Here is a 171183-nt window from a genome sequence, read left to right as displayed (position 1 = left end):
GTGGATATCTACAACGTGGAGCGGCCGCATCATGCGTTGAAATACAGAACCCCCGATGCAGTGCATCGGGGGTTCTGAGTGGAGAAATGCTAGCCGAAAATGTGTAAACCTATTTCAGGACTAGACAAGTCTTAGTCCAGAACTCAGCCCCGGCAATGTCGGGGCTTTTTAGTTTCTCAATGTGGTCATTTGCGTGAAAACTGTTTAAACAAGGACAGAATGTGGACAATACAAATTTTAAATCCATTAAATACAGTGAGTTATGAATACAAAAAAAGGAGGCCTAGCCTCCCTTTCTTGTCCTATTACTGCTTGTTCAAGCGGGTGTCATTCAGTTGATCTTGCCCATCTCGATGGCGAAGCTGGTGGCCAGCTGGGCAAACTTGAGGGCATGGCCGGCCGAGGCATCGGAGTTTTGCAGGGTATCCTGCGCCGTGTGGATCTTGGGGTTGTAGTCGTTGAAGCGTGACTCGAACGGCATGGCGGCGGGATAGCCCTGATTGTGCCAGGAGGCGTGATCCGAGCAACCATAGCCGCAACTGTCATAGCCATAGCTTATTTGCGGCAGGTAGGCGTCAAGCAACTGGGCGAGATAGCCGGTCAGTCCCTGGTCCGTGTAGTCGGTCATGAAGACGATATCCTCAACCGAGCCCTGATAGTTGGTCATGTCCAGCTGCAGCGCGGCCAGTACCCTGGTGTTGGCCGCCTTGTAGCGGGTCGCTATGTCCTTGGAGCCGCGCAAGCCCACCTCTTCTGCCGCATAACCTATAAATTGCAGGGTGCGCTCCGGTTGGCGGCCCTGCTCGGCGATGACCCTCAGTACTTCGGTCAGGGTGGCGATGCCGGAGGCATCATCGTCGGCGCCCGGGGCCAGGGTGCGGCTGTTGGGAGCCGAGCCTGCGGTGGAGTCGAGGTGGCCGCCGAGCACCACGACTTCGTCAGGATAGCGGCTGCCCTTGAGGGTCAGCACCACGGATTGCTGCGGATAGCCGCTGTGTTTGACCCGGCTGACGCTGGCCCAGGGCAGGGCACTACCGAGGCTCTGCCACTGGCTGGCGATCCAGTCGGCGGATTGCACCCCGGTTGTGGTGGTGTAGTAGCGGTTGCGCCAGCTGGAGAGCTTGCTGATGGTGCCCACTATGTTGCCCTGATCCAGATAGGGCAGCAGCCGGTTGACATTGGCACCCTGAGTCAGCGGCGGCGGGCTGAACAGGTTCTGGCTGAGGGGTTGGGCCATGCTCTGCAGCGCATCTGCCAGCGTGCTGTGAACCACATAGCCGCCACAGCGTTGGTGGCCTTCATGCATCAGGTGGGAGAGGGTACCCAGCTCGCTCGCCTCTATCTGGGCCAGCTGTATGGGGGCGCCGCTGGCGCTGAACAGGGGGGCCAGCTTGGCCTTGACCTGCCTGAGTTCGACGCCGCTATCGGCACCGACCGTGATCCAGACGGGTTCAGCGGCCTGCACGGCGAGGGGCAAGAGGGGAAGCAAGAGGGCGGTCATAAAGGGTTTCATGTCGGATCCTTCCGGGTATTGTCACAGGTGACTAGCATGGGTGGGTGTCATAAGACGACCACCCCAGTCTAGCCAAGGGGGCGTTCACCGGATCTGCCCATCTGGTATGTGGGCTCCCCCGTCCGGTGGGGGCCGCTGTACAATCTGCTGTTTACCACCGGGCTTGTCCCGAGCTGGCCGGAGCTTTGTGCTGACAAGGAGGCGGGTGGCAGTGTGGTTGCAAGGTGGTACCCAATGTGCCCCGGCTGGGGGGCTGACGAAGGGAGCCAAACTGTGCCATGGCGCTGAGGTGCGTTCGGGATTGTCGATATGACTCATCAACCATCGTCAGCACGATTCAGTCACGGGTGAATTAGGGGATAAACGAAAGGGGCCATGGGCCCCTCTCTTGTCTGGTGGTGACGAGCTTATGCAGGGGCGCCAGTGGTTTCCGCCAGCATGCCGAGCGCTATCTCCCGTTCCCCCATGATCACCTTGTCTGCCCCCTGCCGGGTGAGGAAGTGAACCTCGTCATCGCTGTGGGCACGGGCTATGACCCGGATGGCCGGATTGATCAGTCTGGCCTGGGCGATGGCTTCGCCGGCCTCGAAGCTGTTGGGGATGGCCACCAGCAGCCAGCTGGCGTCGGCGATGGCGGCGCGACACAGCACCTCATCGTTCGCCACGTTGCCATTGATATGAGGGATCCCGGCCTGGTGCAGGCTCTCCAGCCGGTGCGGATCCTGCTCTATCACCACCAGCGGCCGCCCGGCGGCTTGCAGCCCTTCCACCAGCAGGCGGCCGACCCGGCCAAAGCCCACCAGCACAGTGTGCTCCTTCATCTCGACGGCCGGACACTTGCACTCGGCCAGTGCCTGGGTGTTGTCGGCATCCGGGTGCTTCTCCAGGTAGCGCTCGACGGCGTTGAATACCAGCGGATTGAGCATGATGGAGAGGCTGGCGCCCACCAGGATCAGATCCCGGGCCGCTTCCGGCACCAGCTTGAGCACGATGGCGAGCCCAATCAGGATGAAGGAGAACTCGCCGATCTGGGCCAGGCTGGCGGAGATGGTGAGCGCTGTGCGCTGGCTGTAGCGAAACAGCCGCACTATGGCGTAGGCCGCCACCGACTTGCCGAACATGATGATGAACAGGGTGGCCAGCACCGCCAGCGGATCCGTCAGCAGCACAGCGGGATTGAACAGCATGCCCACAGAGACGAAGAAGAGCACGGCAAAGGCATCCTGTAGCGGCAAGGTGTTGTTGGCGGCGCGATGGCTCAGCTCGGAGCTGTTCATGACGATGCCTGCGAAGAAGGCACCGAGGGCGAAGGAGACGCCGAACAGCTTGACCGCCCCAAAGGCGATGCCAAGGGAGCCGGTCAGTACCGCCAGCGTGAATAGCTCGCGGGAGCCAGTGCTGGCGGTGTGAGCCAGCAACCAGGGAATGAAGCGGCTACCCACCACCATCATCAGCGCCACGAACAGAGCGACCTTGCCGAGGGTCCAGCCCAGATCCAGCGCTATGCTCTGCCAGCTCATGCTCTGATCGCCGTGCTGGATATTGGCGAGTATGGGCAGCATCACCAGCGCCAGCACCATCACCAGATCCTCGACGATGAGCCAGCCGATGGCGATGCGCCCCTGCAGGGTCTCCAGGTTCTGGCGGCTCTCCAGCGCCCGCAGCAGTACCACTGTACTGGCGGTGGAGAGGGCGAGGCCGAACATCAGGCCGGCGGTGAGATCCCACCCCATCAGGGAGGAGAGCCCCATGCCGAGCAAGGTGGCGACCGCTATCTGGGCGATGGCGCCCGGGATGGCAATCTTCTTCACCGACATCAGATCGCTGAAGGAGAAGTGCAGGCCCACCCCGAACATCAACAGGATAACGCCCAGCTCTGCCAGCTCGGGCACCAGCGCCATGTCGGCCACATAGCCAGGCGTGAAGGGGCCCGAAATCACCCCGGCTGCCAGATAGCCCACCATGGGCGAGATCTTGAGGCGATGGGCAAGCATGCCGAGTACGTAGGCGAGCACGAAGCCGCCAACCAGGGTGGTAATCAGGGGAAGGGAGTGGTCCATGTCGTCACCTCGCTAATGGCAGTCAGGGGGCTACCAGATCACCGCAGGGGATGAAGAGGGCAGCTGTCAATGAGCAGGGGGCGAAAGAGACAGATGTTGGCCGCAGCGAACACTGGATATTGGGGACAACAGTTGTCGTTTCTGTTGAAAAATAATACAAATATTGCTTGAAAGCAATATTTATCCACATTTTGACGCTTGTTTGCGATTAAAGTTGCATAAGTGTCGAAATTAAGGGGGGGGAAGAGACAGCTTTATCCATTTCGTTGGCAGGAATAATTCATCGTTGATGATTTTTCCTGTATGAGTGGGTGCCAGGATGCAACAAGCATCAAGGCGACCCTGAGGTCGCCTTGATGAAGATACGCTGGCACTCATTCGCCCTTGGCAATGCCTTCTCGCCTCGGATCGGCGGCGCCGAACCAGCCGCCGGCATTGCGCTCGACCCCTTGCAGACCCGATGTCTGCTCGCTCAGTACCACTTCGTGGCCTCTCGCTTTCAATCCCTCGACCACGCTCTGCGGTGTGCGCCCAAGCTCCAGCTCGGTGGGGCCGTTGCGGCTGCCGAAGTTGGGCAGGTTGATGGCCTGCTGCAAGTTCAGCCCCCAATCCTGGGTGCCGAGCAGCGTCTTGCCCACGTAGTTGATGATGGCGGAGCCCCCCGGCGAGCCCAGCGTCATGGTCAGCTTGCCGCTTGGCTTGTCAAACACCAGCAGGGGGGACATGGAGGAGCGTGGCCGTTTGCCAGGCTCGACCCGGTTCGCCACCGGCAGACCGGCGGCATCCACCGAGGTGAAGGAAAAATCGGTGAGCTGGTTGTTGAGCAGGTAGCCGTTGACCATCAGCCGCGAACCGAAGCCATCCTCGATGGAACTGGTCATGGAGACCGCCATGCCCGCCTTGTCGACGATGGAGACATGGCTGGTGGAGGGGAGCTCGGGGGTCGCATCCTTGCCGCGAGCCAGTGCCAGCGGCGGCGTACCGGGCTGGGCGATCCCCATGGAGCGTTCGCCGACAAGCTTGCTCCGCTCGGCCAGATAGCCCTTGTCCAGCAGCCCCTTCACCGGCACGCTGACAAAATCGCTGTCTGCCACATACTGGTTGCGATCGGCGAAGGCGAGCCGCGCCGCCTCGCTGTAGAGGTGGACGGCATCGCTTGACGCGGCAAGCTGACCTTCTGGCGTCGTCACAGGTTTGAGGGCCGCCATGTCGCGGCTCTCCAGCATGCCGAAGATCTGTCCCAGGGCTATGGTGCCGGAGGAGGGGGTCGGGAAGCCGCAGAGCCGGCTCTGACGGTAGTCAAAGCAGAGACCGTCGCGCAGTTTGGCGCGATAGCTGGCCAGATCGGCCGCCGCCAGCACACCGGGATTGGTGGGGTGCTGACGCACCTTGGCCACCATGGCCTCGGCCAGCGGCCCCTGATAGAAGGCATCCGCCCCCTGTGTGGCCAGGGTCTTCAGCACTCGGGCCAGTGCCGGGTTGGTGAGCGTGCTGCCGGCAGGCCTTGGCGTGCCATCCGGCAGATAGAAGTAGGCGCGGGCATCCGGGTCTTTGGCGAGATAGGGGTCTTTTGCCAGCAGGGTGGCGAGGCGCGGGCTGATGACAAACCCCTGTTCCGCGAGGGTGATGGCTGGCTCGAACAGCGCAGCCCAGGGCAGCTTGCCGTAGCGCTGATGGGCCAGCGCCAGCGCCCGCACTGTGCCAGGCGCACCCACAGAGCGACCACCCACCACGCCGTCATAGAAGGCCATGGGCTTGCCATCCTTCATGAACAGCTGATCCGTGGCGGCGGCAGGGGCCGTCTCGCGACCATCCACAGCCGCAACCTTGCTGCCATCCCATACCAGCAGCAGGGAGCCACCACCGATGCCGGAGGATTGCGGCTCCACCAGAGTCAGTACCAGTTGTACGGCGATGGCGGCATCGACGGCGCTGCCGCCCGCCCGGATGATCTGGTAGCCCGCATCCACGGCCAGCGGGTTGGCCGCCGCCACCATGAAGTCATGGCCCTGCCAGCCCTGTTTGTCTGTCCAGCCGCTGGCGGCTTCCGGGGCGATCAGGGTCTGGGGGGGCGGGGCATAGTGAAAGCCCTTGTCACTGGCGCAACCGGCCAGGAGGGCGAAGGCAACGGCCAGCCCTGTGGGTTTGAGCAACATGACACTCTCCTTGTCTGTTTTATGAGCGCGAAGGACGACTATGTCACGATTGGCACTGGTTGCTCAAGTTGTTGAACCAGATCAATACCTTACTCATTTATCAATAAAGGTCATGCGCCGCAGACACAAAAAAACCGCCACTCGGGCGGTTTGTGCAATGCAAGCAGGCGTTGATCAGATGGACTGCTCTTCGCCACCCAGGGCGGCAAACAGTGCCGGGATGAACTGGGCCAGCTCGGCGGTCACCAGGGCGAAGTCCGCATCCAGACGGGCGGCGGGATCTTCGCTGGTCACGTCGTCGTTCTGCTCGCGCAGCTCTTCGCTGAACTTGAGACGCTTGATGGAGAGGTCGTCACCCAGCACGAAGCTCAGGGTCTCGCCCCAGTTCAGAGCCAGCTTGGTCACCAGCTTGTCGTTGGCCAGGTGGTTCTTTATCTCGTCGGTCATCAGATCCTGCTGCTTGCAGCGGATGATGCCGCCGTGCTCCATGGCACTGCGCAGCTCGGCTTCGTCTTCCAGTGCGAAGGTGGCGGGCAGGTTACCCTCGCTCAGCCACTCAGTCATGGTGATCTCGGGCGGATTCTTGAGCGCCACCGGCACCACCGGCAGAGTGCCTATGCTTTTGCGCAGCAGGGCCAGCAGATCGTCCGCCTTTTTGGCGGAGCCTGCATCCACCACCATCAGATTGTCGGCCGGGTTGATCCAGGCGAAGGTCTGGCTGGTGCGGCTGAAGGCGCGGGGCAGCAGGGTGTGGAGTATCTCCTCCTTCAGCGCTTCCTTCTCTTTCTTCTTGAGGGCACGACCCTGCTCGAATTCGATCGCTTCTACCTTCTCCGCCAGCATCTCCTTGATGACGGTACCCGGCAGCATCTTCTCTTCCTTGCGGGCACAGATGAGGATGTGGCCTGAAGCGGAGTGGGTCAGGGTCGAACCGAATTTGCCAAGGGGCTTGACCCAACCGAACCGGGACATGTCCTGACTGCCGCAAGGGGTGAAGGCACAGGCCTCGAGCTGGGTTTCCAGCTGATCCACTGTCAGGTCAAAGGGGCGGGTAAAGCGATAAATCTGCAGGTTTTTAAACCACATGGCGTCCTCGGTCTCATAGATTGTCCGGCGGGCATTGTACTAGAGAGGCGCTTTGTGATCAGCCAATCATTCTCGTAAAAAAAGGACGATCGAGTTCACAGGGAGTCATGTTCGTCCCCAACCCTGTCATCAAAGTCCCCTAGACTGCGGGTGTTCAGATTGTTAACAAGGATGCAAATATGTTGAGGCCGAGTCGGTCCGAGGACATGGAAGAGATCGTCGAAATCTGGTTGCTGGCCTCCCTGCAGGCCCACGATTTCGTCGATGCCTCCTGCTGGTGGCAGGCCCAGGAGGATCTGCGCACCCGCTATCTCGACCACGCCCGCATCTGGGTGTTCGAGGAGCGCGGCGAGCTGCTCGGCTTCATGGCGCTGGTGGAGGATTACCTGGCTGCCCTGTTCGTGCGACCCGACCGGCAGGGACGCGGCGTGGGCCATGTCCTGCTGCAGGAGGCCAAGTCGCAGGGGACCAGATTGCATGCGCGGGTGTTCGTGGAAAATGCGCAGGCGGTGCGCTTCTACCGCCGTCACGGTTTCGTGATCCAGGGGGAGGAGTCGGATCCCCTCACCGGTCATCCCCAGTACAAGATGTGTTGCGAGCCCGCCTGAATCTGACGTCACCTGCCTGTTTTGCTTGAAAAGAGAGGCTGGCATCCTCATCTTGTCTCCATCGGGTGCCGCTGGCACCTCTCCTGGATCCGAGTCGATTTCTCATGAAAATCTTGCATACCGCCGACTGGCACCTTGGTCATCAACTCCATGGCCATGAACGCCGCTTCGAACACGACAGCTTCCTCGACTGGTTGACCGATACCATCAAGCAGCGGCAGATCGATGCTCTGCTGGTGGCGGGCGATCTGTTTGATACCGCCAATCCCCCCGCCAGCGCCTGGCAGCAGCTCTACCGTTTTCTGGCCAGGCTGCGGGCCGAGATGCCCCACCTCAACATGGTGCTGATCGGCGGCAACCACGACTCCCCCTCCAAGCTGGATGCCCCTCACGAACTGCTGCGGGCCTTTGATCTGCATCTGGTGGGCAGCATCAGCCGTGACAGTGAGGGCAAGCTTGAGACCGACCGCCTGCTGGTGCCGCTGCAAGACAGGGAAGGCAAGGTGGCCGCCTGGTGCGCCGCCGTCCCTTTCCTGCGCAGCAGCGACCTGAGGGTTGAACAGCTTGAAGAGGGCCAGGATCGGCTGATTGAAGGGGTACGGCGGGTCTATGAAGAGGTATTGACGCAAGGTCGCGCACGCTGCGAACCCGATCAGGCACTGATCGCCATGGGCCACGCCTATCTGGCGGCAGGCCAGCTCTCCGAGCTCTCAGAGCGGCGGGTACTCGGCGGCAACCAGCATGCCCTGCCTGCCAATATTTTTGCCAGCGCCGACTACACGGCGCTCGGTCACCTCCATCTGGCCCAGAGCCCGGCCGAGGGTGTTCACTACAGCGGCTCGCCACTGCCGCTCTCGCTGGCCGAGGCCAACTACAACCATCAGGTGCTGGAAGTGACGTTTGAGGGGGGCAAATTGGTGGGCATGGAGCGGATCCCTGTGCCCCGCGCGGTAGAGATGATCCGCCTGCCCGAGAGCGAACTGGAAGGGGCGATCAAGGCCATAGAGGCCTTGTCCCTGCCAACGCTGCCCAGCGAGGCACAACCCTTCCTCGATGTACGACTGCTGCTGCCCAGACCCGAGGCCCGCATCCGCGAACGCATCTTGGCGGCGCTAGCGGGCAAGCCGGTACGCCTGGCCCGTATCAGTACCCGCTATCTGGGCTCTGGCCAGGGGCTGGCCGATGGCCAGAACCAGCGCAGGCTGGATGAGCTTTCCCCCACTGAGGTGTTCAGGCTCTGCTATCAGCGCCAGTTTGACGGTGAACCCGAGGCCGAACTGGTCGCCTCGTTTGAAGAGATATTGCAACAGGTGAAGGAGTCCGGCGCATGAAGATCCTGTCCCTCAGCGGTGAGAACCTGGCCAGCCTGACCGGCTCTTTCACCATTGGCTTTACCAAGGGGGCGCTCGGCGCCGCAGGGCTGTTTGCCATCACGGGCAATACGGGCGCCGGCAAGAGCACCTTGCTCGATGCCATCAGTCTGGCGCTGTACGACGAGATGCCGCGCTTCATCGCCAATCGCAAGCACGTGGCCGAAGTGGGCCGAGCGGATGACGAGGAGAAGCTCAAAGCCAACGACGTGCGGGGCATCCTCAGTCGCGGCCACGCCAGCGGCTGTGCCGAGGTACGGTTTCGCGGCTGTGATGGCCGCATTTGGCTGGCCCGCTGGGCGGTGCGCCGGGCGCGCAACCGCTCCGAGGGGCGCTTTCAGGCCCAGGAGCGCAGCCTGACCGACGTGGCGTCGGGTCAGGTCTTCTCCGGCAGCAAGCGGGAGCTGCAGGATCGCATCGATGAACTGGTGGGGCTCTCCTGGGAGCAGTTCCGCCGCGCCGTGATCCTGCCCCAGGGGGAGTTCGCCGCGTTTCTCAAATCGAGCGCCGACGAGCGCTCCGCCCTGCTCGAACGGATGACGGGCACCGAGCTCTATTCCGCCATCTCCATCCAGACCCATGAACGGGCGCGGGAGGAGCAGCACAAATTGGCCGCCATCGGGCAACGGCTCGGCGACGTGGCGCTGATGGACGAGGCGACCCGCGAGCAGTGGGTCGCCCAGCAGTTGGCGCTCTCCACCAGCCTCAAGCACGAGCAGCAGCAGCGCCAGCTGTTGCAGGACTTGCGGGACCTCAACGATCGCATCGCCGCCCAGTTGCTGGCATGCGAGGAAGGACAGACGGCACTGGCCGCCGCAGAAGCGGCTCACGCCCAGGCGGCTCCCGAGCGGGAGGAGTTTGGCCGCGCCGAGCAGGCCCAGGTGGCCCGCGCCGATCACGATGAACTTGCTCGCCTCACCCTGGAAGTGCAGCAGCAGGAGCAGCTCATTGGCCAGCTGGGCCCCGATCTCGAACAGGTCGAGCAGACCCAGCAGCAGGCCGCGCTGCGCGAGCAGCAACTGCTGGCCGACAAGATAGCCGCCGAGCGCGAATGGGGGGCGCTGCAACCCGAACTCAAGCGGGCGCAGGAGCTCGATACCCGCATCAGGGAGAAGAGCAGCCAGTTGCAGGAAGTTCAGCAGCAGGGGGCGCAGGCCCGCGCGCTGCAAGTCGCCCTGCAACAGGAGTGGCAACAGCAGGCGAGCCGGGTGCAGGCGCTCGAGGTGCGGCGTCAGCAATGGGCGCTCTGGCTCGAGGAGCGCAAGGCGCTGGCCCCCCTGGCACGCCAGTGGCAACCCCTGCTGGCAGCCATGCAGGATTGGGCCGAGGGGCGGGATCAGCTGCAACATCTGCTGCAAAGCCGTGAGCACAAGAGCCATGCCCTGCGGGATCTCAACAGCCGGCTGGAGCAGGGACAGCAGGAGCGGGACTACTGGCAGCAGGAGCGCGCCCGGCTGCAACAGCAGCACGACCAGTTGCAGGCGCAGGAGTGGGAAGGTCAGGTCGCCAAGGCGCAGGAACAGCGTCAGACCCAGACCGAGCAGCTGGCCCGGGTGCGCCAATTGCTGGAGCTGGCGGAGGCAGGCCGTAATCACAGTGAGCAACAGGAGCGCTTGTTGCAAGAGATGGCGCTGCTTGAGCAGCACCTCACCCGACTGGCCACCCAGCACGAGGAGCTGGTGCCTGCGCTGGAGCGACTCGGGCTTCAGCGTGACGAGGCGCGTCATGCGCTGGATCAGGCCCGTGCCGTCGCCAGCTTCGAGCAGTATCGTCACGTGCTCAGCGATGGTACGCCTTGCCCGCTGTGTGGCTCAGAGGAGCATCCCTATCGCCAGAGTCAGCCGCAGGTGGCCGGTATCCTGGCCCAGCTGGCCGAGCGTGCCCGCCAGCTGGAGCTGGAATGGGATCGACTCAATCATCAACATATTCAGGGAGAGAGCGAGCGCGTCGAGCTGACTCGTCAGCTGGTTGCCCGCCAGCAGCACCAACCCGAGCTGGAGGCGAGAGCCGAACAGCTGACCCAGCGCTGGTTGCAGTGGGGTGGTGAGACCTTGTTGGGCCACGGTCTGCCCTTGCGGCAAAGCCCCGCCGAGTGGGCGGATCTTCTGGCGCATCTCTTGGCACAGGGGGAGGCGCTGGAGCTGGGTCTGGTGGCCGGACAGCGACAGCTGCAACAGGCCCAGCAAGGCCAGCAGATGCTGATGGGACTGCGCAATCAGCTGACTCAGCTCACAACCCGTCATCAGCAGTTTGAGCAGCAGTGGCAGGAGGCCGAGCGGCAGAAGATAGAGTGGGAGGCCGAGCTCAAAGCGCTGGTCGAGCAGGAAGTCACACTGCGCCAGCGCCTGGTTCAGGGTGAAACCCGGCTCGATGAACAGATGGGGGCCGAACCCTGGCGTCAATGGCTCGGCAGCCGGCAGTGGCTCGAATGGCAGCAGACCTGCGAGGCCTATTTGCAGGGACAGCGCGAGTGGGAGCAGCTGGGCAGCGAACTTGCCAGCCTGACCCCGGCGCTCAGTGCGCAGGAGGCAAGGGTACAGAGCCAGAATGAACAGCTGCACAAGTTGGAGCGCGACTACAAGGAGGCCGAGCAACAGCGCCAGGGACTGCTGGCCAGCCGCGAGGCGTGTCTTGGGGGGCGTGCCATCGCCGAGGTCGAGGGCGAGTGGCAGCAGCGACTTTCACGGGGAGCCAATCAACTCGAAGAGGCGGTGGGCGCACTGCGGGCCGCAAGGGAGCGACAGACAGAGCTCAAGACACGGTTGACCCATCTTGAGCAGGACAAACAGGTGAGCAGTCGCCGCCGCCGCGAGGTACTGGGGCGCTGGGCTGCCCATGCCACCAGGCTCGGGATTGCCGAATATGATCTGCGCCGATTGCTGGCCATCCATCCGGAGGAGCTCAAGGCCCGCCGCACAGCCCTGCAGGGGCTGGATGATGCCCTGGCCGAGGCGCGTACCCGGCTGGCCGAACGCCAACGGGCGCTGGCGCTGGAGGAGGTGAAACGGGAGCGTTATCGCGAGCATCACGGCGAACTGACGGCACTCTCCACCGAGGCCCTTGCCGAGCGCCTTGGCGCTTGCGAGGCCCATTGCCGCGAACTGGAGGAGCAGCTGTTCCAGTGCAAGAGTACGCTGGCCCAGGCCGAGGCGGCTGCCCTCAAGGCAGGCTCCTTGCAAGAGGCGCTGAGTCGCCAGCAGGCAGTGACGGATCACTGGCAGCAGCTGTCCGAGCTTATCGGCTCTGCCAGCGGCGCCAAGCTGCGCACCTTCGCCCAGAGCCTCACCCTGGAGCGTCTGCTGCTGGAGGCCAATGCCCAGCTCGGCGAGTTGTCGCCGCGCTACCGGTTGGAGCGGGTACCCGGCACGGATCTGGCGCTGCAGGTGGTGGATCTGGACATGGGGGACGAGGTGCGCTCTGTGGACTCCCTCTCCGGCGGCGAGAGCTTCCTGGTATCGCTTGCGCTGGCACTGGCCCTCTCCAGTCTCTCGTCGCGCCAGACACAGGTCGAATCGCTGTTTATCGACGAGGGCTTCGGCACCCTGGATCCAGACAGCCTGGATCTGGCGCTATCCAGCCTTGACTCCCTGCAGGCAGCCGGTCGCCAGATAGGCGTCATCTCCCATGTGCAGACCCTTGTGGAGCGGATCGGTGTGCAAATTCGGGTCGAGGCCCTCGGCGGTGGTGAGAGTCGGGTGGTGTTGCCCTGAATCCTGATTTACTTCATTGAGGGTCGGCAGCCCCGCCAGATGGCGGGGCTTTTTTGTTTCAGAGTTTTCGCAATATGGTCGCTTGAGCTAGGTCTATACCCGCATATTGCGGGAAAGACATAACCAGGGGTCGTGACCCCGGTCTTGAATCCATGCACCCGCAAGAGGGAATGGTCAATGACGGTTGTACCTGAAAGGATCCTGCGTCGCATCGCGATGCGAAAACGAAGTGACGTACTTTATTTCATCTGGTTCTGCTGGGGCCTGGCGTTGCTGCTCTATGTGCTGGGATCTGCATATTACAAGTTACCCATAGTGCCGCTGTTAGTGATGGCGCTGATGTTGATGGTGGAGAAAGTCAGAATGTTTGGACGAAAGCGCAATGAGTCGGTGTCTGTGGTATCCGATGTGGCAATGACAGTGATTGCACAGGGAGCCAGATTCGCAGGTGAGCTGCAGGTAGAAGGTAATCTGGACGTACACGGACAATTCATAGGGACGCTGCTGGTTAGCGGGGGGACTGTTCGCGTCATGGAGGGTGGCAAGGTTGAGGGAGAGGTGACCGCTGCCCATGTCACCATCAATGGCACTTTGGAGGGCACCTGCACATCGACAGAGGTCGAGATCCTCGAAAATGGAAAGATGAAGGGAATTTTCAAAGGTGGCAGCCTCTCCATTCGAAAGGGAGGCCAGTTCATTGGGCAATCCCAATCTCAGGAAGAGAGCAAAGCTATCTCTGGTGAGAACAAGGGGAACGTGAAAAAGTTGCAACCTGAAAGCAAATCCAAGGCCATAAACGTACCAGAGGTGGTGGCAAAAGAGGTGTGAACAAAGGGGGCCAGCGTGCCCCCATTGTTTAGCTGCGGCGCTCGGGCAATATATTGGTCAAGGTGTTGTCCTTGAGCACATGATGGTGATAGATGGCTGCCGCCGTATGCAGGGCGATCAGGGCATAGCCTATGTTGGCCAGCGTTTCGTGCAGATCCTTGATCGTCCCCTTCAGGCTATCATCCGGTGCAAGCAGGGCAGGCAGCTCACATCCGAAGAAGGGGATGGGCTTGCCGCCTGCGCTGAGGAGCAACCAACCCAGCAGCGGAGCAAGGATGAGAAAGCCGTACAGTGCCAGATGGGCGAGGTGACCCAGTGTTCGCATCAGGGGTGACAGTGTGGGCACTATGCGGGGTGACGGGCAGCTAAAGCGCACCAGCAGCCGTACGACGACCAGTGCCAGGATCAGCAAGCCCACCATGAAGTGCCACTCCTTCATCAGGTCACGACCGGCCGAGCCCTTGGGAAAAATATCCCTGAACTCCATCAATGCGTAGACGGCCATCATCAATAGCAGGGTTAACCAGTGCAGCCCGATACTCAGGCTGCCATAACGCTGTTCGGTATTTTTCAACATGCTCGTGTCCTTCTCGGGGCGCTCATTGCATCACGTTTATCTCGTTGGGCGGGCTTGGGATGGCCGGACCTTGGTGTATCCCTTTCCATGTTACTAGGCTTGTCCGGGTAAATATTGATCCAAATAACCTTTTAACAATGAATGCTCATTTCTCTAGCTATCGTCTCACCTTTCATCACGGGGCTATGCTTTTTTGTAACGCAGCCATTGTGGTGGTGTCGAGAAGGGTGAACTCATGAAAAATCTTGGTTTTGGGGCTGTACTCCTGTTCATGCTGGGGACCACGCTGTTGGGTATGACAGGGGGCGGCAATACGCGTCTTGCTGCGGCAGAGCCTGAGCACACTGCCCGCTTCTCGGCATATCTTGGCCTGTTGCCGGGTCTTATTGATTCCAATGGGACCGGTCCTTTCGTCGATCTGGTCAAGGCTATCGCCGATCTGGATGACGGGGTCGAGGTGAGTGTGGAGGTATATCCCATGCCCCGGGCGACCCGCAGCGTGGTGGTGGGGGAAGCGGACTTCAATCTGCCTGCACTGCGTAACCCCTATATTGATGAATCCATGCTCCCCTATCGCTTCAGTTCTGTGACTTTTGGCAAGGTAACTCATGTGCTCTACAGCAGCAGTGCTACGCCCGTTACACCCGCTATGGTGCTCGGTTATGAGTACACCAAGCGCGATCTGCTCATCGAGGGGGTGAGCGACTTCTGGCCCTTCTCGGTCAAGCGTTCCCTCTCAATCGAGCAGTCCCTTGGCAAACTGAGCAGGGGCCGTATCGACGCCTTTCTCTGGGCGCAGGAGGAGGCCGATTTTGCATTGAGGAAGATGGGGCTGACCAATATCCACCGCGTCTATTTCGGCGAGTTCGACGATGTGTTTATTATCCCGAAAGGAGAGAAGGGGGATGCGGTGGACCGTTTCCTGACACAGTCCATCGGCAAGCTCAAGACCTCCGGTCAGCTGGACAAGATCTACTCTGCCATCCACGGCCCCTATCAGGAGTGGCAACCGGGAGAGAACACTGCGACTAAGGTGGTCCGAGAGGCTCAATAAGCCGATTTACCCAGCCTGCGGACTCACTTACTGTTGAGCGAAATATTGGTAAGGGAAATACCTTGAACATATCCGAGTCAGCGATATTGAGCGAACTGCAGCAGATCCTGTTTCGATCCTTTGATGTGATCCCGATACCGATCCTCATTTCAGAGGCGGTCTGTGGTGATACTCTTGGCACAATACCAACAACCCTGTCGAACATTCCCATCAGGCACCATAGATTCGTGAATCAGGCCTTCTCGGCGCAGCTGGGTTACACCCTGGCCGATTTGCCGGATATGACAGCCTGGTTCGCGACTGTCTATCACGATGAGCAGACCAGAACTCAAGCCATCCAGGACTGGAATCAGGTTGTCATGACCAGTCTGGCCAACGGCTCTGCCGTGGCGGAGATGTCTACCCGGATCTACTGCAAGAATGGCCAGCGCCGCTGGTTTACCATCACAGCCCAATTGACGGCCGATGCCATGCCAGGCTGGCACATAGTGACGTTTCGCGACATTCACGATCTGCACTGCATGATAGAGGAGGTCAGTCGCCTCTCCTGTACCGACCCACTGACAGAACTCAGCAACCGGCGTGGAGCCGAGCAGCAGCTGCAGGCGCACTGGCTGCAGGGGCGACCTTTGTCAGTGGTTCTGTGCGATGTTGATCACTTCAAGCAGGTCAACGATCGATATGGTCATCCCGCCGGGGACGCGGCCTTGTGTGGGGTTGCCCGCATCATGGAGGAGCAGTTGCAGGGAAAGGAGTGTCTGGCGCGCTGGGGAGGGGAGGAGTTCCTGCTGATCCTGCCGGGAGCGGATGCCTCCCGGGCGGTCTCCCTGGCCGAGCAACTGCGACAGCTGTTGTCTGCCAGTCAGATAAATTGGCACCATCACCATTTTTCACTGACGATGAGTTTTGGCTGTGCCACGCTGACGACGGGACAAAGCCTCGACAACCTGTTGCTGGTGGCGGATAGGGCGCTGTATCAGGCGAAGGCGCAGGGGCGAAACCGGGTGTTGTTTGGTAAGGAGTAATCGGTATTCACTGCCATTTTTTCATAAAAAAACCGAAGCACATGGCTTCGGTTTTTCGTTGCAGCGACTGGCTTGAGCCAGCCGTGCATTATTTTTTGATGCGGATCACCGGGGTCTCGCCCACAGTCACGGCACCTGTCATCTTGATCAGTTCTTTGATCTCATCCATGTTGGAGATGACAACCGGCGTCAGGGTAGACTTGGCTTTCGCTTCCAGAATGGCCAGATCGAACTCGATGATGGTGTCGCCGCGCTTGACCTTTTGACCTTCCTGAGCGATGCGGGTGAAGCCTTCGCCTTTCAGTTCAACGGTATCGATACCGAAGTGAACGAACAGCTCGATACCAGAGTCGGATTCCAGCGAGAACGCGTGGTTGGTCTCGAAGATCTTGCCGATGGTACCATCGCACGGTGCAACCATCTTGTTGCCAGCCGGCTTGATGGCGATACCGTCGCCGACGATCTTCTCGGCGAAGACAACGTCAGGCACATCTTCGATCGGTACGATTTCACCTGACAGCGGGGCAAAAATTTCGATGCCACCTGTATCAGAGCTATCGTCGGAAACCAGTTTCTTCAGTTTATCAAACAGACCCATAGTAAAAGCTCCTAGAGATGATTGTCGCTGTTTGCAGCCGATCTTAGCAGACTGCCTTCTGCTTAATAAAGTTATCTACACAGGCTTCGATTTCGGCGGCGGTTGCATAGCTCAGAGCCTGGTCAGCCATTGCCTTCACATCTTCGAAGTTGGTGTTGCGGATAAGCTTCTTGATACGCGGTACAGAGATGGAGCTCATGGAGAACTCATCCAGACCCATACCCAGCAGCAGCAGTGTGGCGCGTTCGTCACCAGCCAGCTCACCACACATACCGGTCCACTTGCCATTGTCATGGGAAGCGTCGATAACCATCTTGATCAGCGTCAGGACGGAGGGTGACAGCGGGTTGTACATGGCGGAGATCATCTCGTTACCACGGTCGACTGCCAGGGTGTACTGGGTCAGGTCGTTGGTACCGATACTGAAGAAATCCACTTCTTTAGCCAGATGATGAGCCATCACGGCCGCAGCCGGAGTCTCGATCATGATACCCACTTCGATGGATTCATCAAAGGCTTTGCCTTCGGTGCGTAGTTCGGCTTTCAGCTTCTCTACGGTGGCCTTGAGGCTGCGGAACTCTTCGACGGAGATGATCATCGGGAACATGATGCGCAGTTTGCCGAAGGCAGACGCACGCAGTATTGCCCGCAGCTGGGCGTGCATGATGTCTTCGCGATCGAAGAAAATACGCACGGCACGCCAGCCCAAGAAGGGGTTCATCTCTTTCGGGAAATTCATGTACGGCAGTTCTTTGTCGCCGCCGATGTCCATGGTACGGACAATGATCGGCTGATCCGGCATGGCCTCTGCCACTTCTTTGTAGGCCTTGAACTGCTCGTCTTCGGTCGGCAGCGCATCGCGATCCATGAACAGGAACTCGGTACGGTACAGACCCACGCCTTCGGCGCCATTGCGGATGGCACCTTCGGTATCCTTGACGGTACCTATGTTGGCGCAGACTTCGACCTGGTGACCATCCAGGGTGATGGCAGGCAGGTCTTTCAGCTTGGCCAGCTCATCTTTTTCAGCCTGGAACTGGGCCTGGAATTGCTTGGCTTCGTTCAGCTGCTCAGCGGTCGGGTTGATGATGATCTGGTTGTTGATCGCATCCAGTATCAGCATCTCGCCATTGTTGACGCGCTCTGTGATGTCGTTGGTGCCCACTATGGCCGGCAGCTCAAGGGAGCGCGCCATGATGGAGGTGTGAGAGGTACGGCCACCGATATCGGTAACGAAACCCAACACATATTTCAGGTTGATCTGGGCAGTTTCGGACGGAGTCAGGTCTTTGGCGACCAGGATGACCTCTTCGTCTATGGTGCTCAGATTGACAACGGCGATGCCCAGCACGTTCTTCACCAGACGGGTTCCGATGTCACGGAAGTCGGTGGCGCGCTCGCGCAGGTAGGGATCGTCCAGATCGGCCATCATCTTGGCGTATTGCTCGATGACCTCGTAGACGGCCTTATCAGCGGTGGCCTTGTTGTCTTTGATGAAGGATCTGATATCCCCTTCCAGCTCCTCATCTTCGAGCAGCATGATGTGGCCTTCGAAGATGGCCTCTTTTTCCTCACCGAAGGTGCGACCAGCCATGGCTTTGATGGCTTCCAGCTGTGCAGCTGACTTGGTGCGGGCTTCGAGGAAGCGGTTGATCTCGGCGTCAATCTGGTCAGCAGAAATCTTGCCCTGATTGATAACGATTTCATCTTCTTTAAGAAGAAGCGCCTTACCGAATGCGATACCGGGGGACGCAAGAATGCCAGATATCATAATCCTTCCTATTAAAACGACTGTGGGGGAGGAATAAAGCTGGATTACTCCAGCTCGTCCATCAGGGCAACCAGCTTCTCAACGGCTTTCTGAGCGTCCGGGCCGTCGGCCTGGATGGTCACGTTGGTGCCTTTGGTCAGGCCCAGGGTCTGTAGCTTGAACAGGCTCTTGGCGCTGGCGGATTTGCCACCGGAGACCACAGTGATCTCGCTTTGGAATTCTTTGGCTTCTTTCACGAACTGAGCTGCCGGACGGGTGTGCAGGCCGTTTTCAGCAGTGATAACAACAGACTTCTCGTACATGGTTTCACCCCATATTATTGATATTTTTTGGAGAGATGGATGCTTTTGACGCTTCCTTGTCTCACCGTGTCAGTATGGATATGTTGTAAAGTAACGAAATCAGACCTGCAATGGTTTAATCCAGGTCAATTTTCTGTGCAGTATTCGGTGTTTGCCGCTACTCTTTTCCGTTATCGCGCTACAAGCCGCAGAAATACTGGCTTGAAATTATTTTATAACGAAAAATAACACTTTGTTACTTTGTGATACCTAGTCGGCAAACACCTCGTGACGCCGCACAGGATATGAAATTTATCACAGGATGTCTGCTTTTTTTGTCACTCGTTTGTTTGTTATTTTACCCCAAAAAATAAGGGGCCGAGTGGCGCTGCCAAGTGCTCAGTCTAGCTCATAAAGAAACGGCGCTCCTGGGAGCGCCGTTGTTTTGAAATTATCCGATCACTTACTGTTGCAACTCCTGCTCGCTAAACACGCCGGCAAACAGCGCGCTGGAGAGATAACGCTCGGCGGCGCTCGGCAGTATGACGACGATTGTCTTGTCGGCAAATTCCGGCAGCTCTGCCAGACGTGCGGCGGCCACGACGGCGGCCCCGGAGCTGATACCGGCCAGAATGCCTTCCTCTTCCATCAGACGGCGCGCCATCTCGATGGCATCATCGCTGCTCACCTGTTCGACGCGGTCCAGCAGGGTCAGGTCCAGGTTACCCGGGATGAAGCCGGCACCAATGCCCTGGATCTTGTGGGGACCCGGTTTGATTTCGAGACCGGCCAGACGCTGGCTGATCACCGGTGATTCGCTTGGCTCGACGGCCACCGATATCACGGCCTTGCCTTTGGTCTGCTTCAGGTAGCGGGAGACGCCGGTAATGGTGCCGCCTGTACCTACACCTGCCACGAATACATCCACCTGACCGTCGGTGGCATCCCAGATCTCGGGGCCAGTGGTCTTCTCGTGAATTTCCGGGTTGGCCGGGTTTTCAAACTGTTGCAGCAAAACGTATCTGCCCGGCTCGGATTCGAGGATCTCGTTGGCCTTGGCGATAGCGCCTTTCATGCCAAGAGGGCCTTCGGTCAGCACCAGATTGGCACCGAGCGCCTTGAGCAGCTTGCGGCGCTCCAGGCTCATGGTGGCTGGCATGGTCAGGGTGATGGGATAGCCACGGGCGGCGGCCACAAATGCCAGAGCAATACCTGTGTTACCACTGGTGGGCTCGATGATCTCCTTGCCCTGGGTCAGTACGCCGCGCTTCTCGGCATCCCAGATCAGGTTGGCACCGATGCGGCACTTGACGCTGAAGCTCGGGTTGCGGCTTTCAATCTTGGCCAGTACGCGGCCCTTGGTAACACGGTTGAGTCGAACCAGCGGGGTGTGACCTATGGTCTGGCTGTTGTCCTCAAAAATTTTGCTCATGGTGCTATCCCTGTTTGTTACGGCGATGAAACAAGATTACCCTGTGGTTTCTGAATGAGAAGTGACGATTTGTTATAACAATATGTTATTACAAGATATAGAGCTTATTCTTTCTTACTGAGGCCTCGATCTCAAAAAGGTCTCTTATCGTCAAAGGAATGGACGTTATGGGATTTGCAGGAAGCGATCGCTATCTCGCCTCAGAGGCGCTGAAGATGGCGGTCAATGCGGCTATAGTGCTGGAAAAACCTTTACTTATCAAAGGTGAACCTGGCACTGGCAAGACGGAGCTGGCCGAGGCCGTGGCCAGTTCGCTCGGCACTCACCTCATTGCCTGGCACATTAAATCCACCACCAAAGCCCAGCAGGGGCTCTACGAATATGATGCAGTGGCCCGGCTGCGGGATTCCCAGCTAGGGGATCCGCGAGTGGGGGATATCAGTCATTACATTCGCCAGGGCAAGCTGTGGCAGGCGTTTACCGCTGATGAGCGGCCCGTGCTGCTTATCGACGAGATAGACAAGGCGGACATCGAATTCCCCAACGACCTGTTGCTGGAGCTGGATCGGATGGAGTTTGACGTCTACGAGACCGGCGAGCGAGTCAAGGCCCGCCGGCGCCCCGTTGTCATCATCACCTCCAACAACGAGAAAGAGCTGCCGGATGCCTTCTTGCGTCGCTGCTTTTTTCACTACATTCGCTTTCCCGACAAGGCCGAGATGCAGGCCATCGTCAACCTGCACTATCCGAACCTGAAAGCGGCGTTGCTGGATGAGGCCATGACGCTTTTCTTCGAACTGCGGGAAGTGGAAGGGCTGCGCAAGAAACCCTCTACCTCCGAGCTGCTGGACTGGATCCGGCTGCTGCTGGCCGATGATATCTCTCCCGAGGCGATGCGCACCCGCGAACCGGGCAAGCTGGTCCCGGCGCTATATGGCGCCCTGCTGAAGACGGAACAGGACTTGCACCTGTTCGAGAAGCTGGCCTTCCTGGCCCGTCGCGGCAACTGACACCATGCTGATCGACTTTTTCAGCCAGCTGCGTCGCCACAAGATCCCCTGCAGTTTGCGCGAATTGCTGGACTTGCACGCCGCGCTGGCAGCCCGGCTGGTCAGTGTCGACATGGACGACTTCTATCAGCTCTCCCGCTGCCTGCTGGTCAAGGACGAGGCTCATTTTGATCGCTTCGATCGCGCCTTTGCCGAGTATTACGACGGTCTGCAGGCCAGCCACTTGCTGCCCGACGCCTTACCTGATGAGTGGCTACGCAAGGAGTTCGAACGCTTGTTAAGTGCCGAAGAAAAAGCGCTGCTGCACTCTCTGGGTGGGCTCGACAAGCTGCTTGAAACCCTCAACCAGCGATTGGCGGAACAAAAAGAACGCCATGCCGGCGGCAACAAGTGGGTGGGGACCGGCGGCAGCAGTCCGTTCGGTCACGGCGGATTTCATCCGGAAGGGATCCGCATGGGGGGAGAGGGCCAGCATGGCAAGGCGGTCAAGGTGTGGGAAGCCCGCCACTATCGCAACTTCAGCGACGACTCACCCCTGGGCCAGCGTGCCATCCAGCTGGCCTTGCGCAAGCTCAGACGCTGGGTGCGCAAGGGTAATCCTGACGAGCTGGATCTCGACGACACCATCAAGAGCACAGCTCGTCAGGGCTGGCTGGATGTGAAGCTGAGGCCCGAGCGCCACAACGGTGTCAAACTGCTGGTCTTCTTCGATGTGGGTGGCTCCATGGATGCCCACGTGGCCGAGGTGCAGCGGCTCTTCTCGGCGTTACGCCACGAGTTCAAGCATCTGGAGTATTTCTACTTTCACAACTGTCTCTACGACTTCGTCTGGCAAGACAACGCCCGTCGCTTCGAGGAGCGGTTCGACACCCTGAGATTGTTGCGCACCTACGGCAGCGACTACAGGGTGATTTTTGTGGGGGACGCCAAGATGGGCCCCTACGAGATCAGCTGGCCCGGCGGTGCCGTTGAGTACTGGAACGAGGAGGCGGGTCAGGTATGGCTCGCTCGCCTGCAGCAACACTTTCCCTGGCTGGTGTGGATCAATCCCATCCCCAGGCGCGAGTGGCTCTGGCATCCCTCCATCAAGTTGATGAATGACGTGGTTGGCGGGCGTATGCATCCGCTGACGCTGGCTGGTCTCGCCGCGGCGATCGATCAGTTGTAATGACCTCTCTACCCAAATAAACCAACAAGCCGGGATTGCACCCGGCCAGGAGCAAAGATGACTTCTATCGTGATCAGTGGATCAGGCCTCTATACCCCGCCTTTTGCCGTCAGCAATGAAGCGTTGGTGACCGCCTTCAACCAGTATGTGGACCTCTACAACGAGGAAAATGCCTCCGCCATCGATGCGGGTCAGCTGTCCGCCAAGCAGCACTCGAGCTGCGAATTCATCGAGAAGGCGTCCGGCATCAAGAGTCGCTATCTGGTGAGCAAGGAGGGGGTGCTGGACCCTGACATCATGCAGCCCTTGCTTCCCGAGCGGGCCGACGATCAGCCCTCCATCATGGTGGAGATGGCGGTCGCTGCCGCCGAGCAGGCGCTGATCGCCGCCGGCCGGGAGCCGGGGGAGATTGATCTGGTGATAGTGGCGGCTTCCAACATGCCAAGGCCCTATCCGGCGCTCTCCATCGAGTTGCAACACTATCTGGGGGCGAGCGGCATGGCCTTTGACATGAACGTGGCCTGCTCATCCGCTACCTTTGGCATCAAGACGGCGGCGGACATGCTGGCGGCAGGCACCGCCAAACTGGCACTGGTAGTGAACCCGGAGATCTGCTCCGGGCACCTCAACTTTCGTGACAGGGACAGCCACTTCATCTTCGGCGATGCCTGTACCGCCGTGCTGCTGGAGCGGGAGGCCGATTGCAAGGTGGCCAACCCCTGGCAACTGTTGGCCAGCAAGCTGGTGACCCAGTACTCCAACAATATCCGCAACAACTTCGGCTTTTTGAACCGGCTCAGTCCGCGTACCCGTCATGGGGATGACAAACTGTTTCGCCAGCAGGGGCGCAAGGTGTTCAAGGAGGTGCTGCCGCTGGTGTGCGATCAGATTGCCAGCCAGTTGGATGAGCAGGGCTGGACGGCGGACTCCTTGAGCCGACTCTGGCTGCATCAGGCCAACCTCACCATGAACCAGTTTATCGGCCGCAAGCTGTTGGGCCACGATGCCAGCCAGCAGGAGGCGCCGGTCATTCTTGATAGCTATGGTAATACCAGCTCGGCGGGTTCCATCATCGCGTTTCATCTGTACAATCGCGACCTTCCTGCGGGGGCCCGTGGTGTACTCTGCTCGTTTGGCGCTGGCTATTCGATAGGGAGTCTGCTGCTGCGGCGCCGGTGAGGGGCGGGGGCATATCCCCTCCGTCATAACAATAAACAGCGGTCAGGGTGAAATCATGCAGAAAATCACGGGGCGCTGCGCCCTGCATTACGGGGTGACACTGTCACTCTTTTGCCTCTATGGGTGGCAGGTCTGTCCGTTTCTGGAAAGCCTGACCCTGCCTCAGCTGCTGGGGCCTGCCTTGCTGGTCTTCGCCATCATGTTCGCCGTGCGCGATCGGGTGTTGCACCGGCTGGCCCTGCCTGGCAGCGGGCTTGGCAGCTTCGGGCTGGAAGTGGGCTTCTACCTGCTTGGGGCGTTGCTGCTCTCGGGCTACAACGGCTTCATGCATGACTTCCCGCTGGAGAGTCACCTCAAGATCCTGTTGGGGATGGCCACCCTGGGCTTTCTGGTGGCGGCGGACTTGTCGCTGGTGCGGGACTGGAACCTGGCCAAACTGCGGGAGTATCAGGGCTCGCTGGTGCTGACCCGGCCGCTGGCCATGCCGGTTTCCCGCAAGTTCACTCTGTTTACTTTCACCACGCTCGCACTGTTGGGGGGTGTCTTTTTCCTACTGTTCAACAAGGACCTGGAGTGGTTGGCGACGGTGGACAGAGGCATGTCGCGGCTCGATGCCCAACACTACATATTGCTGGAAATCGCCTTCGTGATGGCGGTGACCTTCGGTTACCTCTGGCTGATTATTCGTGGCTATGGCCGTAATCTGACCCTCTCCCTGATGCACCAGACGCGCGCCATGGCGCAGGTGCAGTGCGGCGATCTGGATGCGCGGGTGCCGGTGACCCGGGATGATGAATTCGGCCTGATTGCCGCCAGCACCAACCAGATGATCGGCGAGCTGAAAGCACGTAGCGATGAGCTCAACCTGACCCGGGACGTGGCTATCCTCGGCCTTGCCTCGCTGGCAGAGACCCGTGACAACGAGACGGGTGCCCACATCATCCGTACCCAGCACTACGTCAAGGTGCTGGCCGAGTACCTGAGTCGCCACGACGGAGAGCGTTATCCACTGGATGACACCACCATAGACCTGCTATTCAAGTCGGCGCCGTTGCACGATGTGGGCAAGGTGGGCATTCCAGATGCCATCCTGCTCAAGCCGGGCAAGCTGACCGATGAAGAGTTTGCCATCATGAAGCGCCATCCCCAGATAGGGGCGGATGCGCTGGCCAGCGCCGAGGCTCAGCTCGGTTCTAACTCCTTTCTGCGGCTGGCGCGCGAAATTTCCCTCACCCACCACGAGAAGTGGGATGGCAGCGGTTACCCGGCCGGCCTGGCCGGAGAGCTTATCCCGCTATCTGGCCGCTTGATGGCGGTGGCGGATGTCTACGATGCCCTCATCTCGAAACGGGTCTACAAGCCCGCCTTCACCCATGAAGAGGCGAAATCCATCATAGTGCAAGGGCGCGACAGCCATTTTGATCCTGGTATGGTCGATGCCTTCCTTGCCTGCGAGGGAGCCTTCAGGCAGATCGCCGCCGAACACAGGGATCAAGAGTGACAAAAAACACATCAGGGTGTTTTTTACTCAAATAGCGCCGAGATCAAGCAAATTCTATGGCGAGCACCTGGCAGCCGGGCTCTGTGATGCGAAAGCGTACGTTGAGATCAAACAGCCTGACGCCGTACTCCTTTTCGTCCGGCTTGCCTTTCTTGTAGGCGGGGCGAGGGTCCTGGGCCAGCACTTCGCTCACCAGCAGACGAAGCTCGGGGTGAGCCTTGAGCCAGGGCAGCAGCTGCAGCTCCGCTTCGGGGGTGAAGTTGACCACGAGAGGCGGGGTGGGGGCCTCGGGGGCAAAGCCGCCACGGGCGTCCGGCAGACTGTCGGCATAGGGAATATAGGGCTTGATATCGACGACAGGAGTGCCATCCAGCAGATCCACGGCGCCGAGTTCCAGCCACAGTTTGCCACGCTCGCGACCAACGCCGTGCAGCTCGACTACTGAGAGACCCAGCGGGTTGGGGCGGAAGGTGGAGCGGGTGGCAAAGACTCCGACCCGTTCGTTGCCGCCCAGGCGCGGCGGACGTACCGTCGGGTGCCAGCCCTGATCCATGGTCTGGTGAAACACAAAGCTGAGCCACAGATGGGAGAACTGCTCTATGCCGCGCAGTACGTCCGGCTGATCGTAAGGGGGCAGCAGCTCGAGGCGAGCACGGGCCGATTTGACCAGACCGGGCTGGCGGGGGATGGCGAACTTCTCCTTGTAGGGAGAGCGGATGATCCCGAGGGTGTCGATTTCGAACTTCATGGCGGATCCTGACTGAAAACCCCGGCAATTTAGCACAGGCAGCCTCAAAACGCAGGCTCTGCCTCGCTACGCTCATTTCCCGCGTCCTGTCGTGATCCCCGTCCCATACCGGCACTCGGGGAGCTGTACCCCGGCACCAACTTGCGTAGGGTGAGGGCAGATGGAGCAGGGGATGGCATTCGCGCTCTGCTCTGTGGCGAAGGCGTTCAGATGGCGCCGGATTGGAGATACATGGATGAAATTGCTGATTATCGGTGGCACCGGCTTTCTGGGCCGCCACCTCACCACGCTGGCGTTGGACTGGGGGCACGAGGTGACGCTATTCAACCGGGGCCGGCATCAGCACCCGGACTGGCGTGACCTGATTCAGCTCAACGGTGACAGGGACAAAGATCTGAGTCCCCTGCAAAGCCAAGGGTTGCGCTGGGATCTGGTCATAGACACCTGCTGCTACCGTCCCGAGCAGGCGGTGAGCCTCTCGGCAGCCCTGCTCGGGCGCTGCGAGCGGCTGATCTTTATCTCCACCATCAGCGTCTATCGCGACTTCGCACAGCGGGGCATGGATGAATCGGCGCCGTTGCACGAGATTGCCGAGGGGGAATTGCCCACCGATTACGGTCCGTTGAAGGTGTTGTGCGAAGCTGCGTATCGGGATCATTGGGGCGAGCGGCTCTGCATCCTGCGTCCCGGAGTCCTGTGCGGTCCCCATGATCACACGGGTCGTTTGGCCTGGTGGGTGAAACGGGTGCAGCAAGGGGGGCCCTGGTTGCTGCCGGGGGACGGGCAGGATCGACTGCAATACCTGGATGTGCGCGACTGCGCCGAATTTGTGCTGCGCGCTGCCGAGCAGCAGCTGGGTGGCTGTTTCAATCTGCTCAAACCAGGTATTGCGCTGGTGGACTGGCTGGATCGCATCACCGCCAGGCTGGCTCCCGCCACACAATGGCAAGCACAGTGGCGCCCCTGGCCCGAGTTGCTGGCAGCCGGCGTCGAGCCCTGGCAGAGCTATCCCACGCTATTGCCAAACGAGCTGGCTGAGTATGCCGGCTATGGCCGCATCAGTGCCGAGGCAGCCATAGTGCAGGGGCTCAACTTTCGACCGCTGGAGGAGACGGTCGCCGATCTGATGCAATGGTTGATGGACAACGAGGGAGCCGTGGTGGCTGGTATGACTGCGGAGCAGGAGGCTGCGCTGCGTCGGCGCCTGCTGGTTGGCAGCCTGCAGTAGGGCTTATCCTGTCTGAATGGTGATTGAAGTGAAAGAGGGCGTCCGTCGGGACGCCCTCTTTCACTATCCAGCGGTGCCCTCTAGCGTAACTTGGCGCCGCAATTGACCAGCAGCTCTTGCAATATGCTGCGATGACAGCGAGACGCCTGCTCGCAGTAACAGCCCACCGACAGATTGGTGGTATGGGAGAGGGCAGCCAGCAGCGCCAGATCGTGGCGGGCACAGGGGGTGGCCATCTCGGCCTTGTACTGCTTGCAGAAAACGGCCCAGAGGGCAGGCGTATCGGCGGCCTGGCCCAGCTTCATGGTGTCGCTGCTGGGCGCCAGATTGGGAAACCAGACGTCATACCAATCCTGACTGGCAAATGCGTGCTTGGGCACACCACGGGGCGGGCGCCGCACTGTGCCGATGCGCAACCCTTCACCTTCAAGACGAGGACTGCCGAGCCGGACTATGGCCAGGGCCATGGGGTGTCCTTACTTCTCTTGCGCCACTTTGAGCGCCTGCCCGTAGCAGATCACCTGTTTCAGGCAGCCCGGGGTGTCACTGAACTCGGCGCATTTGTCGAAGGTGACGCCATTGCCACCCATGTCGGCCACGCGGCGACGCGCCAGGGTACGAGCCTCACCTGCGTTGGGTACCGGCTGCTTGGCATCGCTCTGGCAAGATTCCCCCTCGACGGTGCCGAGGTAGAGGTAGTTGAGGTCAGCCAGCTGGTTCTGTTCATAGATCTGAACGCCGCCCGGCTTGAAGTACTCGTCGAAGTTTTCCTTGTCCAGATTGCTGTTGAAGGAGAAGTCGGCGCAACCGGAGGCAATCAGGGGCATCATCAGGATCAGGCGTTTCATATCAGCATCTTTTTGAACTGTGAGGGCGGACATTATAGGGGCCAGTCGCTGCCTGCGACCAGCCCCAATTTTAGCTGTGAAGACGAGGTGTGACGGGGAGCAGACAGGCTTCGCCGGCCTGTCTTAAAGGAGGGAGGTGTCCGCAGGCGTATCCTCCCTCTTTCATTCTCAAGCCGGTGTCAGCCGCTCATAGAGGCTGCGATAGTAGTCGTCAGCCAGCAGATCATGATGAGGCGCACACAGCCGGATCTGCCCCTCTTCCATCAGGGCAATACGGTCCATCTGCTCCAGCCCCAGCAAGCGGTGGGAGATGAGCAGCAGGGTGCGATCCGCCCCCAGCTTGAACAGCAGATCCATGATCTCCCGCTCGGTCTGGCTGTCGAGGCCCTCGGTCGGTTCATCCAGCAGCCAGAGCGGTGCATCGTGCAACAGGGCGCGGGCGATACCGATACGGCGTCGTTCGCCACCCGAGAGGGGGCGACCGCCATCTCCGAGCCAGGCATTCAACCCGGTATCACTGTGGCCCGCCTCATCCTCCAGCAGATGTGCCAGACCGACCTGACTCAGCACCTCGGTCAGCTGCTCATCGCCGGCCCCGGGGGCGGCCAGTTTCAGGTTGTCGCGCAAGGTGGCGGCAAACAGATGAACCCGCTGGCTCACCACAGAGAGAGACGCGCGCAGCGCCCCTTCGCTGTAGTCCGTCCACGGCTTGCCATCGAGCAGTATCTTGCCCGCCTGCGGGCTCCATTCACGGGTCAGCAATCCCATCAGGGTGGACTTGCCGCAGCCGGTCTGGCCCAGCAGAGTCAGTTTTTCACCCGCCTGCAGTTGCAGGGTACAGCCACGCAGCACGGGATGCGGGTTGCCGGGATAGCCGAAATAGAGATCGCTTATCTGCAAGACGCCCTCTTTGGCATGCTGCTGTTCGTTCCCCCACTCGGGGGCCTTGGCCTCCTGCAGGATCTCGTTGAGGCGGCGAGCCGAAGTGAGGCTGGTGGAGAGGTGCTGGAAAGCCCCCGCCAGCGGCAGCAGGGCCTCGAAACTCGCCAGGGTGGCGAACACCATCAGCGCGGTAATGGGGTCAGGCGCCGCACCCGCCACGCCGTGACCGGCCAGCCAGAGCATCAGGGTGAGTGTCCAGCCGCTCAAGAGCTGCACGCTGGCATTGGCCAGTCCGCTCACCCTGGCCATACGGGCCTGGGCCGTCAGCAGGGCCTGTTCCGCCTGTTGCAGCTCGCTGAGCGCCTTGGGGGCTGCGGCAAACATCTGCAGTTCGGCCTGACCGTCCAGATAGTCCACCATGCGGGTGCGCATGGACGATTTCTCGGCGATAAGCCGATGACCGGGCTGGCGACCGAGGTAGTAGAAGACCAGCGGCAGGGCAATCATGCCAAACAGCAGTATGGCGCCCAGCGTCAGGGCGAGGCCGCCATCGAAGAAGGAGAGGAATATGACCAGTCCGGTGCAGCTGAGCAGGGCTGCGCCTATGGGAGTGACCAGCCGCAGATAGACGTGATCCATCGCATCGATGTCGGCCACCAGCCGGTTGAGCAGATCCGCCTGACGAAAACCGGCCAGGGTGCCGGTGGAGAGTGGCGAGAGCTTTTGCCAGAACCAGACTCGCAGCCGGGTCAGTACCCGGAAGGTAGCGTCATGGCTCACCACCCGCTCACCCCAACGACCTGCGGTGCGGATGATAGAGAAGAAACGCACCCCGCCAGCCGGTGTCATGTAGTTGAAGGTATCGCGGCTGGCGACCGCCATTCCCGCCACTGCCGCGGCGGAAAGGAACCAGCCGGAGAGGGACAAGAGCCCCATCCCCGCCACCAGAGTGACCAGTGCCAGCAGCAGGCCCAGCGAGAGACTCAGCCAGTGCTGACGATAGAGGCGCAGAAACGGCAATAGATCAGTCATCGAGAGAACTCCCGGAACGATGGGACAACAGATGGGCGAAAGCCCCCCGGGCCTGGCTCAGTTGCTGGAAGCTGCCTTGCTCCACCAGTTGGCCACGGGCCAGCACCAAGATGTTATCCATCTTGGTGAGTTCATCCAGGCGGTGAGTGATCATCAGCAGGGTTTGACCTGCCGTCGCCTGTTCCAGCGTGGTCATGATGGCGCGCTCCGAGTGGCGATCCAGGCTGGCGGTGGGTTCATCCAGTACCATCAGCTGGGTCGATTTGAGCAGGGTGCGAGCCAGGGCGAGACGCTGTGCCTGACCGACCGAGAGACCGCCGGCCTGATCACCGACCGGATAGTCGAGTCCCTTCTCCATGGCAAACTCCCAGGCCTGAGCCCGCTTGAGGGCATCTTCCAGCTCGGCGTCGCTGGCAGATGGCTTGGCCAGCAGCAGGTTGTCGCGCAAGGAGGCGTGAAACAGCTGGGGATTCTGGGAGAGCCAGCCCAGTTGCAGTCGCCACTGACTCATGTCGAGACTGGCAAGCTCCTGCCCGTTGACCTTGAGCTCACCACGATAGGGAGCAAAGCCGAGCAGGGCATTGACCAGCGAGCTCTTGCCCGCGCCGCTGATCCCGATCAGTGCCGTGCGTGAACCGGCTGCCAGCGTGAAGTCGATGGGGCCGACCAGCACCTTACCTTCGGCGCTCAGCACCTCCAGGGCACGGGCTTCTACCTTGACGGGGCTGTCGGCATGAAAGGAGGCATTGCCGGAGGCGGGCTCGCTGACCTCGGCTTCGAGGAACTCCAGCAACTGTTCGGCCGCACCTATGGCTTGCGCCTTGGCATGGTAGTGAGCGCCCAGCTCGCGCAGCGGAGCATAGAACTCGGGGGCGAGGAACAGCACGAACAGGCCGGTAAACAGGGTGACCTTGGTGCCATAGTGGCCAAAATTCAGATGATCTATGTAGGAAAAGCCAAAATAGACCGCGACCAGCGCCACCGAGAGGGCGGCGAAGAACTCCAGTACGGCGGTACTCAGAAACGCCAGACGGAGCACCTCCATGGTTCGCTCGCGAAAATCTTCCGACGCGTCGCGAATGGCGTCACCCTCAGCTCGGGTGCGCATGAAAAGTTGCAGGGTACGCAAGCCCTTGAGGCGATCGAGAAAGTGGCCGGAGAGGCGAGCCAGTGCCTGGAAGTTGCGGCGGTTGGCATCGGCGGCGCCCACACCCACCAGGATCATGAAGAAGGGAATGAGGGGGGCTGTGCCCAGCAGGATCAGGCCAGCCGCCCAGTTGACCGGGAACACGGCCACCAGGATCACCAGCGGAATAAAGACGGCAATGGCCATCTGCGGCAGATAGCGGGAGAAGAAATCCTGCATATTTTCAATCTGTTCCAGCAAGAGGCTGGCCCAGCTACCGGCAGGGCGGCGCTGTATATAGGCAGGACCGAGACGGCTGAGGCGAGTGAGCACCAGCTCGCGAATGGCCTGGCGCACAGCGCTGCCCGCCTTGAAACTGGCAACCTCGCGGCCATAGGCCAAAGCGGCCTTGATCAGGGTGACCAGCAGCAGGGTAATAAAGAGAGGAATGGATTGCTCCGGGGTTGCCCCCTCGATGATGAAGCCATGCAACAGGGTCGCCAGCAGCCAGGCCTGGGCGACCATCAAGATGCCCTGACCAAGGCCAAAGCCGATGGAGAGACCGATCCAGCGTCGGCCGTGGCTCGATTGGTTGCGCAACCAGCCATAAAGACGTTTTTGAGTTTTTTTATCCATTACCACCATCCTCGCGTCGAGTGGCGCAAGACTATCCTCGCCCCTCAGGCTTGGCAACCTTGTAAATTTCTGGTGTTGAAAATGTTTGATTGAAAAAACACCTTGCTGCTCATTAGTTGGTCGAACAGCTTGATTTATGGTAAAAAACACCATTGCGGTGATTGCGCTCAGCGGCAAAATGCATATAGTAGAGGCCCTGACGCGGGTGTAGTTCAATGGTAGAACGGTAGCTTCCCAAGCTGCATACGTGGGTTCGATTCCCATCACCCGCTCCAAATTCAGATGCAAAGCCTGCATCAATGCGGTAACTGCACAAGCCCACAGGCTGATTGCAAGGGGTTGAACTCCCATATCGCACTTGATTTTGATGTCCTGCGGGCATCGTATAATGGCTATTACCTCAGCCTTCCAAGCTGATGATGCGGGTTCGATTCCCGCTGCCCGCTCCAGCTTTCATGCAAAAAGCCCACTCCTGCGAGTGGGCTTTTTGTTTTGTGTTTGCGCTGGATGATGGCAAACATCAGGCAGAGAAAAGGCGCCATGGGCGCCTCGTAAACTCACTCTGCAATGACGAAACGGGCTTATTCCTGCTCCAGCTCGCCACAGAAACGGTAGCCTTCGCCATGGATGGTGGCGATGATTTCAGGTGTGTCGTTGACGCTCTCGAAGTGCTTGCGAATGCGGCGGATGGTGACATCCACAGTGCGGTCATGGGGCTTGAGCTCACGGCCTGTCATCTTCTTGAGCAGTTCTGCACGGGTCTGGATCTGGCCCGGGTTTTCGCAGAAGTGCAGCATGGCACGGAATTCTGAACGGGGCAGCTTGAACATGTCGCCAGCCGGGCTGACCAGTGCGCGGCTGTTGATGTCCAGTGCCCAGCCGTTGAACAGGTAGCGCTCAACCAGCTTCTTCTCTTCGCCGCCAGCGGCCACATTCATGGTGCGGCTCAGCAGGTTGCGGGCACGAATGGTCAATTCACGGGGATTGAACGGCTTGGTGATGTAATCATCGGCGCCGATTTCCAGACCTAGGATCTTGTCCACTTCATTGTCACGACCGGTCAGGAACATCAGGGCGATGTTGTCATCTTCACGCAGCTCGCGCGCCAGCAGCAGGCCATTTTTGCCTGGCAGGTTGATGTCCATGATCACCAGATTGATGGTGTGGGCAGTGAGGGCTTGATGCATCTCGTCGCCATTATTGGCCTCGAGTACAACGTAGCCTTCGGCCTCGAAGATGCTTTTCAGGGTATTGCGGGTGACCAGTTCGTCTTCGACGATCAGAATGTGTGGTGTTTGCATGAGTATTCCCAGATTCTTATCAGTTAGTTATCTAAATTTTAACACTCTTTGGCGTTACCCGACCGGTCCTGAAAATTTATTACGTCATCCTGGGTATGAATGTCAGGTCGGATTATCGCGAATTTGGCATCAGCGTCGGCAAACATCCCTGTGCCACACGTGGGCTCTCAACAAGTCTGATCGAGAGAAGCCTGGAAAGGTAGTCCATTACAAAAGTGGCTGCATTTTATCAGTTAACAGGCGCATAACAACACTCTTTGCCGTCAGATAGCAACTTTTTAACTCTGGATTGATATAGGTCAAACCCTGAGTTCACAGCATGATACTTGGGGTTACCCCCATTTTCGCCCTTATAAAATGTAATGGAATGTAACATGTGGTTGACATGATTTTGTGGGAAAACTACAAAAAAATTTGTTTTATTGCACCATTTTTGGCACCTCAATGGCCTGTTTACGCCATTGTGACGGCCTGGAATCCTGCCAGCCGCGAGGTAGGAATGCGTCGCAATACCCGCCGTCAGCGCGCCCTGTGGCGGGCCATCGCCGCGTCTCCCACCATGATGGCGCTGGGGTCATTGTGGGGCAGTGCTCCTGATGCAAGTTGGCGAAAATCATCGCTGGCGCTGGCTTCTTCTCGTGCTGAGGCCATCGATTTGGCAGCTCGTTTCGGCCAGAACGCCATCTATTGGGTGGAGCAGGGCGAGCTCTGGTTGCAGCCCGTGCTGATTAAAGGCGAGCCACTCCATTTGGGCAAAATTGAATCCCACTGGATTGTCAGATCAACGGCTTGATGAAAGAATGAGCGAATTCATGTCCATGGAAGGAAGCTTATGATGCTGGATCTACTACCCGACCTCTGCGATCAACACGGTGATGCCCTGCAAGTCGCCGATCCACTGTTTCACGATTTTGGTGGCAAGCCGCTGTTTTATGGCCAGGCGGTCACGCTTTCCTGTTATGAAGACAACAGCCTGGTGCGAGAGCTGGTCAACCGTCCCGGTCAGGGGAGGGTGATGGTGATTGATGGCGGCGGCTCGTTGCGCCGTGCTTTGCTCGGCGATCAGCTGGCCATCAAGGCGGCGGAGCAGGGTTGGGAGGGAATAGTGATCTTTGGCGCTGTGCGCGATGTGGGGACACTGGCAACCCTGGCGCTGGGAGTCAAGGCGTTGGCAGCTTGCCCGGTCAAAACAGAGAAGCTGGGTCAGGGAGAGCTGGATGCCGTGGTGTCGTTTGCCGGTGTGACCATACATCCGGGTGACCATGTTTACGCCGACCTCAACGGCGTACTGGTCAGTGCCACCCGGCTTATCTGATCGGTCAGAAGTTGAAGCCTACGCCCAGGCTGAGGGAGTGCTCAGTACTGAATGCACTCACGCCGTAGTTGGCCGTGATGGCAAGCTGCGGTGTGAGCAGCAGGCTGGTGTTGAGCTCCAGCAGTGTGCTGGCCTTGTGCACTTCCAGCTGTTTGAGCTGACTGCCGATGTTCAATGTGGGGGAGAACTGGTAGCGCACCCCCGAGCTCAGGTTGTAGCCGGACTGTTCGCTGTGCGGGCCTATGGCCGGGCCTGCTTCCATGTAGAGACTGACGTCATCCATGATCGGATATTGATAGCCGGTGTTGATGAGCCAGAGGTCGAAACTGTCGCTGTGATGAGTCTGGCTGTCGAGCAGCACGCCTGAGTAGCTTTTGATGTAGAGCTGGCTGTCAGCCTCGCTCTTGAGGAAATCCCAGTCGGCGGCCTGAGCGCTGAGGCTTAAGCATGAAACCAGTGTGACGATGAGTGATTTGACCATTCTTTTCCCCTCCCTGGGTCCGGAACAGGAATACAAGCATGGCACATGCCAGTTGGTAGTAAAGGGAACGGAGATCACAATAAAAGAGTTTTAATCTGCCTCGATCTCGTGATAAACAGGCCACCATCATCACGTTCCTTCCCCTATTTCGCTTATATCAAGAGGTGAACCCATGAACAAGAAACTGACCCTGCTGGCCGCATTGGCTCTGGGAGGCTGCGCCATGACCACTGGTTCCAATCTGGCTGCGCTGCAAGCGTCTACCTGGCAACTGCAAGGTGCGAGCGATGATACCTTCACCCTGCAAGTAGCGGGTGACAAGGTGGCGGGCAAGGGCGGCTGCAACCGCTATTTTGGCGGTATCACCCAGCAGGGTGACGGCGTATTGACACTGGGTGCCATGGGCTCGACACGCATGATGTGCCCGGGTGATCTGGCGGGCAAAGAGATGATCTATCTGCAGCAACTGGAGAAGGTGGCGACCTTCAAGGTAAGCGGCAAGCAGCTGGTGCTGAGCGATGCCAACAAGGTTGCACTGCTCACTTTCGACGCCATGCCTGCGGCCAAATAACTGATATTTCTGTCAGGGGTTGTCGTAGCGTGAGCCGGCAGCTGTCATCAAAAAGGGACGCCGCGGCGTCCCTTTTTCAATACTGCGCCATAGCGTTGTGGCAAGACTCCCGGTTCTGCCGTCGCAATATGCATTGCATCTCAAGTTGGCAGCAAGGCGAGGCTCGCCTCTTCATCCCCCTCGCTGAAACTTGAAGCGCTTCTTGCGCCGATAGGGATAGACATCCTCGAACACCCCCACCTTGATGTTGCTCTGCAGCATCTTCCAGTAGTTGGCGTCGAACATCTCCTTGTGCAGCTGCAACATGATCTCCCGCACCAGTGGCTTTTGCAGCAGGAAGGTGGCGAACTCTTCGGGGAAGATGTCGTTGGGGGCCACCGAGTACCAGGGCTCGGCGCACAGCTCATCCTCGGGATAGCGCGGCGGCGGGATCTGGCGGAAGTTGCACTCCGTCATGTAGCAGATCTCGTCGTAGTCGTAGAAAACCACCCGGCCGTGACGGGTGACGCCAAAGTTCTTGAACAGCATGTCCCCCGGGAAGATGTTGGCCGCCGCCAGCTGCTTGATGGCGTTGCCGTACTCCTCCAGCGCGAGGCGAGTCTGCTGCTCGTCCGCCTTGTCCAGATAGAGGTTGAGGGGGATCATCTTGCGCTCTGTGTAGAGGTGCTTGATCACCAGTTTGTCGTCGCTGATGGTGAGGGCCGACGGCGCCACCGTCTTGAGTTCGGCCAGCAGCTCGGGCGAGATGCGATCCAGGGGAAACTCGAAGTTGGTGAACTCCTGGGTATCGGCCATCCGGCCAACCCGATCGTGCTGTTTAACCAGTCGGTACTTTGCCTTCACCTGCTCGTGGCTCACATCCTTGGGTGGGGTGAACTCGTCCTTGATCACCTTGAACACCACGTCGTAGGAGGGCAGCGTGAACACGCTCATCACCATCCCCTTGATGCCGGGGGCGATGATGAACTGATCCCGACTCTGGGCCAGATGGTGGCGGTAGTGGCGATAGAGCTCGGTCTTGCCGTGCTTCTGGCAGCCGATGGCGTTGTAGATCTCGTAATCGGGCTTGTGGGGCATGATTTGGCGCAGGAAGGCGACAAACAGCGCCGGTTCGCGGGCATAGACCATGAAGTAGGCGCGGGCGAAGCCGAACACGATGGAGGCCAGCTCCGGCTCGAAAATGACGGTATCCACATAGATGCTCTGGCCTGTGCTGAGCAGCGGCAGAATGAAGGGGAACACCTGCCCCTTCACCCGAATAAGTCCCACCAGATAGGCGCCCTTGTTGCGGTAGAACACCTCTTTGAGCAGCTCGATGGCGAAGGGCTCTTCATGCAGGATATGCGGGCCGTTCTCGGCAAGATGGCGGTGGATGTCGACAATGTCGCGCTGCTTGTCCTCATAGGGGAGGGTGAAGCTGTAATCCCCCAGCATCTGGCTCAGGGTCTGGGGCAGATGGGTGAGGTCAGTGCGATAGACCCGCAGCAGGGCGCTCAAATCGGGATGCTCCCCCCGGCTGCGAAAGGGATGGATGTAGAGGTTCTCGTCGCGAATGTTGCGATGGCGGAAGATGCGGCGATAGACGGAGTTGAAGAAGGACTCCGCCACCTCGAAGTTGTCACAACGGGGCAGCAGATCGCTGAAGGCGCCTTTCACCCGTTTGAGCAGCTCCTGAGTGGCGTGATGCTCCCCCATCATCTGCTTGATCAGGGCCGTGGTGGCGCCCACGTGGTGGTCGTAGAGGCGAATGCGCTCGCGTCCGGCCAGCTGCACTCCCAGCCAGTCACTGTTTTCGAAGCGGCTCTTGCTGCCCTGGGTTATTTCGAGAAACCGGCTGTAAAACGACTCGAAGCGTTGCAAGATAGTCTCGGCGACGGCCTGTTCCAATGGCTGCTGCATCTCTCTCTTCCTTGTGATGTGTCGGCCGGTATGGCGGCTGAGTCCGGGGCTGGTCTGTCGTCCTGTCCTTGCCCTGCAAGCGCTCAATCACTCACGGCATTCATGCCGAGAATGGCTGGCAGTTTGTTCACACGTCTGGCCACTATGGCAACATTCAAACATCTGTTCAAGTGGCAATTTTTGGGGATAAACGGTAGATTGCGCCCCTGTTTTGCCGACGGTTTGCAGCCTGTTTCAGATGTCGGCCCAGCCCAAGAGGAAACCCAATGAAGCTCTATTTTGTACTGGTGGCACCTGCCCGGGCACCCAATGTCGGGGCTGCTGCCCGCGCCATGAAAACCATGGGCTTCGATGCCATGCGACTGGTGGCGAGCCGGGTACACGAAGAGGAGGAGGCAAGCTGGGTGGCCCATGGGGCGCAGGAGATTTTGACCCAGGCCGAGGCGTTCGACACCTTGCCAGAGGCACTGGCTGACATGGATCTGGTGATCGCCACTACGGCCCGTCAGCGCGGCCGCTATCAGCACTACCTCACGCCGGGGGAAATTCGCGATCAAATCCGTGCCAAGCCGTCTCTCAACAAAGTCGCCATCGTGTTTGGTTGTGAAGAGTCCGGCCTTTCCAATGAGCAGCTGGCCCATGCGGATTTGCTGAGCTACCTGCCCCTCAAGGTGAGCTACCCGTCCCTGAATCTGGGGCAGGCGATCATGCTGTATGCCTACGAGATGAGCCAGTTGCTGGATGAGCCGCAAGCCGTAGCAGAAAATTTTGATAGCGTCGGACAGGTTCGTGTACTGAAACACAAAACAGCAGAAATACTTGGTGAACTCGGAGTTTCACAGGATGAAAAACTGCACCAATGGGTGATGGACCGGGTGCCCATGCTGCCACAGCGGGATTTGAACATGCTGCATCTGCTCTGCAAAGACCTTGCTCGCCGATTTGGCAAAGAGGTTTAAGTTGACAGCCCAAGGCCAGCCGCGGTATTGCTAAAAGCCAGCTTCGTTCAAGAGTGTTCGTCATGCAGTTATTCACCAACGTCATCACCACCACCATTATTACCGGTACCACCACAGGTGGCACTGGGGCCGGTTGATGCGCTGACGAACAAGCACAGAAATCAGAAAAGGCCCGTACCCACCCAGTACGGGCCTTTTTGTTGGATTGGTTTTTAGATTGAATTTCATAGATTTACAGGGAGAGAAAGCGATGAGAGTGTTGAAGTTTGGCGGGTCGTCACTGGCCGATGCAGAGCGTTTTTTACGGGTAGCGGATATCGCGGTCAATACCCACGGCCAATCCCAGGTTGCCCTGGTGTTGTCGGCACCGGCCAAGGTGACCAATCATCTGGTCGCCCTGGTGGAGCAGACCAGTCGCGGCATGGATGCCAGTTCCACCCTGTTTGAAATCAACGGCATCTTCTCCCGCCTGCTGGCCGGATTGAAGGCAGCCTATCCGGCGCTGGATGACAAGGCGCTGCTGGCCCGTCTCACTGCCGAGCTGGATCAGGTCGAGCGGCTGATGCAGGGCATTCGTCTGCTGGGCCTCTGCCCGGACAACGTGCAGGCCCGCATCCTGAGCCGTGGCGAGAACCTCTCCATTGCTTTCATGCACGAGTTGCTGCGAGTGCGTGGCCTCGAGCTGGACATCATAGTGCCGGAGCAACTGCTGGTCACCGACGGCGGCTATCTGGAAGCCCATGTCGACATCGAAGCCTCCCGCCTGCGCTTTGCCGCCAAGGGGCTGCGTCCAGTGGTAGAGGGGCAGGGCCCCGCTGGAAAAGAGTCATGCCTCTACCTGATGCCGGGCTTCACCGGTGGCAGCGACAAGGGCGAAACCGTGCTGCTGGGTCGCAATGGTTCGGATTATTCCGCCGCCGTTCTGGCAGCCTGCGTCGATGCAGAATGCTGCGAGATCTGGACCGACGTGGAAGGTTGCTACAACTGCGACCCTCGTCTGGTACCGGATGCCTACCTGCTCAAGACCCTCTCCTATAAAGAGGCGATGGAGCTCTCCTATTTTGGCGCCAAGGTGCTGCACCCGAAAACCATCGCCCCCGTGGCCCAGTTCCACATTCCCTGCCTCATCAAGAACAGCTTCAACCCGCAGGGGCCGGGCACCTTGATCGGCGTTGAGCAGGGGGATGATGACCTGAAAGTGAAGGCCATCTCGGATCTCTCCGGCATGTGCATGTTCAACGTCTCAGGCCCCGGCATGAAGGGCATGGTGGGCATGGCGGGCCGCATCTTCTCCGCCGTCTCCCGCGCCGGGGTCAGTATCGTCCTCATCACCCAGTCATCCTCCGAGTACAGCGTCAGCTTCTGTATCCACAGCTATGACCAGGAGAAGACCCGCAAGGTGCTGGAGCGCGAGTTCGAGCTCGAATTCAAGAACCAGCTGCTGGAGCCACTGGATATCATCAGCGATCTGGCGATCATCTCCCTCATCGGTGACGGCATGCGCACCAGCAAGGGGATGGCAGCCCGCTTCTTCACCTCGCTGGCGCAAGCCTCCATCAATATCGTCGCCATCGCCCAAGGCTCGAGCGAGCGCTCCATCTCCGCAGTGGTGCGGGATCGCAAGGTAGCGGAAGCCATCAAGGCCTGCCATCAGAACTTCTTCGGCAGCCAGCAGTTCATCGACCTCTTCGTGGTCGGTGTCGGCGGCGTTGGCGCAGCCCTGGTGGATCAGATTGCCCGCCAGCAGCCGGTGCTCGCCGAGCAGGGCACTGGTCTGCGGGTGGTCGGCATCGCCAACAGCCGCCAGATGGCGGTCAACAAGGATGGGCTGGCGCTGGCCAACTGGCGTGAACAGCTGGTGGAAGCCCGTGACAGCTTCAGCCTGGAAGCGGTACAAAAGTTGGTGGAAGAGAGCCACCTCATCAATCCCGTGATCGTCGATTGCACCTCCTCCGAGGCCATCGCCGTCCAGTACGCCGACTTCCTGGCCGCCGGTTTCCATGTGGTGACCCCGAACAAGAAGGCCAACACAGGGTCGCTCGATTACTACAAGGCGCTGCGCCGCACCGCTCGCCAGACTCGCCGCAAGTTCCTGTACGAAACCAACGTCGGCGCTGGCCTGCCGGTCATCGAGAACCTGCAGAACCTCATCAAGGCCGGTGACAAGCTGCGCGCCTTTGATGGCGTTCTGTCCGGGTCGCTCTCCTTTATCTTCGGCAAGCTGGATGAGGGCATGGCCTTCTCCGACGCAACCAAGATTGCCCGCGGCAACGGCTTTACCGAGCCGGATCCCCGCGATGACCTCAACGGCATGGATGTGGCGCGCAAGCTGCTCATTCTTGCTCGCGAGGCAGGCATGGCGCTGGAGCTCTCCGATGTGGAAGTGGAGCAGGCGCTGCCGCCGGGCTTTGACGTCAGCGGCGATGTGGAAGCCTTTATGGCCCGCCTGCCCGAAGCTGACGGCTGGTTCCGCGACCAGTTCGCGGCCGCCCAGCGTGAAGGCAAGGTGCTGCGCTATGTGGGTTCCATCGAGGGTGGCAAGTGCAAGGTCGCCATCAAGGCGGTCGGTGGTGATGAGCCGCTGTTCAAGGTGAAAGACGGGGAGAACGCGCTCGCCTTCTTCTCCACCTACTACCAGCCGATCCCGCTGGTGCTGCGCGGCTATGGCGCCGGCACCGAAGTGACTGCCGCTGGCGTCTTTGCCGACGTGCTGCGCACCCAGAACTGGAAGCAGGAGTTATAACCATGAGTTCAGAGATGAACCCCTATATGGCGGAAGGCGGCATGGGTAATGACAGAAGTGTGGTCGCCTACGCTCCCGCCTCCAGCGCCAACCTGAGCGTGGGATTCGATGTACTGGGGGCGGCGCTCGCCCCCGTGGATGGCTCTCTGCTCGGCGATCGGGTGCAGGTGAAAGCCCCTCTCCCAGCAACAGCGGTGCCTTTTGCGCTCTCATCCGTGGGCCGCTACGCCCACAAGCTGCCGGATGATCCGAAAAAGAATATCCTGTTCGACTGCTGGGTGGCCTATGGCGAGGCGCTGGAGAAGCGTGGCCTGACCATGCAGCCGCTCGAAATGGTGCTGGAGAAGAACCTGCCGGTGGGCTCGGGTCTGGGTTCCAGCGCCTGCAGCGTGGTGGCCGCGCTGGAGGGGCTCAACGCCTTCCACGGCGAGCCCCTTAATGAGCACGACATGCTGCTGCTGATGGGGGAGATGGAAGGGCGCATCTCCGGCTCTGTTCACTACGACAACGTGGCTCCCTGCTATCTGGGTGGCATGCAGCTGGTGCTGGAAGAGCACGGCGTCATCAGTCAGGGCATTCCGGTGTTCGAGCAGTGGTACTGGGTGGTCTGCTACCCGGGCACAGTGGTGTCTACCGCTGCCGCCCGCGCCATACTGCCTGCGCAATATCGCCGTCAGGATTGCCTCACCTACGGTCGTCGGCTGGCTGCCTTTGTCCACGCCAGCTACACCGGGCAAGAAGGGTTGGCCGCGAGCGTACTAAAAGACGTGATTGCCGAACCTTACCGCGCGGCGCTCATTGAAGGCTTTGCCGAGGTGCGGGCCCAGGCGGCCCAGAACGGGGCGCTGGCCACCGGCATCTCTGGCTCAGGCCCCAGCGTCTTCGTGGTGATGAAGGATCTGGCCCAGGCCGAGCGCATGAAGGATTGGATGGACGCACATTTTGTGCAGAACGAAGATGGATTTGCCCGGGTCTGCAAACTGGACATGGCCGGGGCACGGGTAACAGGAAGCGAGCTATGAATCTTTACAATATCAAGGACAAGAGTGAACAGGTGAGCTTCGCGCAGGCGGTGCGTCAGGGTCTGGGCCGCGATCAGGGGCTCTTCTTCCCCGAGGTGATAGCGCCGCTGGCCGATGTGGATGCCCTGCTGGCGTTGCCGCTGGCCGAACGCTCTGCCCGCATCATCAGCCACCTGCTGGGGGACGAAGTGCCTGCTGCGAAGGTGAGCGAGCTGATTAACGCCGCTTTCACCTTCCCGGCGCCGCTGGTCAAATTGAAAGATGGCACCTATGCCCTTGAGCTGTTCCACGGCCCGACCCTGGCATTCAAGGATTTCGGTGGCCGCTTTATGGCCCAGTGCCTCGCGGCCTTTAGAACTAACGACAAGATCACTATCCTCACCGCCACCTCCGGTGATACCGGCGCCGCCGTGGCTCACGCCTTCTACGGGCTGGAGGGGATCGAAGTGGTGATCCTCTACCCGAAGGGCAAGATCAGCCCCTTGCAGGAGAAGCTCTTCTGCACCCTCGGCGGCAACATCCGCACCATCGCCATCGATGGCGACTTCGATGCCTGTCAGGCACTGGTGAAAGATGCCTTCGACGACGAGGCGCTGAAAAAGGCGATTGGCCTCAACTCCGCCAACTCCATCAATATCAGCCGTCTGCTGGCGCAGGTTTGCTACTACTTCGAGGCGGTGGCCCAGTTGCCGAAAGCCGATCGCGCCAAGGCGGTCATCAGCGTGCCGTCCGGCAACTTTGGCAACCTCACTGCGGGCCTGATCGCCAAGGCGCTGGGGCTGCCGGTGAAGCGCTTTATCGCCGCCACCAACGCTAACGACACTGTGCCGCGCTATCTGAAAACCGGTCAGTGGGAGCCGCATCAGACAGTGGCAACCCTGTCGAATGCCATGGATGTCAGCCGCCCCAACAACTGGCCGCGGGTAGAAGAGCTCTGCCGCCGCGAAGGCTGGGCGCTGGAGACCTTGGGCTCTGGCATGCGCAGCGATGCCCAGACCCGCGATGCGCTCAAACGGCTGCACCAGCTGGATTACCTCTGTGAACCTCACGGTGCCATCGCCTGGGATCTGCTGGGGGAACAGCTGGCCGACGATGAGGTGGGGGTGTTCCTCTGCACCGCCCATCCCGCCAAGTTCAAGGAGTCGGTGGACGAGATCCTCAATCTGGATGTGCCACTGCCCGGCCCGCTCGCCAAGCACGCCGAGCTGCCGCTCTTGTCCCACAACCTGCCGGCGGAGTTTGCTCGCCTAAGGGCCTTCCTGCTCGGTTAAGTTGATTGTCAATCCCCCGACCTCGGGGGATTTTTCTATCTGTTGTTTTTATCCGTGACATGGCGGGCAAGCCGCCCCATAAGGAGTGAAGATGAATCAGCATTCCCTTCGAACCCTCATTGCAACCTGCGACGCCGCTATCTCCCGGCGCGATTTCGACGCCCTGATGGCCTTCTACGCCGAGGACGCCGCCCTGGTGGTAAAGCCCGGCATGGTGGTGCGCGGTATTCCCGCCATCCGCCGCGCCTTCACTGCCATCTCGGATTACTTTCAGGGGCAGCTCAAGGTGGAGCAGGGGGCCATGGAGGTGATCGAGGGGGCCGACAATGCCTTGGTGATCATGGAGACCCGGCTCAATTACCCGGATGGTCAGGGGGGCCTGACTGATGAAACCCGCCGCGCCACCTATGTGTTTCGCAAAGACGCCGATGGGCAGTGGCGCTGCACCATAGACAACTCCTATGGTACTGCGCTGCTGGCGGTGGTGGATCCCGTGCCTCTAGCCTGAATGCTAAACAGGGGCTATCGCAGAGTGGGGGCTGGTACAAGCCCCCGAATGGCAGGAAATCAATAAGCTGCTGATATAGAAACACTTGTTAGACGTTGCTGTGGTGCGTCGCCGGTTTGTTGCAGGTTCTCTCCGCCATAGTGGCTGCGCGCAGAAGAATAAAAATCATGGGAAAAAACCGCTGATGGGGAGTCCCTTGACCAGCCGGTCGGTGGCTGTTAATCAGGGTGCTGCATGAAGCCATCATGGACGAACAAGGCCGGGACCCTGCTCAGGGTTGGTTGCCGATGGCCGGATAATAACGAATCAGGGAGCAACCCATCATGTGGCCGTACCGAAAAATAATGACTCAGTCCCTCAAAACCCCTTTGGTGATCGCCAGGATCATCTTCTACTTCGCCTTGCTCATGCTGCTACCGCTGCCTTTTATGGTGACTGCAGACTCTGTTCTGGTGGCAAGTGGGCGTGTTTATTACTTCCTTTTCTCGCTGCCCATAGCCATGGTGCTGATGCTCATCTCTAGCCTGATGGCCATCATGATCGCGAAAGTGGAAGCGCTGAATAACCGTTGATGGTGAGAAGCCCATCCCTGCTCGCCGATGCAGATAGTGACTCGTCAAACAGGATAAACGGGAAACAAAAAATCCCCCGAGCGCGGGGGATTTTTATTGCGCGAACAGGCCGCGCTGCGTCAGAACCGGGAGGCTAGAAACCTTGTGGTCACCGGTTTGTTGTACCTAGGTTTTCTGACTGTCTGTTAGTGGTGAGCGCCGACAGGTCTACTCTACGGCCGTTTTTTCACAGCTGGGGTTGCCCAAATCGTCGTGAACACTGCAATCCCAGTTATGCGCGCCATCGCTGAGCTGGTCGTATTCCACCTTGGCTGCGGCCAGATTGACCCCTTCCAGTTCGGTCGGCTTGATGTTCACATACCAAACGCGTGTGCCATCGGTGACGAAGTTCTCCTGCAGCGGTTTGATTAGGTCGCTGTCGACCCCTTTTGGCAGGGGGCCCTGCAGCTTGTTGCCACTGTAGAATCCATCCTTGGTCACGGCCGACGAGAAGTTCAGGCAGTGGAAGCTGGCGGCATCCACTGCTTGTTGAGCCTCGCCCTTGAAATAGAGAGTGTCATCGATCTTGGCCCACCCTTGACAGGTATCGTACAGCGCGACTTTGCCCTTGTGGGGGATGACTTTGGTCTGTTCGGCCACATAGTAGTAGTGACGCTGGTCGGCGGCCTGACCATGGGCCGTCTTCAGGTGCTTGGGATCTGCCCCCTCGAGTACTTCGCCGGTGACGAGAAATACATGGCGCCCGTCACTGGCGAAAGGGTGGTCGAGCAATGCAAACGCGGCTGTATTGACCGGCACCTTGATTTGCTCGCAATAGGCATAGGCCTGCTGCCCGCTCAGCAGGAAGCTGCCAAGCGCCTTGGCCGTGTTGATATCAAAGCTTGCGGGCAATCGCTGGTCGTTACAGAAATAACGGCCTTGTGAGAGGGCAATGCTGAAATCATCGTTGCGATATGTGACATCAAAGTCTGTTGGCAACGCATCTGCAAGGGGTTTGCCTGGCAGGTTGCCATAGGGTTTGAAGACCACCTTGCCTGCTTCAAGTTGATAGGGTGCAGTGATTTCGGCATTGGTCACTAGCGGCAGACAGCACACCAGCAGGGCGCAGTAGCGAACGTTCATAAGGACTCACTGTTTATTGAATAGGTGGGTGATGATGCAAAACGGCAGCCTGGGTCTCGAGAAAACAGCACGTCCCCAAAGTGGTGCCGTTTGGCATCATACTTAAGGTGGTTTCCATATGGCAAGCATAAAGCAGCGTCAAGGCAACCCACCCGGGGGGCGGGGGTGCTTTGCGACTTTCAAATTGGGAGACTTTCAAATTGGGACACCCACCTTTTTGACAGCAGCATAGCGCTGTACTTGGCTTGAGATGAGAGGTCACAGTCGGGGGGAGGAGCCATGACTATTGCCCGTTCACGTCAAATCAGTCTGCAGGATACGCCTTACTACCATGTGGTCAGCCGCTGTGTGCGGCGGGCTTTTCTGTGCGGGGAAGATGCCCATTCCGGTCAGAGTTACGAGCACCGGCGCCAGTGGGTAGTCGACAAGTTGGGCCAACTGTCGCGGCTATTTGCCATCAGCGTCTGTGCTTATGCGGTGATGAGCAACCACTATCACTTAGTGCTGACTTTCAAATTGGGACACCCACCTTTTTGACAGCAGCGCATTGCTGTACTTGGCTTGAGATGAGAGGTCACTGTCGAGGGGTGAGCCATGACCATTGCCCGTTCACGTCAGATCAGCTTGCAGGATACGCCTTATTACCATGTGGTCAGCCGCTGTGTGCGGCGTGCTTTCCTGTGCGGGGAAGATGTTCATTCCGGCCAGAGTTACGAGCACAGGCGCCAGTGGGTAGTCGACAAGTTGGGCCAACTGTCGCGGCTATTTGCCATCAGCGTCTGTGCTTATGCGGTGATGAGCAACCACTATCACTTAGTGCTCAAGGTGGAGCAAGATACCGCCTCCAGTTGGAGCGAACGGGAAGTGGCCGAGCGTTGGGTAGCGCTGTTCCAGTGGCCGTTGTTGGTACGGCGCTGGTATCAAGGGGAATCCTTGATTGAGCCCGAACTTATGGTGGTGCAGCAACTGATAGAGGAATGGCGGGAGCGGCTTCATTCCATCAGCTGGTTTGTGCGGCTGCTCAATGAAACCCTGGCACGGCAGGCCAATCGGGAAGATGGCTGCAAGGGCCATTTCTGGGAAGGGCGCTTCAAAAGCCAGGCCCTGCTCACCGAGTCAGCCCTTCTGGCCTGCATGGCGTATGTGGACCTCAATCCGATACGGGCTGGATTGGCCGATCGGCCCGAGCAGAGTGATTACACCAGTATCAAACAGCGTCTCGAGAAAGATCCCGGCACCGATGTTTTGTCACCACTATTGCTGCCGTTTGCCAGTAAGTGCGAACCTGACGGCCTGCCCTATGCCTTTTCTGACTATCTGATGCTGGTTGACTGGACCGGCCGTGCAATTCGGACCGACAAGCGGGGTTATATTCCGGCCCACCTGGCCCCAATCTTGGCGCGGTTGGGCCTTGATGGTGTCCGATGGCTGAAACAGGTGATGCTGTTTAGGCGACAAGGGCTCAGAGTTGTGGGAGACAAGGCACATTGTCGGCAGTTCGCCCGCCACTGTGGTCAACAACGATGTCATCAGCCACCTTACTAATCCGTTAGCCCCTGTCTTCTCCCCGTTTTTGGCATATGTTCCGGTGTCAGGCATTGCCACGTTTGTACAAGTGAACTGTCAGGAAAAAACGCTCGTTTGCCCGATTTTTACTGTTTTCTTGGAGTCAGCATTCATGATTGCAGAGATAGCCAGCCGAGCAGTGGCTGCCTCAGAAAGGTGGGTGTCCTAGATTTTCCCGTTACTGTTTTCCTGGGGGCAGTATTCATGATTGCAGAGATAGCCAGCCGAGCAGTGGCTGGCTCGGAAAGGTGGGTGTCCTAATGTTTGTTTTCCTGGGGGCAGTATTCATGATTGCAGAGATAGCCAGCCGAGCAGTGGCTGGCTCAGAAAGGTGGGTGTCCTAATTTCGATTTTTCGCTAATCGAACCTACGTGCTGAAAGGGTTTTGTACTTGGAAGAGGGCGAAGGGCACACTTGAGTGGTTTTTACTTCTGGCATATTGGCAGCTTTCAGGCTCAGCATACTCGGACTAACAGTGTAACAAACTAGGGAGAGAGTGTGTTATGACTAAGTGAGAATGTTTTTTATGAGTTGCCTATCTAGAAAAGTTCATGGAATAGGGTGGGGAAATATTCAGCCACAATGTGCAAGCATCAAATAACTATAATAATCATTCCATGTGATTTTCCCGCCAAGAAAAAATCAACAACACTTGAGTTGCTATGGGATTTTAGCTGCCCCCCTCCGTGAGGATGGGAAGGGGGGGGTTAATTATTTTTTGCCAGTATCTATGCTCCATTCATAGTCACCATACTTTTGTTTTAGGTCATCATCTGTAAGATTTAAGTTTTTTATCGAATTAGCTTCAATAATATCTCGGTTGTACTCCTTTTTAATATGCAACGAATATAGTTTATTTCTCTGTGCAGATTTAATCGCCGCCCTAGAGCTATCTCCAATGCCTGCAGTGCTATCAATTGTGGCAATGGTTATCTTTTTCTTAGACATCACTCGTGCCCCCTATGACATCAGATATGAAATGTTTGCTATGACTCATGTAGACTATAGAAGGATTTCGCTCCGATGTCGAAATTTTACACACCGATGTCCACGCAGCGTCCCCCATAAGTCTATAAAATGTTACAGTTGGCTCGTTTGAGTATTGATCAAATATTAAAGATAATGGAACGTAACGCCCCGTTTCCTCAAAGCGTTTGAATGCTCTCTTGGTTGACTCTACACGGTCTATACTGACATATACCAGATGAACGTCATACCCTTTACGCTTTAAAGCATCTCTAATATCGCAAATTGATTGTTTATCATGGCCAATTTTAGGGATGACCAGATTGGCTTTCTGAAAAACCATAAACTCATATAGAGATGGCTCATCTCTATATTTATCTGACAATCCGAATGTTACAAGAATTGATTCCTCATGAACAATACTGGCACCATGAGGTTTTGAATACTCAGGAAATTTTCTCTTGGCAAAATCAGAGTCGATTATTGCAGCACCCATCTTATGGGCAATTTTTGTAGAAAAATAGGATTTTCCAGAGGCAGGCAAGCCCGTTATAATATATGCTTGATTTTCATTTTTCAAACCACCTTCCGGTATAACGCCACCATTCCCCAACTTTATTTCATCATCATTGTTTAATAGTGGCATGAACACCAGTTCATCAAAAATGATCTTTCTCAGTTTCTTCCTGTCACTGTCGGATGCGTATCCTATATGCCTGTAGTCGTCAGAGCTTAAAGTATCCTTGCTCTCGCAATTCATTAGCATATTTTCTGCCGTTACAAGCTTTTGAATATAGTCACCAAGTTCATTCGTATCTCTAACTTCGAGAGCCTTTATTAGAAAATTACCAGCTAATTTGTCTGTATTTAAAGGTCTTAAATAACTACCCATATTAAATCCTAAGTAATGCCCATATTAGGGGCGCCACTGATAAAACTTGTGTGTTTTTATTTTTACATTTAGGGTTATTAATATAACCGCTGACATGAAATGTTATAGACAACAATTTTACATAAAGTTGTCTTATAGAACATTTTATAATGCAAGCACGTGCGCGATTCTACTAGGTACTAATATAGTATTAAGCTCTAACATTATTCCCTTCTGACTCCATTAGCTTTGCAAATTTTTCCCAAGACATTCTATATTTATTGATGTAGTTATTTGATGGTAACCACTCAATATTTCCTTTGCTAATTAGTAAAGTCCCCAATTTCTGATTATCTGACTTCACCTCAATTTCAACATCTTTGTGTGATACAATTTTAGTATGAATATTAAGGCTGACTTCATGTGTAGGCATATTGCTACCTATATGTTTATGAAATTAATAATAAACGCCAATTGTTATTTATATTTTTGCATAAGATACTATTGAGTTGGTTGGCGTCGAATAAAGATCTATATCTAGAGCCTTATCGTTACTGAATAAAGTGTATTTGCCCCCGCTCCACGCTACCGCCCGTGGATTACAGCTTCCAATATGCTCCATTGACCAGCGAGGGCTGAGGCCCATCACAGATGAATAGGCACCGGATGGCTATGTTAAGCCAATCGAATCTGCTCTCACCAGTCAAAAATTGACGTAACTATCAGGAATATCTGCGTTTTATGCGCTGGCTCAACAAATCACACTGACTGGGCACCGGATTCCCATGGCCCTTGGTTTTATTGGGGTTGGCTGGTGTGGGTTGGAATAGGATGGCTGGCTTGCCGTTGGAGAAGGTTGGTAGGGGCCAATCCCGTTCTGCCAATCGGCGCTATAGTGCGGGCGATGGTTGCCCGGCTCCGTGTCCCAAGCTGGCGAGGCGGGGGATCTGCGGCAACAATCAGCAGTTGCAACCACATCACAATAAGGAACGTCATATGAAGCGTATTGCCATCCTGTTCGGCCTGTTTTGTACCGGCGCGCTGCTGACCAGCACTGCCTTTGCCCAGGACTCTGCCCAGTTGCAGTGCGAGGCGCAGGCCGCGGCCAAAAAACTGGCGGGCGCCGCCAAGACCAGCTTTATCGGCAAGTGCGTGAAAGATGCCACCGGTGCCAAGACTGGTGAGTGCGAGAAGGCAGCGGCCGACAAGAAGCTGGCTGGCGCGGCCAAAAACAGCTTTATCCAGAAGTGCGTGAAAACCAATGCGGCCACCGACAAGACTGCTCAGTGCGAAAAGGCGGCGGCTGACAAGAAGCTGGCTGGCGCGGCCAAGAACAGCTTTGTCCAGAAGTGCGTCAAATCGGCATAAGCTGAGAGCTCGACAGTGCATGCTAGCGGGGGGCCATCAGGCCCCCTGCGCTTTTTGGGGCGCACTGATGGCGCGGGGCACCAGGCTTGTATCGGGGCGGCAATAGCGACACTATTGACTCCTTTTATGGGGTCCGCAGAGGTGCAGCCATGACCTGTCGTTACCGGACGAGGCGTTGGCGAGCCGCATTTGTGCGGGATTACGCGGGATAAAAGGGAGCAGAGCAGGATGACGGAAGGCACGGCGTGGCGCTGGCTCAATGAACCGGTCGAGTGGCACCAGACAGACGACGGCTTGCAGGTGGTGACAGACCGGCAGACCGATTTTTGGCGCAGCACCTGGTATGGCTTCGAGCGCCACAGCGGGCACCTCTATGGCTGCGAGGTTGAAGGGGAGTTTACCTTTCAAGTCTGCATCGAGGGGGAGTTCACCACCCTCTACGATCAAGCGGGGTTGATGCTGCTGCAAGACGACGAGCACTGGCTCAAGGCGGGGATCGAGTACAACGATGCCCAGCCGATGATCGGCAGCGTGCTGACCAATCCGCATTCTGACTGGGCCACCGGCATTTTCACCGGCAATCCGCGCCGCTTCTGGCTGCGGCTGACCCGGCTGGCCGATTGTCTGCGTTTGCAATATTCCACCGATGGCAAGGTGTGGCCGCTGCTGCGCCTCGCTCCGTTCCCGCCAAGCGAGCGCTGCTTTATCGGGGTGATGTGCTGCACCCCCGAGCGGCAGGGGTTGGCGGTGCGCTTCTCTGACCTGCGCCTCACGGCGCCCCTTGGCAAGGCGCTGCATGACCTGAGCTAGTTACTCGGCTCACAACAGCACTCACTGTCTCGCTCTCGCCCTTATCCCGGTCAGGCTCAACCGAACCGGTAGGAGCCCATATAGAGGCTGCCGCCGTCCCAGCTGTCGTGCAGCTTGTGGGGCCTGTCCTTGCCGGCGGCCCCCAGGGCTACAAACAGCGGGCGCAGGTGATCGTCATGGGGGTGTGCTTCCACCGCTCCCGGGGCTCGCGTTCTGTACTCTTCCAGCGCGGGCCTGTCACCCTCGCTCATGGTCTGCTCCAGCCAGTTCACAAAATCGCTGGCCCAGCCGGGGACGGGCGAGTTGTCCGGCCCGAGAGCCCGCAGGTTGTGGGTAATGGCGCCGGAGGCCAGTATGCCTATCCCCTGTTCGCGCAGGCTCTGCAGCGCTTCCCCCAGTTGCCATAGCTGGGCCGGGCTGAAACTGGCCGGAATGGAGATCTGCACCAGGGGGATCTCGCTTGCCGGGTCTATCAGGGAGAGCGGCGACCAGACGCCGTGATCCAGCTCGCGGCGCACCTGTGTAGCCGGCAAGCCCGCCAGCATCAGCTGATCGCCTACCGCCTCTTGCAACCACAGCGGACTCGTTGCCGGCCAGCGAATATGGTAGAGCGGCTCCGGAAAACCGTAGAAGTCATACATGAGCGCCGGATTGGGCTCGACGTTGATCTGCAACTCGGTGCGGCTGAACCAGTGTGCCGAGATCACCACCAGTCCCTTGATATCGCCAAGGCGCAATGTTTTCAGGAAGTGGGTGGCTGACTGGTCGCGCAGAACCAGATCCGGAGCGCCGTGAGAGATAAACCAGACGGGGGCGATAGACATGACAAGACTCCATATAAGCTGTGTCGGTACGCATTGCGTACCCGAAACCGGGATCAGGGCGTCGGGCCACTGACGATGGGGTCATTATCTGCCTGGGATGCAAGGTTAACAATCTAGCGCTATGTATAAGCACTGTTCACCATTGGTTGATAGTAACAGTGGTTGGCGTAACAGGGCAGGGCCGCAGACAAGCAGAAATAACAAGGCCAGCGCAGTGCGCTGGCCTTGGCATAGGAAGCTGTCGAGGGACGGACTTACTGGATGTCCAGCAGCTCAACGTCAAAGATCAGCACGGGCGCTCAGTGGGATCTTGCCAGCGGCGCGATTGGCATAAGCCTGCTTATTGGATACCCAGCAGCTCAACGTTGAAGATCAGCACGGGCGCTCAGTGGGATCTTGCCAGCGGCGCGATTGCTATAAGCCTGCTTATTGAATACCCAGCAGCTCAACGTCAAAGATCAGCACGGATCCCGGCGGTATTTTGCCAGCGGCACGGTCGCCATAAGCCAGATTGGCGGGGATGTAGAAGCGGGTCTTCTCACCTTCCACCATCAGCTGTACCCCTTCGGTCCAGCCAGCAATCACCTGATTGAGGCCAAATTCGATGGGCTCGCCGCGGGCGACCGAGCTGTCGAAGACGGTGCCGTCCAGCAGCTTGCCCTCGTAGTGCACCTTCACTTTGCTGGTGGCAGTGGGGTGAACCGTGCCAGTGCCCGGGGTCAGTACCTCGTATTGCAGACCGGAGGCCGTGGTGGTCACCAGAGGTTTGTCTTTGTTACCGGCGAGGAACTCGGCGCCCTTGCGCACATTTTCCACCGCTTGTTTTTTGTTGTTGCTGCTGGAGTAGAAGTAGTAGGCGACACCGGCAATCAGCAGCGCGATCAGAATGAATTTCATCAGTTTTTCCTTAAAGGCAATGAAGGCGGCATCTTATCCCAGTCGGGGAGGGAGGGCGAGCCGGGACACAGGAGGATGTGATGGGGCAGACAGACGACGAGGGGGCCAGGATCCAGCCCCCTCGCCTCATTAGGGCGGATTACTTAGCCGCCACCATCATGAGGGCGGGCAGGGCGAAGAAGAGCCCGGCCACATAACCCAGTGCCAGCAGCTTGTTTTCGCTACCGACCCGGGCCAGCCCCTCGGCGGCCTTGATGGGCAATTCCCGCAGGAAGGGCACGCCATAGATGAGCACAACGGCAAACAGGTTGAACAGCACATGCACTAGGGCTATGGTCAGCGCCAGCTTGGCACCGGCACCGCTGATGGCGGTGGCCGCCAGCAGGGCCGTGATGGTAGTACCTATATTGGCCCCCAGGGTGAAGGGATAGAGCTGGCGAGTGCTGAACACGCCGCCACCGGCCAGGGGTATCATCAGGCTGGTGGTGGTGGAGGAGGACTGCACCATGACGGTGACCAGGGTACCGGAGGCGATACCGGTCAGCGGGCCACGACCCAGTGCCTTGTGCAGCAGCTCCTTGGCGCGACCTACCAAGACCTGTTGCAGTACCTTGCCCAGATAGGTAACGCAGGCGAGGATCAGCAGTATGCCGATGACGATGGTGGCAATGGCGGCACCCTTGCCCGGCAAGAAGGCGACCGCGCTGTCGACAAGGTTGAGTGCAGGGGCAGTGAGGGGTTTCATAAAGTCCACCCCTTTCATCGACAAGTCGGCGGAGCCCACCAGCAGCGTAGCCAGCCACTCGGCGCTCTTTTGCAGCAGACCGAACATCAGCTCAAGCGGCAGGAAGATAAACACAGCCAGCAGGTTGAAGAAGTCGTGCACGGTCGCAGCGGCAAAGGCGCGGCGAAACTCGGCTCTGTCCCTGATATGACCCAATGAGACTATGGTGTTGGTGATGGTGGTGCCGAGGTTGGCCCCCATCACCATGGGGATGGCCATGCCGATGGGCAGGCCGCCCGCCACCAGACCGACGATCACCGAGGTGACAGTGCTGGAGGATTGCACCAGGGCCGTCGCCAGTATGCCGAGCAGCAGGGCGACAAAGGGATTGTTTGCGAAGGCGAAGATCTGGGCTGCGCCCTCTGCGCCGCCGGAGAAGCCCTTGAAGCCGTGGGAAACGGCGCCAACGGCAACCAGAATGATGTAGACCAGTGCGATAACCGTGACCCAGTTGAACAGCGATCTGAAGTGGGATGTTCGCTGTTGTGGCAAGGATTGCGTCTGTTGCATGTAGCCTCTTGAGGACGGTGATACCGTTCGGGGTTGAAGTAGACCTGCGCATTTAATCAAGGCTCTATGACAGAAATATTACAAAGTGACACTTTTATGATGGTTTGATGACAAGGCTGCACAGAGGGCCGGATAACAAGAAGGGGAGCCATGGCTCCCCTTCTGCTTTTTGCTGTGTGTCGCGCCCCCTTATTGGGAGTCGGCAGTCTCTTCGTACTGACGGAAGGGAATGCGGAACACCGCCAGACGCAGGAACAGATAGGTGACACCTAGACCCGCCCAGATCAGGCCCAGCTCCAAGGAACTCTGCTCCAGGTTGATCCAGAGCGCACCGATAGTGGCGGCGCCGAGCAGCGGCAGCAGCAGGTAGAGCAGGTGATCCTTGATGCTCTTGTTGCGCTTCTCGCGTACCCAGAACTGGCCTATGACCGACAGGTTGACGAAGGTGAAGGCCACCAGGGCACCGAAGTTCACCAGCGCCAGCGCTGTGTCGAGATCAAACGACACGGCGGAGAGGGCGAGACAGCCCACCATCAGCACGTTGATGGCTGGCGTCCGGTATTTCGGATGGATGTAGCCAAACACCCGCTCCGGGATCATGCGATCGCGCCCCATGACGTAGAGGATGCGGGACACGCCTGCGTGCGCCGCCATGCCGGAGGCCAGTACCGCCACTGTGGTGCACACCAGCACCACGCTCTGGAAGAAGGCGCCGCCGACATAGAGGGCAATCTCGGGCAGCACGGCGTCCGGCTCCTTGAAGCGGGCCAGATCCGGGAAGTAGAGCTGCAGGCAGTAGGAGACCACCACGAAGATGACACCGCCGATGAGGGCTGTCAGCACGATGGCGCGCGGTATCACCTTGCCGGCGTTCGGGGTCTCTTCCGACAGCGAACTCAGGCCGTCGAAGCCGAGGAAGGAGAAGCAGAGAATGGTCGCACCGGTAAAGAGCGGCACCACGCTGGCGGATTCGAAGTGGAACGGCCGGCTGCTCATCAGGGTCGCTGCGCCCTCACCCTGGTAGATGCCCCAGCCCATCAGACCGATGAAGAGGGTGATGATGGCCAGCTGGATCACCACGATCAAGCCATTGAAGTTGGCTACCAGGTTGATGCCGCGCAGGTTGAGGAAGGTCATCACTGTCACCAGACCGAAGATGAAAATCCAGGGATCAACTCCGGGGAACATGGCGGTCAGGTAGATCTTGGCCAGCAGGATATTGATCATTGGCATGAACATGTAGTCGAGCAGGGAAGACCAGCCCACCATGAAACCGACGTAGGGGTTGAACACCTTCTGGGCATAGGTATAGGCAGAGCCCGCAGAGGGGAACTTGCGCACCAGATGGCCGTAGCTGAACGCGGTCAGCAGTATGCCGCCCAGCGCCAGCAGATAGGCGGTTGCGACCCGACCTTCGGTAATGTCACCAACGATGGCGAAGGTATCGAACACGGCCATGGGGGTCAGATAGGCGAGGCCCATCACCACCACTTGCCACATGCTGAGGGTTTTCTTCAGACGAACGGGTTGCTGGCTCATTCAGGCTTCCTCCTTGCACGGGCGGCAGGAAGTGGAATGGCTTGAGGCCATGGGACCGGGTTCTCGCGTACTCACAACATCGGTATGCAAACCACAGACGTTGGTCGCGCGGCGACCAAAGCAGGTTCCGGTGGCGACCGGAGACAAAGCAAACAAGAGCCCCATGTTTTTCCTCATTGCGGCATTAGGTTCATCTGAACCTTGATATCATTTCCGGAAGTTGTCCGGCCTCGAGTGGTAATAAAATTTTTCAAAATGAAAAATAACCGATGTGGGATCACATCGGTTATGAAAGCGGCGGGATTTTGCCCCAGATGGGGGGGGAAGACAAGCCACTAAAGGCATTCCGGGCAAGAGAATTATCAATGACCTGTTTTATATCAATGAATGGCGCCGTCACCCGTTCGGGGGATATCGGCGCCAGCCCAGTGTTGGCAAGGCTTGCGGCTCAATAGGTCGGCAAGGATACGCGCCAGAAGGTGGTACGCAAAAACAGATAAATTCCCCCTATGGCAGCCCAGATAATGCCGAGGATAAGAGAGGTTAGTTCGAGATTGAGCCAGAGAATCGCGACAGTCCCCGCCCCACACAGGGGCAGCATCAGATATTGCAGGTGATCCTTAAGGGTTTTGTTGCGCCCCTGACGCACGTAATAGCAGGCGATCACCGACAGATTGACCACGGTAAAGGCCACCAGGGCACCAAAGTTGATCAGGGCCAGGGCGATTTCCAGATCGAAGCTGATGGCCGACAGCGCCAGTATGCCCACCAGCAGGATGTTGAACACGGGGGTCTGCCACTTGGGGTGGATATAGCCGAAGGTGCGCTGGGGCAGCACCTTGTCCCGCCCCATCACGTAGAGGATGCGGGAGACACCGGCGTGGGAGGAGAGTCCCGACGCCAGCACGGCCACGCAGGCACAGACCAGCACCACGCTCTGGAACAGCTTGCCGCCCACATAGAGGGCAATCTCGGGCAGCACGGCATCCGGCTCCTTGAAGCGGGAGGCATCCGGGAAGTAGAGCTGCAGGGCATAGGCCACCACCACGAAGATGAGGCCCCCCAGCAGCGCGGTCAGGAAGATGGCCTTGGGGATCACCTTGCCGGCGTTGGGTGTCTCTTCACTGAGGGCGCTCAGGCTGTCAAATCCCAGAAAGGAGAAACAGAGGATGGTGGCGCCGGTCAGCAGTGGCAACACCTCTGTGTTGACGCTGTAGATTGGCTGCAGGCTGACGGTGCCGACCCCTTCCCCCTGGGCGATGCCGTATCCGATCAGGGCCAGAAACACCACCATGATGGCGATCTGGATCAAGATGATGACGCCGTTGAGGTTGGCCACCAGATCGATGCCGCGCAGGTTGATGAGGGTCATCAGTGCCGTCATGGCGCAGATGAAGATCCAGGGTTCGATGCCGGGAAACAGGGCGGTCAGGTAGATCTTGGCCAGCAGCATGTTGATCATCGGCAGGAACATGTAGTCGAGCAGGGATGACCAGCCCACCATGAAGCCCACCACGGGGGAGAACTCCTTCTGGGCATAGGTATAGGCGGATCCGGCAACCGGATAGTGGCGCACCATCTGGCTATAGCTGGTGGCGGTGAACAACACGCCCACCAGGGCCAGCAGGTAGGCGGTAGTCACATGGCCCTGAGTGATGTCGGTGACGATGCCGAAGGTATCGAACACCACCATGGGGGTCATATAGGCCAATCCCATCACCACCACTTGCCACAGGGTCAGGGTTTGCTTCAATCGAGCCGGGCGTTGAGCCATTGGCCTCTCTCCTCGAATTTGGGGCGTGTGTCCCGCGCCGCAGGCAGGCGAAGGACGCGTGACAGTGTGGCTGGCCCTGGAAGGAGCCCAGCGCGCCTGTCATCATTTTTTGGGGCGGGGATGATACCGTATGAGCAGGCCGTCCGCGATGGGCGGCCTGGAGTTATCTCACGGTATTTTTCGCCATGACCGATGAAACCGGGTGGATCTAGCCCTGACTGGCGGCGGTGAGCGCCTGTTCCAGCAGAGCCAGCCCTTCCTCGATCAAGGCCGGAGTGGCGGTAAGGGGCGCCAGGAAGCGGATGACGTTGGCCCGCACGCCGCAGGAGAGCAGCACAAGCCCGCGTTTGCCGGCCTCGGCCACCAGCCGTTTGGTGAGATCCGGGTCAGGCTGGCTGGCATCCCGGCCCTTGACCAGCTCCATGGCCACCATGGCGCCGGGGCCGCGAATGTCGCCGATGCAGTCAAAACCCTCGGCCAACTGATGCAGGCGAGCCTTGATCTGCGCCCCTTGAGCCAGGGCTTTCTGGTTGAGTTGCTCCTCTTCGATCACCTCCAGCACCGCCAGGGCGGCGGCGCAGGCGATGGGAGAACCTGCATAAGTGCCCCCCAGACCGCCTGGCTTGGCGGCGTTCATGATGGCCGCCTTGCCCACCACGGCCGAGAGAGGGAAGCCACCGGCCAGACTCTTGGCGAGCGTCATGATGTCTGGTTCTATGCCGCTGTATTCAGTGGCAAAGGTTTTGCCGGTGCGACAGAAACCGCTCTGGATCTCGTCACAGATGAGCACTATGCCGTGCTGATCGCACAGCTTGCGCAGGTTCTGCATAAAGCTGGGAGAGGCGGAGTAGAAACCCCCTTCACCCTGCACGGGTTCGAGAATGATGGCTGCCACCCGGGCCGGTTCTATATCCGAGCTGAAGCAGAGATCCAGCGCGGCCAGGGCATCGGCCTCGCTCACCCCCAGGTAATCGCTCGGGAAGGGCAGGTGATAGACCTCTCCCGGGAAGGGGCCGAAACCCGTTTTGTAGGGCACTACCTTGCCGGTGAGCGCCATCCCCATCATGGTGCGACCGTGGAAGCCCCCCTTGAAGGCGATGGTGCCGCTGCGGCCCGTGTGGGCGCGGGCTATCTTGATGGCGTTCTCCACCGCCTCGGCGCCGGTGGAGAGAAACAGGGTGCGTTTTGGCGTAGGGCCGGGCACCAGGGCGTTGAGCTTCTCGGCAAGCTCGATATAGCCGGGGTAGGGGGTGACCTGAAAACAGGTGTGGCTGAATTTTTCGAGCTGTTCACGCACTGCCGCCACCACTTTAGGGTGGTTGTGGCCCGTGTTGAGCACGGCGATGCCGGAGGCAAAGTCGATGTAGCGGTTGCCCTCCACGTCCCATAGCTCGGCGTTGAGAGCCTTGTCGATAAACACCGGCAGCAGGGTGCCGACGCCGTTGACCACGGCCGCTTCACGGCGGGCCTGCCAGGCCTGGTTGTTGTCTGCATGGCTATCTGAATGACTCATCTTTCCTCCCTGAGAGGCCTTGGCCCCAGTCTCAATGTAGCGAGCCTCCCAACCGGGAGCGCTCACTTGGTCCTTTTCATGACGGTATGCCTGCAAAGGCGCGCTGCAGCTTGATAGCCGGACCCCATCCCGACCCTCCCTCTGACAGGGAAGGCGGTTGACGTTTCATCTCCTTCCCTGCCAGGTGGGGTGGTTTGCTCCTCCTTCTTGAGAAGGGAGAAGCCGGGGTCTGGTATAAATCCGCTCCTAGCGAATGCCCCCAAAGCAGAGATATTTGGTTTCCAGATACTCTTCCAGCCCCTCGGCCGCCCCTTCGCGGCCCAGACCCGACTCCTTGATGCCGCCAAAGGGGGCCAGCTCGGTGGAGATGATCCCCTCGTTGATGCCCACCATGCCGTATTCGAGCTGCTCGGCTACCCGCCACACCCTGGCTATGTCGCGGCCATAGAAGTAGGCGGCCAGCCCGTAGGGGGTGTCATTGGCGATGGCGATGGCCTCGGCTTCGGTGTCAAAACGTACCAGCGGAGCGACCGGGCCGAAGATCTCCTCCTGCAAAATGGGGTTGGTTTTATCGACATTGCCCAAAATGGTGGGCTGGTAGAACAGCGGGCCGGCGGGATGCGGCTCGCCGCCCACCAGCACCTTGGCGCCGGCGGCTTCGGCCTGCTTGACCAGCTCGGCCACCTTGCTGGCCGCGGCGGGGTTGATCAGCGGGCCTATCTGGATGCCCTCGCTCATGCCATCCCCCACCTTGAAGCCCTGCACGGCGGCAGTCAGCTTCTCGGCGAAGGCGTCGTAGACACTGGCCTGCACCAGGATACGGTTGGCGCAGACGCAAGTCTGGCCCGCGTTGCGGTACTTGGAGGCGAGCGCCCCGGCGATGGCGGCGTCGAGATCGGCATCGTCAAACACGATGAAGGGGGCGTTGCCACCCAGCTCCAGCGACAGCTTCTTCATGGTGTCGGCGCACTGGCGCATCAGCAGCTTGCCGATGCGGGTCGAGCCGGTGAAGGAGAGCTTGCGCACTGCCTTGTTGTTGCACAGCTCGTTGCCCACCGCTGACGAGTGATGGGTGGTAACGATATTGATAACGCCAGCCGGTATGCCGGCCGCTTCCGCCAGCGCCGCCAGCGCCAGCGCACACAGCGGAGTCTCGGCGGCAGGTTTGATGACGATGGTGCAACCGGCTGCCAGCGCCGGGCCCGCCTTGCGAGTGATCATGGCGATGGGGAAGTTCCATGGCGTGATGGCGGCGACCACCCCCACCGGCTGCTTGATGGTGGCCAGACGCCTGTCGCTGGAAAAACCCGGAATGGTGCGGCCATAGGCGCGCTTGCCCTCTTCTGCGAACCACTGGATGAAGCTGGCGCCGTAGGCCACTTCCCCCTTGGCCTCGGCCAGCGGCTTGCCCTGCTCGCAGGTCATGATGCGAGCCAGCTCGTCCTGATTGGCCATGATGAGTTCAAACCAGGCGTAGAGTTTGTTGCTGCGCTCCTTGGCCGTGAGGGCGGCCCAGGGCGCTTGCGCCGCACTGGCGGCCTCGATGGCGCGGCGGGTGTCCACCTCGTCCATGTCGGGTACCTGGGTGATGATCTGGCCATTGGCCGGATTGAGTACCTCGAAGTGGCGTCCGCTATGCGCCTCGCACCAGCGACCATCTATATAGGCAAGGGACTTGATCAAGGAGAGAGCGGGTTGTGATGCTGACATAGAAGGAAGCCTCGATTGTGGGTCAGGGTGGCCAAGGGATCCTGTGCTGCCACCGTATAGAATAATAAGCACAGAAAGACCATAAATTGAGCTGAAATGTTTTTCAAGTGTTAAATATATTTGAGTAAACGGGGCGCTGCATGCTAGAAATGGAGCTGTCAGGGCGATTTTACCGGTTTTTGTGGGATTGAGTGTGCAAAATAATGAACGGCACGTGCCGTGCAGGATAACGAACAGGTCCGGTAATGTGACTCGCTATTTTAACCGGTTGCGCCCTCGAACCGATCCGCAAGCACACTCGACAGGCACACAAGCAGATAGTTACGCAAGCCGGCAGGCACACAAGGAGGTGGGCGATGCAGCAACCACAAGCAGAGGTAAAGCGGCAGACCATGACGGCTAACCCGCTGATGGACAAGAGTATGGGGGAGCGCCTCGCCGCCACACGCCGCCGTCTCGGGCTCTCCCAGCGACGGGTCGCCGAGCTGAGCGGGTTGACCCATGGCGCCATCTGCATGATAGAGCAGGACAAGGTGAGCCCGTCGGTGGCCTCCTTGCAGAAGCTGCTTAACGTCTATGAGCTGCCGCTGTCACGCTTCTTTGCCGAGGAGGAGGGGCGTGCGCCAAGCGTAGTGATCAAGGCCGAGCAGTTGATCGAGCTGGGCAGTCAGGGGGTTTCCATGAAGCTGGTGCACAACGGCAATAATCGTCGCCAGCTTGGCTTCATGCTGGAGACCTATGCCCCCGGCACCGACACTGGCGGTCAGGTCAAGCATCTGGGGGAGGAGGTCGGTACCGTGCTGGAAGGGTCTGTGATCCTGACGGTGGCCGGGCAGACCTATCCACTCAGCGCTGGGGACAGCTATGTGATCGACACAGGCGAGCCCCACAGTTTCAGCAATCCGTCGGGGCAGACTTGTCGCATCGTCAGCGCCCATACCCCGGCCAACTTCTAGTGTCGAGACTATGTCTCGTTTGGGAAAAGAACCGGTAAGGAAACAGGGATCATGACCGAGCATGTAAACAGTTACTACGCAGCCAGTGCCAATCACCACGCACCCTATCCGACATTGACCGAGCAGCTTGAGTGCGATGTCTGCATCATAGGGGCAGGTTACACCGGCCTTTCCAGTGCGCTGCATCTGGTGGAAAAGGGCTATTCGGTGGTGGTGCTGGAGGCGGCCCGGGTAGGCTTTGGCGCCAGCGGTCGCAACGGCGGCCAGATCGTCAACTCCTACAGCCGCGATATCGACACCATAGAAGCGAACTGCCCGCCGGATCAGGCAAAGCTGCTCGGCTCCATGTTGTTTGAAGGGGGGCAGATCATCCGCGAGCGGATCAAACGCTACAACATCCAGTGCGACCTGCAGGAGGGGGGCGTCTTTGCCGCCGAGACGGAGCGCCAGCTCCATGAGCTCAAGGCCCAGCAGGCCCGTTGGCAGAAGTGGGGCAACGACAAGCTGGAGCTGCTCGACGGGGACGGGATCCGCGAGGTGGTAGCGAGTGATCGCTACGTCGGCGGCCTGCTCGACAAGAGCGGCGGCCATATCCACCCCCTCAACCTGGCGCTGGGGGAGGCCGAAGCCATCCGCATGCAGGGGGGGAGGATTTTTGAGCAATCCGCCGTCACCAGCATTACCCCGGGCCAACCGGCACTGGTGAAGACCGCCAAGGGGGCGGTGAAGGCGCGCTTCGTGGTGGTGGCCGGCAACGCCTATCTTGGCAACCTGGTGCCCGAGCTCGCTGGCAAGAGCATGCCCTGCGGTACCCAGGTGATCGCCACCGAGGTACTGGGGGAGGAGCGCGCCCGCTCCCTCTTGCCGCAAAATTACTGCCTGGAAGATTGCAACTACCTGCTCGACTACTACCGCACCTCCGGCGATCACCGTCTGCTCTACGGCGGTGGCGTTGTGTATGGCGCGCGGGATCCGGCGGATATCGAACGGCTGATCATCCCCAAGATGCTCAAGACCTTCCCGCAGCTGGCAGGCGTCAAGGTGGAGTACACCTGGACCGGCAACTTCCTGCTGACCCTGTCTCGCCTGCCACAGTTTGGCCGCATCGGCCCCAACATCTATTACATGCAGGGTTACAGCGGCCATGGTGTCACCTGTACCCATCTGGCGGGCAAGCTGCTCTCCGAGGTATTGAGTGGTCAGGCAGAGCGCTTCGATGCCTTCGCCAAGCTGCCGCACTATCCCTTCCCCGGCGGCCGCCTGTTTCGTATCCCCTTTACCGCCGCCGGCGCCGCCTGGTATACCCTGCGCGACCGCTTGGGGGTGTAAGCGCCGCCGATTCAGCCCGCAAGTCGTTCACCTTGGCAGATGCCAGAAACAACAAGGCCACCGTTATGGTGGCCTTGTTGTTGACTGCAGTGACAGACCCCGCTGGCTAGGTAAGCCGAAGAGGCAGGCCGCAGCAGTTAAACGGACTCGATATAGTAGGCCTCAACGGTGCCTTTCAGGGTGATCAGGATTGGCTGACCGCGACGATCCAGCGCCTTGGGGGAGGGGATCTTCACCCAGCCTTCACTGATGCAATACTCCTCGACATCGGTGCGCTCTTTACCATTGAGTCGAATACCGATCGGGTGTTCGAAACAGGCTGCGACATGGTGCGGGCTGCGCGGGTTGCCCGCAAGGTGATCCGGCAGTGCCGGTTTGGTGTTGGTATCGCTCATCAATATGACCTGAAATGGGTAAAAAGTGCGTCATTGTAGAGAATGCCGTCATGGCATTCAAGGTGCTCATAAAGCCCACAAGCAGCACCCGCCACCCATTTTTGGGGCCTCATTATTGCTCGTTGGTGTTCAGGATGTTTATTGGTTTTTTCGGTCAGTGTCGGGCTTGGCTGACCGTTTGACATGACGGTGTGCAACATATTAACGGGACTGCGTTTCGCTTTGTTTTCTGAATGCACTGGGTGTCAGGCCCGTTAGGCGAGAAAATTCGCGATTAAAGTTGGATTTGGTCTGGAAGCCCGCATTCATCAATATCTGGGTGACGGTTTCATCTGTCGTCAGTAGCGCTTTTTTGGCATGCTCGATACGATATTCATTGATCACTCTGGATATGCTTTTTTTGTGTACCTGATTGACCGCCGTCGAGATCTGTTTGGCGGGAATGCCCAGCTTGCGCGACAGCATTGCCAATGTCAGATCCGGATCGAGATAGCTTGCTTTTTCTTGCATCAGCTTATCCAGCATGACGGTAATCTCGTTGGCACGCTCTTCTGTCAGCGATGGTTCCGCGCTTGGCACCTTGGATATATGTGGTTTCTCTGGTTTACCAACGTCATCAAATGATGGCGTATTGACACCCACCATGATCACGGCAAGTGCCAGTGCTGGCAGCAGTATCAAGTGACCTAGCGTTAGAATATAAAGGGAAAACTTGCCCTGATTAACCGCAAAGTCGATGGATATGGCGGTATCGATCACTGCAGAGAATAATAACATCCAACCCGCTGCATTTTCGGCCATTTTTACTCCTTCCCAATGACTTAATGAGACATGGATGAGGAGCGGCTCCTTCGCGGAATAACGTACCAGCGCAATACCATAAAACAGATAAATTGCAGTGAGGATCTCATCCAGAGGTAGCGCAAAAAAGGAGTGAGTAAAGAGGCTGATCGCCACCAATATAGGTCCGATGGCATGTTTATAAGCAATTCTGCCTGTGTCGGTGCTGGCACGGGTAAAGATGTGCCAGGCCGCGACCGGGATGAGTGATGCAAGTATTGGCTGGGCAAAACTGAAGAGAGCAATATCGAAAGTCCAGCGAAGCCCTACAAGTCCGGTGGTTGCCGCACAGAGCGCCAAAAACAGGCAAGCCGTTTTTGCTTGCTCGGCCAATCGCACATACAGGGTCACCGCCAGCAAGGCCAGCATTAGAGAGACAACGAAGGGTACGGGAATTGCGAGCATAACTGATCCAGATCCCAGCCATGGTAGTGAAAAGATAACGTCATGCCAGCATAACGGTTCGCATCCACGTAAAGAAGAATGTCACGGACAAAGACAGGTTTTAGCACGTCCTAAAACCGGTTTCAGGACGTCTCACGCCGCGTTCGCCACCAAGATGGGTGACCAAATAACGCTGGAGATATCCTGAATGTTCTCTTTTTATTTACTTGCGTGGCGCCGTTACTTTGATTTTTCCGGTTTCTCCTCCAGAAAGGAGTTCTGGATGTTCATGTGGGTGCATTTGTTGGTCACTCTTATGTGTATCGCACTGGATGTGCGTCTGGATGATATGACCTGGCTGGATATGGGCTATGGCGTGGCAAGTGCCATTCCCGTGGTTGCACTTGTCGTCCGCCGTCTGCACGATATTGATCGTTCGGGATGGTGGGGCTGTGTCTTTTTTGTCCCTGTCATCGGCCCCTTTGTGTTGATCTATTTTCTCTCGCAGCAAGGCGATTCATACGCTCAATCAGCGAGGAGGACATAATGAAACATTATCTATGGTTGATCATGTTGGCGTGTCCGGTCCTGCTCGCCGAGACTGTTGATATTCATGATTTCCCCAAGGGGGCGCTGGGTATATTGTCGGTAGAGCGTTTGACTCAGGGAAGTCTTTTATGGATGCAGGGGCGAGTTGGTGAAGGGAGCTATACCACAGCTGATAGCGAAGGTCGCCACTGTACAGTCAAGGTACCGGTTGTGGTTGGGCGGGTAGTAAATACCGGGCTGGGAATAGATTCAGTGACGGGACTGTCGATCATTGTGATGAATCAACAGCTAAGTGACGCCTTGCTCAAGGGCGAGCGTATTAATAGTAACGAATGGCATTTTGCCGGGGTGGCAGAACAGTTGTCAGCAGATGGCTACATAGTAAAAGGCATTGAGGCAGATGAAGGGTTTGTTCTAAATTCAAAACGGCGCTGGATTTCCTGGCTGCTGGATGACAAACCCGCATTGAACTGCCGCTAATTGAATATAAAAAACACCGCCAGCTGGCGGTGTTTTGATATGTCGGCTTATTGGGCCAGTGATTTCAGTTGCTGCTTGTCCGGCGGGTTATTCCAGTCGATGGGGCCGTGGGTGAAGCGATACTGCAGGCGGGGCAGGCTGGTTTCCAGCCACTCTTCCCGAAAATAGGCGTAGCCCTGATCCCAGTCGGGATCGTTTGCCCAGCCGCTTTGCAGGAAGTAGAGGCGAGTACCCTGACCTTCAGGCACAAAACGCAGGCTGACCTGAGTTTTTTGCAGACGAATATGGGGCAGGGAGGGCGGAAAGTTCCAGCTGAAGCTGAGCAGGTCGTGGGGCATGACGGCCATCACCCGACAGCCTTCGCTACCACGTTCACCCAGCGGGGCATCGGGCCTGAAATAGATCTCGAAGGGACCATTCGGTTCGGGCACCATCAGACATTCCGGCGCCAGGAAGCTGCGCAGGCCGCTCTCGGTTGTCCAGGCACGCCAGACATCGTCGATATGGGCCGGAACAAAGATGTTGCCTTCTATCTGCTTGTTATCCATAAATCAGCGAGCCTCAAACCATCCATACATGGGACTCAGGCAGTATAGCCCCATGGGCGATAAAATGGACAGAGGTGTGTCACACCCGTGCCATCGGTCGGCCGTTATCCTAACCATGATATTTGACACTGTGTGGCGATCCATCCGACAGTGTTGCCAAGTGATAACAGTGACGAAGGAAGGCCTGATGATCAGAGTCATGCGAGAGACGGATATTCCCCAATTGGCGCAGCTGTACCTGAAGGGGCGGCGTCAGACCTTTCACTGGGTCGACCCTTCCCACTTTCGGCTTGAGGATTTCGACGAGCATACCCGGGGCGAGCAGCTCTGGGTGGCTGAACAGGGTGGCACCCCTTGCGGGTTTGTTTCCATCTGGGGGGATGAGAGCTTCGTGCATCATCTCTACGTGTCGGCCGACTGGCATGGTCAGGGGCTGGGGCGGGCACTGCTGACCCAGGGGTTGGCGGCTTGTCGGAAGCCGGCCTCACTCAAGGTGGCGACCCACAATACCTCTGCTCTGGCCTTTTATCATCGCCTCGGCTGGCAGAATACGGAGGAAACGGGTCACTGCGAGATCACAGGCCCCTGGCGTCGCTTGATCCTCAAATAACATGATGTGAAGCGCGAGGGTGAGAATATAGGGATGGCAGGCATGGGGCGCTATGGGGCAGTAATATATAGCGCCATTCGTCTACCTTGAGCCTCGTCTGAGTGGTACAGGTTTTAACCACAATGGCCAATTGTGAAAATAGCTGACATAAGTGTGATGAGAAATATGCCAGGGTGTGTCCGTCTATTTGTCAGGCACGCCGGGGAGAATTGTGTGGTGAGCGATCACGGCGGTTGCGACAATGAGCAACGAGTGAATAAAGTCGCTGGCATATTCAGCCAATCGTTTTTGTTAAGAAAGTGACAGGAACTATAAAAACAGTATGTTGTTATCAAACAGGCATGCTATTCTCAAGCTGTGTTATCCCTGTGACAAACAAAAATAATTTTGTGAGGAAGTAATGAACGAATTTCTGAAAGTTCTGCTGAACATTCGCAGCCTGCGTGCTGCCATCCGTGAATTGCCGTTTGAACAGCTGCAAGAAGCGAAAGAAAAGTTTGAGCTGGTATATAACGAGCGCGCCGAGTCTGTTGAGCAAGAGCGTGCCGAGCAGGAAGAGCGTCAGCGCAAGCTGAGCGAGTTCACCGAAATGCTGCAGCAAGCTGGTATTGATCCCCGTGAGCTGATCAACAGTGCCGCTGCCCCAGCTGCCACTGCTGGCGCCGCCAAGAGCAAGCGCGCACCGCGTCCTGCCAAGTACAAGTATCAGGAAGATGGCCAGGAGAAGACCTGGACCGGCCAGGGCCGTATGCCGAAAGCCATTGCCGAGCAAGTTGCGCTGGGCAAGAATCTGAATGATTTCCTGATCTGATCCACCGGATCGATCATGAATGATGCCGCCCGCGAGGCGGCATTATTATTTGTATTCACCGAAGTATTCTCCTGTCAATTCCCTCCTTACTTTGTGCCGTCCCTGTTTGTCGCCGTGCGACAGCATACTGTCAGCCGTGATGTTTGCCTTTCTTATTGGCCGATTAATTGTCATGTGTGCATCGGCTTGTGGTTTCCCCATCTTGTATTGCCAGCAGTTCACCGACGGCCAATGAGAGACGAGTCACTGGACTCATACAGCCCATTGTATATTCGCCTCCATCATTCCCCAGAAAACTAGGGGGCATTAAGCTGCCCGCAAGCAAGCTACGATTCTTTTTACTCATCGAAGGGCTTTTTCCATTAACTGGCATGCTTTTCAGTTTTATCTGACATGGTGTAAAGGGGAGCCGGTATGCCGGTTGTTGGTCGTCGAGTGACGAATGAAGAGAGGTAGCGCGGATATTTTCTTTATCCCATCCAAAGCCCGCACCCTATGGTCTTTATCCTGAACGGATAAGTCTGGACCATTTTATTTGGCGACCTGGCTGACTAAATGGTAATGACGGGACTTGCAGATAATAAGGCTCCCGCTGGGGGAGCCTTCTCTTGTTCAGCTGGCCAACTGGGTATCCCAGTGTACCGTTCCGGGCTGGCGTCGGGTTCTGCTCTGGCGACGTAACTCGACAGCCTCGGCCAGCATGGCGAGCAGGGTCTGGGTATCGTCCCAGCACAGGCAGGCGTCGGTGACTGACTGGCCATAGGCGAGTTCGTTCAATGGTGCAGGCTTCTGGCTGCCCCCTTGCAAGAAGCTCTCGACCATGACTGCGGCGATGGCGTCGCTGCCTTCCCCCAGCTGACGGCAGAGCTCACCTGCCACCCGGATCTGATTTTTGTGCAGTTTCTGGCTGTTGCCGTGGCTGCAATCCACCATCAGGCGGTGGCTGAGCCCCTGCCGCGTCAGGCGTTCGGCGGCATCCTCCACGTCGCTCTGGTGATAATTGGGGCGGGTGCCGCCACGCAATATGATGTGACCTGCGGGATTGCCTTCGCTCTTGATCACCACAATGCCGCCCTGACTGCCCGGCGCTGTGAACAGATGGGAGGCTTCACTGGCCTGAATGGCATCGATGGCGACCCGGATATTGCCGTCCGTGCCGTTCTTGAAGCCGACAGGGCAGGGCAGCGCCGAGGCCAGCTGACGGTGCACCTGGGATTCGGTGGTGCGGGCGCCTATCGCCCCCCAGCTGATGAGGTCGGCAAGATAGAGGAAGCTGGTGGTATCGAGAAACTCGGTGGCGGTGGCCAATCCCAGACGGTTGATGTCGAGCAGCAGCTGACGTGCCAGCTGCAGGCCGTGACCTATGTCGTTGCTGCCATCCAGATGGGGGTCGAATACCAGCCCCTTCCAGCCCACTGTGGTGCGTGGCTTCTCGAAATAGGTGCGCATTACTATCTGCAACCTGTCTTGATAGGCGTCGGCCAGCCGTACCAGTCGCTGTGCGTAATCGAGGGCGGCGAGGGGATCGTGGATGGAGCAGGGACCTATCACCACCAGCAGGCGATCGTCTTCTCCTGTCAGGATCTGGCGAACCTGCTGGCGATGGTGATCGATCTGCGCTGCAACCTCGCTGGGACAGGGATGAAGTGCCAACAGGTCGGCAGGAGTGGGAAGAGCCTCCACCGCGAAGGCGCGCATTACTGAGTTCAAAACTGCCATCTGGATTACCTTGCTGTGCAAACGGGAGTGAATGACGTGCGCTCCACATCCAAACCCGGGGCATGGAGAGAGGCTGCAATGGGGCGTCATCACTGTTCATTGTTGAGAGTGATTATCATTATCTGGTTGTTTGCATCAAATCAAGCACAACCGCTCGGATCACCACAATGGGGGGCAAGGAGCAAATCAGGGGAGTGCAGATAGCAATCAAGCCCATGACCGGCAGGCCATGAGCTTGATATTCCAAGGAAAAAATGGGCAGATCAGCTGTCCATCACATCGTGACGGGCGTGGTGATAGGCCTCTTCATCCTTGCCGTAGCGCCAGTAGGGGACTGCGTAGACCCGAGTGCGATCCACCTCCAGGGTGCGTCTGACGTGACGGCGCAATGGCACCACCAACCCCTCTTCACCGCCGAACCAGAAGTAGCTCGCCTGCTCCTGCATCGGCAGGGCGGTGAAATACGCCACCAGTGGTTCAGTCTGCTCGGGGGTGCCGATAAACCAGCGCAAGGTCACGCCAGCGGGTAGCGACAGATCCTGCACATCTTCCTGATAGGGTACCAGCAGGGCGATATGGCCCTGGGTGTCGGCGGGCATTACCTCGGCCATGGCACTGATGGCGGGCAGGGAGGTGAGGTCACCCACCATGTAGTAGTGCTGGGCGGGCTGCAGCATGGGATCCGGGCCACCCGGGCCCGAGATGGCAAGCAGATCGCCGGGTTTGACCTGCATGGCAAAGCGGCTGGCGGGGCCGGCATCGCCGTGCAGCGCGAAGTCGATGTCCAGCTCCAGTGCCTCGCGACGAAATGCCCGTATGGTGAAGGTGCGCATGATGGGGCGCTGGCTCGGGTCTTCCCAGCGCGGCCCTTGCGGGGTGGGCGTGGGCAGTACGGCGTGGGGCTGGCCCGGCTGTGGCAGCATGATCTTGATATGGGCGCCGCCGCAGGTGAAGGGGTAGTCAGCGAGTTCCGGGCTGGTCAGGCAGACTCGGCGCAGGTGCGGGCTCACATCCCGGACGTGTTTGACCGTGAGCAGACGAGGACGATTGACCGGGGCGGGCTGAGACATATGGATACTCCTGACTGATAATGGCGCCCATTTTTCATTAAATGAAAACTATTATCAATTGCTTTGTGTGACAGGCAATCAGGAAGGGGACATCAAGAGGAGAAAAAGCACCGCCTCTCATGGCATGAGAGGCGGTGTCGAGCGCGCTGCCTTAGCTGTGATCACTGCCCCCCAGCGCCTTGTAGATCCTGGCCATGGTATTGAGCTGCTCCTTTTGCTGGCTTAGCAAGGAAAGCTCGGCCTCCCACAGGCGGTTCTGCTCATCCAGCCAGGGTTGTACCCCGGTGGCACCGGCCTGGAAGCGAGCCCGGGCAAGCCGTTCTGCCTCTTTGGCAAACGTCAGCTGCTCGGCCAGATAGTTCAGGCGCTGCTCGCCGTGATGGCGGGCGGCCAGGCCGTCTTCCACCTCGACCAGAGCGGTATAAAGCTGCTTGCGAAATTCGGTTTCGGCAATCTGGTAATCAAGCTCTGAGCTCGCAATGGAGATCCGGGTCTTGTTGTATTCGAGGAAAGGCAGCGCCAGGCTGGCACCCAGAGTGCCCACCGGATTTTGCAATACCTGGGTCAGGGTGTCCGAGGTGCTGCTGGCACCTCCGGTGAGACTCAATGAGGGATAAAAACCGGTGCGGATCTCATCCCCTTTTGCCAGTGTCTTGCGCAGGCGCAACTCGGCGGCGCGCACGTCGGGGCGCCGTGCCAGCACATCCGCTGGAATGCCGACCGCCAGTGATGGCACCGGGGTCGTCGTCAGCGCGTTCGGGGCAAATTCCAGCGGTCCGCTGCTGCGCCCAAGCAAGAGGCGCAGCCCGTTGCGGGCCTGTTCCTGCTGCATCAAGAGCGAAGTGAGCTCAGCTTGTTTGTTGGCCTTCTGCTGGCTGGCCTGCACCAAATCGAGCCGGGTGACGGCGCCGGCCTGGTACTTGGCCTGGGTCAGCTGTTCGGCGCGGGTGTAGTTTGCCAGTTGCCGCTCGCCCAGACTGACAGCCGAGCCGAGATAGGCCAGCTGCCAGTACTGCTCCAGCGCCTTGCCGATCAGCATCAGACGGGTGGCTGCCAGATCCTGGGCGGAAGCCTGGGCTTCCCAGCTCGCCTGATCCCGCGCCGAGGCGAGCCTGCCCCAGAGATCCACCTCGTAGCTGAGGGTCAGGGTGGGGCCCATGCTGCTGCTGGCCTTGCCACTTTTCAGATCCTTGGTGCCATTGCCCCCGAGACTGGCATTGACCGAGGGGGTCAGGTTGGTATCGGCATAATCTGCGCCCAGCAGTGCGCTTCTGAGCCTCAGTCCGGCGACCTGCATGTCCGGGTTGGCGGCCAGCACGGCCTCCACCAGCTGATCCAGCGCCGGATCATGGAACCCTTGCCACCAGAAGCCGGCCTGTTGATGGGTGAGGCCGTCATCCGGCTGTTGCCAGCTCGGAGCCAGTACCAAGTCTTGTCTGTGATAGGTGCTCTGCTGGCTGCAGGCGCTCACGCCAGCAGCAAGGGCCAGGCAGAGCGCCAGTTTTGATAAGTTGTACATCGTCATTCCCTCGCCAGCGCCTCGACCGGATCGAGCCGGGCGGCATTGCGGGCGGGCAGGTAACCAAACAGGATCCCGATGAGCGAGGAGCAACCAAACGCCATCAGGATGGAAAAGAGCGAGAACTGCATCTGAATACTCTCCACGAACAGGGAGAAGAGCAGGCCTATGAACAGGGAGACGCCGACCCCGAGCATGCCCCCGAGCAGGCTGACCATCACGGCCTCGATCAGAAACTGCTGCAAAATGTCGGACTGGCGAGCGCCGACCGCGATGCGGATCCCGATTTCGCGGGTACGCTCCACCACTGAGACCAGCATGATGTTCATCACCCCGACCCCGCCGACGATGAGGGAGATCACCGCGATGGCGGAGACCAGCAGCGTCATGGTGGCAGTGGTCTTCTCCACAGATTTGATGATGCTGTCGCTGCTGAAGGTGAAGAAGTCCTTCACTCCGTGGCGCTGGGTCAGCAGCTCGATGGCAGCCTGTTCGGCAAGGGCGGGTTGCACCCCGTCCTTGACCCGAATGGTGAGCTGGCTGAAGTGGTTCTGGGAGATGAGGCGGCTCATCACGGCGCTGTAGGGCAGCCAGACGTTCACTGACTGGCTGCTGCGGCTAAACCCCGTCTCCTCTTCCACCACACCAATGATGCGCACCGGCAGGGTCCCTACCAGCACCACCTGGCCGACCGGATCTTCCTTGCCGAGCAGGCTCTCTATGGTCTTGCCATCCACAACGGCCACCGCGGCACGGTTCTGGATGTCGCGCTCGTCAAACAGGCGGCCACTGGTGAGCTTCATCCCCTTGACCCGGAAGAAGTCGCTGCCGACTCCCACTATGCTGCCACTACTGGTTTTGTTGCGATAACGCAGCTGACCCGACGAGGCAATTTGGGGGCTGGCCCCTTCCAGATAAGGCTGGCCGAGCAGCGCATCGAGATCCCGCTTGTTGAGGGTCTGGATGCTGGCGGCCTTCTCGTCCCCCCAATCTTTGCCCGGGAATATGTCGATGGTGTTGGTGCCCATGGCGTTGATCTGGTCGACCACCTTGGCACGGGCCCCCTGACCGAGCGCGACCACGCTCACCACGGCGGCTATGCCTATGATGATGCCGAGCATGGTGAGGAAGGTGCGCATCCGGTGTGCCAGCATGGCGTGCAGCGCCATGCGTCCCGCCTCGCGATAGCGATCCCAGTCGTTGCCGCTCGCCCTGGCGGCGGGGGAGGCGGCCGGTAGGCCGGCTGTGGTCGTAGCCGGTTTGCCGCTGTCTTCCAGCACCCGGCCATCGCGCAGCGTGATGATGCGATCCGCGTGGCTGGCCACTGCCATGTCGTGGGTCACCAGAATAATGGTGTGGCCCTGAGCGTGCAGCTCCTTGAGAATGGCCATCACTTCCTTGCCGCTCTGGCTGTCGAGGGCACCCGTGGGTTCGTCCGCCAGGATCACTTCGCCGCCATTGGCCAGCGCCCGGGCGATGCTGACCCTCTGCTGTTGACCGCCGGAGAGCTGCCCCGGGGTGTGATGGCTGCGATCACTCAAGCCCAGCCTTGCCAATAGGGCTTGGGAGCGTGCCTGCCGATCGTGGCGGGAGGTGCCGGCATAGACGGCCGGGATCTCCACGTTGGCGGCGGCGTTGAGGTGTGGCAGCAGATGGTAGCGTTGAAAGATGAAGCCAAAGTGGTGGCAGCGCAACCGGGCCAGGGAGAGGGCATCCAGAGTGGCGGTGTCCTGCCCCCGAAACAGATACTGGCCCGCGCTTGGGCGATCCAAGCAGCCTAGCAGATTCATCAGGGTGGATTTGCCGGAGCCGGAGGCGCCGACGATGGCGATCATCTCACCCGCTTCAATGGTCAGATCCAGCGGATGCAGGACGGTAACCTCCTGCTCTCCGCTCTGGTAGCGTCGCTCTATCCCTTTGAGCTGGATCAGTGGCTCACTCACAACATCATCTCCACATCGGGGCCGTTGACGGGAGCACTTTGACCCAGCTTGACCTTGTCCTGCTCGGTGAGGCCGCTGACTACCTCGACCTTGATGTCATCTTTCATGCCGGTCTTGATGCGGCGTGTCTCTTTCTGATCGTCATCCTTGATCAGGGTGACTTCGTACTCGTTCTCCCCCAGCTTCTTGCCAAGGGCCGTCTGTGGAATGGTCAGCACCTGCTTGCGCTCACCGAGCACTATGGTGACTTGCGTGGTCATGGCGACCCGCAGGGTGTGATCCGGATTGGGTACGTCGAACAGGGCGTAGTAATAGACGGCGGCATTGCTGGTGGCCGTGGTGCTGGTGGCCTGCTCGTTGATGTTGGTGGGGGCCAGTTCGACCGTGCGCAGGGTGCCGTGATAACGGGTATCCGCATCTCCCATCAAGGTGAAATAGACCGGCATGCCTGCCTTGACCCGGGTGACATCCGCCTCAGAGATCTGTGCCTTGACCGTCATTGTCTCCAGATTGGCGAGCTTGAGCAGGGTGGGCACAGTCTGGCTGGCGGCCAGGGTCTGGCCCTGGCGGGTCACTATGCTGACGACTGTGCCATCCATGGGGGCCAGAATGCGGTTATAGCCCAGCTCCGTCTTGGTGCGATCCACCTTGATCAGCGCATTCTCGATCTCGGCCTGGGCGCTCTGCAGCTCGGCCCGGGTGACCGCCAACTGGGCTTCGGCGCTCTCCAGATCGGCGCGGGAGCTGGCTTCCTGCTTGAACATCTGTTGCTGACGGCGCCAGGCCAGCTCGTTTTGCTTGAGCTGTGCCTGTTTGATCTTGAGCTGGGCACGGCGGCTGGCAAGATCCGCCTCGGCGGTCTTGAGGTTGTTCTGGGCGATCAGGGGATCTATCTCGGCCAGCAGGTCACCCTGCTTGACGCTCTGCCCCGCCTCGACGGCCAGATAGGTCACCTGACCCGAGACCTGGGCACCCACATCCACCTGCTCTATGGCCTGCAAGACGCCGCTGGCCAGCACTGTCTGCTCCACATCCTGGCGGGTCACTGGCGCGCTCAGCACCGGGTCCGGGGTCGTATTTGGCCAGGCCAGCCAGGTGATGGCGGCCAGGGGGATGAGTGCGAGCAGGGCAAATTTTCTCTGCTTGGGAGTTATGTTCATTTATCACCTGAATGAAACGTGCGAAGGCATGCAAGGGCAATATCCTGCAGCAAACGAGGCTTAAAAAACAGCGATGAATATGTAAGGAAACATGTAGACAGGCTTGTCAATAGTGAGGCTGCCAGCGGGCTTGGCAGAGGTGGCGGCAATGAGCAAGTCGCGTGGCGAACGGGAAAAGTGCGGGTGTTGACGGCAACAAGAGGGGATAGGGGGAGATGAGGCGCCCACCACTTGAGTGGGCGCCTTGCAGGTTAGCTGACGGCTTTGAGCTGCTCTACGTAGGGTTCGTGGCAGATCTGGATATCGATCGGCAGCTTGTAGATAAGCAGACGGGCCAGGGATCCTTCCATCCAGTGATGGCGGCTGCCCACCAGCAGCAGATCCGTCGGGTGTGAAGCCAGCCAGTGCTTCAGGTCCGACACAACGTCATCGACCACCAGGCACTGATAATCCACTGGATGCTGCAAGGTGGTGATGAGTTCACTGATGATGGCCTTGGCATCCAATGTGCCCTGGGCACTGCGCTCTTCTTCGGACAGCGACAGGCTTTCGCGGCGCACCTTGCTGCTATGAGTCAGGTGCAGCAGGGTCAGCTCAGTGCCCATGCCCTGTGCCAACCGGCTTGCTTTGGCCAGCGTCTCCTGCTCGTAATCCTTGCCTTCCAGCAAGAGCACAATATGGGTTGAGGTCATAAGCAGTTCTCCTTGGCATGACGCGGGTCACCAGAGACACCAAGTGTGTCTCTTACCACTGTGTTCCCGCTATATATGGTATGGCGCTAACATGTCCTGGTTGTCTGGCGTCACCCTCTGTCGGTGATGCATAGTAAAACCATGTTCGTTTACATCAGCATAACAGACCGAGTTGAATGGAGAATGAAGGGATCCCGGATATTTGACGGTTAGCGGGGGAATTGCGGATAAAAATGGTATTTTTTTAGCATGTTTGCATGGTCAGCAAGCGCTGCATATCTGAATCATGCTGCCTGGTCTCTACCTGAGTATCACGTGACGCCGTGAGCACGAACAAGCAGGATGAGGGAAGTTGACGACAGGGCGTACAGAAAAAGTCGCATGCCGACCGAGGTGGCGTGTCAAAGCCATGGGGTAGAAAGAGAGGGCAGAGAACCCGGCGTGTACCGCTTCCCTGCCACTTGGCATCACACCGGGTCTGTTGACAGATAGTGGGCCAGCCAGGGCAGACCCTCCTTCTTGCGGCTGACGGCACCGGCCAGATGGATGGGTTGCTCGGGCAAGATGCCGTTGCTGGCGAAATAGAGCAGGCTGTTCCCCTTGGCGAGATCGGTCAGCATCAACACATAGGCATCCAGCTTGTCCTGTTCCAGCCGGGCCTGCATGGCCTGAACCAGCTCTGCTTGCCGTGACTGAAGCTGTGCCGGATCCATCACGCATACCTGGCTGACAGAGAGTGTGTAACCGGCAATCTGGTACGCCTTCTCATCGGCGATGAGCAGCTCGGCCAGGGGAGCATCACCTAACTGGGTGCGGCGTTCCAGCAGGGTCTGCGCGAAGGGCTCCAGCGCCAGATCGGCCAGGGGCAGCAGCGCATTGACGGCTGCGCGATCACGGGGTGTGGTCGTCGGCGAGGTGAGGCTGAAGGTGTCGCTGATGATGGCGCCCAGCAGCAGGCGAGCCTGGGAACGGGAGAGGTTGTCATAGCCCATCAGCTCAAGCAGCACAGTTGCACTGCAACCCACAGCACGGATCCAGGCATCGAGGGGGCCCCGAGTCACAAGAGTGCCAATCCTGTGGTGATCGATCAGCCCCTGCACGTCCGCTTCGGCAAGGCCCTCTGGCCCTTGCTCCAGCTCGCTGAAATCGACCAGAAACACAGATTTGTTGGCCACGCTCCCCTGCAGCAGGGGCGGGGCATCGACCCCGGCGGTTTCCAGAATGAAGCGGGTCTCGGCGATGGGGTCACCCAGTGCATAGGCCTGGGCCGGTCTGCCCTGGCCATTGAGCCAGTCGGCGGTGACCAGAGCGGTGCAGATGCTGTCGCTATCAGGGTTCTTGTGACCAAACACGTGGAGCATAAAGACATTCCTGAAGTTGGAGGCGCCTGGTCGACCGCGCAAGGACGCTGGCCGGACAAGGGGGCAGATAAAACAGGTGAAGGCGCACGGGTTTTTGCTCCCGACCTGGTCTCACTCTATGCGTCGGTGCTGGCCATGGCAACCTGGATGACTCGCACCGTCAGATAGCCATATTCAGATAGCTATATAAAGAAGGGGAACCTCACACCCGCAGGTGTGAGGCTCCCCTGTTACTGGCCGTGTTGGGCGTTCCTTCTCAGGAGGCAAGCAGCTCGCGGGCGTTGGCCAGGGTATTGTCGGTGATATGATCGCCTCCCAGCAGACGAGCCAGTTCCTTGAGGCGAGCGCCCTGATCCAGTGCCTGCATCTGGGTTTCCGTTGTCTTGCCGTCGGTGTGCTTGCTCACCACCATGTGCTGGTGGCCCTTGCCTGCTACCTGGGGCAGGTGAGTGACCACCATGACCTGTGTGGATTCACCGAGCTGGCGCAGCAAACGACCCACTACGGCGGCAGTGGGGCCACTGATCCCCACGTCCACCTCATCGAAAATCAGGGTCGGGGTCGAAACCTTGCGGGCACTGATCACGACGATGGCGAGGCTGATCCGCGACAGTTCACCGCCCGAGGCCACCTTGCCCAGCGGCTGGATTGGTTGCCCCGGGTTGGTGGTGACCATAAATTCCACCCGATCGATGCCGAGCGGCGACAGGCTGCTCTGGGCATCCGGCCGCACCTCGATGGCGAAGCGGCCGTCCGGCATCGCCAGCTCGTGCATGCTGGCGGTCACCTTGGTGCCGAGCTCCTCGGCGTAACGCTGACGGCTCTGGCTCAGTGCCTCTGCGGCCTGTACGAAGGCAAGGCGGGCCTCGGCCAGTTCATCTTCCATGCCTTCCAGGCGCTCTTCATCAGAGTTGAGTCGGGCGAGATCACTGGCCAGATCCTGATGATGCAGGGCCAGCTCGGCCGGTTTGACATGGTGCTTGCGGGCCAGATTGATGGCTTTGGAGAGGCGAGCCTCCAGCTCGGTGAAGCGCTCCGGGTCCAGCTCAAGCCGATCCAGATAGCTGCGCAGCTCGCTGTGGCTCTCCTGCACGCCTATCATCGCCTCGTTAAGCATCTCCAGCACAGGGCTGAGGCGGCTGTCCATGCCCACCAGACTCTCGGCTTTGTCGACGGCGACCTGCAACAGGCCGGCGATGGTGGTCTCTTCGTTGTCATAGAGCAGATCGAGACAGGCGCCGCACTCCTGCATCAGTTCGGTGCCGTTGGCCAACCGCTGATGCTCCTCTTCAATGGCCTCGAATTCCCCCGGTTGCAAGGCAAATTCGTCCAGCTCCTGCACCTGATATTCGATGAGCTGACGGCGGGCTTCCCGCTGTTGCTGTTCGGCCTTGAGGCGATTGAGCTCGTTTTGCAGCTGACGCCAGAGCTGATAGTGCTGGCGCACTTCTTCCAGCAGCAGGTGATGGCCGGCATAGCCATCCAGCAAGCTGAGCTGGTAGTCGGGTTTGAGCAGGAGCTGGTGGGCGTGCTGGCCGTGGACGTTGACCAGCAGTTGACCGAGGTTTTTGAGCTGAGTCAGGGGGACGGGCACGCCGTTGATGTAGCTGCGTGAGCGCCCTTCGGCAGAGAGAACCCGCCGTACTATGCATTCACCTTCGTTTTCCAGCTCGTTGGCGGCGAGCCAAGCGCGGGCGGCGGGGTTGCCGTCCAGCAGGAAACGGGCGCTGACCTCTGTCTTGTCGCTATCGGGGCGCACCATGCTGGCCTCTGCCCGCTCACCCAGACAGAGGCCGAGTGCGTCTATGGCGATGGATTTACCGGCACCCGTCTCACCCGTGATGCAGGTCATGCCCGGTTGCAGATCGAGTTCGAGAAACTTGACGATAGCGAAGTTGTTGACGGTCAGCTGGGTCAGCATGGTCTCATCCTGTATGGGCCAACATTACTGTGTATGCATCCAGTATATACTGGTTTTCCATACAGTAAAGAGTCGACCCGCAACAGGATGGACAAGGACGGGTTGAAAGCGGCTTAGAACAGCTTGCTGCCCCAGCCGAGCTTGTTGCGCAGCACGTGGAAGTAGCTGTAATCGAGCGGATGCACCAGGTGCAGCTTGTGCTTGCTCTTCTTGATGAGGATCTCGTCCCCCGGGTGCACCGCCAGTGTCACCTGACCGTCGCAGCTCACCTGCATGGCATCATCCTGATTGTCCGGTGAGACCAGCAGGCGCACCTCGCTGTCCGCATCCAGCACTATGGGGCGGCTGCTCAGGGTGTGCGGGAACATGGGCACCAGCGTGATGGCGTTGAGCTTGGGAGTGAGGATGGCGCCGCCCGCCGATAGCGAATAGGCGGTGGAGCCGGTCGGGGTGGCGACTATGATGCCGTCCGAGCGCTGGCTGTACATAAAGCTGCCATCGATATAGACCTCGAACTCGATCATGTGGGCTATCTTGCCCGGGTGCAGCACGGCTTCGTTCACCGCCAGGTTGCTCGATTTGCGCTCCCCGTGACGATAGACGGCGGCTTCCAGCAAGAAGCGGTGTTCACTCTTGTAGTGGCCGGAAAGCACCTGTTCCAGCGGCAGCAGATAATCCTGCGGCGACAGGTCGGTCAAAAAGCCGAGATTGCCCCGGTTGACCCCGATCACAGCCACATCGAACCGTGACAGCACCCGGGCCGCTCCCAGCATGTTACCGTCCCCGCCGACGACGATGGCCAAGTCCGCCTGCTCACCGAGCTGGACCAGATCCATCACGTTTTCATCCATGATGCCGAGGGTGTGGGCGACCCGGCTTTCGACCAGCACCTTGAAACCACGGGTAGTGAGATACTGATGCAAGCCGGTCAGGGTCTGGTTGGCCCCTTCGTGGTGGGGTTTGCCAATCAGGGCAATGGTTTTGAACGGAGAATCCATAGTCTGTCGGGTCTGGGATGAGTATTGGGGGGAGTATACCCCGCTTTGTGGGGGATTTGTCTGCTGCCAGCGTTCTGCTCGCACCATCGTACCGGGAAAAGTGGCAATTTGCCTGTCGGTGCGGCTCATTGGCGACGATAGCGCCCTTTTCCCCTTGAAAGCCGAGGCTGCGTCCCCATAATAGCGCCATTACAGGGTCTGTTGCCGACTTGTCGCGCACCCGAACGTCAGCAGACCCTCATAAGCAACCCTGAAATTGGAGATGTCATGAACCACGAAGAACAAAAGGTTGAAACGATGGAGCAAGTGGAAGCCCAGCCAGTCGAGCCGACCGATGTAGACAGTGAAGTGACAGCCGAGCAGGCCCGCATTGCCGAGCTGGAGGCCCAACTGGACGCCGCCCGGCAGGCGTCCAATGAAGAGCGCGAGCGTGCCATTCGTGCCGTCGCCGAGATGGAAAACCTGCGTCGCCGCGCCGCCCAGGACGTGGAAAAGGCCCACAAGTTTGCGCTGGAGAAATTTGCCGCCGAACTGTTGCCGGTACTGGACAACCTGGAGCGCGCCATCGAGCTGGCCGACAAGGAGAGCGAAGAGCTCAAGCCGATGATCGAAGGGGTCGAGCTGACCCTGAAATCGATGCAAAGCGGCGTGGCCAAGTTTGGTCTGAATCCGCTTGATCCGCTCAATCAGCCGTTTGATCCCAATGCCCATCAGGCGATGAGCATGATCGAAAATGGCGAGCTGGCACCGAACACTGTCATCGCCGTGATGCAGAAGGGCTACGAGCTCAACGGCCGGGTGATCCGTCCGGCCATGGTGATGGTCTCCAAGGCGCCAGCCTGATTGCCATCGCTGTGCTGAGCCCGCCGCTCGGCGGGCTTTTTATTGGTTGCGGCGCCAACTGCTTATTTTTGGCGTCATTTGGCAAGCATTCTTCCGTAAACAAGGCAAGAATGTGCGGTTTTTTGAGGGCAGGGCTTGAAGCGTCAACTTGAGACCCCATATAGGTTCCAAGGCCACGGCGGCACAAAAAATTTGATGCCGGGAGCTTGAAAGCCACATTGGCAGCCCCCACCTAGCCGTTAACGCATTAAGGCGAGTTCCTCGCCAGTTTATTCAAAGTATTTGGAGATTCGTCAAATGGGTAAAATCATCGGTATTGACCTGGGTACTACCAACTCCTGCGTCGCTATTCTGGATGGCGACACTGCTCGCGTGATCGAGAACGCAGAAGGCGATCGTACTACTCCGTCCATCATTGCCTATGCCGATGATGGCGAGATCCTGGTTGGTCAGCCGGCCAAGCGTCAGGCCATCACCAACCCGAAGAACACACTGTTCGCCATCAAGCGTCTGATCGGTCGCCGTTTCGAAGATGAAGAAGTGCAGCGTGACCTGAAGATCATGCCGTACGCCATCGCCAAGGCTGACAACGGTGATGCCTGGGTGGAAGTGAAGGGCAAGAAAATGGCACCGCCGCAGATCTCTGCCGAAGTGCTGAAGAAGATGAAGAAGACCGCCGAAGATTATCTGGGTGAGCCGGTGACCGAAGCCGTTATCACAGTGCCGGCCTACTTCAACGACGCCCAGCGTCAGGCTACCAAGGATGCCGGTCGCATCGCCGGTCTGGATGTAAAACGCATCATCAACGAACCGACCGCTGCGGCATTTGCCTACGGCGTGAACAAGGTCAAGGGTGAGCGCAAGGTTGCCGTGTATGACCTGGGTGGCGGTACTTTCGATATCTCCATCATCGAGATCGACGAAGTCGAAGGGGAAACCACCTTCGAAGTACTGGCGACCAACGGCAACACCCACCTGGGTGGTGAGGACTTCGACAACCGTGTCATCAACTATCTGGTTGACGAGTTCAAGCGTGAGCAGGGCATCGACCTGCGCAACGACCAGTTGGCCCTGCAGCGTCTGAAAGATGCCGCCGAGAAAGCCAAGATTGAGCTCTCTTCTGCCCAGCAGACCGACGTGAACCTGCCGTACATCACTGCAGATGCCACAGGTCCCAAGCACATGAACATCAAGGTGACCCGCGCCAAGCTGGAATCCTTGGTGGAAGACATGGTGAAAGACTCCCTGGAGCCGGTCCGTACTGCCCTGAAAGACTCTGGTCTGGCAGTTGGCGAGATCGACGACGTCATCCTGGTAGGCGGTCAGACCCGCATGCCGATGGTGCAGAAGACAGTTGCCGAGTTCTTTGGCAAAGAGCCGCGTAAAGACGTCAACCCGGACGAAGCCGTGGCCATGGGTGCTGCCATCCAGGGTGCCGTACTGTCCGGTGAGAAGACCGACGTACTGCTGCTGGACGTGACCCCGCTCTCTCTGGGTATCGAAACCATGGGCAGCGTCATGACTGCGCTGATCGAGAAGAACACCACTATCCCGACCAAGAAGTCCCAGGTGTTCTCCACTGCCGAAGACAACCAGTCTGCCGTGACCATTCACGTGCTGCAGGGTGAGCGCAAGCGCGCCAGCGACAACAAGTCCTTGGGCCAGTTCAACCTGGAAGGCATCCGTCCGGCTCAGCGCGGCCTGCCGCAGATCGAAGTGACCTTCGACATCGATGCCAACGGTATCCTGCACGTCTCTGCGAAAGACAAAGAGACCAACAAAGAGCAGAAGATCACCATCCAGGCCTCCTCCGGTCTGTCTGATGACGAGATCGAGCGCATGGTACGCGAAGCCGAAGCCAACGCGGCCGAGGACAAGAAGTTTGAAGAGCTGGTACAGGCTCGCAACCAGGCTGACGGTCTGGTCCACTCTGTACGCAAGCAGATCACCGAAGCCGGTGACGCCCTGCCTGCCGACGACAAGACCAAGATCGAGACTGCATTGAGCGAGCTGGAAGCCGTCATCAAGGGTGACGACAAGGCTGTCATCGAAGCCAAACAGCAGGCTCTGCTGGAAGCGTCCCAGAAGCTGATGGAGATTGCCCAGCAGCAATCCCAGGCTCAGGCTGCCGGCGCCGATGCCAACCAGTCCTCTTCTTCTTCCAAGGCTGACGACGACGTGGTCGATGCCGAGTTCGAAGAAGTGAAAGACGACAAGAAATAAGCCACACCCAGATGGGTAGAGCCCGCTCTACCCATCGGCTTGATCGATGAATTTACGGGCGTTGGGTGACCAACGCCCGTCTGCATAACTGTTTACGTAGCAACAGGATCAGTATGTCAAAGCGCGATTTCTATGAAGTGCTCGGGGTATCGAAAGGTGCCGATGAGCGCGAGATCAAGAAGGCGTACAAGCGTCTGGCGATGAAGTTTCACCCGGACCGCAATCAGGGTGATGCCGCATCCGAAGAGAAGTTCAAAGAGGTCAAGGAAGCCTATGAGATCCTGACCGACGAGAATCTGCGGGCTCGCTATGACCAGTATGGTCATGCCGGCGTGGATCAGAGCCAGGGTGGCGGTGGCCACGGTGGCTTTGGCGGCGGTGCCGATTTCGGTGATGCGTTCGGCGATATCTTTGGCGACATCTTCGGTGGCCGCAGCGGCGGCGGTCGTCGTGGTCCGGCCCGGGGTTCAGACCTGCGCTACACCATGGAGCTGACCCTGGAAGAGGCGGTGCGCGGTGTCTCCAAGGAGATCAAGGTGCCGTCCCTGGTCCACTGCGAGGTCTGCAACGGCTCCGGTGCCCACACCGGCAGCACAGCCCAGACTTGCCCGACCTGCCACGGTGCTGGTCAGGTGCAGATGCGTCAGGGCTTCTTCGCGGTGCAGCAGGCCTGTCCGCACTGTCACGGTCGCGGCAAGATCATCAAGGATCCGTGCCGCAAGTGCCATGGCGAAGGTCGTTACCAGAAGACCAAGACGCTGTCGGTCAAGATCCCGGCGGGTGTCGATACCGGTGACCGTATCCGTCTTTCCGGCGAAGGGGAAGCGGGGGAAGCGGGCGCTCCGGCTGGGGATCTCTATGTACAGGTCCACGTCAAGGAGCATGAGATCTTCGTGCGTGACGGCAACAACCTCTACTGCGAAGTGCCCATCAGCTTCACCGCAGCCGCCCTGGGTGGCGAGATCGAAGTGCCGACCCTGGATGGCCGCGTCAAGCTCAAGGTCACTCCCGAGACCCAGACCGGCAAGATGTTCCGCATGCGGGGCAAGGGCGTCAAGTCAGTGCGCTCCGGCCAGGTTGGGGATCTGATGTGCAAGGTGGTGATCGAGACTCCGGTCAAGCTGACCGAGTCCCAGAAAGAGCTGTTGCGCCAGCTGGACGAGTCGTTCAGCGGTGCCGCCGCCAAGACCCACAAGCCGAGATCGGAAGGTTTCTTCGAAGGGGTGAAACGCTTCTTCGACGACCTGACCCGCTGATCTCAGCGCATCCCAGCAAAGCCGGCCTCTGTGCCGGCTTTCTTTTTGCCTGCCATTCGGCCCGTCTCTTCGTTATTGAGTGGATCCTGATGAGGGATCCACCTCACAACTCCCGCCAATTCATTCTGTACAAATGTTATCCCGCTCACAGAGTGGCTGAAACGGTTTAGCTGGCATCTTGAGTTGGCTAAAGCGGTTTAGCTATGCTCTCTTCGCCGATAAAAACAGAGCCCGACCGGGCAACACACGACAGGTGAGGAAGATGACCATGTTCAAGAGCAAATTGGCGTTGGCAGTGGCGCTGGGATTGGGGATGAGCAGCCCGCTGTGGGCGGCGGAGGGCGGTATCGAAGCCAGGCTGGCGGCGCTGGAGGCGCGGGTACAGGCGGCCGAAGCAAGAGCCGAGGCAGCGGAGAGTCGTGCCAGTCAGGCCGAGATAAAGGCGAGTGCGGCCAGTGAGGAGGCCCAGGTCGCCAACACCCGCAGCCAGAAGGTGGATGAGAAGACGGCGGGGGCACAGGGCTTCGAGTTTCACGGCTATGCCCGCTCGGGCTTGCTGGTCAACAGCAATGGCAACGGCGGGCGGGGCGGTCCCTACATCACGCCGGCAGGATCTGTGGGGGGCGCAGTGGGCCGGCTTGGCAACGAAGACGACACCTACATGGAAGCGAATCTGCTCAAGACCCAGACGTTTGATGACGGCAGCTGGGCACGCTACAAGCTGATGCTGGCAGATGGCGTGGAGACCAGCAACGACTGGACCGCCAGCGATTCGAGCCTCAATACCCGCCAGGTGTTTGCCGAAATAGGCAATCTGGCGAGCTTCGATGGCGCTTTCAAGAATGCGGTGCTGTGGGCGGGCAAGCGCTTTGATCGGGACAACTTCGACATCCACTGGCTCGACTCGGACGTGATCTTCCTGGCCGGTACCGGTGGCGGTGTCTATGACGTGCAACTTGCCGACAGCTGGAAGGCGAACTTCTCCCTCTATGGCCGCGACTATGGCGACATCAGTGCCAGCGGTCTGTCGGACATAGAGAGCTACATCCTCACCATGAACAACCGCTTCGGCAGCTGGCAGTGGATGGTGAACGGCCTCTCGGCCAATGACAACGAACAGCGCATCAACGACGGTGGCAAAGGAAGCGAGGCGGCAGACAAGGGGGCTCATACCCTGGTGGCTTATCACGCCGACAGCTTCTTTGGCATCAACCCCGGCTTCTCCAAGGCGGCGATCCTCTACGGTCATGGTCTGGGTGCCGAGCTCAAGGGCTTGGGTTCCGACAGCGAACTGCTGCCCGATGCCGATGCGGTACGAGTCGCCGTGTTTGGCGCCACCGACCTCAACTCGCGCTGGCGTTTCGCACCGGCCCTGCTGGCAGAGCAGAGCCAGGATCGTTACGTGAAAGGGGATGAATACCAGTGGCTGACCCTCAATACCCGGGTAGCCCAGGTGCTGAGCCAGAACGTCGAGCTGGTCTATGAGGCGGCATGGCAGTACATGGATCTGGATCCCAAGGGCTACAAGGGTCGCCAGGCGGTGAACGGCAACTTCACCAAGCTCACCTTCGCACCCACCTTCAAGGCGCAGACCGCCGGCTTCTTCGAGCGTCCGGAGCTGCGGGTGTTCGCCACCTGGATGGACTGGTCATCGGAGCTCGACAGCTACGCCAGTGACGATGCCATGGGCCAGAGCAACTTCACCGCTGGTGGCGAGTGGAACTTTGGCGTGCAGATGGAAACCTGGTTCTAGTTCGTTATCCCGATCACAAAAATGGCAGCCGGTGCCAGGATCTGTTGGTTTGCTAAATCGGTTTAGCTGATAATGAAAGCCAAGAGATGAGGGCCCGGCCCTGTCAATGAATCCTGTGCAGCAGTGGAGTAGCAAGGTGACGAATCGTGTGTGGGTAATGGGGGATGCGGTGGTGGACTTGATCCCGGAAGGGGAGCTGCACTACCTCAAGTGCCCGGGTGGCGCACCCGCCAATGTGGCGGTCGGGGTGGCGCGACTCGGCGGCGAGTCAGCTTTTATCGGCCGGGTCGGCGCCGATCCGTTTGGCCGCTTTATGGCCGATACCCTGGCAAGGGAAGGGGTGGATACCGCTTGTCTGCGGGCGGATCCTGATCATCGAACCTCCACAGTGCTGGTGGAGCTCGATGAAGAGGGGGAGCGCAGCTTCACCTTCATGGTGCGCCCCAGTGCGGATCAGTTCCTGACCCCGGATGAGTTGCCCGGCTTCCAGGCCAGCCAGTGGTTGCTCACCTGCTCCATCGCGCTCGCCAACGAACCGGTACGCGGCAGTTGCCTGCAGGCCATGGCCGCCATCAAGGACGCGGGGGGACGGGTCAGTTTCGACCCCAACCTGAGGCCCGAGGTGTGGGGCAACCCCGCCGAGATGCTGCCAGTGGTGCGCCAGGCAATCGCCTTGGCGGATGTGGTCAAGCTCTCGATTGACGAGCTGCAGCTGTTGAGCGGTGAGGATGATCTGGCCGCGGGGCTCGCTACCATATCAGGCCCGGCGCTGGTGCTGGTGACCCGGGGGGCGGCCGGAGTGGTGGCTCGCCTCGAGGGCGAGCTGCTGGAGTGGGTGGGGCCGAAAGTGACCCCGCTTGACACCACGGGGGCGGGGGATGCCTTCGTCGCCGGACTCCTGGCGGCGCTGGCACAGGGCGAGCGGTTGCCCACGCTGGCCGAGCTGCCCGCCATCCTGGCTCAGGCCCACGGCTGCGGGGCGCTCGCCACCACTGCCAAGGGGGCCATGACGGCGCTGCCGATCCGCACAGAACTGGATGCCTTTTTGCGATCAGCCTCAAGCGGCTGTTGAGCTGCGGCTAGAACCGCAGCTCAACAGACCCTACTCTCATGTGACAAGGGCCCGCCAGCATGGCGGGCCATAAGAGGAATAATATGAATATCAGTGCGATAGCCAAGGATTTGGTGCCCCTGCTCGGGGGCAAGGAGAATATCGTCAGCGCTGCCCACTGCGCCACCCGATTGCGGCTGGTGCTCGCCGATGACAGCAAGGTGAACAAGGCTGCCATCGACAAGCTGGAGGGGGTCAAGGGATGCTTCAGCAACGCGGGTCAGATCCAGGTGATCTTCGGCACAGGTCTGGTCAACAAGGTCTATGCGGAGTTCGTGGCTATTACCGGGACAGGGACGGCCAGCAAGGCGGAGCTGACCGACATGGCGACGGCCAAGCTCAACGTGGCCCAGCGGCTGGCGCGGACGCTCTCCAACATATTCGTGCCCATCATTCCGGCAATCGTCGCGTCCGGTCTGCTGATGGGGCTGCTCGGCATGGTGCGCACCTATGGCTGGGTCAACGCCGATAGTGCCCTCTTCGTCATGCTCGACATGTTCAGCTCGGCGGCCTTTATCATACTGCCCATTCTGATCGGGTTCACGGCCGCGCGGGAGTTTGGCGGCAACCCCTATCTGGGTGCCACCATGGGGGGGATCCTCACCCACCCGGCGCTGACCAACGCCTGGGGCGTGGCCGGTGGCTTCAAGACCATGGATTTCTTCGGGCTGGATGTGGCCATGATCGGCTATCAGGGCACCGTCTTCCCTGTGCTGCTGGCGGTCTGGTTCATGTCACATCTGGAGAAACAGCTGCGCAAGCGCATTCCGGATGCGCTGGATCTGATCCTGACGCCGTTTCTCACCGTCATCATCACAGGTTTCGTGGCGTTGCTGTTTATCGGCCCGGCGGGTCGGGTGCTGGGGGATGGCATCTCCTTCGGCCTGAGTGCGCTTTATGAGCAGGCGGGCTGGTTGGCTGGATTGGTGTTTGGCGGGACCTATTCCCTTATCGTCATCACCGGCATCCACCACAGCTTCCACGCCATAGAGGCGGGGCTGCTCACCAACCCGGCCATAGGGGTCAACTTCCTGCTGCCCATCTGGGCCATGGCCAACGTGGCGCAGGGCGGGGCTTGCCTCGCGGTCTACTTCAAGACCCGGGATCCGAAAATCAGGGCCATTACCGTGCCGGCGGCCATGTCCTGCCTGCTGGGCATCACGGAGGCGGCGATCTTCGGGGTCAACCTGCGCTATATCAAGCCCTTCCTCGCCGGCCTGCTCGGCGGGGCTTGCGGCGGCGCCTACGTGGTGGCGGCCAAGGTAGGCATGACGGCGGTGGGGCTGACCGGTATTCCCGGCATGGCCATCGTTCAGCCCATGAGCCTCATTCATTACGTCATCGGGCTGGTGATCGCCTTTGGCGTCGCCTTCGCCGCCTCTTCCCTGCTCAAATACAAGGTGGAGTGATGAAGGAAGTTGATCTCCTCAATCAGATTGTCCGGTCGCTATTGGCCGGACAGCTCAAGGCGGCGGCGGATCCCCATAGGCCCCGCTGGCATCTGGCAGCCCCGGTGGGGCTGCTCAACGATCCCAACGGCTTTATCGAGCACGGCGGCCGCTATCACCTCTTCTATCAGTGGAATCCGCTGGGCTGCGAGCACAGCAACAAGTGCTGGGGTCATGTCAGCTCGACCGATCTGCTGCACTGGCAGCACGAGCCGGTGGCGCTCTTGCCCACCGAGGCCTATGAGAGCCACGGCTGCTATTCGGGTTCGGCGGTGAGCGACGAGCAGGGGCGCCTTACCCTGATTTACACCGGCAACGTCAAATACCCGGATGGCAGCCGCACCGCCTTCCAGTGTCTGGCCCGCGCCGACGGCGAGTTTGCCAAGCTGGGGCCTGTGCTCGATTTACCTGAAGGCTACAGCGGCCATGTGCGCGACCCCAAGGTGTGGCATGACGGCCAGCAGTGGCTGATGGTGCTGGGAGCCCGCACCCTGGACGACAAAGGCGAGGTGCTGCTCTATCGCGGCGAGACGCTGGACAAGTGGCAGCTGCTCGGTCCCATCGCCGGCAGCGGGCGAGGCGGTCTGGGGGAGTTTGGCTATATGTGGGAGTGCCCCGATCTTTTCCCGCTGGCCGATCGCCATGTGTTGATAAGTTGCCCGCAGGGGATTGCCCCGCAAGGGGAGGATTATCGCAACCTCTATCAGTGTGGCTGGCTGGCGGGGCAGTTCGATGGCGAGCATTTCGAGCACGGGGCTTTTCACGAGCTGGACAGGGGTTTCGAATTCTATGCGCCGCAGACCACACAAGATAGCCAGGGCCGTCGCCTGCTGTTTGGCTGGCTGGGGCTGCCGGAGGAGAACGAGATGAGCCAGCCCACTGTCGCTCACGGCTGGATCCACCAGATGAGCTGCCCGCGGGAGCTGTTCTGGCAGCATGAGTGGCTTTGTCAGCGGCCGGTGGCTGAACTTGCCGCTCTCAAGGGGGAGCTGACCAGTTTCGAGGGGGTCGTCAGCGAGTTTCCGGGGATGACCATCGAATCGGCCTGGCTGGATCTGACGCTGACCGGCGCGGGCAGTCTCTGGCTCGGCACAGTGGCCGAGCTGGTGTGGCAGAAAGGGCGCATTGGATTGCGTCGCCAGAACTGGCTGAGCGGGGAGTGGGAAGAGAGGTCAGCTCCCTGGCTGGGTGGCCCGCTGACACTCTTGTGCGATCGATCCAGCCTCGAGTGTTTCGTGGATGATGGGCGTCAGACGCTGTCAGCCCGTTACTTCCCCGGTGAAAAGCCGCAACTATCGGCAGGGGATGCGGGCGAGGGCGGCAAAATTTGCCTCAATCACTGGCCGCTGTCGGCGTGCCTAGTACAATAGCCCGGTTCTAGTCAGCCGGGAGGCCAGGTGGAGAAGAAGAAACGGATCACGATTGCCCAGATAGCCGAATTGGCAGGGGTGTCCAAGGCGACCGCCAGTCTGGTGCTCAACGGCAAGAGTGCGGAGTACCGGATTGCCGACCAGACCCGCAAGCGGATCCAGGCGGTGGCGGACGAGTGCCACTACCAGCCGAGCTTTCATGCCCGTGCCCTGCGCGAGACCCGCAGTTACACCTGGGGGCTGGTGATCCCCGATCTCACCAACTTCGGTTTTGCCAGTATCGCCCGGGCCCTCGAGGCCCACTGTCGCGAGGCCGGGATCCAGCTGCTGATCGCCTGCTCCGAAGATGATCCCACTCTGGAGCAGAAGGTGGTGGACAACCTCATCAGTCGTCAGGTGGATGGCATTATCGTCGCCTCCAGCGGCCACAGCGATGACACCTATGCCCGTATTCACGACCGCCTGCCCGTGGTGCAGCTGGATCGCCATATCGGCGAGTCGCGCCTGCCCATGGTGATCTCCGATGCCTGCAAGGCCACCGCCGAGCTGGTACGGGACATGGCTGGCGAGTGCGGGGCGGAGATCTACTACTTCGGCGGCCTGCTGGATCTCTCCCCCAGTCGCCACCGGCTGGCGGGTTATGAACTGGGTCTGCATAGAGCCGGGCTTGAGGCCCAGCCTGCCCGGGTGCGCCATCGGGATTATCAGCCCAGCTCCGGCTATCAGCTGATGGCCGAACTGGTCGCCGAGCTGGGGGCGCCACCCAGGGGGCTCTTTACCGCTTCCTTTACCCTGCTGGAAGGGGTGCTGCGCTACCTCAACGAGGCGGGGCTGATGGAGACGGGGATGCGCCTGTGTACCTTCGATGATCACGATCTGCTCGACTGCATTCCCATGCGCATCGACTCTGTGGCGCAAGATTGTCCGGCGCTGGCCCGTGCCGCCTTCGAGCTGATGCAGCAGCTGATTGCAGGGAATGTTCCCGGCCAGACCGCCCAGGTCATAGCCCCCAGAGTGCGCTGGCGCAGTCGCCGCTAGTCGCGCAGGTTCGTTCCCATCAAACAGCCCCGCCAATGTTGGCGGGGCTGTTTGTCTATCGGGAGAGGACGCAAAGATATTCCCCGTGCGTTCAATCCGTGGTGCTGGCGCGCCAGAACACCTGCTTGATATGGGGATGAATGGCCAGCTTGACCATAAGGGCATCCAGCTCATCGCCATCGATGGAGGTGGCCAGCAACACGGCCGATATCTCCAGATCCCGCTCGCCGAACGGTGCTATGTCCAGCTCGCTCAGGGGGTAGTTGGCCTGCTCCATCATCTCTTCCAGCCAGTGCAGCACCTCCTTCTGATACTCGCGCTGGGCGAGGGCCGTGACTCTGTAGGTCACCTCGGTATCGGTATTGTCCACCGGGCGGCGGTTGATCTGGTTGACCAGGGGGCGCAGCAGGGTGTTGGCGGCCAGCACGAAGAGGGCGCCGAGCACTGCTTCCATGGCGAGCCCGGCCCCACTGGCTGCCCCCACGGCGGCTACGCCCCACAGGGTAGCAGCCGTGTTGATGCCGCGGATATTGCCCGACTCGCGCATGATGACACCTGCGCCGAGAAAACCGATGCCGGAGACGATGTAAGCCACCACATGGACCACGTTGTAGTTGCCACCGTGCAGGTCATAGATGCGCTGGGCAAGGCTGACGAACAGGGCGGCCCCCACGGCGACCAGCACGTTGGTGCGCAGGCCGGCGGTACGCTGTCGGTACTGACGCTCCAGCCCGACCAGGCTGCCCAGCACGAAGGCCAGCAACAGGCTGGCCAGGGTGTCGAGCAGGGAAATCATGTCAATTTGCTGCCACATTCTCATGGCGTACTCCTTCTGATAACTGGTGGCCTTCGGGATGCATGATGGCGTGCCAATGGGCACTGCTGATAAATCGCAAGGCTGCGTGCGGTAAAGATCACCATGGAAAATGAAAACGGACGTCCGGGTCGCACAGACCCGGATATTCAGGCGCTCAATGAAAGGCGACGGGCGAGGTGCCGGGTCAATGGAGAGGGGCCAGCATGGCTGGCCCCGGATTCACCTGATAGCTGTCAGTTGAGCACTGGCTCGGCATCACGCCGGGGGCGCAGCTCCCAGCGTACCGGGTGGGCTACCCCGACCTGATGCACGAACTGCACCAGATACCGGCGCTGGGGCGGGGTGCAGTGCAGGTTGAGCACCAGCTCCCGACCACCACTGCGCCCAGGTCTCAGGGATTGCATGGGATGCAGCCCGGCCGGTTGCAGTGTGTGGCTCACCATGTCGAGTACCTGCTCCATGTCGGCGCGATCCTGGCAGCGGATCTGCAACCGGTAGTGGTGCTGACTCGGCTTGCCACGCAGCCAGAGTGGCAGCAGACCACGGCCCAGCTTGCTCAGCAGGGGGTGAACCTGGGTGGACCCAGATTTGGTTGAAATAAAACGCATAGCAGCCTCCTTGTGGGAAGCAGAAACTATGCAGGCAAGGTGTCCAGGCCTGGGCTTGGGTCACCTGACGTCAAGTGTAAAAACAGAGAAGAGGGGAGTGGATTTCCGCTTCTCGCAGGGTTGCGAGAAAGCGGCAGAGGAAGACCTGCGGCTATCTCGCGACCTGGGTGCCGACTATGAGGGTCGGCCTACAACTGTCACTTGATGAATTGCCCACTGATGGTCTCCGCTGTTGATGAACGGCCAGATGGTACTCATCCAGAGCGATGAGGTAAAGCCCTATCCTCCTTCAGCAACATTTAGATACAAGTTTGTCAATAATGTGAGCCAGTTGGCTACATCAGCGACAACCCAGCCTGCGCAGTACCATGGCGGCAGGGCAGAAACCGGTGAAAGCGCTCTGGATCAGGTTGACCCCGACAAAAACACTCAGCCAGAAAAAGCCCGGATGAACCCATTGGGTCAACGCCAGTGACAACAACAGCATGCTTCCCGCCACGATTCTCACTCCGTTATCAACAGTCATATCTTGTTCCTTGGTTGTTTATCCGGCTGCTTGCGAAGGTTTAAAATTAGAAGTTGCTAATTTAGGTTTTATTTATAGAATAAAACCAAATATAAGCAACTACTAATTTATGCCTATGGCCTCTTTCGATGAGATGACCCGCCACGCAAGCGAGGCGGCTGTCCTGCTCAAGGCGCTGGCCCATCCAGAGCGATTGATGGTGCTCTGTCAGCTGATTGATGGGGAGAAGGGGGTCGGCGCGTTGCTGGCCCACAGCAAGTTGGGGCAGTCAGCCTTTTCCCAGCAACTGGCGGTGCTCAGGCGTAGCGGCCTGATCCGATCGCGCAAGGTTGCCCAGCAGATCTACTACTCGCTGGCAAACGGGGCGGCGGCGGATGTGCTGGCCGTGTTGCAAACCCATTTTTGTCACTCCCAAGAGGATGAGGTGTCTTGATGTTTGAAACCCAATGGTTGCTTGCCCTGTCCGGGGGCATGCTGGTGGGGCTCTCCGCCCTGATGTTGATGCTGTTCAACGGTCGTGTGGCCGGGATCAGCGGCATTCTGGCGGGAGCCTTGCAGCACAGGCATGCCTGGCGCTGGCTGTTTTTGTTGGGACTGGGGGCGGGCGCCTGGTTGGCGTTCAGTCTGGGCTGGGCCCGGATGCCGAGCTTCAGCGCTCTGCCGACCTGGCCACTGGTCGCGCTGGCGGGTCTGCTGGTGGGTATGGGTACCCGTCTTGGCAATGGCTGCACCAGTGGTCACGGTATCTGCGGCATGGGGCGGCTCTCGGTGCGCTCCCTCTTTGCCACCCTCACCTTTATGGCGGCCGGTTTCATGACGGTGTTTGTCACCCTGCATCTGTTGTAACGAGGTAATGAGATGAAACTTTTTATCAGTCTGCTTGCAGGTCTCTTGTTCGGGCTCGGTCTGGCCATCTCCGGCATGGTGGATCCGGCCCGTGTCATCGGTTTTCTCGACCTGGCGGGGGCTTGGAATCCCAGCCTGGCCTTCGTGATGGGGGGCGCCTTGCTGGTGTTTATGCCGGGCTACCAACTGTTGGTCAAACCAAGCAGCCGCAGCCTGCTCGATGAGCCATACCAGTTCGGCCAGCTCCGGCACGTGGATCGCAGTCTCATCGCAGGATCGGCCCTGTTTGGTATCGGCTGGGGGCTGGTTGGCATCTGCCCGGGGCCAGCCTTGAGTCTCATTTCCAGCGGTCAGCCCATGATATTGTTGTTTGTGGCAAGCATGGTGGCCGGGATCTTGCTGGTTGATAAGGGATTGAATCGGGTATGGGTGAAGGTGCGGCCATCTCCCATCGCCTGATCCTGTGGCGTGAACCGCTGGCGTACTGAACCGCAGCACCAAGGAGGGAGGTTATCATGAAGCATTTCCGGTTGCCGGGGGCCACCTTGCTGGTCATGACATCCACCTTGGCGCTGGCCGCAGAAGGGAAGAGCGTGGCCCCGCTGACGGTTGCGCCACAGCAGGTGACCGACTGGCTCACCCTGGATGGCACCGTCAGTGCCATCAATCAGGGGACGGTGGCGGCCCAGACCGGTGGTCGGGTCTCCCGCATGCTGGTGGATGTGAACGATCAGGTGCAGGCGGGGCAACCGCTGCTGGAGATCAGCGGCAAGGAGCAGTTTGCCGCCGTCACGGGTGCGCAGGCGCGACTGGCGCGGGCGCAGGCCCAGCAAGTGGAAGCCGAGCGCCAGCTCGCCCGCTTTCAGGCGCTGATTGCCAAGGGGGTGATCACCCGCGCCCAGCTCGACAATGCCCAGGCGACTGATCGCGCCGCCCGAGCCGAGGTGAACGCTGCCGATGCGGCCCTCACTCAGGCCCGCGAGGCCTACGGTTATACCCGCATTCTGGCCCCTTACGCCGGAGTGGTGACCAAACGGCTGGTAGAGCTGGGGGAGACTGTCGCCCCCGGTACCCCGCTGCTGTCGGGCTTCTCCCTCGACACACTGCGGGTGGAGGTGGAGTTGCCCCAATCCGCCCTGACGCTTGCTCGTGAGCCCGCGGATGTGCAGGTGCTGCTGCCGGATGGCAAGTCTGTTACCCCGGTCAAATTGACCCGCTTCAACTATGCCGACAGCCAGAGCCACGCCTTCAAGTTGCGCCTCGACTTGCCGCCGCAAACCGCCGGGGTATTGCCCGGCATGTGGCTCAAGGTGCAGCTCAAGCAGGGTGAGCGTCAGGTGTTGCAGGTGCCGGAGCACGCCCTGCTGCGGCAAGGAGAGTTCAACGGCGTCTATCTGCAGCAGCCTGCTGGTTGGTCCCTGACGCCGGTGAGGGTTGGCCATTGCGTCGAGGGGCTGTGCGAGATCCTGGCGGGGCTGCAAGCCGGTGACAAGCTGGCCCCCGATGCCTGGGCGAAGCAGCAGGAGCTGGCCCATGAGTAACGAGCTGAACGGCAACAGGGAGAGGCTGGGACCTGCCGGTCGGCTGGCGGCGCTGTTTCAGGGCTCGGCCATCACCCCGCTGCTGGCGCTGGTGGGGCTGCTGCTCGGCCTGTTTGCGGTGCTGGTGACCCCCAAGGAGGAGGAGCCGCAGATCGATGTCACCTTCGCCGATGTCTATATCCCCTTCCCGGGAGCCAGCCCGGCGCAGGTGGAATCCCTCGTCACCACCCCTGCCGAGCAGGTGGTCTCCCAGATAAAGGGTATTGATACCCTCTACTCTTTTTCCCAACCCGATGGCGCCCTGCTGGTGGTGGTGTTCAAGGTGGGGGTGAGTCGCGAACAGGCCATCGTCGATCTCAACAACCAGCTCGACTCCAACCGCGACTGGCTGCCACAGGGGATCGGGGTCGGCCAGCCGCTGGTAAAACCCCGGGGGATCGATGATGTCCCCATCGTCAGCCTCACGCTCTGGAGCAAGCAACTGGGTGCCCCCGAGCTGACCCGGGTCGCCCATGAGCTGGAGACCGAACTCAAGCGCATTCCCGGTACCCGCGATATCTACACGCTGGGCAGCCAGATCGCCGTGCTGCGGGTGATGCCGGATCCGTCGGCCCTCAGCGCCCACGGTATCAGCTGGGGTGAGCTGAGCCAGCGACTTGCCGCCGCCAATCAGGTGGGTACGACACAGGCCATCGAGCAGGACAACAGTGAGATCAAGGTGCAGGTGGGGCAGTTCCTGCAAAGCGAGCAGCAGATCCGAGAACTTGTGGTGGGGCTGCACGACGGCAAGCCGGTCTACCTGCGGGATGTGGCAAAGGTTTCTCTGGGTCAGGAGACCCCGACCAGGCGCAGCTGGATGGGGAAAGGGCAAGCCAGTTATCCGGCGGTGACCCTGGCCATCGGCAAGCAGCCGGGCCAGAACGCGGTCGATGTGGCCAAGCGGGTGGAGGCGCGGGTCGAGAGTTTGCAGAACCGGCTTATCCCTGCCGGGGTCGAGGTGACGGTGACCCGTGACTACGGCGTCACCGCCGAGACCAAATCCAACACCCTGATCGGCAAGCTGATTTTTGCCACCATGGCGGTGGTGCTGCTGGTGCTGGTGAGCATGGGCTGGCGCGAGGCGCTGGTGGTGGGGGTGGCCATCGTCATCACCCTGGCGCTGACCCTGTTTGCCAGCTGGGCATGGGGCTTTACCCTCAACCGGGTGTCGCTGTTTGCGCTGATCTTCTCCATCGGCATTCTGGTGGATGACGCCATCGTGGTGGTGGAGAACATCCATCGCCATCGCGGTTTGGGCAAGGGGGCACTCAAGGATCTTATTCCGGGGGCGGTGGACGAAGTGGGGGGGCCGACCATACTGGCAACCCTGACCGTGATCGCGGCCCTGCTGCCGATGGCCTTTGTCAGCGGCCTGATGGGCCCCTACATGAGCCCCATCCCCATCAATGCCAGCATGGGGATGCTCATCTCCTTGCTGGTGGCCTTTATCTTCTCACCCTGGCTGGCGAGCCATTTGCTCAAGGGTGAGGTGCACTGTGCCCACGGCGAAGCCAAGGCCGGACTCTTTCATTGGCTGATGACGCCTTTCCTGATCGGTGACGGCGCCAAGCGCGCCAGACGCAAACTCTGGCTGGTCATTCTGCTGCTGGTCGGGGCGGCTACCGCCATGCCGGTGGTGCAGTGGGTGGTGCTCAAGATGCTCCCCTTTGACAACAAGTCGGAATTCCAGCTGGTGCTCGACATGCCGGAGGGGGCGACGCTGGAGCAGACCGAGCGCACCCTGCTGGCGGTGGGGAGGGAGCTTGCCAAGGTGGAGGAGGTGAAGGATTACCAGATCTACGCCGGCAGCGCCGCTCCCATCAACTTCAATGGCCTGGTGCGCCACTACTTTATCCGCAGCGGCGCCAATGTGGGGGATATTCAGGTCAATCTGGTGAACAAACACGAGCGCCATCGCAGCAGCCACCAGATTGCCCAGTCGGTACGGGCGCCGCTGCAGGCCATCGCCAGTACGGTGGGGGGCAACCTCAAGGTGGTGGAGGTGCCCCCCGGCCCGCCGGTCTGGTCACCCATCGTTGCCGAGGTCTATGGCCCGACACCGGCCGCCCGTGAAGCCGCGGCGCGCGCCGTACAGGCCCGTTTTGTGGCCACGGCGGATCTGGTGGACGTGGATATCTATCTGACCGACCCGCAGCCCAGGTGGCGGCTGGTGGTGGATCGCAGCAAGGCGGCCCTGCTCGGGGTCGATCTCGGGGATCTGGTGAGCACCCTCAATGGTGGGGTGGGCTATCAGGATGCCAGCTGGCTGCAGGGGCACGGCGCCAAGTATCCGGTGCCGATCCGCATCGAGCTGGCCCCCGGTGACAAGCGGGATCTGGCGGGTGTGCTGGCCCTCAAGGTGCGCAGCCAGAGCGGTCAGCTGGTGCGGGTCTCCGAGCTGGTGAGTCGCAAAGACGAGGTGGCCCCCGGCTATATCATGCACAAGAACATGCAGCCCATGGTGATGGTGGTGGCCGACATGGGCGGCCATACCGACAGCCCGCTCTACGGCATGTTTGCCGCCGGTGCCGACATCGACCTGCCCCAATATTACGTGCAGCAGCCCGACAAGCTGGGGGAGGTGGCCCTGTTGTGGGACGGGGAGTGGAAGGTAACCTACGAGACCTTCCGTGACATGGGTATCGCCTACGGGGTGGGGATGATCCTCATCTACCTGCTGGTGGTGGCCCAGTTCCGATCCTATCTGGTGCCGCTCATCATCATGGCTCCCATTCCGCTCACCATCATAGGGGTGATGCCGGGCCATGCCCTGCTGGGGGCCCAGTTTACTGCCACCTCGATGATCGGGATGATAGCGCTGGCCGGGATCATAGTGCGCAACAGCATACTGCTGGTGGACTTTATCGAGCAGCAACGAAGAGCCGGGATGGCGTTCGAGCTGGCGGTGATCGAAGCGGCCCAGGTGCGGGCCAAACCCATCATGCTGACGGCGCTGGCGGCGATGATCGGGGCCCTGTTTATCCTCGATGATCCCATCTTCAACGGGCTGGCCATCAGCCTTATTTTCGGGATCCTGGTCTCCACCTTGCTCACCCTGGTGGTAATACCGCTGCTCTACTACAGCCTGATGGCGCGGCGTGTTTGATGGGATCAGAGCGCGGCCAGTGCTGGCGTGAGACAGCAAGGTTCAGTGTTTCACCAGACCGGGCGGGGGAGAGGCGAGGGGGCCATCGGGCGAGAGGAGGGCCTCTTCCTGCATGCTGGCCTTCAGCAGCGGGAAATAGCGTCTGTCCTGCTTGACCATGTGGCCCAGCACCAGATCCTGCAGAACAAAATCCAGTAGAGCAAGATTGGTCAGCTCGCCAGTGCGGGCCGCCTGATAGAGGCTGTCGGCCCGACGGAGCAGCTTTTGATGCTCCTGACGGTGAGTGTCCAGCTCGGCGTACTCCAGCTTGGCCAGAATGGCCTCTTCATTGTTGAAGTGGCGGGCGGCCAGGGCCAGCAGGGCGTCGAAGTTTTGATGAAACTGCTCTGTATCCTCTTCCATGGTCAGCACACCGTTGAGCAACTGGTTGGCCAGGGCAAACAGCTGGCGATGGTCATCATCGATCTGCGGGTGGCCGCAGTCGTGGCTCTGTTTCCAGCCCAGCTGCATCTGGTTGGCTGCCTCTCGCGTGATCCCGTCCGCCATCTGGGGCGTGAACAGCTGGATGCGGTTGCGCCCCGCCTCCTTGGCCTGATACATGGCCTGATCGCCGTGATTCATCAACTGCTTCTGGGTGGTGCCGTGCTGCGGATAGAGGGCTACACCGATGCAGCTGGAGATATGGAAATGGAGCGCATCCGTCATGGCAAAGGTCTGGTTGAGACTCTGGTGGATGGCCTCGGCGATGGCGATGGCCCCCGCCTCTCCCGTTATCTCGGGCAGCAGCACCATGAATTCATCCCCGCCGATCCGGGCGACCGTGTCCCCCTCCCGCACACAGTGCAGCATTCGCTTGGCGACGGTGGCCAGCAGCCAGTCGCCTGCCTCGTGCCCATGCTGATCGTTGACCGGCTTGAAGTGGTCGAGATCGATGAACAGCAGGGCCAGCGGCTTTCCGTCCGCCTGTTGCAGTGAGTGTTGCAGCCTGTCTTGTAGCAGACGACGGTTGGGCAGGTGAGTGAGGGGATCATAAAAAGCGAGCTGGCGCATCATCTCCTCGCTGGCTTTGCGATCGCTGATGTCCCGGGTTACGCCGAGCACAGAGACGGGGTTGCCATCCTTGTCGGCATGCAGCGTGGTCACCACTTCTGTGTGGATGAGGCGCCCATCCTTGTGAGGCTGATCCACCAGGGTGACTCGCTTGGTATTGATGTGATCCCCCGCTGCCCATGTTGCCAGCGACTCCTTCATCTGGCGGGCGATGCGGTCGGCAGATTCAGCCGTCATCAGCTCCTCGCCCGTCTGGGCCAGCACCTCCTCGACGGTGAAACCACGCAGGTGATGTACCGACGGGCTCAGGTAGGTGAAGCGACCACTCTGGATATCCATGGTCCAGATGACGTCGGCACTGTTCTCCGTGATGAAGCGGAAGTGGCGCTCGTTGTCGGCTATCTCCTGGCTTAGCTGATGGCGTGCCTTGCTCTCTTCCCGCAGACGGCGGTTGAGACGCAGGAAGATCATAAGCAATATCAATAGGAAGGCGGTTACCAGCAGGCCGATGGCGATGCCCTGATAGATCATCAACTGCTGTTGATGCGCTCTCTCTTCCTGCTGGCTGTAGAGGAAACTATCCAGATCCGGCATGGCAGTGAGCAGGCCGAGGTCCATATAGGTTTGCGCTATGTGTTGCCAGCGGCCGGGATACATGTAGCCCATCTCCACCAGATCGGCGCGGATAAGCGGCTGCATCTGCTTGGCTTCAAACAGCAGCTTGTTGCGGTCCAGGGCCGGATTATTGGTCGCCGGATATTGGGTGAGGATCCAGGCTACCACCTCTTCTGGATGCAGCATGGCGTAACGCCACCCCTTGAGGCTGGCTTCGCGAAAGGCTCTGACTCTCGCCCCGTGATCGCGCAATTCACGCTCGGAGGTAAACAGGTTGTCACCGTAGAAGTCGATACCGGCGCTGCGAGGAGTAAAGGTCTGATAGGGCACACCGCTTTGCTGCAATGTGTAGGTTTCATCCGTGTTGTAGGCGCTCATGGCATCCACTTCGCCCCGAATTAGCGCATCTGCACTCAGGGTATGGGGCTGGCGATGGAGCAACCCAAGTGCAACCCCTTCGTGTTGCAGGTAGGCGATCAGCTCTTCGGAGTGATATTCCAGCATCAGACGGCGGCCAACGAGATCATGCACGTTGTCGATATCGGCACGGGCCAGCAGCACCAGAGGGGAGTGTTGAAACGGGGTAGCCAGTACCACGACAGGTTGGCCGCGCTGGCGATCCAGCAGCAAGTCACTGCTGCCGACTCCATAATGGGCGCGCCCCGAGACAACTTCGTCGACCACATCCGTGCCCGGGCCGGCCTCTCTGAGCCTGACATCGAGCCCTGCATCCCGGTAATAGCCCTGGGCGATGGCCGCATAGTAGCCGGCAAACTGGAACTGATGATGCCACTTCAACTGTAAAACAATCGGATCCTGTGCCGCGACTCTGGCCGGAAGACAGGCCAGTATGATCAGCAGCAACGGCATGAGCAAAGGGCCAATATGCCGGCCCGAGCAATGGAAAAATGCAGGGGGTAAGCTCAAGTAAGGCCGCCTGGTGATGTATCTATGGCTAGCGTCGGGCAATTTCTCTCATGCTGCAAGTGTCAATCCCTCGGTCAGGGGGGGATTTTTGCACGGTTGTGACCGTATCGGTGCTTTTGGCGTCATTCTTGTCAATTTTTGATGGTCTATGGCCACAACCTGGCCTGGTTGAAGACTGTAGGTGAGAAAGAAAGTGGTAATATCGGCCCGCTATTGACTCGATAAAGGCCTGCCCATGACTGCTCTGCGTCTGCTAGTTTCCGACTCTCACGATCCCCTGTTCAACCTGGCGGTGGAGGAGTGCATCTTCCGGCAGATGGACCCGAACCAGCGGGTACTGTTTCTGTGGCGCAACGCCAATACAGTGGTGATTGGCCGTGCCCAGAACCCGTGGAAGGAGTGCAACACCCGCCGCATGGAAGAGGATGGCGTGACCCTGGCCAGGCGCAGCAGCGGAGGTGGCGCCGTGTTTCACGACCTTGGCAACAGCTGCTTCACCTTCATGGCGGGCAAGCCGGGCTATGACAAGAGCATCTCCACCGCCATAGTGATCGATGCGCTCAAGCTGCTCGGGGTGAGTGCCTTTGCTTCCGGGCGCAACGACCTGCTGGTGGCCTCCCAGGACGGGGATCGCAAGGTGTCTGGCTCGGCCTATCGGGAGACCCATGATCGCGGTTTCCATCACGGTACCCTGCTGCTCGATGCAGACTTGAGCCGCCTCGCCAATTACCTCAATCCCGACCCCAAGAAGCTGGCCGCCAAGGGGATCAGCTCGGTACGCAGTCGGGTAGCCAACCTGTGCGAGCTGCTGCCCGGGATCGAACATCAACAGGTGAGTCATGCGCTCATTGAGGCCTTCTTCGCCCACTACGGTGCGCGCGTCTCCCCCGAGCATATCTCCCCGACCCAATTGCCGGACTTGCCCGGCTTTGCCGACACTTTCGCCCGCCAGCGCAGCTGGGAGTGGAATTTTGGTCATGCGCCTGCGTTCACCCATCAGCTGGACGAGCGCTTCGACTGGGGCGGGGTGGAGCTGCATTTCGATGTGGAGAAGGGGGTCATAGGCCGGGCGCAGATCTTCAGCGACAGCCTGGATCCGGCCCCATTGGATGCATTGGCCCAGCGGCTGGTGGGTGTGACCTATCGCAGCGACGCCATAGCCGCGCTGCTCGGGCAACTGAAGACCGATTTCCCGTCTCGGCAAGCCGAGCTGGATGCGCTTGCTGGCTGGTTGCAGGCGGCACTGCGCTGACCCCATTGTCCAGGCAGCAAGCTCACTGACGAGGTGCCCAAACGCACCTCAAGATAAACGGCGGGATGGAGAGCCCCGCCGTTTATCTTGTCCGTCAATTCACTGTTTTTGCAGCTGGGTGACTGTCAGCTTGCCATCCGGATTCTCAGCGTGGAAGCGCACCGCATCTCCGACCTTTAGCCCCTTGGTCAGGGCCGGATCCGCCAGCAGGAACACCATTGTCATGGGGGGCATCTTGAGGTTGTCGATGGCCTCGTGTTTGATCCCCACCTTGCCATTGGTCTCGTCGATACGGCTGATGATCCCCTTGGTCATCGCGTTCTCTCCCGTCGCTTGCATATCCATCCCCTCCATCTGGGACATATCGTGCCCCTCGTGGCTCATGGTCATTTCGGCCTGGGCCTGGAGAGAGGCAAGGCCGAGCAGCAATGTCATTGAAAATGTCTTGTAGTTCATGGTCTTTTCCTCGTGATTGATTCAAACACTTCGTTGATTGCAAAAGGGTTAGTCGGCTTCTTGGTCTGCCTGCTTGCCAAGGCTGTGGCTGCGCCACAGGTAGTAGGCAGCGGGCAACACCAGCAGGGTCAGAACCAGGGCGCTCACCATGCCGCCGATCATGGGGGCGGCGATGCGCTGCATCACTTCGGATCCGGTGCCCTGGCTCCACATGATGGGCAAGAGACCCGCGATGATGGTCACTACCGTCATCATCTTGGGACGCAGGCGCAGGGCGGCGCCGTGGATCACAGCACTGTGCAGACGCGCCTTGTCCGGCTTGCCGCTCGCCACCAGCTCATCCCAGGCGTGGTTGAGGTAGACCAGCATCAGCACGCCTGTCTCCACCGCCACCCCGGCCAGGGCGATAAAGCCCACCCCCACCGCCACCGAGAGGTTGAAATCCAGCAGCCAGAGGGTCCAGATCCCGCCCACCACGGCGAGCGGCAGTGTGGTGAGGATGAGCAACACCTCCTGCATGCGGCGAAACGCCAGATAGAGCAGCAGCACGATAATGGCGACGGTCAATGGCACCACGTAGGCGAGGCGCGCCTTGGCCCGCTCCATGTACTCGTATTGACCCGACCAGGTGAGGGCGTAGCCGGCCGGCAGCACCAGCTGCTTGCCTACTTCGGCCTTGGCCTCATCGACGAAGGATCCGATGTCGCGACCCCGGATATCCACGTAAACCAGCCCGTTCAGGCGCGCATTCTCGCTGCGCAGCATGGGGGCTTCGTCACTGATGTAGACCCGTGCCACGTCCGCCAGCGCGATACGAGCACCGCTCGGCGTGACCAGCGGCAGCAGCTCCAGGCTGGCTACCGAGTCGCGATAGCTCTGGGGGTAGCGCAAGTTGATGGGGTAGCGCTCGCGCCCCTCTATGGTCTGGCCCACCTCCATGCCGCCCACAGCAGTGGCGAGCACCGCCTGCACATCGGCGATGTTGAGGCCGTAGCGGGCCGCTTTGAGCCGGTCTATATCCACCTTGACGTAGCGACCACCCGCCACCCGTTCGGCGTAGACCGACGCTGCCCCCTCCACCTTGCCGACGATCTGCTCCAGTTGCTGGCCCAACTGCTGGATCACCTTGAGATCCGGCCCCGCTATCTTGATACCGACCGGGGTCTTGATGCCGGTGGCCAGCATGTCGATGCGAGTCTTGATGGGAGGCACCCAGGCGTTGGTGAGGCCGGGGAAGCGGATGAGGGAGTCGAGCTCCTCTTTCAGCTTCTCCGGCGTCATGCCGGGGCGCCACTGATCGCGGGGCTTGAGCTGGATGCTGGTCTCCATCATCACCAGATCGGCGGGGTCTGTGGCCGAATCGGCACGCCCCGCCTTGCCGAACACGTTCTGCACCTCGGGCACGGTGCGGATCAGCTTGTCGGTTTGCTGCAGGATCTCCCGCGCCTTGCCCACCGAGATGTTGGCCGCTGTGGTGGGCATGTACATTATGTCCCCCTCGTCGAGCGGCGGTATGAACTCGGAGCCCAGATACTGGAGTGGCCAGAAGCCCGCCACCGTCACCACCGCCGCCAGCATGAGTGTGGTTTTGGGGCGCGCCAGCACGGCCTTGAGCAGCGGGATATAGGCCTGGCTCAAACCACGGTTGAGGGGGTTGGCTTGCTCGGCCAGCACCTTGCCGCGAATAAAATAGCCCATCATGACTGGAACTAGGGTGATGGCGAGTGCCGCGGCGGCCGCCATGGCGTAGGTCTTGGTGTAGGCGAGCGGATGGAACATCCGCCCCTCCTGCGCCTCCAGCGCAAACACCGGCAAAAAGCTCATTGTGATGATCAGTAGGGAGAAGAAGATGGCGGGCCCCACTTCGATGCTCGCCTCCGTGATGATGCGCCAGCGGTTCTTGTCGGTGAGCGCCTCTCGCTCCATGTGCTTGTGGACGTTCTCGATCATCACGATGGCGCCGTCCACCATGGCGCCGATGGCGATGGCAATGCCCCCCAGCGACATGATGTTGGCGTTGATCCCCTGCAGGTGCATGACGATAAAGGCCACCAGAATGGCGATGGGCAAGGTGATGACCACCACCAGCGACGAGCGCAGGTGGAACAGGAAGGCGAGGCAGACCAGCACCACTACCGCGAACTCCTCCAGCAGCTTGCCGGAGAGGTTGTCGATGGCGCGCTGGATAAGATCGGATCTGTCGTAGACGGTGACGATCTCCACTCCCTGTGGCAGGCTGCTCTTGAGTTCGGCCAGCCGCGCCTTGACTCCGTCTATGGTGTGCTGGGCATTCTCGCCATAGCGCATGACTATGATGCCGCCGACCACTTCCCCTTCGCCGTTGAGCTCGGCAATGCCGCGCCGCATCTGGGGGCCGGTGACCACATCTGCCACATCCCCCAGCAGCAGCGCGGCGCCGCGCACAGTGGTGCCGAGCGGGATCTGCTTGAGGTCTTCCACGCTCTTCAGATAGCCATTGGAGCGCACCATGTACTCAGCTTCCGCCATCTCGATGACGGAGGCGCCTGTCTCCTGGTTGCCCTGTTTGATGGCGGTCTCGATAAGGGAGAGCGGAATGCCGTAGGCACGCAGCTTGTCGGGGTCGACCCGTACCTGATACTGGCGCACCATGCCGCCGACGGTGGCGACCTCGGAGACGCCATTCACCGTCTGCAACTCGTACTTGAGGAACCAGTTCTGCAGCGAGGTAAGCTCGCTGAGATCATGCTTGCCAGTTCTGTCCACCAGGGCGTACTGATAGACCCACCCCACACCGGTGGCATCGGGGCCGAGCTGGGGGCGGGCGGAGGCGGGCAGGTTGGGGGCCACCTGACTCAAATACTCCAGCACCCGGGCGCGGGCCCAGTAGAGGTCGGTGTTGTCGTCAAACAGCACATAGACGAAGGCGTCGCCGAAGAAGGAGTAGCCGCGCACCGTGGTCGCCCCCGGCACCGCCAGCATGGCGGTGGTGAGCGGGTAGGTCACCTGATCCTCCACCACCTGGGGTGCCTGCCCCGGGTAGGAGGTCTTGATGATCACCTGCACGTCAGAGAGATCCGGCAGGGCATCCACCGGGGTCTGTTTCACCGACCAGAGCCCCCAGGCGGTGAGCATGACGGTCAACAGCAGCACCAGAAAGCGGTTGCCCACCGACCAGCGAATGATGGAAGGGATCATGATCTGTCTCCTTGCTCATGTTGCGCAGAGTGCGGAGCCTGGTTGTTGGCAACGCAGCAAATGATGGAAGGGATCATGGCTTGGCTCCCATATCGTGCTGGCTAGGGTCCATCCCTTCCATCTCATCCGCCGCAGGCTTGGTGGCATCGCCGCTTGCCGGCGCTTGCTCCTGATGGATGGTGGTGATGCGGTACTCATCCCCCTCCTGCATCACCTGCAGATGGAGGGTCTGCCCCTCTGCCAGCTTGCTGATGTCGACCCCCTCGGCCACGGTGAACTCCATCTCCATGGCGGGCCAGTGCCACTCCGGGATGGGCTGGTGGGCCACCATCAGGGTGCGGCTGGCCAGATCGATGCTTTCAACCTCGCCCTGAGTCCACACCTGGGTGGGGCGCACCGCCGTCATGCGCTGGAAGTCCGAGTCGATGGCCGATTCGGAGTCGAGCAGGAACTGGGCCGAGCGGACTATGCTGTCACCTGCTTCTACCCCCGCCTTGATGGCCACCTTGTCGCCAAACTGGGGGCCCAGGGTGACGGCGACCGACTTGAAGTTGCCATCCCCCAGTGCCAGCACCAGCCGATCCTGACTGCCGGTGCGGATCACAGCTTCGCTCGGTACCACCATTTGGGGCTCACCCTCGCCGGTGCGAATACTCACCTTGGCGAACATATTGGGTTTCAAAAACTCGTCCGGGTTGTCAACGCGCAGCCGCACCTTGAGGGTGCGGGTAGCGGCATCCAGGGTTGGGTAGAGGTAATCCACCCGACCCTGCCAGCGGCGGCCCGGGGCGTAGTCCAGGGTCATGGTGACCGGATCCCCCACTTTCAGCTGTGCGGCCTGGCGCTCGAACACCTCGGCGCTCACCCACACCTGCTGCAGGGTGCTGATGTTGAACAGGGCGGCGGCGGGCTCCACATACTGACCCTCGCGCACCTTGAGCTCCGAGACATAACCGCTGCTGGGGGCATAGATGCCAATGGTTTCACGCACCTGACGGCTGCGTTTGAGGGCGACAATTTGATCCGCCGGCACCTGCAGGGACTTGAGCTTGCCCTCGGCGGCGCGCAGCAGCAGCGGGTTGGCTGTGTTGAGGGCTAGCAGGTACTCGTGCTGGGCGTTGACCAGATCCGGGGCGTAGATCTCGTAGAGCAGGGAGCCTTTGGCCACCTTCTGCCCCTCACTCTTGATGGCAAGGGTGCGGATCCAGCCCGCCATGCGGGCGTTGATGGCCTCCAGCCTGTCCTCGTCATAGCCGACGTAACCCACAGTTTCGATCTGCTGGTGGATGGGCATTTTTTCGACTTTGGCTAGCCGCACCCCCAGGTTCTGCTGGATCTCGGGGCTGATGGTGACTGTGCCCGGCGAGCCGTTTTTCTGCTCCTCATAGACGGGGATAAAGTCCATCCCCATGTTGTCCTTGGCCGGGCCATCGCGCTTGTCGCGGGGATCCATGGGGTTGACCCAGTAAAGGGGGGTCTTCTCTTTGGCGGTTGCACCGTCGCCAGTCTGTTTGGCGGCCCAGTAGCCGCCACCGGCCCCGAGGGCCAGCAGCAGGGCTGAGACAAGCAGCTTTTGGCTTGATTTATGGCTCATAGGGAACCTCCGACCTGCATCAGGCGGGCGCTAATGGTGCAAGGGTGAGCGGCAACTGGCTCGGTCAATCGGGCAGATGACATGTGCATCTTCTCTTCTGTCAGGCCGCTGGCTTGTGATGGTGACAGACGCATAACGAGCATCTGGTTGCTGCATCTATCGCAGCAGATCACACAGGCTGGGCGGCAAACGGGGCGTTGCTGACGAGTCAGCGGACGCACTGCTCCCTGCTATTGCTGGCGGTGCCAGCCGTCACAGGGTCAGGCAAGGACGTGCAGTGTCGGGCAAGGTCAGCCTTGTCCCATGCACGGGAGAAGATCCTTCTAGTGGCGCAGCACCGACAGCATCAGATGTCGGCGGGGCCAGGAGGGGGGATGAGTACCGCGGCTACGCAGGAAGGGATCCCGCAGCCAGTGATCGAACAGATGGCTGGCGACCCCCAGATGGGGCAGCAGCAACAAAGGGAGAACGAGCAGGGTCAGCAGTGCGGCCAGCAGTGGCAGGCCGGCCCCGGTTGGCGAGGTGAGGCCGCCGTGCATCTGGCAATCTCCCTGGCTCATGGCATTGCCTTGCTCTCCATCATCGGCTGCCATTGTGTGACAGGCGAGCCCCTGCATGGCGGTCGCACTCATGGTTGCGTTGTCGCTGCCGGTCGTCATGGTGGAGGAGATGACATCGGTCCCGTGCCAGCTGATACAGAGGGTCAGATTGCAGACAAGCATCAGCGCCAGCAACAGCCGGGCCAATAGCAGGGTGGGCAATCGAACCAAACTCATCATGTGTCAACTCTGGCAAGGGATGGGGCAAATCTAAACCTTACTCGCGGGAGAAGGTCAAGGCATCTGCTGAGTCTGTCGTTGCTGCTCCAGATAGAGGGTGCTGTATTTGTCCAGCAGTTGATCTATCCACTGACCCATACCCGGAGCCTGCAACATGGGTTCGAGTTTCTCCAGGGTATCGAGGTGGGGGGAGTTGAGGGACACCGAGATGTAGAGTTCTCCCTGTTGCAGGGGCCAGAGCAGATCGGCCAGACCGCTATCCGGGTAATTTTCCCGTAAAAAGAGGCGACCAGAAGATCGACCGTAGGGCACAAAGTCGACCCTGTCGCTGGCCAGCAGCCCAAAGACCTGCTTGAGGGAGTTTACCCTGTGGATCCGGGTATTCTCTTCCAGAAAAGTGTCCAGCTCGCTGCCAAGGCTGACCCCGATCATCATGGCTCCCCTTAGCCCGGCCAGATCCTCCCGTTGCTCCAAGAGACGCGGGCTGGGCTGACGAACAAACACAGCCATGTCATTGATGGCCATCGGTGTTTGCGTGAAGCGGGAGTAGCTTTCACGCTCGCCGTTGCGCAGGGCACAAATATTGATGTCTACCTCGCCGGAGGCCACCTTTTGCTGGCAACGGGCCCAGGGGCCTACGTAGTCAAGGTTAACGTTGAGCCCCAACCGTTGATAGAGGGTGCTCACTACTTCGGCGCAGACACCCACGATTTTACCGCCCGCATGCCAGTTCCACGGGGGATAGTCATGGTGACCACAGGCTGTCATGTTTGATCCGGCAAGTGCCGCAGCGAGCCAAAGCTGAGCCAGCATAGAAATACTCCCCCTCAAATCTCCCAGAGTTTAGGTGATTGAGCCGAGTTGATTTGAATAAAAACGCCCTCGCAGAGCGAAGGCGTTTGAGCAAATACCATATTGATTGATAACGGTATTAGCGCTTCTTTTGCGAGCCTTGCATGATCAAACGGAAGAAGAGCGGGATAAAGAAGATGGCGATAAAAGTGGCTGCCAGCATGCCGCCAATCACCGGCCAGCCGAGGGCATGGCGGCTGGCCGCACCGGCACCGCTCGATGTGATCAAGGGGATGCAGCCGAGAATAAAGGCCAGCGATGTCATGACAATCGGGCGAAAACGCAGGCGCGCCGCCTCCAGTGCCGACTCGGCAATACTCATCCCTTCCTCATGCTTCATCACGGCAAACTCCACGATCAGGATGGCGTTCTTGGCCGCAAGCCCCACCAGAGTGACCAACCCAATCTGGAAGTAGACGTTGTTGGTGAGGCCCACGGCCCAGGTGGCGAGCAGGGCCCCGAACAGCGCGAAGGGAACCGCAGTGATCACCGCAAACGGCAGGCTCCAGCGTTCGTACTGGGCCGCCAGAATGAGGAAAATCATCACTATGCCGAAGCCAAACGCCATGCCGGCACTGCCGGCAGAAGCTTTCTCCTGATAGGCAGATCCGGTCCACTCCAGTTTGGCATCGTTGCCGAGGGTACTGTTCGCGATCTCTTCCAATGCGGCAATGGCTTGTCCTGAACTGTATCCCGGTGCAGGTTGCGCCATGATCTTGGCGGCAGGGAACACATTGAAGCGCTCTACCAACTCGGGGCCGCTGGCGTCGCGTACCGTCACCAGGCTGCTAAGGGGGATCATCTCGCCCTTGTCGGAACGGACATAGATGTTGCGAATGTCGCCCTTCTTGGCGCGATAATCCGCTTCTGACTGAAGCTGGACCCGATAGGTACGACCGAACTGGTTGAAGTCGTTGACGTAAACCTGACCAAAGGTGGCCTGCATGGTGTCGAACACCGCATTGATGGGCAGCCCCAACGCCTTGGTTTTTTCCCGATCAAGATCCAGATAGACCTGAGGGACATTGGCGCGATAGGTCGAGGTGACGCTGGCAAACTCAGGCCGTTCTCTGGCTGCGGCCAGGAAATGTTCAACCTCTGCCGAGAAGGTCTTGGCATCGCTGCCGCTGCGGTTTTGCAGATACCCTTCCAGTCCCCCCGTGGTGGACATTCCCTGGATTGGCGGTGGATTGAAGGAGGCCACAAAGCCATCCGCCAGCCCCATCAGACTCATGCCTTGAAAGGTATTCGCCAGAGAGAAGGAGTCTTGTCCTGCGTCTTTTCGCTCGCTCCAGTCCTTGAGGGTGATGAAGCTCAGGCCGCTGTTGCTGATCACAGCACTGGAGAGAATGTCGAAACCGGAGAAGGTGACGACATCCTTCACGTTCGGGTTGGCCATGGCGATTTGGTCAAACTTGTCAGCCAGCGCCTGGGTGCGAGTGAGTGCCGCTGCGTCTGGCAGCATGATGGCAGAGATGAGGTAGCCTTGATCCTCATCCGGTACCAGTTCTCCCGGTACTTTCATAAACAGCAGATAACTGGCGAGCAGCATGGTCACTATGATGCTGAAGGCCAGTGCCACCCGGCGATTCAGGAAAGCCACCCCACGCACATATCCTCTGGTGAGCTGGTCAAAGCGGTGATTGAACCAGACGAAGAAGCGAGCGGGCTCCTGATGGCCGTCCTTGAGCAAGACAGCACACAAGGCCGGCGACAAGGTCAGGGCAATGATGCTGGAGATGACCACAGAGACGGCGATGGTGATGGCAAATTGCTTGTACATCACCCCTGTCATGCCACCCATAAAGGCCACGGGTATAAACACGGCGCACAGGACCAGGGTGGTGGCGACTATGGGGCTGAATACCTCCTGCATGGCGAGAATGGCGGCTTGCGGCGCCGAGAGCTTTCGCTCGCGCATGCTGCGCTCCACGTTCTCCAGCACCACTATGGCGTCATCCACCACTATGCCTATGGTCAGCACCATACCGAACAGGGTGAGCAGGTTGATGGAGAAGCCCAGCAGCAGCATGCCGGCAAAGGTGCCGATCAAGGACACCGGCACAGCGATACAGGGGATCAGGGTGGCGCGGAAATTCTGCAAGAAGAGGTAAACCACCACGAACACCAGCACCATGGCTTCAAACAGGGTATGTACTACCTCCTCAATGGAGAGTTTTACGAACTCGGTGGTGTCATAGGGGATCTGATACTCGATATCCTGCGGAAACCGGGTTTGCAGTTGCGCCATGGTGGCGTGCACGGCATCCGCCACGGCGACGGAGTTGGCACCCGGTTGCAGATAGGTCGCTATACCGATGGCAGGTTTGCCGTTGGCGCGAGCGACTATGTCGTAGTCTTTACCACCCAGCTCGACCCGGGCAATGTCCTTGACCCGGATTTTGGCGCCATTTGGCATGGATCGTATGATGATGTTCTCGAACTCTTTGACATCCTCAAGGCGCCCCTTGGTCTGCACCGTGTAAGTGAAGTCGATGGGCGTGCTGGTGGGCTGAGCCCCTATTTTGCCTGCGGCAAATTGGGTGTTCTGCTCACGGATGGCGCCAATCACATCGCTCGGGGTCAGCTGCAACTGGGCCAGACGATCCGGGCGCAGCCAGATCCGCATGGCGTAGTCAGTGCCACCAAAGAGCATGGTGTCGCCAACGCCAGGTATCCGCTTGAGCTCGTCGATGATGTTGAGCAGGGCATAGTTCGACAGGTAGGTCGTATCAAATGACTGGTTGGGTGACACCAGGGTGATGACCTGCAAGATGGAGGTCGATTTTTTCTTGACCGTGACTCCCTGCTTTTTCACCTCTTCCGGCAGTTGGGCCATGGCGGCCGAGACCCGGTTGTTGACGTTGATGGTGGCCTGATCCGGATCTGTACCGATCTCGAAGTAGACGTTGAGGTTCATCTGGCCATTGGAGGCGGAGCCCGATTGCATGTACACCATATGCTCAACCCCGTTGATCTGCTGCTCGAGGGGCGCAGCCACGGTTTGGGAGATGGCTTCGGGGGTTGCCCCCGGGTAAAAGGCCGTGACCGATACCACGGGGGGCGTGATCTGCGGATACTGCTCGACGGGCAGGGAACGCATGGCGGCCAATCCTGCCAGTACGATAATGATCGATATCACACAGGAAAAGATGGGGCGCTCAATGAAGAACTTGGAAAACATACGAGCTCCTTACCTGGCCGCTGGCTTGCTGGCCATCTTGTCGCCGATCGCCTGCATCTCTTGGGCCGAGACGGGTTTGACTATGCTGCCGGGTCTGGCTTTCATCAGCCCCTCTACGATGTAACGCTCGCCTGCATCAAGGCCGCTCTCGATCAGCACCCCCTCTGCAATGGCCGGACCGAGCCGGACCGGGCGTGGCACCACCTTGTCATCGCCGTCCACCACCATCACCATGCGATCGGCCTGGGATTGCACAATCGCTCTGGCTGGCACCACTATGGCGTTTTTACGAATACCTAGGTCGATGGTGAGTCGGACAAATTGACCCGGTAGCAGGACCCCCTCTTTGTTGTCAAAGATGGCGCGGGCCCGAATTGTTCCCGTCTGCGGGTCGACCCGGTTATCGGAGAAGTTGAGCTTGCCCGCCTGGGGATAGACGGAGCCATCAGCGAGACGTATATGGGTACGCCAGTTGGTGGTGTCTTTGGCCTCAATCAATCCTTTTCGCACCGAGGTTTCAAAATTGAGACGGTCCTGTTCCGAGTAGGAGAAATTGACGTAGAGCGGGTTGTACTGGGTGATGGTGGTGAGCAGGCTGCTGTTGGCATTGGTTGAGATAAGACTCCCCTCGGATTGGGAACTCTTGCTCGCCATGCCATCAATCGGTGCCGTCACCTGGGTGTAGCTGAGGTTGAGTTCTGCTTCTTTGACTGTTGCCTGTGCGGCCTGGCGGCTGGCAATGGCCGCTTCGTAGTTGGCGATGGTGTCGTCATAGTCCTTGCGGCTCACAACCTGGCGCTTGAACAGCGGTATGATGCGGTCCCGATCGGCGCGTGCCTTGTTGAACCGGGCCTGTTCCTGAGCCAGGGCCCCCTTGGCTTGTTCCAGTGCCACCTTGTAGGGGGCGGGATCGATGAGGAACAGCTCCTGGCCTGCTGTCACGGGTTGCCCTTCCACATAAGTGCGTTCAAGCAGGATACCGTTTACCCGGGAGCGAACTTCGATCTCGCGATAACCCGCCGTCTCTCCCACCATCTCGGTCGTCAGCGGCACATCGGTCAGTTTGGCCTCGGCCACTACCACGGGCACAGGGGGGCGTACCTGGGCACTACTGGCGGGTTTGTCGCCACAGCCAGCCAGCACGCTGATCAGTGCCAGAGCAATGCAGCCACGCTTGAACATACTTTCCCCGACGTTTTGCACCTTCATCATCGCACTCCTGTTGGATGGACAGCGATCGTCGTGCCCACCCCTGTTCTGAACTGATGTCATCAACTGCATGATTAATAATTCAACTGATTGGATTACAAATAGTTTTTAAATGATAGAGCACAGACATTGAACCCAAGCTGCTCGGTGTTGAATGTTGTCAGCTCCAAGGAGGAGATGGGCGGCAGGCCAGCGACAATGGTTATCCTGGTGGTGCGGGCGTACTCCATTATGAGCATTGCTCATGATCCGGGAGGTTTGTTGGGAATTATACGAAGGAAAGGGGTGGGGGCTGGGTCACAGTGGGGAGTCAAACGTCCCCACTGTGTGGCTTTATCAGGCGAAGGTGGCCCAGATGGGAGCGTGGTCGGAGGGTTTCTCGATACCGCGCAGCTCGTAGTCGATGCCGGTCTCGGTCACAGTGTCCTTGAGGGCGTCGGAGGCCATGATGAGATCGATGCGCAGGCCGCGGTTCTCGTCAAAGCCCTTTGAACGGTAGTCAAACCAGGAGAAACGCTCGCACTCCGTGGGGTTGGCTGCGCGGAAGGTGTCGGTCAGGCCGAACCCTTTCAGGCGTTCCATCCATTCGCGCTCGATGGGCAGGAAGGAGCACTTGCCCTCTCGCAGCCAGCGTTTGCGGTTTGCCTCGCCGATGCCGATGTCGAGAGCCGTGGGGGAGATATTCACATCGCCGATCAGTACGAGTTGATCATTCGGGGTGTGGTGAGTTTCCAGATAGTGCTGCAAGTCCTCGTAGAACTTCTGCTTGGCCGGGAACTTGGTCTCGTGATCCTGGTTCTCCCCTTGCGGGAAATAGCCGTTCATCACCTTGATGAGGGAGCCATCCTCCCGTTTGAAGGTCGCCATGATCATGCGGCGCTGGGCATCTTCCGGATCGGTAGGGAAGCCTTTTTGTACCTCGACCGGCTTCTGCTTGCTCATGATGGCCACCCCGTAATGGGCCTTCTGACCGTGGAATTCCACGTGATAGCCCATGGCTTCCACGTCTGCCAGCGGGAAGGCCTCGTCGTGTACCTTGATCTCCTGCAGGCCGATCACATCCGGCTGGTGTTTGTCGATGATGGCTTGCAGCTGATGAAGGCGGGCGCGCAGGCCATTGATATTAAAAGAGATGATCTTCATGTCCGGGATGCTCATGTCATTTTTATAAGTCGCTATTGGACTAGGAATCCGCCGCGGATGCAAGTTCAGGGGCCGGCTTGGTCCCGCTTGCATGGGGCTTGCCCCGGCGCCATCGCTGGCCGGGGAGGGCGGCGCCACTCAACGGGTCATCTTTTTCACGAACACCACCACAAACAGCGCCAGCGTGAAGCTGCCGGTAAAGGCCTCGAAGGCGGCGAAGATCCGCGACAGGCCCACGGGAGTGAAGTCGCCATACCCCAGGGTAGTGAAGGTCACCACGCTGTAGTAGAGGCATTCGAGCAGGAAGATGGCATTTTGCTTGAAGGGGGCGCCGGGCTGGTAGATAAGGTGCTCACCCTGGAAGTTCAGGCCGAAGAAGAAGTAGAAGATGCTGCAGATGAAGATGAGCAGCAGGGAGAAGAGCACCACCCGCATCGGCGCCTCGCCGTAGCCGCAGAAGAGGTCGACTATCCAGGAGGTGAATCTCTGGATTGACCAGAGCGGCAACTGCAGGCGGCGCATGGTGAGCTCCCGCTGTATGTAGCGGCCTGACATGGTGAAGATGCCTTGCGCCTCCGAGGCTTTGCGCAGATCCCGGTAGGTCTCTTCCGCCTCCTTGAACCAGATGCGGGCCTGTGCCGGATCCCGCTCGCTGCGTCCGCGCCGCTCCTGCATCAGTCGTTTGCCGGTGTTGAGGTTGTCGAGGCGGGTGTTGTGCCAGCGGATACCGAGCAGATTGACGTCGTCGAGTTCGGCGCAGTGGAGGTTGGCGTCACTGAGATCCGCTTTCATCAGGCTGCCGCCCTTGATGCGAATGCCGTAGAGGTGGGCACCTTGCAGGTTGGCCCGATAGAAGTTGCACTGCTCCAGCAAGAAGCCCTGCGGTGCCCCCTTCTTCACCAGATTGAGCCCGGCCAGGTTGGCACGGGCCAGTTGCAGGCCGTGGCACAGACCGTCCTGATGAATGTAGTGCTCAAGCTCATGCGCCGTCTTGGGATCCTGATGATCAGCATGGGGATCGTGCCAGCGGCACAGCTCATGCTCCCCTGCCTCCTCGCTGCAGTGACGCCCGTCCGCCACCAGATATCGACACATCGCCATTGCGGTTCTCCTCCCCTCGCCGAGTCTGTATCAGCATAGGCGAGGGGAGCCGCTCTTGGGTCAGCTGAGCTGGGTAAACTCCTGACGCAGCTTGCGAAAACGATCCTGCTGGGTGGGGTTGAGGGGGATGCCGTCCAGCACCTCCAGCGTCTCTTTGCACTCGGCGCCAAACTCCGGGCTCTTGCGATTCTTCTGCATCAGTTGCAGCAGCACCTGGATCTTGTTGAGGGCTGCACCTGTATTGGCGGGGGCGCGGCGCAGGGCCTCGCGAAAGTGGCCGAGGGCCTGCTCCAGCTCACCGCTCTGATAGGCCTTGATACCGAGATCGTTGAGCTGCTGGTAACGCTGACGCCGCTCCAGCACTGTCTTGTCATCGCGGGTGGCCTGGATGCAGGTGGTGAGCAGCCTGTCTTCATCTTCCGCCAGCAGTGCCTGCAGGCTCTCGGCGTATTCGAATTCGCCGAGCTGGTAGAGGGCCAGTATGGTCTCGCCCAGCAGGCTGGGGGGCATAGTGGCCGGTTGATCGAGCCAGTTCTGGTTGGCGCGATAGAGCATCTTCTTGCCCTTGAGCAGCTCCCCCAGGGCGATCTGCACCCTGGCCTGGCAGATCTGCTCGAACACCGGGTAGTTGAACTCCGCCATCATCAGCGAATCGCGGATGCGAGACAGGGCCGAATTCACCTGTTTCTGCAGATTGGCGATGTGGTAGCTGTCGTTGCTGTTGAGGGCGTACAGGGTCAGAGTCTGGATATAGGCCCCCAGATAGTGGGGGGTGCGATGGATGGAGTTGCGCGACAAGTCGATGAGGGAGAGCAATACATCCTTGGCCTGGGCGTAGTCGTGGCGTAGCAGGCACACTTCTGCCAGCCGGCGGGAGAGCTGCACCGACTGGGGCGAAATATCTACCGCTCGCCTGAGCTCCTGCTGGGCCAGCTCGCTATTGCCAAGGGCCAGCTGGGATTCTGCCAGCCACATGTGGGCCTCCACCATCAGCGGGGTATTCTTGAGGGTAGCCTGCAGGTGGCTCACGGCCTCCTCGTTCAGGCCCAGGGTGTGGCACGCCTTGCCCAGCGTCAGCCGGGCCCAGCTGTTCTCTTGCCCGGCCAGCAGTTGGCGCATCAGGCTGCGCGCCTCCTTGGCCTGCCCCAGCTTGAGCTGGGTATCGGCTTGCAGGCAGCGGCAGAAGTTGGCAAAGCGGGGCACCGCATCGGCTCGCTCGGCACAGATGGCCAGCAGAGCAGGCAGGTCGTCCTTGGCCAGGGCGGTGAAGACGCTCTCCAGCGCCTGGCGGCGGGCGAGGGCACGCTTGAGGCGAAAGGAAAACTGTTCCTGGGAGAAAGGCTTCATCAGGTATTCGTCGGGCTCGGCCTCCAGCGCGCTCAGCACCATGGCGCGGGAGCTGTCAGCGCTCACCATGATCACCACGCTCTGGGGGGGGATGAGATGCTGATCCCGCAGGCTTTCCAGCAGTTGACGCCCGTTCTCGCCGCCCCCCAGTTCGTAGTCGAGCAGATAGATGTCAAAGGTCTCTTTCTGACAACGACGCCGGGCCTCCTCGGCCGAATTGACATAGGTGATGCGATTGATGCCCAGGTTGATCAACATGGCCTTCATCATCACCTGAAAGGATCGCTGTTCGTTGACCAGCAAGATGCGTTTGGGCTTGGGCTGGACTTTTTTCTCTACTTCGGGTTCCGGTGTCTGCATCTGTCAGGGTCAAGGCGCTACGGGCGGATAACAGAAGTGTGCCACCAAAGCGCGCAGACAGGCAATTGAACATGGGCCGGCCCCGCTGTTTTTCAGCGGGGCCATACGGCTTATGGCTTCTCTTGCACCAGATAAGGGGCAAACTGGGGAGTGAATTTCGCGGTAAAGCCCTGCTCCGTCTTGATGATGAGATAGGCCGCCAGCTGGTGTTCTTTGGCGAAGGCCATTGCCTGATCGGGCCCCATCACCATGAGCGCTGTATCGAGGGCGTCGGCCTCCAGCGCTGTGTTGGCCATCACGCTGGCGGAGACCAGCTTGTGGGTCACGGGGGCGCCTGTTGCCGGGTCGATAATGTGGGAGTAACGCTGGCCATCGAGCTCGTAGTAGTTGCGATAGCTGCCTGCGGTGCTGAGGGCCATGCCATTGGGGGTCACAACATCGGAGAAGGCGCCGGGTTGATCCGCCGGTTTGACAATGGCGACGCGCCAGGGCTTGCCCTTGCTGTTGTTGCCTTTGCTGCGCACGGCACCCGCCACTTCAATGAGGTAGTTGTGGACGCCCTTGCTCTCTAGCAACACGGCGATTTCATCCGATGCGGCGCCTTCCCCCAGGGTAGAGAGATCGAGGTAGAGATCCGGGATTGCCTTGCTGAGCAGGAAGTGATCCCCCAGCGGGGTCAGGGTCAGTTTGTCGATACCCACTCTCTGACGCGCCTTGGCGATCTGTGCGTCACTGGGTTTCTTGAGCGGGCGCATGTCCGGCCCGAATCCCCAGAGGTTGACCAGAGGGCCCACTGTGACATCCAGCTTGCCCTGGCTGAGGTGTCCCGTATCAATGCCCTGTTGCACTATGGTTGCCATGGTGGCCGGAATCATCACGGGCTTGTTGGCTGGTCCCTGGTTGAAGCGGGAGATGAGGGAGCTCTTGTCATAAGTGGAGATCTCCTTGTTCATCCGCGCCAGCAGGGTATCAAGTTCACGCTGCAGCGCCGCCTCACCGCCCGGATAGGGATCGTTCACCGTCACCACATAGTAGGTGCCCATGGTTTGACCCTGAATGCGGGTCTGGGTGGGGGCTGGCTGGCAGGCGGTCAACATCAGCACCAGAGGTAACAGCAGGCCACGCAGGGCCGACATGGAGGTGAACGACATAAGCAACATCTCTATCTCAAACAGGGCGTTGTGCCATAGGGGCGCCAGCTTAGCCAAGAGGTTGGCGGGTGGCGAGCGTCTGGCGCACAAAATTGCGGACAAAATTAAACACAGGTGGTCCTATGACGAGGCGGGTGCGTATCCATTCAGGCTCAAGGTCTGTTGTTAATAAGGTCAATCTGGTGACTTGACCCGCAGCTTTGCACTAAAGCCATAGCCGATTGACAACACTTGAGTAGAATAAGGTCGATTTTGACAGCATCTTTGCCCGTTGTGGATCACAGCCTGAGGCAATTGTGTTGCCATCTATTGCCAATCAAAGGAGAAGATGATGAAAAAGGCGATTACCCTGCTGTTTCTGAGCACCCTGGCTGCCCCGGCTCTGGCCGATGAGTGCGCGTTGGTCATCGAAGGCAATGATGCCATGCAGTACAACCTCAAAGAGATGAGCGTACCGGCGACCTGCAAAGAGGTGACAGTGACCCTCAACCACACAGGCAAGATGCCGGTGACCGCCATGGGCCACAACTGGGTGCTGTCGAACACCGCCGACTATCAGACTGTCGCTACAGCCGGCATGAGCGCCGGTGCCGACAACAACTACCTGCCCAAGGATGATCCGCGGGTGCTGGCCCACACCAAGATGATTGGCGGCGGCGAGAGCACCAGCGTGACCTTCAAAACCGACGGTCTGGCCGGTAAAGACCTCACCTTCTTCTGCTCCTTCCCCGGCCACTTCGCCATGATGAAGGGCAGCTTCAAGATCGGCTAAGCCGCTTGTTCTGGTTGTCATGAAGAAAAAGCCGGGCTGCCCCGGCTTTTTTATAATGCGCAAATCTTGTGTCGATCGCGGATGTAGATGAGCCAAGCGATTGAATAAATGATTCATTTCGTGATCTGGCAAGGAGTGGCCACGCTTTGGGCGGGATAAAATAGGCAGCAAGCGGGGCCTGCTGGCCCGGACACTGAATGGATGTGAGTGATGAGCGCAGTCAAATGGATTGTCAGCTGTTGCCTGATGCTGGTGTGCGCCCTGGCGCTGGCGGCTGAGCCCCCGGTCAAGAAGAGCCGCAACGGCATCTGCCACCCCCAGGGCGGCACCTACTACAGTCGCACCAAGCACTATGTTCCCTACGACACCATGCAGGCCTGTCTCGACAGCGGGGGCCGCGCCCCCAAACGTTGATCCCGTCTCCAATGGCCTGCGCGGGCCTCTCCCCTATCTGGCTTGCAGGGTAAAGAAGGCGATGGCGGTCTTCTTCTGGCACTCCAGCCGTATGCTCTCCTCGCCGGTCACCACCAGGGTGTCGTTGACCGCCACGGTATGATCCTGAACCGTGAGCTGACCGCTCAGCAGATGGCAGAGGTATGTTTTGTCGGCCTCCAGAGTCAGAGCGAGGGGAAACGGCAGATTGAGCACCCGTACGTTGGCGCTGATGCGCGCAGGGTCGTAGATGAGCCCCAGATCCGTCACCTCTTTTTTCAGCAAGGCGCAGTGGGTCTCGTCATCCCCGCTGAAATGGGCCGCCTCCAGGGTGGCGTAAGGATGGCCGTTGAGCACGAAGCCGGCGCCGCTGACGGGCAGCAGGATGCGCTGATAACCCGGGAAACGGGAGAATACACCGGCTTCCTTGATGGGGGCCGAGCTCAGCCGGTAGTCAAAGTCGAGTTTGTCCAGAGTCGCTCCCCTGGGAGAGATGAGGATCTGGGCTGTGGTGCCCTGCTTGTTCTTCCAGGGCATCTTCAGCTGGTCCGACTCTTTAATCAGGGTGATCACAATGGCGCCTCGGCAGATGGATGAGAGAAGTGGTCAATGAGGCCAAGTGATACCATTCCGCACGGCAGCTCACAAGGCGGCAGCTATCCGCGGCCGTCCGGTTGCCCACTATTTCAGCACTATTTCGCTGCGCAGGCCGGCTGTCAGGTTGCCGGCCTGTCTCTGCCACCCGTTCTGCTCAAGAAGACGCCACTCGACCCGATCCGGGAGAAGGCAATCGTCAGGGTGTGATCACAGCGCTGTTAAACGGGCAGGGTGTCGTTACACTGGCAGCTCCGTTGTTGTCTGGAGGCCCTATGAGCCACAAAATCATTCTGGATACCGACCCGGGTATCGACGACGCCATGGCAATTCTGTTTGCCGAGGCGCACCCCGCCATCGATCTCATCGCCATCACTACCGTCTTTGGCAACGCCACCATCGACAATGGCACCCGCAATGCACTCTGGCTCAAGCAGAAGTACGGCATGAAGGCAGATGTCGCCCAGGGCGCGGCCGCGCCGTTGCTGCGCGATCCCGTGGGGCCGACCACTGTCGTGCACGGCCCGAGTGGTTTCGGCGATGTCGAGGCCGGGGAGGTGAGCCTCATCCCGGATGCCCGCCCGGCGTGGCAATACATAGTCGACGCGGTGAAAGCCGCCCCCGGCGAGATCACCCTGGTCACCATAGGGCCGCTCACCAACCTGGCGCTGGCGCTGCAGGAGGCGCCGGAGATCACCGGTTTGGTGAAGCAGGTGGTGGTGATGGGCGGTGCCTTTGGCGTCAACGGTCATCGCGGCAACGTCACCCCCTATGCCGAAGCCAATATCCACGATGATCCCGATGCTGCCGACCGGGTGTTTACCGCCAACTGGCCCGTGGTGATCATAGGGCTGGATGTGACCCAGCAGAGCTTCTTCAGCAGTGGCTATCTGGATGCGCTGCGCGATGAGGCGGGGGAGCCGGGCCGCTTCCTGTGGGAGGTGAGCCGTTTCTATCTGCGCTTCTACTCGGAGCGCATCGGCCTGGATGGTTGCCACGTACACGATCCCTCCGCCATCGCCTACGTGATCGATCCGACTCTGTTCACCCTGAGAAAGGGGCCTGTGCGGGTGATCAACAGTGGCCCCGCCATCGGTCATACCCTGCAAAAGTTCGATGACAAATCCCATCCTCATGACGGCTGGGCCGACTATCGTGCCCAGCATGTGGGGGTGGCGGTACGGGATCAGGCGTTGCTGGCGCTCTATCGCGACACCCTGGTAGCCTGGGGCAAGGATTGCTGACCTGTGTAGGGTGACTGAACGCAAGGTGAGTCGACGGCTGTGATCCGCGCCAAACATTCCGGCAATGGGGCCGCTTATACTGTCTGACAGCAAGACGTCAGCGGGGGTGGAAATAGCCCGGGGTGACGTGCTGACACTGAGTCGTTAGGAGGGAAGAGATGGCCTGGTTATCCTTGTTGGTGGCAATTGCCCTGATCGGGTGGTTGATGACGCTGGGGCGGGGAGCCCTGTTCGAGATCCGGTTGCAAGCGGACAAGGTGGTGGTCAAGCGGGGCAAGGTGTCCCCCGCGTTTTTGGCCCAGGCCCGGCAGATCCTGCACCACGATCCCGTGCGGGGCCGCATCCTGGGTCAGCGGGACGGGCACGGGGTCAAGCTGGTCTTCTCCCGTTCGATCCCGGAGCCAGTCGCCCAGCGTTTTCGCAATATCTTCCCTTATGCCGATTACCACCAGTCAGCTGTGTCTACCCAAGGTCCCAAGTCCCGCAAGGGCTGACGCCCTGATGGCACACAGCAAACGGGCCTCCATGGGAGGCCCGTTTTTTATGGCGAAGGTCAGCGGTCGCGCTACTCGTGCAGCTCGCGCTGGGCCTTGACGGCTGCCGGTTTGATGGCGGCCCCTTCATTGCCCCAGGAGGCGCGCAGCGTATTGGCCAGCTCGGCCATCTGCTCATCGTTGAGGGTCCATCCATAACCTGGCATGTGGTAGCCGATATGGCCCTGGGTGATCGGGGTCTCGGCGCCGTGCAGCAGCACGTTGAGCAGGCTGGCCGGATCATCGGCCAGCACAGTCTGGTTGCCCACCAGCGAAGGAATGACGTGGTCATTGCCCTCACCGTTGACCCCGTGACAGGTCGAGCAGTACATGGCGTAGTCTGCCTTGCCGCCCGCGCTGGCGTAGGCCCGGTTGCCTTGGCTCACCGGCGTGTCGTCACTGAGCTCGGTGAGATAGGTGGCGATGCTGGCCAGATCGGCGTCGCTGAAGTACTGGCTGCTGTGAGTGATCACTTCCGCCATGGGGCCAGAAACGGCCTGATGCTGGCTGAGACCGGTTTTCAGCAAATCGATGATCGCCTGCTTGTCGTACCGGGCACCGCGGATATTGGGGGCATACCAGCCATCGAGCGTTGCACCGCTCAGATAGAGGGGGTCTGCCTCGGTCAGGGCCTTTTCCTGCATGCCGAGCCCGCGCGGGGTGTGGCAGCTGCCACAGTGACCGGCACCCTGCACCAGATAGGCGCCGCGATTCCACTGCTCGCTCTTGCCCGCTACCGGGGTGAAGCGACTGTCATCGTGATAGAGCCAGTTCCAGCCCATCAGCGGCCAGCGCATATTGAGCGGCCAGGGGATGTCGCTCTCCTTGTTGGCCACCGCCAGCGGGGGAACCTCCTTCATCAGGTAGTGATAGAGATCTTCAAGATCCTTATCGCTCATTTTGGCGTAGGCGGTGTAGGGCATGGCCGGATAGAGCTGGTGACCATCCCGGGCCACCCCTTCGCGCATCACCTTGATGAACTCCGGCAGGCTGTAGTTGCCGATGCCGTGGGTCTTGTCGGGGGTGATGTTGGTGGCGAATACTGTGCCTATGGGGGTCGGGAAGCCCTTGCCACCGGCAAGCGGGGCACTGGCCTCGCTGGTGTGGCAGGCGGCGCAATCCCCCAGCTTGGAAATATACTCGCCTGCCGACATGGCGGAGCCCGCCTGTGCGGGTTGGGCTGCCATGGCTGCCAGCAGGGCGGTGGCGGTCAGTGACAGGGCGCGGATCATTGGGCACCTCCTTTTTGCATGGCGACCAGCTCGTTGACCGCGCGCCAGGCCTGATCGATGGCGGAGTGGGCGTAGGGGCTCCAGTCCGAGTCGGAGTTGGCGATGGTGATGTTGCCGATGGGCTGACGACCCAGCTCAATCCATTTTTCACACTGCGCCTCGTCATCAAACAGGGTATTGGTGATGTAGGAGTAGCCGTGGGACCAGCGGTTGACCGTAATGGCGAGGATGTCCTGCTCATGGTTGAAACCGGCGCTGCCCAGCATTCCCTGCAGTTGTTCGCGGATCATCTGTTCGTGCTGCTCGAACGGCATGCCGAGGATCATGGCGCGTCCCTTGCGGGACTGTTCGCGAGCCGACAGGCCGCTGCCCGGCAGGGTCGGTACATAGACCATGTGCAGGCACATGGGCTGATCCGGATTCTTGGGATGCTCATAGCCGCCGAGGTTGACCGGGTAGTCCAGCTTGACCCGGCTGTAGGGCGCCGCGGGGGAGTAGATCTCGTGCACTCCCAGCTTGACGAAGGATTGCCAGTTCTTGATCACCACCTTGGTGTAGACCAGCGGTGCCTTGGCGTTCTGGCGCAGCGCCTCCTTCTGGGGCTCTGCCATCTCGGGCACCATGTAGGGGATCATCATGTTGTAGCCGGCCATGACTGACTGTTTGGCCCGTACCCTATGGAGTTTGCCCTCCTTGATGTAGGTGACATCCACCCCAGTGCTGCCATCGGTGCGGCGGATGTTCTTCGCCTGCAGCGCCGTGCTGCCAAGGCGCAGTTGCACCTTGTGTTCCGGCAGATCGAGCTTGCCGTAGTCAAACTTGGCCAGTACCACATCCTGCATGGTGTGGCCCGGCGCCACCTGCGGGATCAGCTTGCGCACCATCAGGCGGGTGAGGCCGGCGTTGCCATCCGGGAAGTGGAAGATGTAGGGATCGTCCAGCTCTGCCTGCTCCTCGGCATCGAGAGGAGTGAGATCCAGCCCGTCGAAGCCAGGCAGGGCACAGAGCCGCGCATCGGCGCAGGCGGTGGCATCGATACCGACTGCCTGGAAGTCGTTGGTGCGCTGCTGGAAGTAAGTGATTGCACGCTCGCTCAGGCCCACCTTGTCTCGCAGGAAGCTGGTGTAGCTGTTGCGGGTCATCCAGAGGTCTTTCTCCTCCCGGCTCATGCCACTGAGGTAGTCGATCTTATCTTCGTGCAGGGCCAGCAAGGCTGTACGGTCGCGCTCATCGAGCGGGAAGTCACCGATGAATTCGGCCAGGGGGCGGCCGTTGAGGCGATCCCGGGGGATGTCGTCGGCCACGTTGTGGCCAGGGTCACCGCTCACCACCTTGTTGACGCCAAAGTGCTTCTCGTCGAAGTAGACGCCGCGGCTCAGGCCCAGATCCGGATAGAAGGTCTGCTGGAAGCCGGCGGCCAGTTCGTCGATGTTCACCTCGAGCGTCTTGAGCAGGCCGAGCGCGATGGGGCTGTAGACGGAGCGCGGCGATTGCAGGGATTCACTGCCGCCGTAACCCAGCCGCAGGCCATCGGGCGTGGTGAATTCGTTGCGCTTGGCGTGGCCGCCAAAGTCGTCGTGGTTGTCGAGCAGCAGGATCTTTTTATCCGCGCCGAGCAACTGTTGATAGAAGCAGGCGGCGGCCAGACCGCTGATCCCGGCGCCGACGATCACCAGATCGTACTCCCCCTCGAGGGGAACATTGGCGAAGTCATACTGCTTGCCGTCGCGGGCTATGCTGTGGGCCGGTTCAAAGGAGCCCGGGTGGTTGCCGCGCAACCCTGTGAGGGCGGGCGGATAGGCAAGCGTCTTGTCGGCCAGCGCCTTGCCGCCCTCTGCCGCCTGCAACAGATTGATGGGGGCGATGCCTGCCGCTATGGTGATGGCTACGCCGTTGAGAAAGTCTCTGCGTGTGATACTCATGGCAATCCCTGTGGTATGAAGAGTCAAATGGGGAATGGGATAGGGTCGGTTTCGTTACTGGCTTGGCAACGAAGGGGCGCAACCTAACGCCATATCCGGATGGAGTCCATGGGTTTGATAATAACTTATTAAACAAGATGATGACGGTTGTGATGAAGCAGACCCGATGAAATGCATGAGACAGGTATGTTCAGGAGATAGTCTCACCAAGAGCATGGAATTAACCTGAGCGTATTTTGATTAATTAAGGGTCTGTAAGAGTCTTTATATCTGCTTTTTATGTGGTTATTTCCATTGTTGAAAACAGGGCCGCTTGCAGCTGATGTAAATACAGGAAAACTCATTTAACCGCATTAAATAAAGGGGTTAAAACTGGCTGTTCACTTGCTGAGCTAATTCTGATTGAAATGAAATCAATGTTGCTGGTGGATAATTGCACAGTCATTATGAAAATGGCGGCTGTCAAGGCATTAACATACATCACAGGTCACCTCCAAACAGAAAACAACTTGCAGATTAATTTCCCACCTTGTTTACATCCATTCTCAATGCAATATAATGATGCGCTTTTTTTATACCTTTACGCCTGCGAATGATGAGGACACTGCATGAGACCTTTTGAATTAAAGAGGGGCTTGGGTGCTTTGCTGTTGATCGCATCGGCCAGCTTGCTGACCGGCTGCGACATGGCGTTGATGAACCCCAAAGGGCAGATTGGTCTGGAGCAGAAATCACTGATATTAACCGCCTTGGGGCTGATGTTAATTGTGGTGATCCCTGTGATTATTATGGCAGTGGTATTTGCCCGTAAATACAGGGCATCCAATACCGACGCCAAATATACCCCGGATTGGTCTCACTCCAACAAGATTGAAGCGGTTGTCTGGACCGTTCCCGTCATTATCGTCGTCATTCTGGCGACCATCACCTGGAAAACATCCCACGAGCTGGACCCTTACAAGCCGCTCGATTCCGAGGTCAAACCGATCCTGGTTGATGTTATTTCCCTCGACTGGAAATGGTTGTTTGTCTACCCGGAGTTGGGGATTGCCTCGGTCAATGAATTGGCCTTCCCGGTCAACACACCGGTGAATTTCCGGGTGACGTCTGACACCGTCATGAACTCCTTCTTCATTCCCAAACTGGGCGGGCAAATTTATGCCATGGCAGGTATGCAGACCAAGCTGCATCTCATCGCCAATGAAGCCGGAAAATATGACGGCATCTCCAGCAGCTATAGCGGTGCCGGTTTCTCCGGGATGAAGTTCAAGGCCATCGTCACGCAGGATCAGGCAGGTTTCGACGCCTGGGTCGCCAAGGTGAAACAGTCGCCCAAGCAGCTCACCACAATGGCGGAGTTCGATGCCCTGGCCAAGCCGACCGAATACCATCCGGTGGAGTATTTCTCCAGCGCCGATCCGGCACTGTTCGTCAACCTGATCAACAAGTTCATGGGTGACATGGGCCACGGTGAGCATAAAGGGATGGCGCACGGCGAGACCATGGATCACACCACCATGGATCAGCAAACAATGAACCATGACGCCATGGCGCATGACGCACAAATGGATCATGCCGGGCATATGACGATGCCGACGGATGACAACTCTGTGAAAGCGGGATCCGAGGAATAACTGATGTTTGGAAAATTAACGCTCGATGCCATTCCGTACCATGAACCCATCATCATGGTGACTGTGGCCGGTATCATTCTGGGTGGCCTCGGCATTGCCGGGCTGATCACCTATTTCGGCAAGTGGCAGTATCTGTGGAAAGAGTGGTTCACCTCGGTCGACCACAAGCGTCTGGGGGTCATGTATCTGATCCTTGGCATGGTCATGCTGCTGCGCGGCTTTGCCGATGCGGTGATGATGCGTACCCAGCAGGTGATGGCCTCGGCCGGTGGCGATGGCATTTTGCCGCCCCACCACTACGACCAGATCTTCACCGCTCACGGTGTCATCATGATCTTCTTCGTGGCCATGCCGCTGGTAATAGGTCTGATGAACATAGTGGTGCCGCTGCAGATCGGTGCCCGTGATGTGGCCTTCCCCTTCCTCAACAACATCAGCTTCTGGTTCACCGCCGCCGCCGTTGTGTTGATCAACGTCTCCCTGGCGGTCGGCGAGTTTGCCCAGACCGGCTGGCTGGCGTATCCGCCACTCTCTGGTCTGGAATACAGCCCGGGGGTCGGGGTGGATTACTGGATCTGGAGTCTGCAGATCTCGGGGCTGGGTACCTTGCTGACCGGCGTCAACTTCTTCGCCACCATCATCAAGATGCGCGCCCCCGGCATGACCATGATGCGTCTGCCGGTGTTCACCTGGACTGCCTTGTGCGCCAACATTCTGATCATCGCCTCCTTCCCGATCCTGACCGTCACTGTGGCACTGCTCACCGCTGACCGTTACCTCGGCACCCATTTCTTTACCAATGACATGGGTGGCAACATGATGATGTACATCAACCTCATCTGGGCTTGGGGCCATCCCGAGGTGTATATCCTGGTACTGCCGGTGTTCGGGATCTTCTCGGAAGTGGTGGCGACCTTCTGCAAGAAGAAGTTGTTCGGTTACACCTCGCTGGTGTGGGCGACCATCGCCATTACCGTGCTCTCCTTCATCGTCTGGTTGCACCACTTCTTTACCATGGGGTCCGGCGCCAACGTGAATGCCTTCTTCGGCATCACTACCATGATCATCTCCATCCCGACCGGGGTGAAGATCTTCAACTGGCTGTTCACCATGTACCGTGGTCGCATCGAGTTCACCTCTCCCATGCTGTGGACCATAGGGTTCATCATCACCTTCACCATAGGTGGCATGACGGGGGTACTGCTGTCGGTACCGGCTGCGAACTTCGTGCTGCACAACAGCCTGTTCCTGATCGCCCACTTCCACAACGTCATCATCGGCGGCGTGGTGTTTGGCTGCTTCGCCGGTATCACCTACTGGTTCCCCAAGGCGTTTGGCTTCACCCTGGATGAAACCTGGGGCAAGCGCTCCTTCTGGTTCTGGATTGTCGGCTTCTTCGTGGCCTTCATGCCGCTCTACGTGCTGGGCTTCATGGGCATGACCCGTCGGGTCAGCCAGCAGCTGGATCCGGCCTTCCATCCCTGGCTGGTCGTGGCCGCCGTGGGCGCCGGCCTGATTGCCATTGGCGTCTTGTGCCAGGTGATCCAGGTGGTGGTCAGTATCCGTGACCGCGAGAAGAATCGCGATCTGACTGGCGATCCCTGGGGTGGCCGTACCCTGGAGTGGGCGACATCTTCACCGCCGCCCTTCTACAACTTCGCCATCGAGCCGACCATCACAGGTCTGGATGCATTCTGGGAAGCTAAGCAAAACGGCACCGCCTATCAGCAGCCCAAGCAGTATGCGCCGATCCACATGCCCAAGAACACAGGGGCGGGTGTCATCATCGCAGGCTTCAGTGCCCTGTTCGGCTTTGCCATGATCTGGCACATCTGGTGGATGGCGATTGCTGCCTTCGTCGCCATGATTGCCACCTGGATCATCCACAGCTTCAACGATGATGTGGACTACTACGTGCAGGTTGACGAGATCGAACGCATCGAAGGTCAGCATTTTGCCAACATCAACAAGGGGGCGTGACGCCATGGCGACCGACGTTCTACATCACACTCACGAGGGTGCCCATGACCATGGGCACCATGATGCCGGAGCCAACAAGGTATTCGGTTTCTGGATCTACCTGATGAGTGACTGCATCTTGTTTGCATGTCTGTTTGCAACCTATGCAGTCCTGGTCAACGGCACCGCCGGCGGCCCCAGCGGCAAGGATATTTTCGAACTGCCGTTCGTGTTTGCCGAAACCATGCTGCTGCTGTTTAGCAGCATCACCTTCGGCTTTGCCATGCTGGCCATGAACAAGGGCCGTGCCGCTGCCGTCAATGGCTGGCTGCTGGTGACCTTTGTGCTGGGCGCCGGCTTCATCGCGATGGAAATCTACGAATTCCATCACCTGATTGCCGAGGGTTATGGCCCGGATCGCAGCGCCTTCCTCTCCGCCTTCTTCACCCTGGTTGGCACTCACGGCATCCACGTGACCAGTGGCCTCATCTGGCTGATCGTCATGATGGTGCTGGTGGCCAAGAAGGGGCTGACTGACCGCACCCGTTCCCGTCTGATGTGCCTGAGCCTGTTCTGGCACTTCCTGGACGTGGTGTGGATCTGCGTGTTTACCGTGGTCTATCTGATGGGAGCAATGTAAATGAGCACTCATAGCGTTGACAATCATGGCGCCAGCCACGGCAGTGCCAAGAGCTATCTGATCGGCTTCGTACTGTCAGTCATACTGACCGCCATCCCGTTCTGGATGGTGATGGACGGGGGCTTCACCCACCAGACCATGCTGATCACAGTGGTGGCCATGGCGGTGGTGCAGATCTTCGTGCATCTGGTCTACTTCCTGCACATGAACACCTCGTCCGAGGAGCGCTGGAACCTGGTGGCACTGGTGTTTACCGTGCTCATCATCGCCATCGTGGTCGTGGGTTCCCTGTGGATCATGTACAACCTCAACATCAACATGATGGTTCACTGAGCAGGTTGGCAATGATGATGAAGCAATACCTGCAAGTGACCAAGCCGGGCATCATCTTCGGTAACCTCATCTCGGTTATCGGCGGATTCCTGCTGGCGTCCAAGGGGAGCCTGGATGTGCCCCTGTTCATCCTGACCACGGCCGGTGTCTCACTGGTGGTGGCCTCCGGTTGTGTGTTCAACAACTACATAGACAGGGACATCGACTGCATCATGGAGCGCACCAAGAACCGCGCCCTGGTGAAGGGGCTGATCGCCCCCGGCGTCTCGCTCTGGTATGCGAGTGCGCTGGGCGTTGCGGGCATTGCACTGCTCTACTGGGCGGCCAATCCGTTGGCCGCCTTGCTGGCAGTGCTGGGCTTCATTGTCTATGTGGGGGTTTACAGCCTCTACATGAAGCGTCACTCCGTCTATGGCACCCTGGTCGGCAGCCTCTCCGGCGCCGCGCCACCCGTCATCGGCTACTGCGCCGTGAGCGGTCAGTTCGACTCGGGGGCCCTGATACTGCTGGCGATCTTCAGCCTGTGGCAGATGCCGCACTCCTATGCGATTGCCATCTTCCGCTTCAAGGATTATCAGGCGGCCAACATTCCGGTACTGCCGGTGGTGAAGGGGATTGTCGTGGCCAAGCACCACATCACCCTCTACATACTGGCCTTCATGGTGCCAACCTTGATGCTGTTTCTCGGCGGTTATGCCGGTTACAAGTATCTGATCGTGGCGACGGCGGTCAGCGTCTGGTGGCTGGGCATGGCGCTGTCGGGTTACAAGCAGGCGGTCGATGACTCCCTCTGGGCCCGCAAGCTGTTCATGTTCTCCATCGTCACCATTACTTGCCTGAGCGTGATGATGTCGGTGGACTTCCAGCCGGACGCCGCGCCCGTGCTGGTGAGCATGCTGCCGTGATCCTGACGCGGACATGTTCTCCATCGTCGTCATCATCTTCACTTGCCTGAGCGTGATGATGTCGGTGGACTTCCAGCCGGACGCGACGCCGGTATTGGTGAGCATGCTGCCCTGATGGTCCGTGTCTCCAGCCCCCAAGGCTGTGATGCAACCCAGGAAAATCAATAGAATCCAGAGCCGGGAACCTTCCCGGCTCTGTTATTATGAGGCCCGCCCTCTGGGGCGCATTGTCGGCTTTTTCGGGTGTGGCGTGCCTTGTCATCCGCCCCTTTTCTCTTCTCTCTCTTTGACCTATCGAGGCCATCATGAATGATTTCACCATGACGAGGGGCGAGCGCCGCGCCACCTGGGCGCTCGGCTCCGTCTTCTCTTTGCGCATGCTCGGCATGTTTATGGTGCTGCCGGTGCTGACTACCTATGGCATGTCACTGGCCGGCGCCTCCGAAGCCCTGATTGGTCTGGCCATCGGCATCTACGGCATGACCCAGGCGCTGTTCCAGATACCGTTCGGCCTGCTCTCTGATCGCATCGGCAGAAAGCCCTTGATCGTCGGCGGCCTGCTGATGTTTGCGTTGGGCAGCGTGATCGCGGCACTGACTCACTCCATCTGGGGTGTCATCCTCGGCCGCGCCTTGCAGGGCAGCGGTGCCATCTCGGCCGCCGTCATGGCGCTGCTGTCGGATCTCACCCGTGAGCAGAACCGCACCAAGGCGATGGCTTTTATCGGGGTGAGCTTTGGTATCACCTTCGCCATTGCCATGGTGACGGGCCCCCTGATTACCCATGCGCTGGGGCTCTCCGGTCTGTTCTGGCTGATAGCCTTGCTGGCCCTTGGGGGCATTGGCATCACTCTCTGGCTGGTGCCGACGCCGACCAGTCATCTGCTCAACCGCGAGTCCAGCATGGTCAGGGGAGGGATGCGCACCGTGCTTACCAACCCGCGCCTGCTCAAACTCAACCTCGGCATTTTGTGCGTCCATACCCTGCTGATGTCGAGCTTCGTGGCGTTGCCGCCACTGCTGGAGCAGGCCGGTCTGCCCCGCGACAGTCAGTGGCAGGCCTATCTGGTCACCATGCTGGTCGCCTTTGTGAGCGTGGTGCCGTTCATCATCTATGCCGAGAAGCACCGCCAGATGAAGCGGGTATTCCAGGCTTGCGTGCTGGTGATGCTGATCGCCGAAGTGGTGCTGTGGCAGGCCGGGTTGCAGCTGTGGGGCCTGCTCGCCGGGTTGCAGCTCTTCTTTATCGGTTTCAACGTAATGGAGGCCCTGCTGCCATCCCTCATCAGCAAGGAGTCCCCCCCCGGTTACAAGGGCACCGCCATGGGGGTCTACTCCACCAGCCAGTTTATTGGCGTGGCTCTCGGTGGCAGCCTGGGCGGGCTCTTTTACAGTCTGGGAGGCGGTGCACTGGTGTTTGGTTTCTGCGCCCTGCTGGCCCTGATCTGGCTCGGTGTGAGCCTGACCATGCAGGAGCCCCCTTATGTGAGCAGCCTGCGCATCGTGCTGCCGGAAGGTGTGGAGGCGAGTCCGGCGCTGGAGCAGAAGATCCGCGCCTGCGATGGGGTGAGCGATGTGATGCTGGCCAGCGCAGAGCGCTCTGTGTACGTGAAAATCGATGCCAAGCGCCTCACTCGCCGGGATCTGGAACAGTTGATCGCCGCCTGATCTCTTTGTGCCATCGATAAAGAAGCCCGCCAATTCGGCGGGCTTCTTGTTTGGTTTTTTATGAGTCAGGGCAAGTGCTCAATCAGCCTTGCAGCTTTGCTCCCGCATCAGTGTTTGCCTGTCGCCCAGCAGCAGGGTGCTGAGGGCCTGATTGGCACATTGGACACTGCCCAGCTGAACATGGAAGTTGCTCTGCTCGACTCTGACCAGACGGGCCGCCTGCCCAAAGGCGGCCTGCATCTGGCGCGTATTGCTGAAAGGGGTTATGGGGTCATACTCTGCCCCCAGTACCAGTGCCAATGATCCAGCTGGGAGCTCAATCTCTCCGGCGTCCACAGTGGGCACTGGCTTGCGGGGATAGGGCCAATCTGCACAGGCATGGAAGCTGTTATCCAGCATAAAAGCCCCCGCACCTTGGAAGCTGGCATCTTCCGGATCCAGATCCTGCCAGCGGTAAGATTGGCCGTTGTCGGTGCAGTGAATGGCGGAGAAGAAGGGACCGCCCATGATCTCCTCGTAGGGATTGTTCCCCTCTTGCTCTTTGGCGAGACGAGCCAGCAGTTCGCTGGCATCGTCCTGCAGCCAGAACGCCAGCTGGTCGTAGCCCTCTTGCCCGGTGAGCGCATCTCCCATGACCGCCTCCCACTGCTTGTGATCCAGAGTATTGCCTTGGTTATCGACATACAGGCCCTTGTCGCGCACCTGCCGGGTCACCTCCACGCTGCGTTGCAGCGCCTGGGCGCCAAAGCGCCAGTTGAAGACACGGCCCGCATTAGCGGCATCCTCTTGGAAGATGGCTGGATAGCGATCCTCGCTCGGCGACATGGAAGAGTCGACGATCACATCGGCCACGTGGCTCGGGTAGCGCTGGGCGTAGAGAGCTGCGAGGCGGGTGCCATAGGAGAAGGTGAGGGGAGTGATCTTGTCATGCCCCAGGTGTTGGCGCAGGCGATCAATGTCCTGCACTATGGCCTGGGAGCCCAGATGGGGGGCGTAACGACGAAATGGCTCGTCGCAGCGTTCCAGTATCAGTTTGCTGAGAGCCTTGCCGTGATCGCCGCTGTTGTTCAGCGCCGACAGGGTGCCCTTGTCCCGTTCAATGAATAATCTGGCGAGCTCGCTTGGGGTCATGTCAGGTTTGACGCCGTCTTTGTCTTTTAGCAGGCAGCTTCTGAGCTCGTGTCCTAGTGCACTGTAACCAGCCCCTCTGGGGTCCATGGTGACGATATCGTAATGTCTGAGAATGTCAGGATCGGCATTGCGCAGCGCGGTGAGCAGGGGGCCCATCCTCGGGGTTGCTGAATCGGGGCCGCCCGGGTTGAAAAAGAGGGTGCCGTGATAGCCGCCGGTGGCGCGATAGTGCACATAGAAGAGATCGATAGTGTCACCCTTGACCTTGCGGGTCTCCTGCTTGACCTGACCCAGGTCGATGCCGTTTGACCAGGAGGGCGTCGAGAACCGGGTTGTGCTATCTGACCAGGAAGGGGATGAGAAGCGAGTCGTGTTGCCGGAGAGGAAGGAGCTTGCTGTGGTGGGCGCAGGGCGCTTCTCCCATTTGGTCTGTTTGACATCGACCCACTCCTTGTCGTAATCCAGCGGTACTGTCAGGTAGTGGCAACTGAGCTGACTGGCGATGTCATCTTGCTGCCACTCTTGCTGCAATTGGCGGCAGACGGCACCTGTGTCATAGGCGGCGGTGATATGTTGCCCCTTGAAGGGAGGCTCCTCTTTCTTTTCCAGTTCGCAGCCCGCCAACAGGGTGGGTGCCAGTAGAGAGATCATCAGCGTGTATTTCATCGTTTGTTTCCATCGTATTGCCTGAACAAGCGGATGGTAAGCGAATGAACAAGATGAAATGCAGTGATTAATTGTGTGAAAATATTGCTGTTGTTTATATCAAAAATAAATGAAAGGCATTAAATAAGAATATAGATAGTAACTGTTGTGTGCGGAACCATTATTTTCAATTTTATCACCCCTGCGTTATTAATTTAAAATGTGTAATTAAACAACAATTTAGGTGATTTTTTTTGGGTTTAGTTACCTTGTCTGCCAGGTTGCCAATATAGTTTTCAATATAGGCGACTTGATGATAGCCGCTATCTGCGGCTGCTGTTGCAGCCTGTATTTTGGTTGCCTTTTCGCCACGCTGGCGGCCTCTTGCTTTGGATGATAAATAATATAATAGTGAGCTGTCGCCATCCGGGCGAGAGCGGACCAAATAAAAATGCCCACTCATGAAGTGGGCATGTTTATTTTCTGGCCGAGTGCTGGCTATTAGCGCTCCAGCAGGGGGGCGGAGCGGTAACTCCAGAGGCCATAGGTGCGCAGCGCATCGCGGTAGATGCCGAGCAGTTCGCTGTCGCTCACCTTGGCCAGTGCCGAGAGCGGCTTGTCCGGGTAGCTGACGCTGTCTATCTGGATCCCGGCGGGACCGCTCTGCCAGCAGGCGATCTCCAGCAGGGTCTGGCCTCGGCGCACGTGGCTGGCCGAGCTCACCAGGGTCGCATACTGGATCTGGTGACGGGCCAGGGCATAGCCGCTGTAGAGGGCATTTTCCACCGTGCTGGTGGCGTAGTTCTCCTCAATGATGCGCGAGCGATCTACCCCTTTCTTTACCAGCCAGTGGGCCATCAGCTTGCCTTCGGTCTGGCGGTTCTGGGGCACACCACCTGTCAGTATGATCAGCGCAGACGGATTGGCCTGGGCCAGGGAGCGGGTGGTCTCCAGCCTGCCCAGCAGGATCTCGTGCATGCTGCCATCCGGGTTGAGGGCATACCCCAGGGTGACGATGGCTTGCCGCCCCTTTTTCTTTTCCCGGCCCTGACGCTCCTTGAGCGGAGTGGCATTGACTCTGTCGATGGTGTCGAAGATGCGTTTCAGATCGGCGGCGCGGCCGCTGTTGAGCTCGCTCACCCGCTTGAAATAGTCATCAGCCTTGCCCTGATTGCCTTTGAATCGCTGCCAGGTGGCGAGATAGGTGTTCAGATCCAGATCGTCTGGCGCCGTGCTGAGACCCTGCTCGAACAGTGTGATGGCCTTGTCCACGTTGCCGTTGTAAATCTGGGCGTTGGCTGCCGAGATCAACAGGTCGGTGCGGTAGGGTTCGAGTTGATAGGCTTGCAGCAGCAGTTCTGTGACCTGCTCCATGTTGCTCGGCATCTTGGCGGTGAACCCGGCAGTGGAGATGCGAGCCGGCGACTTGAAGACCTGCCAGGCATCCGCCAGCAGTTGATCAACCACCTGGCGCTTGCTGATGTACTGATCGTAATTTTGCTCCTTTTGCAGGGAGCGCACAGGGGCCGCCCAGGCATCGGAGGGGATAAACACTGGCAGCGCCAACAGGCTGGCCAGAGTCAGGGCAATCGCATTTTTCTTCATCATGGCGTTCCACCGAGGGTTAAGGGCACCAAGCCATTCCATCACCCGTAGGGGCTTTTTCAATAAAAACATCAACTTGGTGATTGCTTACTCTACTCCCTTTCAGATGAAAAAAACGTGAACCGCTTCGGTTATCGGGGGATGGGCTGTGGTGGTGCGGTCAAAGAGAGCAGCAAGGTCTGTGATGCAGAGCAAGAACCAATACCCATGCAGATACCGGGGCAGGGTGTGCTTGTCACCTGCCCCCCGACGTTTTGCCGGGGGGACGTGTTTTCGGTGCCGAGGTCACTTTGGCTTTGCAACCTTGTCGAACCAGGCTTTCCACTGGGGGACTGCGGTGGCGAAGGTGCCGCGATGGGTGGTCGGGCCGGTCGAGATGGCCTCGACGTTCTGGTTGCCCGATCCCATGGATTGGGCATACATCATCGCCATGCGACCGACTCCCGGTGTGATTGCCTCATCGGTTTCCCCGTAGTAGTTGCGTACTGGCGACTGTATGACCCAGCGGTAGGCGTGTGCTGAGCCGATCAGCTTGCCGAACGCCGAGTTGGCAAAATAGTGAGGGTCGAAATAGGCAGGGCGGATCAGCTTGTGCAGATCCGTGGTGATGTCGGACGGATTGAAGGGCTCTCTGTCATAGGCCTTCTTGGCAATGTCGTAATACTCGTCGGTCAGCAAGGAGCGGGCGAGCCCGGGTATGCCGTAGTAATGCTCGTAGGCAAAGGATGAGAGGATCATGATGCTGTTGAGCCAGACGGCATCGAACTTGCGCGGGTAGACCAGAAAACCCTGCATCAAGGCGTAGACATCCAGCGGTGCGCTGGCGGTGGCGGCGCCGTCGACCTTGACCCCGGCCGCTTCGAGTTTTTCGAGGAAGGCCATGGTCACGAAGCCCCCCTGTGACCAGCCCGCCAGAAACAGCTTGTCGCTGACGATCTGCATGTGGGCGAGTACGGCGCGGCTGGCCATCAGCAGATCAAATGTGGCCTGTTGATGGCTGCCCTTGACCATATAGCCTTCCGGTTCGGTCGAGGTGCCGAGGCCAAAGTAGTCGGCACCGATGAGCAGGTACCCCTGACCCGCGAACTGCGCGATCATCAACTGGGTTTCCGGTGACTGATTGGCAAAGGAGGGCACCTCATTGTGACCATAGACGGTGCCGTGCTGATAGGAGACGGTCGGAAAGTCCTGGCCACCGGTGTCAGGCACAGCCAGCAGGCCAGAGGCCACTGTGGGTTTGTTGCCCATCTCGGGGATGACGGAGTGGTAGCTGATGCGATAGAGGCGCACGGCATTGCGTGCGGGTGTATACGAGACAGTGATGCCGGCAAAGGCCGGTGTGTCACGGGTCAGGATCTTGTTCAGCTGATCTTGATCCCAGCGTGCAATCAACTGGTATTGGATGCCTGACGTTACCTGAATCGGCTCGCTCTGTTGAGCAAACGCCGGTGACACGCCTATGTGCAAAAGCAGGGTAAAAATACCGAGACGAATCCAATTTCTCATCCTGAAGACTCCATTTTCCAGTAAAGATGCGCAATGTGGCGCTGTTCATTGCACGGCTTTCTGCGTCTGCAGGGCCTGGGTGTGCCAGTGTGAACACAAGGCAGAGACAGAGCCTGACCACCGTCAGTTTATTCCTGTTAGCCAGCCCAGTGTGATCCATCCGCGCCATGGATGCGACCCCCTTGAGGCTTGATTGCTCACTGCTCATGTCAAGGGCGAAGCCCGAAAGGGACAGCTGCGCGTGGTGATAATCGGTTCCCGATCATCCAATGGCCTGTTTGTTGATGGCACCCGGCATCTGGAGGGGGGGCGACTCACAATACAAGGCGAGGCCTGCCTGGTCAGGCTGATGCACGCTTCTGCAGATGGGGGCGATGATATGGCGGTTGGCGCTTCACTCCTGCGTTGCATTGAAAATGTAGGGATTGAAATAAACGGAGGGGCCCTCGGCCCCTCCTGTTGCACACCAGATAAGGGGGCCTCGTCAGGCCACTTTGCTGCCTGCCAGGGTGCGGGCCAGCAGCCCTTCCGGGTTGTGGATGGCCTCTCTGGTCTTCACATCGATAACCTCGATATTGGCGAAGCGCTCCCGGTTCTTGATGGCCACATCGTGGGCCAGGATGACACAGCGAGCGTTGGCTACGTCCTTGGCGCTAATGCGGTTGATGATGCCGTTGGCGCCCTGGGTCTCTACTTTCAGCTTGATACCTGCCTTGGCGGCCGCCTTTTGCAGGCTCTTGGCGGCGAGGAAGGTGTGGGCCACGCCGGACGGGCAGGCGGTGATGGCGAGCACGTCCGCTTCCCCTTCCGCTTCGATGATCTGATAGCCGCTATCGTCGGCTGTCACTGTCTCATACTCTGTCACCGGCTTTTTCAGCAGGTTGACGATAAGGGCCGTGGTCAGGGCGCCGAGCACAGTTCCCAGGATATAACCCATCTTGCCTTCCACCACAGGCAGCACTATCCAGCCGCCCCAAGGGGCATGGTTGATGCTGTGCATCATGAAGCCGGTAATGTTGCCGACGATGCCGCCCGCGACGATTGCCGGAATGACCCGCACCGGGTCGGCGGCGGCAAAGGGAATGGCCCCCTCGCTGATGCCGATCATGCCCATGATGGCGGCCGCCTTGCCCGCTTCACGCTCCTCCTTCTTGTAGCGACGGGGGGAGAGCAGGGTCGCCAGCGCCATGCCGAGCGGTGGCACGCAGATGGCGATGCCGACCCCGCCCATCAGCCAGGGCTGGGTGTTGACCTGGGTCTGGGCGAACAGGGTCGCTACCTTGTTGACCGGGCCGCCCATGTCAAAGGCGGTCATGCCACCCAGGATGGCGCCCAGCATCACTTTGCCTGAGCCCGCCATGCTGGAGAGCCAGTGGTTCATCCCCTCCATCATGGCGGCGATGGGCGCCCCTATCACCCACATCACTATGCCGCACACCAGGAAGGTGCCGATCAGCGGATAGATGAAGATGGAACCCAGCGAACTCATGGAGTCCGGTAGTTTTATGCGTTTGAGCTGATTGACAATGAGGCCAGCGATAAAGCCCACCAGGATGGCGCCGAGAAAACCGGTGTGGAACTGCTGCACCGCTATCCAGGAGCCGATCATGCCCGGCGCCAGACCTGGCTTGTCCGCCATTGAATAGGCGATGTAGCCGCCGAGCACGGCGGTAAACAGGGTGAGCCCGGCGATGCCCATGTCCGCCATGTCTTTGAGCACGCCCGCCTCGGGCACGGCGCCCTTGCCGCTCATCATCACCGAGAGTGACAGCAGCACGCCCCCCGCCACTATGAAGGGGATCATGTGGGAGGTGCCAAACAGCAGGTGCTGCTTGAGGGTATTGAGCTGGGCCTTGATGCTGCGATCCTGGGGCTCGGGCGCTTGGACTCGCGGTTGAGCTGTTGCCTCGGCGCGCACCGGCTGCTTGCCGGCAACGCCGACAGGCGCCGTGGCCGCCAGCAGTGACAGCACCTCGGCCTTGTTGGTGGCCGCCTGCATCTGGGGGATAAAGCCGGGTTCCAGCAGCTTGGTGGAGAGCTCGGCCAGCACCTCGATATGGTGATTGGCGCCGCCCGCCGGGGAGGCAATCATGAAGAACAGTCTGGAGGCCAGCCCATCTTCGGCGCCGTAGTCGATCCCCTGCCGGCTGATGCCGATGACGATGGCGGGCTGCAACACGGCTTCGCTTTTGGCGTGGGGCAGGGCAACTCCCTGTTCAAAACCCGTGTTGTCGAGGTTTTCCCGTGTCCAGAGGTCGCGCACGAACTGATCCTGATTGCCTATCTTGCCGCAGGCTTTGAGCCGGGCGGCCAGTTCGACAAACAATCCCTGCTTGTCGTTGGCCGCTATGTCGAGGCAGATCAGTCCTTCATCTATCAAGGTGGTGAGCATAGGTGTCTCCTGGCTCTGCGAGCCCTGGTGATATGAGTAACGAATGGAGCAAACGATTGACCTGCCTATTGTTTCGCCCAAGCCATGTCACCGAAATCGGATATATGTGCCCTTTACTGGATTTTTGTGTCAATGCCCCGGCCCTGTGAGCAGGCTCGCACTTTGATTGTCAGGTGAGCGCTGGGCTGAATGGATTTAAATCTGTTTAAAAACAAGGGCTTGATTATTTCTCTGGAATGATGGGCAAGAGGCGTTGCGGCTCCGCCCTCTTGCAAAAGGGGAGGTTGGGACGGGGTTTTGAACCCTTTAACCGTCTCTTGAATGTGAGCCGTTTGGCAAAAGTGCTGCCGGGGAGGGGGATCTTCTTTTGCTGCCTATGTCTGTACTGGTAAGCCGGCTCAAGGAAAGGAAGCCAGGCATAAGCAGTCGTAGGGGATTGGCCGCCTTGGGTATATGCATAGCCCCTTGATATTGCAGCACAATCCGGGTGGGCAGAATGGTCCTCTGCCGGCTTGGGGAGCATGGGCTGCATGGCTTCATAAGAAGCTATCACCCATTTTTTAGATTGGTTTATAGATAATCAATCGCTTATTTCGTTGGGCAGTTATGGGGATCGGGGTGTCTGACTAGGTGAGCAGGTTGGCCAATAGCGCCGTCAGCCAGTCTTAACCTTGTCATGCTAACCCAATGATGTAAGGAGACATTCTGATGGAAACACTTGACCAGAAGATCGACACCATGCGTGAAGAGTTCAAGCAACAGGAGCTCAAGCAGGCCCACGACAAGTGGCAAGCCAGAGTCGATGAACTGCAACAGATACGGGCAGGGGAACGGCAACCGGATGAACTGGATGAGTAGCCGCTGATCCTGTCACTGGCCGATAGCCAAGCCAGTTGTCATCGTCATCAAGCAGAAAAGTACAACCCCCACAGCCCGCAAGGGAGGTGGGGGTTTTTATTAGTCAGGTGGTACACGTCATGCAGGGCAGGCTAATGGTGAAGATGATTTCCAAAGAAAAACAACAAGGGCCATCAGTGATGGCCCTTGTGCGTTTATTCACTCATTGAACCTGTGCCGGGTTCACGCCTTAGCAGCGGTTGCCGGCGCGGGCGACCCGGCCTTCGGCCAGCAGCTGGTAGTGGCCGGTGGCAGCAGGGACAAAGGCGGACTGACCCTTCTCGAGGCGCAGCATCTCGTCGCCCTGCTTGAGCGTCGCAGTGCCATCGATGGCAAACAGGATCTCGGCACTGGCGGTGGTGAGCTGATGCTCGCCTGCCGGATAGACGCTGAAGGTGAAGTCCGGCACCGGCACATCGAAGTGCTGTACGGCACCCTCTACGCGGGGGGCCAGCAGGATCTGGTCATCTGGCTTGGGCAGGCAGCGGGTGCAATCCAGCAGCTCGGCCACGTCTATGTATTTGGGAGTGAGACCGGCGCGCAGCACATTGTCAGAGTTGGCCATGATCTCGAGGCCGGTACCGCGCACATAGGCGTGGGGGGTGCAGGCATCGAGGAACATGGCCTGACCCGGCTGCAAGGTCACGACGTTGAGCAAGAGCGGCGAGAAGAGTCCCACGTCCCCCGGGTACTGGGCGGCCAGGTTGGTGATGAGGGCAAAGATCTCTTCATCCTGATGTGCGCTGGCGTAGGTTAGCAGGCCAGCGAGTGCCTCATCTTTGCGCTCATCGCTGAGGATCAGCAGCTGGTGGAAGAAGTGCTGCAGGCCAGTTTCATTCCGTGACTGGCGCAGCGCCTCGGCCAGGTCGGTCAGCACTGGCAGCGCCATGCGCTCGAACAGCGCCAGGATGGCGGGAATGGCACGAAAGCCGTTCATCGCCTGATAGGGGGTGAGGGCAAACACCAGCTCCGGCTTGTGATTGGGGTCTTTGTAGTTGCGATTGCCCGCCTTGATGGGGATGCCAGCGGCTTCTTCTTTGGCAAAGCCCGCTTCGGCCTGGGCTTTGCTCGGGTGTACCTGGATGGAGAGGGCCTTCTCGGCGCACAGCACCTTGAACAGGAACGGCAGGCTGCCGAAGCGGGTGACGGTGGCCTCACCCAGCACGGCGGCCGGGGCGGCATCGATCACCACCGAGAGCTTCTGCGTACTGCCCGCCAGGGTCACCTCGGAGCAGCCGTTGGGGTGGGCGCCCATCCACAGCTCGGCCTGGGGTTTGCCCGTCGGATTGGAGATGCCAAACAGTGTGGTGAGGGAGTCATGGCTGCCCCAGTCGTAACCTTGAATCGGATTTTGCATTAACAAAAAAGAGGGCAGATCGCGACTGCTCATAAGGGATGCCTCATTTAGTGTGAAGAAAGTCGGGTGAAGAAAAGGGTGGCATTGCTGCTGTGGGCCGGACTATAACATGGGCGGTTGTGGCCGCAGCAACCGCTTGCCTCTCTCTATTTGATCAGGATCAGCATGTCACTTATCTTCAGCCAACTGCTCGATGGCGCCCTTCATGAGCAGGCCCCTTTCGAGCAGATCTGGTTTGCCCAGGATCAGGGGGTGCCGCCCGGTTTCAGCTATCAGGTCAACTTTCCCCGCCTCGAACTGGTGTTCAGCGGCGAATACCTCAACCAGGTCTGGGACAAGGAGCTGGGCTGCAAGGAGATAAGCGTACTGCCGGGACAGGCGCTCTACATACCGCCCAATGGCTGGAACAAGCCACTGTGGACCACGGACTGCTCGGTGTTGAGCCTGCTGTTTGGCAAGCGCCAGCTAGGTTTCAGTCTGGTGAGCAAGCGGCGGGAAGACCCCGATTTTTTCGATGTGCAAAAGCACAGCATAATGGCGCGGGCCGGTCATGTGATCGAACACATACTGGCGGCGCTCAACGTGCTGACCGAGGATCCCGGCCGCTCCCCCACCGACAACCACCTGTTGCAGGCGTTGCTCACCAGTGCCCGCCAGCTGCTGGCGGAATCCGCCGCCGAGCGGCCAAGAGGGGCAGACCTGTTTCATGGCATCTGCATCTATATCCAGGAAAACTTTCACCGCCCCATCACCCGCGACTCCATCGCCCACCGCTTCAACGTCTCGGCCAGCCATCTCTCCCACCTGTTTCGCGAGCAGGGCCACATGCGCCTGGCCGATTACATCAGCTGGGTGCGGATCGACAGGGCCAAATTCATGCTGAAAAAGTACCGCTTCCGCCTTGAAGAGGTGGCGAGCCGCTGTGGTTACAGCGATGTGAACTATTTTTGCCGGGTGTTCAAGCAAAAGACCGGGCTGACCCCCTCACAGTACCGCTCCCTGAGTCAGCCGCAAGGGCAGGGGGATAGGCTGGTGGTATGAGTCATGCCGCCGTCTGGGCCCGAGTACAACAGGGTTGGATGGTGCCGAATATATGCAGGGGCGAGCGAGCCGGTCGCATTGTGATCCAGTACTCGACTATGGTCTGACATGCGTGCTCGCCATTTGATTATGAAAACGAATGGGCTAAGATGGCCGCGCGCAACTTACAGATTGATAACAAACGGAAGTTAGGAGATGCCGATGGAAAGCAAAGTAGTTATCCCGACCCAGGGCCAGAAAATCACAGTCGATGCCAACGGCAAGCTGCAGGTTCCCAACCATCCGATCATTCCGTTTATTGAAGGGGATGGCATCGGTGTGGACGTGACCCCGGCCATGTTGAATGTGGTCAATGCTGCGGTCGAGAAAGCCTACAAAGGCGAGCGCAAGATCGCCTGGATGGAGATCTATACCGGCGAGAAGTCGACTCATATCTATGGCGAAGGTGCCTGGCTGCCGGCCGAAACCCTGGATTTCATTCGTGAATATTGCGTGGCCATCAAGGGCCCGCTGACCACCCCGGTCGGTGGCGGTATTCGCTCCCTCAACGTGGCCCTGCGTCAGGAGCTGGATCTCTACATCTGCCTGCGCCCGGTCCGTTACTACGAAGGGACCCCGAGCCCGGTCAAGCGTCCTGACCTGACCGACATGGTGATCTTCCGCGAAAACGCCGAAGACATCTACGCCGGTATCGAGTGGAAGGCGGACAGCGACGAAGCCAAGAAGGTGATCGCCTTCCTGCAAAACGAGATGGGCGTGAAGAAAATTCGCTTCCCCGAGTCCTGCGGCATCGGCATCAAGCCCATGTCCAAGGCCGGTACCGAGCGTCTGGTGCGTGCCGCCATCGAGTATGCCATCGACAACGATCGCGACTCCGTGACCCTGGTGCACAAGGGCAACATCATGAAGTTCACCGAAGGTGCCTTCAAGGATTGGGGCTATGCCCTGGCCCAGAAAGAGTACGATGCCCAGCTCATCGACGGTGGCCCCTGGTGCTCCTTCAAGAACCCGAAAACCGGCAAGACTATCGTGGTCAAGGACGTCATCGCCGATGCCTTCCTGCAACAGATACTGCTGCGTCCGGCCGAGTACGACGTCATCGCCTGTATGAACCTCAACGGTGACTACATCTCCGACGCCCTGGCCGCTCAGGTTGGTGGTATCGGTATCGCGCCGGGTGCCAACATCGGCGACGGTGTGGCTCTGTTCGAGGCGACTCACGGCACTGCGCCCAAGTACGCCGGTCAGGACAAGGTCAACCCGGGTTCGCTGATCCTCTCTGCCGAGATGATGCTGCGCCACATGGGCTGGGTCGAAGCGGCCGATCTCATCATCAAGGGCATGGAAGCGGCCATCGCCAACAAGACGGTCACCTATGACTTCGAGCGTCTGATGGAAGGCGCCACCCTGCGCTCCTGCTCCCAGTTCGCCCAGGACATGGTCGATCAGATGTAAGCGGTAAGACTAAAATGCAAAACCGGCGCCATGAGCGCCGGTTTTTTATCGGTGAAGAGTCAAGTGGCTTACTGCGCTTGCTCTGCGTGTTGCTGATAGCGCTGCTGCCATTTGCTGCTTTCGGCTTCGTCACCCTGGGTCTGCCAGAACTCGCAGATGGAGTTGGCGAGCTCGGATGCCATGGCGTGATCTCCATCGCGGCGACTCATCAGATATTGTCCCAGCCAGCTTTGATATTGTTTCATTGCCCGATCTCCTTATCTAAGGTGCTCTTGGGTGTTGCCCGTCTGGTAAAACAGCCTCTCGACTGCGACCAGACCTGACTCAACCAGGTCACTGTTTTTCTGCGCACCTCTGTTCGTTGTTATCACCGGATTGGGTGGCGATCTCGCCGGATAACGGTGCGAACTGGGCGCAGATGTCAAAAAACGGACCCTATCTTATCACAAAATAACCAACTTGGGGGGATTGGCAGCCGCAGGAGGAGACGTGGCGTGCTCATGTTCAAGGCAAAGGATGTGCCATCTTGCTGATCCATGAAGAGAAAAACCCGCCAGAGTGGCGGGTTTATCGGGTGAAAAAAGATCAAATTTTGGCGGTAGTCAGGTATTTTTCCATCTCTTCGGCGGGAACCATGCCGCCGCCGGTAGCCCATACCAGATGGGTGGCCCGGGCCAGAGTAGCGGTATCGAAGCCGCGATCCGCCGGCCATTCGCGATCGGCCGCGATGCGCCACGGGCCCGGCATGCCGGCCAGGGCCGAGGGTTCGAGTTTGATCTGCTCATCCCGCGCCAGCAGCCCCAGCAGGTCATACATCTCCTGATCGCTCAGGGTGTAGAAGCCATCGAGCAGTCGCTCCATGGCGCGGCCGACGAAGCCGGATGCACGCCCCACTGCGAGGCCGTCGGCGGCGGTGAGATTGTCGATACCCAGATCCTGCACCGCGATGTTATCGTGCAGACCGGTGTGGACCCCCAGCAGCATGCAGGGGGAGTGGGTGGGTTCGGCAAACAGGCAGTGGACATGGTCCCCGAACGCGAGTTTCAGGCCAAAGGCCACGCCGCCGGGGCCACCGCCCACACCGCAAGGCAGATAGACGAACAGCGGATGCTCGGCATCCACCTTGATGCCCATATCATCGAACTGCTTTTTCACCCGCTCGCCCGCTACCGAGTAGCCGAGGAACAGGGTGCGGGAGTTCTCGTCGTCGATAAAGAAGCAGTTGGGGTCGCGTTCGGCCTCCTTGCGGCCCTGCTCCACCGCCACCCCGTAATCCTCGGCATACTCCACCACTATTACGCCGTGTTCGCGCAACTTGCGCTTCTTCCACTCCCGCGCATCGGCAGACATGTGCACTGTGACGGTAAAGCCGAGCTTGGCGCTCATGATGCCGATGGACATGCCGAGGTTGCCGGTGGAGCCCACGGCAATGCTGTACTGGCCGAAGAACTGGCGGAACTCTTCGCTGAACAGCTTGCGATAGTCATCCTCTTCGCACAGCAACCCGGCCTTGATCGCCAGCTGTTCGGCATGGGTCAGTACCTCGTAGATGCCGCCGCGCGCCTTGATGGAGCCGGAGATGGGCAGATGGCTGTCTTTTTTCAGCAGCAACTTGCCGGTGACCTCGACGCCGTAGCGCGCATTGAGCGTTGCCTGCATGGCCGGGATGGCGGCGATCTCGGACTCCAGAATGCCCTTGCTGGCGCGGGTCTCCGGGAAGGCTTCGCACATGTAGGGGGCGAAGCGGGCAAGCCGGGCTGAGGCATCCGCCACATCGCTGCCATCCAGTCCCACATAGGGCAGGCCAACCGCCAGCGTGCTGGCCTTGGGGTTGAACCAGGTCACGGGCTCGAGTGCCATCAGGGATTGCACCAGCGGGAATTGGTTGGTGAGCTGTTGTACGTCGATGTTTTTCATAGTGTTCTCGGTCTTGTTACACGATACAGGAGAGCAGGAAAGTACCGGCCAGCGCCACCAGGGAGGCGACAAAGGTGGCGGTAGTGTAGTACTTGAGCGTTTCGTTCAGAGTGGCGCCGCAATACTGCTTGACCAGCCAGAACAGAGAGTCGGTTACCATGGTGCAGCCAATGGCGCCGGAGCCGATGGCGAGCGTCATGATCTCGGGGCTTATCTCGGGGTAGTGCACCATGATGGGGGAGACGATGGCAGTGGCCCCCATCATGGCGACCGTGGCCGAGCCTACGGCTGCGTGCAGCACTATGGCCACCAGCCAGGCCAGCAGGATAGGGTGCATGTCCAGCTGGGAGAGGATGGTCGCCAGGCTGTCCCCCAGGCCGCTCGCCTTGAGCACTCCGTTGAAGGCGCCGCCTGCCCCTATGATGAGCAGGATATTGGCGATGGAGGAGAAGCACTGCTCGGTCTGGTTCAGCAGCCCTTCCATCTTCATGTGCTGACGGATCCCCAGCACGTAGTAGGCGGTGAAGGCGGCGATAAACATGGCGGTGATGGGGTTGCCGATGAACTCCAGCAGGGTATAGAGGCTGCTTGCGTGATCCATGTTGAGCTCGGCCACCGTCTTGGCCAGCATCAGCAGTATGGGCAGCAGCACGGTGAAGAGGGAGGCACTTAAGGTAGGGAGGCTTGCCTCGTCGCGCGCCTCTATATTCGCAAAGGCGGCGGGTACCTCCTTGAACGGCACCCGTTTGCCGAGCAGCTTCAGAAACAGCGGGCCGCCCACCAGGGAGGCAAACAGCCCGACTGCGAGACCGTAGACGATGACGGAACCTATGTCGGCACCCAGCTGATTGGTGACGTAGAGCGCGGCCGGGTGGGGCGGCACTATGCAGTGCACGGCCATCAGGGCGGTGCAGAGCGGGATGGCCAGCATCAGCAGCGAGGTCCTGGTCTTGCGGGCGATGGAGAAGGCCAGCGGAATGAGCAGCACCACACCTACTTCGACAAACAACGTGATGCCGCACACCAGACCGACCAGCACCATGATGACCTGAGGCGAGAGCCAGCGGCACTTTTGCAGGGCGAGCCCGATGCGCTCCGCCGCCCCCGATACCTCCATCATCTTGCCGAGTATGGTGCCAAGGCCGATGACGGCGGCGAGAAAGCCTAGCGTGCCGCCTATGCCCTCTTCCATGGCGTTGACCATCTTGACCGGGTTCATCCCCATCATGGTGCCCACATAGAAGCTCGCCAGCAGCAAAGCCAGGAAAGGATGTACCTTGCCCTTCACTATGGTGAAGACAATCAGAATGATGCTAGTCAGCAAGGTACCGACGACCCACACTTCAGAATTCATACTGCGCCTCTATGTGTCATGAGTGATGATGTAGGCGCCTATTGAATGAAAATGATGGGCGGCTGACAAATGATGAAAATGGCGTCTTGAGTGAGGCAGATTGATGCAAAGGTGCCACATTCATCACATTTATCTTCTTTGATGAAATTTGAGTTGTGGGGCTGCATCCAAAGACGGAATTTCTGGCTATCATCTGTGCGTTTTTTGGGGCGAAGAGGCGTGCCAGATGTATACCGAAGACAACTACGTATCGAGAAACAAGCTGCTGAACGGTTATCAGCTCTCCAAGCTGCATACCTTCGAGGCGGCGGCCCGTCATAGCTCGTTTTCCCTGGCGGCGGATGAGCTGGCGCTGAGCCCGAGTGCGGTGAGCCACAGGATCAGTGCGCTGGAAGAGGAGCTTGGTTTCAAGCTGTTCCAGCGCTTTCACCGCAAGGTGATGCTGACCGCAGAGGGACAACGAGTCTTCTGGGCGCTCAAGTCATCGCTGGAGTTCATCAATCAGGAGATCCTGGAGATCAAGCATCAGGAACTGTCCGGTTCCCTGACCGTCTACTCCCGCCCCTCCATCGCCCAGTGCTGGCTGGTGCCCAGACTCGCGGATTTTTCTCGCCTGCATCCCCAGATCGATCTCAACGTCATGACAGGGAACGAGAACATCAATCTGCACGGCTATGGTATAGACCTGACGATCTATTTCGATGACAAACTCCCTGAGCGGCTCGCCATCCACCCGCTGATGGATGAGTACATGGTGCCGGTCTGCAGCCCCGAATATGCCGAGCAGCATGGGCTGCTGGACAATCCTGACCACTTGCCTCGCTGTCGCCTGCTGCACGACAGGCAGGCCTGGGGCTATGACTCGGACAGCGACGAGTGGAGCAGTTGGGCTCGCCAGTGCGGCATCTCCCTCGATGCCTGTCGGTCGAACATGGGGTTCGATCGCTCCGATCTCGCCATTATCGCCGCCATGAACCATGCCGGGGTCGCCATGGGACGCAAGAATCTGGTGAGCAAGCGGCTGGCCAGACATGAACTGGTTGCCCCTTTCCCTGGCATGGAGGTGCGCTGCGAGCAGCGTTACTACATAGCAACCTTGCCCAACCGTCAGTGCCCCAAGATCCAGGCCTTTGTCGACTGGGTCTGCGCCCAGGCACAGGAGACACAATAAGCGGCAGGGACAAGCGCCGTTTTATTCCTCGTCTAGCGTGCAGGATGGAGGGCGAACACCTGGCATAAAGCGGTGTAGATGGCAGTAGAGGAACCGGAGAGTTAGGGGGAGGGGTTACATATCAGCTATTTATAAGAATGATTTGTCAGTAAAGGCTCAATCGTTCGATACGGAGTGGAAACAGGATACAAATAAAAAGGGCCACTTCTTGCGAAGTGGCCCTTTCCAAACGTTTGGTGGAGCTGGGGGGATTTGAACCCCCGTCCAAAATTACTACATCCTCGGTACTACATGCTTAGTCACTCTTTACATTCGCCAACCCGCTGCGGAGAGACACGCCACGAATTGACTAGCTCGATTGGTTTTAATGCTTCCGCCCCGAGCAGGACTTCCACACGATCCTGTGAAGGATGACCTTCCGATTCCCTAGGACACAGGCAAGCTAGGGTAGAAGGGCTCTATGCAGGTTATTAAGCTGCTAGTGCGTAGTTTTCGTCGTTTGCGACTATTTTTTTGCGGTTTGTTAACGAGGCCTACCGCACCTCGGCATGCACCTTGGGTTTCGTGAATCTTGTCGAATCCAGAATCAGCCCCAAGTTGTCAAAAGCGATTGTACGCAAAAATCCTGTCATGGCAAGGCGTTGATAGCAATCGACCGGCCTTGGCCGGTCGATTGCTGGTTTATTGGACGCCGCGCAAGCGCTGGCGGCGCACAATCAGCCGCGATGCTTGTTCTTCATGATGCGGGCTTTCTCCCGATCCCATTCGCGGGCCTTGGTGTCTTCCCGCTTGTCGTGTTCTTTCTTGCCTTTTACCAGGCCGATCTCGACCTTGACCCAGCACTCTTTCCAGTAAAGTGCCAGCGGCACTATGGTGTAACCCTGACGGGCAGTCAGGCTCTCCAGCTTGTCGAGCTCATGGCGGCTCAGCAGGAGTTTGCGGGTGCGAGTCGGGTCACATACCACGTGGCTGGAGGCGGCATTCAGTGGCAAGAAGGTGGAGCCGAACAGGAAGGCTTCGCCTTGCATGAAGATGACATAGGCTTCGCTGATGTTGGCCTTGCCCGCCCGCAGGGATTTGACTTCCCACCCTTGCAGGGACAGACCGGCTTCCACACGTTCTTCGATGAAGTACTCGTGACGGGCGGTTCTGTTGAGTGCAATGGTGCTGGACCCGGCTTTGTTTTTACTGTTCTTTTTGCTCATGACGGGCGCCTTTGGCAATGATTAGGAAGGCGCATTATACGTGGGTGGCGGCGGCTGTAAAACGCGCAACCGCTCAAGTGGCGGCTTTGTGAGCAGTTTCGGTGGTGATTTTGGCCGGGACGGTGATTTAGAGGTGGCGGCGGCGGTAAAACGCACAACCGCTTGAGTGATGGCATTGTGAGCAGTTTGGGTGGTGATGTTGGCCGGGACGATGATTTGTAGGTGGGTGGCGGCGGTAGTAAAACGCGCAACCGCTTGAGTGACGGCATTGTGAGCAGTTTCGGCGGTGATTTTAGCTGACAAGGTGATAAAATCGGCCCGATTGGATGAGGAAAACCCATGCCCCGTATTACTCGCAGTGCCCTGGTGATGTTCAGCGCCGAACAAATGTTCCGGCTGGTCAATGATGTTCACGCTTATCCGGAGTTTCTGCCCGGTTGTGTCGGCAGTCGCGTTCACGAAACCGGCAATGACTACATGACGGCCTCGGTGGATGTGGCCAAGGCGGGAATTGCCAAGACGTTTACCACTCGCAACCAGCTCGATGCCAACCGGCAGATAAAAATGGAGCTGGTGGACGGCCCCTTTAGCAAACTGGCTGGCTGGTGGACCTTTACGCCGCTGGATGTGGATGCCTGCAAGGTCGAGTTCGACCTCGATTTTGAGTTCACGTCCAAGTTGATCGAGCTGGCATTTGGCCAGATTTTCCGCGATCTGGTGGGTTCCATGGTGCTCGCTTTCTCCAACCGCGCCAAGGTGGTGTACGGTGTCTGATTTACTCAATATCGAGGTGGTGTATGCCCTGCCCGAGCGCCAGACGGTGCTGCGCATCCGGGTTGCCCCCGAGACGAGCGTGCTGGCTGCCATCGAGCAGTCCGGCATAGTGACCAAGCACCCAGAGATCGATCTGTCGGTCAACAAGTTCGGTATCTACAGCCGTCCGGTCAAGGGTTCCGAGTTGCTGCAGGATGGGGATCGCATCGAGATCTATCGTCCGCTCATTGCCGATCCGAAAGAGATGCGCAAGAAGCGGGCAGAGAAGGCCAAAGAAGAAGGGCGCGCCGATGTGGTGACTGGCGGCCGGCCCAATACCAACCGCAAGCGAGGGGAATAATGGCTCCCGTTTGTTCGTCATCACTCCCGGATTGACACCTGCAAGCCTCTGCTGTAACCACTGCAACCTCGATTATGTCAGGACTGCTGCCATGCAATTTACCGCTATTCATAACCAGCTGCTCTTTTATGTGGCAAACCACCATCAATGCAATGTGACTCAACTTGGTCGGTTCATGGGTCATACGCTCAAAGCGGCTGAGAGGACAGCATTGGCCGAGTTGGTCGATACCGAGATGATTCATCTGGAGCGAAACGGGATCTATACGTTGGCGACAGAGGGGTTCTGGTTTCTGCTCTATCTCTATTTCAGTCAGCCTCAGGCTCTCCCCGGTGACGTGCGCTTTTCCAACTGGAATTACATCGCCTATGCCAGGCTGTTGATGCAGGGAAAACAGGCAGTCTGGCATCAGCGTGAGTTGCGTGAGGCAGACAGGGAAGTGTTCGGCGCCATGGGCGCGACGCGAGTTTTTGGTTACCTGTCCCTCAAGTTACAGCAGGTGATTGCAAGATGCTGGCATGAGGAAGAGTTCCTCAATGGAATCCCTAGTTACTCTTGGGGAGAGCTGTGTTCGGAGGGGGATAGGCCAGTGATGGCAGATCAGCTCTCCTATATGCAGTTCGAGCAGGATTGTCTGCTGACGCTGCAGACGTCTGACTATCCGGGAGGTCCGAGCGAGCTTGTCGATTTGCTGCGTGGCTATAAAGGTGATGGGACTGGGCAAGCGGCCGCGTTGGAGCTGGCGTTGCTGACATGGCGTGTTCGTGCCAGCCAGAAGGGTTTTTTCCCCGGTGGTTTGACCGTGATTTGGTTCGGTCTGCTTGCAGTTGTGGGGGGAGATATCTTCAAGTGGCACAAGCAGGCGATGACATGGGCGAAAAAACAGCATCCCTGGCTGGTGGAACCCTTGTTGCTACTGGGCGAGAAAGGTCGGATGCCGCCCGCTATCTTGATGCGAGAGTGGCGTGGTCCTGTTGAGGCGTTTACTTCCCAACCTCACATAGCTTGGGGGCAACTGTGGCTGGTGCTCTGTTTGCTATGGCAGGCCCAGCAGTCAGGCGTTGATGTTGGCGACTTGGCAACCTGGCAAGTAGAGCCCCTTTTAGCGGCGCCCCCACAGCACCTGTTGATGGCGCTGTGTCAGGATTTGCTGCGTCTGCTGCTGGATAAGTCAACGTCCCTTGGCATCTTTGCGATTCATCGCCCTGCACAGTGGGAGCGTTGGCTCGCCAGCTTGCCATCGCCACAGCAGGAAGTAGGTAAATGTGAACGGCTGGTATGGCAGCTTGACAAGCGTGGCGACGAGCTGGTTTGCCGCTTGCAAAAGGAGAGTGTCAAAGGCGGCTGGAGCAGTGGTCGGGTGATTCACAACCTGTGGGATATCGACAACCTCTATCCCGAGGTGGCTGACGAGCAGGATCTGCGCATTGCTCATAGCATGCGGCATAACTACTACTGCGCCCCTGATCTCGGTACATTGCGGATATTGGCAGAACATCCCCGCCTGCAAACCAGTGATGGCACGCCCTTGGCCCTGCTGTTCAACTCACCACTGGTCACCATTGAAGAGCGTGAGGGTCGCTGGCAAGCGACCCTGATGAGCGACGGTAAAGCGGTATCGGTAACCAACCGCAAGAAAATTACCCCGATTGCCGCCGATCTGTGGCAAGTGGAGGCGGTGCCAGCCAAGGTGCAAGAGCTGTTGCCCCATCTTGCGCGCATGCCTGAACTGCCAGCCGAAGCGCTGCCTAAATTGGCAGATACCCTCAACAATCAACCCGAACTGGATTGGATCAGTGAGCATCCGGCGCTCTGCAGTCATACCCGGCTAAGCCCTTGCCCCATCGATGCGGTGATGTTGGCTGATTTGCAAAAAGAGACCCTGAACCTGCAGCTGGTTAACCAGTTGGCGGGGGGCAAGGCGATCCCCTTGGGGCTGGGGGCGGAATTCATTAAAGACTGGCAAGCCCCTCATCACTATTGGCAGCGGTCATTAAAGCAAGAGCGCGCCCTGACCAAAACAGTGGCCAAGGCGTTGGAATTGGTGGGCAAGGGCCCCTGGTCGCTGAGCGGCGTTGAGATGATCCCCATGCTGGAACGGTTCGCCGCCCTTGATGAACTGGGGGTTCGCTTGCAATGGCACAGCGACAGCCAGAGGATGCATCTGATTGGCGAAGAGGCGCTGACTCTGCGAATAGAGCAACAGCAGGAGTGGTTTGCCATCGACGGCGAATTACAGGTCGATCAGCAGCAGGTGCTCGATTTACGGCTGTTGTTGCGGCAAGTGGCCGGTGGCCGGCGCTATATCACCATTGAGGGTAAACAGGCTCAGCTGATGTTGAGCGAATCACTGCTGGCGCGGTTGACCACCTTGGCGGCGCTGGTGGATGACAAGCAGCAGGTCAGCCAGCGGCTGGCCTATCCACTGATGCACCTGCTTGAGCAGAGCGCGGTCAGCGGAGATGCAGGATGGCGCGGGCTGACCGACGCCTGGCGCCAGCAGGCCAGTTGTCCGGCCGAGCTGATGACATCGCTGCGCGATTATCAGCGGGTGGGGGTGCAGTGGATGGCCAATCTGGCACAGCACCGCTTCGGGGCCTGTCTGGCTGACGACATGGGGCTGGGCAAAACCATCCAGGCGTTGACCCTGCTTCGGCTTAGAAAAGAGCAGGGGCCTGCGCTGGTGATCGTGCCCACTTCGCTGTTGACCAACTGGTGTGACGAGGCGGCCCGTTTTGCCCCTGAGCTGACGGTACAGGTGCTCAATGAGCAGCAAGACAGGGGCGCAGCAGTGGCCAATCTGGGGCCGGGCTCCCTGCTGTTGACTACCTATGGGCTGGTGACCAGCCATGCCGAGCTTGGCGAGATTAAATGGGCCACCATAGTGGCCGATGAGGCGCAGCAGATTAAAAATGCCAGCACGGCGCGCGCCAAGGCGCTGTTCAAGCTCGATGGCGAGTTTCGACTCGCCTTGAGTGGCACTCCGGTTGAAAACCATCTCGGTGAGCTCTGGAGCCTGTTCAACTTTATTAACCCGGGTCTGCTTGGTAATAAAACCCATTTCAAACAGAGGTTTGGCAAGGCGAGTCGTGATCCGGCCCATCTTGCCCAGTTGAAAGGAGTTATCGCGCCCTTTGTGTTGCGGCGCCTCAAACGCGAAGTGTTGGCCGAGCTGCCAGAAAAAACCGAGATCGTTCATCACATCCAGCTCTCCGGGCCGGAACTTGCCCTGTATGAGGCGAGCCGGCGCGAAGCATTAAGCCAGATGGAGAGTGGTGAGGGGCACAACCTGATGTTGATGCTGAGCAACCTCACCCGGTTACGGCGTATCTGTTGTTCACCCGCCTTGCTGCTGCCCGATTGGTCGCAGCCACAGAGCAAACTGGATGCGGCGATGGAGCTGGCGCTGGAGGCCATCGACAACGGTCACCGGATCTTGATTTTCAGCCAGTTTGTCGATCTGCTGACCCTGCTGCGTCAGCGTTTGGCCGATGTGGCGCTCGATTACTGCTATCTCGATGGCAGTTGCAACACCAAGCAGCGGCAACAGGCGATCGCACGTTTTAAAACCGACGCGATACCGCTCTTTTTGATCAGTTTGAAAGCAGGAGGCACCGGGCTCAACCTGACTGAGGCCGATACGGTTATCCATCTCGATCCCTGGTGGAATCCGGCGGTAGAAGATCAGGCCAGCGATCGGGTTCACCGGATGGGTCAAACTGAGCCGGTCACCGTCTATCGATTAGTGTGCGAGCAGACGGTGGAAGAGAAAATTGTGGCGCTGCATGCCCAGAAGCGGGAGCTGGCCGAAGGCGTGTTGGGCGATCAGCATCAGGTGGCACAGATCGATGCTGAGGTGATCAAAAACCTGTTATCGGCGAACTGATATCTCTGGCCGCGTCTTTCAGGATGGGTATTGAGGAGCAGAGCTTAAAGACGTTGCAGGCGCTCGTTTTCCACCAGCTCGATACCATGTTCCTGCTGGCTGAGCACTATCATGGCGTGGGCGACCTGGCTGGCGTCGATGGCGCGCCAGCGGCGCAGCTTGCCAATGAGCAGGGGACGCAGCAGCGGATAGAGTGCCTGAAAAAATTGCTCGGAACGGCGTGGCGGCTGGCGGTTGCCGAGCAGCATGGCGGGGCGCACTATGGCAAGCCGTTGCCAGGATTGTGCCAGCAAGGCCTGTTCCATCTGCCCCTTGGTGCGGGGATAGAGGGCCGGTGAGCGTGGGTTGGCTCCCAGACTCGAGACGACGATGAGGCGTTGACAGCCGTGGCGGAGAGCGAGCTTGGCAAAAGCCAGCACATAGTCGTGGTCGACCCGACGAAATGCGTCGTCAGAGCCTGCCTGCTTGCGGGTGGTGCCCAGGCAGCAGAAGGCGATATCGACAGGGGAGGGCAGGTCCAGATCCGCCAGTTGTTCGAAGTCGACCGGCAGCCAGTGATGCCGGGGCTGGGGAGCCCCCGCCTTGCGACAGAGCAGGGTCAGTGAGTGAGCGGGATCGAGTTGGCGGAGCAGCTCCCGGCCGATCAGACCGCTGGCACCGGCGATCAGGATCTGGCTCATGCGTGCCTCCCTGGCTCAACCAGGGCCACCAAGATCTTGCCATCGCGCCGTCCGTGGGTATGGGGATTCTTGGGCTGGTGCATGGAGGCTTCCTCGCGAAGATGGGATGGCGGTGGCCAAATAAAACAAAACCGGCGCTGGGCCGGTTTTGTGAATGCGATCAGAGCGGGGTGTGGAAGGCCGCTGGTAACGGGAAGTCGCCGGTGACCGTGGCCAGCTTGTCGTTGGCGAAGGTCACGGTGAGCTCTTTGCGCTCTTTTTCGCCGCGACCCGGCTGGAATTCATAGAGGTAATACCAGGTGTTCGGGTCAAAGCCATCGCGCAGCATGGCGGAGCCCAGCACGAACTCGACCTGTTCGCGGGTCATGCCTTGGCGCAGTTTGTCGACCTGTTTTTGTTCCACATAGTTGCCCTGGGGAATATCGATGCGATAGACCAGGCTGCAACCGGACAGGGTGAGGGCGGTCAGGGCCGCGGCAATCAGGTGTTTCATCCGCATATCGAGTTCAGATCATCCATTCAAGTCTTTTACGCTGGCCGAATCATACCTACTCCCTTGGCGGAAGTAAAAGCCATGGAAAAAATAGCCAGAGGGCGCCTGGCCCTCTGGCCGATGGGATCACTCCTCAACGGTGGGGATGGGGCGGACCAGTCGCAGCATGACGCTGGATAATCCTATTCCGCCAACGTTGAAGGTTTCCCCGCTGCCGGCAAAGTTCAGAAAGTCGTATCCCTCCCCCCCCGAGCTGTCTGAACCAAAGGCGATGTTAGCCAGTGCCCAGAGTTGTTGTTCAGCTGCGCGGCATGCAGTTTTGACATCATCGGGAACCTCGATCCACTGCTCGGCTACCTTATCCCACTTGGGCGCTGCGTCAGCACACAGAGTTTCTTTGTCTGCCGCTATCTGTGATTGGAGGGATGTCGCAGGGTAACCTTGTGCCGCATAAATGGCCGGCTGGCACTGGTTGTTGTAGAGGGTAAACAGTTCCTTGATGTCGGGGGCCCGCCAGGGTTGTGCGGGTGTACCAAGCCGGTCGTTGGCTTGCTTGATAACGCCCATCAAGGTATTGTCTTCAACGTTGGCGCGGGTTGAAATAAACGCGGGTGTGCCTTCGCAGCCGGTGCCATCGGTACTGGCGTGCTGACCATAGGGGCAATAGAGCCACTGTAGACCTGTGGCTCTGTCGTTGATCACGTTCAGCTTGCCCTCGGCCGTGTCGACCTGCTCGCTAACGAAACGGTTGTGATCGTTCTGATAGCCAGGCAGACACTCGCGGGCCTGGCTGGTGACCGGCAACAGGGTGGTGATCAGCAATAGGGGGGGGAAATAGCGGTGCATTTTATTCTCCTGTGACCTTGAAGCCATCGCTGACCAGCATGACGTAATGGGGTTGATACTGGCGGGCGATACTGCCTCTGAGGTCAGAGCCTGGCCGTACCTTGTAGGCATCCGGCCCACCATCATCCTGGCTCCAGGTGCCGACCGGGCGACTCACTGGCATGACATCTGCCGTCCAGAAGCCGTAGAAGATACCTTCCAGCTCGTTCCATTTGCCGTAGGTGTATGCCAGGCCGGAATAGAGCGGGAAATAACGGGTATCGAGCGCTATGGGGTTCTCTTTGGTCAGGGTCATGATGCCGTAGAACTCCTGCTGGCTCGGGGCGCGCCAGTTATCTAGGCCGCACAGCTTGCTCTGATTGACCTGATTGACCTGACGTTTCAGGTTGCAACGGCTTCTATCGCTGGCTAGGGTGCCACTTTGCGGGTCATAGCAGCTGCCGTTGAAGGCGTTGTCGCTCTGGATATCGTCATAGGCAAACAGGCTCTTGTCATCGTGCAGGGAGGATTCCCCATCCTTGTGTTGCACCTTGGTTTCCCATACCAGTCCGCTCAAGGCATCAACCACGCAGGCGAAGGGCAACTGTTTGTAGGAGAGGTCTTGCCGTGGCAGGGGTTTTCCCTGGCTGTCCAGCTTGATGTAGCGAGCGCCAAGCACCCCATCCTGATTGCTGTTGACGGCCTGACCGCTCAGAGGATCGCAGCGATTGTCCAGATCCCGTCCCCGCTTGCCGTCATCGTCTCCCATGCTGTGGGTGATGCGGGTATCGGCCACATGCAACTGGCCCGTCCGATAGTGGAGGGGGGCGCTGATGGTGCCGCCTTCGCTCATCACTCTTATCTGGTAGTCCTGATAGCGAGGGAGACCCTTGAGGGTGATGCGAGTCTGCTGGCTGATGCCTTGCTGTTCGGCGTTTTCAATATGCTCAAACGGGGTTTTCCCCCAGCCAATCCGATACTGACTCGCCCCCTCCTGAGGTTGCCAGCCGAGGGTGACCCAGTGGCTGCCATCCTGATCACGGCCCTGGCCCAGAATGGCCAGGCCGATCACTTGATCTGACAACACCTCGCGCTGACAGACGGGGGAGAGGGGGCTGTTGGGGTAGGGGGTGACCCAGCTACCCGGTGTGCTGGTACCGGGATAGAGAAGTGCATCGCTTTCCGAGTTGCGGATCAGACTGGCCGCCGCCTTGATGATGTGGGAGATGTTCTTGTCTGGATTGGCATTCAACAGGGGGCCCAGCCCGCTATTGTCGGCGATGGCGGATTCCAGTTTGAACAGGTCCGGTATCTGATTGTTGCGGGACACGGTTGAATATTCATTGGCCATGTTGATCTCCAGCCAGCTCAGCAGTTGCTGGCGAAAATCAGTGCCCTCGATCAGGTTGACGGGCTGCTGCCAGAGCTCCCCCTCGGCCTGCAGGGCGACCATGGCTGCCAGCAGCTCAACCTGATGCCTCGGCAGTGCCTTGAGTTTTTGATCCAGCTCCGCCAGGGTCCAGGCTTGCCAGTCCAGGAAAGAGCCCATGCTGGCACTGAGTGTGGTTTTGAGCAGCAGGGCTTGCTGGGCCGTGCTGGTATAGCCCACTTGCAGGCGCGGGAATTCGCTGGCGGTGAGGATGCCGTCCCGGTTGCCGTCCTGCTTGACCAGTTCGCACAGGGACCCGAGTACAGATCGCAACTCCACCTCGCTCTTCTCATCCTGTACCACCAGGGTGAGGGTGTCCTGCATCAGGTCGTCGCTGGTCTCGCTCTCGCCAGGCTGGCAAGTGGTGAAGGTATTGTTGAGGTCCGGCAGTGCGAGGGTGAGGCTGTACTGGTTGCCCTGTTTGACGGGCAGACCGTCAAGCACCTGGCCATCCAGGGCCCTGATGGGGAGTCGCTGTGGCCGTATTGGGCGTTCAGGTTTGAAGTAGTACTGGTTAAGGCCATCGTGATTGGGCTTGGCACCTATCTCCACCATGACGGTCGGCTCACCAAGCCGCGAGGGGAATATTCCCTGCAGGGTCAGCTGTCGATGAGGGTAGAAGGTGGCGTGCAGCTGATAGGCCGGGGTGCGGGTGTCGAGGGCCGCCATGGCTTTGACCGCAGCCGCCAGCATGGTCTCCGTATCGACAGGCAGTGCCGTCCCTTGCTGGACGGCATAGTTCAACAGCCCTTCTTGCAGGTCAGCACCTGGCTGAACCTGCCGGTAGGCGACCAGGTGCTCGGCCAGCTGGGTGATCTTGCTGACAGGGAGGGGAATGTCGCCATCGAGTACCAGTTGCAGCAGCGCTGTCAGCTCGCGGGCCATGCCGTGATTGAGCTGTGGATCGCTGACCAGCAGCGCCGTGACATCCTGCCTGCCTTCCCGTTTTTGCAGTGCCGTGGTGAGGCTCTGGTATGCCAGCAGCATGGGGGAGAGGTGCAGATGGGGTACCTCCTGCTCGGTGATGATGCCATCCCCATTCTGATCCTGCTTGAGCAGTTGCTCCAGCGAGGGCAGCTGACTGCTGAGGATAGGCGCACTCTGCTGGCGGTTGCTGGCGGTCAACCTCAGTGGTTTATCCTGAGGCCACTGGCTCAGCTTGAGTTTGAACCCAAAGCTGCCGTCGGCCAGGGCGCTCTGAGTCACGCACACCTTGTCGGCGCAGAGCTGGATATCGAATTGGGCTCCCTGCTCGTGTGTGATGGAGAGCGCACCCGCCAGATCCAGGCTGGTGGGCTTGGTGGCGGGATCTGGTGCCTTGTCCGGTTGATCCGGCGGTGTAGGCGGGGTCACAGTACCTGTGTTGCCTGTGTTGCCTGTGTTGCCTGTGTTGCCTGTGTTGCCTGTGTTGCCTGTGTTGCCTGTGTTGCCTGTGTTGCCGCTTCCGCTGCTGCTCCCCGAACCCGTGCCGCTGCCGTTGTTCCCGGTGTTGTTGTCCGATGGCGGGGTCACAGGATCCGGGGGGGGAGGCGTGGTTTGACTGCTGCCGTTATTACCGCTGGTGTTGCCGTTGTTTCCTTCCTGATCCGGGGTACCCAGCTCGGCCTTGCATGCCAGCAAGGTTGCGCAGCAGAGGGCCAGGATCAGGGGTCGCGTTGTCCTGAACAAGATCGACTCCATTATTGTTGTATAGGTGAATTAGCTGCTGAACCAGTCTCTTCTTGCGAGTTGAACGATTAGTGCAGATTTTTTGCTGTTAAAAGTGTCAAAAACGAAAATTCACTCTGCGAATTATTTCATTTTATGATAATGATATTGATTCTCGTTTGTGATCTCAATATCATATTGTCGCTGTTTAATTTCAGGCATAAAAAACAGGGACAATAAAATGAAGATGCGAGTTTGGGATTACCTTGGGGACTATCTGAAGGATGACACCGGCGCCACGGCGATCGAATACGGCATTCTGGCGGCGGGGCTGGCGGCCGGGATCCTCGCCATCTTCGGCTCGGACGGGATCTTCATCACGGCCTTGAAGGAGAAGTTCACCGCCATAGTGGCGGGGTTGAACATGGATGCCGCGGGCAAGTGACAGCGCTCGGGCAGTGGCTGGCCATATTGATGGCGTGCTGGTGTCTGGTCAGCGACTTGTTTGAGCGGCGTGTCCCCAACCTGGCTGTGCTGGTACTGGCACTCTGGGCGCTTTGGCTGCTGCCGTTCAATCCGCTTTCGCTGACCCTGGCCCTGCTGACACTGCTGCTGGGGCTGTTTGCCTATCACAGGGGCTGGTGCGGGGCCGGTGACAGCAAGTTGCTGGCGGTTTGCCTCTATGGTGCATCCGGACGCTGGCCCGAGTTGCTGCTCTGGATGGCATTCTCGGGTGGCGTGCTCAGCCTCGTATGCCTGGCTTATGCCCGTTTCCGGCCATCTCCCGAGCCCGTCACTGTGCCTTATGGATTCGCCATTTTGTGGGCGGCGAGTCTGACCACTCCTCTATTTATGTAGTCACACCTATGAAGAAACTCCTCTCTCTTATCGCTGCACTGCTGGTGCTGGCGGCGACGCTGGCTGCCTTCTGGCCGGTTGAACCTGCGCCGCAGAAGACAGTTCCACAGCGAGACCTGACATCGGAATCGACAGCTTCCGACAGGGTCGCCCAGGTGCTGGTGGCCGCCCACAGGGTACAGGCCGGCTCCTTTATCCATCCCGAGGATCTGGTCTGGCAAACTCTGCCCGCCGCCGAGGAGATGAATCTGCCGGGGCTCTTCCTGTTCGGTTTTACCGATACCAAGGCACTCAAGGGAAGTCTGGTCACTCGTACCCTGGAGTCGGGGCAGATTGTCTCGTCTGATGATCTGGTGCGCCCGGAGCAGAGCCACTATCTCTCCGCCATGATGGCGCCGGGGATGCGGGCTGTGACCCTGGCGCTGGGGCGGGAGGCGGCCAGCCATGGCCTGATCCGGCCCGGCAACCGGGTGGATGTGATCCTCACCAGCAAGCATGCCCGTCAGCACAATGCGCAAGGGGCCGAGGTGACCAGCAACCAGTCGGCGGAGATCATTCTGACCGACATCAAGTTGTTGGCCATCGATGCCCAGGTGACCGATATCGCCGCGCTCAACGGCACTGCGGCGGCGCAGGACAACTTCGATCAAGTGGCTGTGACCTTCGAGCTGGCCCCGCGGGCGGCAGCCCGTCTGCTGCTGGCCCATCGATTGGGAGAGCTGGCACTGGTACTGCGCTCGGCCCAGGGTGCCCCTGCGGGCAGCGAGGCTGTTGCCCTGCCTGAAGGGAGCCTGATATGGGCCGAGCAGGTGGCCAGTGGCCAGAACCCGAGGGCCATTCCGGGTCACGGAGTCCGGATCAGTTATGGCGACGGCAACGACCGTAACCGCCAACCTTAATCAACCCAGAAAGGACACGATGTTGCGAACATTCGCCATGGTGCTCGCCCTGCTGCCGTTATGGGCAGTGGCGGCAGAGAGCCTGACTCTCACCCCCGAGCAGTCCACCCTGCTCAATTTCGATGAACCCGTGCTGGATGCCTTCGTCGCCAACTCGGAGTTGGTGCGGGTACACAGCCCCTCTGATCAGCAATTGCTGATCTATGGTCGCAAGGTTGGCCGCACCGATCTGGTGGTCACCGCGCAGGATGGCCGCACCCTGGGTCACTACCGGGTGCAGGTGGTGGCGGATCTTGCCCCCCTCAAGCAACTGGCCAGGCAGCACTTTCCCCAGAGCCGACTCACCTTCAGCGAGTCTGGCGGCGCCATAGTGGTGGCGGGGGAGGTAACCAGTCCGCTGCAAGCCCACGAGATCCTGGCCATGGTGGAGGCGTTCGCCAAAGGCATTCAGCCTCAGGGAGTCCCCTCTGGCCCAGTCGCCCCCGCTCAGCCTCAGAGCGGCAATCAGGATGAGGGGGCGGCGGTCGCCGGTGGTGGCAGCGGGCAATATGCAAACGTCATCAACCAGTTGCGTCTAGCGGGCTCGGATCAGATCAACATATCGGTGCGCATCGTCGAGATGCAGCGCACCACCAGTGAACAGCTGGGATTGCGCTGGAGCGCCATGGGGGAGTACTTGCAGCTGGGTGTCTCGCCGGGCAACCGTTTCCCCAAACCCGCCGAGCGGGGCAGTTGGGGCGGCAAGAAGGATGTGGTCTACATCAACGCCATCATAGATGCACTGGTGGAGAACAGCCTGGTCAATGTGCTGGCCGAGCCGAACCTGACTGCCAAATCCGGTGAGGCCGCCACCTTCATGTCCGGTGGCGAGTTCCCCTTCCCGGTGGGCAATGGGGATAACGGGCCCGAGATCGAATTCAAGAAGTTCGGCATCTCGCTGGAGCTGACTCCAACCTTGCTCGACAACAACCGCATCAGCCTGACGGTTTCACCCGAAGTGTCGACCTTGAGCCGAGAGAACAGCGTCTCCATCGCCGGGGTTGTGGTGCCGGGCATAGAAACCCGTCGCACCACCACCACCATAGAGCTGGCGGATGGCCAGAGCTTCGCCCTGGCGGGCCTGGTGCGTACCCATCGCAACCAGAGCAACGAGGCTTTGCCCTTCCTCGGCGAGATCCCCGGGCTGGCCCCCTTCTTTGGCAGCAACAGCTTCAAGAACCAGGAGAGCGAACTGGTGATCATCGCCACCGCCCGTCTGGTGCAGCCCACCAGCGATCCCCTCTCCCTGTCGACGCCGCTGGATCACTATCGGGCGCCGAGCCGGTTCGAGCGGCTGTTCTTCACAGACATGGGGTCAACCGAGCGACCTGGCGCGCAAGCGACTCGCCTGTTTGGCAACTACGGCTACAGCTACTGAGGGAAGTGACCATGTTAAGAGAGACACTGTTGCTGGCCCTGGCGTTACCGCTGATGGCCTGCACCACCCAACCCCCTGCCTCCTCCCTCAAGGATCAGCTGCAGTTCCGGGTTGCCCCGTCGCAACTGCAACAACAGCTGCAATGGCAACTGGCCCCGCTGGCCAACCGGCTGGAGGCAGGATCCCTGCACCTGACGATCACGGGCCCGCAACCCGGGAACCGGGAGCCAACTCCGGAAGCTCTGCGCCAGCAGTTGGCCCAGTGGCTGGCGCTGGAGACCCGCCTCACCTTCATCCCGGCGACCCGGCAAGCGTATGAGGTCGAGCTTGACGCCACCTTGCAATCCGACACCTGCCGCTATGCCAGAGGCGTATCTCTGGCATCGCCCGGCGCTTGTCTGGTACTGCGCAACCAGTATCGCGCCCAGAGTCATGGGGAGCACTGGGCCCGCGGCGCCCGCTATGACGGCAGTGGCAGCGCCCTCGATGCCGGTGCCGTGCAGCGCCTCTATCAGGGCAAGGCCAAGTCGGCCAAGAAACAGCAGACGACAGGGGAGTAGTGCATGAATGAACAAACCAAACAACTGGTGGCTGTCACCCGCCAGCCTGCCCTGCATGCCGGGGTCGGCCTGGTGCTGGCCCAGCTGGCCGAGGTCGAAGCCCGACAGATACCGGGCTCCCTGGCCGAGGCCAGGGCCCACTGCCTGGCGCAAGGGGCCCCCGATATCCTGCTGGTGGAGGTGGAAAACCCACAGACGCTGGCGGCCGATCTGGCCGCCCTTGCAGAATGCTGTCCGCCCCAGATGCGGCTGGTCCTGCTGGGGGAGAGGGGGGACGTGACCCTGTTCCGCTGGCTTATTTCGGTGGGGGTGGATGATTACTATCCGGCGCCGCTGGATCCCGATGCCCTGCGTACCGGCCTGCTGCGTCTGCTGGGGGTGCCGCTGGTGACCTCATTGCGCAAGGGGCGGGTGATCTGCGTGGTCGGCGCCGCCGGTGGCGTGGGCACCAGCACAGTGGCTGCCAATCTGGCCATGGTGTTAGCCGACCAGCATCACCGTCAGGTTGCGTTGCTGGATCTCAACCTTCATCACAGCCGTCACCCTATTTTGCTGGGCAGCGACTATGCCCCGCCCGGTGAACAGTGGTGGCAGGCTACCGATCGGCTCGATGGCACCCTGCTGGCCCATACTGCCCATCAGCTTGGGCCAAGGCTCTTCCTCTTCTATGACGAGGGGCAGGAGCTGGTGCTCGGTGCCGAGCAACTGGTGGCGGCGGTCAACGTGATGGCGGAGCACTACAGCACCCTCATTATCGATGTGCCGGATCTGCGCACTCATGGGCTGCGTGCCTTGTTGCAAGAGGCGGACGTAGTGCTCTGGCTGCACGATTTCAGTCTGGGGGCACTGCGGCTGCTGGGGCAATACCCGCAAGGCGGGCAGGCCCAACGTCGCCTGCTGGTGGGCAACCACTGCCGTGGCAAGGAGGGGCGGGTGCCGGCGCAGGAGCTGGAGCGCGTCTGTGGTCAGCCCCACGCCGCCGTGCTGCCCTATGATCATGGCGCCTTTGTGCGCGCCGAGCGTGCCGGGCAGCCGCTCATCCAGCAAAAGAGCAAACTGGCTCGCGCCCTGACCTTGCTGGCGGGTGAGCTGGTGGGGGCTCAGGTTACAGGGCGAGGGCGGCGCTGATGTTCGGACAAGCCAACAGCCGACTGCCGTCGGTGCCAGGGGCACTGCTCACCCTGTCTGATGCCGCGCGGGAGGCCTTCTACGAGCTGGTCGAACCCTCGGTGGCCGCCACCTTGCCGCGTGATGCGCTGCTCGAGCGCGTCACCCGTGCCCTCGCGCAGCTCTCGACTCGCCGCATGTTGCCCTATAACCGTCAGGAGCTGACCCTGCTTGCCCGTCAGCTGGTGGACGAGATGGTGGGCGTGGGGCCGCTGCAACCCCTGCTCGATGACCCCGAAGTCTCGGACATTCTGGTCAATGGCCCGGACAAGGTCTATGTGGAGCGGCACGGCAAGTTGACCCTCTCCGGAGTGCGCTTTCGCGACCGCCAGCATGTGTTCAACGTGGCGCAGCGGATCGTCAATGCGGTGGGGCGGCGGGTGGATGAGTCCACCCCCATGGTGGATGCCCGACTGGCCGATGGCAGCCGGGTCAACGTCATTGCGCCGCCTGTCGCCCTGTGTGGCACCACCATCTCCATCCGCAAATTCCCAAGTAGCCGCCTGACCCTGACCCATCTGGTGGAGAAGGGGGCCCTGTCCGATGCCATGGCCCGCTTTTTGGGACTGGCGGCGCGCAGTCGCTTCAATGTGCTTATCTCGGGGGGGACGGGATCGGGCAAGACCACCTTGCTCAACGCCCTGAGCAAGCACATCAACGACGACGAGCGGATCATCACCATAGAGGATGCCGCCGAGCTTTCCCTCGATCAGCCCCACTGGGTGCCGCTGGAGACCCGCAACGAGAGTGCCGAGGGCAAGGGAGAGGTGAGCGTACGCGCCCTGGTGCGCAACGCCCTGCGGATGCGGCCGGATCGCATCATTCTGGGGGAGGTGCGCGGCGCAGAGGCGTTCGACATGTTGCAGGCGATGAACACCGGCCATGACGGCTCCCTCTGTACCCTGCACGCCAACACCCCGGAAGATGCCCTGTTGCGGCTGACCAACATGTTGCAAATGGGGGCTGAGCGGCTCTCCGAGCAGATCATCCAGGCCCAGATCGCCAGCGCCGTGGATCTGGTGGTGCAGCTGGAGCGGATGCGTGACGGTCAGCGCCGGATCACCGCCATCAGTGAAGTCACCTCGCTGGAAGGGAGCCAGATCAGGATGCAGCCGCTGTTTCGCTTCGTGCTGGAATCTGAGCTGCACGGCAAGCTGCAGGGGCGCTTCATTGCCCATCCCCTCTCGGCCGGAGTCGAGGAGAAAGCCCGTCAGGCGGGTTTGCTGACCGAGCTGCATGAGTGCATGGCGGGTGCCGGGGAGCCGGTGTCATGAGCACGCTCATTCTGGTGTGTCTGGGCTGGGGACTGGCCTGCCTGCTGCTCTGGCAATGGCAGAGCCGACGCGAAGCCTGGCAGCAGCAGTGCCAACGCTATGGCCAGCCCGCGCAACACAAGGGGGCACGACCTCTGCCCCACTGGTATCAGCAGATGGTGACCATGGTGGGCCAGGATCAGCTGACCCGCTGGACCTGGCAGGGCCCGGCGGGGGCGGCCCTTGCCTGCGTCTTGCTGGTGGCCAATGGCATGCCGTTCTGGTTGGCACTGCTGCTGGCGGTGGGCGGGGCGCTTTCCCTCGGGCTGGTGGTCTATCAGCAACTGCAACAGCGGGCGCTGGAGCGGTTTCGTACCCAGTTGCCCGAGGTGATTGACGGCATGATACGGGCGCTGCGGGTCGGGGCGCCATTGGCGGATATCTTCAAGCTGGTGGCCTGTCAGCAGCGCGGTCTGATGGCCAGGTTGTTTGGTCAGATGCACGACGAGTTGCAGGTAGGTCAGCCGGTGGCGCAGGTGATGCAACAGGCGGCGAACCGGGTCGCGGTGGCCGAGTTTCAGTTTCTGACCATAGTGCTCAGCCTGCAGCAGGAAACGGGCGGCCGCCTCTCGGAGGTGCTGGCGCAACTGGTGGAGACACTGCGTGCCCGCCAGACCCTGGCGGCCAGCATCCAGACCATCACGGCCGAGAGTCGCAATGCCGCCAAGGTGCTGGCAGCGCTCCCCGTCATCATCTTGCTGGTGCTGTTCACGACCGGACGGGAGCACTTCACCTACCTGATGACCACGGCCAGCGGCCAGTGGGTATTGGGATATGTCTCCATCAGCGTGGCGGTCGGGCTCTGGCTTATCCGTCGCCTCACGCGTCTGCAGGGGTAGCCCATGACTGTCATGCAACTTTTCGGATTGGCGCTGGCCTGTCTCGCGTCGGCGGCGGTCGTTGGCTGGCACGGTTACCGGCAACAACAGCAGTGGCAGGCCCAGAGCCACCGCTATGGCCCTGTCCGTCAACGCAGGGATGCGGCGCGGGACTGGCTGGCCTGGTGCGGTCGCGGTTACCCGGTCGGCGCCCGGGAGCAGGCCCGCTTGCAGCAACTGCTGGCGCAGGCGGGGATCTTCTCCCGCCATGGCTTTGACCGGCTCAGGGCGGCCAAGTTATTGGGTGGGCTGGGAGGGGCACTGGCGGCCTTGTTGTGGCGTCTGCTGGCGGCACCCGCCGACGGTTTTACCCTGATGTGGGTGCTGGTGGCCTATGTGGTGGGGGCCGGTGTGCCCGAGCGCTGGCTGCAGTGGCGTGCCCGCAAGGTGAAGAGTGCGCAGCAGAAGGTGGTGCCCGATGCCATCGACCTGCTGGTGATCAGTGTCGAGGCCGGGCTGGCGCTGGATCGGGCACTGCTGCGGGTGGGCCACTATCTGGGAGCGCTGGAGCCGGGCCTTGCCCGCCAGTTCCTGCGCACCCATGCGGAGATCCAGATGCGCGGCGATCAGGCAAGTTGTCTGGCGCGGCTCGCCTGGCGCACCGGTTTGCCCGAGCTGGACAGGCTTGCCAACACCTTGCAGATGGCCCAGCAGTACGGCTCGCCGCTGGCCGAGACGATGCGCACCATCAGTCAGGAGGCCCGCCAGATGCGGCGGCTGGCGCTGGAGGAGCAGGCAGGCTCCTTGCCGGGCAAGATCACCCTCATCCAGATGGCGCTCATCATGCTGCCCATGCTGGTGCTGATCATTGCCCCTACCCTCAATTTGTTGATCAACAGCCTGCGCTGAGCAGGCCACAGGATTTGAAATGCGATCACGACTTCATTGTGTGTTGCTGCTGGCCCTGCTCGGGCTGGCAGCGTGCAGCAACCACGGCGATACCCGCCAGCAAAGCCAGAGCAATAGCATGGCGGTGGCCAAGGCGGCGTTCGATTCAGCCCAGTATGACAAGGCAGAGCGGCTCTATCAGGCCTTGCTGGCTGACGATGCCACCCTGGAGGAGGCGCAGCTGATGCTGGCCCGTACCCGTTATCAGCAAGACAAGAAGCAGGCAGCGCGTGATGGCTTGCAGCAGTTGCTGGACAAGGGGGGCAAGCAGGGGGCTCAGGCCGCTCACTATCTTGGCAAGTTTCTGCTGGATGATGGTCTGAGCGCCGAGGCTGCACTGGCCTATCAGCAGGGACTGGCACTGGCCGGACTGAACCGGGACGAGCGCGCGCGACTCAGCAATGGCCTGGGGGTGGCCAGCTTGCAGCAGGGGGCCTTTGGCAAGGGACGCCAGCAGTTTGAAGTGGCGGTGGCGGCGGCCCCCGACGAACCGGATTATCGCGCCAACCTGGCGCTGGGCTGGCTGATGGAGGGCAACAAGGTGGCTGCCCGTCAGGCATTCGAGCCGCTGCTGCACTACCAGAACCTGCCACCCAGGGCGGAGATGAATTATGTCCTGCTGCTGCTGGCGGAGGGCAATGAACCCCAGGCTCGCCTCATACTGTCGCGTTTTCTTAGCGCCAGCCAGCTGGAGCACGACATCAGGCTGCTCAAGGCGCAACTGGGGCGGGGGACGGGGGCGTGAGACGCGAGCTCGGTGTGGCCAGCATAGAGCTGGTGATCATATTGCCGCTGCTGCTGGCACTGCTGTTGCTGGTGGCGGATGTGCTGCGGGTGCATCTGCAATACAGCACTCTGGAGCATGGCTTGCGATCCGTGCTCCGTGAGCTGCAGGCCGAATCAGCGGCAAGGCGGATCCCGTCGGCTGACGGGATCCGCCTTCGCTTGCAACAACGGGGGCGAGGGGAGCTGGATGGCGTGACGGTGAGCGTCACCCCCCATGTGTCGCTGGAGGCCATGCTGGGCCAGGAGGAGGGGAGCCCGGATCCTGCCAGCGAGATCCGCCTGCCTGCGGATCCCGTGCTGGAGGTGACGGCCAGGGTCCGTCCCCGTCTACAGCTCACCCCGAGCTGGCTGATTGACGATCGCGAGCTCAGCTATCAGAGCACCCTCTTGTTGCTCACCGACCGGCTGCCGGCCGGAGGGGCAGGATGAGCCGCTGCTCCTGTCGCCACCGGCTCCTGGGGTCGGGCCCTGGCGCCATGGGGGGCAGCATCAGCATAGAGGCAATGATGTTCATTCCCGTCTTGCTGGCCCTGCTCAGTTTTGGCAGCGAGGCACTGCAACTGCTGCGCCTCGAGCAGCGTCTGCACAATGTGGCCTACAACGTGACCCAGATAGTGACCCAGCAGGGGACGGGGCAAAACGCCGCCGCCGTGTCGCAGCTGGCCTTCTATCAGCGCTTCGTGCAGGGCCAGTTGTCCGCTCTGCAAGAGGGGCAGGCCGCACTGACCATAGAGCAGTACAACAGCGCCAATGGCGAACTGCTTCCCCTGCTGCAGGGCACTGGCTGCGCCGGCCAGGGCAACTGGCCGCAATTGCGGGTGGGCACCTTGATGCGGGTGACCCTCTGCTATCGCCTCGGGCAGGGGGAGGGCGGCATGTTCAGCCGGTTCTGGGCGGGCCGCACCCTGGTCACCCACTTTATTCAGGAGATCCATTGAATGGGACTGCCCTTGCGCCAGGGGGGCGGGCTCTCTCCCGCTTTTGCCCTTATGTTGACAGGTGTGCTGGCGTTGACCGGCGTTGTCATCGAACTGGTACGTGGCTACAGCGGCCAGAGTCTGCTCAGCGCCGCCGCCGATGCGGTGCTTTACTCTGCCGCCGACAGTGACACTGCCGCTGAGGATGCCGTCGCTCTGGTGCAGGCCAATCTGGCGGGCCGCCCCTTGCAGGTGGGCCCCCCCAGCTTGAGCCAGAGCGAACAGGGAGCCCGGGTTATTCTGCAGGGGCATGTGCCCGCACTGATGGATCTCTCGGCCATTGGCGAAGGGGGGGGCATGCCGGTGGCGGCGGCGGCCCGTGCCAGCAGTGCCCGTACCCGTATTGAGATTGCCCTGGTGCTGGATGTTTCCAACTCCATGTCCGGGGCGCCGATGAAAGCGATCAAGCAGGGGCTGACAGAGTTCGGCGAGGTGCTGTTTGGCCGCGAGCGGCGCAATCAGGACAGGGTCGTCAGCATCATCCCCGCCACCGGACTGGTCAATATCGGGGATCATCCTGAACTGTTTCATCCAGAGAGCCTGGCATTTCCCTTCGGGTTGCAGACGCTGGCCCATGAGCGAGGCTGGAGCAATTTGCTGACCCGTGACGTACCGGGGCGCCAGCGCAAGGCATTCTGTGCCCGCCTGCCTGAGCATGTGGACGGCATAGACCGGCTGGCGGAACTCACCCCGGGCTGGATCCGCAAGCTGGAGCAGGCTCCCGTTGGCGAGACGCAACCCAGGTTGCACTACAGCACTAAGCCGCCAGCCATCAAGCAGTATGAAGATGGCACTCCCCTGCGGGCATTCGCCCCGAGGGAGAACCCCCTGGAGCGTTACCTGGAGAACCGGCGTGACAAGCTCGGCATCTTCGATGATGCCGATTGTGGGGTGAGCCCCATTCAGGCGCATCTGTCGACCCGGGCCGAGTATCGCCAGGCGCTCGATACCCTCTACGCCGCCTTCAACACCAATACGGCTGAGGGCGTGATGTGGGGCTGGCGCCTGCTGTCACCCCAGTGGCAGGGGCGCTGGGGCCGGGGGGCAGCCGAACTGCCGCGCCCTTACGGGCAAGCGGACAACCGCAAGATCCTGGTGCTGTTCTCGGACGGCGAACACATGGGGCCCGAGGCGGCGCTGCGGGATCGCAAGCAACTGCTGCTGTGCCGGGAGATGAAACGCAAGGGGATCCAGGTCTATACGGTGGCATTCGAGGGAGATGCCCGCTTCGTGGCGCAGTGCGCCAGCGACCGTTCGCAGGCCTACAAGGCGACCAGCGGCAACATTCGCACCGTGCTGACCCGATTGGCCAGCGCCATCAACGATGTGGTGCTGACAAAATAGTGTGAAAAAAGGGGCCAGATCAGGCTAATGCCAGTCAGTTAAGCCTGACTGGCATTGTTTTTATTGGCTTTTTTTACACTGTATTTCTGTGGCCTTGGCTTCACGCAGCGGGGGTAGCTTCGTTCCCTTCGTGCCGGCAGCACAAACTG

146 protein-coding genes, 2 tRNA genes, 1 other RNA gene and 2 pseudogenes are annotated in these 171183 nt (G+C 59.5%); 78 read left to right on the top strand and 73 right to left on the bottom strand.

The window, feature by feature from the left end; translation table 11 throughout:
• Nucleotides 1–331: 331 nt before the first annotated feature.
• The 4 genes from GWQ27_RS11425 to rdgC form a co-directional block, all read right to left on the bottom strand.
• Complete coding sequence (locus tag GWQ27_RS11425) at nucleotides 332–1513, bottom strand: M28 family metallopeptidase (RefSeq protein WP_275907401.1); 1182 nt, start codon at nucleotides 1511–1513, stop codon at nucleotides 332–334.
• 407 nt (nucleotides 1514–1920) lie between these two features.
• Entirely contained in the window at nucleotides 1921–3573 is a 1653-nt protein-coding gene (gene ybaL, locus GWQ27_RS11420; RefSeq protein WP_275907400.1) for a YbaL family putative K(+) efflux transporter, read from the bottom strand.
• A gap of 374 nt (nucleotides 3574–3947) precedes the next feature.
• Nucleotides 3948–5729: a gamma-glutamyltransferase gene (gene ggt / locus GWQ27_RS11415; protein WP_275907399.1), complete on the bottom strand. Its 1782-nt coding sequence runs from the start codon at nucleotides 5727–5729 to the stop codon at nucleotides 3948–3950.
• 174 nt (nucleotides 5730–5903) lie between these two features.
• Nucleotides 5904–6815: a recombination-associated protein RdgC gene (rdgC, locus tag GWQ27_RS11410; RefSeq protein ID WP_005312334.1), complete on the bottom strand. Its 912-nt coding sequence runs from the start codon at nucleotides 6813–6815 to the stop codon at nucleotides 5904–5906.
• A 179-nt stretch (nucleotides 6816–6994) separates the two neighbouring features.
• Here rdgC and GWQ27_RS11405 point away from each other — a divergent pair, with 179 nt between their 5' ends.
• From GWQ27_RS11405 to GWQ27_RS11390, 4 genes are all read left to right on the top strand, one after another.
• Nucleotides 6995–7423, top strand: a complete 429-nt coding sequence (locus GWQ27_RS11405; RefSeq protein ID WP_275907398.1) for a GNAT family N-acetyltransferase — start codon at nucleotides 6995–6997, stop codon at nucleotides 7421–7423.
• Nucleotides 7424–7527: 104 nt separating this feature from the next.
• Nucleotides 7528–8754, top strand: coding sequence for an exonuclease SbcCD subunit D C-terminal domain-containing protein (locus GWQ27_RS11400; protein WP_275907397.1), 1227 nt, complete (start codon nucleotides 7528–7530; stop codon nucleotides 8752–8754).
• Nucleotides 8751–12503, top strand: coding sequence for an AAA family ATPase (locus tag GWQ27_RS11395; protein ID WP_275907396.1), 3753 nt, complete (start codon nucleotides 8751–8753; stop codon nucleotides 12501–12503). Before GWQ27_RS11400 ends, GWQ27_RS11395 begins: the two co-directional genes overlap by 4 nt.
• A gap of 177 nt (nucleotides 12504–12680) precedes the next feature.
• Nucleotides 12681–13331 (top strand): polymer-forming cytoskeletal protein, encoded by a 651-nt coding sequence (locus GWQ27_RS11390; protein WP_275907395.1) that lies wholly within the window; start codon nucleotides 12681–12683, stop codon nucleotides 13329–13331.
• Between the two features lie 28 nt (nucleotides 13332–13359).
• Here GWQ27_RS11390 and GWQ27_RS11385 read toward each other — a convergent pair whose 3' ends face one another.
• On the bottom strand, nucleotides 13360–13908 hold the full coding sequence (locus GWQ27_RS11385; protein ID WP_275907394.1) for a cytochrome b: 549 nt from the start codon (nucleotides 13906–13908) through the stop codon (nucleotides 13360–13362).
• A gap of 235 nt (nucleotides 13909–14143) precedes the next feature.
• Here GWQ27_RS11385 and GWQ27_RS11380 point away from each other — a divergent pair, with 235 nt between their 5' ends.
• Both GWQ27_RS11380 and GWQ27_RS11375 read left to right on the top strand, forming a co-directional pair.
• Complete coding sequence (locus tag GWQ27_RS11380; protein ID WP_265421328.1) at nucleotides 14144–14962, top strand: ABC transporter substrate-binding protein; 819 nt, start codon at nucleotides 14144–14146, stop codon at nucleotides 14960–14962.
• Between the two features lie 62 nt (nucleotides 14963–15024).
• On the top strand, nucleotides 15025–15987 hold the full coding sequence (locus GWQ27_RS11375) for a sensor domain-containing diguanylate cyclase (protein ID WP_111588144.1): 963 nt from the start codon (nucleotides 15025–15027) through the stop codon (nucleotides 15985–15987).
• Nucleotides 15988–16075: 88 nt separating this feature from the next.
• Here GWQ27_RS11375 and crr read toward each other — a convergent pair whose 3' ends face one another.
• The 4 genes from crr to cysK all read right to left on the bottom strand — a co-directional run bounded on the left by crr (nucleotide 16076) and on the right by cysK (nucleotide 20069).
• Complete coding sequence (gene crr / locus GWQ27_RS11370) at nucleotides 16076–16585, bottom strand: PTS glucose transporter subunit IIA (protein ID WP_005312365.1); 510 nt, start codon at nucleotides 16583–16585, stop codon at nucleotides 16076–16078.
• A 43-nt stretch (nucleotides 16586–16628) separates the two neighbouring features.
• The gene (gene ptsI, locus GWQ27_RS11365; protein ID WP_005312368.1) at nucleotides 16629–18356 is read right to left on the bottom strand and encodes a phosphoenolpyruvate-protein phosphotransferase PtsI; all 1728 of its coding nucleotides are present in this window, start codon (nucleotides 18354–18356) and stop codon (nucleotides 16629–16631) included.
• A gap of 44 nt (nucleotides 18357–18400) precedes the next feature.
• Nucleotides 18401–18658 carry an HPr family phosphocarrier protein gene (locus GWQ27_RS11360; protein WP_005303128.1) on the bottom strand — a complete coding sequence of 86 codons (258 nt, stop codon included), beginning with the start codon at nucleotides 18656–18658 and terminating at the stop codon, nucleotides 18401–18403.
• Between the two features lie 442 nt (nucleotides 18659–19100).
• A complete protein-coding gene (cysK, locus tag GWQ27_RS11355) occupies nucleotides 19101–20069 on the bottom strand; it encodes a cysteine synthase A (protein ID WP_005312371.1) in 969 nt (322 codons plus the stop codon).
• Nucleotides 20070–20236: 167 nt separating this feature from the next.
• Here cysK and GWQ27_RS11350 point away from each other — a divergent pair, with 167 nt between their 5' ends.
• The 4 genes from GWQ27_RS11350 to GWQ27_RS11335 are packed head-to-tail and all read left to right on the top strand — an operon-like array spanning nucleotide 20237 to nucleotide 24927.
• Nucleotides 20237–21079, top strand: coding sequence for a MoxR family ATPase (locus tag GWQ27_RS11350; RefSeq protein WP_005312374.1), 843 nt, complete (start codon nucleotides 20237–20239; stop codon nucleotides 21077–21079).
• Nucleotides 21080–21083: 4 nt separating this feature from the next.
• Nucleotides 21084–22247, top strand: coding sequence for a VWA domain-containing protein (locus GWQ27_RS11345; RefSeq protein ID WP_275907393.1), 1164 nt, complete (start codon nucleotides 21084–21086; stop codon nucleotides 22245–22247).
• 57 nt (nucleotides 22248–22304) lie between these two features.
• Nucleotides 22305–23426: a beta-ketoacyl-ACP synthase III gene (locus GWQ27_RS11340; RefSeq protein ID WP_275907392.1), complete on the top strand. Its 1122-nt coding sequence runs from the start codon at nucleotides 22305–22307 to the stop codon at nucleotides 23424–23426.
• 55 nt (nucleotides 23427–23481) lie between these two features.
• A complete protein-coding gene (locus tag GWQ27_RS11335; RefSeq protein WP_275907391.1) occupies nucleotides 23482–24927 on the top strand; it encodes an HD domain-containing phosphohydrolase in 1446 nt (481 codons plus the stop codon).
• Between the two features lie 43 nt (nucleotides 24928–24970).
• On the opposite strand, the gene tsaA is transcribed toward GWQ27_RS11335, so the two are convergent.
• Nucleotides 24971–25675: a tRNA (N6-threonylcarbamoyladenosine(37)-N6)-methyltransferase TrmO gene (gene tsaA, locus GWQ27_RS11330; protein ID WP_275907390.1), complete on the bottom strand. Its 705-nt coding sequence runs from the start codon at nucleotides 25673–25675 to the stop codon at nucleotides 24971–24973.
• A gap of 235 nt (nucleotides 25676–25910) precedes the next feature.
• Here tsaA and GWQ27_RS11325 point away from each other — a divergent pair, with 235 nt between their 5' ends.
• Nucleotides 25911–26903, top strand: coding sequence for an NAD-dependent epimerase/dehydratase family protein (locus GWQ27_RS11325; protein WP_275907389.1), 993 nt, complete (start codon nucleotides 25911–25913; stop codon nucleotides 26901–26903).
• A gap of 80 nt (nucleotides 26904–26983) precedes the next feature.
• Here GWQ27_RS11325 and GWQ27_RS11320 read toward each other — a convergent pair whose 3' ends face one another.
• From GWQ27_RS11320 to cydD, 4 genes are all read right to left on the bottom strand, one after another.
• A complete protein-coding gene (locus GWQ27_RS11320) occupies nucleotides 26984–27370 on the bottom strand; it encodes a DUF488 family protein (protein WP_005312389.1) in 387 nt (128 codons plus the stop codon).
• A gap of 9 nt (nucleotides 27371–27379) precedes the next feature.
• Nucleotides 27380–27751: an Rcs stress response system protein RcsF gene (rcsF, locus tag GWQ27_RS11315; RefSeq protein WP_017412233.1), complete on the bottom strand. Its 372-nt coding sequence runs from the start codon at nucleotides 27749–27751 to the stop codon at nucleotides 27380–27382.
• Between the two features lie 168 nt (nucleotides 27752–27919).
• Nucleotides 27920–29665 carry a cysteine/glutathione ABC transporter ATP-binding protein/permease CydC gene (gene cydC / locus GWQ27_RS11310; RefSeq protein ID WP_275907388.1) on the bottom strand — a complete coding sequence of 582 codons (1746 nt, stop codon included), beginning with the start codon at nucleotides 29663–29665 and terminating at the stop codon, nucleotides 27920–27922.
• Nucleotides 29658–31427, bottom strand: coding sequence for a cysteine/glutathione ABC transporter permease/ATP-binding protein CydD (gene cydD / locus GWQ27_RS11305; RefSeq protein ID WP_275907387.1), 1770 nt, complete (start codon nucleotides 31425–31427; stop codon nucleotides 29658–29660). The genes cydC and cydD overlap by 8 nt, the downstream gene beginning before the upstream one ends.
• Nucleotides 31428–31628: 201 nt before the next feature.
• On the opposite strand from cydD, the gene GWQ27_RS11300 reads away from it, so the two are divergent.
• Together GWQ27_RS11300 and GWQ27_RS11295 are read left to right on the top strand one after the other, a co-directional pair.
• Nucleotides 31629–31702: transfer RNA gene (locus GWQ27_RS11300), tRNA-Gly, on the top strand.
• A 99-nt stretch (nucleotides 31703–31801) separates the two neighbouring features.
• Nucleotides 31802–31876: transfer RNA gene (locus tag GWQ27_RS11295), tRNA-Gly, on the top strand.
• A 132-nt stretch (nucleotides 31877–32008) separates the two neighbouring features.
• On the opposite strand, the gene arcA is transcribed toward GWQ27_RS11295, so the two are convergent.
• Nucleotides 32009–32728 (bottom strand): two-component system response regulator ArcA, encoded by a 720-nt coding sequence (gene arcA, locus GWQ27_RS11290; RefSeq protein ID WP_005312398.1) that lies wholly within the window; start codon nucleotides 32726–32728, stop codon nucleotides 32009–32011.
• Between the two features lie 376 nt (nucleotides 32729–33104).
• Here arcA and GWQ27_RS11285 point away from each other — a divergent pair, with 376 nt between their 5' ends.
• Together GWQ27_RS11285 and GWQ27_RS11280 are read left to right on the top strand one after the other, a co-directional pair.
• Nucleotides 33105–33521: a DUF3293 domain-containing protein gene (locus tag GWQ27_RS11285; RefSeq protein WP_275907386.1), complete on the top strand. Its 417-nt coding sequence runs from the start codon at nucleotides 33105–33107 to the stop codon at nucleotides 33519–33521.
• A 42-nt stretch (nucleotides 33522–33563) separates the two neighbouring features.
• A complete protein-coding gene (locus tag GWQ27_RS11280) occupies nucleotides 33564–34043 on the top strand; it encodes a putative 4-hydroxy-4-methyl-2-oxoglutarate aldolase (RefSeq protein ID WP_275907405.1) in 480 nt (159 codons plus the stop codon).
• A gap of 4 nt (nucleotides 34044–34047) precedes the next feature.
• On the opposite strand, the gene GWQ27_RS11275 is transcribed toward GWQ27_RS11280, so the two are convergent.
• Nucleotides 34048–34524: a hypothetical protein gene (locus tag GWQ27_RS11275; RefSeq protein WP_275907385.1), complete on the bottom strand. Its 477-nt coding sequence runs from the start codon at nucleotides 34522–34524 to the stop codon at nucleotides 34048–34050.
• Nucleotides 34525–34696: 172 nt separating this feature from the next.
• Between GWQ27_RS11275 and GWQ27_RS11270 the strand changes: the two genes are divergently transcribed.
• Entirely contained in the window at nucleotides 34697–35095 is a 399-nt protein-coding gene (locus tag GWQ27_RS11270) for an META domain-containing protein (protein WP_005312410.1), read from the top strand.
• A 171-nt stretch (nucleotides 35096–35266) separates the two neighbouring features.
• Here the strand turns inward: GWQ27_RS11270 and aceK are convergent, their stop codons facing one another.
• Nucleotides 35267–36994 (bottom strand): bifunctional isocitrate dehydrogenase kinase/phosphatase, encoded by a 1728-nt coding sequence (aceK, locus tag GWQ27_RS11265; protein WP_275907384.1) that lies wholly within the window; start codon nucleotides 36992–36994, stop codon nucleotides 35267–35269.
• Nucleotides 36995–37260: 266 nt separating this feature from the next.
• Between aceK and GWQ27_RS11260 the strand changes: the two genes are divergently transcribed.
• The 6 genes from GWQ27_RS11260 to GWQ27_RS11235 all read left to right on the top strand — a co-directional run bounded on the left by GWQ27_RS11260 (nucleotide 37261) and on the right by GWQ27_RS11235 (nucleotide 44069).
• The gene (locus GWQ27_RS11260) at nucleotides 37261–37953 is read left to right on the top strand and encodes a tRNA/rRNA methyltransferase (RefSeq protein WP_005312418.1); all 693 of its coding nucleotides are present in this window, start codon (nucleotides 37261–37263) and stop codon (nucleotides 37951–37953) included.
• Between the two features lie 250 nt (nucleotides 37954–38203).
• The gene (gene thrA / locus GWQ27_RS11255) at nucleotides 38204–40696 is read left to right on the top strand and encodes a bifunctional aspartate kinase/homoserine dehydrogenase I (RefSeq protein WP_275907383.1); all 2493 of its coding nucleotides are present in this window, start codon (nucleotides 38204–38206) and stop codon (nucleotides 40694–40696) included.
• Nucleotides 40697–40698: 2 nt separating this feature from the next.
• Nucleotides 40699–41718 (top strand): homoserine kinase, encoded by a 1020-nt coding sequence (gene thrB / locus GWQ27_RS11250; protein WP_275907382.1) that lies wholly within the window; start codon nucleotides 40699–40701, stop codon nucleotides 41716–41718.
• Nucleotides 41715–42989 (top strand): threonine synthase, encoded by a 1275-nt coding sequence (gene thrC, locus GWQ27_RS11245; RefSeq protein ID WP_275907381.1) that lies wholly within the window; start codon nucleotides 41715–41717, stop codon nucleotides 42987–42989. The genes thrB and thrC overlap by 4 nt, the downstream gene beginning before the upstream one ends.
• 91 nt (nucleotides 42990–43080) lie before the next feature.
• A complete protein-coding gene (locus tag GWQ27_RS11240) occupies nucleotides 43081–43497 on the top strand; it encodes an SgcJ/EcaC family oxidoreductase (protein ID WP_275907380.1) in 417 nt (138 codons plus the stop codon).
• Between the two features lie 344 nt (nucleotides 43498–43841).
• Nucleotides 43842–44069: a hypothetical protein gene (locus tag GWQ27_RS11235; protein ID WP_236556298.1), complete on the top strand. Its 228-nt coding sequence runs from the start codon at nucleotides 43842–43844 to the stop codon at nucleotides 44067–44069.
• A 207-nt stretch (nucleotides 44070–44276) separates the two neighbouring features.
• Here GWQ27_RS11235 and GWQ27_RS11230 read toward each other — a convergent pair whose 3' ends face one another.
• A complete protein-coding gene (locus GWQ27_RS11230) occupies nucleotides 44277–45191 on the bottom strand; it encodes a hypothetical protein (protein WP_275907379.1) in 915 nt (304 codons plus the stop codon).
• 279 nt (nucleotides 45192–45470) lie between these two features.
• On the opposite strand from GWQ27_RS11230, the pseudogene GWQ27_RS11225 reads away from it, so the two are divergent.
• Nucleotides 45471–45698: pseudogene (locus GWQ27_RS11225) on the top strand (alpha-amylase family glycosyl hydrolase); the annotation flags it as partial.
• Between the two features lie 87 nt (nucleotides 45699–45785).
• Nucleotides 45786–46736, top strand: a complete 951-nt coding sequence (locus GWQ27_RS11220; RefSeq protein ID WP_275907378.1) for a transposase — start codon at nucleotides 45786–45788, stop codon at nucleotides 46734–46736.
• Nucleotides 46737–47468: 732 nt separating this feature from the next.
• Here the strand turns inward: GWQ27_RS11220 and GWQ27_RS11215 are convergent.
• The 3 genes from GWQ27_RS11215 to GWQ27_RS11205 all read right to left on the bottom strand — a co-directional run bounded on the left by GWQ27_RS11215 (nucleotide 47469) and on the right by GWQ27_RS11205 (nucleotide 49027).
• Nucleotides 47469–47705, bottom strand: coding sequence for a hypothetical protein (locus tag GWQ27_RS11215; protein ID WP_275907377.1), 237 nt, complete (start codon nucleotides 47703–47705; stop codon nucleotides 47469–47471).
• Nucleotides 47698–48615 carry a zeta toxin family protein gene (locus GWQ27_RS11210; RefSeq protein WP_275907376.1) on the bottom strand — a complete coding sequence of 306 codons (918 nt, stop codon included), beginning with the start codon at nucleotides 48613–48615 and terminating at the stop codon, nucleotides 47698–47700. The genes GWQ27_RS11215 and GWQ27_RS11210 overlap by 8 nt, the downstream gene beginning before the upstream one ends.
• 190 nt (nucleotides 48616–48805) lie before the next feature.
• The gene (locus GWQ27_RS11205) at nucleotides 48806–49027 is read right to left on the bottom strand and encodes a hypothetical protein (protein ID WP_275907375.1); all 222 of its coding nucleotides are present in this window, start codon (nucleotides 49025–49027) and stop codon (nucleotides 48806–48808) included.
• A 563-nt stretch (nucleotides 49028–49590) separates the two neighbouring features.
• On the opposite strand from GWQ27_RS11205, the gene GWQ27_RS11200 reads away from it, so the two are divergent.
• Nucleotides 49591–49962 carry a hypothetical protein gene (locus tag GWQ27_RS11200; RefSeq protein ID WP_275907374.1) on the top strand — a complete coding sequence of 124 codons (372 nt, stop codon included), beginning with the start codon at nucleotides 49591–49593 and terminating at the stop codon, nucleotides 49960–49962.
• Nucleotides 49963–50190: 228 nt separating this feature from the next.
• Nucleotides 50191–50772 (top strand): DUF1349 domain-containing protein, encoded by a 582-nt coding sequence (locus GWQ27_RS11195; RefSeq protein ID WP_275907373.1) that lies wholly within the window; start codon nucleotides 50191–50193, stop codon nucleotides 50770–50772.
• 56 nt (nucleotides 50773–50828) lie between these two features.
• Here GWQ27_RS11195 and GWQ27_RS11190 read toward each other — a convergent pair whose 3' ends face one another.
• The 7 genes from GWQ27_RS11190 to GWQ27_RS11160 all read right to left on the bottom strand — a co-directional run bounded on the left by GWQ27_RS11190 (nucleotide 50829) and on the right by GWQ27_RS11160 (nucleotide 60323).
• Nucleotides 50829–51596, bottom strand: coding sequence for a class III extradiol ring-cleavage dioxygenase (locus GWQ27_RS11190; RefSeq protein WP_275907372.1), 768 nt, complete (start codon nucleotides 51594–51596; stop codon nucleotides 50829–50831).
• A gap of 426 nt (nucleotides 51597–52022) precedes the next feature.
• Nucleotides 52023–52493 (bottom strand): FKBP-type peptidyl-prolyl cis-trans isomerase, encoded by a 471-nt coding sequence (locus GWQ27_RS11185; protein WP_169046537.1) that lies wholly within the window; start codon nucleotides 52491–52493, stop codon nucleotides 52023–52025.
• A 139-nt stretch (nucleotides 52494–52632) separates the two neighbouring features.
• Nucleotides 52633–53787, bottom strand: a complete 1155-nt coding sequence (locus GWQ27_RS11180) for a Na/Pi symporter (RefSeq protein ID WP_275907371.1) — start codon at nucleotides 53785–53787, stop codon at nucleotides 52633–52635.
• A 189-nt stretch (nucleotides 53788–53976) separates the two neighbouring features.
• A complete protein-coding gene (locus tag GWQ27_RS11175) occupies nucleotides 53977–55326 on the bottom strand; it encodes an APC family permease (protein ID WP_059112892.1) in 1350 nt (449 codons plus the stop codon).
• A gap of 448 nt (nucleotides 55327–55774) precedes the next feature.
• On the bottom strand, nucleotides 55775–57100 hold the full coding sequence (locus GWQ27_RS11170) for an APC family permease (RefSeq protein WP_275907370.1): 1326 nt from the start codon (nucleotides 57098–57100) through the stop codon (nucleotides 55775–55777).
• 208 nt (nucleotides 57101–57308) lie between these two features.
• A complete protein-coding gene (gene gabT / locus GWQ27_RS11165) occupies nucleotides 57309–58613 on the bottom strand; it encodes a 4-aminobutyrate--2-oxoglutarate transaminase (protein ID WP_275907369.1) in 1305 nt (434 codons plus the stop codon).
• A gap of 246 nt (nucleotides 58614–58859) precedes the next feature.
• Nucleotides 58860–60323 (bottom strand): NAD-dependent succinate-semialdehyde dehydrogenase, encoded by a 1464-nt coding sequence (locus tag GWQ27_RS11160; protein ID WP_275907368.1) that lies wholly within the window; start codon nucleotides 60321–60323, stop codon nucleotides 58860–58862.
• A gap of 356 nt (nucleotides 60324–60679) precedes the next feature.
• Between GWQ27_RS11160 and puuR the strand changes: the two genes are divergently transcribed.
• Nucleotides 60680–61279 carry an HTH-type transcriptional regulator PuuR gene (gene puuR / locus GWQ27_RS11155; RefSeq protein ID WP_275907367.1) on the top strand — a complete coding sequence of 200 codons (600 nt, stop codon included), beginning with the start codon at nucleotides 60680–60682 and terminating at the stop codon, nucleotides 61277–61279.
• Nucleotides 61280–61330: 51 nt separating this feature from the next.
• The gene (locus GWQ27_RS11150) at nucleotides 61331–62608 is read left to right on the top strand and encodes an FAD-binding oxidoreductase (protein ID WP_021138071.1); all 1278 of its coding nucleotides are present in this window, start codon (nucleotides 61331–61333) and stop codon (nucleotides 62606–62608) included.
• Nucleotides 62609–62745: 137 nt separating this feature from the next.
• Here the strand turns inward: GWQ27_RS11150 and GWQ27_RS11145 are convergent, their stop codons facing one another.
• The gene (locus GWQ27_RS11145; RefSeq protein ID WP_005312504.1) at nucleotides 62746–63003 is read right to left on the bottom strand and encodes a DUF3297 family protein; all 258 of its coding nucleotides are present in this window, start codon (nucleotides 63001–63003) and stop codon (nucleotides 62746–62748) included.
• 201 nt (nucleotides 63004–63204) lie between these two features.
• Entirely contained in the window at nucleotides 63205–64248 is a 1044-nt protein-coding gene (locus GWQ27_RS11140) for an AraC family transcriptional regulator (protein ID WP_275907366.1), read from the bottom strand.
• Between the two features lie 187 nt (nucleotides 64249–64435).
• On the opposite strand from GWQ27_RS11140, the gene GWQ27_RS11135 reads away from it, so the two are divergent.
• Both GWQ27_RS11135 and GWQ27_RS11130 read left to right on the top strand, forming a co-directional pair.
• Entirely contained in the window at nucleotides 64436–64774 is a 339-nt protein-coding gene (locus tag GWQ27_RS11135) for a DUF805 domain-containing protein (protein ID WP_059112899.1), read from the top strand.
• Entirely contained in the window at nucleotides 64774–65256 is a 483-nt protein-coding gene (locus GWQ27_RS11130; protein WP_059112900.1) for a hypothetical protein, read from the top strand. The genes GWQ27_RS11135 and GWQ27_RS11130 overlap by 1 nt, the downstream gene beginning before the upstream one ends.
• A 47-nt stretch (nucleotides 65257–65303) precedes the next feature.
• Here GWQ27_RS11130 and GWQ27_RS11125 read toward each other — a convergent pair whose 3' ends face one another.
• Nucleotides 65304–65804 carry an SRPBCC domain-containing protein gene (locus tag GWQ27_RS11125; RefSeq protein ID WP_021138069.1) on the bottom strand — a complete coding sequence of 167 codons (501 nt, stop codon included), beginning with the start codon at nucleotides 65802–65804 and terminating at the stop codon, nucleotides 65304–65306.
• Between the two features lie 187 nt (nucleotides 65805–65991).
• Here GWQ27_RS11125 and GWQ27_RS11120 point away from each other — a divergent pair, with 187 nt between their 5' ends.
• Nucleotides 65992–66414 (top strand): GNAT family N-acetyltransferase, encoded by a 423-nt coding sequence (locus GWQ27_RS11120; protein WP_021138068.1) that lies wholly within the window; start codon nucleotides 65992–65994, stop codon nucleotides 66412–66414.
• A 400-nt stretch (nucleotides 66415–66814) separates the two neighbouring features.
• Nucleotides 66815–67225 (top strand): H-NS family nucleoid-associated regulatory protein, encoded by a 411-nt coding sequence (locus GWQ27_RS11115; RefSeq protein ID WP_099992207.1) that lies wholly within the window; start codon nucleotides 66815–66817, stop codon nucleotides 67223–67225.
• 612 nt (nucleotides 67226–67837) lie between these two features.
• Here the strand turns inward: GWQ27_RS11115 and GWQ27_RS11110 are convergent.
• The 9 genes from GWQ27_RS11110 to nadK all read right to left on the bottom strand — a co-directional run bounded on the left by GWQ27_RS11110 (nucleotide 67838) and on the right by nadK (nucleotide 79608).
• A complete protein-coding gene (locus GWQ27_RS11110) occupies nucleotides 67838–68944 on the bottom strand; it encodes a 3-deoxy-7-phosphoheptulonate synthase (RefSeq protein ID WP_265421283.1) in 1107 nt (368 codons plus the stop codon).
• A gap of 263 nt (nucleotides 68945–69207) precedes the next feature.
• Nucleotides 69208–70014 (bottom strand): siderophore-interacting protein, encoded by an 807-nt coding sequence (locus tag GWQ27_RS11105; RefSeq protein WP_275907365.1) that lies wholly within the window; start codon nucleotides 70012–70014, stop codon nucleotides 69208–69210.
• Nucleotides 70015–70165: 151 nt separating this feature from the next.
• Entirely contained in the window at nucleotides 70166–71539 is a 1374-nt protein-coding gene (locus GWQ27_RS11100) for an efflux transporter outer membrane subunit (protein WP_275907364.1), read from the bottom strand.
• On the bottom strand, nucleotides 71536–73476 hold the full coding sequence (locus GWQ27_RS11095; protein WP_265462186.1) for a MacB family efflux pump subunit: 1941 nt from the start codon (nucleotides 73474–73476) through the stop codon (nucleotides 71536–71538). The genes GWQ27_RS11100 and GWQ27_RS11095 overlap by 4 nt, the downstream gene beginning before the upstream one ends.
• A complete protein-coding gene (locus GWQ27_RS11090) occupies nucleotides 73473–74636 on the bottom strand; it encodes an efflux RND transporter periplasmic adaptor subunit (RefSeq protein ID WP_011898958.1) in 1164 nt (387 codons plus the stop codon). Before GWQ27_RS11090 ends, GWQ27_RS11095 begins: the two co-directional genes overlap by 4 nt.
• 251 nt (nucleotides 74637–74887) lie before the next feature.
• Nucleotides 74888–75328 (bottom strand): universal stress protein, encoded by a 441-nt coding sequence (locus GWQ27_RS11085; protein WP_005312572.1) that lies wholly within the window; start codon nucleotides 75326–75328, stop codon nucleotides 74888–74890.
• Nucleotides 75329–75795: 467 nt separating this feature from the next.
• Nucleotides 75796–76689 carry a DHHA2 domain-containing protein gene (locus GWQ27_RS11080; protein ID WP_275907363.1) on the bottom strand — a complete coding sequence of 298 codons (894 nt, stop codon included), beginning with the start codon at nucleotides 76687–76689 and terminating at the stop codon, nucleotides 75796–75798.
• A 256-nt stretch (nucleotides 76690–76945) separates the two neighbouring features.
• Nucleotides 76946–78610: a DNA repair protein RecN gene (gene recN / locus GWQ27_RS11075; protein WP_005312579.1), complete on the bottom strand. Its 1665-nt coding sequence runs from the start codon at nucleotides 78608–78610 to the stop codon at nucleotides 76946–76948.
• 113 nt (nucleotides 78611–78723) lie between these two features.
• Nucleotides 78724–79608, bottom strand: a complete 885-nt coding sequence (gene nadK / locus GWQ27_RS11070; RefSeq protein ID WP_005312583.1) for an NAD(+) kinase — start codon at nucleotides 79606–79608, stop codon at nucleotides 78724–78726.
• A 267-nt stretch (nucleotides 79609–79875) separates the two neighbouring features.
• On the opposite strand from nadK, the gene grpE reads away from it, so the two are divergent.
• From grpE to GWQ27_RS11030, 8 genes are all read left to right on the top strand, one after another.
• The gene (gene grpE / locus GWQ27_RS11065) at nucleotides 79876–80451 is read left to right on the top strand and encodes a nucleotide exchange factor GrpE (RefSeq protein ID WP_275907362.1); all 576 of its coding nucleotides are present in this window, start codon (nucleotides 79876–79878) and stop codon (nucleotides 80449–80451) included.
• A gap of 297 nt (nucleotides 80452–80748) precedes the next feature.
• On the top strand, nucleotides 80749–82674 hold the full coding sequence (gene dnaK / locus GWQ27_RS11060) for a molecular chaperone DnaK (RefSeq protein WP_275907361.1): 1926 nt from the start codon (nucleotides 80749–80751) through the stop codon (nucleotides 82672–82674).
• Between the two features lie 113 nt (nucleotides 82675–82787).
• Entirely contained in the window at nucleotides 82788–83930 is a 1143-nt protein-coding gene (gene dnaJ / locus GWQ27_RS11055; RefSeq protein WP_021138057.1) for a molecular chaperone DnaJ, read from the top strand.
• Nucleotides 83931–84192: 262 nt separating this feature from the next.
• Nucleotides 84193–85683, top strand: coding sequence for a carbohydrate porin (locus tag GWQ27_RS11050; protein WP_275907360.1), 1491 nt, complete (start codon nucleotides 84193–84195; stop codon nucleotides 85681–85683).
• A gap of 115 nt (nucleotides 85684–85798) precedes the next feature.
• Nucleotides 85799–86755 carry an aminoimidazole riboside kinase gene (locus tag GWQ27_RS11045; protein ID WP_275907359.1) on the top strand — a complete coding sequence of 319 codons (957 nt, stop codon included), beginning with the start codon at nucleotides 85799–85801 and terminating at the stop codon, nucleotides 86753–86755.
• Nucleotides 86756–86838: 83 nt separating this feature from the next.
• Entirely contained in the window at nucleotides 86839–88203 is a 1365-nt protein-coding gene (locus GWQ27_RS11040) for a sucrose-specific PTS transporter subunit IIBC (protein ID WP_275907358.1), read from the top strand.
• Nucleotides 88203–89612 carry a sucrose-6-phosphate hydrolase gene (locus GWQ27_RS11035; RefSeq protein WP_275907357.1) on the top strand — a complete coding sequence of 470 codons (1410 nt, stop codon included), beginning with the start codon at nucleotides 88203–88205 and terminating at the stop codon, nucleotides 89610–89612. The genes GWQ27_RS11040 and GWQ27_RS11035 overlap by 1 nt, the downstream gene beginning before the upstream one ends.
• A 27-nt stretch (nucleotides 89613–89639) precedes the next feature.
• On the top strand, nucleotides 89640–90650 hold the full coding sequence (locus tag GWQ27_RS11030; protein WP_058394293.1) for a LacI family DNA-binding transcriptional regulator: 1011 nt from the start codon (nucleotides 89640–89642) through the stop codon (nucleotides 90648–90650).
• 91 nt (nucleotides 90651–90741) lie between these two features.
• Here GWQ27_RS11030 and GWQ27_RS11025 read toward each other — a convergent pair whose 3' ends face one another.
• The 3 genes from GWQ27_RS11025 to GWQ27_RS11015 all read right to left on the bottom strand — a co-directional run bounded on the left by GWQ27_RS11025 (nucleotide 90742) and on the right by GWQ27_RS11015 (nucleotide 92601).
• Nucleotides 90742–91470: an MgtC/SapB family protein gene (locus tag GWQ27_RS11025; protein WP_034523310.1), complete on the bottom strand. Its 729-nt coding sequence runs from the start codon at nucleotides 91468–91470 to the stop codon at nucleotides 90742–90744.
• 230 nt (nucleotides 91471–91700) lie between these two features.
• A complete protein-coding gene (locus GWQ27_RS11020; RefSeq protein ID WP_265453262.1) occupies nucleotides 91701–92075 on the bottom strand; it encodes a hypothetical protein in 375 nt (124 codons plus the stop codon).
• 340 nt (nucleotides 92076–92415) lie between these two features.
• Nucleotides 92416–92601, bottom strand: a complete 186-nt coding sequence (locus tag GWQ27_RS11015) for a DUF2892 domain-containing protein (RefSeq protein ID WP_021138049.1) — start codon at nucleotides 92599–92601, stop codon at nucleotides 92416–92418.
• A 115-nt stretch (nucleotides 92602–92716) separates the two neighbouring features.
• On the opposite strand from GWQ27_RS11015, the gene GWQ27_RS11010 reads away from it, so the two are divergent.
• The 5 genes from GWQ27_RS11010 to GWQ27_RS10990 are packed head-to-tail and all read left to right on the top strand — an operon-like array spanning nucleotide 92717 to nucleotide 98133.
• Nucleotides 92717–93034, top strand: a complete 318-nt coding sequence (locus GWQ27_RS11010; RefSeq protein WP_275907404.1) for a metalloregulator ArsR/SmtB family transcription factor — start codon at nucleotides 92717–92719, stop codon at nucleotides 93032–93034.
• Complete coding sequence (locus GWQ27_RS11005; protein ID WP_021138047.1) at nucleotides 93034–93447, top strand: YeeE/YedE thiosulfate transporter family protein; 414 nt, start codon at nucleotides 93034–93036, stop codon at nucleotides 93445–93447. The genes GWQ27_RS11010 and GWQ27_RS11005 overlap by 1 nt, the downstream gene beginning before the upstream one ends.
• Nucleotides 93448–93459: 12 nt before the next feature.
• A complete protein-coding gene (locus GWQ27_RS11000) occupies nucleotides 93460–93906 on the top strand; it encodes a YeeE/YedE family protein (RefSeq protein ID WP_275907356.1) in 447 nt (148 codons plus the stop codon).
• Nucleotides 93907–93962: 56 nt separating this feature from the next.
• Nucleotides 93963–94988 carry an efflux RND transporter periplasmic adaptor subunit gene (locus GWQ27_RS10995; RefSeq protein WP_265421273.1) on the top strand — a complete coding sequence of 342 codons (1026 nt, stop codon included), beginning with the start codon at nucleotides 93963–93965 and terminating at the stop codon, nucleotides 94986–94988.
• Nucleotides 94981–98133 carry an efflux RND transporter permease subunit gene (locus tag GWQ27_RS10990; RefSeq protein WP_275907355.1) on the top strand — a complete coding sequence of 1051 codons (3153 nt, stop codon included), beginning with the start codon at nucleotides 94981–94983 and terminating at the stop codon, nucleotides 98131–98133. The genes GWQ27_RS10995 and GWQ27_RS10990 overlap by 8 nt, the downstream gene beginning before the upstream one ends.
• Nucleotides 98134–98175: 42 nt before the next feature.
• On the opposite strand, the gene GWQ27_RS10985 is transcribed toward GWQ27_RS10990, so the two are convergent.
• On the bottom strand, nucleotides 98176–100668 hold the full coding sequence (locus GWQ27_RS10985; protein WP_275907354.1) for a diguanylate cyclase: 2493 nt from the start codon (nucleotides 100666–100668) through the stop codon (nucleotides 98176–98178).
• Nucleotides 100669–100960: 292 nt separating this feature from the next.
• Between GWQ27_RS10985 and GWQ27_RS10980 the strand changes: the two genes are divergently transcribed.
• Entirely contained in the window at nucleotides 100961–101977 is a 1017-nt protein-coding gene (locus GWQ27_RS10980; RefSeq protein ID WP_275907353.1) for a lipoate--protein ligase A, read from the top strand.
• Between the two features lie 99 nt (nucleotides 101978–102076).
• Here the strand turns inward: GWQ27_RS10980 and GWQ27_RS10975 are convergent, their stop codons facing one another.
• From GWQ27_RS10975 to GWQ27_RS10925, 11 genes are all read right to left on the bottom strand, one after another.
• Nucleotides 102077–102433 (bottom strand): copper-binding protein, encoded by a 357-nt coding sequence (locus tag GWQ27_RS10975; protein ID WP_275907352.1) that lies wholly within the window; start codon nucleotides 102431–102433, stop codon nucleotides 102077–102079.
• Nucleotides 102434–102481: 48 nt separating this feature from the next.
• Nucleotides 102482–105610 (bottom strand): efflux RND transporter permease subunit, encoded by a 3129-nt coding sequence (locus GWQ27_RS10970; RefSeq protein ID WP_275907351.1) that lies wholly within the window; start codon nucleotides 105608–105610, stop codon nucleotides 102482–102484.
• A 73-nt stretch (nucleotides 105611–105683) separates the two neighbouring features.
• Nucleotides 105684–107204 carry an efflux RND transporter periplasmic adaptor subunit gene (locus GWQ27_RS10965; RefSeq protein ID WP_275907350.1) on the bottom strand — a complete coding sequence of 507 codons (1521 nt, stop codon included), beginning with the start codon at nucleotides 107202–107204 and terminating at the stop codon, nucleotides 105684–105686.
• Nucleotides 107205–107527: 323 nt separating this feature from the next.
• Nucleotides 107528–107983, bottom strand: a complete 456-nt coding sequence (locus tag GWQ27_RS10960; RefSeq protein ID WP_125597803.1) for a hypothetical protein — start codon at nucleotides 107981–107983, stop codon at nucleotides 107528–107530.
• A 54-nt stretch (nucleotides 107984–108037) separates the two neighbouring features.
• Entirely contained in the window at nucleotides 108038–108796 is a 759-nt protein-coding gene (locus GWQ27_RS10955) for a transporter substrate-binding domain-containing protein (RefSeq protein WP_265453382.1), read from the bottom strand.
• 118 nt (nucleotides 108797–108914) lie between these two features.
• Entirely contained in the window at nucleotides 108915–112019 is a 3105-nt protein-coding gene (locus GWQ27_RS10950) for a multidrug efflux RND transporter permease subunit (RefSeq protein ID WP_265455086.1), read from the bottom strand.
• 9 nt (nucleotides 112020–112028) lie between these two features.
• A complete protein-coding gene (locus tag GWQ27_RS10945; protein ID WP_275907403.1) occupies nucleotides 112029–113228 on the bottom strand; it encodes an efflux RND transporter periplasmic adaptor subunit in 1200 nt (399 codons plus the stop codon).
• A 336-nt stretch (nucleotides 113229–113564) separates the two neighbouring features.
• Nucleotides 113565–114371 (bottom strand): exodeoxyribonuclease III, encoded by an 807-nt coding sequence (xthA, locus tag GWQ27_RS10940; protein ID WP_275907349.1) that lies wholly within the window; start codon nucleotides 114369–114371, stop codon nucleotides 113565–113567.
• A gap of 138 nt (nucleotides 114372–114509) precedes the next feature.
• On the bottom strand, nucleotides 114510–115472 hold the full coding sequence (locus GWQ27_RS10935; protein ID WP_265453205.1) for an ion channel: 963 nt from the start codon (nucleotides 115470–115472) through the stop codon (nucleotides 114510–114512).
• Between the two features lie 60 nt (nucleotides 115473–115532).
• Nucleotides 115533–117179 (bottom strand): tetratricopeptide repeat-containing response regulator, encoded by a 1647-nt coding sequence (locus tag GWQ27_RS10930; RefSeq protein WP_275907348.1) that lies wholly within the window; start codon nucleotides 117177–117179, stop codon nucleotides 115533–115535.
• Between the two features lie 110 nt (nucleotides 117180–117289).
• On the bottom strand, nucleotides 117290–118330 hold the full coding sequence (locus tag GWQ27_RS10925) for an FAD:protein FMN transferase (RefSeq protein ID WP_275907347.1): 1041 nt from the start codon (nucleotides 118328–118330) through the stop codon (nucleotides 117290–117292).
• Nucleotides 118331–118661: 331 nt separating this feature from the next.
• Here GWQ27_RS10925 and azu point away from each other — a divergent pair, with 331 nt between their 5' ends.
• Both azu and GWQ27_RS10915 read left to right on the top strand, forming a co-directional pair.
• The gene (gene azu / locus GWQ27_RS10920) at nucleotides 118662–119102 is read left to right on the top strand and encodes an azurin (protein WP_111588093.1); all 441 of its coding nucleotides are present in this window, start codon (nucleotides 118662–118664) and stop codon (nucleotides 119100–119102) included.
• 210 nt (nucleotides 119103–119312) lie between these two features.
• Complete coding sequence (locus GWQ27_RS10915; RefSeq protein WP_021138030.1) at nucleotides 119313–119516, top strand: hypothetical protein; 204 nt, start codon at nucleotides 119313–119315, stop codon at nucleotides 119514–119516.
• Between the two features lie 33 nt (nucleotides 119517–119549).
• Here GWQ27_RS10915 and GWQ27_RS10910 read toward each other — a convergent pair whose 3' ends face one another.
• Complete coding sequence (locus GWQ27_RS10910) at nucleotides 119550–120107, bottom strand: HutD family protein (protein ID WP_099993989.1); 558 nt, start codon at nucleotides 120105–120107, stop codon at nucleotides 119550–119552.
• 36 nt (nucleotides 120108–120143) lie between these two features.
• Between GWQ27_RS10910 and GWQ27_RS10905 the strand changes: the two genes are divergently transcribed.
• The 3 genes from GWQ27_RS10905 to GWQ27_RS10895 all read left to right on the top strand — a co-directional run bounded on the left by GWQ27_RS10905 (nucleotide 120144) and on the right by GWQ27_RS10895 (nucleotide 121866).
• A complete protein-coding gene (locus tag GWQ27_RS10905) occupies nucleotides 120144–120338 on the top strand; it encodes a hypothetical protein (protein WP_275907346.1) in 195 nt (64 codons plus the stop codon).
• Nucleotides 120339–120403: 65 nt separating this feature from the next.
• Nucleotides 120404–121372, top strand: coding sequence for a nucleoside hydrolase (locus tag GWQ27_RS10900; RefSeq protein ID WP_111588091.1), 969 nt, complete (start codon nucleotides 120404–120406; stop codon nucleotides 121370–121372).
• 158 nt (nucleotides 121373–121530) lie between these two features.
• Complete coding sequence (locus GWQ27_RS10895) at nucleotides 121531–121866, top strand: DUF3634 family protein (RefSeq protein ID WP_058394273.1); 336 nt, start codon at nucleotides 121531–121533, stop codon at nucleotides 121864–121866.
• 71 nt (nucleotides 121867–121937) lie between these two features.
• Here the strand turns inward: GWQ27_RS10895 and GWQ27_RS10890 are convergent, their stop codons facing one another.
• Together GWQ27_RS10890 and GWQ27_RS10885 are read right to left on the bottom strand one after the other, a co-directional pair.
• Nucleotides 121938–123137 carry a cytochrome c gene (locus GWQ27_RS10890; RefSeq protein WP_111588090.1) on the bottom strand — a complete coding sequence of 400 codons (1200 nt, stop codon included), beginning with the start codon at nucleotides 123135–123137 and terminating at the stop codon, nucleotides 121938–121940.
• Entirely contained in the window at nucleotides 123134–125059 is a 1926-nt protein-coding gene (locus tag GWQ27_RS10885) for an FAD/NAD(P)-binding protein (protein ID WP_275907345.1), read from the bottom strand. The genes GWQ27_RS10890 and GWQ27_RS10885 overlap by 4 nt, the downstream gene beginning before the upstream one ends.
• A gap of 608 nt (nucleotides 125060–125667) precedes the next feature.
• Between GWQ27_RS10885 and cyoA the strand changes: the two genes are divergently transcribed.
• The 7 genes and pseudogenes from cyoA to GWQ27_RS10850 all read left to right on the top strand — a co-directional run bounded on the left by cyoA (nucleotide 125668) and on the right by GWQ27_RS10850 (nucleotide 132197).
• Nucleotides 125668–126693, top strand: a complete 1026-nt coding sequence (gene cyoA, locus GWQ27_RS10880) for a cytochrome o ubiquinol oxidase subunit II (protein WP_275907344.1) — start codon at nucleotides 125668–125670, stop codon at nucleotides 126691–126693.
• Nucleotides 126694–126696: 3 nt separating this feature from the next.
• Nucleotides 126697–128673, top strand: coding sequence for a cytochrome o ubiquinol oxidase subunit I (cyoB, locus tag GWQ27_RS10875; RefSeq protein ID WP_125597782.1), 1977 nt, complete (start codon nucleotides 126697–126699; stop codon nucleotides 128671–128673).
• A gap of 4 nt (nucleotides 128674–128677) precedes the next feature.
• Nucleotides 128678–129292 (top strand): cytochrome o ubiquinol oxidase subunit III, encoded by a 615-nt coding sequence (locus GWQ27_RS10870; protein WP_005312702.1) that lies wholly within the window; start codon nucleotides 128678–128680, stop codon nucleotides 129290–129292.
• Nucleotides 129293–129625: a cytochrome o ubiquinol oxidase subunit IV gene (locus tag GWQ27_RS10865; RefSeq protein WP_005312705.1), complete on the top strand. Its 333-nt coding sequence runs from the start codon at nucleotides 129293–129295 to the stop codon at nucleotides 129623–129625.
• An 11-nt stretch (nucleotides 129626–129636) separates the two neighbouring features.
• Nucleotides 129637–130530 (top strand): heme o synthase, encoded by an 894-nt coding sequence (cyoE, locus tag GWQ27_RS10860; protein WP_275907343.1) that lies wholly within the window; start codon nucleotides 129637–129639, stop codon nucleotides 130528–130530.
• Nucleotides 130531–130543: 13 nt separating this feature from the next.
• Nucleotides 130544–130645: pseudogene (locus tag GWQ27_RS10855) on the top strand (protoheme IX farnesyltransferase); the annotation flags it as partial.
• A 190-nt stretch (nucleotides 130646–130835) separates the two neighbouring features.
• Nucleotides 130836–132197, top strand: coding sequence for an MFS transporter (locus GWQ27_RS10850; protein WP_275907342.1), 1362 nt, complete (start codon nucleotides 130836–130838; stop codon nucleotides 132195–132197).
• A gap of 78 nt (nucleotides 132198–132275) precedes the next feature.
• Here GWQ27_RS10850 and GWQ27_RS10845 read toward each other — a convergent pair whose 3' ends face one another.
• The 5 genes from GWQ27_RS10845 to GWQ27_RS10825 form a co-directional block, all read right to left on the bottom strand.
• Complete coding sequence (locus tag GWQ27_RS10845) at nucleotides 132276–133994, bottom strand: alpha/beta fold hydrolase (RefSeq protein ID WP_275907341.1); 1719 nt, start codon at nucleotides 133992–133994, stop codon at nucleotides 132276–132278.
• A gap of 175 nt (nucleotides 133995–134169) precedes the next feature.
• Nucleotides 134170–134436 (bottom strand): hypothetical protein, encoded by a 267-nt coding sequence (locus GWQ27_RS10840; RefSeq protein ID WP_275907340.1) that lies wholly within the window; start codon nucleotides 134434–134436, stop codon nucleotides 134170–134172.
• A 38-nt stretch (nucleotides 134437–134474) separates the two neighbouring features.
• Nucleotides 134475–135578, bottom strand: a complete 1104-nt coding sequence (locus GWQ27_RS10835; protein WP_275907402.1) for a YdcF family protein — start codon at nucleotides 135576–135578, stop codon at nucleotides 134475–134477.
• A 285-nt stretch (nucleotides 135579–135863) separates the two neighbouring features.
• Nucleotides 135864–137084 carry an alpha/beta hydrolase gene (locus GWQ27_RS10830; protein ID WP_275907339.1) on the bottom strand — a complete coding sequence of 407 codons (1221 nt, stop codon included), beginning with the start codon at nucleotides 137082–137084 and terminating at the stop codon, nucleotides 135864–135866.
• Between the two features lie 484 nt (nucleotides 137085–137568).
• Nucleotides 137569–139476 carry a PTS fructose transporter subunit EIIC gene (locus GWQ27_RS10825; RefSeq protein ID WP_275907338.1) on the bottom strand — a complete coding sequence of 636 codons (1908 nt, stop codon included), beginning with the start codon at nucleotides 139474–139476 and terminating at the stop codon, nucleotides 137569–137571.
• A gap of 708 nt (nucleotides 139477–140184) precedes the next feature.
• Between GWQ27_RS10825 and GWQ27_RS10820 the strand changes: the two genes are divergently transcribed.
• Complete coding sequence (locus tag GWQ27_RS10820; RefSeq protein WP_021138017.1) at nucleotides 140185–140334, top strand: hypothetical protein; 150 nt, start codon at nucleotides 140185–140187, stop codon at nucleotides 140332–140334.
• Nucleotides 140335–140563: 229 nt separating this feature from the next.
• On the opposite strand, the gene manA is transcribed toward GWQ27_RS10820, so the two are convergent.
• Nucleotides 140564–141763, bottom strand: coding sequence for a mannose-6-phosphate isomerase, class I (gene manA, locus GWQ27_RS10815; protein WP_275907337.1), 1200 nt, complete (start codon nucleotides 141761–141763; stop codon nucleotides 140564–140566).
• Between the two features lie 132 nt (nucleotides 141764–141895).
• On the opposite strand from manA, the gene GWQ27_RS10810 reads away from it, so the two are divergent.
• Both GWQ27_RS10810 and icd read left to right on the top strand, forming a co-directional pair.
• A complete protein-coding gene (locus GWQ27_RS10810; protein ID WP_275907336.1) occupies nucleotides 141896–142771 on the top strand; it encodes an AraC family transcriptional regulator in 876 nt (291 codons plus the stop codon).
• A 201-nt stretch (nucleotides 142772–142972) separates the two neighbouring features.
• Complete coding sequence (gene icd / locus GWQ27_RS10805; RefSeq protein ID WP_005312750.1) at nucleotides 142973–144226, top strand: NADP-dependent isocitrate dehydrogenase; 1254 nt, start codon at nucleotides 142973–142975, stop codon at nucleotides 144224–144226.
• A gap of 68 nt (nucleotides 144227–144294) precedes the next feature.
• Here icd and GWQ27_RS10800 read toward each other — a convergent pair whose 3' ends face one another.
• The 3 genes from GWQ27_RS10800 to dsdX all read right to left on the bottom strand — a co-directional run bounded on the left by GWQ27_RS10800 (nucleotide 144295) and on the right by dsdX (nucleotide 147497).
• The gene (locus GWQ27_RS10800; protein ID WP_005312753.1) at nucleotides 144295–144471 is read right to left on the bottom strand and encodes a hypothetical protein; all 177 of its coding nucleotides are present in this window, start codon (nucleotides 144469–144471) and stop codon (nucleotides 144295–144297) included.
• Nucleotides 144472–144811: 340 nt separating this feature from the next.
• Entirely contained in the window at nucleotides 144812–146143 is a 1332-nt protein-coding gene (locus GWQ27_RS10795; protein ID WP_275907335.1) for a D-serine ammonia-lyase, read from the bottom strand.
• A 16-nt stretch (nucleotides 146144–146159) separates the two neighbouring features.
• Nucleotides 146160–147497, bottom strand: coding sequence for a D-serine transporter DsdX (gene dsdX / locus GWQ27_RS10790; protein ID WP_275907334.1), 1338 nt, complete (start codon nucleotides 147495–147497; stop codon nucleotides 146160–146162).
• 226 nt (nucleotides 147498–147723) lie between these two features.
• Here dsdX and dsdC point away from each other — a divergent pair, with 226 nt between their 5' ends.
• Nucleotides 147724–148668, top strand: coding sequence for a DNA-binding transcriptional regulator DsdC (gene dsdC, locus GWQ27_RS10785; RefSeq protein WP_275907333.1), 945 nt, complete (start codon nucleotides 147724–147726; stop codon nucleotides 148666–148668).
• 234 nt (nucleotides 148669–148902) lie between these two features.
• Here dsdC and ssrA read toward each other — a convergent pair.
• Nucleotides 148903–149262: a transfer-messenger RNA gene (gene ssrA / locus GWQ27_RS10780) on the bottom strand.
• 122 nt (nucleotides 149263–149384) lie between these two features.
• Nucleotides 149385–149873, bottom strand: coding sequence for an SsrA-binding protein SmpB (gene smpB / locus GWQ27_RS10775; RefSeq protein ID WP_005312834.1), 489 nt, complete (start codon nucleotides 149871–149873; stop codon nucleotides 149385–149387).
• A gap of 339 nt (nucleotides 149874–150212) precedes the next feature.
• Here smpB and GWQ27_RS10770 point away from each other — a divergent pair, with 339 nt between their 5' ends.
• The 3 genes from GWQ27_RS10770 (at nucleotide 150213) to GWQ27_RS10760 (ending at nucleotide 154873) form a co-directional block, all read left to right on the top strand.
• A complete protein-coding gene (locus GWQ27_RS10770; RefSeq protein ID WP_005312837.1) occupies nucleotides 150213–150647 on the top strand; it encodes an SRPBCC family protein in 435 nt (144 codons plus the stop codon).
• Nucleotides 150640–150987, top strand: coding sequence for an RnfH family protein (locus tag GWQ27_RS10765; RefSeq protein ID WP_059113643.1), 348 nt, complete (start codon nucleotides 150640–150642; stop codon nucleotides 150985–150987). Before GWQ27_RS10770 ends, GWQ27_RS10765 begins: the two co-directional genes overlap by 8 nt.
• 91 nt (nucleotides 150988–151078) lie before the next feature.
• Nucleotides 151079–154873: a DEAD/DEAH box helicase gene (locus GWQ27_RS10760; protein WP_275907332.1), complete on the top strand. Its 3795-nt coding sequence runs from the start codon at nucleotides 151079–151081 to the stop codon at nucleotides 154871–154873.
• Nucleotides 154874–154917: 44 nt separating this feature from the next.
• On the opposite strand, the gene GWQ27_RS10755 is transcribed toward GWQ27_RS10760, so the two are convergent.
• The 4 genes from GWQ27_RS10755 to GWQ27_RS10740 all read right to left on the bottom strand — a co-directional run bounded on the left by GWQ27_RS10755 (nucleotide 154918) and on the right by GWQ27_RS10740 (nucleotide 159968).
• Complete coding sequence (locus GWQ27_RS10755) at nucleotides 154918–155553, bottom strand: NAD(P)H-binding protein (RefSeq protein WP_275907331.1); 636 nt, start codon at nucleotides 155551–155553, stop codon at nucleotides 154918–154920.
• Nucleotides 155554–155713: 160 nt separating this feature from the next.
• Nucleotides 155714–156052, bottom strand: coding sequence for an outer membrane protein assembly factor BamE (locus GWQ27_RS10750; RefSeq protein WP_011898937.1), 339 nt, complete (start codon nucleotides 156050–156052; stop codon nucleotides 155714–155716).
• Between the two features lie 120 nt (nucleotides 156053–156172).
• Nucleotides 156173–156892, bottom strand: a complete 720-nt coding sequence (locus tag GWQ27_RS10745; protein ID WP_275907330.1) for a DUF1566 domain-containing protein — start codon at nucleotides 156890–156892, stop codon at nucleotides 156173–156175.
• A gap of 1 nt (nucleotide 156893) precedes the next feature.
• Nucleotides 156894–159968, bottom strand: coding sequence for a DUF1566 domain-containing protein (locus tag GWQ27_RS10740; protein WP_275907329.1), 3075 nt, complete (start codon nucleotides 159966–159968; stop codon nucleotides 156894–156896).
• A 220-nt stretch (nucleotides 159969–160188) separates the two neighbouring features.
• On the opposite strand from GWQ27_RS10740, the gene GWQ27_RS10735 reads away from it, so the two are divergent.
• Genes GWQ27_RS10735 through GWQ27_RS10675 form a run of 13 tightly spaced genes read left to right on the top strand, consistent with a single transcriptional unit; the run spans nucleotide 160189 to nucleotide 171034 of the window.
• Entirely contained in the window at nucleotides 160189–160392 is a 204-nt protein-coding gene (locus tag GWQ27_RS10735) for a Flp family type IVb pilin (RefSeq protein ID WP_005312855.1), read from the top strand.
• Complete coding sequence (locus GWQ27_RS10730; RefSeq protein ID WP_265462218.1) at nucleotides 160389–160805, top strand: prepilin peptidase; 417 nt, start codon at nucleotides 160389–160391, stop codon at nucleotides 160803–160805. The genes GWQ27_RS10735 and GWQ27_RS10730 overlap by 4 nt, the downstream gene beginning before the upstream one ends.
• 8 nt (nucleotides 160806–160813) lie before the next feature.
• Nucleotides 160814–161704 carry a Flp pilus assembly protein CpaB gene (cpaB, locus tag GWQ27_RS10725; RefSeq protein ID WP_265422877.1) on the top strand — a complete coding sequence of 297 codons (891 nt, stop codon included), beginning with the start codon at nucleotides 160814–160816 and terminating at the stop codon, nucleotides 161702–161704.
• 19 nt (nucleotides 161705–161723) lie between these two features.
• The gene (gene flpC, locus GWQ27_RS10720) at nucleotides 161724–163121 is read left to right on the top strand and encodes a type 4 pilus assembly secretin FlpC (protein ID WP_275907328.1); all 1398 of its coding nucleotides are present in this window, start codon (nucleotides 161724–161726) and stop codon (nucleotides 163119–163121) included.
• 11 nt (nucleotides 163122–163132) lie between these two features.
• Nucleotides 163133–163681: a pilus assembly protein FlpD gene (locus GWQ27_RS10715; protein WP_271771500.1), complete on the top strand. Its 549-nt coding sequence runs from the start codon at nucleotides 163133–163135 to the stop codon at nucleotides 163679–163681.
• 3 nt (nucleotides 163682–163684) lie between these two features.
• Nucleotides 163685–164809: a P-loop NTPase gene (locus GWQ27_RS10710; protein ID WP_275907327.1), complete on the top strand. Its 1125-nt coding sequence runs from the start codon at nucleotides 163685–163687 to the stop codon at nucleotides 164807–164809.
• On the top strand, nucleotides 164809–166122 hold the full coding sequence (locus tag GWQ27_RS10705; protein WP_275907326.1) for a CpaF family protein: 1314 nt from the start codon (nucleotides 164809–164811) through the stop codon (nucleotides 166120–166122). Before GWQ27_RS10710 ends, GWQ27_RS10705 begins: the two co-directional genes overlap by 1 nt.
• Nucleotides 166119–167000, top strand: coding sequence for a type II secretion system F family protein (locus GWQ27_RS10700; protein ID WP_169046481.1), 882 nt, complete (start codon nucleotides 166119–166121; stop codon nucleotides 166998–167000). The genes GWQ27_RS10705 and GWQ27_RS10700 overlap by 4 nt, the downstream gene beginning before the upstream one ends.
• A 3-nt stretch (nucleotides 167001–167003) precedes the next feature.
• Entirely contained in the window at nucleotides 167004–167888 is an 885-nt protein-coding gene (gene flpH, locus GWQ27_RS10695) for a Flp fimbrial biogenesis protein FlpH (RefSeq protein ID WP_087756076.1), read from the top strand.
• A gap of 19 nt (nucleotides 167889–167907) precedes the next feature.
• Entirely contained in the window at nucleotides 167908–168672 is a 765-nt protein-coding gene (locus tag GWQ27_RS10690; RefSeq protein WP_275907325.1) for a tetratricopeptide repeat protein, read from the top strand.
• Nucleotides 168669–169142, top strand: coding sequence for a TadE/TadG family type IV pilus assembly protein (locus GWQ27_RS10685; protein WP_275907324.1), 474 nt, complete (start codon nucleotides 168669–168671; stop codon nucleotides 169140–169142). The genes GWQ27_RS10690 and GWQ27_RS10685 overlap by 4 nt, the downstream gene beginning before the upstream one ends.
• A complete protein-coding gene (locus tag GWQ27_RS10680; protein ID WP_275907323.1) occupies nucleotides 169139–169651 on the top strand; it encodes a pilus assembly protein FlpK in 513 nt (170 codons plus the stop codon). Before GWQ27_RS10685 ends, GWQ27_RS10680 begins: the two co-directional genes overlap by 4 nt.
• Nucleotides 169652–171034, top strand: a complete 1383-nt coding sequence (locus GWQ27_RS10675; RefSeq protein ID WP_275907322.1) for a VWA domain-containing protein — start codon at nucleotides 169652–169654, stop codon at nucleotides 171032–171034. It begins immediately after the preceding gene.
• The last annotated feature ends 149 nt before the right edge of the window (nucleotides 171035–171183 follow it).

Origin of the sequence: Aeromonas sp. 5HA1 (assembly GCF_029237245.1) — a bacterium.
Lineage (GTDB): Bacteria > Pseudomonadota > Gammaproteobacteria > Enterobacterales > Aeromonadaceae > Aeromonas > Aeromonas salmonicida.
This window is presented reverse-complemented; position numbering and strand designations above follow the sequence as displayed.

Excerpts from the sequence above, each read along its gene's own strand:
- GWQ27_RS11200 (WP_275907374.1), top strand. The coding sequence starts at position 49,591 with ATGAAGCGTATTGCCATCCTGTTCGGCCTGTTTTGTACCGGCGCGCTG.
- GWQ27_RS11230 (WP_275907379.1), bottom strand. The coding sequence starts at position 45,191 with ATGAACGTTCGCTACTGCGCCCTGCTGGTGTGCTGTCTGCCGCTAGTG.
- GWQ27_RS10970 (WP_275907351.1), bottom strand. The coding sequence starts at position 105,610 with ATGATCCCTTCCATCATTCGCTGGTCGGTGGGCAACCGCTTTCTGGTG.
- GWQ27_RS11335 (WP_275907391.1), top strand. The coding sequence starts at position 23,482 with ATGCAGAAAATCACGGGGCGCTGCGCCCTGCATTACGGGGTGACACTG.
- grpE (WP_275907362.1), top strand. The coding sequence starts at position 79,876 with ATGAACCACGAAGAACAAAAGGTTGAAACGATGGAGCAAGTGGAAGCC.
- cyoA (WP_275907344.1), top strand. The coding sequence starts at position 125,668 with ATGAGACCTTTTGAATTAAAGAGGGGCTTGGGTGCTTTGCTGTTGATC.
- GWQ27_RS11240 (WP_275907380.1), top strand. The coding sequence starts at position 43,081 with ATGAATCAGCATTCCCTTCGAACCCTCATTGCAACCTGCGACGCCGCT.
- GWQ27_RS11360 (WP_005303128.1), bottom strand. The coding sequence starts at position 18,658 with ATGTACGAGAAGTCTGTTGTTATCACTGCTGAAAACGGCCTGCACACC.
- GWQ27_RS10965 (WP_275907350.1), bottom strand. The coding sequence starts at position 107,204 with ATGAGCCATAAATCAAGCCAAAAGCTGCTTGTCTCAGCCCTGCTGCTG.
- GWQ27_RS10945 (WP_275907403.1), bottom strand. The coding sequence starts at position 113,228 with ATGAAGGTGCAAAACGTCGGGGAAAGTATGTTCAAGCGTGGCTGCATT.
- GWQ27_RS11345 (WP_275907393.1), top strand. The coding sequence starts at position 21,084 with ATGCTGATCGACTTTTTCAGCCAGCTGCGTCGCCACAAGATCCCCTGC.
- GWQ27_RS11090 (WP_011898958.1), bottom strand. The coding sequence starts at position 74,636 with ATGAACATAACTCCCAAGCAGAGAAAATTTGCCCTGCTCGCACTCATC.
- GWQ27_RS11235 (WP_236556298.1), top strand. The coding sequence starts at position 43,842 with ATGACTCAGTCCCTCAAAACCCCTTTGGTGATCGCCAGGATCATCTTC.
- GWQ27_RS10800 (WP_005312753.1), bottom strand. The coding sequence starts at position 144,471 with ATGAAACAATATCAAAGCTGGCTGGGACAATATCTGATGAGTCGCCGC.
- flpH (WP_087756076.1), top strand. The coding sequence starts at position 167,004 with ATGACTGTCATGCAACTTTTCGGATTGGCGCTGGCCTGTCTCGCGTCG.
- GWQ27_RS11025 (WP_034523310.1), bottom strand. The coding sequence starts at position 91,470 with ATGAGAATGTGGCAGCAAATTGACATGATTTCCCTGCTCGACACCCTG.
- GWQ27_RS11185 (WP_169046537.1), bottom strand. The coding sequence starts at position 52,493 with ATGAAATTCATTCTGATCGCGCTGCTGATTGCCGGTGTCGCCTACTAC.
- GWQ27_RS11100 (WP_275907364.1), bottom strand. The coding sequence starts at position 71,539 with ATGACGATGTACAACTTATCAAAACTGGCGCTCTGCCTGGCCCTTGCT.
- GWQ27_RS11205 (WP_275907375.1), bottom strand. The coding sequence starts at position 49,027 with ATGCCTACACATGAAGTCAGCCTTAATATTCATACTAAAATTGTATCA.
- GWQ27_RS11425 (WP_275907401.1), bottom strand. The coding sequence starts at position 1,513 with ATGAAACCCTTTATGACCGCCCTCTTGCTTCCCCTCTTGCCCCTCGCC.
- GWQ27_RS10700 (WP_169046481.1), top strand. The coding sequence starts at position 166,119 with ATGAGCACGCTCATTCTGGTGTGTCTGGGCTGGGGACTGGCCTGCCTG.
- GWQ27_RS11260 (WP_005312418.1), top strand. The coding sequence starts at position 37,261 with ATGAAGCTCTATTTTGTACTGGTGGCACCTGCCCGGGCACCCAATGTC.
- GWQ27_RS11385 (WP_275907394.1), bottom strand. The coding sequence starts at position 13,908 with ATGTTGAAAAATACCGAACAGCGTTATGGCAGCCTGAGTATCGGGCTG.
- GWQ27_RS11130 (WP_059112900.1), top strand. The coding sequence starts at position 64,774 with ATGAAACATTATCTATGGTTGATCATGTTGGCGTGTCCGGTCCTGCTC.
- GWQ27_RS11215 (WP_275907377.1), bottom strand. The coding sequence starts at position 47,705 with ATGTCTAAGAAAAAGATAACCATTGCCACAATTGATAGCACTGCAGGC.
- GWQ27_RS10980 (WP_275907353.1), top strand. The coding sequence starts at position 100,961 with ATGACTGCTCTGCGTCTGCTAGTTTCCGACTCTCACGATCCCCTGTTC.
- GWQ27_RS11175 (WP_059112892.1), bottom strand. The coding sequence starts at position 55,326 with ATGAGCCAGCAACCCGTTCGTCTGAAGAAAACCCTCAGCATGTGGCAA.
- GWQ27_RS11005 (WP_021138047.1), top strand. The coding sequence starts at position 93,034 with ATGTTTGAAACCCAATGGTTGCTTGCCCTGTCCGGGGGCATGCTGGTG.
- manA (WP_275907337.1), bottom strand. The coding sequence starts at position 141,763 with ATGAGCAGTCGCGATCTGCCCTCTTTTTTGTTAATGCAAAATCCGATT.
- GWQ27_RS10870 (WP_005312702.1), top strand. The coding sequence starts at position 128,678 with ATGGCGACCGACGTTCTACATCACACTCACGAGGGTGCCCATGACCAT.
- GWQ27_RS10675 (WP_275907322.1), top strand. The coding sequence starts at position 169,652 with ATGGGACTGCCCTTGCGCCAGGGGGGCGGGCTCTCTCCCGCTTTTGCC.
- rdgC (WP_005312334.1), bottom strand. The coding sequence starts at position 6,815 with ATGTGGTTTAAAAACCTGCAGATTTATCGCTTTACCCGCCCCTTTGAC.
- GWQ27_RS11115 (WP_099992207.1), top strand. The coding sequence starts at position 66,815 with ATGAACGAATTTCTGAAAGTTCTGCTGAACATTCGCAGCCTGCGTGCT.
- GWQ27_RS10960 (WP_125597803.1), bottom strand. The coding sequence starts at position 107,983 with ATGATGAGTTTGGTTCGATTGCCCACCCTGCTATTGGCCCGGCTGTTG.
- dsdX (WP_275907334.1), bottom strand. The coding sequence starts at position 147,497 with ATGAATTCTGAAGTGTGGGTCGTCGGTACCTTGCTGACTAGCATCATT.
- nadK (WP_005312583.1), bottom strand. The coding sequence starts at position 79,608 with ATGGATTCTCCGTTCAAAACCATTGCCCTGATTGGCAAACCCCACCAC.
- GWQ27_RS11015 (WP_021138049.1), bottom strand. The coding sequence starts at position 92,601 with ATGACTGTTGATAACGGAGTGAGAATCGTGGCGGGAAGCATGCTGTTG.
- ggt (WP_275907399.1), bottom strand. The coding sequence starts at position 5,729 with ATGTTGCTCAAACCCACAGGGCTGGCCGTTGCCTTCGCCCTCCTGGCC.
- GWQ27_RS10825 (WP_275907338.1), bottom strand. The coding sequence starts at position 139,476 with ATGCTCACCACCTTGATAGATGAAGGACTGATCTGCCTCGACATAGCG.
- icd (WP_005312750.1), top strand. The coding sequence starts at position 142,973 with ATGGAAAGCAAAGTAGTTATCCCGACCCAGGGCCAGAAAATCACAGTC.
- recN (WP_005312579.1), bottom strand. The coding sequence starts at position 78,610 with ATGCTGACCCAGCTGACCGTCAACAACTTCGCTATCGTCAAGTTTCTC.
- GWQ27_RS11190 (WP_275907372.1), bottom strand. The coding sequence starts at position 51,596 with ATGTCTATCGCCCCCGTCTGGTTTATCTCTCACGGCGCTCCGGATCTG.
- GWQ27_RS11050 (WP_275907360.1), top strand. The coding sequence starts at position 84,193 with ATGACCATGTTCAAGAGCAAATTGGCGTTGGCAGTGGCGCTGGGATTG.
- tsaA (WP_275907390.1), bottom strand. The coding sequence starts at position 25,675 with ATGAAGTTCGAAATCGACACCCTCGGGATCATCCGCTCTCCCTACAAG.
- GWQ27_RS10690 (WP_275907325.1), top strand. The coding sequence starts at position 167,908 with ATGCGATCACGACTTCATTGTGTGTTGCTGCTGGCCCTGCTCGGGCTG.
- GWQ27_RS10990 (WP_275907355.1), top strand. The coding sequence starts at position 94,981 with ATGAGTAACGAGCTGAACGGCAACAGGGAGAGGCTGGGACCTGCCGGT.
- GWQ27_RS10890 (WP_111588090.1), bottom strand. The coding sequence starts at position 123,137 with ATGATCCGCGCCCTGTCACTGACCGCCACCGCCCTGCTGGCAGCCATG.
- GWQ27_RS11320 (WP_005312389.1), bottom strand. The coding sequence starts at position 27,370 with ATGGCCCTGGCCATAGTCCGGCTCGGCAGTCCTCGTCTTGAAGGTGAA.
- GWQ27_RS11280 (WP_275907405.1), top strand. The coding sequence starts at position 33,564 with ATGCTGGATCTACTACCCGACCTCTGCGATCAACACGGTGATGCCCTG.
- GWQ27_RS11010 (WP_275907404.1), top strand. The coding sequence starts at position 92,717 with ATGGCCTCTTTCGATGAGATGACCCGCCACGCAAGCGAGGCGGCTGTC.
- GWQ27_RS10950 (WP_265455086.1), bottom strand. The coding sequence starts at position 112,019 with ATGTTTTCCAAGTTCTTCATTGAGCGCCCCATCTTTTCCTGTGTGATA.
- gabT (WP_275907369.1), bottom strand. The coding sequence starts at position 58,613 with ATGAGTCATTCAGATAGCCATGCAGACAACAACCAGGCCTGGCAGGCC.
- GWQ27_RS11405 (WP_275907398.1), top strand. The coding sequence starts at position 6,995 with ATGTTGAGGCCGAGTCGGTCCGAGGACATGGAAGAGATCGTCGAAATC.
- azu (WP_111588093.1), top strand. The coding sequence starts at position 118,662 with ATGAAAAAGGCGATTACCCTGCTGTTTCTGAGCACCCTGGCTGCCCCG.
- GWQ27_RS10915 (WP_021138030.1), top strand. The coding sequence starts at position 119,313 with ATGAGCGCAGTCAAATGGATTGTCAGCTGTTGCCTGATGCTGGTGTGC.
- GWQ27_RS11020 (WP_265453262.1), bottom strand. The coding sequence starts at position 92,075 with ATGCGTTTTATTTCAACCAAATCTGGGTCCACCCAGGTTCACCCCCTG.
- GWQ27_RS11160 (WP_275907368.1), bottom strand. The coding sequence starts at position 60,323 with ATGTCAGCATCACAACCCGCTCTCTCCTTGATCAAGTCCCTTGCCTAT.
- GWQ27_RS11195 (WP_275907373.1), top strand. The coding sequence starts at position 50,191 with ATGACGGAAGGCACGGCGTGGCGCTGGCTCAATGAACCGGTCGAGTGG.
- GWQ27_RS10835 (WP_275907402.1), bottom strand. The coding sequence starts at position 135,578 with ATGAAGAAAAATGCGATTGCCCTGACTCTGGCCAGCCTGTTGGCGCTG.
- GWQ27_RS11080 (WP_275907363.1), bottom strand. The coding sequence starts at position 76,689 with ATGCTCCACGTGTTTGGTCACAAGAACCCTGATAGCGACAGCATCTGC.
- GWQ27_RS10930 (WP_275907348.1), bottom strand. The coding sequence starts at position 117,179 with ATGCAGACACCGGAACCCGAAGTAGAGAAAAAAGTCCAGCCCAAGCCC.
- arcA (WP_005312398.1), bottom strand. The coding sequence starts at position 32,728 with ATGCAAACACCACACATTCTGATCGTCGAAGACGAACTGGTCACCCGC.
- GWQ27_RS10845 (WP_275907341.1), bottom strand. The coding sequence starts at position 133,994 with ATGAAATACACGCTGATGATCTCTCTACTGGCACCCACCCTGTTGGCG.
- GWQ27_RS11110 (WP_265421283.1), bottom strand. The coding sequence starts at position 68,944 with ATGGCAGTTTTGAACTCAGTAATGCGCGCCTTCGCGGTGGAGGCTCTT.
- GWQ27_RS10925 (WP_275907347.1), bottom strand. The coding sequence starts at position 118,330 with ATGTCGTTCACCTCCATGTCGGCCCTGCGTGGCCTGCTGTTACCTCTG.
- GWQ27_RS11350 (WP_005312374.1), top strand. The coding sequence starts at position 20,237 with ATGGGATTTGCAGGAAGCGATCGCTATCTCGCCTCAGAGGCGCTGAAG.
- GWQ27_RS11390 (WP_275907395.1), top strand. The coding sequence starts at position 12,681 with ATGACGGTTGTACCTGAAAGGATCCTGCGTCGCATCGCGATGCGAAAA.
- GWQ27_RS10850 (WP_275907342.1), top strand. The coding sequence starts at position 130,836 with ATGAATGATTTCACCATGACGAGGGGCGAGCGCCGCGCCACCTGGGCG.
- flpC (WP_275907328.1), top strand. The coding sequence starts at position 161,724 with ATGTTGCGAACATTCGCCATGGTGCTCGCCCTGCTGCCGTTATGGGCA.
- xthA (WP_275907349.1), bottom strand. The coding sequence starts at position 114,371 with ATGAAGATCATCTCTTTTAATATCAATGGCCTGCGCGCCCGCCTTCAT.
- GWQ27_RS11325 (WP_275907389.1), top strand. The coding sequence starts at position 25,911 with ATGAAATTGCTGATTATCGGTGGCACCGGCTTTCTGGGCCGCCACCTC.
- cydD (WP_275907387.1), bottom strand. The coding sequence starts at position 31,427 with ATGGATAAAAAAACTCAAAAACGTCTTTATGGCTGGTTGCGCAACCAA.
- GWQ27_RS11220 (WP_275907378.1), top strand. The coding sequence starts at position 45,786 with ATGACCATTGCCCGTTCACGTCAGATCAGCTTGCAGGATACGCCTTAT.
- GWQ27_RS10745 (WP_275907330.1), bottom strand. The coding sequence starts at position 156,892 with ATGCACCGCTATTTCCCCCCCCTATTGCTGATCACCACCCTGTTGCCG.
- cyoB (WP_125597782.1), top strand. The coding sequence starts at position 126,697 with ATGTTTGGAAAATTAACGCTCGATGCCATTCCGTACCATGAACCCATC.
- GWQ27_RS10955 (WP_265453382.1), bottom strand. The coding sequence starts at position 108,796 with ATGCTGGCTCAGCTTTGGCTCGCTGCGGCACTTGCCGGATCAAACATG.
- ptsI (WP_005312368.1), bottom strand. The coding sequence starts at position 18,356 with ATGATATCTGGCATTCTTGCGTCCCCCGGTATCGCATTCGGTAAGGCG.
- puuR (WP_275907367.1), top strand. The coding sequence starts at position 60,680 with ATGCAGCAACCACAAGCAGAGGTAAAGCGGCAGACCATGACGGCTAAC.
- aceK (WP_275907384.1), bottom strand. The coding sequence starts at position 36,994 with ATGCAGCAGCCATTGGAACAGGCCGTCGCCGAGACTATCTTGCAACGC.
- GWQ27_RS10895 (WP_058394273.1), top strand. The coding sequence starts at position 121,531 with ATGGCCTGGTTATCCTTGTTGGTGGCAATTGCCCTGATCGGGTGGTTG.
- GWQ27_RS11120 (WP_021138068.1), top strand. The coding sequence starts at position 65,992 with ATGATCAGAGTCATGCGAGAGACGGATATTCCCCAATTGGCGCAGCTG.
- cyoE (WP_275907343.1), top strand. The coding sequence starts at position 129,637 with ATGATGATGAAGCAATACCTGCAAGTGACCAAGCCGGGCATCATCTTC.
- GWQ27_RS10820 (WP_021138017.1), top strand. The coding sequence starts at position 140,185 with ATGGAAACACTTGACCAGAAGATCGACACCATGCGTGAAGAGTTCAAG.
- GWQ27_RS10810 (WP_275907336.1), top strand. The coding sequence starts at position 141,896 with ATGTCACTTATCTTCAGCCAACTGCTCGATGGCGCCCTTCATGAGCAG.
- smpB (WP_005312834.1), bottom strand. The coding sequence starts at position 149,873 with ATGAGCAAAAAGAACAGTAAAAACAAAGCCGGGTCCAGCACCATTGCA.
- GWQ27_RS10905 (WP_275907346.1), top strand. The coding sequence starts at position 120,144 with ATGAGGCCAAGTGATACCATTCCGCACGGCAGCTCACAAGGCGGCAGC.
- GWQ27_RS11270 (WP_005312410.1), top strand. The coding sequence starts at position 34,697 with ATGAACAAGAAACTGACCCTGCTGGCCGCATTGGCTCTGGGAGGCTGC.
- dsdC (WP_275907333.1), top strand. The coding sequence starts at position 147,724 with ATGTATACCGAAGACAACTACGTATCGAGAAACAAGCTGCTGAACGGT.
- GWQ27_RS11125 (WP_021138069.1), bottom strand. The coding sequence starts at position 65,804 with ATGGATAACAAGCAGATAGAAGGCAACATCTTTGTTCCGGCCCATATC.
- GWQ27_RS11395 (WP_275907396.1), top strand. The coding sequence starts at position 8,751 with ATGAAGATCCTGTCCCTCAGCGGTGAGAACCTGGCCAGCCTGACCGGC.
- GWQ27_RS10680 (WP_275907323.1), top strand. The coding sequence starts at position 169,139 with ATGAGCCGCTGCTCCTGTCGCCACCGGCTCCTGGGGTCGGGCCCTGGC.
- GWQ27_RS11180 (WP_275907371.1), bottom strand. The coding sequence starts at position 53,787 with ATGCAACAGACGCAATCCTTGCCACAACAGCGAACATCCCACTTCAGA.
- thrB (WP_275907382.1), top strand. The coding sequence starts at position 40,699 with ATGAGTTCAGAGATGAACCCCTATATGGCGGAAGGCGGCATGGGTAAT.
- GWQ27_RS11400 (WP_275907397.1), top strand. The coding sequence starts at position 7,528 with ATGAAAATCTTGCATACCGCCGACTGGCACCTTGGTCATCAACTCCAT.
- dnaK (WP_275907361.1), top strand. The coding sequence starts at position 80,749 with ATGGGTAAAATCATCGGTATTGACCTGGGTACTACCAACTCCTGCGTC.
- GWQ27_RS10795 (WP_275907335.1), bottom strand. The coding sequence starts at position 146,143 with ATGAAAAACATCGACGTACAACAGCTCACCAACCAATTCCCGCTGGTG.
- GWQ27_RS10755 (WP_275907331.1), bottom strand. The coding sequence starts at position 155,553 with ATGAGCCAGATCCTGATCGCCGGTGCCAGCGGTCTGATCGGCCGGGAG.
- GWQ27_RS11210 (WP_275907376.1), bottom strand. The coding sequence starts at position 48,615 with ATGGGTAGTTATTTAAGACCTTTAAATACAGACAAATTAGCTGGTAAT.
- rcsF (WP_017412233.1), bottom strand. The coding sequence starts at position 27,751 with ATGAAACGCCTGATCCTGATGATGCCCCTGATTGCCTCCGGTTGCGCC.
- GWQ27_RS11135 (WP_059112899.1), top strand. The coding sequence starts at position 64,436 with ATGTTCTCTTTTTATTTACTTGCGTGGCGCCGTTACTTTGATTTTTCC.
- GWQ27_RS10760 (WP_275907332.1), top strand. The coding sequence starts at position 151,079 with ATGCAATTTACCGCTATTCATAACCAGCTGCTCTTTTATGTGGCAAAC.
- GWQ27_RS10885 (WP_275907345.1), bottom strand. The coding sequence starts at position 125,059 with ATGAGTATCACACGCAGAGACTTTCTCAACGGCGTAGCCATCACCATA.
- GWQ27_RS11380 (WP_265421328.1), top strand. The coding sequence starts at position 14,144 with ATGAAAAATCTTGGTTTTGGGGCTGTACTCCTGTTCATGCTGGGGACC.
- GWQ27_RS11340 (WP_275907392.1), top strand. The coding sequence starts at position 22,305 with ATGACTTCTATCGTGATCAGTGGATCAGGCCTCTATACCCCGCCTTTT.
- GWQ27_RS10710 (WP_275907327.1), top strand. The coding sequence starts at position 163,685 with ATGAATGAACAAACCAAACAACTGGTGGCTGTCACCCGCCAGCCTGCC.
- GWQ27_RS11275 (WP_275907385.1), bottom strand. The coding sequence starts at position 34,524 with ATGGTCAAATCACTCATCGTCACACTGGTTTCATGCTTAAGCCTCAGC.
- GWQ27_RS10750 (WP_011898937.1), bottom strand. The coding sequence starts at position 156,052 with ATGCGGATGAAACACCTGATTGCCGCGGCCCTGACCGCCCTCACCCTG.
- GWQ27_RS11085 (WP_005312572.1), bottom strand. The coding sequence starts at position 75,328 with ATGACCTCAACCCATATTGTGCTCTTGCTGGAAGGCAAGGATTACGAG.
- GWQ27_RS11170 (WP_275907370.1), bottom strand. The coding sequence starts at position 57,100 with ATGGCTCAACGCCCGGCTCGATTGAAGCAAACCCTGACCCTGTGGCAA.
- GWQ27_RS10995 (WP_265421273.1), top strand. The coding sequence starts at position 93,963 with ATGAAGCATTTCCGGTTGCCGGGGGCCACCTTGCTGGTCATGACATCC.
- cydC (WP_275907388.1), bottom strand. The coding sequence starts at position 29,665 with ATGACTGATCTATTGCCGTTTCTGCGCCTCTATCGTCAGCACTGGCTG.
- GWQ27_RS11105 (WP_275907365.1), bottom strand. The coding sequence starts at position 70,014 with ATGTCTCAGCCCGCCCCGGTCAATCGTCCTCGTCTGCTCACGGTCAAA.
- GWQ27_RS10865 (WP_005312705.1), top strand. The coding sequence starts at position 129,293 with ATGAGCACTCATAGCGTTGACAATCATGGCGCCAGCCACGGCAGTGCC.
- GWQ27_RS10985 (WP_275907354.1), bottom strand. The coding sequence starts at position 100,668 with ATGCCGTTGCTGCTGATCATACTGGCCTGTCTTCCGGCCAGAGTCGCG.
- GWQ27_RS10715 (WP_271771500.1), top strand. The coding sequence starts at position 163,133 with ATGTTAAGAGAGACACTGTTGCTGGCCCTGGCGTTACCGCTGATGGCC.
- thrC (WP_275907381.1), top strand. The coding sequence starts at position 41,715 with ATGAATCTTTACAATATCAAGGACAAGAGTGAACAGGTGAGCTTCGCG.
- cysK (WP_005312371.1), bottom strand. The coding sequence starts at position 20,069 with ATGAGCAAAATTTTTGAGGACAACAGCCAGACCATAGGTCACACCCCG.
- GWQ27_RS10840 (WP_275907340.1), bottom strand. The coding sequence starts at position 134,436 with ATGAGTGGGCATTTTTATTTGGTCCGCTCTCGCCCGGATGGCGACAGC.
- GWQ27_RS10705 (WP_275907326.1), top strand. The coding sequence starts at position 164,809 with ATGTTCGGACAAGCCAACAGCCGACTGCCGTCGGTGCCAGGGGCACTG.
- GWQ27_RS11035 (WP_275907357.1), top strand. The coding sequence starts at position 88,203 with ATGAAGGAAGTTGATCTCCTCAATCAGATTGTCCGGTCGCTATTGGCC.
- GWQ27_RS10975 (WP_275907352.1), bottom strand. The coding sequence starts at position 102,433 with ATGAACTACAAGACATTTTCAATGACATTGCTGCTCGGCCTTGCCTCT.
- GWQ27_RS11145 (WP_005312504.1), bottom strand. The coding sequence starts at position 63,003 with ATGAGCGATACCAACACCAAACCGGCACTGCCGGATCACCTTGCGGGC.
- GWQ27_RS11040 (WP_275907358.1), top strand. The coding sequence starts at position 86,839 with ATGAATATCAGTGCGATAGCCAAGGATTTGGTGCCCCTGCTCGGGGGC.
- GWQ27_RS10830 (WP_275907339.1), bottom strand. The coding sequence starts at position 137,084 with ATGAGAAATTGGATTCGTCTCGGTATTTTTACCCTGCTTTTGCACATA.
- cpaB (WP_265422877.1), top strand. The coding sequence starts at position 160,814 with ATGAAGAAACTCCTCTCTCTTATCGCTGCACTGCTGGTGCTGGCGGCG.
- GWQ27_RS10935 (WP_265453205.1), bottom strand. The coding sequence starts at position 115,472 with ATGGCGATGTGTCGATATCTGGTGGCGGACGGGCGTCACTGCAGCGAG.
- thrA (WP_275907383.1), top strand. The coding sequence starts at position 38,204 with ATGAGAGTGTTGAAGTTTGGCGGGTCGTCACTGGCCGATGCAGAGCGT.
- GWQ27_RS11150 (WP_021138071.1), top strand. The coding sequence starts at position 61,331 with ATGACCGAGCATGTAAACAGTTACTACGCAGCCAGTGCCAATCACCAC.
- ybaL (WP_275907400.1), bottom strand. The coding sequence starts at position 3,573 with ATGGACCACTCCCTTCCCCTGATTACCACCCTGGTTGGCGGCTTCGTG.
- GWQ27_RS11140 (WP_275907366.1), bottom strand. The coding sequence starts at position 64,248 with ATGCTCGCAATTCCCGTACCCTTCGTTGTCTCTCTAATGCTGGCCTTG.
- GWQ27_RS10735 (WP_005312855.1), top strand. The coding sequence starts at position 160,189 with ATGAAGATGCGAGTTTGGGATTACCTTGGGGACTATCTGAAGGATGAC.
- crr (WP_005312365.1), bottom strand. The coding sequence starts at position 16,585 with ATGGGTCTGTTTGATAAACTGAAGAAACTGGTTTCCGACGATAGCTCT.
- GWQ27_RS10770 (WP_005312837.1), top strand. The coding sequence starts at position 150,213 with ATGCCCCGTATTACTCGCAGTGCCCTGGTGATGTTCAGCGCCGAACAA.
- GWQ27_RS11000 (WP_275907356.1), top strand. The coding sequence starts at position 93,460 with ATGAAACTTTTTATCAGTCTGCTTGCAGGTCTCTTGTTCGGGCTCGGT.
- GWQ27_RS10900 (WP_111588091.1), top strand. The coding sequence starts at position 120,404 with ATGAGCCACAAAATCATTCTGGATACCGACCCGGGTATCGACGACGCC.
- dnaJ (WP_021138057.1), top strand. The coding sequence starts at position 82,788 with ATGTCAAAGCGCGATTTCTATGAAGTGCTCGGGGTATCGAAAGGTGCC.